The sequence below is a fragment of the Buttiauxella agrestis genome, assembly GCF_900446255.1.
Lineage (GTDB): Bacteria > Pseudomonadota > Gammaproteobacteria > Enterobacterales > Enterobacteriaceae > Buttiauxella > Buttiauxella agrestis.
In genome coordinates, this window is the sequence record NZ_UIGI01000001.1 from 3,676,029 (window position 1) to 3,906,714 (window position 230,686).

General features: G+C 51.8%; 201 protein-coding genes, 1 other RNA gene, 1 pseudogene and 1 other annotated feature (2 of these 204 only partly in view). Of the genes and pseudogenes, 89 read left to right on the plus strand and 114 right to left on the minus strand.

Annotated features, from left to right (window positions below; translation table 11 throughout):
• Together lldR and lldD are read left to right on the plus strand one after the other, a co-directional pair.
• On the plus strand, nucleotides 1-502 hold the 3' portion of the coding sequence (lldR, locus tag DY231_RS17420) for a transcriptional regulator LldR (RefSeq protein WP_115630324.1). 284 nt of this gene lie to the left of the window's left edge; the window shows 502 of its 786 coding nt (coding positions 285-786); the start codon falls outside the window, past its left edge; it ends in the stop codon at nucleotides 500-502.
• On the plus strand, nucleotides 499-1,680 hold the full coding sequence (gene lldD / locus DY231_RS17425) for an FMN-dependent L-lactate dehydrogenase LldD (RefSeq protein ID WP_115630326.1): 1,182 nt from the start codon (nucleotides 499-501) through the stop codon (nucleotides 1,678-1,680). The genes lldR and lldD overlap by 4 nt, the downstream gene beginning before the upstream one ends.
• A gap of 47 nt (nucleotides 1,681-1,727) precedes the next feature.
• On the opposite strand, the gene DY231_RS17430 is transcribed toward lldD, so the two are convergent.
• From DY231_RS17430 to DY231_RS17440, 3 genes are all read right to left on the minus strand, one after another.
• Nucleotides 1,728-2,030: a helix-turn-helix domain-containing transcriptional regulator gene (locus tag DY231_RS17430; protein ID WP_115630328.1), complete on the minus strand. Its 303-nt coding sequence runs from the start codon at nucleotides 2,028-2,030 to the stop codon at nucleotides 1,728-1,730.
• A complete protein-coding gene (locus DY231_RS17435; protein ID WP_034493863.1) occupies nucleotides 2,020-2,349 on the minus strand; it encodes a type II toxin-antitoxin system RelE/ParE family toxin in 330 nt (109 codons plus the stop codon). The genes DY231_RS17430 and DY231_RS17435 overlap by 11 nt, the downstream gene beginning before the upstream one ends.
• A 213-nt stretch (nucleotides 2,350-2,562) precedes the next feature.
• Nucleotides 2,563-2,991 (minus strand): OsmC family protein, encoded by a 429-nt coding sequence (locus DY231_RS17440; RefSeq protein WP_115630330.1) that lies wholly within the window; start codon nucleotides 2,989-2,991, stop codon nucleotides 2,563-2,565.
• Between the two features lie 158 nt (nucleotides 2,992-3,149).
• Between DY231_RS17440 and DY231_RS17445 the strand changes: the two genes are divergently transcribed.
• From DY231_RS17445 to DY231_RS17455, 3 genes are all read left to right on the plus strand, one after another.
• On the plus strand, nucleotides 3,150-3,683 hold the full coding sequence (locus tag DY231_RS17445; RefSeq protein ID WP_115630332.1) for a tetratricopeptide repeat protein: 534 nt from the start codon (nucleotides 3,150-3,152) through the stop codon (nucleotides 3,681-3,683).
• A gap of 87 nt (nucleotides 3,684-3,770) precedes the next feature.
• Nucleotides 3,771-4,220: an RNA polymerase sigma factor gene (locus DY231_RS17450; RefSeq protein WP_256682717.1), complete on the plus strand. Its 450-nt coding sequence runs from the start codon at nucleotides 3,771-3,773 to the stop codon at nucleotides 4,218-4,220.
• Nucleotides 4,217-4,966 carry an anti-sigma factor family protein gene (locus tag DY231_RS17455; protein ID WP_115630333.1) on the plus strand — a complete coding sequence of 250 codons (750 nt, stop codon included), beginning with the start codon at nucleotides 4,217-4,219 and terminating at the stop codon, nucleotides 4,964-4,966. The genes DY231_RS17450 and DY231_RS17455 overlap by 4 nt, the downstream gene beginning before the upstream one ends.
• Nucleotides 4,967-4,997: 31 nt before the next feature.
• On the opposite strand, the gene DY231_RS17460 is transcribed toward DY231_RS17455, so the two are convergent.
• The 13 genes from DY231_RS17460 to entC all read right to left on the minus strand — a co-directional run bounded on the left by DY231_RS17460 (nucleotide 4,998) and on the right by entC (nucleotide 17,281).
• Nucleotides 4,998-5,387, minus strand: coding sequence for a type II toxin-antitoxin system VapC family toxin (locus DY231_RS17460; RefSeq protein WP_115631878.1), 390 nt, complete (start codon nucleotides 5,385-5,387; stop codon nucleotides 4,998-5,000).
• 2 nt (nucleotides 5,388-5,389) lie between these two features.
• A complete protein-coding gene (locus DY231_RS17465) occupies nucleotides 5,390-5,653 on the minus strand; it encodes an antitoxin (protein ID WP_115631879.1) in 264 nt (87 codons plus the stop codon).
• 270 nt (nucleotides 5,654-5,923) lie between these two features.
• Entirely contained in the window at nucleotides 5,924-6,205 is a 282-nt protein-coding gene (gene ilvN, locus DY231_RS17470; RefSeq protein WP_034493851.1) for an acetolactate synthase small subunit, read from the minus strand.
• Nucleotides 6,206-6,208: 3 nt separating this feature from the next.
• Nucleotides 6,209-7,897: an acetolactate synthase large subunit gene (gene ilvB / locus DY231_RS17475; RefSeq protein ID WP_115630335.1), complete on the minus strand. Its 1,689-nt coding sequence runs from the start codon at nucleotides 7,895-7,897 to the stop codon at nucleotides 6,209-6,211.
• Between the two features lie 112 nt (nucleotides 7,898-8,009).
• Nucleotides 8,010-8,108, minus strand: coding sequence for an ilvB operon leader peptide IvbL (gene ivbL, locus DY231_RS17480; protein WP_074388597.1), 99 nt, complete (start codon nucleotides 8,106-8,108; stop codon nucleotides 8,010-8,012).
• Between the two features lie 118 nt (nucleotides 8,109-8,226).
• Nucleotides 8,227-9,249: a CobW family GTP-binding protein gene (locus DY231_RS17485; RefSeq protein WP_115630337.1), complete on the minus strand. Its 1,023-nt coding sequence runs from the start codon at nucleotides 9,247-9,249 to the stop codon at nucleotides 8,227-8,229.
• 15 nt (nucleotides 9,250-9,264) lie between these two features.
• On the minus strand, nucleotides 9,265-9,462 hold the full coding sequence (locus DY231_RS17490; protein ID WP_034493861.1) for a YbdD/YjiX family protein: 198 nt from the start codon (nucleotides 9,460-9,462) through the stop codon (nucleotides 9,265-9,267).
• Between the two features lie 109 nt (nucleotides 9,463-9,571).
• Nucleotides 9,572-11,677, minus strand: a complete 2,106-nt coding sequence (gene cstA / locus DY231_RS17495) for a pyruvate/proton symporter CstA (protein ID WP_115630339.1) — start codon at nucleotides 11,675-11,677, stop codon at nucleotides 9,572-9,574.
• 740 nt (nucleotides 11,678-12,417) lie between these two features.
• A complete protein-coding gene (entH, locus tag DY231_RS17500; RefSeq protein WP_115630341.1) occupies nucleotides 12,418-12,834 on the minus strand; it encodes a proofreading thioesterase EntH in 417 nt (138 codons plus the stop codon).
• Nucleotides 12,835-13,587, minus strand: a complete 753-nt coding sequence (gene dhbA / locus DY231_RS17505; RefSeq protein ID WP_115630343.1) for a 2,3-dihydro-2,3-dihydroxybenzoate dehydrogenase — start codon at nucleotides 13,585-13,587, stop codon at nucleotides 12,835-12,837. It lies immediately after the preceding gene.
• A 2-nt stretch (nucleotides 13,588-13,589) separates the two neighbouring features.
• A complete protein-coding gene (locus DY231_RS17510) occupies nucleotides 13,590-14,444 on the minus strand; it encodes an isochorismatase (protein ID WP_115630345.1) in 855 nt (284 codons plus the stop codon).
• Nucleotides 14,445-14,458: 14 nt separating this feature from the next.
• Nucleotides 14,459-16,075 carry a (2,3-dihydroxybenzoyl)adenylate synthase gene (locus DY231_RS17515; protein ID WP_115630347.1) on the minus strand — a complete coding sequence of 539 codons (1,617 nt, stop codon included), beginning with the start codon at nucleotides 16,073-16,075 and terminating at the stop codon, nucleotides 14,459-14,461.
• Entirely contained in the window at nucleotides 16,076-17,281 is a 1,206-nt protein-coding gene (entC, locus tag DY231_RS17520; RefSeq protein WP_115630349.1) for an isochorismate synthase EntC, read from the minus strand. It abuts the gene before it with no gap.
• An 83-nt stretch (nucleotides 17,282-17,364) separates the two neighbouring features.
• On the opposite strand from entC, the gene fepB reads away from it, so the two are divergent.
• The gene (gene fepB / locus DY231_RS17525; protein ID WP_115630351.1) at nucleotides 17,365-18,330 is read left to right on the plus strand and encodes a Fe2+-enterobactin ABC transporter substrate-binding protein; all 966 of its coding nucleotides are present in this window, start codon (nucleotides 17,365-17,367) and stop codon (nucleotides 18,328-18,330) included.
• Here the strand turns inward: fepB and entS are convergent, their stop codons facing one another.
• Nucleotides 18,331-19,587, minus strand: coding sequence for an enterobactin transporter EntS (entS, locus tag DY231_RS17530; RefSeq protein ID WP_115630353.1), 1,257 nt, complete (start codon nucleotides 19,585-19,587; stop codon nucleotides 18,331-18,333).
• Between the two features lie 112 nt (nucleotides 19,588-19,699).
• Here entS and fepD point away from each other — a divergent pair, with 112 nt between their 5' ends.
• From fepD to DY231_RS17555, 5 genes are all read left to right on the plus strand, one after another.
• Complete coding sequence (gene fepD / locus DY231_RS17535) at nucleotides 19,700-20,707, plus strand: Fe(3+)-siderophore ABC transporter permease (protein ID WP_115630355.1); 1,008 nt, start codon at nucleotides 19,700-19,702, stop codon at nucleotides 20,705-20,707.
• Complete coding sequence (gene fepG, locus DY231_RS17540) at nucleotides 20,704-21,696, plus strand: iron-enterobactin ABC transporter permease (RefSeq protein WP_115630357.1); 993 nt, start codon at nucleotides 20,704-20,706, stop codon at nucleotides 21,694-21,696. The genes fepD and fepG overlap by 4 nt, the downstream gene beginning before the upstream one ends.
• A complete protein-coding gene (gene fepC / locus DY231_RS17545) occupies nucleotides 21,693-22,493 on the plus strand; it encodes an iron-enterobactin ABC transporter ATP-binding protein (protein WP_115630359.1) in 801 nt (266 codons plus the stop codon). The genes fepG and fepC overlap by 4 nt, the downstream gene beginning before the upstream one ends.
• Before the next feature lie 115 nt (nucleotides 22,494-22,608).
• The gene (locus DY231_RS17550; protein ID WP_034493811.1) at nucleotides 22,609-22,923 is read left to right on the plus strand and encodes a type II toxin-antitoxin system RelE/ParE family toxin; all 315 of its coding nucleotides are present in this window, start codon (nucleotides 22,609-22,611) and stop codon (nucleotides 22,921-22,923) included.
• A gap of 32 nt (nucleotides 22,924-22,955) precedes the next feature.
• Nucleotides 22,956-23,285, plus strand: coding sequence for a HigA family addiction module antitoxin (locus tag DY231_RS17555; protein WP_034493810.1), 330 nt, complete (start codon nucleotides 22,956-22,958; stop codon nucleotides 23,283-23,285).
• Nucleotides 23,286-23,355: 70 nt separating this feature from the next.
• Here DY231_RS17555 and DY231_RS17560 read toward each other — a convergent pair whose 3' ends face one another.
• Genes DY231_RS17560 through fes form a run of 3 tightly spaced genes read right to left on the minus strand, consistent with a single transcriptional unit; the run spans nucleotide 23,356 to nucleotide 28,749 of the window.
• On the minus strand, nucleotides 23,356-27,285 hold the full coding sequence (locus DY231_RS17560) for an enterobactin synthase subunit F (protein WP_115631880.1): 3,930 nt from the start codon (nucleotides 27,283-27,285) through the stop codon (nucleotides 23,356-23,358).
• A gap of 7 nt (nucleotides 27,286-27,292) precedes the next feature.
• Entirely contained in the window at nucleotides 27,293-27,514 is a 222-nt protein-coding gene (locus tag DY231_RS17565) for an MbtH family protein (RefSeq protein ID WP_115630361.1), read from the minus strand.
• A gap of 17 nt (nucleotides 27,515-27,531) precedes the next feature.
• On the minus strand, nucleotides 27,532-28,749 hold the full coding sequence (gene fes, locus DY231_RS17570; protein ID WP_115630363.1) for an enterochelin esterase: 1,218 nt from the start codon (nucleotides 28,747-28,749) through the stop codon (nucleotides 27,532-27,534).
• A 280-nt stretch (nucleotides 28,750-29,029) separates the two neighbouring features.
• On the opposite strand from fes, the gene DY231_RS17575 reads away from it, so the two are divergent.
• The 3 genes from DY231_RS17575 to gdhA all read left to right on the plus strand — a co-directional run bounded on the left by DY231_RS17575 (nucleotide 29,030) and on the right by gdhA (nucleotide 33,490).
• The gene (locus DY231_RS17575) at nucleotides 29,030-31,306 is read left to right on the plus strand and encodes a TonB-dependent siderophore receptor (protein ID WP_115631881.1); all 2,277 of its coding nucleotides are present in this window, start codon (nucleotides 29,030-29,032) and stop codon (nucleotides 31,304-31,306) included.
• A 62-nt stretch (nucleotides 31,307-31,368) separates the two neighbouring features.
• Entirely contained in the window at nucleotides 31,369-32,052 is a 684-nt protein-coding gene (entD, locus tag DY231_RS17580) for an enterobactin synthase subunit EntD (RefSeq protein WP_115630365.1), read from the plus strand.
• Between the two features lie 94 nt (nucleotides 32,053-32,146).
• A complete protein-coding gene (gene gdhA, locus DY231_RS17585) occupies nucleotides 32,147-33,490 on the plus strand; it encodes an NADP-specific glutamate dehydrogenase (RefSeq protein ID WP_115630367.1) in 1,344 nt (447 codons plus the stop codon).
• Between the two features lie 96 nt (nucleotides 33,491-33,586).
• Here the strand turns inward: gdhA and opgB are convergent, their stop codons facing one another.
• On the minus strand, nucleotides 33,587-35,875 hold the full coding sequence (gene opgB, locus DY231_RS17590) for a phosphatidylglycerol--membrane-oligosaccharide glycerophosphotransferase (protein WP_172588741.1): 2,289 nt from the start codon (nucleotides 35,873-35,875) through the stop codon (nucleotides 33,587-33,589).
• A 434-nt stretch (nucleotides 35,876-36,309) separates the two neighbouring features.
• On the opposite strand from opgB, the gene ahpC reads away from it, so the two are divergent.
• Nucleotides 36,310-36,873 carry an alkyl hydroperoxide reductase subunit C gene (gene ahpC, locus DY231_RS17595; protein ID WP_115630371.1) on the plus strand — a complete coding sequence of 188 codons (564 nt, stop codon included), beginning with the start codon at nucleotides 36,310-36,312 and terminating at the stop codon, nucleotides 36,871-36,873.
• A 72-nt stretch (nucleotides 36,874-36,945) separates the two neighbouring features.
• Nucleotides 36,946-38,505, plus strand: a complete 1,560-nt coding sequence (gene ahpF, locus DY231_RS17600; RefSeq protein ID WP_115630373.1) for an alkyl hydroperoxide reductase subunit F — start codon at nucleotides 36,946-36,948, stop codon at nucleotides 38,503-38,505.
• Between the two features lie 34 nt (nucleotides 38,506-38,539).
• Here ahpF and DY231_RS17605 read toward each other — a convergent pair whose 3' ends face one another.
• A complete protein-coding gene (locus DY231_RS17605) occupies nucleotides 38,540-39,202 on the minus strand; it encodes a helix-turn-helix domain-containing protein (RefSeq protein WP_115630375.1) in 663 nt (220 codons plus the stop codon).
• Between the two features lie 88 nt (nucleotides 39,203-39,290).
• Nucleotides 39,291-40,679 (minus strand): cysteine--tRNA ligase, encoded by a 1,389-nt coding sequence (gene cysS, locus DY231_RS17610; protein WP_115630377.1) that lies wholly within the window; start codon nucleotides 40,677-40,679, stop codon nucleotides 39,291-39,293.
• A 189-nt stretch (nucleotides 40,680-40,868) separates the two neighbouring features.
• On the opposite strand from cysS, the gene ppiB reads away from it, so the two are divergent.
• From ppiB to mnmH, 5 genes are all read left to right on the plus strand, one after another.
• The gene (gene ppiB / locus DY231_RS17615) at nucleotides 40,869-41,363 is read left to right on the plus strand and encodes a peptidylprolyl isomerase B (protein WP_034493843.1); all 495 of its coding nucleotides are present in this window, start codon (nucleotides 40,869-40,871) and stop codon (nucleotides 41,361-41,363) included.
• A 14-nt stretch (nucleotides 41,364-41,377) separates the two neighbouring features.
• Entirely contained in the window at nucleotides 41,378-42,097 is a 720-nt protein-coding gene (gene lpxH / locus DY231_RS17620; protein WP_115631882.1) for a UDP-2,3-diacylglucosamine diphosphatase, read from the plus strand.
• A gap of 138 nt (nucleotides 42,098-42,235) precedes the next feature.
• Nucleotides 42,236-42,745, plus strand: coding sequence for a 5-(carboxyamino)imidazole ribonucleotide mutase (gene purE / locus DY231_RS17630; RefSeq protein WP_034493801.1), 510 nt, complete (start codon nucleotides 42,236-42,238; stop codon nucleotides 42,743-42,745).
• On the plus strand, nucleotides 42,742-43,806 hold the full coding sequence (gene purK, locus DY231_RS17635) for a 5-(carboxyamino)imidazole ribonucleotide synthase (RefSeq protein WP_115630379.1): 1,065 nt from the start codon (nucleotides 42,742-42,744) through the stop codon (nucleotides 43,804-43,806). The genes purE and purK overlap by 4 nt, the downstream gene beginning before the upstream one ends.
• Before the next feature lie 123 nt (nucleotides 43,807-43,929).
• Nucleotides 43,930-45,027 carry a tRNA 2-selenouridine(34) synthase MnmH gene (mnmH, locus tag DY231_RS17640; protein ID WP_115630381.1) on the plus strand — a complete coding sequence of 366 codons (1,098 nt, stop codon included), beginning with the start codon at nucleotides 43,930-43,932 and terminating at the stop codon, nucleotides 45,025-45,027.
• Nucleotides 45,028-45,058: 31 nt separating this feature from the next.
• Here mnmH and DY231_RS17645 read toward each other — a convergent pair whose 3' ends face one another.
• The 4 genes from DY231_RS17645 to DY231_RS17660 are packed head-to-tail and all read right to left on the minus strand — an operon-like array spanning nucleotide 45,059 to nucleotide 49,722.
• Nucleotides 45,059-45,961: a carbamate kinase gene (locus DY231_RS17645; RefSeq protein WP_115630383.1), complete on the minus strand. Its 903-nt coding sequence runs from the start codon at nucleotides 45,959-45,961 to the stop codon at nucleotides 45,059-45,061.
• An 18-nt stretch (nucleotides 45,962-45,979) separates the two neighbouring features.
• Complete coding sequence (locus tag DY231_RS17650) at nucleotides 45,980-46,789, minus strand: oxamate carbamoyltransferase subunit AllH family protein (protein ID WP_115630385.1); 810 nt, start codon at nucleotides 46,787-46,789, stop codon at nucleotides 45,980-45,982.
• A gap of 2 nt (nucleotides 46,790-46,791) precedes the next feature.
• Nucleotides 46,792-48,051 carry a YlbE family protein gene (locus DY231_RS17655; RefSeq protein WP_115630387.1) on the minus strand — a complete coding sequence of 420 codons (1,260 nt, stop codon included), beginning with the start codon at nucleotides 48,049-48,051 and terminating at the stop codon, nucleotides 46,792-46,794.
• Between the two features lie 9 nt (nucleotides 48,052-48,060).
• Complete coding sequence (locus DY231_RS17660) at nucleotides 48,061-49,722, minus strand: acyl-CoA synthetase FdrA (protein WP_115630389.1); 1,662 nt, start codon at nucleotides 49,720-49,722, stop codon at nucleotides 48,061-48,063.
• A gap of 295 nt (nucleotides 49,723-50,017) precedes the next feature.
• On the opposite strand from DY231_RS17660, the gene allD reads away from it, so the two are divergent.
• Genes allD through allE form a run of 3 tightly spaced genes read left to right on the plus strand, consistent with a single transcriptional unit; the run spans nucleotide 50,018 to nucleotide 53,114 of the window.
• Complete coding sequence (gene allD, locus DY231_RS17665; protein ID WP_115630391.1) at nucleotides 50,018-51,067, plus strand: ureidoglycolate dehydrogenase; 1,050 nt, start codon at nucleotides 50,018-50,020, stop codon at nucleotides 51,065-51,067.
• A gap of 15 nt (nucleotides 51,068-51,082) precedes the next feature.
• Nucleotides 51,083-52,315, plus strand: a complete 1,233-nt coding sequence (allC, locus tag DY231_RS17670; RefSeq protein ID WP_370511336.1) for an allantoate deiminase — start codon at nucleotides 51,083-51,085, stop codon at nucleotides 52,313-52,315.
• A 13-nt stretch (nucleotides 52,316-52,328) separates the two neighbouring features.
• Nucleotides 52,329-53,114, plus strand: coding sequence for a (S)-ureidoglycine aminohydrolase (gene allE / locus DY231_RS17675; protein ID WP_115630395.1), 786 nt, complete (start codon nucleotides 52,329-52,331; stop codon nucleotides 53,112-53,114).
• A 52-nt stretch (nucleotides 53,115-53,166) separates the two neighbouring features.
• On the opposite strand, the pseudogene glxK reads toward allE, so the two are convergent.
• From glxK to allA, 9 genes and pseudogenes are all read right to left on the minus strand, one after another.
• Nucleotides 53,167-54,312 (minus strand): annotated as a pseudogene (gene glxK, locus DY231_RS17680) (glycerate 3-kinase).
• Nucleotides 54,313-54,338: 26 nt separating this feature from the next.
• The gene (locus tag DY231_RS17685; protein WP_115630397.1) at nucleotides 54,339-55,640 is read right to left on the minus strand and encodes a uracil/xanthine transporter; all 1,302 of its coding nucleotides are present in this window, start codon (nucleotides 55,638-55,640) and stop codon (nucleotides 54,339-54,341) included.
• A gap of 66 nt (nucleotides 55,641-55,706) precedes the next feature.
• Nucleotides 55,707-57,068 (minus strand): allantoinase AllB, encoded by a 1,362-nt coding sequence (gene allB, locus DY231_RS17690; RefSeq protein ID WP_115630399.1) that lies wholly within the window; start codon nucleotides 57,066-57,068, stop codon nucleotides 55,707-55,709.
• A 62-nt stretch (nucleotides 57,069-57,130) separates the two neighbouring features.
• The gene (locus tag DY231_RS17695; protein ID WP_115630401.1) at nucleotides 57,131-58,594 is read right to left on the minus strand and encodes an allantoin transporter; all 1,464 of its coding nucleotides are present in this window, start codon (nucleotides 58,592-58,594) and stop codon (nucleotides 57,131-57,133) included.
• Nucleotides 58,595-58,725: 131 nt separating this feature from the next.
• Nucleotides 58,726-59,604, minus strand: a complete 879-nt coding sequence (glxR, locus tag DY231_RS17700) for a 2-hydroxy-3-oxopropionate reductase (protein ID WP_115630403.1) — start codon at nucleotides 59,602-59,604, stop codon at nucleotides 58,726-58,728.
• 100 nt (nucleotides 59,605-59,704) lie between these two features.
• Entirely contained in the window at nucleotides 59,705-60,481 is a 777-nt protein-coding gene (gene hyi / locus DY231_RS17705; RefSeq protein WP_115630405.1) for a hydroxypyruvate isomerase, read from the minus strand.
• 11 nt (nucleotides 60,482-60,492) lie between these two features.
• Nucleotides 60,493-62,274: a glyoxylate carboligase gene (gene gcl, locus DY231_RS17710; protein ID WP_115630407.1), complete on the minus strand. Its 1,782-nt coding sequence runs from the start codon at nucleotides 62,272-62,274 to the stop codon at nucleotides 60,493-60,495.
• A gap of 96 nt (nucleotides 62,275-62,370) precedes the next feature.
• Nucleotides 62,371-63,189 carry an HTH-type transcriptional repressor AllR gene (gene allR / locus DY231_RS17715; RefSeq protein ID WP_034493779.1) on the minus strand — a complete coding sequence of 273 codons (819 nt, stop codon included), beginning with the start codon at nucleotides 63,187-63,189 and terminating at the stop codon, nucleotides 62,371-62,373.
• 125 nt (nucleotides 63,190-63,314) lie between these two features.
• Nucleotides 63,315-63,797, minus strand: coding sequence for an ureidoglycolate lyase (gene allA / locus DY231_RS17720; protein WP_115630409.1), 483 nt, complete (start codon nucleotides 63,795-63,797; stop codon nucleotides 63,315-63,317).
• 197 nt (nucleotides 63,798-63,994) lie between these two features.
• Here allA and allS point away from each other — a divergent pair, with 197 nt between their 5' ends.
• Nucleotides 63,995-64,930, plus strand: coding sequence for an HTH-type transcriptional activator AllS (gene allS, locus DY231_RS17725; RefSeq protein ID WP_115630411.1), 936 nt, complete (start codon nucleotides 63,995-63,997; stop codon nucleotides 64,928-64,930).
• On the opposite strand, the gene ybbP is transcribed toward allS, so the two are convergent.
• Together ybbP and ybbA are read right to left on the minus strand one after the other, a co-directional pair.
• Nucleotides 64,907-67,321, minus strand: a complete 2,415-nt coding sequence (gene ybbP / locus DY231_RS17730) for a putative ABC transporter permease subunit YbbP (RefSeq protein ID WP_115630413.1) — start codon at nucleotides 67,319-67,321, stop codon at nucleotides 64,907-64,909. The genes allS and ybbP overlap by 24 nt on opposite strands.
• The gene (gene ybbA, locus DY231_RS17735; protein ID WP_115630415.1) at nucleotides 67,318-68,004 is read right to left on the minus strand and encodes a putative ABC transporter ATP-binding protein YbbA; all 687 of its coding nucleotides are present in this window, start codon (nucleotides 68,002-68,004) and stop codon (nucleotides 67,318-67,320) included. Before ybbA ends, ybbP begins: the two co-directional genes overlap by 4 nt.
• Between ybbA and tesA the strand changes: the two genes are divergently transcribed.
• The 8 genes from tesA (at nucleotide 67,972) to DY231_RS17775 (ending at nucleotide 76,463) form a co-directional block, all read left to right on the plus strand.
• Nucleotides 67,972-68,601, plus strand: coding sequence for a multifunctional acyl-CoA thioesterase I/protease I/lysophospholipase L1 (gene tesA / locus DY231_RS17740; protein WP_034493774.1), 630 nt, complete (start codon nucleotides 67,972-67,974; stop codon nucleotides 68,599-68,601). The two genes, ybbA and tesA, sit on opposite strands and share 33 nt — an antisense overlap.
• A 28-nt stretch (nucleotides 68,602-68,629) precedes the next feature.
• Complete coding sequence (locus tag DY231_RS17745; RefSeq protein ID WP_115630417.1) at nucleotides 68,630-69,400, plus strand: SDR family oxidoreductase; 771 nt, start codon at nucleotides 68,630-68,632, stop codon at nucleotides 69,398-69,400.
• A 57-nt stretch (nucleotides 69,401-69,457) separates the two neighbouring features.
• Nucleotides 69,458-70,306 carry a co-chaperone YbbN gene (locus tag DY231_RS17750; RefSeq protein WP_115630419.1) on the plus strand — a complete coding sequence of 283 codons (849 nt, stop codon included), beginning with the start codon at nucleotides 69,458-69,460 and terminating at the stop codon, nucleotides 70,304-70,306.
• A gap of 111 nt (nucleotides 70,307-70,417) precedes the next feature.
• A complete protein-coding gene (locus DY231_RS17755) occupies nucleotides 70,418-71,332 on the plus strand; it encodes an SPFH domain-containing protein (RefSeq protein ID WP_034493771.1) in 915 nt (304 codons plus the stop codon).
• A complete protein-coding gene (locus DY231_RS17760; protein WP_115630421.1) occupies nucleotides 71,329-71,775 on the plus strand; it encodes an NfeD family protein in 447 nt (148 codons plus the stop codon). The genes DY231_RS17755 and DY231_RS17760 overlap by 4 nt, the downstream gene beginning before the upstream one ends.
• Before the next feature lie 260 nt (nucleotides 71,776-72,035).
• Complete coding sequence (gene tssI, locus DY231_RS17765; protein WP_115630423.1) at nucleotides 72,036-74,285, plus strand: type VI secretion system tip protein TssI/VgrG; 2,250 nt, start codon at nucleotides 72,036-72,038, stop codon at nucleotides 74,283-74,285.
• Complete coding sequence (locus tag DY231_RS17770) at nucleotides 74,282-75,913, plus strand: LysM peptidoglycan-binding domain-containing protein (protein WP_115630425.1); 1,632 nt, start codon at nucleotides 74,282-74,284, stop codon at nucleotides 75,911-75,913. Before tssI (DY231_RS17765) ends, DY231_RS17770 begins: the two co-directional genes overlap by 4 nt.
• A gap of 13 nt (nucleotides 75,914-75,926) precedes the next feature.
• A complete protein-coding gene (locus tag DY231_RS17775; protein WP_115630427.1) occupies nucleotides 75,927-76,463 on the plus strand; it encodes a hypothetical protein in 537 nt (178 codons plus the stop codon).
• Between the two features lie 101 nt (nucleotides 76,464-76,564).
• Here the strand turns inward: DY231_RS17775 and cueR are convergent, their stop codons facing one another.
• The 3 genes from cueR to DY231_RS17790 all read right to left on the minus strand — a co-directional run bounded on the left by cueR (nucleotide 76,565) and on the right by DY231_RS17790 (nucleotide 90,211).
• Complete coding sequence (gene cueR / locus DY231_RS17780) at nucleotides 76,565-76,966, minus strand: Cu(I)-responsive transcriptional regulator (protein WP_115630429.1); 402 nt, start codon at nucleotides 76,964-76,966, stop codon at nucleotides 76,565-76,567.
• Between the two features lie 84 nt (nucleotides 76,967-77,050).
• Complete coding sequence (locus DY231_RS17785) at nucleotides 77,051-86,542, minus strand: autotransporter outer membrane beta-barrel domain-containing protein (RefSeq protein ID WP_115630431.1); 9,492 nt, start codon at nucleotides 86,540-86,542, stop codon at nucleotides 77,051-77,053.
• A gap of 321 nt (nucleotides 86,543-86,863) precedes the next feature.
• On the minus strand, nucleotides 86,864-90,211 hold the full coding sequence (locus DY231_RS17790; protein WP_115630433.1) for a C2 family cysteine protease: 3,348 nt from the start codon (nucleotides 90,209-90,211) through the stop codon (nucleotides 86,864-86,866).
• A gap of 521 nt (nucleotides 90,212-90,732) precedes the next feature.
• On the opposite strand from DY231_RS17790, the gene DY231_RS17795 reads away from it, so the two are divergent.
• The 7 genes from DY231_RS17795 to DY231_RS17830 all read left to right on the plus strand — a co-directional run bounded on the left by DY231_RS17795 (nucleotide 90,733) and on the right by DY231_RS17830 (nucleotide 101,032).
• On the plus strand, nucleotides 90,733-92,904 hold the full coding sequence (locus DY231_RS17795) for a type I secretion system permease/ATPase (RefSeq protein WP_115630435.1): 2,172 nt from the start codon (nucleotides 90,733-90,735) through the stop codon (nucleotides 92,902-92,904).
• Nucleotides 92,901-94,298, plus strand: a complete 1,398-nt coding sequence (locus DY231_RS17800) for an HlyD family type I secretion periplasmic adaptor subunit (RefSeq protein WP_172588706.1) — start codon at nucleotides 92,901-92,903, stop codon at nucleotides 94,296-94,298. The genes DY231_RS17795 and DY231_RS17800 overlap by 4 nt, the downstream gene beginning before the upstream one ends.
• Nucleotides 94,288-95,724 (plus strand): TolC family protein, encoded by a 1,437-nt coding sequence (locus DY231_RS17805; RefSeq protein WP_218568342.1) that lies wholly within the window; start codon nucleotides 94,288-94,290, stop codon nucleotides 95,722-95,724. Before DY231_RS17800 ends, DY231_RS17805 begins: the two co-directional genes overlap by 11 nt.
• A gap of 111 nt (nucleotides 95,725-95,835) precedes the next feature.
• Nucleotides 95,836-98,343: a copper-exporting P-type ATPase CopA gene (copA, locus tag DY231_RS17810; RefSeq protein WP_115630437.1), complete on the plus strand. Its 2,508-nt coding sequence runs from the start codon at nucleotides 95,836-95,838 to the stop codon at nucleotides 98,341-98,343.
• An 89-nt stretch (nucleotides 98,344-98,432) separates the two neighbouring features.
• Nucleotides 98,433-99,248: a TraB/GumN family protein gene (locus DY231_RS17815; protein ID WP_115630439.1), complete on the plus strand. Its 816-nt coding sequence runs from the start codon at nucleotides 98,433-98,435 to the stop codon at nucleotides 99,246-99,248.
• A 208-nt stretch (nucleotides 99,249-99,456) separates the two neighbouring features.
• Nucleotides 99,457-99,936, plus strand: a complete 480-nt coding sequence (gene ybaK / locus DY231_RS17820) for a Cys-tRNA(Pro)/Cys-tRNA(Cys) deacylase YbaK (RefSeq protein WP_115630441.1) — start codon at nucleotides 99,457-99,459, stop codon at nucleotides 99,934-99,936.
• 208 nt (nucleotides 99,937-100,144) lie between these two features.
• Nucleotides 100,145-101,032, plus strand: a complete 888-nt coding sequence (locus tag DY231_RS17830) for an AraC family transcriptional regulator (protein WP_115630443.1) — start codon at nucleotides 100,145-100,147, stop codon at nucleotides 101,030-101,032.
• 89 nt (nucleotides 101,033-101,121) lie between these two features.
• Here DY231_RS17830 and ushA read toward each other — a convergent pair whose 3' ends face one another.
• Entirely contained in the window at nucleotides 101,122-102,774 is a 1,653-nt protein-coding gene (gene ushA, locus DY231_RS17835) for a bifunctional UDP-sugar hydrolase/5'-nucleotidase UshA (protein ID WP_115630445.1), read from the minus strand.
• Between the two features lie 189 nt (nucleotides 102,775-102,963).
• On the opposite strand from ushA, the gene DY231_RS17840 reads away from it, so the two are divergent.
• The gene (locus DY231_RS17840) at nucleotides 102,964-104,172 is read left to right on the plus strand and encodes an MFS transporter (protein ID WP_034493762.1); all 1,209 of its coding nucleotides are present in this window, start codon (nucleotides 102,964-102,966) and stop codon (nucleotides 104,170-104,172) included.
• Between the two features lie 223 nt (nucleotides 104,173-104,395).
• Entirely contained in the window at nucleotides 104,396-106,054 is a 1,659-nt protein-coding gene (gene ybaL / locus DY231_RS17845; protein WP_115630447.1) for a YbaL family putative K(+) efflux transporter, read from the plus strand.
• A 94-nt stretch (nucleotides 106,055-106,148) separates the two neighbouring features.
• On the opposite strand, the gene DY231_RS17850 is transcribed toward ybaL, so the two are convergent.
• The 7 genes from DY231_RS17850 to DY231_RS17880 all read right to left on the minus strand — a co-directional run bounded on the left by DY231_RS17850 (nucleotide 106,149) and on the right by DY231_RS17880 (nucleotide 113,759).
• Nucleotides 106,149-107,453, minus strand: coding sequence for an inosine/guanosine kinase (locus tag DY231_RS17850; RefSeq protein ID WP_115630449.1), 1,305 nt, complete (start codon nucleotides 107,451-107,453; stop codon nucleotides 106,149-106,151).
• A gap of 63 nt (nucleotides 107,454-107,516) precedes the next feature.
• The gene (gene hemH, locus DY231_RS17855) at nucleotides 107,517-108,479 is read right to left on the minus strand and encodes a ferrochelatase (protein ID WP_115630452.1); all 963 of its coding nucleotides are present in this window, start codon (nucleotides 108,477-108,479) and stop codon (nucleotides 107,517-107,519) included.
• Nucleotides 108,480-108,614: 135 nt separating this feature from the next.
• On the minus strand, nucleotides 108,615-109,259 hold the full coding sequence (adk, locus tag DY231_RS17860) for an adenylate kinase (protein WP_034458097.1): 645 nt from the start codon (nucleotides 109,257-109,259) through the stop codon (nucleotides 108,615-108,617).
• Nucleotides 109,260-109,439: 180 nt separating this feature from the next.
• On the minus strand, nucleotides 109,440-111,314 hold the full coding sequence (gene htpG, locus DY231_RS17865) for a molecular chaperone HtpG (protein ID WP_115631885.1): 1,875 nt from the start codon (nucleotides 111,312-111,314) through the stop codon (nucleotides 109,440-109,442).
• Nucleotides 111,315-111,429: 115 nt separating this feature from the next.
• A complete protein-coding gene (recR, locus tag DY231_RS17870; RefSeq protein WP_115630454.1) occupies nucleotides 111,430-112,035 on the minus strand; it encodes a recombination mediator RecR in 606 nt (201 codons plus the stop codon).
• 108 nt (nucleotides 112,036-112,143) lie between these two features.
• Complete coding sequence (locus DY231_RS17875) at nucleotides 112,144-112,821, minus strand: isochorismatase family protein (protein ID WP_115630456.1); 678 nt, start codon at nucleotides 112,819-112,821, stop codon at nucleotides 112,144-112,146.
• 71 nt (nucleotides 112,822-112,892) lie between these two features.
• Complete coding sequence (locus tag DY231_RS17880) at nucleotides 112,893-113,759, minus strand: pirin family protein (RefSeq protein WP_115630458.1); 867 nt, start codon at nucleotides 113,757-113,759, stop codon at nucleotides 112,893-112,895.
• A 110-nt stretch (nucleotides 113,760-113,869) separates the two neighbouring features.
• On the opposite strand from DY231_RS17880, the gene DY231_RS17885 reads away from it, so the two are divergent.
• A complete protein-coding gene (locus DY231_RS17885) occupies nucleotides 113,870-114,775 on the plus strand; it encodes a LysR family transcriptional regulator (protein WP_115630460.1) in 906 nt (301 codons plus the stop codon).
• A 125-nt stretch (nucleotides 114,776-114,900) separates the two neighbouring features.
• Here DY231_RS17885 and DY231_RS17890 read toward each other — a convergent pair whose 3' ends face one another.
• From DY231_RS17890 to DY231_RS17905, 4 genes are all read right to left on the minus strand, one after another.
• Nucleotides 114,901-115,230 carry a YbaB/EbfC family nucleoid-associated protein gene (locus DY231_RS17890; RefSeq protein ID WP_034458087.1) on the minus strand — a complete coding sequence of 110 codons (330 nt, stop codon included), beginning with the start codon at nucleotides 115,228-115,230 and terminating at the stop codon, nucleotides 114,901-114,903.
• Nucleotides 115,231-115,317: 87 nt separating this feature from the next.
• On the minus strand, nucleotides 115,318-117,234 hold the full coding sequence (gene dnaX, locus DY231_RS17895) for a DNA polymerase III subunit gamma/tau (RefSeq protein ID WP_115630462.1): 1,917 nt from the start codon (nucleotides 117,232-117,234) through the stop codon (nucleotides 115,318-115,320).
• Nucleotides 115,918-115,982 (minus strand) — a sequence feature (DnaX frameshifting element). It overlaps the preceding gene by 65 nt.
• Before the next feature lie 100 nt (nucleotides 117,235-117,334).
• The gene (gene apt / locus DY231_RS17900; protein WP_034493753.1) at nucleotides 117,335-117,886 is read right to left on the minus strand and encodes an adenine phosphoribosyltransferase; all 552 of its coding nucleotides are present in this window, start codon (nucleotides 117,884-117,886) and stop codon (nucleotides 117,335-117,337) included.
• Nucleotides 117,887-118,012: 126 nt separating this feature from the next.
• The gene (locus DY231_RS17905; protein ID WP_034493752.1) at nucleotides 118,013-118,390 is read right to left on the minus strand and encodes a DUF454 family protein; all 378 of its coding nucleotides are present in this window, start codon (nucleotides 118,388-118,390) and stop codon (nucleotides 118,013-118,015) included.
• Between the two features lie 57 nt (nucleotides 118,391-118,447).
• Between DY231_RS17905 and priC the strand changes: the two genes are divergently transcribed.
• On the plus strand, nucleotides 118,448-118,984 hold the full coding sequence (priC, locus tag DY231_RS17910) for a primosomal replication protein PriC (protein ID WP_034493750.1): 537 nt from the start codon (nucleotides 118,448-118,450) through the stop codon (nucleotides 118,982-118,984).
• A gap of 32 nt (nucleotides 118,985-119,016) precedes the next feature.
• A complete protein-coding gene (gene rsmS / locus DY231_RS17915; protein ID WP_115630464.1) occupies nucleotides 119,017-119,178 on the plus strand; it encodes a pleiotropic regulatory protein RsmS in 162 nt (53 codons plus the stop codon).
• Nucleotides 119,179-119,250: 72 nt separating this feature from the next.
• On the opposite strand, the gene mscK is transcribed toward rsmS, so the two are convergent.
• Together mscK and acrR are read right to left on the minus strand one after the other, a co-directional pair.
• A complete protein-coding gene (mscK, locus tag DY231_RS17920; protein WP_115630466.1) occupies nucleotides 119,251-122,589 on the minus strand; it encodes a mechanosensitive channel MscK in 3,339 nt (1,112 codons plus the stop codon).
• Nucleotides 122,590-122,732: 143 nt separating this feature from the next.
• Nucleotides 122,733-123,374: a multidrug efflux transporter transcriptional repressor AcrR gene (gene acrR / locus DY231_RS17925; RefSeq protein ID WP_115630468.1), complete on the minus strand. Its 642-nt coding sequence runs from the start codon at nucleotides 123,372-123,374 to the stop codon at nucleotides 122,733-122,735.
• 143 nt (nucleotides 123,375-123,517) lie between these two features.
• Between acrR and acrA the strand changes: the two genes are divergently transcribed.
• The 6 genes from acrA to DY231_RS17955 all read left to right on the plus strand — a co-directional run bounded on the left by acrA (nucleotide 123,518) and on the right by DY231_RS17955 (nucleotide 130,508).
• Entirely contained in the window at nucleotides 123,518-124,717 is a 1,200-nt protein-coding gene (gene acrA, locus DY231_RS17930; protein WP_034493747.1) for a multidrug efflux RND transporter periplasmic adaptor subunit AcrA, read from the plus strand.
• A 22-nt stretch (nucleotides 124,718-124,739) separates the two neighbouring features.
• Nucleotides 124,740-127,889 (plus strand): multidrug efflux RND transporter permease subunit AcrB, encoded by a 3,150-nt coding sequence (gene acrB / locus DY231_RS17935; protein ID WP_115630470.1) that lies wholly within the window; start codon nucleotides 124,740-124,742, stop codon nucleotides 127,887-127,889.
• A gap of 553 nt (nucleotides 127,890-128,442) precedes the next feature.
• Nucleotides 128,443-128,817: an Hha toxicity modulator TomB gene (gene tomB, locus DY231_RS17940; RefSeq protein ID WP_034493745.1), complete on the plus strand. Its 375-nt coding sequence runs from the start codon at nucleotides 128,443-128,445 to the stop codon at nucleotides 128,815-128,817.
• 28 nt (nucleotides 128,818-128,845) lie between these two features.
• The gene (gene hha, locus DY231_RS17945) at nucleotides 128,846-129,064 is read left to right on the plus strand and encodes a hemolysin expression-modulating protein Hha (RefSeq protein WP_034493744.1); all 219 of its coding nucleotides are present in this window, start codon (nucleotides 128,846-128,848) and stop codon (nucleotides 129,062-129,064) included.
• 328 nt (nucleotides 129,065-129,392) lie between these two features.
• A complete protein-coding gene (gene maa, locus DY231_RS17950; RefSeq protein ID WP_115630472.1) occupies nucleotides 129,393-129,947 on the plus strand; it encodes a maltose O-acetyltransferase in 555 nt (184 codons plus the stop codon).
• A gap of 102 nt (nucleotides 129,948-130,049) precedes the next feature.
• Complete coding sequence (locus DY231_RS17955; RefSeq protein ID WP_115630474.1) at nucleotides 130,050-130,508, plus strand: YlaC family protein; 459 nt, start codon at nucleotides 130,050-130,052, stop codon at nucleotides 130,506-130,508.
• A 26-nt stretch (nucleotides 130,509-130,534) separates the two neighbouring features.
• On the opposite strand, the gene ykgO is transcribed toward DY231_RS17955, so the two are convergent.
• Nucleotides 130,535-130,675, minus strand: a complete 141-nt coding sequence (gene ykgO, locus DY231_RS17960; protein WP_072011136.1) for a type B 50S ribosomal protein L36 — start codon at nucleotides 130,673-130,675, stop codon at nucleotides 130,535-130,537.
• A gap of 297 nt (nucleotides 130,676-130,972) precedes the next feature.
• Here ykgO and DY231_RS17965 point away from each other — a divergent pair, with 297 nt between their 5' ends.
• Genes DY231_RS17965 through DY231_RS17980 form a run of 4 tightly spaced genes read left to right on the plus strand, consistent with a single transcriptional unit; the run spans nucleotide 130,973 to nucleotide 134,282 of the window.
• Nucleotides 130,973-132,010 carry an isopenicillin N synthase family dioxygenase gene (locus tag DY231_RS17965; protein WP_115630476.1) on the plus strand — a complete coding sequence of 346 codons (1,038 nt, stop codon included), beginning with the start codon at nucleotides 130,973-130,975 and terminating at the stop codon, nucleotides 132,008-132,010.
• Nucleotides 132,011-132,028: 18 nt separating this feature from the next.
• A complete protein-coding gene (locus DY231_RS17970) occupies nucleotides 132,029-132,838 on the plus strand; it encodes a MetQ/NlpA family ABC transporter substrate-binding protein (RefSeq protein ID WP_115630478.1) in 810 nt (269 codons plus the stop codon).
• Nucleotides 132,835-133,626 (plus strand): methionine ABC transporter ATP-binding protein, encoded by a 792-nt coding sequence (locus tag DY231_RS17975; RefSeq protein ID WP_115630480.1) that lies wholly within the window; start codon nucleotides 132,835-132,837, stop codon nucleotides 133,624-133,626. Before DY231_RS17970 ends, DY231_RS17975 begins: the two co-directional genes overlap by 4 nt.
• On the plus strand, nucleotides 133,611-134,282 hold the full coding sequence (locus DY231_RS17980; RefSeq protein ID WP_115630482.1) for a methionine ABC transporter permease: 672 nt from the start codon (nucleotides 133,611-133,613) through the stop codon (nucleotides 134,280-134,282). Before DY231_RS17975 ends, DY231_RS17980 begins: the two co-directional genes overlap by 16 nt.
• 45 nt (nucleotides 134,283-134,327) lie before the next feature.
• On the opposite strand, the gene DY231_RS17985 is transcribed toward DY231_RS17980, so the two are convergent.
• Nucleotides 134,328-135,698 (minus strand): PTS transporter subunit EIIC, encoded by a 1,371-nt coding sequence (locus tag DY231_RS17985; RefSeq protein ID WP_115630484.1) that lies wholly within the window; start codon nucleotides 135,696-135,698, stop codon nucleotides 134,328-134,330.
• 304 nt (nucleotides 135,699-136,002) lie between these two features.
• Here DY231_RS17985 and DY231_RS17990 point away from each other — a divergent pair, with 304 nt between their 5' ends.
• On the plus strand, nucleotides 136,003-137,202 hold the full coding sequence (locus DY231_RS17990) for an enolase C-terminal domain-like protein (RefSeq protein ID WP_115630486.1): 1,200 nt from the start codon (nucleotides 136,003-136,005) through the stop codon (nucleotides 137,200-137,202).
• On the opposite strand, the gene DY231_RS17995 is transcribed toward DY231_RS17990, so the two are convergent.
• A complete protein-coding gene (locus DY231_RS17995; RefSeq protein ID WP_115630488.1) occupies nucleotides 137,190-137,912 on the minus strand; it encodes a GntR family transcriptional regulator in 723 nt (240 codons plus the stop codon). The genes DY231_RS17990 and DY231_RS17995 overlap by 13 nt on opposite strands.
• 143 nt (nucleotides 137,913-138,055) lie before the next feature.
• On the opposite strand from DY231_RS17995, the gene pdeB reads away from it, so the two are divergent.
• Nucleotides 138,056-139,621 (plus strand): cyclic di-3',5'-guanosine monophosphate phosphodiesterase PdeB, encoded by a 1,566-nt coding sequence (pdeB, locus tag DY231_RS18000; RefSeq protein ID WP_115630490.1) that lies wholly within the window; start codon nucleotides 138,056-138,058, stop codon nucleotides 139,619-139,621.
• A 5-nt stretch (nucleotides 139,622-139,626) separates the two neighbouring features.
• Here pdeB and norR read toward each other — a convergent pair whose 3' ends face one another.
• Nucleotides 139,627-141,141, minus strand: a complete 1,515-nt coding sequence (gene norR / locus DY231_RS18005; RefSeq protein WP_115630492.1) for a nitric oxide reductase transcriptional regulator NorR — start codon at nucleotides 141,139-141,141, stop codon at nucleotides 139,627-139,629.
• A 219-nt stretch (nucleotides 141,142-141,360) separates the two neighbouring features.
• Here norR and norV point away from each other — a divergent pair, with 219 nt between their 5' ends.
• On the plus strand, nucleotides 141,361-142,800 hold the full coding sequence (norV, locus tag DY231_RS18010; protein WP_115630494.1) for an anaerobic nitric oxide reductase flavorubredoxin: 1,440 nt from the start codon (nucleotides 141,361-141,363) through the stop codon (nucleotides 142,798-142,800).
• Nucleotides 142,797-143,930 (plus strand): NADH:flavorubredoxin reductase NorW, encoded by a 1,134-nt coding sequence (gene norW / locus DY231_RS18015; RefSeq protein WP_115630496.1) that lies wholly within the window; start codon nucleotides 142,797-142,799, stop codon nucleotides 143,928-143,930. The genes norV and norW overlap by 4 nt, the downstream gene beginning before the upstream one ends.
• Nucleotides 143,931-144,012: 82 nt before the next feature.
• On the opposite strand, the gene DY231_RS18020 is transcribed toward norW, so the two are convergent.
• The 3 genes from DY231_RS18020 to yczE all read right to left on the minus strand — a co-directional run bounded on the left by DY231_RS18020 (nucleotide 144,013) and on the right by yczE (nucleotide 145,946).
• Nucleotides 144,013-144,366: a DUF1428 domain-containing protein gene (locus DY231_RS18020; protein WP_115630498.1), complete on the minus strand. Its 354-nt coding sequence runs from the start codon at nucleotides 144,364-144,366 to the stop codon at nucleotides 144,013-144,015.
• A gap of 108 nt (nucleotides 144,367-144,474) precedes the next feature.
• Nucleotides 144,475-145,296 carry a GNAT family N-acetyltransferase gene (locus DY231_RS18025; RefSeq protein WP_115631886.1) on the minus strand — a complete coding sequence of 274 codons (822 nt, stop codon included), beginning with the start codon at nucleotides 145,294-145,296 and terminating at the stop codon, nucleotides 144,475-144,477.
• Between the two features lie 35 nt (nucleotides 145,297-145,331).
• Nucleotides 145,332-145,946, minus strand: a complete 615-nt coding sequence (gene yczE / locus DY231_RS18030) for a membrane protein YczE (protein WP_115631887.1) — start codon at nucleotides 145,944-145,946, stop codon at nucleotides 145,332-145,334.
• 90 nt (nucleotides 145,947-146,036) lie between these two features.
• Here yczE and yczR point away from each other — a divergent pair, with 90 nt between their 5' ends.
• Complete coding sequence (gene yczR / locus DY231_RS18035) at nucleotides 146,037-147,467, plus strand: MocR-like transcription factor YczR (protein ID WP_115630500.1); 1,431 nt, start codon at nucleotides 146,037-146,039, stop codon at nucleotides 147,465-147,467.
• Nucleotides 147,468-147,509: 42 nt separating this feature from the next.
• On the opposite strand, the gene DY231_RS18040 is transcribed toward yczR, so the two are convergent.
• A complete protein-coding gene (locus tag DY231_RS18040; protein WP_115630502.1) occupies nucleotides 147,510-148,148 on the minus strand; it encodes a helix-turn-helix domain-containing protein in 639 nt (212 codons plus the stop codon).
• A 260-nt stretch (nucleotides 148,149-148,408) separates the two neighbouring features.
• Between DY231_RS18040 and DY231_RS18045 the strand changes: the two genes are divergently transcribed.
• Entirely contained in the window at nucleotides 148,409-150,385 is a 1,977-nt protein-coding gene (locus DY231_RS18045; RefSeq protein ID WP_115630504.1) for an alkyl/aryl-sulfatase, read from the plus strand.
• A 178-nt stretch (nucleotides 150,386-150,563) separates the two neighbouring features.
• On the opposite strand, the gene ffs is transcribed toward DY231_RS18045, so the two are convergent.
• Nucleotides 150,564-150,660, minus strand: an RNA gene (ffs, locus tag DY231_RS18050) — signal recognition particle sRNA small type.
• Nucleotides 150,661-150,832: 172 nt separating this feature from the next.
• Here ffs and DY231_RS18055 point away from each other — a divergent pair.
• Entirely contained in the window at nucleotides 150,833-151,144 is a 312-nt protein-coding gene (locus tag DY231_RS18055) for an MGMT family protein (protein ID WP_147295653.1), read from the plus strand.
• A gap of 39 nt (nucleotides 151,145-151,183) precedes the next feature.
• Here the strand turns inward: DY231_RS18055 and DY231_RS18060 are convergent, their stop codons facing one another.
• Nucleotides 151,184-151,759, minus strand: coding sequence for a YbaY family lipoprotein (locus DY231_RS18060; RefSeq protein ID WP_034493727.1), 576 nt, complete (start codon nucleotides 151,757-151,759; stop codon nucleotides 151,184-151,186).
• Nucleotides 151,760-151,974: 215 nt separating this feature from the next.
• Between DY231_RS18060 and tesB the strand changes: the two genes are divergently transcribed.
• Nucleotides 151,975-152,835 carry an acyl-CoA thioesterase II gene (tesB, locus tag DY231_RS18065; protein ID WP_034493726.1) on the plus strand — a complete coding sequence of 287 codons (861 nt, stop codon included), beginning with the start codon at nucleotides 151,975-151,977 and terminating at the stop codon, nucleotides 152,833-152,835.
• A 55-nt stretch (nucleotides 152,836-152,890) separates the two neighbouring features.
• Here tesB and amtB read toward each other — a convergent pair whose 3' ends face one another.
• From amtB to DY231_RS18090, 5 genes are all read right to left on the minus strand, one after another.
• Complete coding sequence (gene amtB, locus DY231_RS18070; protein WP_115630508.1) at nucleotides 152,891-154,177, minus strand: ammonium transporter AmtB; 1,287 nt, start codon at nucleotides 154,175-154,177, stop codon at nucleotides 152,891-152,893.
• A 32-nt stretch (nucleotides 154,178-154,209) separates the two neighbouring features.
• The gene (gene glnK, locus DY231_RS18075; protein ID WP_002891893.1) at nucleotides 154,210-154,548 is read right to left on the minus strand and encodes a P-II family nitrogen regulator; all 339 of its coding nucleotides are present in this window, start codon (nucleotides 154,546-154,548) and stop codon (nucleotides 154,210-154,212) included.
• 244 nt (nucleotides 154,549-154,792) lie between these two features.
• Entirely contained in the window at nucleotides 154,793-156,571 is a 1,779-nt protein-coding gene (locus DY231_RS18080) for a SmdB family multidrug efflux ABC transporter permease/ATP-binding protein (protein ID WP_115630510.1), read from the minus strand.
• On the minus strand, nucleotides 156,564-158,342 hold the full coding sequence (locus tag DY231_RS18085; protein ID WP_115630512.1) for a SmdA family multidrug ABC transporter permease/ATP-binding protein: 1,779 nt from the start codon (nucleotides 158,340-158,342) through the stop codon (nucleotides 156,564-156,566). Before DY231_RS18085 ends, DY231_RS18080 begins: the two co-directional genes overlap by 8 nt.
• A 58-nt stretch (nucleotides 158,343-158,400) precedes the next feature.
• On the minus strand, nucleotides 158,401-158,862 hold the full coding sequence (locus DY231_RS18090) for an Lrp/AsnC family transcriptional regulator (protein WP_034493833.1): 462 nt from the start codon (nucleotides 158,860-158,862) through the stop codon (nucleotides 158,401-158,403).
• Between the two features lie 114 nt (nucleotides 158,863-158,976).
• On the opposite strand from DY231_RS18090, the gene DY231_RS18095 reads away from it, so the two are divergent.
• Complete coding sequence (locus tag DY231_RS18095) at nucleotides 158,977-160,023, plus strand: PLP-dependent cysteine synthase family protein (protein ID WP_115630514.1); 1,047 nt, start codon at nucleotides 158,977-158,979, stop codon at nucleotides 160,021-160,023.
• 42 nt (nucleotides 160,024-160,065) lie between these two features.
• Here the strand turns inward: DY231_RS18095 and cof are convergent, their stop codons facing one another.
• Nucleotides 160,066-160,887, minus strand: coding sequence for an HMP-PP phosphatase (gene cof / locus DY231_RS18100; RefSeq protein WP_115630515.1), 822 nt, complete (start codon nucleotides 160,885-160,887; stop codon nucleotides 160,066-160,068).
• Between the two features lie 102 nt (nucleotides 160,888-160,989).
• Between cof and DY231_RS18105 the strand changes: the two genes are divergently transcribed.
• Nucleotides 160,990-162,693 carry an SgrR family transcriptional regulator gene (locus DY231_RS18105; protein WP_115630517.1) on the plus strand — a complete coding sequence of 568 codons (1,704 nt, stop codon included), beginning with the start codon at nucleotides 160,990-160,992 and terminating at the stop codon, nucleotides 162,691-162,693.
• A 65-nt stretch (nucleotides 162,694-162,758) separates the two neighbouring features.
• Nucleotides 162,759-163,454: a 7-cyano-7-deazaguanine synthase QueC gene (gene queC / locus DY231_RS18110; RefSeq protein ID WP_034493720.1), complete on the plus strand. Its 696-nt coding sequence runs from the start codon at nucleotides 162,759-162,761 to the stop codon at nucleotides 163,452-163,454.
• Between the two features lie 40 nt (nucleotides 163,455-163,494).
• Here the strand turns inward: queC and DY231_RS18115 are convergent, their stop codons facing one another.
• From DY231_RS18115 to bolA, 9 genes are all read right to left on the minus strand, one after another.
• Nucleotides 163,495-163,893: a YbgC/FadM family acyl-CoA thioesterase gene (locus DY231_RS18115; protein WP_115630519.1), complete on the minus strand. Its 399-nt coding sequence runs from the start codon at nucleotides 163,891-163,893 to the stop codon at nucleotides 163,495-163,497.
• Nucleotides 163,894-164,014: 121 nt separating this feature from the next.
• A complete protein-coding gene (locus DY231_RS18120) occupies nucleotides 164,015-164,392 on the minus strand; it encodes a helix-hairpin-helix domain-containing protein (protein WP_115630521.1) in 378 nt (125 codons plus the stop codon).
• Nucleotides 164,393-164,543: 151 nt separating this feature from the next.
• A complete protein-coding gene (gene ppiD, locus DY231_RS18125; protein WP_115630523.1) occupies nucleotides 164,544-166,415 on the minus strand; it encodes a peptidylprolyl isomerase in 1,872 nt (623 codons plus the stop codon).
• A gap of 236 nt (nucleotides 166,416-166,651) precedes the next feature.
• Nucleotides 166,652-166,924 (minus strand): nucleoid-associated protein HU-beta, encoded by a 273-nt coding sequence (gene hupB / locus DY231_RS18130; RefSeq protein WP_034493716.1) that lies wholly within the window; start codon nucleotides 166,922-166,924, stop codon nucleotides 166,652-166,654.
• Nucleotides 166,925-167,134: 210 nt separating this feature from the next.
• Entirely contained in the window at nucleotides 167,135-169,489 is a 2,355-nt protein-coding gene (gene lon / locus DY231_RS18135; protein ID WP_115630525.1) for an endopeptidase La, read from the minus strand.
• 183 nt (nucleotides 169,490-169,672) lie between these two features.
• Nucleotides 169,673-170,947 (minus strand): ATP-dependent protease ATP-binding subunit ClpX, encoded by a 1,275-nt coding sequence (gene clpX / locus DY231_RS18140; RefSeq protein WP_034457994.1) that lies wholly within the window; start codon nucleotides 170,945-170,947, stop codon nucleotides 169,673-169,675.
• Between the two features lie 130 nt (nucleotides 170,948-171,077).
• The gene (clpP, locus tag DY231_RS18145) at nucleotides 171,078-171,701 is read right to left on the minus strand and encodes an ATP-dependent Clp endopeptidase proteolytic subunit ClpP (RefSeq protein ID WP_034457992.1); all 624 of its coding nucleotides are present in this window, start codon (nucleotides 171,699-171,701) and stop codon (nucleotides 171,078-171,080) included.
• Nucleotides 171,702-172,039: 338 nt separating this feature from the next.
• The gene (gene tig / locus DY231_RS18150) at nucleotides 172,040-173,338 is read right to left on the minus strand and encodes a trigger factor (protein WP_115630527.1); all 1,299 of its coding nucleotides are present in this window, start codon (nucleotides 173,336-173,338) and stop codon (nucleotides 172,040-172,042) included.
• A 356-nt stretch (nucleotides 173,339-173,694) separates the two neighbouring features.
• The gene (bolA, locus tag DY231_RS18155; RefSeq protein WP_064516631.1) at nucleotides 173,695-174,012 is read right to left on the minus strand and encodes a transcriptional regulator BolA; all 318 of its coding nucleotides are present in this window, start codon (nucleotides 174,010-174,012) and stop codon (nucleotides 173,695-173,697) included.
• Nucleotides 174,013-174,317: 305 nt separating this feature from the next.
• On the opposite strand from bolA, the gene DY231_RS18160 reads away from it, so the two are divergent.
• From DY231_RS18160 to DY231_RS18195, 8 genes are all read left to right on the plus strand, one after another.
• Entirely contained in the window at nucleotides 174,318-174,896 is a 579-nt protein-coding gene (locus DY231_RS18160) for a lipoprotein (protein ID WP_115630529.1), read from the plus strand.
• Nucleotides 174,897-174,944: 48 nt separating this feature from the next.
• Nucleotides 174,945-176,420: a muropeptide MFS transporter AmpG gene (gene ampG, locus DY231_RS18165; protein WP_034493713.1), complete on the plus strand. Its 1,476-nt coding sequence runs from the start codon at nucleotides 174,945-174,947 to the stop codon at nucleotides 176,418-176,420.
• A 474-nt stretch (nucleotides 176,421-176,894) separates the two neighbouring features.
• On the plus strand, nucleotides 176,895-177,842 hold the full coding sequence (gene cyoA, locus DY231_RS18170; protein ID WP_064553062.1) for a cytochrome o ubiquinol oxidase subunit II: 948 nt from the start codon (nucleotides 176,895-176,897) through the stop codon (nucleotides 177,840-177,842).
• A 19-nt stretch (nucleotides 177,843-177,861) separates the two neighbouring features.
• A complete protein-coding gene (gene cyoB, locus DY231_RS18175) occupies nucleotides 177,862-179,853 on the plus strand; it encodes a cytochrome o ubiquinol oxidase subunit I (RefSeq protein WP_115630531.1) in 1,992 nt (663 codons plus the stop codon).
• A complete protein-coding gene (locus DY231_RS18180) occupies nucleotides 179,843-180,457 on the plus strand; it encodes a cytochrome o ubiquinol oxidase subunit III (protein ID WP_034493710.1) in 615 nt (204 codons plus the stop codon). Before cyoB ends, DY231_RS18180 begins: the two co-directional genes overlap by 11 nt.
• Nucleotides 180,457-180,786 (plus strand): cytochrome o ubiquinol oxidase subunit IV, encoded by a 330-nt coding sequence (locus DY231_RS18185; protein WP_034493709.1) that lies wholly within the window; start codon nucleotides 180,457-180,459, stop codon nucleotides 180,784-180,786. Before DY231_RS18180 ends, DY231_RS18185 begins: the two co-directional genes overlap by 1 nt.
• An 11-nt stretch (nucleotides 180,787-180,797) precedes the next feature.
• Nucleotides 180,798-181,685: a heme o synthase gene (cyoE, locus tag DY231_RS18190; protein ID WP_034493708.1), complete on the plus strand. Its 888-nt coding sequence runs from the start codon at nucleotides 180,798-180,800 to the stop codon at nucleotides 181,683-181,685.
• Between the two features lie 118 nt (nucleotides 181,686-181,803).
• The gene (locus DY231_RS18195) at nucleotides 181,804-183,168 is read left to right on the plus strand and encodes an MFS transporter (RefSeq protein WP_115630533.1); all 1,365 of its coding nucleotides are present in this window, start codon (nucleotides 181,804-181,806) and stop codon (nucleotides 183,166-183,168) included.
• Between the two features lie 14 nt (nucleotides 183,169-183,182).
• Here the strand turns inward: DY231_RS18195 and DY231_RS18200 are convergent, their stop codons facing one another.
• Complete coding sequence (locus tag DY231_RS18200) at nucleotides 183,183-183,674, minus strand: YajQ family cyclic di-GMP-binding protein (protein ID WP_115630535.1); 492 nt, start codon at nucleotides 183,672-183,674, stop codon at nucleotides 183,183-183,185.
• Between the two features lie 129 nt (nucleotides 183,675-183,803).
• On the opposite strand from DY231_RS18200, the gene panE reads away from it, so the two are divergent.
• Nucleotides 183,804-184,718 carry a 2-dehydropantoate 2-reductase gene (gene panE / locus DY231_RS18205; RefSeq protein WP_115630537.1) on the plus strand — a complete coding sequence of 305 codons (915 nt, stop codon included), beginning with the start codon at nucleotides 183,804-183,806 and terminating at the stop codon, nucleotides 184,716-184,718.
• The gene (gene yajL / locus DY231_RS18210; RefSeq protein ID WP_115630539.1) at nucleotides 184,678-185,271 is read left to right on the plus strand and encodes a protein deglycase YajL; all 594 of its coding nucleotides are present in this window, start codon (nucleotides 184,678-184,680) and stop codon (nucleotides 185,269-185,271) included. Before panE ends, yajL begins: the two co-directional genes overlap by 41 nt.
• A gap of 90 nt (nucleotides 185,272-185,361) precedes the next feature.
• Here the strand turns inward: yajL and thiI are convergent, their stop codons facing one another.
• Nucleotides 185,362-186,810, minus strand: a complete 1,449-nt coding sequence (thiI, locus tag DY231_RS18215) for a tRNA uracil 4-sulfurtransferase ThiI (RefSeq protein ID WP_115630541.1) — start codon at nucleotides 186,808-186,810, stop codon at nucleotides 185,362-185,364.
• 203 nt (nucleotides 186,811-187,013) lie between these two features.
• On the opposite strand from thiI, the gene xseB reads away from it, so the two are divergent.
• The 4 genes from xseB (at nucleotide 187,014) to DY231_RS18235 (ending at nucleotide 191,119) form a co-directional block, all read left to right on the plus strand.
• Nucleotides 187,014-187,256 carry an exodeoxyribonuclease VII small subunit gene (gene xseB / locus DY231_RS18220; RefSeq protein ID WP_034493701.1) on the plus strand — a complete coding sequence of 81 codons (243 nt, stop codon included), beginning with the start codon at nucleotides 187,014-187,016 and terminating at the stop codon, nucleotides 187,254-187,256.
• On the plus strand, nucleotides 187,257-188,156 hold the full coding sequence (gene ispA / locus DY231_RS18225; RefSeq protein ID WP_115630543.1) for a (2E,6E)-farnesyl diphosphate synthase: 900 nt from the start codon (nucleotides 187,257-187,259) through the stop codon (nucleotides 188,154-188,156). It abuts the gene before it with no gap.
• 71 nt (nucleotides 188,157-188,227) lie between these two features.
• On the plus strand, nucleotides 188,228-190,090 hold the full coding sequence (gene dxs, locus DY231_RS18230) for a 1-deoxy-D-xylulose-5-phosphate synthase (RefSeq protein WP_115631888.1): 1,863 nt from the start codon (nucleotides 188,228-188,230) through the stop codon (nucleotides 190,088-190,090).
• A gap of 54 nt (nucleotides 190,091-190,144) precedes the next feature.
• Nucleotides 190,145-191,119, plus strand: a complete 975-nt coding sequence (locus DY231_RS18235) for an aldo/keto reductase (protein ID WP_034493699.1) — start codon at nucleotides 190,145-190,147, stop codon at nucleotides 191,117-191,119.
• Nucleotides 191,120-191,164: 45 nt separating this feature from the next.
• Here DY231_RS18235 and pgpA read toward each other — a convergent pair whose 3' ends face one another.
• From pgpA to nrdR, 6 genes are all read right to left on the minus strand, one after another.
• The gene (gene pgpA, locus DY231_RS18240; protein WP_115630545.1) at nucleotides 191,165-191,680 is read right to left on the minus strand and encodes a phosphatidylglycerophosphatase A; all 516 of its coding nucleotides are present in this window, start codon (nucleotides 191,678-191,680) and stop codon (nucleotides 191,165-191,167) included.
• Nucleotides 191,658-192,635, minus strand: a complete 978-nt coding sequence (gene thiL / locus DY231_RS18245) for a thiamine-phosphate kinase (RefSeq protein ID WP_115630547.1) — start codon at nucleotides 192,633-192,635, stop codon at nucleotides 191,658-191,660. The genes pgpA and thiL overlap by 23 nt, the downstream gene beginning before the upstream one ends.
• 62 nt (nucleotides 192,636-192,697) lie before the next feature.
• Nucleotides 192,698-193,117, minus strand: a complete 420-nt coding sequence (nusB, locus tag DY231_RS18250) for a transcription antitermination factor NusB (protein WP_034457944.1) — start codon at nucleotides 193,115-193,117, stop codon at nucleotides 192,698-192,700.
• A 20-nt stretch (nucleotides 193,118-193,137) separates the two neighbouring features.
• Entirely contained in the window at nucleotides 193,138-193,608 is a 471-nt protein-coding gene (gene ribH, locus DY231_RS18255) for a 6,7-dimethyl-8-ribityllumazine synthase (RefSeq protein WP_034493696.1), read from the minus strand.
• Between the two features lie 79 nt (nucleotides 193,609-193,687).
• The gene (gene ribD / locus DY231_RS18260) at nucleotides 193,688-194,803 is read right to left on the minus strand and encodes a bifunctional diaminohydroxyphosphoribosylaminopyrimidine deaminase/5-amino-6-(5-phosphoribosylamino)uracil reductase RibD (protein WP_115631889.1); all 1,116 of its coding nucleotides are present in this window, start codon (nucleotides 194,801-194,803) and stop codon (nucleotides 193,688-193,690) included.
• 5 nt (nucleotides 194,804-194,808) lie between these two features.
• Nucleotides 194,809-195,258: a transcriptional regulator NrdR gene (nrdR, locus tag DY231_RS18265; protein WP_034493695.1), complete on the minus strand. Its 450-nt coding sequence runs from the start codon at nucleotides 195,256-195,258 to the stop codon at nucleotides 194,809-194,811.
• Nucleotides 195,259-195,409: 151 nt separating this feature from the next.
• Here nrdR and DY231_RS18270 point away from each other — a divergent pair, with 151 nt between their 5' ends.
• A complete protein-coding gene (locus DY231_RS18270) occupies nucleotides 195,410-195,970 on the plus strand; it encodes a SadB/YajI family lipoprotein (protein ID WP_115630549.1) in 561 nt (186 codons plus the stop codon).
• 380 nt (nucleotides 195,971-196,350) lie between these two features.
• Nucleotides 196,351-197,244, plus strand: coding sequence for a nucleoside-specific channel-forming protein Tsx (locus tag DY231_RS18275; protein WP_115630551.1), 894 nt, complete (start codon nucleotides 196,351-196,353; stop codon nucleotides 197,242-197,244).
• Between the two features lie 122 nt (nucleotides 197,245-197,366).
• Here DY231_RS18275 and secF read toward each other — a convergent pair whose 3' ends face one another.
• From secF to queA, 5 genes are all read right to left on the minus strand, one after another.
• Nucleotides 197,367-198,338: a protein translocase subunit SecF gene (secF, locus tag DY231_RS18280; RefSeq protein WP_034493692.1), complete on the minus strand. Its 972-nt coding sequence runs from the start codon at nucleotides 198,336-198,338 to the stop codon at nucleotides 197,367-197,369.
• Nucleotides 198,339-198,348: 10 nt separating this feature from the next.
• The gene (gene secD / locus DY231_RS18285) at nucleotides 198,349-200,196 is read right to left on the minus strand and encodes a protein translocase subunit SecD (protein WP_072011135.1); all 1,848 of its coding nucleotides are present in this window, start codon (nucleotides 200,194-200,196) and stop codon (nucleotides 198,349-198,351) included.
• 27 nt (nucleotides 200,197-200,223) lie between these two features.
• On the minus strand, nucleotides 200,224-200,556 hold the full coding sequence (gene yajC / locus DY231_RS18290) for a preprotein translocase subunit YajC (protein ID WP_064556985.1): 333 nt from the start codon (nucleotides 200,554-200,556) through the stop codon (nucleotides 200,224-200,226).
• A gap of 21 nt (nucleotides 200,557-200,577) precedes the next feature.
• A complete protein-coding gene (gene tgt, locus DY231_RS18295; protein ID WP_115630553.1) occupies nucleotides 200,578-201,705 on the minus strand; it encodes a tRNA guanosine(34) transglycosylase Tgt in 1,128 nt (375 codons plus the stop codon).
• Nucleotides 201,706-201,786: 81 nt separating this feature from the next.
• On the minus strand, nucleotides 201,787-202,857 hold the full coding sequence (gene queA, locus DY231_RS18300) for a tRNA preQ1(34) S-adenosylmethionine ribosyltransferase-isomerase QueA (protein ID WP_034493688.1): 1,071 nt from the start codon (nucleotides 202,855-202,857) through the stop codon (nucleotides 201,787-201,789).
• A 103-nt stretch (nucleotides 202,858-202,960) separates the two neighbouring features.
• On the opposite strand from queA, the gene acpH reads away from it, so the two are divergent.
• Together acpH and DY231_RS18310 are read left to right on the plus strand one after the other, a co-directional pair.
• Complete coding sequence (gene acpH / locus DY231_RS18305) at nucleotides 202,961-203,542, plus strand: ACP phosphodiesterase (RefSeq protein ID WP_115630555.1); 582 nt, start codon at nucleotides 202,961-202,963, stop codon at nucleotides 203,540-203,542.
• Nucleotides 203,543-203,742: 200 nt separating this feature from the next.
• Entirely contained in the window at nucleotides 203,743-204,345 is a 603-nt protein-coding gene (locus tag DY231_RS18310) for a peroxiredoxin C (RefSeq protein ID WP_115630557.1), read from the plus strand.
• A gap of 60 nt (nucleotides 204,346-204,405) precedes the next feature.
• On the opposite strand, the gene DY231_RS18315 is transcribed toward DY231_RS18310, so the two are convergent.
• From DY231_RS18315 to malZ, 4 genes are all read right to left on the minus strand, one after another.
• On the minus strand, nucleotides 204,406-206,274 hold the full coding sequence (locus tag DY231_RS18315; protein ID WP_115630559.1) for an amidohydrolase: 1,869 nt from the start codon (nucleotides 206,272-206,274) through the stop codon (nucleotides 204,406-204,408).
• A 23-nt stretch (nucleotides 206,275-206,297) separates the two neighbouring features.
• On the minus strand, nucleotides 206,298-206,840 hold the full coding sequence (locus DY231_RS18320; protein WP_115630561.1) for an antibiotic biosynthesis monooxygenase: 543 nt from the start codon (nucleotides 206,838-206,840) through the stop codon (nucleotides 206,298-206,300).
• 3 nt (nucleotides 206,841-206,843) lie between these two features.
• A complete protein-coding gene (locus tag DY231_RS18325) occupies nucleotides 206,844-207,485 on the minus strand; it encodes a hydrolase (protein WP_115630563.1) in 642 nt (213 codons plus the stop codon).
• 173 nt (nucleotides 207,486-207,658) lie between these two features.
• A complete protein-coding gene (malZ, locus tag DY231_RS18330) occupies nucleotides 207,659-209,476 on the minus strand; it encodes a maltodextrin glucosidase (RefSeq protein WP_147295654.1) in 1,818 nt (605 codons plus the stop codon).
• 173 nt (nucleotides 209,477-209,649) lie between these two features.
• On the opposite strand from malZ, the gene DY231_RS18335 reads away from it, so the two are divergent.
• Nucleotides 209,650-209,943: a YicS family protein gene (locus tag DY231_RS18335; protein WP_115630568.1), complete on the plus strand. Its 294-nt coding sequence runs from the start codon at nucleotides 209,650-209,652 to the stop codon at nucleotides 209,941-209,943.
• 51 nt (nucleotides 209,944-209,994) lie between these two features.
• Here the strand turns inward: DY231_RS18335 and proY are convergent, their stop codons facing one another.
• The 4 genes from proY to phoB form a co-directional block, all read right to left on the minus strand.
• Nucleotides 209,995-211,371, minus strand: a complete 1,377-nt coding sequence (gene proY / locus DY231_RS18340; protein ID WP_034493825.1) for a proline-specific permease ProY — start codon at nucleotides 211,369-211,371, stop codon at nucleotides 209,995-209,997.
• Nucleotides 211,372-211,442: 71 nt separating this feature from the next.
• Nucleotides 211,443-212,765, minus strand: a complete 1,323-nt coding sequence (brnQ, locus tag DY231_RS18345; protein ID WP_034493681.1) for a branched-chain amino acid transporter carrier protein BrnQ — start codon at nucleotides 212,763-212,765, stop codon at nucleotides 211,443-211,445.
• A 457-nt stretch (nucleotides 212,766-213,222) separates the two neighbouring features.
• Nucleotides 213,223-214,515 carry a phosphate regulon sensor histidine kinase PhoR gene (gene phoR, locus DY231_RS18350; protein ID WP_115630570.1) on the minus strand — a complete coding sequence of 431 codons (1,293 nt, stop codon included), beginning with the start codon at nucleotides 214,513-214,515 and terminating at the stop codon, nucleotides 213,223-213,225.
• A 22-nt stretch (nucleotides 214,516-214,537) separates the two neighbouring features.
• Nucleotides 214,538-215,227 carry a phosphate response regulator transcription factor PhoB gene (phoB, locus tag DY231_RS18355; protein ID WP_115630572.1) on the minus strand — a complete coding sequence of 230 codons (690 nt, stop codon included), beginning with the start codon at nucleotides 215,225-215,227 and terminating at the stop codon, nucleotides 214,538-214,540.
• Between the two features lie 189 nt (nucleotides 215,228-215,416).
• On the opposite strand from phoB, the gene sbcD reads away from it, so the two are divergent.
• Together sbcD and sbcC are read left to right on the plus strand one after the other, a co-directional pair.
• Nucleotides 215,417-216,634 (plus strand): exonuclease subunit SbcD, encoded by a 1,218-nt coding sequence (gene sbcD / locus DY231_RS18360; protein WP_115630574.1) that lies wholly within the window; start codon nucleotides 215,417-215,419, stop codon nucleotides 216,632-216,634.
• Nucleotides 216,631-219,786 (plus strand): exonuclease subunit SbcC, encoded by a 3,156-nt coding sequence (gene sbcC, locus DY231_RS18365; protein WP_115630575.1) that lies wholly within the window; start codon nucleotides 216,631-216,633, stop codon nucleotides 219,784-219,786. The genes sbcD and sbcC overlap by 4 nt, the downstream gene beginning before the upstream one ends.
• A 68-nt stretch (nucleotides 219,787-219,854) precedes the next feature.
• On the opposite strand, the gene DY231_RS18370 is transcribed toward sbcC, so the two are convergent.
• The 7 genes from DY231_RS18370 to mak form a co-directional block, all read right to left on the minus strand.
• Nucleotides 219,855-220,139, minus strand: coding sequence for a type VI secretion system PAAR protein (locus tag DY231_RS18370; protein ID WP_115630577.1), 285 nt, complete (start codon nucleotides 220,137-220,139; stop codon nucleotides 219,855-219,857).
• A gap of 71 nt (nucleotides 220,140-220,210) precedes the next feature.
• Entirely contained in the window at nucleotides 220,211-220,495 is a 285-nt protein-coding gene (locus tag DY231_RS25140) for a hypothetical protein (RefSeq protein WP_147295655.1), read from the minus strand.
• A complete protein-coding gene (locus DY231_RS25145) occupies nucleotides 220,471-220,752 on the minus strand; it encodes a hypothetical protein (protein WP_147295656.1) in 282 nt (93 codons plus the stop codon). The genes DY231_RS25140 and DY231_RS25145 overlap by 25 nt, the downstream gene beginning before the upstream one ends.
• A gap of 8 nt (nucleotides 220,753-220,760) precedes the next feature.
• Nucleotides 220,761-221,090, minus strand: coding sequence for a hypothetical protein (locus DY231_RS18375; RefSeq protein ID WP_115630579.1), 330 nt, complete (start codon nucleotides 221,088-221,090; stop codon nucleotides 220,761-220,763).
• Nucleotides 221,091-221,137: 47 nt separating this feature from the next.
• Nucleotides 221,138-221,908 (minus strand): M35 family metalloendopeptidase, encoded by a 771-nt coding sequence (locus DY231_RS18380; RefSeq protein WP_115630581.1) that lies wholly within the window; start codon nucleotides 221,906-221,908, stop codon nucleotides 221,138-221,140.
• Nucleotides 221,901-224,300 carry a type VI secretion system tip protein TssI/VgrG gene (gene tssI / locus DY231_RS18385; RefSeq protein ID WP_115630583.1) on the minus strand — a complete coding sequence of 800 codons (2,400 nt, stop codon included), beginning with the start codon at nucleotides 224,298-224,300 and terminating at the stop codon, nucleotides 221,901-221,903. Before tssI (DY231_RS18385) ends, DY231_RS18380 begins: the two co-directional genes overlap by 8 nt.
• Before the next feature lie 282 nt (nucleotides 224,301-224,582).
• Complete coding sequence (gene mak / locus DY231_RS18390) at nucleotides 224,583-225,494, minus strand: fructokinase (RefSeq protein WP_115630585.1); 912 nt, start codon at nucleotides 225,492-225,494, stop codon at nucleotides 224,583-224,585.
• A gap of 125 nt (nucleotides 225,495-225,619) precedes the next feature.
• On the opposite strand from mak, the gene rdgC reads away from it, so the two are divergent.
• A complete protein-coding gene (gene rdgC / locus DY231_RS18395; protein WP_115630587.1) occupies nucleotides 225,620-226,531 on the plus strand; it encodes a recombination-associated protein RdgC in 912 nt (303 codons plus the stop codon).
• Nucleotides 226,532-226,573: 42 nt separating this feature from the next.
• Here rdgC and ppnP read toward each other — a convergent pair whose 3' ends face one another.
• The 5 genes from ppnP to DY231_RS18420 all read right to left on the minus strand — a co-directional run bounded on the left by ppnP (nucleotide 226,574) and on the right by DY231_RS18420 (nucleotide 229,204).
• Nucleotides 226,574-226,867 carry a pyrimidine/purine nucleoside phosphorylase gene (gene ppnP / locus DY231_RS18400; protein ID WP_034493667.1) on the minus strand — a complete coding sequence of 98 codons (294 nt, stop codon included), beginning with the start codon at nucleotides 226,865-226,867 and terminating at the stop codon, nucleotides 226,574-226,576.
• Between the two features lie 80 nt (nucleotides 226,868-226,947).
• The gene (locus DY231_RS18405; protein WP_115630589.1) at nucleotides 226,948-227,625 is read right to left on the minus strand and encodes an AroM family protein; all 678 of its coding nucleotides are present in this window, start codon (nucleotides 227,623-227,625) and stop codon (nucleotides 226,948-226,950) included.
• A gap of 277 nt (nucleotides 227,626-227,902) precedes the next feature.
• Entirely contained in the window at nucleotides 227,903-228,094 is a 192-nt protein-coding gene (locus DY231_RS18410) for a YaiA family protein (RefSeq protein ID WP_115630591.1), read from the minus strand.
• A 44-nt stretch (nucleotides 228,095-228,138) separates the two neighbouring features.
• Nucleotides 228,139-228,663 (minus strand): shikimate kinase AroL, encoded by a 525-nt coding sequence (gene aroL, locus DY231_RS18415; RefSeq protein ID WP_115630593.1) that lies wholly within the window; start codon nucleotides 228,661-228,663, stop codon nucleotides 228,139-228,141.
• Nucleotides 228,664-228,742: 79 nt separating this feature from the next.
• Entirely contained in the window at nucleotides 228,743-229,204 is a 462-nt protein-coding gene (locus DY231_RS18420) for a YaiI/YqxD family protein (RefSeq protein WP_034493662.1), read from the minus strand.
• Between the two features lie 148 nt (nucleotides 229,205-229,352).
• On the opposite strand from DY231_RS18420, the gene proC reads away from it, so the two are divergent.
• Nucleotides 229,353-230,162, plus strand: coding sequence for a pyrroline-5-carboxylate reductase (gene proC, locus DY231_RS18425; protein WP_115630595.1), 810 nt, complete (start codon nucleotides 229,353-229,355; stop codon nucleotides 230,160-230,162).
• A gap of 34 nt (nucleotides 230,163-230,196) precedes the next feature.
• Here the strand turns inward: proC and adrA are convergent, their stop codons facing one another.
• Nucleotides 230,197-230,686, minus strand: partial view of a diguanylate cyclase AdrA gene (gene adrA / locus DY231_RS18430; protein WP_370511353.1) — the 3' portion only. 638 nt of this gene lie beyond the right edge of the window; 490 of the gene's 1,128 nt are visible here — the last part of the coding sequence; its start codon lies beyond the right edge, outside the window; it ends in the stop codon at nucleotides 230,197-230,199.

Genomic DNA, 230,686 nt, shown 5'->3' on the forward strand with positions numbered 1-230,686 from the left:
CTATCGCTACGACATTTTGGAAGCCCGCCATGCGATAGAAGCCAGCACCGCCTGGTACGCCGCTCAGCGTGCCACGCCCGCCGACAAAGAGAAGCTCATCGCCTGCTTTGACGCCACGGTGAAATTCAAAGAAAGCGACGACCCGGATCTGGCCGCGCAGGCGGATGTACGTTTTCACCTGGCGATTGCCGAGGCTTCGCACAACATCGTGCTGCTCCAGACAATGCGTGGCTTTTTTGACCTGCTGCAATCCTCCGTGATGCACAGCCGCCAACGCATGTACACCGTGCCGACTATTTTTGCCGGACTCACCGAACAACATAACGAACTGTTGCAGGCCATTCTGGCAGGCGACCCCGAGCGCGCACGCCTGGCGGCAAAAACGCACCTCGGGTTTGTCCATACCACGATAAAAACCCTGCATGAAGACGAAGCCCGACAGGCGCGAATCAGCCGCCTGCCTGATGAAGACACCGACGTAATAAGGGACGAAAATCCATGATTATTTCTGCTGCAAGTGACTACCGTGCCGCTGCAAAGCGCATCCTGCCACCCTTCCTGTTCCATTATATCGACGGTGGGGCGTATGCCGAACACACGCTGCGACGTAACGTTGATGACCTGGCAGAAGTGGCGTTAAAGCAGCGCGTTTTAAAAAACATGTCGGCACTGAGCCTTGAAACCAAACTGTTTAACGAAACGTTGTCGATGCCGGTCGCACTGGCTCCAGTTGGGCTATGTGGAATGTACGCCCGTCGTGGTGAAGTCCAGGCGGCAAAAGCGGCGGCGGCAAAAGGCATTCCTTTTACGCTTTCCACCGTTTCCGTCTGCCCGATTGAAGAAGTCGCTCCGGCTATTGACCGCCCAATGTGGTTCCAGCTTTATGTTTTAAAAGACCGTGGCTTTATGCGTAACGCGCTGGAAAGAGCCAAAGCCGCGGGCTGTTCGACACTGGTATTTACCGTCGACATGCCAACGCCCGGCGCTCGTTACCGCGACGCCCACTCCGGCATGAGCGGGCAACACGCCGCCCTGCGCCGCTACTGGCAAGCGGTGACGCACCCGCAGTGGGCGTGGGATGTAGGTCTGAATGGCCGCCCGCATGATTTAGGGAATATCTCGACTTACCTGGGCAAACCGACCGGGCTGGAAGATTACATTGGCTGGCTGGCGAATAACTTCGATCCGTCAATTTCCTGGAGCGATCTGGAGTGGATCCGTGAGTTCTGGGACGGCCCGATGATCATTAAAGGTATTCTCGACCCTGAAGACGCCAAAGATGCCGTGCGATTTGGTGCCGATGGCATTGTGGTTTCCAACCACGGAGGCCGCCAACTCGATGGCGTACTCTCGTCTTGCCGCGCACTGCCTGCGATTGCCGACGCGGTAAAAGGCGATATCGCGATCCTCGCTGACAGCGGTATCCGCAGCGGTCTGGACGTGGTGCGCATGATTGCACTGGGTGCCGACACCTGCCTGCTGGGACGCGCCTATCTCTACGCGCTGGCGACTCACGGCCAGGCTGGCGTTACCAATCTACTGAACTTGATCGAGAAAGAGATGCGCGTAGCCATGACGTTAACGGGTGCGAAATCCATCGCAGAAATCAGCCAGGAGATGCTGGTGCGTGAAGGTCTGAAAGATATCCTTTCGCCGCAAGGCATGGCGGTTGGTTTTTAGAGAAAGAAAAGTGCTCGCACCATTGCAGAATGTGGCGAGCATTTTGTTTACCCCGTTAATTCGGCAAAGTGGATCCCAGCCGCATTAATGATTTTTTTGGTGGTGCTAATAGTCGGGTTGCCGCGTGCGGAAAGCGTTCTGTAGAGAGTTTCACGGTTCAGTTTGGTTTCGGCTGCAATTTTGCTCACCCCACCTCGAGCTTCAACGAGACGACGTAAAGCCAGCAGGAATAACACTTCACCGTTCTCTTCATCCAGACCCGCAAATGCCCCTTTGATATATTCAACGGCAAAGGCGGGGTCTTCTTGAAGCATTTCAATCACTGTTTGGTCGAACTCGTTAAATTTCATTTTCTGACTCCAGATGTTCTTGCCACCATACCACTGCCTGATCGATATCCGCTTGCTGCCTGCGTTTATCGCCACCGAGCAATAACAGGTAAGTGTCCTTGCCCTCATGTGCGTAATAAATCCGATAACCAGGACCTTCATCAATTCGCATTTCCCATACACCTTGCCTGCAAGGCCTATGGTCGCCAGGGTTATTGAGCGCCAACTGGTCGATACGCCGCACAATTTTAAATTTCGCCCGCGCATCCTTTAATGCTCTTAACCACTCATTAAAGGGCGTCTTACCGTTTTGCAGTTTGAAGTACTTAATGATATTCATCCTTGAAACCTCTCGAGTGTAGCTTTTATACCACATCAGTCAATGATTTTATTTTGAGCAAAATAATCTCCTGGAGATGCAGGCTATGGCATAGAAAGGAAAATTGGCAGGGATGTTCGAGAAGGAGTTTCAGCTTTGCGGCATGCCTTCCAGCATGGAGAAAAATGACAGAGTTTTGCCTCCAGATTTACCGGAGGCATCACATATTGATTATCAGTTAAGTTTGTAGTCCAACGTGATTTCAGCTTTCATCAGTTGTGATACCGGGCAACCGGCTTTGGCTTTTTGAATGATTTGGTCGAATTTGGCGCTATCGGCACCAGGCACTTTTACCGTGCTGGTTAGCGCAATTTTGGTGATAGCAAAACCGCCATCGGTTTTATCCAGTGAAACATCAGCGGTGGTATCAATGCTTTCTGCGGTGTAACCCTCTTCGCCCAACATCAAAGACAGCGCCATTGAGAAACATGCCGCGTGCGCTGCACCGATTAGCTCTTCCGGATTGGTTCCGGGTGCACCCTCAAAACGGGTATTAAAGCCATAGGGTTGCTGTTTTAGCGCCCCACTTTCGGTGGATACGGTGCCCTTACCGCGTTTAATGTCGCCTTCCCAGTGTGCTTGCCCTTTCTTATGAATCGTCATATCTGCGCTCCTGTTTTATTGACACAAACCACAAGTATAGGAGTTGGATACGTCTTCGCCTGGTAACTAAGAGCAATCCTTTCGTAACGTAAAAATAAATCGAATAAATCATCGCTCTCGAATGTTCACTGCATACCGAACACGATGAGGGTTTTGCCATGAACCGTTTTACTCGCTTTTTATTACCCGCTGTTGTGAGCAGCGTATTTTTACTTTCAGGCTACGCCCAGGCCATGGGTGGCAGCAGCGATGAACCCACGCCACCAACCTGCCCCAAAGGGCAAATTTACGATCAAAAAACCAAAACTTGCATGGTAGATAAGGGCGGGATGATTGGTGACGAAGCCCGTACTGATTACGCTTACGCGCTGGCAAAAGCGGGTCGTTATCAAGAGGCGCTGGAGATGCTCAACACCCTGCAAGACCCGAATACAGCCGAAGCGCTGAATTACCGGGGATATGCCACCCGCAAGCTGGGCCGCACCGATGAGGGCATCAGCTATTATTTAAAATCTGTCGCGCTTGATCCCAAATATCCAAAAGTTCGTGAATACCTGGGTGAAGCGTACATGATCAAAAACCGTCCTGACCTGGCGCGTGAACAGCTGGCGACCATCAAAACCTTATGCGGTACAGGCTGCGAAGAATATCGTGACCTGGCAGCCGCCATCGACGGTCATCCGGAGTCCTGATATTCGCCTGTGGAGGCAAAAATCAGCAACGAAACGATACGCAAAGAAATTGCCCAATACCTTTCCCGCTTGTGGCGCTATGGCCTGGTGCTGTCCCACCGGCGGGATGTGGCGGATGATTTGGTGCAGGCTACCTGTGTGCGGGCGCTGGAACGCGCCCCGCAATTTATTGCTGGCAGTCGTATGGACCGCTGGCTGTTTTCGATTTTGCATTCGATTTGGATTAATGAAGTTAGGGCGCAGCAAATTCGCCGTGGGCAAGGCTTTGTCGATGTGGACGAGCTGGTTGGTGAAGAACACAGCGACGACCCCATCTGGTCTAATGATGTGATGAAACGGGTGAATCGCCTACCCGAAGCCCAGCGCAATACTGTGTTTTTGGTCTACGTGGAAGAGTTGTCTTACCGGGAAGCCGCCGTCGTACTCAATGTTCCTGTCGGGACGGTGATGAGCCGTCTTGCCACCGCTCGCCTCACCCTCGCACAGGACATCGCGCTCCAGGCCCGTTCGCCGCAATTCAAAGGAGAGAAACAATGAGTCTTCCCCTCGGCACGGACGAAATGCTGGTGGCGTATCTGGATAATGAGCTGAGTGAAACACAGCGCAAAGATCTGGAAAACCAGCTCACCGCAGACGACGCCCTGGCGCAGCGCCTGGCGTTGCTCGAACGCAGCAATCTTCCATTCAAATCCGCTTTTGAGCCTTTGCTGGAGCAGGCTCCTGATGAACACTTACAACAGCAGTTTTCTCCTGATGCTCGCAAAAATCACAACGTCTCAAGACGCAATCTGATTGCCGCCGCCGTAAGTTTCCTGGCGTTAGGCGTGATTGGCGATCGGGCTTTTCTGCACTTTTCGCAACCGGAGGAAAACTGGCGCGAATTAGTGGCGCAATATATGGCGCTTTACACCCCAGAAACACTGGCTGAAACGCCAACTCAGCAGGCACTCGATGCGCAGTTGAAAGTGACCGAAACGCAACTCGGCGTTACGCTCGCCGCCGCAAACCTTGCTCTGCCCAATGCCACATTGAAAAACGCTCGGGTTCTGGCCTACGAAGATCGGCGCATCGCGCAAATTACCTGGCTTGAAAGTACTGGCCCGCTGGCACTGTGTATCACCCGGCAAACCGGAGAGCCCATGAGTACACAAAGCGAACAGCGTCTGGGAATGAATATTGTGTATTGGGCGAACCAATCACATCAATTTATGGTAATTGGCCACAGTTCAGCAGCGCAAATGAACGAAGTTGCCGAGCGGTTGCAGCGCGATATCGGCGCCTGATTATCGTGCTTTTTCGCCTGGAAAATTAACGTTAAATCGTCCAGTCTTCCACGCATAGCCCTGCCACACTGTGGAACGCCTGGTCATTGGTCACAATTGTGTTTTTTTCACTCAATGCGTGCGCTGCAATCAACATATCCAGCGCCCCCATAACCTGGCCTTTTTTCTCCATGCTCGCCCTGAGTTTGGCGTAAGTTTCTGCCGCGGCTCGGTCCCATGGGCACACAGAAACGGCATCAAGGAAGCCCATGACGACAGCCTTCAGGGCTTTATTTTGCCGTTTTGCCACGCCAAAAAGCAGCTCCGCTTCTGTGATACTTGAAATCACAATACTGGAAGGCGGAACGTTAGAAATCCTGGCGATAACCTGCGGATGTTGGCGTAAAAAATAACTCACCGTATTGGTATCCAGCATCCAGATCATTACTTAATTCCCGCGAAAGGATCTCGGTCAGCAGGAGGCTGATTTCTTTCTTCTGCATCGAGGAAATTGTTGGGCACACGGGCTTTTTTAATCAGAGAGATAACACTATCCCAGTTATCTGGTTTTGCTGGCCTTTTTGAAAGAATCACATTGCCTTCCTTGTCTTGTCGGATATAAACCCTGTCGGTATCGAACTCGAATTCCACTGGTAACCTCACCGCCTGGTTCCTGCCATTTTTAAAAAGCTTCGCAATACGTTCCATTCCCTTCCCCCTACCAAAATATGGCCTATGCCAAAGCATATGCCTTTAGCCGATTTTAGCCAACAATGATTCGTAAGAAGAAAGAATAAACGACCGGCAGAAAATATCGCGTTTCAGCGACGTTTGCCTGGTTTTTTCGAGAGTGGATTTTGATTGTGCGAGGAGGTTTGCGCAGGGAATGAAACACGGATATTTAAACCCAAATTAACTGAATGCATCTCGCAATTTAAGAATGTTGGCGGAGGGTAAAACCACTCCGCCATCGGCCGGTTACTGCACTAAAGCCGTCAGTTTGCCAAACACTTGTGCACCGTCGGCGTCACGTTTGATTTGCACCACATCTTCAAGTTTGTCGATTTGGCTGATCATTTGCTCAAGACGCTGGTCGTCTGCCACCTGTAGCCAGATACGGCTCTGGTCGCCCTGCGGGAGCGGAAGACAGAGGATCCCTTCAACGTTAAAAGCGCGGCGGGCAAACAAGCCGCAAATGTGAGACATGACGCCCGGATGGTTGCGCACAGTAAGTTCAAGAATAACAGTTAGTTGTTGCATGGCTTACTCTCCAATCATCTCAATGTTGGCAGCGCCTGGCGGCACCATCGGGAATACTTTTTCGCTGGCATCAATGCGCACGTGAATCAGGCAGGGACCTGGGCGCGAGATGGCTTCTTGTAACGCAGCTTGTGGGTTTTCGGCGGCGTTCAAATCGCAGGTTTGCAGCCCAAATCCTTCGGCAATTTTCAGGAAGTTAGTCTGCCCGGAATAGGTCGCAGCAAAGACATTTTGTTGATAGAACAGCGTTTGTTGTTGATGCACCAGACCCAGCGCCTGGTTGTTCAGCAGGATAATTTTCACATCCAGATTATGTTCAGCAGCCGTCGCCATTTCCTGAATATTCATCATGATGCTGCCATCACCGGTAAAACACAGCACTTTGCGATTGGGCTCCGCCAGTGCCGCGCCAACCGCCGCAGGCAGGCCAAAGCCCATCGTCCCTAAACCCCCGGAAGTCAGCCACTGGCGTGGACGGTTCAGCGGATAAGCCTGCGCCACCCACATTTGGTGCTGCCCAACGTCGGTTGTGATAATAGCTTCGTCATCCACACACGCCGCCGCCGCGTTGATCAGGCCGTATGGCGTCAACGGGTTGTCAGCGCCCGGCATGTTGAATGGAAATTCCTGCTGCAAACCAGCAACCTGTTGCAGCCACTGCTGGCGCGGTTGCGCGTTAACTTTTGGCAGTAATTGTTCCAGCACTTCGCCCACATCAGCGCGAATGGCCACATGCGCTTGTTTAATTTTGCCCAACTCGGCGCGGTCGATATCCACGTGAATAATTTTCGCATTCGGGCAGAATTCTTCGGTTTTACCAATTGCCCGGTCGTCAAAACGCGCGCCCAGAACAATCAGCAAGTCCGCTTCCTGCAAAATAAAATTGGTGCTGCGGGCGCCATGCATCCCCAACATGCCCAGAGATAATGGGTGTTTAGCCGGGATCGTGCCGAGCGCCATGAGCGTCATCGTGGTGGGCAGATTCGCTTTCTCAGCAAGCGCACGCGCATCCGCATGAGCATTAATCACCCCACCACCGAGATACAGTACCGGGCGCTGTGCCTGGTTAATCATCGCGGCGGCATCAGAGATTTGTTGAGCATCAAATTGTGGCGCAGGGGTTGGCGCACACACCGCTGGTAACTCGCTGATGTCGATTTCAGCGGTCTGTACGTCTTTAGGAATATCAATCCATACCGGCCCTGGTCGGCCTGATTCAGCAATGCGGAACGCCTCGCAAATCACCTGCGGCAGTTCGGCGATATCGCGTACTAAATAGTTGTGTTTGGTAATAGGAATGGAGATGCCGTAGGTGTCGACTTCCTGGAATGCGTCGGTGCCAATCATGGATTTCGGCACTTGCCCGGTGATGCAGACCAGCGGGATGGAATCGAGGCGCGCATCGGCGATGGCGGTAACCAGATTTGTCGCACCCGGCCCGCTGCACGCGATACACACCGCGGCTTTGCCCTGGGTTCGTGCCATGCCTTGCGCCATAAAGCCTGCGCCTTGTTCGTGACGCGCCAGAATATGACGAATTTTTTGGCTTTGGCTCAGTGCGTTATAAAGCGGCAGGACTGTGCCACCGGGAATACCGCTGACGGTGGTAATGCCATGATGTTCAAGCAGTTGCACAATCAACTGTGCGCCCGTAATGCGGTTTGCTTGCGGTGGGTTTTCCGATATTGCCATTGCTCCAGTCCTTCTTCTTATGCCGTTTCGCTTTTGGCCGGGGGGACTAAAACAAGAAACCCCGCCCGGTTTGCGCCGGCGGGGTTTTGGAATCGATGCGTTGATTCAGACCCTACGGCGCATTGCCGACGACCACCACCACACGCACGACGACCACCGCGGCTGGTAGCGCGGTTAGTAGTAGGCCAGTGTTGCGAGTGAATGTAGTCATTAGGGTCCTGAATATGTGTTGTGCGTTTTTAACGTCGAAATTTATACAACCACACAGCCTCGTTTCACACAACAGCTTTATTTGTCTCAGCAAAAAAACGTGCACGAGATCACATCAATTAAATAGCCGTTGCAGCGAATTCACGTTTTAATTCGTCAATCGGCAGATAACGTCCGATGATGACCAGCCTTGAAACCCGCTGTTCAGTAGGGTACCAGACCGAACCATAATCAAAACCCACGACTTTGTGGACGCCTTGCACAATCAGCCGTTGCGGGTTGCCGTCAATTGCAAGCACGCCTTTATAGCGCAACATGTCGTTGCCAAAACGTGCGATGCAGCTTTCCATAAATGCGCCTATTTTCTTCACATCCAACAATCCCGCATCAAAAACGTGAGCCTGAATGGCGTCGTCCCAGGAGCGTTTTGCCAACGCTTTACGAAATGGCTGGAAGCTCACGGGATGGTCGGCGTCGGCACGAATAACCCGAAATCCGGCGGTCGTTTCGATGCTGTCCGTAAGCTCAAACGCGTCGAGATCGAGCCATAAATCGGCCGGACATTCGCCGTTCACCATCTCAAAAAGATCCGCTTTGCTGTTGATCCGATGAATCCTTTCCAGCGCCTGGAGTTTGGTGTCTTCGTCAACACGATCCGCTTTGGTCAGTAAAATGCGATCGGCAAAACCGAGCTGCGAGGCCGCCACCGCATGTTCATCTAGCTGGCGCGAAATATGTTCCGCATCGGCCAACGCGATCACGGCATCAAGGCGCAACGCTTCACGCAGATATTCATCAACAAAGAAGGTCTGGACGATGGGCGCGGGGTCGGCAAGGCCGGTAGTTTCCACAATCAGGCGTTCAAAATTGAGTTGTCCCGCCGCGCGTTTTGCCAACATTTCTCGTAATGCGGCAGTGAATTCCCCGCGTACGCTACAACACACGCAGCCGTTACTTAACTCCACCACGTTAACGTTATCCCCGCCCTTGAGCAGCGCGCCGTCGATGTTTACCGCACCGAATTCATTTTCCAGAATCGCAACAGGTTGGTTGTCGTTGTGGGCGAGAAAGTAGTTAAGAAGTGTGGTTTTCCCTGAGCCAAGAAAGCCCGTTAACAGAGTGACAGATACCGCTTGATTCATGTCATATTCCTTAGATTAACAGCAGCGAGCGCCGCCTTTGCCGCCATAGCGTGCATCCTGACGCTCGCGGAAAAACTCTTCGTAGGTCATCGGCGTCTGTTCAGGATGCGTCAGGCGCACGTGTTGCACATAGTTGTCGTAATCAGGCACGCCAACCATGAGCTTCGCGGCCTGGCCGAGATATTTGCCTGCTTTGGCGAGTGTGTCGAACATAGTCCCTCCAGAGAAATGGTGGATGACGCTGGCGCTTATCCCCCCTACAAACCCAAGTGCAGTTGTAGGTCGGATAAGCGCAGTGCCATCCGGCAGATTTATTTAACTATTAATGCGCGCTCTTCGCCTGCACCACAATTTGCTCAACGTCTTCCGGCATCTTCTCGTAAGGCGTTTCCTTCGCGGTTGGCGTGTCCGATTTCAGCGCCTGCATGGCGGTTTTAATCGCAAACAGACCAATCACCACCACAACCACCATAAAGAAGATGGTCAGCCCGGCATCCAGACGGTTGTTGAACACCAGTTGCGATAGCTGTGACTCGGTGTACTGCGCCGGGATTTTGCCGCTGTCGATCATGGCCTGGAATTTGTTAGCGATAGCCAGGAAGCCTACTTTTGCATCCGGGCTGAACGCTTTTTGCCAGCCCGCCGTCAAGGTACAGATCAGCAACCACGCGGTTGGCACCAGCGCCACCCAGGCGTATTTCTGCTTCTTCATCTTGAACAGCACAACAGCGCACAGCATCAGAGCCATACCCGCCAGCATCTGGTTGGCGATACCAAACAGCGGCCACAGGGTGTTAATCCCGCCGAGCGGATCAACCACGCCCTGGTGCAGGAAGTAACCCCACGCCATTACGCAAAGTGCCGTCGCCAGCAAGTTTGCAGGCAGCGAGTCAGTCCGTTTAAGCCCCGGCGAGATAACACCCAGCAAGTCTTGCAGCATAAAGCGCGCCGCACGCGTACCCGCATCGACCGCCGTCAGAATAAACAGCGCTTCAAACAGAATGGCGAAGTGATACCAGAACGACACATCCATCAGGCCGCCCAGCGCCCCGTGCAGAATGTACGCCATCCCGACCGCAAGCGTTGGTGCGCCACCCGCACGTGAAATAATGCTCTGTTCTCCCACGTCGTTGGCAATGTTGGTTAAGGTTTCAGGGGTAATATGGAAGCCCCAACTGCTGACTACGCCTGCCGCAGAAGCCACAACATCCACGGTACCCGCCGGAGCCAGAACCGCCAGTGGGCTGTTCATCGCGAAGTAAACGCCTGGGTCGATAACACAAGCCGCCACCAGCGCCATAATCGCCACAAACGATTCCATCAACATGCCGCCGTAACCGATGAAGCAAGCCTGGTTTTCATTAGCCAGCATCTTCGGCGTGGTGCCAGACGCGATCAGCGCGTGGAAGCCCGAAACCGCGCCGCACGCGATGGTGATAAATAGGAACGGGAACAAATCGCCGGTCCAGACCGGGCCGGTGCCATCAATGAACTTGGTCAACGAAGGCATTTGCAGCGTCGGACGCATAATTAAAATGCCAATCGCCAGGCCGATAATGGTGCCGATTTTCAGGAAGGTAGAGAGGTAATCACGCGGTGCAAGCAGCAGCCAGACCGGCAATACCGCCGCCACAAAACCGTAGCCCACCAGCATCCAGGTCAGTTGCACGCCGGTAAAGTCGAAGTACGGCGCCCAGGTTTCGCTTTCGGCTACCCAACCGCCGGAGATAATCGCAAAGATCAGCATCACCAGGCCAATTACCGACACTTCGCCAATGCGGCCAGGGCGCAGGTAACGGATGTAGACGCCCATAAACAGCGCCAGCGGAATGGTAAACGCCACGGTGTACGTGCCCCACGGGCTGTGAGTCAGCGCTTTCACCACGATCATCGCCAGCACCGCGAGGATGATAACCATGATCATGAAACAGGCCACCAGCGCGATGACGCCCGCGGTGTTGCCCATCTCTTCTTTGACCAGTTCGCCCAACGAGCGCCCATCACGGCGTGTCGAGACAAACAGCACCATAAAATCTTGTACCGCACCGGCCAACACCACACCCGCCAGCAGCCAGAGCATGCCTGGCAAATACCCCATTTGCGCGGCAAGCACCGGCCCGACGAGCGGCCCTGCCCCCGCAATCGCAGCAAAATGGTGACCGAACAGCACTTTCTTGTCGGTCGGAACATAGTCCAGCCCGTCATTATGGCGCACGGCTGGCGTCATACGAGTGGCATCAACGGTTAAGACTCGTTTAGCGATAAACAAGCCGTAGTAACGATAAGCGATGAGGTAGACGCAGATTGCAGCAACCACAATCCATAATGCGTTTATCTGTTCGCCACGATTGAGTGCGATATAACCGAGCGCGAATGCACCAATCAGTGCAAGCACAGCCCATATGAGGTGTTTCCCTGGATTATTCATCTTTGTTTTCCATGTGTAGACCAGAAGCAGAGGTGTTACCGATTTGTTCTAGATCAAGCACGTGGATTTAACAATATTGAAACGAGAGAATGGAGTGGTTTGACCAGGGATTTACATCAGCTTGTTAAGGGGATCACGATGCTGTGATGGTTATACCATTGCTTGATAGGTGATGGTTCCGTTCACCTGGCGTTCAGTGTTCCCAGGAATTACCGAAACGGTGAACGCACAAAGGGTGCTACCGCAGCACCCTTTGCAATCCCGGCTCCCGGCGTTTAAATCGCCGCTTCGCGGTAAACCTCCGTTTTTCCTTTCAGTCCCTGGGTCGGTTGCGACGCGCTCCCGGCGCTCACAACCTCTCGCCGTTCCCGACGGCTCGACCCGGCCTTCCAGTCAAAACGGAGGCGATTTATGCCGGACTCAAAGGTCAACGTCAAAAGCTAAGGTCAAAAGCCGAACCGGTTTTGACCTTGTCCCCGGTATAAATTGCCCCGGTGTTCCCCATAAGTCAGGGTTGAGCTGCCGTCCGCCGTGAAAGTGAGCGATCGCCGGGAGCGAATCGCGAACGACCCTGAACGTTGGGGATAAGCTGGGGTTTACCGCGTAGCGGCAATTTAATCACCGGGCGACGGGGTCGCCAGGGGGATGTCGTTATCCCACTGGCACGTTCACCGTTTTCGGGAATGAAAGAGATAACTGAACGCACGGGTGAACGGAAAACCTCCGGCTTACAATAAGCTTCACCCCATCGTCGCCGTCGTCAACCGACTCGTGCAACACCGCTTGCCGCGCGCGTCGAAGATGGCAATTTCCCACACCTGGGAAGTCTTCCCAAGATGCAGCGGTTTGCATACGCCGCGCACTGACCCGGACGCAACAGCGCGATGATGGCTGGCGTTTATCTCCGTTCCCACCACGCACTGCCCGTCAGTGGTCGTCAGAAATCCTGCCATCGACCCGAGGGTTTCCGCCAACACCACCGATGCGCCGCCGTGCAGCAAACCAAACGGCTGCTGGGTGCGGTTATCGACCGGCATTTCCGCTTCCAGGCTTTCGTCGTCCATGCGCGTGTAAACAATACCGAGATGCTCAACCATCGTTCCGGCGCTGGTTTGGTTTAGCTCATCGAGCGATAACTGCCGTTTCCAGATACTCATTCAGGCTCCCAACGTAGCGCCGCCGTCAATCACAATATCCTGCAATGTGATGTGGCTGGCGTGCGATGAGGCGAGGAACAGAATGGTGCTGGCAATTTCCTGCGGACGCGCGATTTTACCCAGCGGAATGCCCAGTTTAAACTGATCCGGGAACCCCTGAATGCGCTGCTGTTCGGCATCCGGCGTTTTCCACAGCGTGCGCTGCATATCGGTATCGGTCGAGCCGGGCGACACCACATTACAACGCACGCCAAACGGTGCCAGCTCCAGACCCACCGTTAACGCCAGGCTTTTCAGCGCCGCTTTCGATGCGCCATACGCCGACATTCCGGTGCGCGGCGTGTGGGCCGCGTCCGATGCGACGGTGACAATCGCCCCACTTTGCTGTTCACGCAAATGTGGCATGACAGCGCGGAACAGATTAAACGCCCCGCCGACGTTTACGGCAAAAGTATCCTGCCAGTCCTGCAACGCCAGCGCGTCCGTCGCCCCCATGCGTAAAATTCCTGCCGCATTCACCAGTACATCAAGCTGCGGTTCGTCGCTCAATAAACGCTGCGTAACGGCGGCAACCTGCTCGGCGTCTGCCACGTTCAGCACTTCCGTGGCGAACGGGTAAACCTCCAGCGGGAAGGCCAAATCGAACCCGACGACGGTCGCCCCGGCGTCGCTAAACGCCCTTGCGGTGTGATACCCGATGCCTTTGCCCGCGCCAGTTACCCAAACGGTTTTGCCGCTAAAGTCGATGTTCACCCTCAGGAACCCCGCGACAGCAGCGCCCACCAGGCGTCAATCGTCGGGTTTTTCGCCAGCATCACGAAATCGATATCCGCGTGAATTTTGCGCCAGCGAGCCGCCAGCGCCATCATTCGCACCGAATCCAGACCGTAATCAATCAGGTTTTCGTCATCTTGCGGAATGTCAGATTCATCAAGCAATGGCAGCACGATTTCACGCAATTGCTCTTTACTTTGCGGCGCCGCTTCCGGCAATAAATCACGGGTCATGACCACGCGCCCGGAACGGCCTGCGGTGTATTTCAGCGCCATCATGTGTTCTTCGCGGCTGAAATCGGCCAGCGCATCGGCCACCATAAACGGTTTGATATCACGCATAAACGCGTCGGTTGCCGTCGTCATGCAGCCGATGTGGGCGTACACGCCGCAAATAATCAGCTGATTGCGGCCCGTTTCTTTTAACACTTGCTCCAGCGGCGAGCGGATAAACGCGCTGTAGCGCCATTTGGTCAGCACCGTGTCGTGCTCGTCCGGGGCAAGTTCCGCGACCACTTTCTGGCGCTCGGGATGTTTGTTTAAACCCGGTCCCCACATGTCGTTCAGCAACGCACGATCTTCATCGCTTTGAGCGTTAGGTTGCGCGGTGTAATAGACCGGAATGTTGTGGCGTTTGCAGTAATCGCGCAGCGCAGCGATGTTAGCGATAACCTGCTGGATCATCGGGCAATTATCGCCCCAGAAATCAATGAAATATTCCTGCATATCGTGAATCAGCAGCGCCGCACGCTCAGGCTCAAACGCCCAATTCACTTTGTTTTCCGGGATGTCGGCAGCCGTCGGTAAGGTGTATGCGTTCAGTTTTGGAATAGCCATAAATTCTCCGTCTATCAGGAAGCCAGTTGCTTATCAGCAATCAACTGGCGCAAACGTTTTTTGTCCACTTTGCCCACCGCAGTCAGCGGCAGGTTTTCAACGATTTCAATGCGATCGGGCAGTTTGAAGTCCGCAATGCCGAGCTCACGCAGATAACGGCGAATCTCTACGGCGCGGAACGGGCGCAGGCCGACGATAAACGCGCAGCTTTTCTCGCCCAGCAGGCTGTCTTCCATCGAAACCAGCGCGGCATGAACGATCTCTTCGTGGCGCAGTAACAGGTTTTCGATCTCTTCAGCGGCGATCTTTTCTCCGCCACGGTTGATCTGATCTTTCTCGCGCCCCTGAACCGTGATGTAGCCGTCTTCGGCAATCGAAATCAGATCGCCCGAGCAGTAGAAACCGTTGGCATCAAAGGCGCTGGCGTTGTGCTCCGGGCTGCGGTAATAGCCACGGAAGGTGTACGGCCCGCGCGTCATCAGGCGGCCCACTTTGCCGTGCGGCAATGCATTCCCGTTTTCATCTGCCACCCAAACTTCGTCGTCCGGGCACATCGGTACACCCTGGGTTTTGAAGATGTGCTCATTGTCGTCATCCAGGCGCGTGTAGTTCACCAGCCCTTCCGCCATGCCGAAAACTTGCTGTAGCCGGCAGCCGATTTCAGCAGGAATACGAGCGGCCAGCGCTTCGCTTAAACGTGCGCCGCCCACTTGCAACAGTTCTAATGATTCGAGGGATTTATTGCTGCCCCACTCGCCAATCGCTTGCAGCCACAGACTGACAGCAGGCGGTACCAGCGCGGTGACGTTTATCTGGTGGCGTTCAATCAGCGGGAAGCAGAGCGTCGCGCTCGGGTCGTTTGCCAGCACCACGCGCCCGCCGCCGTAAAAGACGCCCAGCGAACCCGGCGAACTCAGCGCGTAGTTATGCGCCGCGGGAATCGCGCACAGGAAGCGGGTATGGGCATCAAAACGGCAGATTTCTACGCTGCGGCGAATGCTGTAGTAGTAATCGTTGTGCGTGCGTGGAATCAGTTTTGGCGTGCCGGTGCTGCCGCCGGAAAGCTGGAAGAAAGCCACTTCGTCAGCCGCCGATGGGGTGGCGACAAAGTTCTCTTCCGGCTCGCCGATCAATGCGCTCAGCGAACGTTCGCGATCGTTTTCATTGAGCAATACCGCCATACGCAGCGAGGGATTTTGTTGGCACAGCGCATCAAGGAAATCATCGTGGGCGAACAAATTGTGTTTGCGATCGGCGATCACCACCGCCGGTTCGATTTGGCGGGCATACGCTTCCATTTCAGTGCGCTGATGGCTGAACAACGCGTTCACCGGAGCCACGCCAATTTTCAGCAACGCAAACAGCGTGATGTACAACTCAGCCACGTTGCCCAACTGCACCAGCGCGGTTTCGCCATTGCTCAGGCCGCGTCGTTTTAGCGCACACGCCAGGCGAGTGGCGGCCAGTTCCAGCTCGCGGTAGCTGTAATGGCGCTCACCTTCAATTAACGCAATCGCGTCATTTTTGGCCTGGCGGGTGAGAATATCGGTCAGCGGCAAATCCGCCCAGTAGCCTTTTTCGCGGTAGTGGGCGGCCAGGTCATCCGGCCAGCGGGTAAATTCGATAGCCATTTATTTAATTCCAAAAACGTTGAGCATGGTGGAAAGTTTGACGCCGGTTTCACGCCATTCAGATTCGGGCGATGACGCCGGAACGATGCCTGCGCCCGCGAACAATCGCACTTGCTTGCCGCCGACGCGCGCGCAGCGAATCGTCACCACCCACTCGCCATTCCCCTCGGCGTCGCACCAGCCGACAATCCCGCCAAACAGTTCACGGTCAAACGGCTCAAGTTCGGCAATAAGTTTTTGTGCAGCTTCATGCGGGAAGCCACTTAACGCGGGCGTCGGGTGCAACAGGCAAGCCAGAGAAAGTGCGTTGTCCTGGCTGTCTTTAATTTGGCCGTAAATCGGCGTGGCGAGGTGCCATAAGGTCGGCGTGGTGATTAATTCCGGGGTGTCGGAAAGCGTTAAATACTGGCTACGCGGCAGCAAAACATCATGCATCGCCTGCGTCACCAGACCATGTTCGTGGCGGTCTTTGGTGGAACGCAGTAACTGCGCGCCAATTTCGCTGTCGCGCTGGATATTATCTTTATCACGACGCGCCGAACCGGCGAGCGGCAAGGAGCTGAAATTCTTGCCTGATTTGCGTAACAGCAATTCCGGGCTGGCGCCCACCAGCGAGCTGCTATCCGGCAACGGCACGTGGAAGTTATAGCTGGTCGGGTTCTGGCTTATCAGGCGATTAAGCAGCGCGTCGAGGTCAACAACCGCATCGGTTTCAATATCAATCAGGCGCGAGAGCACCACTTTGTCGATATCCGGCTGGGCGGTAGCGGTGGCGGCATGGGCCACCATTTCCATAAATTTTTCTTGTTCAGGAATCGCCTGGCGCGAGGCAATATTCAGCGACTGGCCGCCGCGTTTTTGACAAGCCGCATCCTGATGCTGTGCGCGTGAAAACGGCTGCCAGCTTTCGGGGATGAATAATGCAGAAGGCTGGCGCGGGTCGAATGGGATAGCCCCTACGACAACAGGCTTTTCGATGCCGTGCTTTCGGGCGCTGTCGAACGCTTCGCGCAACTGAGTTTGCAGATGACCATGGGAATGTGCGCCGTCTAGCGCCGGGGTATCCAGACGGGTAAAGCAGCCGCTTGTGGAAAAACTGCGGTAAGGCGACATAAAGAAAAAGCTGTCTGCGCAATGCTTCACCGCTTGCCCTGGCGTGGATGTAAGCGGCTTTTCTTGTGGCGGCTTCGCCATTGACGTTTCCATGCATCCTCCGTAAAAACATGACAAAAGATAGTAATAATGATTATCATTTGCTTTTCGGTGTCGTAACCTAAAGAGAAAAGGACATGCTGTCAACAAAGGCTAAATTTTTTTTAACAATTCCCGCACTCGTATTATTGAGTTTGAGTCACCTCGCCCATTCCGCCGACTGGCCAAGAACCATTACCGACAGCCACGGCTCGCACACGTTTGAACAAGCGCCAGTGCGCATTGTTTCTACCAGCGTGACGTTAACCGGCTCGCTGCTGGCGATTGACGCGCCTGTGGTCGCAAGCGGTGCAACCACGCCAGGAAATCGCATGGCGGATTCACAAGGTTTCCTGCGCCAGTGGGGCGATGTCGCAAAAGCACGCCACGTTCAGCGTTTGTACATTGGCGAAGCGAGCGCCGAAGCGGTGGCCGCACAAATGCCGGATCTGATTTTAATTAGCGCCACCGGCGGTGATTCTGCCCTCGCCCTTTACGATCAGCTCTCTGCCATTGCGCCAACGCTGGTCATCAATTACGACGATAAAAGCTGGCAGCAGTTGCTCACGCAGTTGGGCGAAATCACCGGGCATGAAAAGCAAGCTGCCGCAAGAATTGCCAGTTTTGACAAGCAATTGAGCGAGTCCAAAATGCATATGACACTGCCACCGCAGCCCGTCACAGCGCTCGTTTACACCCCAGCCTCACGCTCGGCAAACCTCTGGACGCAAGAATCTGCGCAAGGGAAATTGCTCCAGCAGCTTGGCTTCACGTTATCCACTTTGCCGGTGGCGGTTCATGCCAGCCAGAGCATGGGGAAACGTCACGATATCGTGCAATTGGGTGGCGAAAATCTGGCTGCCGGTTTGAACGGTGAAAGCCTGTTCCTGTTCGCCAGCGATGAGAAAGACGCCACCGCGTTGGAAACTAACCCGCTGCTTTCGCATATTCCTGCCGTGCAGAATAAGCGTGTGTACGCGCTGGGCACCGAAACTTTCCGTCTGGATTATTACAGCGCCACGCAGATTCTTGAACGCATGAGCCAGTTGTTTGCCAGTAAGTAGCTATTTGACGGTTGCCGCTTCGGTTTGCTCCGGGGCGGCTTGCAAATAACCGCGCAATTGCACCAACACAATCGCCAATACCACGCCGCACAACGTTAACGCTAAACCGCCGTAACTCGCTGCTGCGACTGGCGTTAATGCCACCGTCATTCCGCCCAAAATTGCGGCCCCTATCGCATCGCCCGTCACATTCTGCGCCGTCCATAAACCGTTGATGCGCCCTAACATCCCGTCCGGCGTCAGCGTCTGAATTAAGGTGTATTGCAGTAATGAGCTGATAGCACTGAGATAGCCAAACAGCGCCAGGCACGCCAGCCCAAGTCCCCAAACCGGCATCAGGCTAAAGATGCCAATGGAGATAAACGACACGATTCCCGTCCCCAGCATAATCATGCCTGGGCGAACGTGATGCGCGATACGACCGCTGGTCAACGCGCCAATAGCAGCCCCGAGCGGAACGGCGGCGTACATCAGGCCGATTTGCGCCGCGCTCATATTCCAGTGCCCGGCGAGTGCCGGATACAACACGCGCACCGCGCTCGCCATCGTCAGTAGCGCACCGACTAACGCAATGCCGCCAATAACCGGATGGCCGACCAGGAAACGCAGCCCGTTCCACAACGAGAGCAGCGGGTTTTCACGCGCCTGCGGCGGCGGTGCCAGTTTCGGCAAACTCAGCAGCGGCAATAACGTGATAAACGTGCCGACGGAAGCCAGCGCGTAGTTCCATACCACACCGCCCGATGCCAGCAGCAGCCCGCCAATCATGGGTGAAATCACTGAACCCAGGCGCACGGTGAGCATGGTTATAGCGCTCGCCTGCATTAAATTTTCACGCCCAACCAGCGCGGGAGTCGCCGCCAGAAGTGCCGTCACGCCCAGTGCGCCAAAGAATCCATCCCACACGCCAAGCAAGTAAATCGCCGCCAGCGAAGGTTCCGGCAACGCGGCGTTAATCGTCAGGCCAATAAAACCGACGCCACACGTGGAGCGGGCGAGCAAAATCAGACGGCGGCGTTCATGACGGTCAGCCAGCACCCCGCCCATCATCAGGCCGATAAACATCGCACTACCGGTTAGCGTCACCGCGAGGCCGACTTGCAGCGAGGAGCCGGTCAGCGTCTGGATTTGTACCGGAACGGCAACGCCGAGTAACCCCAGCGAGACAATGGAAATAAAGCGAGCAAGGAAGACGGCGCGAAAAGCGGGATGAGTCTTGAGCAAACTGAGATTTAGCAGCAAAGAATTGCGGTTCATTACAGGGCCTTAAAGCGAATTTTTCTTTCCGGGTGCGAGGCGGCTCATGCTAACATAAACAAATAAGAGTGATAATGATAATAACTATCATTAATTTTCATGAAAGGGATTTATGTTATTTCCACGGCCATCAACACGCGTTGTGACGCTGCTGATTCTGTTTTTGCTGTTGCTCTTAATGGCGGTAATGAGTCTGCTTATTGGGGCAAAATCTCTGCCTGTTGAGGTCGTTATCGATGCGTTCAGCGGTCAATGCCGAAGTGCTGATTGCACTATCGTGCTCGACGCTCGCCTTCCGCGCACGCTGGCAGGCATTCTCGCCGGTGGCGCACTCGGCCTTGCCGGGGCGCTGATGCAAACTCTGACACGTAATCCCCTCGCCGACCCCGGCCTGCTTGGCGTCAATGCCGGGGCCAGTTTTGCCATTGTATTAGGCGCGGCGGTCTGGAGTTTTTCCTCACCGATTGCCCTGCTCGGCATGGCCTTTGCTGGTGCGCTGTGCGCAGCCCTGGTGGTGGCATTTACCGGAAGCCAGGGAGGCGGGCAACTCAGCCCGGTGCGCTTAACGCTGGCGGGCGTTGCGCTTGCCGCCGTGCTGGAAGGCCTGAGCAATGGCATCGCGCTGCTTAACCCGGTGGTTTATGACCAGTTACGTTTCTGGCAAGCCGGAACACTGGATATTCGCACCCTCGAAACGCTGAAAATCATCGTGTTGCCGGTGCTGGCAGGCTGCGCCATTGCCCTGTTTATAAGCCGTTCACTCAACAGCCTGAGCATGGGAACCGACACCGCCACCGCGCTGGGCAGCAAAGTTGTACGCACTCAATTGCTCGGTTTAATCGCCATCACGTTATTGTGCGGCAGCGCGACGGCAGCCGTTGGCCCGATTGCGTTTATCGGCCTGATGATGCCGCATCTTTCGCGCTGGCTGGTGGGCGCCGATCACCGCTGGTCGCTCCCCGTCACCCTGATTGCCACGCCTGCGCTGTTGCTGTTCGCCGATATTGTTGGCCGCCTGCTGGTGCCGGGCGAACTGCGCGTGTCGGTGGTTAGCGCGTTTATTGGCGCGCCGATGCTGATTTATTTGGTGCGCCGCCAGCGCAAAGGAGCGAATGCATGACCCGTCTCTCTCCTCGCTTACTGTTCGTCAGCCTGGCGCTATTGCTGTTCAGTTGCGCGTTAGGCATGTGGAGCCTGGGAAGCGGCGTTTTACCGCTTTCAGTAGGCCAGGTGATTGACGCTCTGGCCGGTTCCGCACCGCGTAATGTCTCACTGGTCGTTGTCGAATGGCGCTTGCCCCGCGTGGTGATGGCGCTACTCATTGGCGCGGCATTAGGCGTGAGCGGTGCTATTTTCCAGTCGCTGATGCGCAACCCGCTCGGCAGCCCGGATGTGATGGGCTTTAACACCGGTGCCTGGAGTGGCGTGCTGGTGGCCATGGTGCTATTCGGCCAACATCAAACCGCCATTGCCACCTCGGCGATGGTCGGCGGCGTTGTTACCGCTCTGGTGGTCTGGCTGCTCGCGTGGCGTAACGGCATCGAAACTTTCCGCCTGATCATTATTGGTATTGGCGTGCGGGCGATGCTGGTCGCGTTTAATACCTGGTTACTGCTGCACGCCTCGCTTGAAACGGCCATCTCCGCCGGGCTGTGGAATGCCGGTTCGCTCAATGGTTTAACCTGGGGGAAAATCTTCCCGGCCGCACCATTAATGCTGTTGGCGTTGGTCGTTGGTGGATTGTTGGTCCGGCGGATGCGCCTGTTGGAAATGGGCGATGACAGCGCCTGCGCGCTTGGCGTTTCGGTTGAGCGCTCGCGTCTGATGCTGATGTTAACCGGTGTGATTCTGACCGCCGCCGCCACCGCACTTGCCGGGCCGATTTCGTTTGTCGCCCTGGTCGCCCCACACATTGCGCGTCGCCTGAGTGGCACTTCGCGTTGGGGTTTACTGCAATCAGCGCTCTGTGGTTCGGCGTTATTACTGGCGGCCGATTTGTGCGCTCAACATCTTTTCATGCCGTATCAGTTGCCGGTCGGCGTGGTCACGGTAAGCCTCGGCGGTATCTATTTAATTGCGTTGTTGATTCAGGAGTCCCGTAAAAAATGAGCCAGATTTCCGCTCCACCGCGCCTGCATGGCGAACAGCTCACATTGGGATATGGCAATCATGTGGTCGCCGACGGCCTGACCGTTGCCATTCCTGACGGGAAATTCACCGCCATTATCGGCCCCAACGGCTGCGGGAAATCCACGCTGCTGCGCACCCTTAGCCGCCTGATGAAACCGATGCACGGCCAGGTGTGGCTCGATGGCAATGAAATCCACCGTTTTGCGACCAAAGAAGTGGCGCGTCGCGTGGGTTTGCTGGCGCAAAACTCCAGCGCACCGGGCGATATCAGCGTCGCGGAACTGGTGGCGCGTGGGCGATATCCACATCAGCCGATGTTTTCCCGCTGGCGAGAAGAAGACAAACTGGCGGTGGAACGGGCGTTAAAAGCGACGAATATTGAGGATTTGGCTGACCAACCCGTTGATACGCTTTCCGGCGGACAGCGCCAGCGTGCCTGGATTGCGATGGTGCTGGCGCAGGAAACGTCCATTTTGCTGCTGGATGAACCCACCACCTGGCTTGATATCAGCCATCAAATTGATTTGCTGGAACTGCTGCGCGACCTGAACCAAAAGCAAGGTTTTACCCTTGCCGCAGTGCTGCATGATTTGAACCAGGCCTGCCGATACGCGACTCACTTAATCGCGCTGCGAGATGGCAAAATTATCGCTGAGGGCGCACCGACAGAGATTGTCACGCCCGAGCTTATCGAAGCGATTTACGGCCTGCGCTGCATGATTATCGAAGATCCGGTAGCGCATACACCGCTGGTCGTGCCGCTCGGGCGTGGGTGAAAATCAATCTAGTTAAAATGTTTGCGTAGCATCTCGCAAAGATGCACACTAGCACTGTGCAAGCATGCAATCCGTGTTTCAATGCCCCACTGATTTCTCAGATGGAATTAGCATCATGGAAAAGATGCGCACCATAGTTAGTTTCAGGGACTCGTGGCTTGAGGATTTCTTTCTTTTCACCAGGCAACACAGAAAGATTCCTCCTGATCTCGTCAGCGTTCTGGCGCGAAAACTAGATTTGATTAATGCCGCCGCGACCAGGCAGGATTTACGATCGCCTCCTGCCAACCGTTATGAAGATCTCAGGCCACCGCTCAATGGCTACTCTTCCATACGAGTCAACAACAAGTACAGACTGATCTTCATCTGGCAAGAGAGTAAAGCGCACGATATTTACCTCGATGATCACAGTTACAGATGGCACAGTTGAATCGGTCGATAACCACACAATAAGGATTAAGTATGGTCCAGGCACAACGTAAACCAACCTCTGTCGGCGACGTGCTTCTTTATGAATATCTCGAACCAACAGGCCTGCGAATTAACGATCTGGCTGATATGCTTCAGGTCCATCGCAACACGGTCAGTAAACTTTTAAATAACAACAGTAAACTCACCACTGACATGGCTTTCAGACTCGCAAAGGTATTTGAAACCTCAGTGGAGTTTTGGCTCAATCTGCAAACGAATGTGGATATCTGGGAGATCCAGAATGATCCCCGTACTCAGGAAGAAATCAGCCGCATCGTGACGCTCAGCGAAATGCTCAAACGTAAAACTCGTGCAGCATGAAATGAACGGTGGATGAGGCTGTCGCTTATTCCCCCAACAAAATCAGGATAAGCGCAGCGTCATCCGGCGCTTACGCCAACACTCGCTGCAATACCGGCCCTATTTCCTCAAAAGATTTTGGGGAAATAATATCGACGTGGGCGCAGTCGAGGCGGAAGACTTCAAGCTCGCCAATCCACGGCGCCCAGGTTTTTTGCGGGTCCATTCCTTCGGGTAACGTTCTCTGGGCCACAAACAACGTCGCTTTCCCGCCAAACGGCACACTGTTTGCGGTCGTCAGCAGGCGCACCGCATCGGCGTAATTCCCTTCGATAGCCTGGAATAAAGCATCTGACGTTTGACCACGTTGTGCGGCGACAAAAGCCTCACGTTCGCGGTTGATTTCATCCAGCACCGCCGGATCGAGTTCGTTTGCCGCCTTCTCCGTCCAGTTTTGCGTTTCTGGTGGCCAGGTATCCAGCAGGCCGAGGAACGCAACTTCTTCCCCTGCCGCTTCGAGACGTGCCGCAATGCCTTGCGCCAGCGTGCCGCCGAGCGAATAGCCCATCAGATAATACGGGCCGTGGGGCTGAAGCTCGCGCAGGGTTTGCAAGTGCGTTTCGCAAACCTGCGCCAGGTTTTCGGCTTGCTGCATCGGGCCATTCGGGCGCGGAGATTGAATACCCGTAATCGACCAGCGCGGGTCGAGATAACGCTGCAATACGCTGAATTGCCAGGCAAAGCCCGACGCCGGATGGAAGCAATAGAGCGTCGGCCCACTGCCTTTACGCAGCGGCAGCACCGTATCAAAACCCGCGCGGCTGGCTTCTTCTTCGCTCAGTTGCTGCCCCAGAATTTCCGCAAGTTGGCCGACGGTTGACGCCACCATCACCTGCCCGACCGTGACTGGCCTTGCGAGTTTTTCGCGTAACTGTGCCGCCAGGCGCATCGCCAGCAGCGAATGCCCGCCGAGCGCAAAGAAGTCATCATTAACCGAGTGAATTTCGCAGCCTAAAAGCTGTGAAAATGCGTCGGCGATGGCGATTTCCAGGCTCGATTCGGGAGCACGCCCGCCCCCGCGCTGCGCCAGTTCCGGCAAAGGCAGCGCTTTTCTGTCCAGCTTGCCATTCGCGCTGAGGGGGAAATCATCCAGCTGAATTAACGCGACCGGAACCATGTGTGCAGGCAGCACGGCAGCCAGGCGTTCGCGCAGGGTATCGAGAGCCAAAACCTCGCTGGAGGCTGACACCAGATACCCCACCAGTTGACGGGCATCACCGCCGCTGACGGCATCTTTATTCAACACGCAGGCGTGCGTCACGGCCTGAGCGACGCCCGGTAGCGTCAGCATCGCCCGGTCGATATCCCCCAGTTCGATCCGCTGGCCGCGAATTTTGAGCTGATCGTCACTGCGCCCGAGATATTCCACGGCACCGTCATCCAGCCAACGCGCGACATCGCCGGTGCGGTACATGCGTTCACCTGCATCAAAAGGATCGGCCACAAAGCGGCTGGCGGTGAGATCCGGGCGCGATAAATAACCCTGCGCCAACTGAATTCCGGTGAGATACAGATCGCCTGCGATCCCCGGCGGAACGGGGCGCATCGCCGAGTCCAGAATGCGTAAACCGGTATTCCATACCGGCCAGCCAATCGGCACACTGCTGCCTGAAACCCGCGCCAGCTCTTCGCCAAACGCCGGATACCAGCTGACATCAACGGCGGCTTCGGTTGGGCCGTAGAGATTATGCAATGGTGCGTGAGTGAGTTGTTCCCACTGGCGACAAAGTTCAGTCGGTAGCGCTTCCCCGCTACAGAACACCCGGCGCAGAGTGGCGCATTTTGCTCTCGCGTCATCATTGGTTAATGCCGCGACAAACGCCGCTAACATTGACGGAACAAAGTGCGTGGTGGTCACGCCGTAGCGGGCAAAAAGCTGCTGCAACGCTTCCGGGTCACGATGCGCTTCTGGCGGAGCCATCACCAGTTGCGCCCCAACGATATACGGCCAGAAAAACTCCCATACGGACACGTCAAAACTGCACGGCGTTTTCTGTAAAACCACGTCCTCGCCATTCAGCGGATAGTGATTTTGCATCCACAGAAGACGGTTAACGATAGCCTGCTGCCCGACCATGACCCCTTTTGGCCGCCCGGTCGAACCGGAGGTGAAAATCACATACGCGGTGTGTTCCGGGCGTGAGAGATGAGGGATTTCCGGCACATTAGCCGTATCCATAATGCTTTGATAGCAGAAGGTTTTCAGGCCATTTACGGCACTAAATCGCGGTAATTGAGAGTCAGAAGTCAGCAGTAAACGCGGAGCGGCATCTTCAAGCATCATCTGCAAACGATCGTCGGGATAACCGGTATCAAGCGGCAGCCAGGCCGCCCCGACTTCAACAATCGCCTGCAACGCGAGCGATAAAAACACCGAGCGCGGTAGCGCGACAGCCACTACATCCCCCGGTTTCACGCCGCGTGAAATGAGTTCTGCGGCCAGCGCCCGCACCTGTTCGCGCATTTGGCGATAGTCGAACTGAGTGTTTTCGTCAGCCAGCGCGGGCGCATGGGGAGTTCTTGCGGCCTGGTCAGCAATTAACTGGCTTAACGTCGTGACCGGAACCGCCGTTTGCGTGGCGTTAACGCTTTCCAGCCGTTCGATTTCGCAAGGGTGCAGCAGTTGCGCATCCACACAACGTAATGCGGGACTGGCCGCAAACTGGCGCAAAAGAAGCGGCAAGCGGGCGATGTGCTGTTGCAACGTGGCAGCATCGTAGCGCTGCGCATTTGCCAGCAGTTCGAGGGAGAACTCGCCCTGTTCGCTGATATACAGCGCAATTTCTAAATCGCGCACCGGGCCGGAAGCCAATTGATGCGTAATGCCTTCGATGCCGTTGAAATCAAGGCGGTAATCGAACATTTTCAGGTTCAGCACCGGGCCATACAACGGCTCACCGCTGGTGACTTTCCCTGAATCACGCAGGATTTGTTCAGCATCGTAGCGCTGGTAACGGCGCAGGCTTTTGAGTTCTTTCGCAAGGTTTGCGGCGAATTCCGGCAGGGTAAAATCGGGTTCGATGCGTACACCAAACGGCAACACATTTAGCACTGGCCCGGTGGCACACAAAGCAGCGGAACCCATGCGGCGCATAAAGATAAAGCCCGCGGAGTAATCAGCCCGTCCGCTTAAACGCCCGAGCCACAGCGCCACCAGCCCTAATGCCATATCGGCAGCCGTCAGGTTTTTCTGGCGGGCGTTATCCATCAGCAGGTGGAAATCTGCGCTCTCAAAATTCAGCGACTGGCGAATCAATTGGGTGGTGGAACCCAAATCTGTGAGTGGTTTTGCTGAAAGCGTGGCAGGCGGCGGTAACTGGCGAGTTTTATCAGCCCAAAACGCCGCGTCGCGCAGCCTGGCGTCGGATTTGCGGTAATGCTCGTATTCCGCAACGACATCACTAAACGGGGTAAATGGGCTGGGTTCAGGATTTTGATTTTGACAATACGCACTGTAAATATTGGCAATACGGCGGGTAATTGCGGTGAAACTGAAGCCATCAACCACCAAATGGTGAAAACGTTGATACCAGAACCAGCGCGTTTCGTCGATGCGCAGGAGTTGATGATGATAAAGCGGTTTACCGCTGCTGATACGCAAATCCTGCTCAAGATCCTCACGCATCAGTGCCAGGGCAGCCGTTTCAGGTTCAGCGACGCCGCGTAAATCACGGCAAAGCGGGGCTGTAAATGTTGCATCAGGATCGACCCACTGGCGCGCCTCGCCGTCCACTTCACTAAAACGCAGACTCAGCGTATCCGCCTCTTTCAGGCCCGCTACTATCGCCTTGCACAGCAGTGCTTCATTAAGCTCGCCGTTAAGTTCGCCCCCGCAGTTTAATTCAATATAGTGCGCAACGCTCCACGCGTTGGCCTGGGGCGAAAGCTGATCGGCCATCCAGATGCCGGGTTGCGCCGCCACCAGCGGCAGAGTTTCGGTGGGTGCGAGTATCGGCGCCATGATTAATTCACTCACCTTTCACCTCTGCTTTCGCAAAGTTTGCCGGTTGTAATTGGGTCCAGTTAGCGAGCAGCCACTGATTGCACTCTTCGTTCGATGCCGGTTCACAAACTACCTGCCAGCCATCGGGCAAGGCACAGTGTTCAGGCCATAAGCTGAACTGGCTCGCGGCATTTTCAAGGATGAAAAAACGACTCTGCGGCGAGTCGAAGGGATTACTGAATTCCATACTTCATTCCACTCCTGTCAAAGAGACGCTTTCCAGAGCCAGGCTAAGCCGTTAATCAGCCCGCCCCGCCAGCAAAGCGCATCGTGCCCACCGTCAACCTGACGGTAGAAAACTGCTCGCTGTGTTTGTTGTAGTAAGGGATAAATTCGTTGATTAACCTGATGGATAAGAGGTTCTCTGACCCCTGCCTCAAGATAGATTCGCAGCGGTTTGTCGCACACCAGCCCATCTTCAAGTCGCTGGATTAATTGCCCGCCCTGCGGATTGCTTCCGCGATTAGGCCACCAGTAAGAACCGGACTGGCTCAACACGCAGCCAAATTGTTCCGGCCAGTGAAGTGCGGCATAAAGCGAAGAAAGTCCGCCAAAACTTTGCCCGGCCACCACGGTGGTTTCGGGTTTTTCATTCCAGCGAGTGAGGGTGCACAGGTGCGGTAATAACTCTTCCTGCAACGCCTGCCAGAACTGCGCATTACACGGCAGTTCGTTGCTACGGGTGTCGTTATCAATCACGTCAATCAGCACGTAAACCGCAGGCGGTAGCGCTCCGGCGTCAGTTTGTGCCTGAAGCGCAGGCCACACCGGCATGCTTTCGGCCCAGAATTGGCCGTCGAGCAAAATCGCCAGCGGGCGCTCTTCGGGTTTTGCGTCACCGGTCGCAAAAATCCACACTTTGCGCTGATTTTTCAGACCCGGGCTATCCCAGGTGATGCATTGCACTGCGCAATGCGGCGTGTTGGGGTTATCCCAGCCAGGCTGCTGTGGTGCGTCAGGAAGATGGAGTGCGGACATCGGATGCCCGCGCCCGCCCAGCCAACTTTCCGGGTTCAGCGGATCGGCAATGGCTCGCGGCAGCAGTTTGCGCCAGCCTTCACGTAGCGCCATACGCGCCGGTTCGATACCCTCGAACGCTTGCGCGGGGAAATCCTCTTCGCAGACCGACGGGATAAAACAATAACTGCCGCGCCATGTGCTGCCGAGGCGAGTTTGCCACTGCCAGACATCCGTCCCAGGCACGCGTTCCAGAGTTTGCGGGCGAGATTTTTGGTGATGGTCGGTCACGCCGGTGATGTAAATCCAGACTCGCTTTATCGGTGAGGTTTTCTCGCAGCCTTGCGGATCACGCCACAAAAAACGCACCTCACACTGATTGTCACTTTTACAGGTAACGGCGGGGATCCCTTGCGCCTGTTTTTCCTGCCACCAGCACTCACTTCCTGTCAGCAAATTTGTCACTCGAGCATAACCTTATGAAATTATTGATAACGGTCAACAATCTTGAAATATATTGATAATACTATTGATAATTATTTTCATTTGCAATAGCGTATTTCCGCGCTTTGAGCTACCAGCTTCCGGGTGCAAAAACAATAAATTGCCGAACTTGAAGGCACGATTCCCTCATTTCAGGGCGAATGCTGGACAGATCCCGGTATGACTAAGTGAAAACCATGCTGCGCCCGATCCCTATGGGAATGGAATGACACCGGGCGAAGCGGAAAAGCAGGCCGCCATAATGAATAATAAAATTAACTATTCCCTCGCGATGCTGATTAATCTGGGGATATACGGGGTCGCCCAACCTGCCTTTGCGGCAGATCAAGCAGCACCGGCAACGGCGCAAGCCGCGGCACCCAGCAACGACGACTCGCTCACTCATGAAGACACTTTGGTTGTTACCGCTGCCGAGCAAAATTTGCAGGCGCCAGGCGTTTCGACCATCACAGCAGAAGAACTCAAAAAGCGCCCACCGGCGCGTGATATTTCCGAAATCGTTCGTACCATGCCGGGCGTTAACCTGACCGGTAACTCCACCAGCGGCCAGCGCGGCAACGGTCGCCAGATTGATATTCGCGGTATGGGCCCGGAAAACACGCTGATTCTTATCGATGGTAAACCCGTGACCAGCCGTAACTCTGTGCGTCTGGGCTGGCGTGGCGAGCGTGATACTCGCGGCGATGCAAGCTGGGTTCCGCCAGAAATGGTTGAGCGTATTGAAGTTATTCGTGGCCCAGCCGCCGCACGTTACGGCAACGGCGCGGCTGGCGGCGTGGTGAATATCATCACCAAAAAAGGCACCAACGAATGGCACGGTTCCTGGAACACCTATCTGAATGCGCCAGAGCACAAAGACGAAGGTTCTACCAAGCGCACCAACTTTAGCCTGAATGGCCCGCTGGGCGGGGATTTCAGCTTCCGTCTGTACGGCAACCTCGATAAAACCCAGGCCGATGCATGGGACATCAACCAGGGCCATCAGTCTGAACGTACTGGTATTTACGCCGATACGCTGCCCGCCGGGCGCGAAGGCGTGATTAACAAAGACATCAACGGCGTGGTGCGTTGGGACTTTGCGCCAATGCAATCTTTGGAACTGGAAGCGGGCTACAGCCGCCAGGGCAACCTGTATTCCGGCGATACCCAAAACACCAACACCAACAAAATCGTTAAAGATAACTATGGCGAAGAGACAAACCGTCTGTACCGCCAGAGCTACTCTCTGACCTGGAATGGCGGTTGGGATAACGGCCTGACCACCAGCAACTGGGTGCAGTACGAGCACACGCGCAACTCGCGTATGCAAGAAGGCCTGGCCGGTGGCACCGAAGGGATTTTCTCCAGCGATCAATTCAGCGATATCGATCTGAGCGACGTGCTGCTGCACAGCGATGTGAATATCCCGATTGATTTTATCGTGAATCAGAACCTGACGTTGGGCACCGAATGGAACCAGCAGAAGATGAAAGATTTGTCTTCAAACAACCAGACCTTTATGGGCGGACCGGTTCCAGGTTCATCCAGCACCGGTCGTAGCCCGTATTCCCAGGCTGAAATCTTCTCCCTGTTTGCCGAAGACAATATGGAGCTGACGGACAGCACCATGCTGACGCCGGGCGTGCGTTTTGATCACCACAGCATTGTGGGCAGCAACTGGAGTCCGTCACTCAACCTGTCGCAAGGTTTAGGTGATTATTTCACGCTGAAAATGGGTATCGCCCAGGCGTATAAAGCGCCAAGCCTGTATCAAACTAACCCGAACTACATTCTGTACAGCAAGGGTCAGGGTTGCTACGCAAGCAGCACTGGCGTGGGCTGCTACATGATGGGTAACGAAGACCTTAAGGCTGAAACCAGCGTTAACAAAGAGATTGGCCTTGAGTTCAAAAAAGACGGCTGGCTCGCAGGTGTGACCTGGTTCCGTAACGATTACAAAGACAAAATCGAAGCGGGCTATGCCCCTATCGGCCAGACCTCTTCCGGCAAAACCAAGACCGATATTTACCAGTGGGAAAACATCCCTAAAGCACTGGTAGAAGGGCTTGAAGGAACGTTAAACGTACCGGTTTCCACCACGGTAAGCTGGACGAACAACGTCACCTATATGCTGGAAAGTAAGAACAAAGAAACCGGCGAGCGCCTTTCTGTTATCCCGGAATACACGCTCAACTCAACGCTGAGCTGGCAGATTCGCCAGGACGTTTCTGTGCAATCCACCTTTACGTGGTACGGCAAACAGCAGCCGAAGAAATACAACTACAAAGGTCAGCCAGCAACAGGTCCAGAAACCAACGAAGTTAGCCCATACAGCATCGTTGGCATGAGCGGAACCTGGGATGCAACGAAGAATGTCAGCCTGACGGCGGGTATCGACAACCTGTTCGACGAGCGCCACTGGCGTGCGGGCAATGCCCAGACGACGGGTGGTGACAATGGTTATATGTACGGCGCGGGTGCCGCAACTTATAACGAGTCAGGCCGTACTTACTACGTCAGTTTGAACACGCACTTCTAATTACCTCTCCTGAGAGTCCCCTCTCCCTCAGGGAGAGGGTTAGGGTGAGGGGGAAACATCTCATGAAAACCCAGCTCACAAATTTCAGCTTCCCCCATACTGGGCAACGAATCGTCCGCGTGGATTTTGACGCCACAACCTTTCAGCCCGACGATCTGTTATGTCTGCCGCATCACCCTCGCTTATCCAACGCCGTTGTTAAGCGCAAAGCCGAGCATCTCGCAGGAAGGATCGCGGCATCTGAAGCGCTACGTTTTCATGGCGTAAATGACTATGTGCCGGGAATTGGATTGCACCGTGAACCCTGCTGGCCACCTGGATTCACCGGCAGCATTACGCACAGCGGCAATGTGGCATTCGCGACGGTGGTGGCTGATTCTGCGGATATGCGCGAGGGAATCGGTATCGACTATGAAGAAATTATTGCCCCGCACATCGCCGAAGAAATTGATGGTGGAATTATCGATTGCGCAGAAAAAGAACTGCTGCGCCAATCCCCTTACCCTTTCCATTACGCGTTAACCATGGCCTTTTGCGCAAAAGAAAGTTTATTCAAAGCCATGTTCCGCCATGTGGGTCGTTACTTTGATTTTTCTTATGCATCAATAAGTAAAATAGATGACACGCGATTAATCCTGACCCTCAATCATTCACTTGGCCCATACAAAAAAGGCAATACATTCATAGCGATATGGAATAATGACGCAGGTAAATTAATAACGCTAATACAGCTTGGGCGGCAATAAAAAGAAATCGCTTGCGGTTCAGTAATAAGTGAATGTTATATTCGGAGAACACAACACATATATAACATCTACTATTACAAGGACTTTTTGGACTATGGAAAACACGCTTTCCCTCGAATCATTCCTGACCTCTGTTCAACAACGCGATCCAAACCAACCTGAATTTGCCCAGGCAGTACGCGAAGTCATGACCACGCTCTGGCCGTTCCTGGAGCAAAACCCGCAATACCGCCGTTCGGCACTTTTAGAGCGCCTTGTGGAACCTGAACGCGTGATTCAGTTCCGCGTGACCTGGGTTGATGATAAGAATCAAGTGCAGGTAAACCGCGCCTGGCGCGTGCAGTTCAGCTCAGCCATTGGCCCATTTAAAGGCGGAATGCGTTTCCACCCCTCCGTTAACCTCTCGATTCTGAAATTCTTAGGCTTTGAACAAACCTTCAAAAATGCGCTGACCACGCTGCCAATGGGCGGCGGGAAAGGCGGCAGCGACTTTAACCCGAAAGGTAAAAGCGAAGGCGAAGTGATGCGTTTTTGCCAGGCACTGATGATGGAGTTGTATCGCCATCTGGGACCAGACACTGACGTACCGGCAGGCGATATCGGCGTTGGCGGGCGCGAAGTGGGCTTTATGGCGGGGATGATGAAAAAGCTCTCCAACAATACCGCGTGCGTGTTTACCGGAAAAGGTTTGTCGTTTGGCGGCAGCCTGATTCGCCCGGAAGCCACCGGTTACGGGCTGATTTATTTCACCGATGCGATGCTGCAACGCCACGGCCTGGGCTTTGAAGGCATGCGCGTGGCGGTTTCTGGCTCCGGCAACGTTGCGCAATACGCCATCGAAAAAGCGCTGTCATTGGGCGCTCGGGTCGTAACGGCGTCTGATTCCAACGGAACCGTCGTCGATGAAGCGGGCTTTACCACCGAAAAACTGGCGCGTTTGACTGAGATTAAGTCCAGCCGCGACGGACGTGTGGCCGATTACGCCCGCGAATTTGGTCTGAAATATCTCGAAGGCCAGCAACCGTGGAGCGTTCCGGTTGATATCGCGCTGCCATGTGCCACGCAAAATGAGCTGGATACCGAAGCGGCACGTACGCTTATCGCCAACGGCGTGAAAGCGGTCGCTGAAGGCGCAAATATGCCCACCACTATTGAGGCGACGAATCTGTTCCTTGATGCGGGCGTATTGTTTGCACCGGGCAAAGCAGCCAACGCCGGTGGTGTGGCGACATCTGGCCTGGAAATGGCGCAGAATGCGGCGCGGCTGGGCTGGAAAGCGGAGAAAGTGGATATTCGCCTGCACCACATCATGCTCGATATTCACGAAGCCTGCGTGAACTACGGCGGCGAAGAGAAACAAACGCATTATGTTCGCGGCGCGAATATTGCGGGCTTTGTAAAAGTGGCCGACGCGATGTTAGGGCAAGGCGTGCTGTAACTCTTTGATGTAAATGGTGGATGACGGCTAACGCCTTATCCACCCTACGTTTTTCATATTTTCGTAGGTCGGATAAGCGTTAGCGTCATCCGACAACTAACTTGCCGGAACGACCTTAATATCTTCCATCCCAATCCCCAATTTGCGCGGTTCATGGCCGAGAATATTGCCTTCATTGGATAACTTCGGCTGCGGCGGAATAATTTCCAGCAGATTGCTGCCCTCCGGGTTATCAAAATGCAAGGTAGTGGTACTTAATTCTTCGCCAAGCGTGAGTGTCTGCTGCTGGTTTCCTACTTTCACCGGCACCGGCTGGCCAATATTCGGGCCAAACGCTTTAGCCGTAATGACCAGGTCAAATTTCTCCGGCAGCGGTTCGGCATATTCAATTTTCACTTCCGGTGCCAGATTAGCGTTTGACCAGCGACCCCAGTCTTCCGGGCGTGAAATCCCGCTAAACTCTTTGACGTTATCTGGCGCACCCGGCACGTTGAAAATAAAACTATCGGCCTGGTAGCGAATGGCATTTTCATCCACTTTGAGCAACGCGACATTCTTTTTAAAGCGCGTTTTGTCGATATCCTGCCTGGCGAATTCAACCGCATGCTGTTCCTGCTGCTGTTCGATTAAGCGCACCGTAGGTTGACCACCCATTTGCCCCTGAGCCACGCACAGCCCGGTGGAAAGTGCCAATTTTGAATCCCACAGACGCGCCATTTTAAAACAGCGATCGACCCAAATGAATTTATCGTTTTCTTTAAAGTCAGCCAGTTGATAACGCAGCGGCGCGGAATATTCGCTTTCAGGTAACGGCTCGATTTTTTTATCCAGAATACGCAACAGCAGTGGCATTTTGAAATGTGCGCCAGAGTAGCTGAAGGTATTTTTCTTCTGGTCAATTTCGTATTGAGTAATGGTTTTCGGGAAATTCCACAGATCGATAACGTCCGGTTTCCACTCCATCACTTTTTCTTTGACGTTAAGGAATACAGATGCAATCGACTGCCCGGATAAACTGCTGCGCCCTAATCCAAGGTAATTATCACCACCCAGAACATCCAGCACCGTCGCTCCGTTATCCAGAGTGCTGCGTTTAACGGGCACCAAATCAGACTGCGGTTTATCACCACGGAGAATAAAGAACAGGTTATTACGCTCGTGCTGATTGAGGTATTTATATGCAGTATTGTTCATTGCCAGATGGTCAGAACTCACCACAATCACGGTATTTTTAAAATATGGTGAGGCTTTTATTTTTTCGATAAGAGCGGCAATATGTTCCTGGCTACAGGCCACTGCGCTAAATGACTGGTTTTCTTTGCCGTCAAAATTATAGCTGCGGCGTTTGCAGGTTTTTGAGATAAAACCATCCGGGTGATGAGTATCAACCGTGAGCGTAAACAGCGAGAAACGTTTATTCGCTTTCGACAATTCCACATACTTCTCAAAGACTTCGTCCAGCACCGTATCGTCATAAAAACCCCAGTTGTTGCGGTACTGCGGGTCAGCAACCATGGTTTTCAGCTCTTGCGCACCGTACATGTGGTCAAAGCCGTGAGATTGTAAAAAGACGTCTTTGCCGGCAAAGCGTAAATCTGCGCCCTGCATAAAATAGTTTTCATAGCCGGACGCTTTCAGGATATCGCCCAGGCAAATATTCTTCGGGAAGAAACTCGATAACGAAGCGGATGAATTCCCTTCGAACGGTGCAAATAATGGAATGCCGCATTGCGAAGCGACCATTCCGGCAATCGTGTAATCGGTGCCCGGTAATTGCACGGTATGGCTGAAATCTATTCCTTCATTTTTAAGTCCGGTTAATTCCGGTGCTAAATCAGGGAATAATTCGGGTTCGAAATAGGTGCGCTCAAGACTTTCGCCATAAATATAAACCAGGTTGAGTTTTGGATTTTTAATCACTCCCTGCGGAACCTGATAATACACAGCGAAGTCGGAATCACCCGAGCGCGTTTGTGATTTCACCAGCTCAGTCACCTGACGAAAAGCCGGTGACGCATCCACCGAGGCCAGCGCCAAAACCAACGCCAACAAGCTGTAGCCAAAATGATGCGGATAACCTTTTCGGCGGCGTAAAACCCAGGTCAACGCGCCAAAAACCGCCACCAGCGCAACAAACACACCCACGCCCGGCAGGATGTATTTACCTATTCCGGCTCCGGTCATGCTGCTGGTCAGCGTGTACAGTACCGCGTCGTTGATCCCTTCACCGGTAAAGTAGTTACTGGCAACAAAAGTGACGTTCAGGACAATATACAGACCCAAAATAAGAAGGATGACGCTAAACCACCAGATATTACGTCCAGCTTTAGCGGCATACACGGCGATGGCTGCAACAAACAACACAATTGAAAGCATTTCCGACAACGCCTGACCCTCGAAATAAACGCGCTCACTGGCGCTAAGCTGTACCCAGTCATTTCTGAAGGCTAAATCTAACGTTGTTGTCACATTCCTGCAATTTCCATGACATGAAAGTGTGCTGCATTTCGGAATTGTACGTGTTCTGTTGGCAGATGAGTCAATGTTCAATAGCTGGCAGCTATCACAGTCATCGTTAATACAACGATTGGGCGGATTGACCGATGCGCGGCATCAATGATTTAATCCCGTCGCTGTTATGATTTTTTAAAGTGGAATTGTAACGCGCAACAAATATAGACCACCCGGCAACGGGTGGTTTTTTTTTACCTGTCGCTCAGGTTGTTAGGTTATACCTTTTGATTCGATACAGCCTACCCATTAGAACCAAATGCTTATATTCGGTACCTTTCTCCCATCGCAAAACGGAGGAAGTACAGATGTCTTTAATTAATACAAAAATCAAACCATTCAAAAACAGCGCTTTTAAAAACGGTGAATTCGTTGAAGTTACCGAGCAGGATGTAGAAGGTCGCTGGAGCGTTTTCTTCTTCTATCCAGCTGACTTTACTTTTGTATGCCCAACTGAATTGGGTGATGTTGCTGACCACTACGATGAATTCCAGAAACTGGGCGTGGATATCTACTCTGTTTCCACCGACACCCATTTCACTCACAAAGCATGGCACAGCAGCTCTGACACTATCGCGAAAATCAAATACGCGATGATCGGCGACCCAACTGGCGCACTGACTCGTAACTTCGAAATCATGCGTGAAGACCGGGGCCTGGCTGACCGCGGCACCTTTATTGTTGACCCACAGGGCATCATTCAGGCTATCGAAGTGACTGCCGAAGGCATTGGTCGTGACGCATCTGACCTGCTGCGCAAAGTGAAAGCCGCTCAGTATGTGGCTTCTCACCCAGGTGAAGTTTGCCCGGCTAAATGGAAAGAAGGCGAAGCGACTCTGTCTCCGTCTCTGGACTTGGTCGGCAAGATTTAAGTTACCCGCATTATTTCTAATTTATCGGCTGCGCTTGCAGCCGATTTTTCTCGCCATCAGGGAGATTTACCCATGCTCGACAACAATATGAAAAACCAACTCAAGGCCTACCTTGAGAGATTAACCAAACCTGTTGAGTTGATTGCCACGCTGGATGACAGTGCAAAATCAGCGGAGATAAAGGAACTGCTGGCTGAGATCGCGGAGTTATCGGACAAGGTTTCCTTCACCATTAATAACGATTTGCCGGTGCGCAAACCGTCGTTTTTAATTACCAACCCAGGCTCCGATAAAGGCCCGCGTTTTGCCGGTTCCCCACTCGGCCACGAATTTACTTCTCTGGTTTTAGCTTTGCTGCAAACCGGGGGACACCCGTCGAAAGAGTCGCAGGATTTGCTGGAGCAAATTCGTGAAATCGACGGCGATTTCCATTTTGAAACCTATTACTCGCTCTCCTGCCACAACTGCCCGGACGTGGTGCAGGCGCTGAACCTGATGAGCGTGTTGAACCCGCGTATCAGCCACACGGCGATTGATGGCGGCATTTACCAGAATGAGATTACGGATCGCAATATCATGGGCGTACCTGCAGTATTCCTGAACGGTAAAGAGTTCGGCCAGGGGCGCATGACGCTGGCTGAAATCGTCAGCAAAATTGATACCGGTGCTGAAAAACGTGCTGCCGAAGCGCTGAACAAACGCGAAGCTTACGACGTGTTAATCGTCGGCAGCGGCCCGGCAGGTGCAGCGGCGGCGGTGTACTCCGCACGTAAAGGCATTCGCACCGGTCTGATGGGCGAGCGTTTTGGCGGCCAGGTTTTAGATACCGTTGATATCGAAAACTACATTTCAGTGCCAAAAACTGAAGGCCAGAAACTGGCAGGCGCACTCAAAGCGCATGTTGATGATTACGACGTAGACGTTATCGACACGCAAAGCGCCAGCAAACTGATCCCGGCGCAAACCGAAGGCGGATTACACCAGATTCAAACGGCCTCAGGTGCCACACTGAGTGCACGCAGCATCATCATTGCGACGGGTGCAAAATGGCGCAACATGAATGTGCCGGGCGAAGAACAGTACCGCACCAAAGGCGTGACGTACTGCCCGCACTGCGACGGCCCGCTGTTTAAAGGCAAACGCGTCGCGGTGATCGGCGGCGGCAACTCCGGCGTGGAAGCGGCGATTGATCTGGCGGGTCTTGTTGAACACGTTACGCTGCTGGAATTTGCCCCGGAAATGAAGGCCGACCAGGTCTTGCAGAAGAAACTCCGCAGCCTGAAAAACGTCGATATCATTTTGAATGCCCAAACGCTGGAAGTGAAAGGCGACGGCAGCAAAGTGACCGGATTAAAGTATAAGGATCGTGTGACACAAAAAGTACATGATATTGAACTGGCAGGTATTTTCGTACAAATCGGGCTGTTGCCGAACACCAACTGGCTGGAAGGCAGCGTTGAGCGTAACCGCATGGGTGAAATCATCATTGATGCGAAGTGCGAAACCACAGTGAAAGGCGTATTTGCGGCGGGTGACTGCACCACCGTCCCCTACAAACAGATTATTATCGCCACCGGCGAAGGTGCCAAAGCCTCTCTGAGCGCATTTGATTATCTGATTCGCCAGTCATAATAAAAAGCGGCTCACCATTTGATGAGCCGCTTTTTTAATATTCTTTCGGCAAATATTTTACCGTGACCAGCCTTCCGCGCTTTATCTCAACATAATCCCCACGGCGTAATTCACCCAGAATCGCCATGATGGTGCTTCGGGCAAGTTGCGTACGTTCCTGAATAAAGTCCGCCACATTAATATTGCAACGCATCTCAGGCGCCAGGGTTTGAAGCTCAATTAATTTATTGCGCACCATGACATACGCCGACACCCCCACAAGATGCTCTTCACGCAGGGAGTAAATCTGCAAAAACCAGGAAAGAATGCTCGCGACCGGTTCCCATAACTGTTGTTGCGTAAAAATGGCAAATGCCTGATCGGCTGGCACAACGCGCGCCGTGCAGGTTTCTTCAACCTTTAAAAACCAGCCACCCCGTGGTCTCATACATTCCGCGATGCCAAAAATCAGCTCTCCGCGAACCGAAGAAAGCACCAAACCGTCAACGCTACGAATCGCGCTAAAATACCCGTCGGCAAATAAATAGAGGGATTTTTCATTTTCCCGAATAGCGTAAATCTCATCGCGAGGATGAAAAACGTGATCGGTTCCCACCGCATTAAGCGCCTGACGCAACAACGCTATTTCAGTGACTGGACGAGGAGGATAAAAAGAAGGATAGCTGTGGCCGTTGTTTTGATTATTTGCGGTATCCATGAATAAACCTTTTTTATTCTTATCTCCAATATAATAGCTGATAAAAAAAGCGGCCTAAGCCGCTTTCTGTATTATTGAATGAATAAAATTACTTGCGGCGCCAGGTGGTACCCTGCGCACCGTCTTCCAGCACGATACCCATTTCATTGAGGCGGTCACGAGCCTGGTCTGCCAGCGCCCAGTCTTTAGATTGACGCGCATCGTTACGCTGTTTGATAAGCGCCTCGATTTCAGCCACTTCGCTGTCGTCGGACTGTGCACCGCCTTGCAGGAATGCTTCTGGATCCTGCTCAAGCAAGCCCAACACGCCTGAAAGCTGGCGTAACGCCGCCGCCAGGCCATTTGCTGCCGCCAAATCTTCTGTTTTTAAGCGGTTCACTTCACGCGCCATATCGAACAGTACGGAATAGGCTTCCGGGGTATTGAAGTCGTCATCCATCGCTTCACGGAAACGCGCTTCAAACGCTTCGCCACCGGCAGGCTGAACACTTGAATCCGTGCCGCGCAGTGCAGTGTACAAACGATCCAGAGAAGTACGCGCCTGTTTCAGGTTTTCTTCGCTGTAGTTCAACTGGCTGCGATAGTGACCGGACATCAGGAAGTAGCGAATGGTTTCCGCGTCGTAATATTTCAGCACGTCGCGCACGGTGAAGAAGTTGCCCAGTGATTTGGACATTTTCTCGCGATCGACCATCACCATGCCCGAGTGCATCCAGGTGTTAACGTATTCGCCGCCGTGCGCACAGGTGGACTGCGCGATTTCGTTTTCGTGGTGCGGGAACATCAAATCTGAACCGCCACCGTGAATATCAAAATGGTTGCCGAGCTGTTTGCAGTTCATCGCCGAACATTCGATGTGCCAGCCTGGACGGCCCTCGCCCCACGGCGACTGCCAGCTTGGCTCGCCCGGTTTAGACATCTTCCACAACACGAAATCCATTGGGCTGCGCTTAACGTTCGCTTCGACTTCAACGCGAGCACCAGCTTGCAGTTGATCCAGATCCTGACGCGAAAGCTTGCCGTAATCCGCGTCGGTTTCCACGGAGAACATCACATCACCATTGCTGGCAACATAGGCGTGATTACGCTCGATAAGCTGTTCAACAATTTCGATGATGTCTGGGATATGTTTGGTGGCGCGAGGCTCGCTGTCCGGGCGCAAAATGTTCAGCGCGTCGAAATCGGTGTGCATTTCAGCCACCATGCGATCAACCAGCGCCACGAAGTCTTCGCCGTTTTCGTTAGCGCGTTTGATAATTTTGTCGTCGATATCCGTAATGTTGCGCACGTATTTCAGCTTATAGCCGATAAAACGCAGGTAACGTGCGACCACATCAAAGGCAACAAAAGTACGGCCATGTCCGATATGACACAAATCGTAAACGGTGATACCACACACGTACATGCCAACCTCTCCGGCATGAATAGGTTTGAATTCCTCTTTTTGGCGACTCATTGTATTGAAGATTTTTAACATCAGGGGATTCCATGTAAGTGTGTCGAAACGGTGCAATTGGCTATATTAAACCATAATTTTACCCAGAGGCAGTGTGCTTTGCGAGGATATAGCTTACTGACTCACAGTGTACAGTTATGCTATAACAACCACCTTGTGTGGCGGCACCGTCTGCCGGAACACTGTCTGACTAAATATAGGATGCACAGCATGGTTACTTTTCATACTAATCACGGCGATATCGTAATCAAAACTTTTGATGATAAAGCGCCTGAAACTGTTAAAAACTTCCTCGAGTACTGCCGCGAAGGTTTCTACGCCAACACCATTTTCCACCGTGTGATCAACGGTTTTATGATCCAGGGCGGCGGTTTTGAACCGGGTATGAAGCAGAAAGAAACCAAAGACACCATTCAAAACGAAGCGAATAACGGCCTGAAAAATACCAAGGGCACGCTGGCAATGGCTCGTACCCAGGCGCCACATTCTGCAAGCTCCCAGTTCTTCATTAACGTAGCGGATAACGATTTCCTGAACTTCAGCAGCGAAAGCATGCAAGGTTGGGGTTATTGCGTATTTGCCGAAGTCGTTGAAGGCATGGACGTAGTAGAAAAAATCAAAGGCGTGTCCACGGGTCGCAGCGGTATGCACCAGGACGTTCCTAAAGAAGACGTGGTTATCACTAGCGTAACCGTAAGCGAATAATTCGCCCGATGGCGATGACGCTTTTTATCGCAGATTTACATCTGTGTTCAGAAGAACCGGCGATCACCGCCGGTTTTCTGCGTTTTCTGGCAGGCCGCGCTCGGGAAGCAGACGCGCTTTATATCCTTGGCGATCTGTTTGAAGCCTGGATTGGCGACGACGATCCGGAACCGCTGCACCGCCAAATCGCGCTAGCAATCAAAGACCTGGTGGATTCTGGCGTGCCCTGTTTCTTTATTCATGGCAACCGGGATTTCCTGCTTGGCAATCGCTTTGCCCGCTTAAGCGGTATGACGCTGCTGCCAGAAGAAAAAATCGTTGAACTGTATGGCCGCAAAATTTTGCTGCTGCACGGCGACACGCTCTGTACTGACGACCACGGTTATCAGGCATTTCGCAAAAAAGTCCATCAGCCCTGGCTGCAATGGTTATTCCTCGCCCTACCGCTGTTTATCCGCAAACGCGTCGCCGCCAAAATGCGTGCTGACAGCAAAGCCTCAAATAGCAGTAAATCTATGGCGATTATGGATGTGAACACGCACGCGGTTATCGACGCCCTCGAACGCCATCAGGTGCAATGGATGATCCACGGTCATACCCATCGCCCGGAAATTCATCCGATTTCAGCCAATGGTAAACCCGCGTTTCGCTGCGTGCTTGGCGCATGGCACACACAGGGATCGATGATTAAAGTGACTGCTGAAGACGTCGAGTTAATTCCTTTTTCTTTTTAAACAAAATCACCTCTTTTTGCCGCTTTGTTAACCACGCAACCGTTTTCCTTGCTCTATGTTCATGGTATTCTCTGAGCCCTTCTGACCGACCGAGCCACGTTCGGTGATGTTTGCATACCCACAGGAGTTTTGAGACGCATGTCCTCCAACCAGACCCCAGCGCGTATCGCCATTGTCATGGGTTCCAAAAGTGACTGGGCTACCATGCAGTTTGCCGCAGAAATCCTCACCGCCCTTGAAGTCCCGCACCATGTAGAAGTGGTTTCCGCACACCGCACTCCCGATAAACTGTTCAGTTTTGCCGAACAAGCAAGCGACAACGGTTTGCAGGTGATTATTGCTGGTGCAGGCGGAGCGGCACATTTGCCGGGCATGATTGCGGCGAAAACGCTGGTCCCCGTGCTGGGCGTGCCCGTTCAAAGTGCGGCATTAAGCGGCGTAGACAGTCTCTATTCTATTGTGCAAATGCCGCGTGGTATTCCCGTCGGCACGCTGGCGATTGGCAAAGCAGGTGCTGCAAATGCCGCGCTGCTGGCCGCTCAAATTCTTGCCCTGCATGACAGCGGCTTGCATCAGCGCCTGCAAGCGTGGCGTCAAAGTCAGACTGACGAAGTGCTGGAAAACCCTGATCCACGGGGTGATGCATGAAACGCGTCTGCGTATTAGGGAATGGTCAGTTAGGCAGAATGCTGCGCCAGGCGGGTGAACCGCTGGGCATCGCCGTTTATCCGGTTGGCCTTGATGCCGAACCTGAAGCCGTGCCATTTGCACAAAGTGTTATCACCGCAGAAATTGAGCGCTGGCCTGAAACCGCCCTCACCCGTGAATTAGCGCGTCATAACGCGTTTGTGAATCGTGATGTTTTCCCGATTATCGCCGACCGCCTGACGCAAAAGCAGCTATTCGATAAGCTCGAACTGGCTACCGCACCGTGGCAACTGCTCTCTGGCCGTGATGAATGGACGAGTGTTTTCCAAAATCTGGGTGAGTTAGCCATTGTGAAACGCCGCGTTGGCGGTTACGACGGGCGCGGACAGTGGCGTTTACGCAGCCATGAAACCGATCAGTTGCCTGACGATTGCTATGGCGAGTGCATCGTTGAGCAAGGGATTAACTTTTCGGGCGAAGTTTCGTTAGTAGGCGCTCGCGGTCACGATGGCACAACCGTGTTTTATCCGCTGACGCATAACCTGCATCAGGACGGCATTCTGCGCACCAGCGTGGTGTTCCCACAGGCGAACATTGAGCAGCAGCAACAGGCGGAAGCCATGCTTTCGGCGATTTTGCACGAGCTGAACTATGTTGGCGTGATGGCGATGGAGTGCTTTATCACTCCCGCCGGGTTGCTGATTAACGAGCTTGCGCCGCGCGTGCATAACAGCGGGCACTGGACGCAAAACGGCGCATCCATCAGCCAGTTTGAACTGCATCTGCGGGCGATTGTGGATCTGCCACTACCGCAACCGGTGGTGAACTCGCCTTCAGTGATGGTCAATCTTATCGGCACCGACCTGAATTATGACTGGCTGAAACTGCCACTGGTTCATTTGCACTGGTACGATAAAGAAGTGCGCGAAGGTCGCAAAGTCGGCCATCTCAACCTGAACGACAGCGATACCGGCAGACTGAGCGCTTCTCTCGAGGCACTGGTACCGTTGCTTCCAGCGGAATACGCCAGCGGCATTGCCTGGGCGCAAAGTAAGTTCTAATCACAGTGGCGGGTGGCATTTTTGCTCACCCGCTCTGCCCCTCAAGTTCCCCAGCCTTTCTTTTCTATACGCGAAAGCGCACAATCCACGGCGTTTCTGGCCTCACTCGCTCTAAGGTTTTATATGCAAAACGCTCGTCCTAATACTCAAGATTATGACCATCTGCTGCGCAACGGTACGGCGCTTATCGACGTGCGCGCGCCGGTTGAATTCAGCCAGGGAGCGATGCCTGGCGCGCTGAATTTACCGCTGATAACCGATGAAGAGCGTGCAGCCGTAGGCACTTGCTACAAGCAGCATGGGCAGCAGGCGGCGGTGAAATTAGGGCATAGTCTGGTTCATGGCGAAATCCGCGAGGCGCGTTTGCAAAAGTGGCTTGCCGCCTGCCGCGAGAATCCGCAGGGTTATTTGTGTTGCGCGCGCGGAGGAATGCGTTCGCATCTGGTTCAGCAGTGGTTACGCGAAGCGGGCGTTGACTATCCGCTGGTCGAAGGCGGTTATAAAGCACTGCGCCATTACGCAATGGACGTGATTGAAACCCGTTCACGCTGGCCGATGATTTTGGTCAGCGGTAACACCGGCGGGGGCAAAACGATTCTGATTCGCTCGCTGCCAACCGGTGTTGATCTTGAAGGGCTGGCGCACCATCGCGGTTCCTCATTTGGCCGCACGATTGTGGAACAACCCTCGCAAACGAACTTTGAAAATAACCTTGCTGTTACCCTGCTGAAGAAAAGTGACGGTGGCGAAGTCACCTGGGTTATTGAAGATGAAGGCCGCATGATTGGCTCGCGCCATATTCCTGAATGCTTCAGAGAGCAGATGTTACGTTCACCGATTGTGGTGATTGAAGACCCGTTTGAGCAGCGTTTAGAGCGCCTGAAAACCGAATATTTCCAGCAAATGAGCAGTGCGTTTTTGTCGATTCATGACGAAGAAACGGCCTGGCAAAACTACGGTGAATATTTGCATCATGGCCTGTTTGCCATCCGCCGTCGTTTAGGCCTGGAGCGTTTTGCTCAGTTCAGCAAACATCTGGATAACGCGCTGGAATTGCAACGTAAAACCGGTTCCGTTGAGGGGCATCTGGCCTGGCTTGCGCCACTGCTCGAAGAGTATTACGACCCGATGTATCGCTATCAGCTCAGCAAAAAAGCGGGAAATATTGTGTTTCGTGGCGACTACAGCCAGGTCGAATCCTGGCTGCGCAGCCGGACATAACGCGGACAACTTGCGTCATCCGCCATAAAACTTACAACGCGATGCAGGTTCCGGCTTCACCCGCCAGAATCTGTTCAATCTGATCCAACGCCCCAATCCATGCTGGTTTGTTGTGTTGGCGAACAAAACTGCTGACCGCCGCCACTTTTGGCCCCATTGAACCATCTGATTTAGCAAACGGTGCCAGCGCGTCGGGTGTTGCCCGGCGAATTGCCCGTTGCTGTGGCGCGCCCCAGTTTTCATACACCGCATCGGCATCGGTCAGAATCAGTAGCCCGTCAGCGTCAATCTGTTGCGCCAGTAACGCCGCCGCCAGATCTTTATCAATCACCGCTTCCACCCCTTCCAGCCCATTTTTGCCTTCGACCATCGCCACCCCGCCGCCACCGCTGCACACCACCATATGGTTATGTTTTAACAGCAGTTCGATAGCTTCGCTGTCGATAATTTTCAGCGGAGCCGGTGACGCCACGACGCGGCGAATATAGCGCCCATCGGCTTTCATCAGCCAACCGTGCTGCGCTTCAAGGGCGGGTTGTTGCTCCGGGGAATAAACCGGGCCGATGAACTTTTCGGGGAATGTAAACGCCGGATCCTCGCGGTCCACCAGCATACGCGTCAACACGGCGGTAACTGGCGGCATATGTGGTTGCTGCGCCATACGCTGCGCCAGCATATAGCCAATCATGCCCTGGCTTTCGGCCACCAGAACATCGAGCGGATAAGCCGCGACCTCTTTATACGCCTGGTTTTGCAGTGCCAGCAGCCCCACCTGCGGGCCGTTGCCATGCACCACCGCAACGCGAAAATCTTTCGCCAGCCGCGCCAGCGCACTCGCCACTTTATCAATATTGCGGTACTGATTTTCCACGCTCAGCGCTTCACCACGCTGTAGCAGCGCGTTCCCGCCAAGAGCTACGACTAAAGTTTTCATCACATATCCTTGTAAACGTTACAGCACGACCCGCTGCCCTAACCAAAAACCCAGCAAAGTATCCGCGCCCGAAGTGTGTCCGAGCGATAACAACTGCCGGGTGGCAAACGGCAAGCGAGCCGGTGAAGTTAATGAATGTGCAAAATGCAGTAATGGCGAGGAGAACACGCCCTGTGCGGCAAAGCGCAGATAGTTAACGCTCACTTGCGTTGTCGTCGCGCGTAAATCAACGGAGGCGTCAAAAAAATGCGCGCCGCATTCTGCATTTAATCGACGGTGATACCAGCCTGCCAGCAGCATGCCGACCAGAATGTCGTCATGAGTCGGCGTCAAACCTGGGCCTTTCCCGAGCATCCGGCACCAGTTCACCATCTTGCCTGCAAGCGATGCGCGGAAACTACGCTGAAACTGGCGTAACTCTACCGGTAACGGCTGGCTGGCAATCGTAGAAAGCGGGCCATAAAGCCCGGTTTCCGCATTGCAATACAACAGCGAGGTTTGCAAACTGGGTTCAGCCGGGTTGTCCGGCAAGCGAAGCGAGCACTCACGTTGAGGCGCAACCAGATGATATCCGGCTAAATTCAGCCCCTTCTCGGTAACGCTGATTGGGGTATCACGCTTAAGTGCCAGCCGCAGGCGCTGATGATCATCATGGCGCAGCACCCATCCCATCGGGCTGACACCTTCACCGGCGCGGTGCAGCGTAAGCAAAGCGCCGTCGTTGGCGGCTAAATTGATGGTGCGTGGGTATACTCCCGCGACACGCCAAAGCTGGCGGAATGCGGGAGCCTGACGACTCCGCAGCAACGGTAATAAGCACTCGCTCACTTTTATTCCACACCCAAAGATTCAGCCAACGCCTCAAGCGCCTGCTCAAAACAGGCCAGCGGCGCACGCACTGTACCCGCGCCAATCTGCCCGACTCCCGCGTCTTTATGAGCGATACCGGTGTTGATTAGCGGCGTAATCCCCGTTTCGACGATGCGACGAATATCCAGCCCCAGACATGCGCCCTGGAAATCCCAACCTGGAATCGTGAGTTGCATATTGCGCTCGAGGAAAATCTCCGCCATTTCTTCGGATACGGTCTGCGCCGCGTCCATACCGCCCGCGCCCACAAAGCGCGTCACGCCGGGTGCTGCAATCATTGCCGCGCCGCCGATACCGAAGGTTTCGGTAATGGCGCTATCGCCCATATCCGGGTTGGCCTGCTCCTGGGAATAACCGGTGAAGAACAACCCCTGCGGCGTATTGACGGGAGCGGTGAACCAACGGTCACCCAGACCGCTGACGCGAATACCGAACTCATGCCCGTTGCGCGTCATCGCCGTCACGATGCTGCCCGCTTTAATTTCCGCTCCGGCGTCCATTGCCGCTTTGCAATATGCCATCGCCAGATTCAGGAAGAACTGATCGGTGACGCTCAGGAAATCCATCACTTGCGCAAGCTCGGCTTTATCGTGATTCAGGCGGATAATGTGCGGTGCCAGCGTGCGCATCAGCAATGCGGAGGTCGCGATATTACGCTGGTGAAACTCATCGCCCATCGTGATGCCCTGCGCCATCATGGCGGTGAGGTCAACCCCACGTTCCATTTGCGAAAGTGCGGCGCTCAATACCGGAGCCAGCACATCACGCATCCAGCGATGACGCGCCTGCACATCTTCACCGTAGGCACCAAAGCGCATCACTTTGCCGATACCTTCGTTGAGATTGCAGTAGGCGCGGTTGCCGTCAGTGATATTTTCCACCACCAGCATCGGCATATGCGCCGAGGTGATCCCGCCCATCGGGCCAACGGCATTAACGTGGTGGCAAGGCACAAAAGTGACATCTCCGCCCTCCAGCAATTGCAGCGCCTGCGCTTCATCTTTCGTCCAGCCTTCGAACAGGCATGCGCCGATGCAGGCCCCTTTCATTGGCCCGGTCATGTTTTCCCATGCCATTGGTGGCCCGGCGTGTAACAGCGTCATGCCACGGTTTAGCACACTAATCAGCGAGCCTGCGGGTTTAACATCCAGCCAGTGTGGACGGGCTTTGCGAATACGTTCAATCACTGCGGTGTTGGCTTGCGCCACAGATGTAGTCATAACAACCTCTTACTGTAAACGAGCTAATAAACGGGCCAGATGAGGATTGCCACCGGCAATCGGCGCCCACTGGAAATGCACCACGGCGGTAGATGTCGCCTGTAAATCCTGAGCAAAGCTGCGCAGCCCGGCGTTAATGACCGCCACGCCATCGAGCAATGAAGGTGCGGATTGCGTGACTTGCGTCAGCGCTGAAGAAATAAGTGAGCTGGCAAGCTGCGTGGCCTGCGGCAAGGTGTCCATCACCATCACGCCCGCTTCACGCAAAATTGCGCGTTGCCCGGAGCGGCACTGCGGGTCTTGTTCGGTTCCGGTGACGGTAGCGATAATCGCCAGCGGCGTAGCGCGTTTGGCTTTGAGCGCACAAATCGCTTCTGCAAGCGTAGCGGCGGGGTTTTCCTGAGCGCCGTAACCGATCACCACATCGAGCAATAACACACCGACTTCCGGCTGGTTCGCCAGATCTTTGATCATTTGATTACGCGTGGAGGGGTCAATCATCGGATGCGGTTTGCCGACGGTGTAGAAATCATCCCCCAGATCGATGACCCGGTGGCCGCCGGCATCCAGCATGGTGCCATAATGGTGCGTGTCGTCGGCCTCCACACCCAGCTGTTCGGCCAGCAACATCGCGGTTTCCGCCGCCAGCGTGCCGCCAGTAAACAGGCCACTGATTTTGCCGCCTACCACATTGGGTGAAAGCGCCCGCGCACGTTCAACGCTGCCGAGCAAGCATGCAATACGCGCCGCTTCGTCAATGGTGTCGGCAAACCAGATATTGCCATCGCGTTTTGTGGCAGATTTATGGCCAAGAAACAGCGCCACCACGGGTTTGCTTTGCGTCTGCATTGCCGCGATGACTTTCTTACGCACCGCTTCAGCAGGCGGTTTCGAAACAAACGCCAACACCTGGCTTTGCGCGTCGGCGCTCAGCATTTCCAGAGCGCTTAACGCGCTAATGCCGCCAACCTGCGCCGATAAATCACGCCCGCCTAATCCCAGGGCATGAGTAATCCCTTCCCCGCCGAGTGCGATTTGTGAAATCAGCTCCTGAATACCGGTGCCGGATGCGCCAATCACGCCGATGTTGCCCTGTGGCATCACGTTGGCGAACGCCAACGGCGTACCCGCGACAATGGTGGAGCCACAGTCCGGCCCCATCACAATCAAACCTTTCTCGCGGGCTTTGGTTTTCAGCGCGATTTCATCTTCAAGCGACACATTGTCCGAGAAGATCATCACGTTTTTATCGCTATCCAGCGCCTGATTTGCGAGTTGCGCCGCATATTCCCCGGCGATGGAAATCAGTGCCAGATTAGCTTTTGGGAGCTTCTGGCAGGCACTTTCCCAACGCCTTGCCTGCACCAGTTTTTGCCCGTTGCCGCCAGCCTGCCCGGCGCTTTCAAGCGCTGCATCAAGTTGCTGGCAAATGAGTTGCACAATCGCGGCATCTTCGTTCTCACTGCGAATGGCCACACAAATATCGTTAGGCGTTGCCCCAGCAAAATCTTTATGCCAGAAGCCCGTGTTTTCGAGCAGCGTCTTATTAGCAGGCGTGCCCATCATTACCGAAACATCATCGACACCTTCGGTTTCACTCAGCTTGCGGGAAATAAGCATTAAGCTGACCGAATCCTGAAAACATCCTTTCTTAATAAAGGCGTGAATCATTGATAATTCCTCATCACCGAAAAGCCTGTTGAATGGCTTGCAGATTATTTCCTCAATGAATTAATTAAGGTGACAAATATCACAACAAATTTATTAGCAAAGTTATTCAAATAGTCACGCGGGAATTATTTAATATTATCTGCATATCTATTAATTAAAATTAATTACAGAAAACACAGCCATCTTCAAATTAATTCTAACAATAAAAATAACCCTATTGAGATCACAATTTTTATCATCCCAGCGGGTATGTTATGGCGGAATTAAGCTCTATGGGTAACAGAAAGGAAGACAGATGAAAATCAGTCGGGAAACACTCCAGCAGCTCATCATAAATAAATTATCCGCGGCCGGACTCAAGATAGACCATGCGGCTACCGTGGCAGAAGTGCTGGTCTATGCCGATGCTCGTGGGATTCATTCTCACGGGGCGGTACGTGTTGAATACTACGCACAGCGCATCTCGCAGGGTGGAACAAACTGTAATCCGCAGATCCGCTTTGAACAGACTGGCCCATGCTCCGCCATTTTGCATGGTGACAACGGTGCCGGCCAGGTGATGGCAAAACTGGGTATGGAACACGCCATCAGCATGGCGAAAGAGAACGGCGTGGCGGTGGTCGGTATTCGTAGTATGGGCCACAGCGGGGCGCTTTCGTACTTTGTGCAACAGGCTGCGAAAGCCGGTTTGGTAGGGGTTTCAGTTTGTCAGTCCGACCCGATGGTGGTGCCGTTTGGCGGCGCAGAAATCTATTACGGGACGAATCCTCTGGCGTTTGCGGCCCCTGGTGAAAACGATGATGTTGTCACGTTTGATATGGCAACGACCGTGCAGGCGTGGGGCAAAATTCTGGACTCGCGGGCGCGCAACACGCCAATTCCGGACAGCTGGGCGGTAGATAAAAATGGCCAGCCGACCACAGATCCGTTTGCCGTTCATGCTTTACTGCCAGCCGCCGGGCCGAAGGGCTACGGGCTGATGATGATGATTGATGTGCTTTCCGGCATTTTGCTTGGCCTGCCGTTTGGCAAACAGGTCAGCTCAATGTATGACGATTTAAGTGCCGGTCGTAATCTTGGCCAATTGCATATCGTAATTAATCCCGACTATTTTGGTGGCAGTGATTATTTCCGCAGAGCAATAACGCAAACCATGCAGCAATTAAATGCGGTTAAACCCGCTCCGGGATTCTCACAAGTTTATTATCCTGGTCAAAATCTGGATATTTACGAGAAAACGACTGCGCGTGAAGGCATCGAGATCGTTGAAGAAATTTACGAGTATTTAATTTCCGATGCGTTATATACCCGTTCTTATGAAACCAAAAATCCTTTCGCGCAATAATTAAGGATAATCATCATGACTTCGTTTCAGTCTGACATAGAAGAAACTTTGCCCTGGCTTTCGTCTTTTGGTGCCGCACCTGACGGCGGAATAACACGTTTGCTTTATTCCCCGCAGTGGCTTGAAGCGCAACAGCAGTTTAAATCGCGCATGCAGCAAGATGGTCTGCAAACTCGCTTTGATGAAGTGGGCAATTTATATGGCCGCATCAATGGAACGCGCTATCCCGGCGAGGTGATTCTGACCGGTTCGCATATCGATTCTGTGGTTAACGGTGGCAATCTAGATGGGCAGTTTGGTGCTTTAGCCGCCTGGCTTGCGATTCGCAGGCTTTATAAAACTTACGGCGCACCGCTACGCACCTTAGAAATGGTGGCGCTGGCAGAAGAAGAAGGAAGCCGTTTTCCCTATGTTTTCTGGGGCAGTAAAAATATCTTCGGCCTGGCCGATCCTGAAGATGTGCGCCATATTTCAGACGCCAAAGGTATTCCTTTCACTCAGGCGATGAGCGAATGCGGCTTCACCCTTGCCGCCGCCCCACTAAAACCACGGGCTGATATCAAAACCTTTGTGGAATTGCATATTGAACAAGGGCGTATTCTGGAAACCCATCAGCAAGAGATTGGTGTAGTTACCGCGATTGTCGGCCAACGTCGCTACACCGTGATGTTGAGCGGCGAGTCAAACCACGCGGGCAGCACGCCGATGAGTTATCGCCGCGACACGGTTCATGCCTTTAGCCGCATCTGCTGCGAAAGCATTGCAAAAGCACAAGCGATGGGCGACCCGCTGGTGCTGACCTTCGGCAAAGTGGAACCGCAGCCCAATACCGTGAACGTGGTGCCGGGAAAAACCTGTTTCACCATTGATTGCCGCCATACCGATGCCGCCCTGCTCAAAGCCTTTACCGGGGAAATTGAGGCCGATATGCGCCGTATTTGTGATGAGATGAATATCGGTATTGATATTGATTTGTGGATGGACGAAGCCCCGGTGCCAATGGATACGCATTTGGTGGATAAACTTGAAACCATTTGCCAGTCCGAGAAGCTGAATTATCGCCTGATGCACAGCGGAGCCGGGCACGATTCACAAATTTTCGCCCCGCAGGTACCGACCTGTTTAATTTTCATGCCGAGCATTGGCGGTATTAGCCATAACCCCGCAGAAGCAACACATATAAAAGATTTGGCCGCAGGGGTGAAAACCCTGGCGTTAATGCTTTACGAACTGGCTTATAAAGAATAAGGAAGAAAAAGAAATGGGTTATCTTAATAACAACACGGGTTACATCAGCGATTTACTGGCTTCGCGCTCCATTATTAAACGTGGCAACTATGCGTTAATTACGCCCGACGGTTTGGTGAAAAATATTATCCCCGGTTTTGATAATTGCGATGTGACAATTTTATCGACCCCTAAACTGGGCGCCACGTTCGTCGATTACCTGGTCACTCTGCATCAGGATGGCGGGAACAATATCGGCTTTGGCGGCGACGGCATTGAAACCTTTGTTTATGTTATCGACGGTGCTATCAAAGCCCGCGCTGGCGAACAGAGTTTCACACTCACACAAGGGGGGTATTTATATTGCCCACCAGATACCGCAATGACTTTTATTAACAATCACTCGCAAGACAGTCGCCTGTTTTTATATAAACGCCGCTATATTCCAGCTAACGGGCACAAGGCTCATATCGTCAGCGGGAATGTGAATCAGCTTGAGCGTATTGAATATGAAGGTATGAGCGACGTGATTTTGCAGGATCTGCTGCCGAAAGATCTCGGCTTCGATATGAACATGCACATTCTGTCATTTGCTCCGGGTGCATCCCACGGCTATATCGAAACCCATGTTCAGGAGCACGGTGCCTATATCCTCAGCGGTCAGGGCGTTTACAACCTCGATAACGAATGGATACCGGTAAAACAGGGCGATTACATCTTTATGGGCGCTTATTCATTGCAGGCGGGTTATGGCGTCGGACGCGGTGAGGCATTTAGCTATATCTATTCAAAAGATTGCAATCGCGATGTAGAAATTTAAAAAGGTTTTCTTAGCTTGTCGGTTTGGCCACGGATAATACCGTGGCCTTTTTTTACGCCGGAATCGCCTGCCCCAACTTCATCGCCTGAGCGATATTCCGTGCACAATGTTGCAGGTTAATTTCCCCCTGCAATAACACGGTGGCAAGCGGAGCAAGGCGCGGGAGGATGCTGAATACGGCGTCGATACCATGTTGATGCACCACTTCCACTCCTTCCCCGAGCACACCGGCCATGCCGATAACGGGTACACCGAGGCGGTGAGCCACTCGTGCAACACCGATTGGCGCTTTGCCGCCGACGGTCTGGCTGTCGATGCGCCCTTCGCCGGTGATCACTAAATCAGCGCCTTCGAGTACCTGTTCAAGGTTGACCGCATTCATGATGATGTCGATGCCCAGTTTCAATTTGCCGCCGAGGAAAACCTCTGCTGCAATGCCCATACCCCCAGCCGCTCCGCCGCCAACAATCGCGTTAATATCACGCCCCGTCTGCGCTCCCAGAATTTCAGCCAGATTTGCCAGACCATTATCAAGCTGGATGACCATTTCCGGCGTCGCCCCTTTTTGTGGGCCAAACACCGCAGCCGCCCCTCGCGGCCCGGTGAGTGGGTTATCCACATCGCAGGCAATTTCGAAATGACACTCTTTGACTCGCGGGTCGATTTGCTGCTGGTCGATATGGGAAAGAGAACTCAATGCACCGCCGCCCTCGGCCAGTTCGTTGCCATCAGCATCGTAAAAATGCACGCCCAACGCCTACGCCATGCCGATACCTCCGTCAACGGTCGCGCTGCCGCCGATGCCGAGAATAATGTGGCGGATACCCGCATTAAGCGCGTGTTTGATAAGCTCCCCGGTGCCAAAACTGGTGGCAGACATCGGGTTACGTAATTCGGGTTCCACCAGCATTAAACCACTGGCCGCAGCCATTTCAATCACCGCCGTGCGCCCGTCCCCGGTGACGCCATAGAATGCCTCTACCGGCTGGTTCATTGGCCCGCTCACGGTCAGCGTCACAAGCTTCCCGCGAGTGGCCGCAATCATCGCTTCTACCGTCCCCTCCCCACCGTCGGCAATAGGCAGGCAGACGTATTGGGCCTCTGGGAAAATTTCCTCAAACCCTTTTTTAATGGCCTGCGCCGTGCGTTCCGCGCTCAGGCTTTCTTTAAATGAATCCGGTGCAATCACAATTTTCATTATTTATTCCTTAACAATGTGGGGCGTTATTTCACGCGATCCCAGGGAAAGAGATTTTCCAGCACCACAGCAAGCAGCACGCCCATCAACAGGCCGTTGCTGAGTAACGGACGCACCAATAACGGAAGCTGCTGCAAATACGCCCCCGGGACGCCCATCAAAAACACGCCGCAGAACAGCGGAATAGCGATGCGATAAATGTTGCGTGAGTTCAGTGTGGTGAGATTTACAAACAGCAACGACGACCACAGCAACGGCAGGTACGCCACCAGCATCACGGCACTGCTAATTGTGAGCGGAATAGCGCAGAAAAAACGCGTCAGCGGTGGAAAGAGACCAATCAACAAAAACAGCAGGCTGCCGACGACAAATGCGCGGCGCGTCGCATCCTGGGTTTGAGTAATCAGGCCAATTGAGGAGACGAAGGGCGAGAAAGGGATCACACCCAGCGGTGCACCAATTAATGTCATCGCGCCGGAAACAACAAAACTGCGCCGGTATAGCGCAGGCATAGCTGGCGAGTTGCCATAAAAAGTGTCGCTGCCACGGATCGCGCCAAACGTGTTGGAGATATTCACCAGCCCCGTCAGCACAGCGGTAATCACAATGCCGGGTTTAATATCCAGAGAATGCCCAAGCGGGAACCATTGCCAGCTCTGGGTTTGCGTTGCGACGTGAGTATTCCCAAACCAGCAAACGTAAATGCCCCAGCCCAGAATGGTGCCGAGCAAAACGGCAAATTTCCCGATGCGCTGCGGGAGAATCACAATAAAGGCGACGATAAAAATCACCACCGCAACGGCGAGGGAAAATGCCGCTCCGTTGAGATCAACCGGCCCGTTCACCGCACCAAACGGCATCCCAAGCATGCCTTTAAAAAAGATGGTGGTAAGCTGCGCGCCGAGTAAGAACATAAACACAATCATTACGGCCGGGCAAAACAGCCTGGCAAGCCACGGCCCTAATCCGCTAAACCCAATCACCATTGTCAGAACCCCCGCCAGCGCAATGCCCAATGCGAGGCTGCCGCCAATCGAGGCAAGGGACGTTCCTTGCGCGGACTCAGCCAGCGTGAGAGTTAAAATCGTGCCCCACCACAGTCCGCCCGGCCCTTCCATCAATGCACGACGATGGCCAAAAAAAGCCTGAAGCAGACAAGCCAGCGCGGTCGTCAAAAAAGAATATTGCGTCAGCACAAATGTCGTGGCGGAAGCGAGATGAAATGCGGATTGCAACGTCGGCGGGATAACCACCGTATTGCAGAAAATAAAGAAGAACCACTGAAAACCAGACAGCCAGGTATCCCGACTAAGACGCGCAGCTTCCATAATCCCACCCTGTAAAATGACAAAAAGCCGCGCCCGGGATCAACGAGCGCAGCTGCAAGTAAACGACTACTGCTGGTGTTTCAGAATGAATTTACCGATTGGTTTCGCGCCAAATCCGCTTTCAATGTCGTAAATCACCTCTCCACGCAGAATAGTTTTCAGGATGCGTGCACCGATGGTGCGACCGACGTAAGGGCTGACTTTGTGGCGATATTCCAGATCTTCGTTTTTCAGCACGTAAGACGAGTTTGGCTGGATGAACACCAGATCCGCATCTTTGCCCGGCGCGATATGGCCTTTATGTTGCAAACCAAAGATATCTGCCGCATTGCCCGACATCAGTTTGGCGAAGGTCGGCAGCGACATTCCACGCTTTTGCACCGCTTCATCAAACATCACATCCATACAGCTTTGCAGGCCAGCAATGCCGCCCCAGGCCTGCATGATGTTGCCTGCTTTCATATCTGGCGGGCATGGTGAGTGGTCAGAAACCAGGCAGTCGATTTCACCGTTGAACAGTTTTTCCCACATACCTTTCTGGTTTTGCGCATCGCGAATCGGCGGCGAGCATTTTGCCAGGGTGCCGATTTCTTCAAACTGATCGGTATCGAGCACAAAGTAATGTGGGCAGGATTCGCAAGTAACATCCTGGCCTTCCTGGCGTGCACGAGTGACTTCAGCCACACCTTCCGGGCTGCTGATGTGACAAACGTGCAGGCGGCAACCGGCAACTTTTGCGAGGTACAAAATACGGCGAATCGCTTCGACTTCGGTGAAGACCGGGCGTGAGGCCACGTAGTCGTGTGCCGTCACACGGCCTTCGCGTTTCGCTTCGTCACCCAATTCGTCACAAATCAGCGCATTTTCGCAGTGCACTAATACTGGCTGGCCCAATTTTCCGAGCTTCTGAGCGCCTTTGAAGAACTGGAAGTCGTTCACGTCGCGGAAGTCGTTGTCGATACCGCGATCGCCACAAGTGGCGACGAAGCATTTGAAGCCAACCACGCCGACTTCGTCCAGTTCATGCAGACGGTCGATGTTGTAAGAAACCAGGCCACCGAGCTGCGCAGCATCAATGGTCAATTTGCCTGCGGCGGCATCGAATTTCATTTCAATGCTGGCGCGGTCAACCGTAGCAGGGAGCTGGTTGAGCGGCATTTCGATCATCGTGGTGATGCCGCCTTTAGCCGCAGCACGTGTGCCAGTGGCGTAGCCTTCCCAATGGCTGCGGCCTGGTTCAGAAATATGGGTGTGAGCATCGACCATGCCAGGCGCAACTATCAGACCGGTAGCATCCATCACCTTCGCTGCGCCGTTCAGACCATTGCCGATGGCGGCTATTTTGCCGTCTTTAACTGCAATATCGGTAACTAATGCTTCGTTGTCTAAAATGACGGTGCCGTTTTTAATAATCAGATCGTAAGACATAAACTTCTCCTTGTAAGGGTACAGAGTTTTATTAAGTACAGGGGTAAGACGTTATTTTTATATCAAGCTGTTTTATGCTCGGTAGATATTCCTGGTGCGTCGCGTTTTTTCAGCAATACGTATAAAACGAAAGCGGTAATCACACCAACAAACCATGACACGCGTGACAATGGCTCAAACAGGGGAATAAATTTCCCGCCTAACGAAAGCACAACCGCAATTAAAGTGACAGAGAACGCCGTGACGTTAAAACCATTATCGTAAAACTTATAATCACCGGCTTTTGTATATAAAGTATCCAGGTCGATTTGCGAACGCATCACAATAAAGTAATGTGCCATCATCACGCCGATGACCGGCCCTAACATTCCACCGATGATATCGAGGAATAAATAGATGCTGTTTTGGTTTTCCATTAATTTCCATGGGCAAATCAGCAGGCTGATAATACTGGCAATGAGTACGCCGTTTTTATAGGTCAGTTTGGTCGGAGCAATAGCCGCAATCTGGTATCCCGCAGGGATGATATTACCCGTGGCATTGGTTGAAATCGTGGTCATCAGAATCACTAACACCGCGAAGAATGAAGCAAACAGGCTGTCCCACTTTTGCACGATATCCAGCACGTTCCACGTGTCTACGCCGTAGTGAATACTGGCCCCAGCGATAATACACACACCTGCCACCGCAAACAGAATGTAGGCCACCAATAACCCTAAAGTTTGCCCTAGTGCCTGCTGACGGAAGCTTTGCGCATTCTGGGTAAAGTCAGATGCACTCACTGCCGGTGCCGCCCAAACAGCCACTACGGCGTTAATCACCACCAGGAAGAGGAAGCCACTATTTTCTGCTTTCTGAACACCTGTCGGAACGTAGTCCAGAATAGGTTGAATCCCCACCAGGGAAATAGCCCAGATAGCCATGCCGCCGAAGACGATGTAAATACAAGGGTTGAGAACCGCAGTGAATTTATTGAGCACTCCACCACCACCAAAACCAATGGCGACGTTGATTGCCCAGAAGAACAGGAAGGCAATCAGTCCCGGCAAATTAAGACCCAGGATATTGAAATCGCCGCCGAGGGAGAGGAAGCCTGGCCAGATTTTGCCAATCAGAATTAAGAAGGCGAGCGAACCGGCATAGCATTGCAGGCCGAACCACATAATCGCTGCAATCCCACCACGTAAAATGCCGGGGAACAGTGAACCGCGCACGCCATAGGAAGCACGTAAAATCATGGCAAACGGCACGCCGTATTTGGTTCCTGCCGCGCCGTTCATTACCATGACAAAAGCAATAAAAAACGCGCTCAGAATAATCGCCAACATAATACTTAATGTTGACAATCCTAATATAAAGAAGCCGCCGACCATGACATAGTTTGGAACGTTATGAACTGACCCCATCCATAGGGTAAAATAGTTAAATGCTTTCCAGGTTTGTTTCTCTTTTTCTTTTGGAAGAAGATCGTCGCTATAGCCCCTGGCCCGATAAAGCTCTCTCTGCTGCTGTTCCTGTCTTTCCATATATCCCTCTACTAATCACGTAATAAAAACGCTATGGGCTTAGCTTTTCGGAGACACAAATAAAACAAAAAGAAAAAAGTCAACTCTATTGGCACTGCGCCTCTTTGTGCGCAGTGCTTATATTTCAACAATCAGGAAATTTTGTGATTCGCCATTAATTCCAACGACTGAATTAGTGCAGAATGGTCTAGCTGGCTACCGCCATTCGCCGCACAGGTATTAAATAATTCCTGGCAGGTGGCTGTATTTGGCAATGTAATCGCCAGTGCTTTGGCACTTTGTAGCGCCAGATTTAAATCTTTCTGGTGTAGAGCAATTTTAAAACCAGGCGCAAACGTCCGTTTGATCATGCGCTCGCCGTGAACTTCGAGAATACGTGAAGACGCAAATCCACCCATTAATGCCTGGCGAACGCGTGCAGGGTCAGCTCCGGCCTTAGAGGCAAACAGTAAGGCTTCAGAAACCGCTTCAATGTTTAACGCCACGATAATCTGGTTTGCCACTTTGCAGGTTTGACCGTCGCCATTCCCACCCACCAACGTAATGTTTTTGCCCATCACTTCGAACAGCGACTGCACACGTTCAAACACTTCTGGCTTGCCGCCCACCATGATTGAAAGCGTGCCTTCTTTAGCGCCCACCTCGCCGCCGGAAACCGGTGCATCAAGGTATTCGCCGCCGCGTTCAATTACCTTTTGAGCAAAGCGTTTGGTTTCGATAGGGGAAATTGAACTCATATCAACAATGGTTTTGCCCTTCAGTGAAGCCTGCGCACAACCTTCAGGCCCAAACAGCACCTCTTCGACCTGCGGTGTATCTGGCACCATGATAAAGATGATGTCTGATTTTTCTGTTACGTTGCGCGCCGTTTCGCAGTTTTCAGCCCCTAATGAATAGAGTTTGTCTGAAACGGGGCCAATAGTGCAGACGCGAAGCTTATGCCCCACTTGCGCCAGGCGCTGCGCCATAGGTGTGCCCATAATACCCAAACCAATAAAGCCGAGATTCATTGTTTAATTCCTTTCAGGTTATTTCAGGCAATAAGCGACCTTATCCATTATTCGGATATTAATTTATTGCCTGTTTATATTGTCTATTTAAAAAATAATACTAGCGGTAAGGGCTAATCCACGACATCCCTTCTTCGGCGGTGGTTTTCGGTTTATACTCACAACCCACCCAACCGTCATAATCTAATTTATTAATTACCGAGAAAAGATAATCATAATTAATTTCACCGGTTCCTGGCTCACCACGCCCAGGATTATCCGCTAATTGTATATGGCCAATTTTTGCTGATTTCCCCGTTAGCGTATTGGCTAACTCCCCTTCCATACGTTGCATATGATAAATGTCATATTGCACGCGTATGTTATCGCAACCCACTTCATCAATCAGGTCGATAGCCTGCTGGGTGCCAGTCAGGTAAAAGCCGGGCATATCAAAATGATTGAGCGGTTCAATCACTAACAGAATGCCTTCTTTTGCCAGTTCACTTCCGGCGTAACGCAGGTTTTCAACCAGAGTCTCGCGGACTTTTTCAGCACTTACGCCTGCTGGCGTTTTCCCGACCAGGCAATTGATTTTGCTGTTGCCCAGCGCTTTGGCATACAAGATTGCAGCTTGTACACCACTTCGAAACTCAGCTTCACGTCCAGGAATACAAGCAATACCACGCTCGCCTTTATCCCAGTCACCCGCCGGTAAGTTATGTAGCGTGTGTTCAAGTCCGTTAGATTTTAACTTTTCCTGCAACACCGCAACGCTGTATCCATACGGGAACATAAATTCTACCGCTTTAAACCCAGCCGCTGCGGCACGTTCAAAACGGTCAAGAAAATCATATTCCAGAAACAGCATCGATAAATTAGCCGAAAAACGTAGCATAATATTCTCCGTTATTCATATTTCATAAAGCAGGTTTCAGTCGGTGCGTCCGCGGCACTTTCAGCAGTGGCTTCAAACTCATTAACGTTATCCAACTCGCTTCCCATTGAAATATTGGTGACGCGCTCAAGAATAACTTCCACCACAACTGGCACGCTGTATTTCGCCATTAACTCTTTTGCTTGCTCAAATGCCGGAGCAATATCTTCCGGTTTAAATACGCGAATCGCTTTACAACCTAAACCTTCAGCGACTTTGACGTGGTCAACACCGTATCCATTAACTTCTTCAGAATTAATATTTTCGAAAGCTAACTGGACGCAATAATCCATATCGAAGGCGCGCTGTGACTGGCGAATAAGACCTAAATAGGCGTTATTCACCACAACGTGGATATATGGAATATTGAATTGCGCGCCGACAGCCAACTCTTCAATTAAGAACTGGAAGTCGTAATCGCCGGAAAGCGCAACGACATTACGTTTTGGATCGGCGACACAAACACCAAGCGCGGCCGGAATTGTCCAACCCAGCGGACCGGCCTGCCCGGCATTAATCCAGTGGCGATCGTGGAAAACATGCAGCATCTGCGCCGCAGCAATTTGCGACAGGCCGATGGTGGTGACATAACACGCCTCGCGGCCAAAGGCTTTGTTCATCTCTTCATAAACGCGCTGCGGTTTGACCGGCACATTGTCGAAATGAGTTTTGCGCAGCAGAGTACGTTTGCGCTGCTGGCAATCAGCAATCCATGCTTTGCGATCCGGTAAGCGCCCTGCTTTTTTCAGCTCTTCTGCGACATCGACCAACAAGGTGAGAGCCGCTTTTGCGTCAGAAACAATGCCGAGATCCGGACATAACACGCGGCCAATTTGCGTTGGTTCAATATCGATATGCACGATTTTGCGACCGGCAGTGTATTTCTCAACCGTACCGGTGTGACGGTTCGCAAAGCGGTTGCCGATACCAAACACCAGGTCAGAAGCCAGCAGGGTGGCGTTGCCATAACGGTGCGCGGTTTGCAGCCCGACCATGCCTGCCATCAGTTCGTGATCGTCCGGAATCGTGCCCCAGCCCATCAGCGTAGGAATGACCGGCACCTGGGTAATCTCCGCAAAACGTTGCAACAATGCCGCCGCATCCGCGTTGATAACGCCACCACCAGAAACGATAACCGGGCGTTCGGCCTGCATCAGCATCTCAAGTGCTTTGACGATTTGCTTGCGCGAAGCTTCAGGTTTGTAGACTGGCAGCGGCTCATAGGAGTCTGGATCGAATTCGATTTCCGCAACCTGCACGTCAAACGGTAAGTCCACCAGCACAGGGCCTGGACGACCAGAGCGCATTAAGTGGAACGCCTGTTGCAATACACGTGGCACCAGCGCAGGTTCCAGAACCGTGACGGCCATTTTGGTGACAGGCTTGGCGATAGATTCGATATCTACCGCCTGGAAATCCTCTTTGTGCAAACGCGCACGCGGAGCCTGGCCGGTGATGCAAAGAATTGGAATAGAGTCAGCAGAAGCGGAATAAAGTGCGGTAATCATATCCGTACCCGCTGGGCCTGAAGTACCAAGGCACACGCCGATGTTACCGGCTTTAGCGCGGGTATATCCTTCCGCCATATGGGATGCCCCTTCAACATGGCGAGCAAGGACATGGCGAATGCCGCCATGCTGACGCATTGCCGAATAGAATGGGTTAATCGCCGCACCGGGTACGCCAAATGCGGTATTCACACCTTCTTTTTCCAGGACATACATTGCCGCATCGACGGCTTTCATTCGGGCCATGGTACTTTTCCTTTTTTGATTTCATTGTTGGAAACTTTTTCCAACTTGAAGTAAGTTCAAAAAAATCCCGCACACAGACTGACGGGAATTTTGTTTCTAGCGTGCCGGAGTATTCAGACCAAGCGCCGCACTAATATCAGTTGCCGTATCGCGAACTAATTCGCCCAGGTTTAAAAATCTTTCCGGCGTTAATCTGGAGCTTGGGCCAGAGATGGAAATGGCCGCTACTACGTTGCCGGTACTGTCGTATATCGGTGAGGCTATGCAATTTAGCCCTAGAACATGCTCTTCTTTATCAACGACATAACCACGTTCACTGGAAAGCTGCAAATCCTTCTTCAGCTGATGCAGGTCTGCAAGCGTTCCCGGCGTAAAACTCTTAAGCCCGGTTTTCACTATCAGGTCCATCAGCTCATCTTCCATCAGTGGATAGAGTAATGCTTTACCCGCACCGGACGCATGAAGCGGCAGGCGGCTACCCAGTGGCGCACACATGCGCACCATTGACTGGCATTCGAGTTGGCCAATCAGCACCGCTTCGCCACCGTTACGAATCGCAACGTTGACCGTCTCCCCTGAATGCACCATCAGGCGGCGCATGAAAGGTGCCGCAACGGATAACACGTCCCGGTTGTGGATATAGGCCGAACCGACGTTAAACACGCCAAGACCGATATGCCACCAGCCTAACTGGCTGTCCTGATAGATAAAATCGGCATTCTCCAGCACTTTAAGTAAGCGAAAAGTGGTGGAGAGAGGCAATTCGAGGTTTTCGGCGATATCAGTAACCGAAGAGCTGCCACCCGCCTGCGCCAGATACTGCAAAATGGCGATGCCGCGTTCCAGTGCCTGCGCGCCTTTCTGCGAGCCGGACTCCGGTTGGCTTGGTCGTCCGCGACGTCTTAATTCAGTCATTCTTCTATTATCTCCCACCCCAGAAACTTTACGGGAAGCGTGCTACGTCAATGAATTTAACGCGCCATCTTATGAAAGATACTTTGAAGCGTCACGGGATTTATCCTAAATAAAACTGGATAGAATCAGCTCAATAGCAGTTCTTTTGGCGCAACATTCACTAAATCGCAATTATCGCTACCGCCGCGATCCACCGTTAAAAAATCCGTCACTTTTTGCCATGCAAACAACGGGTGATGCCAGACGTTGCGATGATAGTTCACGCCCTGACGGCCATCGGTGATAAAACCGAGCATAGTTTCAGGATCTGGCTGCTCATCCCCCAGTGCTACCACCACGATAAAACGCTCGCCGTTAAGGGGAATAAACGCCTGCGAGCCAAGTGGATGGCGTTCGAGCTGCGTGACGGTTATTGGCATTTCCAGCGGCTGGGCGCGGTTGATGCTGACGAGGGCACGATCCTGCTGGAGGATTTCAACAAACGCCAAATCGTGATAGCGCTCGGTTTGCCCGTTATTGATATGGAAAAATTCCTTTCCTTCGGTTCCGATAACGTCGCCATAAGGCGAAAAAGCCTCTTGAGTCAGAGGTAACAACTTGAGTTTCATTCCGTGTTCCTGCTCCTGATGATCCTTTTGCCATTTATGTTGATCAAAATGGCACCGCTGACAGCAATCTAAAACCTAACCTCGCTTGATGCAATATTAAATTGGAATATTTTTCCAACAATGAGATTTACGCCACATCATTTTTAAGGTCAATATGCAAATATCATTAAAAATCATTGATATATAAAGGCCTGACAATGCTTGACCAGGAAACCATCCGCACCTTTCTCACCGTGGCCGAAACTGCCAGCTTTTCTAAAGCGGCTGAGCGTTTACACAAAACCACGGCGACGATCAGCTATCGCATTAAGTTGCTTGAGGAAAGTACGGGCGTGCCGCTGTTTCAGCGAACGACGCGCAGCGTTCTGCTGACCACTGCGGGCATTCACTTGCTGGAGCGTTCGAAAGAGTGGCTGGCGTGGCTCGATGCCATGCCCGGTGAGCTTAAGCAAATCAATGATGGCGTAGAACGTCAGGTCAATATTGTTATCAATAACTTACTGTATGAACCTGCGGCGATTGCTACTCTGCTTGCACATTTAGTAGCGCGTTTTCCGCTGACGCAATTCACCCTTTCACGCCAGATTTATATGGGTGTCTGGGATGCGTTATTGCATGGAGATTTTTCGCTGGCGATTGGCGTTTCGGGAACTGAAACGCTGTCCGAAACCATCAGCCTGCTGCCGCTTGGGGAGATCGACTGGGTATTTGTGCTGGCGGCACACCACCCGTTAGCGATCGAAACAGGGCCGTTAAACGAGGCTAAACTGCGCCAGTATCCGGCGATTAATATTGAAGACAGTGCCCGTCACATCACCAAACGCGTGGCATGGCGACTGACCGGGCAAAAAGAGATTCAGGTTTCAGATTTGAGCACTAAAATTGCCGCGCACGTGGCGGGGGTGGGAATTGGATTTTTGCCCAGAAAATTGTGTCAGCGCTATCTGGATAGCGCTGAATTGGTGACGCGCACCATTCCGGCGATGCGCCCGCCTTCCCCGCTCGGCCTGGCCTGGCATCATGCGCAGGCCGGGAAAGCGGCGCTGGAAATTGTCCGTTTATTTGAGGAAAACTCCAGCACCATTCAGGGCTTTTTAACGCCATTAAACTCAGGCAACAAACTGGCGGAATAACGCTTTGCCTTTTAGCAATCGCACGCCCAGCCAGCCGCCACACACCGAAAGTAACAGCGCACCGGTGAGAGGCAGAATGACCCACAGCCGCCAGTCCGGTTCCCATGGAAAATCAAATACCTGGGTTTGCAGCAGGCCGAGCGCGGTTTCAGCGCCAATGGCGGCCACCAGCCCGGAAACCAGTCCTAATACCGCAAATTCACACCATAACGTGGTGCGCAGCAGGCGCTTCCCGGCCCCTAACGTGCGATAAACCACCAGTTCCTGATGCCGCTGACGCATGCCCACCTGCACTTGCGCGAGCAACAGCAGCACGCCACAAGCCGTCACCAGCACCACCATCACTTCCAGCGCCCGGCTCACCTGTTCCAGCACTTGCCCAACCTGACGCAAAATTGCCCCGATATCCAGCAAACTGAGCGTCGGGAACTCACGATTGAGCTGGGTTAGCACGCCATTTTTACCCTCCAGATGGAAGCTGGTCAGCCAGCTTTGCGGCTGGTTATCTAACGCCCCCGGCGGGAAGATAAAGTAGAAGTTAGGCCGCAGGCTTTCCCAGTCAACTTTACGCAGGCTGGAAACTTTGGCGGAGAAATCCTGGGTATCGCCCATAAAAGTGACGGTATCGCCAAGTTTGATCTTCAGGCGTTTAGCCACGCCTTCATCCATGGACACTTCACCCGCTTTTGGCGGCCAGCTACCCGCAAGAATCGGGTTATGCGCCGGCTTCTGGCTTTGCCACGTCAGGTTTAGCTCGCGGTTAAGCGCTTCGTCAGGGTTGCCTTCGGTTGATTTTCCGTTAATCGCCGTCATGCGCACGCGCACAATCGGGTAGAAAGACTCGGGGATAATCTGGTGTTCAGCCAAAAACTCTTTCACCGGCTGCACCTGTTCGGTGGCAATGTTGAGCAGGAAATAGTTCGGGCTTTCCGGCGGCAGTTGTTGCTGCCAGCGATCGAGCAGATCGCCTCGTAGCACCAACAGTAACGCCAGCAACATAAACGACAGTGAGAACGCCGCCAGTTGACTGAGTGTCGCCCACGGCTGGCGCAGCAAGCGGTTCACCGCCAGGCGCAGCGCGAGATTTTTTAGCGTCAGCTTTTTGAGCAGGCGCAGCACGCCCCAACCGACAATCCCGCATAGCGCCGCCAGAACGACCGTACCCGCCAGCACCGCCCACAAAAGCGTGCTGCCACCCATCAGCAATGCCAGTAACGCCACCACCACGATAGTGATCATCGGCAGGTAGATTTTCAGCGGCCAGACGTTTGCCACGGCATCCCGGCGCAAAACCCGCAGCGGTTGTGTTGCCAGCAACAGACGATAAGGGCGCAAACCTACGAGCAACGAAATTACCACCATCGAACCGATAGCCCACACCCACGGCCAGAGGCTCGCTGGCGGTAATGCCGCCGGTAAAACCGGTTTGAGCAGGCGCATCAGCACCGCCTCAAACACCAGTCCGGCAGCACCTCCGGCTATCGCCGCCAGGGCGAGAACCATTAACCACTGGCCGATAATCAATTTGCGCAGCGCCGCACGCCCTGCCCCAAGCGTTTTCAGAATCGCGACTAAATCGTAACGGCTGCGGCAGTAATGGTTCATCGCCACAGCGACAGCAGCCACCGCCAGCAGCAGCGTCAGGAGTGCGGAGAGCAGCAAGAATTGTTGTGAGCGCTCAAGGGATTTGCCCAGCGCCCCGTCATCTTGTTCCATGCCGTACCAACGCTGTTCCGGTTTCAGCAGCGGCACAACAAACTTTTCAAACTTATCGAGCTGCTGCGGCGTACCACCAAATTTATAGCGCCATGTGATGCGGCTTCCCGGCTGAACCGCGCCGGTTTTTTCCACATCCGCGAGGTTCATCATTAAACGCGGGGCCATCTGGAACGGATTAAAACCCGAGTCCGGCTCCTGAATCACTTCGCCCGCAATAAGCAAAGTGGTGTCGCCGACCTCCAGTGAATCCCCGACTTTGAGATTGAGCAATGCCATCAGACGCGGCGCCAGCAGTACGCTTCCCGGCTCGGGTTTCAGCCCAGGCGGATTGGTATCCAGCTCGCCATACATCGGATAAACATCATCGACGGCTTTAACAGATGCCAGTTGCGGCGTGTCTTTGGCAAACGTCATGGTCGCAAAAGTCAGCTGCTTGCCAACTTTCAGCCCCTCTTTTTGCGCCCTTTCCAGCCATTCTTGCGGCACTTCACGTGCGCTACGCAATGCGCGGTCGCCCGCCATAAAGTCACGGCTTTGCTGGTTTAGCCCTTGCTCCATGCGGTCGCTGATATTGCCCAGCGCCAGCACACACGCCACCGCAAGGCTTAAGGCCAGCCAGACAATCAGTAGCGATGGCGAGCGCCATTCACGCCAGAACCAGCGGGCAATCATGCTTCCTCCCACAATTTACCTTCACGCAGGCGCAAGCGGCGGTCGCAACGGGCAGCGAGTTGTTCATCGTGCGTGACCAGAATCAGCGTGGTGGCGAAATCTCGATTGAGTGAAAAGAGTAAATCCGCAATTCTGTCGCCGGTCTGGCGGTCGAGGTTGCCGGTCGGTTCATCGGCAAACAACACCGCAGGCCGCCCGTTAAAGGCGCGAGCCAAAGCCACACGCTGTTGCTCGCCACCGGAAAGCTGTGCCGGAAGGTGATCAAGACGTTTGCCCAGGCCAAGTTGTTCGAGCAGTGCTTTAGCCTGCGCACGGCTGGAAGAGTCTTTTTCACCGCGTAACAGCGCCGGCAGTTCGACGTTTTCCAGCGCGTTCAGGGTTGGCACTAACATGAATGACTGGAAGACAAAGCCGACGTTTTTCGCCCGCAGCGCCGCGCGCGCTTCTTCATCCATGCTGTGTAACGGTTCGCCGCACAGGTGAACTTCCCCTTCGCTACCATCATCAAGCCCGGCGAGAATCGCCAGTAGTGTAGACTTGCCGGAACCTGACTCACCAATTAAGGCAATGGTCTGCGCCGGTTTGACAACCAGCTCAACTCCGGTAAGGATGGAAAGCTGATGCTCCCCCAGACCTACGGACTTACTAAGATGATGAACTTCAACAATGTTTTCCGCTGGCATTTGCCCTTCCTGTTTCTGGCTTTGATGGCCTTTCGCGCCGCGCATGCGGACACGTTGTTGATATTAGGTGATAGCCTGAGCGCGGGTTACCGGATGTCGGCGACGGCGGCCTGGCCTGCCTTGCTGGATAAGAAATGGAACCAGCAAAATACTAAAGTCGTGAATGCCAGTATCAGTGGCGACACCGCGCCACAAGGGTTGGCGCGATTGCCGGCACTGCTGAAGCAACATCAGCCTCGCTGGGTATTAATCGAACTGGGCGGCAACGATGGTTTGCGCGGTTTTCAACCGCAAGCCATCGAAAAAAGCCTGCGCCAGATTATCAACGATGTAAAAGCGGCGAACGCTCAACCATTGCTGATGCAAATACGTCTGCCGGCAAACTACGGTCGTCGTTATAATGAGTCGTTTAGCGCTATTTATCCGCAACTTGCCAAAGAGTTTTCGATTCCTCTGCTGCCATTTTTTATGGAGGAGGTCTATCTGAAACCGCAATGGATGCAGGATGACGGTATTCACCCGAATAGCGATGCGCAGCCGTTTATCGCCGACTGGATGTCTTCTCGTCTGGCACCTTTAGTTAACCACGACTCATAAACAATCGGGACGTTCATCGGGTAAAGTTATGCAAAAATCAGTTTTAATTACAGGTTGTTCCAGCGGAATTGGCCTCGCCTGCGCCCATGAATTACACCAGCAGGGGTTTCGCATTCTGGCCGCCTGCCGAAAACCCGAAGATGTTGAGCGCATGAATCAGGCCGGTTTTACCGGCGTGCAGCTCGATCTCGACTCGCCTGAAAGCGTGCAAGCCGCAGCGGCGAAGGTGATTGAACTCACCGGGAATCGTCTGTACGGGCTGTTTAATAATGGCGGTTACGGCGTTTACGGCCCGCTACAAACCCTTTCCCGCGAACAGCTTGAACAACAATTTTCGACCAACTTTTTTGGCACCCATCAGCTCACCATGCTGCTGCTTCCGGCGATGTTGCCGCACCGTGAAGGGCGCATTGTGATGACCAGTTCGGTGATGGGACTGGTTGCAACGCCTGGGCGTGGTGCCTACGCCGCCAGCAAATACGCGCTGGAAGCCTGGTCTGACGCGCTGCGAATGGAGCTGCACCACAGCGGTATTAAAGTCAGTTTGATTGAACCTGGCCCTATCCGCACTCAGTTCACGCAAAATGTGAATCAAACGCAATCCGACCACCCGGTAGAAAACCCTGGAATTGCCGCACGCTTTACGCTCGGCCCGGAAGCGGTAGTGGAAAAAGTGCGCCATGCTTTTGAAAACCCGAAGCCGAAATTGCGCTATCCGGTGACGCTGGTCGCCCACGCTTTAACGTGGTTGCGCCGCCTGTTGCCGACCCGCATGTTAGATAAAATTTTACGTGGTTAGTTGAAGCGTTTGCCGCCAACCCCCATGTAAAAGCAAATCTTTATAAGGAATTGATTTATGTCTTACAACATCGACATTACCGAAGCGAACATGCACCAGGTGCTGGAACAGTCTGTTACTACGCCTGTTCTTTTCTATTTCTGGTCTGCTCGTAGTCAGCATTGTGAACAGCTCACGCCGGTTCTGGATAAACTTGCCGCACAGTATCAGGGCCAGTTTATTCTTGCCAAAGTGGACTGCGATGCCGAACAAATGGTCGCTTCACAGTTTGGTTTGCGCAGCATTCCAACCGTTTATCTGTTCCAGAATGGCCAGCCGGTAGACGGTTTCCAGGGGCCACAGCCAGAAGAAGCGATTCGTGCGTTGCTGGAAAAGGTTCTGCCGCGTGAAGAAGAGCTGAAAGCGCAAGAAGCGATGTTGTTGATGCAAGAAGGCAAACACGCCGAAGCGCTGCCGCTGCTGAAAGATGCGTGGCAGCTCTCAAATCAGAACAGCGAAATTGGCCTGATGCTGGCGGAAGTGCAGATTGCGCTGAACCGTAGCGAAGATGCAGAAGCGGTGCTGAAAACTATTCCGTTGCAGGATCAAGACACGCGTTATCAGGGTCTGGTCGCACAGATTGATTTGATGAAACAAGCGGCTGACACGCCGGAAATTCAGTTGTTACAACAGCAAGTGGATCAAGATCCTGAAAACGCACATCTTGCCAGCCAACTGGCGTTGCAACTGCATCAGGTTGGGCGTAACGAAGAAGCGCTGGAATTGTTGTATACCCATCTGAAGAAAGATTTGGGTGCGGCCGATGGGCAAGTGCGCAAAATGCTGATGGAGATTCTGGCGGCATTAGGCACCGGTGATGCGCTGGCATCAAAATATCGCCGCCAGATGTATTCGTTGTTGTATTAATTAGTCGGAAGACGCTGAAAAAACCGTTGGGTTAATTCAGACCAGGAAGTCGCTGAATGTTTCTGCGTTAGGGGTTAGACTTACATCAAATAAACAATGGAGGTTTTTTTGATGTTAATCGTCATTCCCGTACTGATCCTCGTCGCGCTGATTATCGTCGGCGCCGGGGTAAAAATCGTGCCGCAGGGCTACCAATGGACCGTAGAACGCTTTGGCCGTTATACCAAAACTCTGATGCCAGGCTTAAGCCTTGTGGTGCCGTTTATGGACCGCATTGGCCGCAAAATCAATATGATGGAGCAAGTGCTGGATATCCCTTCCCAGGAAATCATTTCCAAAGATAACGCCAACGTCGCCATTGACGCGGTGTGCTTTATTCAGGTTGTCGATGCCCCGCGCGCGGCGTATGAAGTCAGCAATCTTGAGCTGGCAATCATGAACCTCACCATGACTAACATTCGTACCGTGCTGGGTTCGATGGAACTGGACGAAATGCTGTCGCAGCGCGACAACATCAACACCCGTCTGCTGCATATCGTGGATGAAGCGACCAATCCATGGGGCATCAAAATCACCCGTATCGAGATTCGCGATGTTCGTCCACCGGCTGAATTGATTGATGCGATGAATGCGCAGATGAAAGCCGAGCGAACCAAACGCGCTTATATTCTGGAAGCCGAAGGGATCCGCCAGGCTGAAATCGTGAAGGCCGAAGGTGATAAGCAGTCGAAGATCCTGAAAGCGGAAGGTGAACGCCAGTCCGCGTTCTTGCAGGCGGAAGCCCGTGAACGTAGCGCTGAAGCAGAAGCAGCGGCAACAAAAATGGTTTCTGAAGCTATTGCTGCGGGTGATATTCAGGCGATTAACTACTTCGTCGCGCAGAAATATACCGACGCGCTGCAACAGATTGGTTCGGCCAATAACAGCAAAGTGGTGTTGATGCCGCTCGACGCCACCAGCCTGATGGGCTCAATTGCCGGTATCAGCGAACTTATCGCACAAAGCGGTACCGAGCGTAAAAAATGATAGCCCTGCTGTTTACCCACGCGCATATCTTCTGGCTCACGCTGGGCGGCTTGCTGCTGGCGGCTGAAATGCTTGGTGCCAGCGGTTATTTGCTGTGGAGCGGAGTGGCAGCGGTACTCACCGGTTTACTGGTGTGGATTGTGCCGCTCGGTTGGGAATGGCAAGGCGTGTGCTTTGCTGTTCTCACACTGGTTGCGGCCTTTCTGTGGTGGCGCTGGCTCTCGACGCGTAAACAGCAAGAACCCGGCGAAGTGCTCAATCAGCGCGGCCATCAGTTAATTGGCCGCCGGTTGCGTCTGGAAACTACGCTGGTGAATGGCCGCGGCCATATCCGTGTAGCAGATAGCTCATGGCCAGTCATGGCAGACAGCGATTTAACGGCAGGCACAGAAGTGATTGTGACCGCCGTTGAAGGTATTACGTTGAAAATACAGGCGCTTTAAGTCTGTTTCTGTTGATGGCAGCATTCCGTGCTGCCATCAACAGAAGATACTTCTCATGCTAAGCACCTGTAGAACAGGTGATTCATTTTGTAAGATTTCATATTCTTCCTTATGTGATGTTCATCACAGTCAAACCCCTGTCCGCAAACTATCTTTCATGCCCACTACGTTATTGATTTAATTATATTTATCTGGATGATAGTTCAGTTGTGACTATGTGCTCTGGTCAATAACTCCACGGACAGGAAAGGACTTCCATCATGGCTTCAGACGGCACCCGCTTTACCTTCACCGCCGGGCATACTCCGGCGGACACCTTTGCGGTGGTGGGTTTTAAGCTCAAACAATCCCTCTCTTCCCTGTTCAACCTGGAGATCACCGTCGCCTGTAATGACCCGGCGATTGGCTTTCAAAAACTCCTCGATGAATACGGGGTTCTCACCATCTGGCAGGGCGAGGTGATTAAACGCCGGGTACGCGGTATCGTCACCTTCTGCGAACAGGGTGACAGCGGCAAGCACCAGACGCTTTACTCGATGACGGTGCGCCCTGAGTTCTGGCGCAGCTCGCAACGGCAGAACTGCCGCAGTTTTCAGAATTACGACATCCAGTACATCTTCGCAAAGTTGCTCAAAGAAATGCGTATCCGCACGCATGATGCGCTGTTCCGGCGTCCGCATCCGCCGCGCGAATTCTGTGTTCAGTTTATGGAATCGGATTACGATTTTATTGCCCGCCTCGCCGCGGAAGAAGGGATATTCTTTTTCGAGGATGAATACCTCGACGACAGAGACCAGAAGCTGACCTTCACCGACGACCGCAGCAATCTGCGCGGCCTCGGGGCGTTTCCGTATAACCCGAACGCCGCCTCGGAATCGTCCATCTACTGCATCAACATCTTTCGCCGCAGCGCGCAAATCCGCCCGGCAAAAGTCACCACCCAGGATTACACCTTCACCGCCCCCGGCTGGCAGGCGCAGTACCAGGAAGAAGGGGCGGACCTGTCATATCAGCGCCCGGACTATGAAATCTTTGACTATCCGGGGCGTTTTAAGGATGAACAGCACGGGGCCGATTTTGCGAAATATCAGATGGACGGCTGGCGCAATAACGTCGATTTTGCCAGCGGCACCAGTAATTGCCCGCAGTTACAGCCGGGGCGCTGGTTCACCCTCACCGACCATCCACGCGAGGACTTAAACAGTCCGTGGCAGGTGGTGTCGAGCGAGATGACCGGCAGCCAGCCGCAGGCGCATATCGGCAGTTCCGGCCAGGGTACCACGCTCACCAACCGCTTTCATGTTATCCCGGCCACGCAGACCTGGCGCCCTGCGCCGTTACTGAAACCGCTGGTGGACGGCCCGCAAATCGGCATTGTCACCGGCCCTGCCGGGGAAGAAATCTACTGCGATGAGCACGGGCGTGTGACGGTGAAATTTACCTGGGACCGGTATAACAAAACCAACGAGGAAAGCTCGTGCTGGGTGAGGGTCTCTCAGGCGTGGGCGGGCACCGGATTCGGCAACATCGCCATTCCGCGCGTCGGCCAGGAAGTGATTGTCGATTTCCTCAACGGTGACCCGGACCAGCCGATTATCACCGGGCGCACCTATCACGCCGCCAACCGCTCTCCGGGCGACCTGCCGGGGACCAAAACCCAGATGGCAATACGCTCGCAGACGTATAAGGGTAATGGATACAACGAATTAATGTTTGACGACCAGACCGGCCAGGAATTGCTGTCGATGCATGCCCAGAAGGACATGAAAACGGTGGTGCTGAACAACCGCGATACGAATGTGAAAGTCGACCACAGCGAAACCATCGGCCATAACCAGCAGGTCACGGTCGGCCTGGGGCAGACGGTGAAAATCGGCAAGGAAAATGCCGCCGGACACGACCAGACAATCACCGTGGCGCACGACCGCAGCATCACCGTACGCAATGACCAGACGCTGAAAGTCACCCGCGACCGGACGGTAAACGCCGGCCGCGATGACAATCTGTATGTGGAGCGCGACCGCAAAGTCACGGTAAAAGGCAGCCAGCAGCAGAACACCACAAAAGACCATATCAGCCTGGTGAAGGGCCATCACAGCCTGGAAGTGAAAGGCGACCTGGCGCAGAAAGTGGCGGGGGCGCTGGGCGTGGATGCGCAGGGCGACATCGTGTTGCAGAGCGGGAGCAAAATCACGCTGCGAGTGGGCGGTTCATTCATTGTCATCCACCCCGGCGGCGTGGACATCACCGGGCTGAAAATCAATCTCAACGGTGGGGGAAGTCCGGGAGCGCCGGTGGAGACGTTGCAGGTGCCGGTGCTGAGCCGTCTGAGTGATGAGGATGATTCAGGGTCTGAGCCGCCGGAAGATAAGGACGGAAGTGGTGGCGATAACTCAGGTGAGCAGGATGAGCCAGAGTTGAATCATATGTTTGCTTCCCTCAAAGGAATGGATGGTATTCAGAGTAAGGAACTTATATTTAAAACATTTATTGAAGGGGAAATGGAATGACTTCTCAATTAACTCCAATTTTTGATAAAGCACATGATAAACCGAAACCCTATGATGGCTTACTGGGATGGTCAGCAGACTGGAAATTCGATATCGATCAAGAAAATAAACCTGTTCCTCTTGACGATATATGGTCATTGTCACCAGAAGAACAGAATGTAATTGTTCGTCAAGGAGACACCCTCGGAAAAATTGCTAAAGAACATTATTGCTCAGTCGAAGAACTGGTTTCATTTAATGCGTTAAAAAATCCGTCATTAATTTATCCAGGACAAATAATTAAGATACCGACTGAACAGTATTCTTACCCGGATACAAAGGATGAACAAAGCGACGATCAATGTACCGTATCATTCTCATTTGAAGATCTCATTGAGAAACCTATATCGGGACTTAAAGTTAAGGTTGTGTCAGCACTGGGCGATGTATATGAATCCATAACTGATGGAATGGGACAAATAAAAAATTTTGCTACAAAAGCAGAAACTGAGCTGAAGGTTTTTGTTTCCAGCGCTGCCGGGAAGTTAAAAGAGGTGGCCAGTTTCACACCATTGCCAGGGAAGGTAGCAGTCATCTTATCCAGCCCCAAAGTCAGGGTAAAAGGTAAAAGCACTGCTTTAAAAGGGTCAACTGGTGATGTTGAGAATACCCCTGGAGATATTAATACAGTCAACGTAGGGCGCGACTCTCAGGGTGGCCCCAGAACTCATATCAGCCACGTCTGTCCGAACTCTTATGACCTGACATTAAGAAAGAATGTTATTTACTGGAATCAAATAATTGCGGCATCTGAACGGAGTGGTATTATTCCACAATGCATAGCAGCGGTGATCAGTGCTGAAGCGGCAAAGTATGCCGGTGGTATCTGGAAACCGACATCTGTTTGTAAATCCGGAACCGATCCAAAGACAAATATAACCAGTTATAAAAGTTCTGCTGCCGGTATGACTCAGTTTTTAAATGGGTCATGGATGTCGGAAACTTTCAGAGAGAGGACGTATTTGTATGAAAAAGCAACTCAGCAGGGACTTATTGCAGATAAACCGGCATTAGACAAAAATGGGAAAGAAGTAAAAAATAAAAAAGGTGAAGTAAAATATGAGAAGAAGTTTGAGGTATCTCCAGATGAATGGAGAAACTTAAAGGAACTAAGAAAACAACATCTTACAACTGGTGTAACGCCGTATCCGCGCAAAGCTACGCATGCTGTTCAAAAATGGTTGGATCTAAGATTTAAGCCAGAGTATGCGATTATGGCAGCGGTAGATTACGGAGTGGCAAATTTAGCCTCACTTCAAAATGCCGGATATAATATTGATTCGCTTAACGATGCAGAAAAGGCCAAGCTGATTTATTTGACACATCACTTGGGATTAGGGGATGCAATGTTATTTATAAAGAAAAAAATCCCAGAAGAGAAAGCAGGCCATTTATTAAAGGCACAGATTGGGGTGAGTTCGGCGTTAAAAAGATATTTATCCGCAGGAAGTTACGTAGAAGCCCACAGAGTCTGGTTGATGTATTACATAGATCAAAACATTAAGCTCAACGATTATTTCTGTGATGAATTAATCGCCACTAATAAATTAGAGGATGTAGACTTAGATGTTGTCATGGGAAAAATATAACCAGGAGGTTATTATGAAGAACTATCTGCCAATAATGCTATTTTTATTTTTCTATTCTAGTGCAAGCGAGGCTAAGTGCACTCCCACAACTTTGCGATGTATTAGTACGTCACTAGGTCTACTCGAGCAGAAAACTCTGAGCGATTCTAATGATGGTTACTCGCATCTGTCACTTAATGGTAAGGAGATATATAAGGCAAAGACTAGTTATATTGTTGTGGGGTATGATAATGATGGTATCTTTAAAGGCAAAAAATATTATTTAACTAAAGCAACAATTTCATATACATCAGATGATTCATGCTACCCAGACAAACCAGGTGCACATTGTGGAATGAATGCCATTCTTGACCTGACAAGTGGAAGCCCCATAATTTCCAATGAATTTTTCTCTGAATTTGGAGAATCTAACATTACTTGGGTTTCATGGGGAAAGGCTAACTCCATCATAGTAATCGATGATGAATTAAGATTTAAATACTCAAATGGACATGTTGAACAAGTTACCAAAGATAAATACTCCATTACTGGTAGCTCTCGAAATAAATAGAATTGAATCACAGATTGATATAAAAACATGAAAAATTAATATCAAATAAAGGAAGGACAACCATCACTTATAGATAATTGCCCAACACCGAATACGAAGATCTACTGTTTATGGCAGCAGCCCGCAAGATTATTAATAATCGGGCAATCCGCGCTGTCGTCGCCAGGGCATGAATCCGCCAGCGCCATCAACTGTTGGCGCATTCCCTGTAGCTCTTCAATAACCTTTTCGATGTCTGCGACTTTCTGCAAAGTCCGCGCTTTTACGTCGGCACTATGGCGCGCCGGATCGTTGAACAGATTCACCAGCTCGCGACATTCTTCAAGATTAAAGCCCACCTGGCGGGCCTGGCGCAGCAACGTCAGCTCATCCAGATGCTTTTGCGTATAGCTACGGTAGCCGTTGTCAGAACGCAGCGGCGCCGTAACCAGACCCTTCTCTTCGTAAAAACGAATCGCTTTGCTGGTTAAGCCGGTTTTTTTCGCAACATCACTGATGTTCATGTTTCCTCCTGAATTTCCGTCGACACCTGAATTTCCGTCGACAGAAGTATAACCCCTGCCCCCGGTTGGGCGCAGGGGGTTTTATCAGAAGCGAATTTTTATACCGACCGATGCGGAAATATCAGAGTCCACTTGAGTATCGCCGCCGTTGTCCCAGGTTTTACCCACTTCAGTATAAGTCTGCACTTCCGTGGTCACGGCCCACGTCGCTCCCACTGCGGCTTCGGTGGTCTGGAAGCGCTGATTGGCATCAATTTTCGTGGCCCCGGCGCTGTTTGCCGTATTGCGGTACGTCACGCTATCTTGTCCGTCCGACAATTCCTGCCAGTAGTTAACCCGAATATACGGTTTTACTTTGCCGTAATCGGTGTCGTAATCCGCCGCCAGACGCACGCCGAGACGACCGATCACCGCACCGTCAGCCTCAACCGACACTTTGGTTCTTGCCGGGTCTTTTAGCGTCACGTCATCAAAATCGCTGTATTGATAGATGAGCTGCGCCTGCGGTTCAATCAGCCAGTTGCTGTTCCAAAGCTGCCACGGTTTGCCGACCTCGACCGACGCCACAAACGAGTTGCCGTCAGGGTTGTAAGTCTCCCGGTCGTTCATATTTTTCAGGTCAACGGAGTGATAACCGTACTGCAGGACGTTATCGACATAGAAACCGTTGGTGTCCGTCCAGGTACCGTAACCGCCCAAATAAGACGAGAAGGTCGAGTTGTACGCCGCACCGCCGCTCATCCCGGTAATGCCATTGATGGAGCTGTCGATATCCATAAAGGTGGTGTACAAACCGGCACGCCATTTATCGTCCTGATAAAGATCCAGCCCCATTTGCATACCGTTGTAGTTAGTGCTGCTCTGGGATTGGGTCGGATCGTCATGCTTCTGATCGACCGATTTCACGATGTAACGCGCCCAGAATCGGCCGTCCTGATCTTCAGGGACTCCCGCCTGCCACGGTTGCTCGTCGCCAACACGCTGGTGAAGTGTGCCAAGCACGGCCAAATCAGCCTGGCGGATAATCGCCCCGAGCGTGTCGAACCCAGGAACATCCGGGCGATAACCGGCGCGTAAGAACCAGTCTTCACCCGCGCCCTGTTGGTTTCCGGCAAACAGCTGGTATTCCCAGGCTCCGGCGGTGAGCACATCGCCGCCGATATTAAAGGCATCTTTGGTGGTTTGCGCCGTCGTCGTCGCGCCATTCACCGCTTCGACTACCAGGATACCGTCGCCAGTGGTCGGTTCGCCGAGCTGACTGACGTCAATATCCAGCAGCGTGCTGCCGGTAGCTGCACCGCCGTTGATCACCAGATGATCGGCAACGCCAGGGCTGTGTTGCTGGGCGGCAATTTTCAGCGTACCGTTCAGCCCGACGTAATCGCCGTTGACGGTCAATGTTGAACCGACATCACCGCCACGAAGATTGACCGTGCCCTGGTTCACCAGATTAGCCACGGTCTGATTGTGGCCGCCGGTATCGAGCGTCGCCCCGCTGCTGACAATATGAGTTGATTGACGGCTGAAGCTATTGCGGCTCGCTGCCGCCAGGGTGCCTTTCTCCACAAGCGTAATGCCGCTCCAGGTGTTTCTGCCATTGAGGAAAGTAGTGCCGCTGCCTTGCTGCAAAACTTGCCCGCTGCCAGAAATATTGCCGTTGAGGGTTACGTTATCAGAGCGGTTAATCGCCAAAGTCGCGTCATCGACAATATCGCCGCCGACGCTGCCCCCGGTTCCGCCGTTGCCCAATTGCAATGTGCCGTTGCGGATAGTCGTTTGCCCGTCAAATGTGCTGTCTTGCGTCAGCGTCAGTTTACCGTCGCCCTGTTTGGTTAAGGTGCCGCTGCCGGTGACTGCACTGAGCAGCGAAACTGAATTACCGTTGGTATCAACCGCCCCGCCACCGTTTGAAAGCGTGACCACCCGCGCGGTATCGAACGCCGCGCCGTAGCGTAATGTCCCGCCGCTCAGGCCAATTCCCGTTCCAGCGGCCCCCAGATTATTGTCGGCAGAAACTTGCAGTACCCCGCCGCTGACTTGTGTTCCGCCCTGGTATTGGTTGTTGCCGCCCAGGATTAATGTGCCGAGATCGGCTTTATTGATACCGCCTTCGCCGTCGATAACGGAGTTAATGGTCGCGGTGTAACGCGCACCCAGAAGAGTACCGTCGCCAACGCGAATCACCGTGTCGGCGGTATGCGTGGTGATGTTATCGCCACCAATCACATAGCCGTTGGTGGTAAATTGCGCCCCGCTGATGGCGACTTCACCAAGGCTGGTGTCAACCGTGACATTCCCCGCCTGGCCGCCAAACACGGCAAACGATCCGTTGCTGTATGGCGTATTAAAGCGGCCATCCGGCGTGGTGACATCGGTTGTCCAGTTGTCGTTGCCGGTGTTGTTTTGCCAGATACCATCGCCGCCGTTAATCACGCCGTTGTTTTTAAGCGATCCCCCCGTGCCACCCGCCCCGTCCCAGAAACGCATGACCGCTCCCGTACGGTTCACCAGGTTAACCTGGCCATCAATGGACGTTTGCACGTAGAGATCGTCTGCCGCTGCAGGCGCTGTGCCAATATCCAGGATGTTGTCGGTCAGCGCGCCGGTGTAGTTGAAGACGCGATAAACACCGACATCAAAGGATCCGCCCGGTGTCTGGGTGATATTCAGTTTGCCGTTAAGGCTAAGATCGCCATTGATATTAATCAGATCGTTAAGTGAGCCACCGACGGTAAACGGCCTGCCGAACTGGAAGTCGACCTGCGAATCCTGGTTGAGTGTTAATGCGCCCATCTCCAGTACGCCAACACTTGCAAGATCCTGACCCGCCGCCAGATGGCCGCCATTATCAACTTCTACGCTGCCACCCAGCACGCCCGCACCGCCGAGAGTTGCGCCGCTGTTGACGGTGGTTTTTCCGGTTGCTGCGGCTTGATTACCATTTATCAGCAGCACGCCCTGTTGTGCGTTGGCGGTGCCAGTCCAGGTATTGTCGGCGGTGAGATTTAGCGTGCCGCTGCCGGTTTTCACCAGATTTCCGCTGCCGCTGATAATGCCGCTGATGGTGTCGTTACGACTTAACGCCCCTTCGACCAGTGTTGCCGCGCCAAGAACCACGTTACCCGCACCCGATAACGAACCGACCGAGGTGCTTGCCAGCGCCGCGCTGATGTCCACCAGCCCGCCAGCAAGGTTGGAGATCACCGCCCCTGCGCCCTGGGCGCTGTCAGCAAATGTGACTTGTCCGCTGTTGGTGACGGTCGCGGAGCCTGCATCTGCGTTTTCGTTCAGCGCCAGACGCGAAGTGGCATCGACCATGACGTTGGTATTGTTGCCCTGGCTGTTGCCGTTAAATTCCGCGTTACCGCTGTTGGTCAGATTAATGGTGCTTTGCCCCGCTCCGGCTGCGTCGTTAAACGCCAGCGTGGAATTGTTGACGGCAAAGGTGTGCGTCTCTCCAGAAGCAGAATTGTTGAGATTTAAGCGCGCCAGATTCGTCATTGAAATCTGGCTGTCAGCCTTGCCAAATACGCCAGTTGCGTTGGCATTAACCGCCAACTGTCCATTTCCGGCATTGCCAACAATGTTGGTGTCTCCGAGATAAATATTTTGCCGGTTCAGCTCGAGGAAGCTGTTGTTGCCACTGGCAGACGTGTCATAAATGTTCAGTTGCCCATCACCACCAATCAGGCCGCCCGGAGTGAAGGTATTGCCGTAGAGATCGAATGCGCCGCCGGTTGCTCCATCGAGGAAGATGTTACGGTCGGTGGCGAAACTTGCCCCGGCCTGTAACGCAGAACCGTTTCTCAGCGTCACGGAAGTTCCCGCATCGCCGAGACTTAAATCTTTGGACACCTGAAGCGTGCCGCCCCAGACTTCCACCCCGCCGCTGAAATCGTTATTGCCGTTAAGGATCAAGCGGCCCGGATCGGTTTTCAGCAGTCGGACGACATTGCTGTCCAGTTCGTCCTGCACCAGATCTGCGTTGATGGTCGTCGTCACTGCCGGGTCGCCAGCTGCACCAACACGAATCACGAAGAATGAATCGGCGTCAGTTTCACCTTCAGTCTGGAAGCGGTTAGTCGGTACGGGAACCGGGATATCAAATGAACTGGTGACGGTGCTGATGTAGTGCAATTGTGAGGCTGGGTTGAGCTGTTGCAAAACATAGCCATCTGTCAGAAATTGCATACCCGAAGTGATAACGCGGCCATTAATATCGCTGATGGTGACGGTGCCTTTTTCACCTTCAAAAATGGCGAAGGCAGTCTGCGCCCATGGCTCGTTGCCCAATCCATCTTGTTCTGTCCAGTTATTGGTTTGACCCAAAAGATTAGTACGCCACGTCCCATCGCCACCATTAACTTGCCGGTTCCCAGTCGACCCGTCGCCATGGTTCGCCGGGTCATCGCCATCCCAGAATTGCAATTCGGAAGCGGGGTTGGGGAAGTTTAAGATAAGGTTAACCTGCCCAGGAATAGCGGTCTGGATATAATAATTCGCCCGATCGGCAGTCGGTAACGTACCCAAAATCATATTGTTATCAGTCAGGCCGCCAGTCTGGTAGTTAAACAAGCGATAGACACCCGGAATGAATGCACCTCCCGCGGCCAGCGTGACGTTGACGACACCATCAAGAATAAGGCTGCCACCCACGTTCACCAGATCGTTAAGCGCACCGCCCGGCACATAGGCCTGGCCGAGTTCAAACTGGCTGTTCGTCGTGTTTGATAATGTGAGATTTTTATTGATGGTTAAGGTGCCGACGCCGCCATCTCCCGGAGTCAGCCGGGTAAGCGCATCAAAGACGACATCGCCGCCGATAGTTCCCGTCCCACCGAGTGTCGCATTGGTGTGAACGGTTGTCAGGCCAGTTGCCAGGCTTTGATTGCCCTTAACCAACAACGTGCCCTGGTTTACTTCGGTAGCACCCGTCCAGGCGTTGGCTCCACCAAGACGCGTCGTGCCTGCTCCATCCTGATGGAACGCACCGCTACCCGAAATCACACCGTTAAGAAGAATATCGTCAGAACGATCAATAGTCAGAATACCGTCGTCGGTGATGTTAGTCGTTTGGGACAAACTCCCCACCGTTCCGCCATCGCCCAGCGCGAGTTCTGAGCCTGCGCCAATGTAAGTATTTCCGGTGTAAGTGTTCTCGCCAAGCAGCGTCGTTTTGCCCGCGCCGATGCGTTCCATACCGCCGCTGCCACTGATAATTCCGCTGTAAATCTGGTCGGCAGCGCCATCAAAAGAGAGCAGGCTCGTCGCGCCGGAAGTAGAAACATTGTAGTTATGCAGGGTGGCGTCACCGGGTGTCGATGCACTGTCGCCCGAGCGCAGCGTTGCGCCGTTGTTGATGTTGATTGCCTGAGCGCCGGAAAGCGTCAGGTCGTCAACAATCCGCGCATCGGTGGCATCGCCATCCAGGGTCAGGGTGCTCCAGCCGGTGCCAATATTGGTGCCTTTTACCAGGTCGTCCGCGGTAAAACTTCCCAATAACGCAGGGGCGGTTCCCTGATGCGTACCGTTGAGCGTCAACGTATTGTTGGTGCCGCCTTCGCTGAGAATGTGCGTGACTTTTGCCAGCGAAACATCGCCAAGCGTGGCGCTGTCGTTACCATCCCCACCGGTAAAGGTGACGCCGCCGGTGTAAGCACCCGCCGTCCAGCTAAACTGGTCGTTACCGCTGCCTAACACAATTTCGCCACGGGTATCCGCACCCGCGCCGCTCAATGCCACTACATCTTTACCATTCCCGGTCAAAATCGCCTGCGCCGTGGCATCTGCCGCCAACAACGAGCCGCTGTTATTCACGGTGGTATTGCCGCTGCCTGATGCATCAATAACGGGTGCGCCCGCGCCCAGACTGGTGATATTACCGGTGTTCGTGATGGTACGGCTGGCGCCCGCCACGCCATCGGTTGCGACAATTGCCGACCCTGCGCCCGCCGCCATATTGATGGTCGCGCCAGACGTCACGTTATCCGTGGTTCTCGCCAGAATCCCGACGCTGCCCGCGCCATTACCGTTGATGGTGTAGCCGTTATCAATGGTGAGATTCCCGGTCGTGGGGTCGCCGTTCGCATTCATAAAGGCAAAGCCCTGGCCGTTTCCGGAAACGTTCAGTGTGTTACCGGCACCCGCCGCGCTAAACGTGACCGCCGTGCGGATCGCCGGGCCATTCGAGGCGTTAATCGTTACGCCGTTAAGGTTGATGTTCGAGGTGTCGGCGTTGTTATTAATCCCGGCACCGCTGTCGGATATGTCGATAACCGTGTTGGTCGCGGTAAATGATGTCGCGCCGGAGTCCATTCTTACGCCATCAGCGCCACCGGAGGCGGTGATATGATTGCCCGTTCCGTTGACCGTCAGATTCGCACCCGTACCAATTAACTGTACTGCCGCCAACCCTCCAGTTGCATTAACGGTGCCAAGACGATTCACCACCGCATTCGCCCCGCCGACGCGCAGCCCAACGTTGCCACTTCCGGTCGCGCCACTCACGCTAATCGTGTTGTTATTGGTCAGCACTCCGTTGTTCTGGATATTGACGCCAATATTATTGGTGCCCAAAACGCTGACCGGCGCGTTCACAATCGCCGAGCCATTATCGTGCAGAAGGATCCCGGTACTGTTCGTTCCGTTTAACGCAATCCCCGTGCCATTGAGGGTTAATTGCCCGAGGTGCGAAACGTTATAGCCAGTAATACCGCTTTGCGAAGAAAGCGTTGTCGTCGCCGCATTCGATGTAACGAGCGTAATTAATTCTTCGGGGTCGATGGTACTGTCGATATTGTAATTACGCCCATCAACCACAACGGCTGTGGTGTTATTTCCACCTAATACGATGCCACCATCACTAATTGTCCCTTGCGCACCACCGGTGACTTTCACCCCGACGGCACCATTACCGTTGACGTTAATTTTCGCCGTACCGGTATCGAGTGTCGTTTTTGTCCCGCTCTTTTCATCCAGACCGTTGGCGAATATCCCGGTCGCATTTTCGCCGGAAACGGTCAATTGATAACCCGCCGCCGACCCGCTGCCCGCAAACGTCGCGCCATGGTCTACCGCAAATAAAATCGAATCTTTCTGGCCGTTATCATTGATAGCCGCGCTGCCGATGTTAATTAGCGCTTCATTGCCCCAGGCGTAGTAGCCCATCTGTTGGGTGTTTTCAAAGGTGAGCGTTGAGTCGGCATTAATATCAATTTGCGCATCTCCGCGCGCGTGAACCCCGATTGCCCCGGCCGATAACAAACGAATAGTGGAGTTCAGGTTAACCTGGGCATGTTGAGTATTCAGCCCTTCGGCGTAAACCGCATAATTGCGATAAGTATACGGTTGCCCGTCGCTACCCCCGGTATCCCCTGCGGTCCCCACGGTAATAGTGCTGCCATCCGTCGAACTGACTGTCGCCCCTGAGTTTTGCGCCAGCACGTTGATGGCGATGTTGTTATCACCATCAACGTTAATATCACCGTTGTGGGTCACGGTGCCGGTATTGTCGGCAACATTCAGGCCATAGTTTGCCGCAGCCGATCCGTTAGTCAGCTTCCCTAAAACATTAATTGTGCCGTTGTTGGTTATCGCCCCGGTCGCACCCTGCACGGAAATCCCGGCAGCGTTACGGATATTTTCTTCCAGTGTGATAGTGCCGGTGTTATTTACCGCCCCGGAACTTTGCGTGTGAATACCCGCAGAAAGATCGCCGCCCGTCATCGGAACTGGCGTTGGCGCGGTGGCATCGAAAACAGGCGTCACGCCGAGGTAGATATTCCCCGCATTCGTCAATGTCGCGCCATCTTGCAGGAAGATACCGTACCCGCCCGCTCTCCCGCCTGCATTCTTGATGTTACCCACCAGCGCAATGGTGGCGTCGGCGGCGTTGGTGACAGCCGTCGTACCTGATGCGCTGATCCCGCGCGCATTGTTGGTGGTGGTGTCTGTTATCGCGACATTAATATGACCATTGTTGGTTAATATGCTGGTGCCGCTGCCCTGCATCCCCACGCTGCCCGCGTTAGAGACATTTTGATTGTTGCCGTCTTTTTCAATAAACAACCCGGCGTTCAATGTGCCGTTGTTGATCGCGTCGGCATTAGTGGTCAACATGCCGACTGAGGTTGGGCTACTGCCACTGCTGCGCCATGCGTTTATCGCACCGTCGTTAGTGATAATCGCGTCAGTATCGGCGCGCATCACCGCCGAGGCACCATCCACGGCGAGGCTGCCATCGGCCGTGACCAGCCCTGAAGCATTGACTCCGGTGGCATAAATTACGTTTAAATCCCCGGTGCCAAGCGTTGCGTTATTGGTGTGCCCGCTTTTGTCATCCCAAACGTGATAGGTCAGATTGATGCTGGTGTTTTCCTCTTGCGCCAGCATTCCGGTGATAATCGCGTCGTAGGTATTTTGCGCTTCAACCGTTGAATCAATGACTTCGCCGTTGACCGAAGCCCCCGCCGTCAGCCAGTACTGGATTTGCGGCTTGCCGGCATAATCCCCGTCGCCTACCAGGAAATCGTTAACCTCTGCGATATCAGTCGATGAGTTAATGGTGAATGTTTTATTTCCCAGCAAAACCACTCGCGGCCCAATTTGCTCGTAGTTGGGCAGCGTGATAGTGAAATCGTATTTTGCACTTTGCGCACCAAGCTGTTGCGTATCGCTTTGAAGCTCAATCGCCGGGCGGAAAACAATATAGTTATCCGAAAGCCACTGCGTGCTGCTGGCAACACCTGCGCTGCCATCGGCTTTCGCCAGCACAGAGTTTTTGGTCAGTAAATTAATGGTATTGGCAGCGGCTGAAATAGGCGTGGTGGTATCGCTCGAACCGACATTGATATTGGCCTGTCCACCCGTTGACGCCACTGAGGCAATACCAAAATTATTAAAGATACGAATAGAATTATGATCATAAACGGGTAAAACCATTGCGCTTACGGCGGTGTCATCGGCGGAAATAAAAGTCGATGAATCATAAACACTCACCACCTGGTAGCTGCCGTCCAGGCCCGGAACTTCAACATTCAGCTCCAGGCTTTCTTGTGGAACAGCCGGAGATGGGGAATAGGTGTACTGGCTAATATTGGCTTCAGTTATCGTGGTGGCGGCACCTGTCGAATCTGTTGCCTCAATAACGGTGATGCGGTCGGGGTCAGTCCCTGTGCCGCCCGGCAGCGCATTGAGCACGGTGACGCCCGTGCTCGCACCGTTAGAACCGGCGGCAATAAACGGTATTGGGCCATTGATATTCAGGACGGTGCCTGGAATATAGTGGTTTGGCAGACCTTGATTATCAATCGTGAAGGCAAATCCGGTATCACGAATGGTATCGTAATCAATGTCCTGATTTTCCGGGAATAAATAAGCGGGATACGCGGTTATCCATGTCACATCGTCCGCGATGGCGTAGCTTGTATAACTCCCGGTTAGCACAAGCGCTGCTGCTAATAATTTTTTCCCACCCCGGCCCGTTTTGCTCCCTTTTTTCCCACCCCGGGATATTTCTGCAACAGCAATATAGCTGTTAGCAACATGGCTCCAGACTAATCGATATATATTATTCATAAGCAATCTCTGCATGGCCACAAAAGTAATAACGCGCTGAAACATAAAGACAACGACAAACACGTGTCGAAATACTTTAAGTAACAGTAGTACATGGCGGTGCAATGAAAAGCTGGCAGGAGAAAAAGTATTACTTAACTAATACTGCCTCACATAATGCTTTGAAAATGTAATATTAATAGATGCCCTCTAGCAGAGAACGATTAATTATCAAGGGTTGCCATAAAAATAATTAACCAGATATTTAGTGTGGTAATAATGTAATTAGACTTTTGATAAAATATCCCCATCATTAAAGACAGGGATATGAATACTTAATTATCAGGCATGTGAAGCGGCAAGGGTGCCGTTATTCACATTGACGGGTAACGCAGCCGTGGAGAGCACTGCAGAAGGAGATGTGTTCATCGCAGCCATCGCGTGAACAAGTTGACCAGCAGCGTCAGCCGTTCCGTTTGAATTCACGATAGCAATCCCTGTACTGTAATTGCCACCCTGCCACATTTGATCCATTGAGGCTTCAAATGTTCCCTGCACATTATCGTTGCGGAAAGCGCCCCACGGATTGGTGAGAATAAAATCATTCGTTACGTCGTCAAAACCGATAATCGCAAATGCGTGCGCACCGACAAGATTGGTTTGCCCTGTATCGGCATTTTGTGAGCTCTCCCAACTGGAAAATTGTACAGGTTGACCGTTGAGTACCGCGGTTTTCAGCAGATCAAAATCTGTGGTATTCCATTTTTCCTCGGTTGTATATACCGCTCTGAACGTTGTGTTGGTGTCACCGGTTATTTCTTGCAACTTGTCAAAACCACCAGGCAGACTTGAGTAGTCATTCACTTCATTCAAATAAGTCGCTTCAAAATCAACAACCGCACGTTCAATAATCGCCCCCCAACTTGAGTTTGCTGAACTTGTGCCGCTACCATCAACATTGCCATCTACGGTGACCCAATGCGCCACGCCTTCTTTAAAGAAACGCACGCTGTAGGTATCATTTGGGTTCTGAACGATCATTGACTTGATGAAATCAGGTGCCGTTTCCACAACCGCCTGAAGCGCGGAAAGAAGCGAACAATCCCCGACTCCTCCCTGCTGAATGTCATTAATTGTCGGGCCACCTTTTGCGAACACGGGGCGCCCATCAACATGATCAGATGAAGAAGATTTCGGGTCGTTCGCACCATCAAACCAGGTAGAAATTAACTGGTTAAATTGCGCGACTGATGAGCCTTCATTCAGGCTGCCAATTCGCTCGCCTTTCCCCGTAGCACTCCAGTAAACCGATGCGCCATTGGTGCCAATCAGCCCGTTCACCAGGGAATAGATTGCCGAGTCAGTCCCACAGACATTGCCAATTTCCTGAACATAATTTTTTATGTCGCTGTACTGGCTTGCACTGAGGTTGCCGTTTATCTGTGAGGCGAAATCTTTAAGCACAGATTCAATGGTCTGGAAGCTGAACAACGAGGCATCGTTTGTCATTGCATTGTGCATCAACACTTTCAGTGCCGGGTCGCTCATGTTATTGACCAGCGAAGTCCCGGTTTCCACAGAAGTGCTAATGAGCAAATTCTGGCTTTCTGGCAACTGGGCCAGTTGCTCGACGGACATCAGTTGCGAAACGGTTAGCAGCTGATCGGTGGACAATGACGATATTAAATTGCTCAGTGCAGATAAATCATTAATGGCCCAGAAGTGTTGATAATCCAGCCCTGCAAAGGCAACAGGATTCAACGTCCCCAGTTGTTCCGAGGTTAAGGCCGCAAAGGATGCAGTATCCAGATTGTTGAGGAAGACCGCAGGGAGCAACGATAAATCACTGCCGAAGCCCGCCATTTGTGCCGTTGTGAACCCATGGGCCGCCGCCGCCGGGATCCAGTCGAAATGCTGCAATGCCTGAATTTGTTCAGCACTTAACGTCGAAACTTGCTTCGCTGTCAGCCCCTGATATTCCGTTTTGGACAACTGTTCAATGGTGGAGACAGGAAGCTTTGAAATATCTAAATAACCGAATTGGTCGCTGGTCAAATTACTAATATGGGGTGCATGTGCAACCTGCTCTGCGGTTAATACTGCCAGATGCTGGTTATCCCATTGGGTAAAAACATTCGCTTCAATATGAGTAAACTGTTCGGCAGTAATTCCTTGCATCGCCTCGGTACTTAAACTGTTATACCAGCCTGGCGTGAACCAATAAAAGTTCTGCGTGCAATTTTGAATCTGCTCGACCGTAAAGCCGGAAGCAGCATCATCCGGCATCCAGGCCGCATGCCACATGGCATTAATTTGATCGGCACTTAAGGTGGAAATTTGTCCGGCGGTAAGCCCTGAATATTCCTGTTTGCTGAAATAGTTGAACATTGAATCAGGCAATTTGGAAATATCTAATAAACCAAACTGAGCACTGCTCAGGCTGCCAAAATTATTCATTCCGCCAATCTGATCGGCAGTTAATGCATGCAGGTGTTTATTATCCAGACCCGCTAATGTGGCATTGGAAATCTGGCTTGCCTGCTTCGGCGTCAACGCCTGCAATGCTTCAATGCTCAGGTTATTTAGCCATGCCACGCTGAAGTAACCCATGCTGATAGCAATGCTTTGAACCTGCTGCGGTTTAAAGGCGGTGCCGGTTGCATCCGGCAACCATGAAGTGTGCGCCATTGCACCGATTTGCTCAGGGCTTAATGTGGCCACCTGCTGAGGCGTAAACTTCTCGTACACTTCTTTAGACATGCCGCTGATGGCCGAAAGGGAAAGCCCGGAAACATTAAGCCCAGTAAATTGCTCAGTGCTGAGAGTAGAAAGCTGGTGTGCAGTGAGTGCTGAGGATTCCTTTTGCGTCAGGCTGCTAAGCGCCGAAACTGATAACCCTGAAATATTTAACAAGCCAAACTGGGCGCTGCTCAGAGCATTCAAATCTGAAATTGCGGTGACCTGTTGTGCTGTTAACGCTGAAAAGTAACCGTTCTCAAGCTTATTAAAAGTATCAGCCGAGATTGCAGCAATGTGTTCGTTATCGAGCTGCGCAAAATTCGCCGTGGTGACTTCGTTAAGATGATCGGCGCTGATGGCGCGGAATGTTTCGACACTCAGGTTGTTTAAGAAACCAGAAGAGAACCAGTAAAAGGTCGATTTCCAGTTTGAAATCTGCTCGACCGTCAGCGCCCCCGCATGTTGGCTATCCACACCGGTAAGACTGGTGCCAAGAAGCTCGGTAAGCTGTTGAGCCGTAATCGCCTGGAATGCCGGAAGAGATAAGCTATTCATCCATTTCGCATCGAACCAGTAAAAGCTGCAGCCCATCGCCGCAACTTGAGCAGGTGTGAAATCGGACAAATGGCTGGCATCCACACCACAAAGCGTATTCGCGGTGAACTGCCCCATTTGAGTCGGCGTAAGGGCTTGTAGCGCCTCAGTGCTGAGATTATTGAGCCAGCCGGGAGTAAACCAATACATACTGATACTAATTTTTTGCACCATTTCAGGTGTGAATCCGGCAGCCGCCGCATCTGGCATCCACGAGGTATGCGCCATTTGATGGATTTGGTCCGGGGTCATCTTACTGACAAAATCAGCGGTCAGGCACTGGTAGTCGGCCTGGCTCCATGAACCAATTGAATTAAGATCGGGCATTGCAGGGTTGTTTTGTATTGAATCAGGCACAGTTTTTCCTCTTGCCGGAATGAGTCTTTATTTCGACTAAAATAAAACCAATAGATAGGTCAGGATTTATTTGATTGAATGACATATCTATTTTCATAAGAAATAGACACAGAGGCATTCGCATAAATATTATCAATCAAAATATTTATCATCAGCTTTATTTTCAGAACAAGCACCAGGCTAAAAGATGAATATAGACATTTAAAACCAATTCTATATTTACAACTTACAATCAGCTTTTACCAATCAAAACATATTTGACTTTTTTCTGATCAAAAAGCCGTTAAATAACAAAACCATGAAACTCAAGTGTTAAATAAAGCACATAAACCTTGTCTAAAGTTAACAACCCCACACCTCAAAAATTAACCTGGTATATCCAAAAATACTCAATTCCCGATTAAATAGATATTTTACAACCCAGGCGACCTGTGTTATTTAATCGCGGATATTTTATATCCCTCCTCATATAGTGAAAAACTTGTTAATTAATATGACATCTTTGTCGTCGGCGGTATCCCATGGATAGTGGTTTTTTCTGTTTGCAGGTTATCGGAGCCTTTCATCAGGTTGCGGTCGATAAAATAAACCTTCAGCATAAATTCGCCGGCCACATGGAAATATCACCCAGCGGACAACCCGTGTTCGGGCAACAGGCTATATTGCTGGCGGCAGACTCTTTAGGGCTAAAGACCAAAGTTGTCCGCCAGGATGCGCGGCGACTGGATAAGGCCGTTTTACCTGCGGTGGCAAAGAACAGTGATGGTCGATATTTTATACTGGGTAAATATGACCCAGGCAGTAAAAATGATAGTCAAATCGCAAAACCCCGCCTGCTGATTCAATATGAAAATAGTCCTCCTGAGTTTATTTCTGTCGATGACTTACAAGAACTCTGGACAGGTGAAGTCATTTATTTCGCGAGCAAAGTAAATTTCAGCGGGACGTTAGCCAGGTTTGATTTCACCTGGTTTATTCCGGCAATGGTTAAATACCGGCGTATTCTTGGGGAAATTATGCTCATTTCCCTGGTGCTGCAATTCATTGGTCTGGTAACCCCCCTTTTCTTCCAGGTCGTCATGGATAAAGTATTGGTTAACCATGCGATGAAAACCCTGCATGTGGTAGCCATTGGCCTGGTGGCGGCAAATATATTTGAAGCGCTACTCAGCGGTATTCGTACGTGGGTATTTGCCCACACCAGCAGTAAGCTCGACGTAGAACTGGGTGCGCGCTTATTTCGCCATATGCTCAATTTGCCGATTGCCTATTTTCAGAGCCGTCGCGTCGGGGACTCTGTCGCGCGCGTGCGCGAACTGGAAAATATCCGCTCGTTTCTGACGGGCAACGCCATCACCGTGGTGCTCGATATCCTTTTTTCATTCGTTTTCCTGGCGGTGATGTTCAGCTACAGCGTCAAATTAACCTTTATCGTCATCGCTTCCATCCCGCTTTACGTCTTTTTATCAGTCATATTCACACCGATATTACGCCACCGCCTGAACGAAAAATTCAACAAATCCGCTGAAAACCAATCCTTTCTGGTTGAAACCATCAGCAATATCGACACCGTAAAAGCCATGGCCGTCGAACCTCGCTGGGTTAAAAACTGGGATGACCAACTGGCGGGTTATGTGACTTCAGGACTGTCCGCGACCAATATTTCAACCATTACCAATGGCGCTATCACATTGATTAGCAAGCTCGTCACCGCCGCAATTATGTGGATAGGTGCCAGTCTGGTCATTGATAACCAACTGACCGTGGGGGCTTTAGTGGCATTCAATATGCTTTCCGGCCAGGTCTCCCAGCCGATTTTACGTTTAGCTCAGTTATGGAATGACTTTCAGCAGGTCGGCATTTCTATGAGTCGCCTGGGGGATATTTTAAACGCTCACCCAGAGGTTGTTGACCAGAAATCGCCCCTGCCGAAATTATCCGGAGCGATTGAATTCGATCAGGTTTCATTTCGCTATCGCCCTGATGCGGCGGAGGTTCTGCGTCAGGTCAGCCTTGCGATTAAACCCGGAGAAGTTATTGGTATTGTGGGTCGTTCTGGTTCAGGAAAAAGCACGCTGACAAAACTGGTGCAGCGGCTATACATCCCCGAACGGGGTCGCGTGCTGCTGGACGGGCACGATTTGGCGGTCATCAACACCACCTCGCTCAGACACCAGATTGGCGTTGTCCAGCAGGAAAACAACCTGTTTAACCGTTCTATTCGCGCCAATATCGCGCTCACCAACCCGACGTTGCCCATCGAAGCGGTGATAGAAGCGGCGAAGCTCGCGGGCGCACACGAGTTCATTTGTGAATTACCAGAAGGCTACGACACGATGGTGGGTGAACAGGGTGCGGGCCTTTCTGGCGGGCAACGCCAGCGCATCGCAATAGCCCGGGCGTTAATCTCAAACCCACGAATTCTGATTTTTGATGAAGCCACCAGCGCCCTGGATTATGAGTCCGAGAAGATCATTCAGGACAATATGCGCCGCATTTGCGCAGGCCGAACGGTGCTTATCATTGCACACCGTCTTTCTGCGGTGCGAGAAGCCAACCGTATTGTGGTGATGGAGCGCGGGCAAATTGCCGAAGTCGGCCATCACGATGAGCTTATCCAGCAACCTGATGGAATCTATGCACATTTATATGCGCTGCAACAAGGCACAGCAAAAGAGGCGGCCAGCGTATGAGCCTGAAACTCCGTTACCTTGCCTGGCGTGATTTAGTGCAACATTATCGCAGCCACTTTGCCTATTTCTGGAAGCAGCGCCGCAGTCTGACGCCGCCATCATTAAAAGCCAATGAGGCAGATTTTTTGCCCGCAGCCCTGGCGTTGCAACTGGCACCTGTCTCGCCTACCGCGCGCTGGACGGGGCGTATCTTAATGATCTTAATTGTCTTTATGCTGCTTTGGGCGGTATTTGGCAAAGTCGATATCATCGTTTCTTCGAGTGGGAAAATCATCCCCTCGTCTCATACCAAAACTATCGCCTCCGTAGAAACGGCACGCGTGGAGCGAATCTATGTGCAAGACGGGCAAACGGTGCACGCCGGAGAACCGCTCGTTCTGCTGGATACGCATATGATTGATCATGAGAAAAACCGCGCGCAGGTCAGTGTGGATATGGCGACATTACAGGTCGAGCGCTCGCGCGCCCTGCTTGCTTCGATTAATGCCAACACATTTATTGCGCTAACTCATGTCGAGATGATTGCCCCCGAAAAGGTTGCGGACGCTCGCCATCTGCTTGATAGCCAGTGGCAAAATTTTGCCAGCCGAATAGCGGAGTCAGCCGGAGAAATAAACCGCTACAACCTGCAATTACCTATCGTGCGCAGCCGGGCGGAAAACTACAAAGAACTCGCCCGCAATCATGATGTTTCGGTTTCATCATGGCAGGAGAAAGAGCAGGACAAAATTGAGCTTGAAGGCAAGCTTGCCGACGCGCGCCATCAGCTCGAATCGTTTATTACCGATACGCGCAAGAAAACGGAAGATCAACTCGCAGAAGGGTTAAAGCAGCAGGCCGAAGCGCTTCAGGATGTTCAACGAGCGACTGCGCATAAAACTCAGTTGCAGCTTACCGCCCCCGTTGATGGCACCGTTCAACAACTCGCGGTGCATACCATTGGCGGCGTAGTTACCGCCGCGCAGCCCCTAATGTTAATTGTGCCTCAGCAAAACCAAATTGAAATCGAAGCGATTGTCGAAAACAAAGACATCGGTTTTATTCATAAAGGTCAGAATGCCGCGGTTAAAATCGAGGCGTTTGATTACACAAAATACGGCATGATGCAGGGGGAAGTGAGTTATGTTTCGCGCGATGCAATGAACGCAGGGGCCGGTAATCCAGGCGAAAACCCGCAAAGTCGTCAAAGCGATAACGCACAGAAACCGCAAAATTCTCAGTACGCAATTCACGTCAGGCTGGACAACAAAACCATAGATATCGACGGCGAACCTTCGCCGCTGAAACCCGGCATGAGCGCCTCCATTGAAATTAAAACCGGCAGCCGTCGGGTTATCGAATACTTCCTCTCCCCTTTGATTCAACACACGCATGAGAGCCTGAATGAACGCTAACAAGGTTTTAATCGCGCTGTGTCTGCTTGGTTCGTGGATGGAGCCTGCGGCAAGCGACATGCTGGACGACCCATTACTGGCGCAGCCTGTGCAATTACAAGAGGGTGCAACGCTGCCGGACTCAAGCCGCATCGACTGTGCAAGTGCGGTGGATTTTTCTCATCCGCTGGCGCTGACCGACGCCGTAGACACGGCGCTTTGCAACAACCCGCAAATCCGCGCGACCTGGGCAGAAATTAAGATGCAAAGCGGGGTGGTCGGTGAAGCCCGTGCGGCGTACCTGCCCACGATTAACGGTTCTGTCAGCCGTCTTAAAGACACCACGACTTATTCTTCTGGGGCGCGCCAGCCCTCTTCTACCAGTATCGGCAACCAGTATTACGGTTCGCTAAACTGGCGCTTATTCGATTTTGGCGGGCGCAGTGCAAACCGTGAAGCCGCTAACGAAATGTTGCTTGCCGCACTTGCCGGGCATGATGCGGCATTACAAAAAACCATGGCATCGGTGATTCAAAGCTGGTTTGAAGCCATGACCAGCCAGGCGGTGATGGATGCACGCCAACACATTGCGCAGCTTGCGATGCAAACATTAAGCGTGGCTCAACGCCGTGAAACTAAAGGGGCCACCACCCAGGACGATACGCTGCAAGCCGCAACGGCGCTGGCAAAAGCGCAGCTTAACGCCATCCACGCCAGGGGGGATTATCAAAAAAACCTCGCACTTCTCAAGCAGGCGATGGGGATCGACCTCACCACGGATATCCATTTACCCGCGCAACCGGAGCAGGTTAATCCTTCGGATATTCATGACCTCAACCAGTGGTTGAAACAGGCGGAAAGCCGCCACCCGGCCATTGCGCAGGCAAGGGCAAAATGGCAGGCCGATAAAGATAAAATCATTCAGGTGCGATCGGATGGCCTGCCAACGCTGGATATGACGGCGCATATCTCGCGCAACGGTTTTCCAAACCAGGGGCTGTCTAGCCTCAACCAGACAGACAAAGACATCGGCCTGACCGTATCTGTTCCGTTGTTCGATGGCTTTAGCCGCCACTATAAAATTCAGGAAGCACAGGCGCAGGCCGAACAAAGCGAAGCCCAGCTTGAAGACACTACCGCGCACATTCTGACAGACGTGGTGAAAGCCTGGGCCGATGCGAAAACCGCGCTTAGCGTGTTGAGCGTTAGCCAACAATTGTTGGATGCAGCCCAGGCCAGCGTGAATTCATCACGTCGTCGCTATGATAAAAATGTGGCGGATATTCTTGAGGTTTTGAACGCACAAAGCGCGCTGGCAGACGCCCAGCAGCAGCGCATTCAGGCTATTGCCGAGTGGCAATCCGCACGATTAAGCCTGCTGGCGAACACCGGGATATTGGGGCAGTTATCCGCAACCGCGCAAACGCGTAGCCAGGATATCCCCTGAACAGGGCGAAACGCAGGAAAAAGGTAATTCGAGATATGACGGGGTTATCGCTTGACCTTCCCCTGAGGGGAAGGTTTACGCTTACCTTACTTTCAAAAAAGGAGTCTGAAAATGTCTCATGTTATCGATCTAAACCTTGATGGTTTGACCTGTGGCCACTGCGTCAAACGCGTTAAAGAAAGCCTGGAGCAGCGCCTTGACGTTGAGCAGGCTGATGTCACACAAACTCACGCCAGCGTAACCGGAACGGCATCCGTTGATGAGCTTATCAACACCGTGAAACAAGCCGGGTACGAAGCGACAGCGGCCAGCCACCCAAAGTCTGATCCGCTGACAGAGTCATCAATCCCGTCGGAAGCACTGACAGCGGCTAATCCCTCGCTTCCGACAGCCACCGAAGATAACGACGATAGCCAACAGTTGTTGATCAACGGGATGAGCTGTGCAAGTTGCGTGACCCGGGTACAAAGTGCGTTGCAAAACGTCCCTGGTGTCAGCCTTGCGCGGGTAAACCTTGCCGAGCGCAGCGCCCTGATTATGGGCACTGCCTCCGCTGAATCTTTAGTTAAAGCGGTGGAAAGTGTTGGATATGGCGCTGAAGCCATCGAAGACGATGCAAAACGCCGCGAACGCCAGCAAGAAACCGCCAACGCCGCCGTGAAACGCTTCCGCTGGCAGGCGATTCTGGCGCTGGCCGTCGGCATCCCGGTCATGATTTGGGGAATGTTTGGCGACAACATGATGGTCACCGATGACAACCGTTCAATATGGTTGGCAATCGGCCTGGTCACTTTGGGCGTGATGGTCTTCGCCGGTGGGCACTTCTACCGCAGCGCATGGCGCAGTTTGCTCAATAAAACCGCTACCATGGACACGCTGGTGGCGCTGGGAACCGGTGCGGCGTGGATTTATTCCATTACCGTGAATATCTGGCCACAGCACTTCCCGATGGAAGCTCGCCACCTTTACTACGAAGCCAGCGCCATGATTATCGGCCTGATAAACCTCGGGCACATGCTGGAACAACGCGCGCGCCAACGCTCATCTAAAGCGCTGGAGCGCCTGTTGGATTTAACCCCGCCGACGGCGCGCGTCGTCACCGAAGAAGGTGAAAAGACGCTGCCGCTGGCAGAAGTGACCGCAGGCATGATTCTGCGTTTAACCACTGGTGATCGCGTGCCGGTTGATGGGGAAATCACCCAGGGTGAGGCGTGGTTTGATGAAGCGATGCTGACCGGAGAACCGGTGCCGCAGCAAAAATCGAACGACGAACCGATTCATGCGGGCACCGTGGTGCAAGATGGCAGCGTATTGTTCCGCGCCACCGCCACCGGCAACCATACAACGCTTTCACGCATCATTCGTATGGTGCGCCAGGCACAAAGCAGCAAGCCGGAAATCGGCCAACTCGCGGATAAAATCTCAGCGGTATTTGTTCCGGTTGTGGTGTTGATTGCGCTGTTTAGCGCCGCTATCTGGTACTTCTTCGGCCCGGCACCACAAATCGTGTATACGCTGGTGATTGCCACGACGGTGCTGATTATTGCCTGTCCTTGTGCGCTCGGCCTGGCAACGCCGATGTCGATTATTTCTGGAGTGGGTCGTGCTGCAGAGTTTGGCGTGTTGGTGCGTGATGCCGATGCCCTGCAACGCGCCAGTACGCTCGATACCATCGTGTTTGACAAAACCGGCACGCTGACCGAAGGCAAGCCGCAGGTTGTCGCGATTAGCACTGACATCAACTGGTCAGAGAGTGAGGCATTAAGGCTGGCAGGCGCACTGGAGCAAGGCTCAAGCCACCCGCTGGCACGTGCGATTCTCGATAAAACCGCAGGCGTGGAATTGCCGCAGGTGAATGCGTTCCGCACTTTGCGTGGGCTGGGTGTTAGCGGTGAAACCGAAGGGCGTCAGTTATTACTCGGGAACAAAGCGCTGCTGGTTGAACAAAACGTCGATACCACAACCATGGATGCAGAGATTGAAGCCCAGGCAAGCCGTGGCGCTACACCGGTTCTGTTGGCAGTCGACGGCAAACTCGTGGCACTGTTTGCGATTCGTGACCCGCTTCGTGCCGATAGCGTCAGCGCGCTGCAACGCTTGCATCGTAACGGCTATCGCCTGGTGATGTTGACCGGCGATAACCCAACGACCGCTAACGCCATCGCTAGAGAAGCAGGCATCGACGAAGTGATTGCAGGCGTATTGCCGGACGGCAAAGCCGAAGCGATTAAAAAGCTGCAACAACAGGGCCGCCAGGTCGCGATGGTCGGTGACGGGATAAACGATGCGCCCGCGCTTGCACAAGCTGAAGTGGGGATTGCCATGGGTGGCGGCAGCGATGTCGCTATCGAAACCGCGGCAATTACCCTGATGCGCCACAGTCTGGTGGGTGTCGCCGATGCGCTGGCGATTTCCAAAGCCACGCTGCGCAACATGAAGCAGAACCTGGTAGGCGCGTTTATCTACAACACGCTGGGGATCCCAATTGCCGCCGGGATTTTGTATCCGCTGACCGGAACGCTGCTCAACCCGGTCGTGGCAGGCGCGGCGATGGCACTGTCGTCGATTACAGTGGTCAGTAACGCCAACCGTTTGTTGCGTTTTAAACCGAAAGATTAAATGTCTTCCCCACGGTGTAAAAACCGTGGGGAAATTTGCACCCGACTCATCGCAGCGGTAGCATGACTTTTTAGCCAGGGAATCTGCAAATGGGTCTGCTATCGCGAATTACCGCATTGTTTTCAAGCCTTTCAACTCCCCATTATCCCTGGCCTGCTCTGGATATTGTTCTGCCCGGCGATCGCCATCTGCATCTGGTTGGCAGTATTCACATGGGCACGCGCGATATGTCGCCGCTGTCCGACAAGCTCATCGACAAACTAAGGGACGCGGATGCGCTGATTGTCGAAGCTGATATCACCCAAAGTGGTTCTCCTTTCCCGCAACAATCCAATGAGCTTCCTCTCGAACAGCGCTTGTCTGCCGAAAACTGGGCGCAAGTGGTGTCGTTAATTCAGGAACTGGATATTCCCCTGAGCCAGATTGAAACCCAACCCGCCTGGCAAATTGCGCTGGTGCTGCAAGCTCATCAGGCGCAGCGTCTGGGGTTACGGGCGAATTACGGGATAGATTTTCAGATGCTGGAAGCGGCTAAAGCCATGGCAATCCCGGTGATCGAGCTTGAGGGCGCTGAACATCAGATTGATATTCTCACCCGTTTGCCCAATGGCGGAATGCCGCTGCTAACCGATACGTTGACCCACTGGCACACCAATGCGCGCCTGCTGCAAATGATGATTAGCTGGTGGCTGGAAACTCCGCCGCAGCGTGGGAATGTGGCACTGCCCAATACGTTTGGCGATGAGCTATACGATGTTCTTATGCATCGGCGTAATCTTGAGTGGCAACATTTTTTGCAGCAGTTACCTGCCGGACGCTACGTCGTCGCCGTCGGTGCGCTACATCTTTATGGGGAGGGTAATTTGCCGGACCTATTGAAAAATGCCCCTAAAAAACGGGGATAAAAAAACGGCCAATATCGCTATCGGCCCGTCAAAGAGGAATTTCTATATTGTTGTAATTATGCTGGTCGAATAAACAACCAGTTCAAGAATTGTCGCTCAATGTGACGATTAACGCTATCACTATTAGCTGACAGTATAGTAATTAAAAAATATATTACTCAGCTTCATTATTTGTGCGTTTTACAGACAAAAGCACTAAGAAGGTGACATGACACCCGCAGTAAAACTTCTCGAAAAAAACCGTGTTCCATTTCAGTTACATGCTTATGACCACGATCCGAGCGAAACTAATTTTGGCGATGAGGCGGTGCGTAAACTCAGCCTCAATGCAGAGCAAGTGTACAAAACGCTGCTCGTGGCTATTAACGGTGATATGAAACATCTGGCGGTCGCCGTGACCCCTGTTTCCGGGCAGCTCGACTTAAAAAAAGTCGCTAAAGCGTTGGGCGCGAAAAAAGTGGATATGGCTGACCCCATGGTCGCGCAGCGGATTACCGGCTATCTGGTTGGCGGCATCAGCCCGCTGGGGCAGAAAAAACTGCTGCCTACGGTTATTGACGCTGCGGCTCAGGCATTTTCGTCAATCTATGTTTCAGGCGGCAAGCGTGGGCTGGATATCGAACTGGCTGCGGCCGATCTGGCAAAACTGCTGAAGGCTACTTTTGCCGAAATAGCCCGCCGCGATTAACGGTTTATACCCAAAATAATTCGAGTTGCAGGAAGGCGGCGACGCAGTGAATCCCCGGGAGCTTACTTAAGTAAGTGACTGGGGTGAGCGAGGAAAGCCAACGCACATGCAACTTGAAGTATGACGGGTATACTCCTCCTAAAAGAGCAATTTCAGTCAGGACGGCGCAACGAGTGACTGGCAAAGTGAATGCCTTGAGGGAGGAACAATGAAAAAAGACAGACACCAGCTTTACGCCCGACGTTTTGAGCAAGTATTTGCCTATATTGAACAGCATCTTGATAGCCCGTTAACCGTCGAGCAACTGAGCGAAGTGGCCTGTTTTTCGCGTTTTCATTTCCATCGGCAATTCAGTCAATTCTGCGGCATCAGTATTAGCCGTTACGTCACGTTAATGCGGCTGAAACGAGCCTCTTTCCGGTTGGTGAGCCATCCGCAGGAAAGAGTGATTAATATTGCCCTGGATGCCGGATTTGAAAATCCTGAATCATTTTCCCGTGCCTTCAAAAACACTTTCGGCCTGACCCCCGGCGAGTTCCGCAAAGATCCCGTGTGGGTTGACTGGCAAGTACATTTTCAATTTCCCGGACGGGAAAATCAGCAGAGGTTAGAAAATATGGACGTGAAAATTATTACTGTCGAACCGATGGATGTCGCGGTGCTGGAACATCTTGGCGACCCGATGCGCGTCAATAATACGGTCGCAAGTTTTATCGAATGGCGCAAAGAATCAGGGCTTTCGGACTACCTCACGCAAGGAACGTACGGTGTGCCTTACAGCGATCCCGCCACTACGCCGGGTGAAGAGTTTCGTTTTGATGTGTGTGGCGAGCTAATCCCGGAGGCTAACGGCCTGGTGCCTGAAAATCCACAGGGCGTTATCAGCAAAAAGCTGCCCGGTGGGCGTTGTGCGGTGGTTCGGCATGTTGGCGCTTATGAGCGAATCAGCGATAGCGTTTACTATCTTTACCGCCAGTGGTTGCCAAACAGCGGTGAGGAGTTGCGTGATTTCCCGGTCTATTTCCGCTACCTGGAACTGGATAAAAACCACCCGGAACATGCGCAGCAGACGGATATTTTGTTGCCGTTGAAATAATTCGCCCTCACCCTAACCCTCTCCCCCAGGAGAGGGGATCACTTCTTTACTCCCTCTCCTGGGGGAGAGGGCCGGGGTGAGGGGAAAACCTACTGCCAGCTCACCTCGCTTTTCGGCTCGAAAGCATTTACATCGAGCGGAGAATTCTTCTCGATGTACTGTTTCAGCACTTCTGCATCCACAAAACCGGTGTTTACGTAACCCGGTTTTTTATCAATAGCCGGATAACCATCACCACCGGAGGCGTTAAAGTTTAGCGTCGCCATACGGTAGGTTTTTGCCGGGTCAATCGGTTCACCTTTGATTTTCAAATCTTGCAGACCCGCAGCGGTTGCCACAAAGCTGACGTTCGCGAACTGAGGATAGGCGCCAGAATCAGGTTTTTTCTGCGCTACCGCACTCAGATAATCCGTCGCTTCTTTACCGGTCATATCGGTATAAACCACCGTGTTGCCAAACGGTTGAACCTTGAGGACATCTTTATACGTGATGTCGCCCGCTTCAATCGAATCGCGAATACCACCGCCGCTCATTACCGCGAAATCAGCACCGGTACGGTCCATTTGTGCCGCCAGCAGCAGACGCGCCAGGTTAGTTTGTACGAAACGCACTTTGCTGCGATCCCCTTCCAGGTGGCCGTTTACGCTACCCACTTTTACGTTCAGTTGCGCCTGACCTTTGTTCTGGAATGGCGTCAGCAAGGAGAGCATTTGCTGGTTTTCCGGGATTTGTGGCGTGTAGAGCACGCGCTCACTTTCCCCGTTATCGTAGGTGATTTTCTTTTTCAGGTTGATAGGGATCAGCTGGTAATGCACCAGTTTCATCTCGCCGTTACGGAATTCGAAATCCGCGCGGCCCACATATTTACCCCACTCGTGCGCCTGAACAATCCAGATGCCGTTTTGCTGGTCTGGTGCACATGGCGTACCCGGCACGTAATCAACCTGCTTTTTGTTTTCCGCTGCCATACAGACCGGGTTTTGCGAATGCCCGCCGACAATCATCGTCAGCGCACCCGCAGGCAGGCTACGAGCCATCTCGACATCGCCTGGCGCGTTTGAACCATGATCGCCATTATCGTAGTGACCCATGTGCGTTGCGGCGATCAGCACGTCCGGTTTTTCAGTGGATTGCAGTTCCTGAATCACCAGTTTTGCTTCGTCAGCCGGTTTACGGAATTCGATATCGGTGAAGTTTTCCGGATTACCAATTTTCGCCGTGTCGTCGGTGGTTAAACCGATAACGGCGATTTTAATGCCCTGCGGCTTGAAAATAGCCCACGGTTTAAACAGACGCTCTCCGGTGCTTTTCTGGTAAATGTTGGCCGAAAGCAGCGGGAATTTTGCCCATTTTTCCTGTTGGCGTAAAACCGTCAGCGGCTTGTCGAACTCGTGGTTGCCGATAGCCATCGCATCGTAACCAATCAGGTTCATGCCACGGAAATCAGGTTCCGCATCTTGCAAATCGGACTCAGGAACGCCGGTGTTAATATCCCCCCCGGACAGCAACAGCACGCTGCCGCCCTTTTCTGCCACCTCTTTACGAATGCTATCCACCAGAGTTTTTTGTGCTGCCAGGCCATATTCAGCGTGTTCATTACGCCAGAAATGACCGTGGTGATCGTTGGTGTGCAAAATGGTGATGTTATAAGTTTTATCTTTTTCCCAGGCCAGTGCAGATGCGCTGGTTAAGCTGACTGCCATTAGCAACGCGGTGGTCACCCCTTTCACTACGAACTTCATCGCAAATCTCCATATTTAATAAATGCTTTCGCACCAATAGCAGAACCCTACTAGCATAGACAAATAACTTTTCACTCTTGTGACTTTCTTCGTCCCTTTCCTGCAGGTATGTTAGCGGGGTAATGATTTCCTACGGTTCCATCAGTGAACTGGGTTAAAAAACAATCAATTCAATAATTACAGGTATTTATGGCAATCTCGGAACAAACTCTCGCGTCAACGGAGCCGCAAAAGGCTCGCACCGCGTTTGGCATTCTGGGGGCAATTAGCCTCTCCCATTTGCTCAACGATATGATTCAGTCGCTTATTCTGGCGCTCTACCCGCTGCTACAAAGCGAGTTTTCGCTAAGCTTTGTGCAAATTGGGATGATCACGCTCACCTTCCAGGTGACATCATCGCTACTCCAGCCGGTGGTAGGATACTACACCGACAAATACCCGATGCCGTGGTCGTTGCCGATTGGTATGTGCTTCACACTTTGCGGCCTGGTTATCCTCGCCATGGCGGGCAGTTTCCCGATGGTGCTGCTGGCGGCGGGTCTTGTTGGCACAGGCTCATCGGTATTCCACCCGGAATCTTCCCGCGTGGCTCGTATGGCATCCGGTGGCCGTCATGGCCTTGCGCAGTCACTCTTCCAGGTGGGCGGCAACTTTGGTAGCTCGTTAGGGCCATTGCTGGCTGCGCTGATTATCGCGCCATACGGTAAAGGTAACGTCGGCTGGTTCGTGCTCGCAGCCCTGCTGGCGATTATCGTGTTGTTGCAAATCAGCCGTTGGTACGCCGCACAGCATCGTATGACGAAGGGCAAAACTGCCGCTCCGGTGGCGAACCCGCTACCGCGCAAGAAAGTGATTCAGGCGGTGTCTGTTTTACTGGTGCTGATTTTCTCTAAGTATTTTTATATGGCGAGTATCAGCAGCTATTACACCTTCTACCTGATGCACAAATTTGGTTTGTCGGTGCAAAATGCCCAGTTCCATCTGTTTGCCTTCCTGTTTGCGGTAGCGGCGGGGACGGTTATTGGCGGGCCGGTTGGGGATAAGATTGGCCGTAAATACGTGATTTGGGGTTCAATTCTTGGCGTCGCACCATTCACCCTGTTCTTGCCGTATGTCTCCCTGGAATGGACGGGGATTCTGACGGTGATCATCGGCTTTATTCTTGCCTCTGCATTTTCGGCCATTCTGGTTTATGCGCAAGAGCTAATGCCTGGACGTATCGGCATGGTTTCCGGGCTGTTCTTCGGCTTTGCGTTTGGTATGGGTGGCTTGGGGGCCGCGGTACTGGGCCTGGTTGCCGACCATACAAGTATCGAATTAGTCTATAAAATATGTGCTTTCCTGCCACTTCTCGGCATATTGACCATATTCCTGCCTGACTATCGTCATAAGTCATAGTTATAAGGGCCGGAGAAACTCTCTGGCCCTTCACCACCTACACATTCCGCCAGACCTTTCCTAAATTAAACGTACAAAACACCCGTCAGGCACCTATTTTTGTCTAAATGCGCCTTTTCTAAAGAAACTATCTATTTAACACACACATCGTTTAAAAAATTGTCATAAACTAAATGTTATATTTTGGACATATTGGATCTGATTAACCTCGAAAGGAGACGGAATGCATCACGCCACCCCGCTTATCACCACCATTGTCGGCGGCCTGGTACTGGCCTTTTTGCTCGGTATGCTCGCCAACAAACTTCGTATATCACCCTTGGTGGGCTATTTATTAGCTGGGGTACTGGCCGGCCCTTTTACGCCAGGCTTTGTCGCAGATACTAAACTGGCGCCCGAATTAGCTGAACTGGGCGTTATCTTGCTGATGTTTGGCGTCGGTTTGCATTTCTCTCTGAAGGATTTGATGGCGGTAAAGGCCATCGCCATTCCCGGCGCTATCGCCCAAATTGCTGTGGCGACGCTGTTGGGTATGGCGCTTTCATCGCTGATGGGTTGGTCGCTGATGACCGGCATCGTGTTTGGCCTGTGTCTTTCCACCGCCAGTACCGTGGTGCTGCTACGCGCCCTTGAGGAACGGCAATTAATCGACAGCCAGCGCGGTCAAATCGCTATTGGCTGGCTGATTGTTGAAGATCTGGTGATGGTGCTGACCCTGGTTCTGCTGCCCGCCGTTGCCGGAATGATGGAAAAAGGTGACGTGGGCCTCGCGACCTTATCGCTCGATATGGGTTTAACCATCGGCAAAGTCGTGGCGTTTATTGCGATTATGCTGATTGTTGGCCGCCGCCTGGTGCCGTGGATTCTGGCGCGAAGTGCTGCAACCGGTTCGCGCGAGCTGTTCACTCTGGCGGTTCTGGCGCTGGCGCTGGGTATCGCTTTTGGCGCTGTTGAACTGTTTGATGTTTCCTTTGCACTCGGTGCGTTCTTCGCCGGTATGGTGCTCAACGAATCTGAACTCAGCCACCGCGCGGCGCACGACACGCTGCCGCTGCGCGACGCGTTCGCGGTGCTGTTCTTTGTTTCGGTCGGAATGTTATTCGACCCGATGATTTTGATTCAGGAACCGCTCGCCGTGCTGGGCACCGTGGCGATTATCGTATTTGGTAAATCCCTCGCCGCATTCCTCCTGGTACGCCTGTTCGGCCACTCGCAACGTACCGCATTAACCGTCGCCACCAGCCTTGCGCAGATTGGCGAGTTCGCCTTTATTCTCGCAGGCCTGGGCATGGCGTTGAATCTGCTGCCACAAACCGGGCAAAATCTGGTGCTGGCCGGGGCGATTCTGTCGATTATGCTCAACCCGATTTTGTTTGTGATTCTTGAGCGCTACCTGGCTAAAACGGAAACGCTGGAAGAGCAGACGCTGGAAGAGGCTATCGAAGACGAGAAGCAAATTCCGGTCGATATTTGCAATCATGCCCTGCTGGTTGGGTTTGGGCGTGTGGGGAGTTTGCTGGGCGAGAAATTAATGGCGCAGGGCATTCCACTGGTGGTGATTGAAACCTCCCGCAGCCGCGTTGATGAACTGCGTGAGCGCGGGATTCGGGCGGTGCTGGGAAATGCGGCCAATGAAGAGATCATGAATCTTGCGCATCTTGATTGCGCCCGCTGGTTATTGCTGACCATCCCCAACGGTTACGAAGCCGGTGAAATCGTCGCGACTGCTCGCACCAAATGCCCGGACATCGAGATTATTGCCCGCGCGCATTATGACGACGAAGTAGATTACATTACCGAACGCGGCGCCAATCGGGTGGTGATGGGTGAGCGTGAAATCGCGAATACGATGATGGGGTTGTTGCATAAGCCGGTGGTGTGAGTTCCCCCTCATCCCGACCTTCTCCCATAGGGAGGAAGGGGAAAACCGTACAGTTCCCTCTCCTGGGGGAGAGGGTTAGGGTGAGAGCGTTTAATTAACGCTCCCAGTAAGACTCTTCTAAGCTATCTTCGCGCTCTGGCAGACCACGCGTCAGGCGCGGAGAGTGCTGATTCAGCACCTGATAACTCACGCGGTTAGCGTATTTACACACCTGAGCCAAAGACGAATAGGTCAGCCACGTAAACTGGTGTTTGCTGGAATTAGGCACGTTGGAGCGGTGATAGTTATTCGCCGTAATATCATGCAGCAGTGCCGCCAGTGCGCCATCGCCCGCGCCATTGGTGTTCATGATTTTCTCAGGCCCGCCCATGTATGGCGCAATGTGCGAGAAAATACGCATCGGGTTCTGGCAATCTTTATGGCGCATCGCACGGCTAAATTCGTACTGGTTAAACTCAGCAATCGCGCCCGGCAGCAATGGATGCTGGGTGGTGCGTTTTGCTGATTCTTCAGTAAAGGCCGCCATATATAAGCCCACAGGTCCGGCGGTACAGAGCACTAAATCAACCCAATCCAGCGCTTTATCAGCCGCCAGCAGCGGGTCGTTTTCGCCCGTAAGCGCCAGCCCTTCTTCTTCGTTCATCGCCAGAATAGAGACGTGTTCCTTGAGGAACGCCTGCCACCACTCCGGGTTTTCCGCGATAACGTATTTTGTGCCGAGCGTCAGCACCACCGGAACGTTGTACTTTTTCGCATACGCGATGGCCTGCATGGTGGCTTCCGGCATCGGCTCGCCATCTTTGCAGCGCACCAGATAGGAAGTCAGAACCAGCGCAGACGCGCCAGCGATCACCTCTTCCGGGATGCTCTCGGCGCGAAGCTGATTCATGTGGCCAGGGCTTATCGCAAATGTCCGTTCGCCCTGCTCGCCAATCAGCGTAAAACAGCGGCCAATCGCGCCATTCACGCCTTGCAGGTAGTTGAGATCGGTACGGCTGGAGGTGTTGCAGAGGTAGCGGTAGGCATAGCTACCAATTTCGATATTGCTGCACATCACGCCCAGCAAAACGGAGCGATCGTCGGCTAATACCGAATAGTTGTGCATGGTGTTGCCAATGGTGCCACCGGCAAACTGGTGAGTGATCAGATCTTTTTTCACCAGTTCCTGATACAGCGCTTCTGCAACATCATCTTCAATCACCAGCGAGTGACCGAAACTCAAACCGTAACGATGAACAAACGCATCATCGACTTTGGCTTCGATATCGACCAGCGTTTGGTCTATCCCGACTATCCAGGAAGTTCCTGTCTCGTTTTCAGGCTGAACCTGTTGCAATAATGGATCGCGCGCGTTTACAGGGAAATAGTGTTTGGATTTACGTTTGCCGGGAAATTTCATGATGTTGTTCAAAAGTCGCTAATCAGGCCGGAAATGGTAGCACATTAACGGCCCTAAGCGAGATCAGCGATATTTCTGCACCAGGTTCATCATCATGGCGATATGAGCCGGGTCGTCATTCAGAGCTGGAATATATTCATATTTGGTGCCGCCTGCTTCGAGGAACACTTCGCGGTTTTGTACCGCGATTTCTTCGAGCGTTTCCAGGCAGTCAGCAGAGAAACCAGGACACATAACCTGAATATGTTTTATCCCTTTTTCAGGCAACATTTTCAGGGTTTCGTCGGTATAAGGCATCAGCCATGGCTCGCGACCAAAACGCGACTGGTAAGTCATCATCACTTTTTCTGGCGGCAGTTCGAGGGCGGAAAGCAACTCGCGCGTGGTATCGCGGCAACGCTGCGGGTAATCATCGCCTTCGTTGGCATAACGCTGCGGAATACCGTGGTAGGAGAGCAGCAAAACATCCGGCTCGCCGTGTTTGGCAAAAGATTCTCTGACAGACGCCACCAGCGCGTTGATATACGACTCATCATCAGCATAATCGCGAATCAGGGAAATCGACGGTAGCGAACGATAATCGGCAAAAATGCGCCCTAATTCATCCCAAACCGCAGCGACCGTCGAGCAAGAAAATTGCGGATACAGCGGCAGTACCACAATGTGATCGACGTGATGCGACATCAACTCTTCCACCGCACTTTTCAGCGATGGCGTGCCATAACTCATGCCGAGTGCGACGGGAACATCTGGCAATTGCGCGGCAAGTGCAACCTGCTGACGACGGCTATAAACCAGCAGCGGCGAGCCTTCATCCATCCATACTGACTGATAAAGTTTGGCAACACGTGAAGAACGCAGCGGTAAAATCACGCCGCGCAGCAGCGGCCACCAGAGTAAACGTGGGGTATCGACAACGCGCTTATCGCTGAGAAACTGGCGTAAATAGCGCTTCACCGCAGCGGGAGTAGGTGCATCAGGCGTACCCAGGTTTGCCAGTAAAATACCCACTTTTTCCTGATTCATTTCCGCTCCTTATCAACAAATTACTGATAATTGTAACGTAAAAGCAGCGCAGGAGAACCGATTACAGCGAAAGGCCGAAAAATGGGCAAAAAAATACCAGGAACAAGTCCTGGTATTTTTTAATCGAAAATCCGATTAGCCGAGGATTTTAGCCAGCTCAGCGCTCACTTCGGTCACTTTACGGGTGCCGTCGATTTTCACGTATTTGGTGTTACCGGCTTCAGCTTCTTTGCTGTAGTAGGAGATCAGCGGAGCAGTCATCTGATGGTATTCCACCAGGCGCTTACGCACGGTCTCTTCCTGATCGTCTTTACGCGTTGTCAGTTCTTCGCCTGTTGCGTCGTCTTTACCTTCCACTTTCGGTGGATTGAAGGTGACGTGATAAACGCGGCCAGACGGCGCGTGTACGCGACGGCCAACGATACGCTCAACAATCAGTTCGTCAGGTACGGCGAATTCCAGAACCACATCTACGTTGATGCCCGCTTCTTTCATGGCATCAGCTTGTGGAATAGTGCGTGGGAAACCATCAAGCAGGAAACCGTTGCGGCAATCTTCCTGGGTAATACGTTCTTTAACCAGAGCGATAACCAGTTCATCTGTAACCAGTTTACCGGCATCCATGATGTCTTTTGCTTGTTTGCCCAGCTCTGAGCCAGATTTGACTGCGGCGCGCAGCATGTCACCGGTGGAGATTTGCGGGATGCCGTATTTCTCCATGATGAACTGAGCCTGAGTTCCTTTACCTGCGCCCGGAGCGCCAAGCAGAATAATACGCATTGCGTAATTCCCCATTCGTTTGGATTTTTGATTATTTAAAGCAGAGGCGATGACCTTACCATTAAAGGCGTATTCACCTCAAGAATAGCGGGGCTTGTGAGCGCTGTTAGTTGATTTGAAATGCCCTCACCCCGGCCCTCTCCCTCAGGAGAGGGAGAAAACCAGAGTGAGGGGTAAAACTTAGGAAGCCAGCAACTGGTTCATACGACGGATAAACTGGTTTGGATCTTCCAGCGTACCGCGTTCAGCCAACAGCGCCTGGTCGAGCAGTAATTCGACCCACTCGCCGAACTGCGCTTCGTCCTGGGTGTCCGCGACGCGTTTCACCAGCCCGTGATCCGGGTTCAGCTCAAAAATGTACTTCACTTCTGGCACCGCCTGGCCCGCAGCGGCAAACAGTTTTGCCATTTGCGTGCTCATGTCGTTGCTGTCGGTGGTGACGATAGCTGGCGTGTCGGTCAGACGGTGCGTCAGACGCACTTCTTTCACGCGCTCACCGAGCAGGGTTTTCACACGGTCTACAAACGGCTCCAGCGCTTTTTCAGCTTCTTTGGCTTCTGGTGTTTCTTCGTCGGCCATTTTTTCCAGCGACTCGTCAGTTTTGCTGACTGACTGGAACATTTTGCCGTCGAATTCGGTCAGATAGCTCATCATCCACTCGTCGATGCGGTCAGAAAGCAGCAACACTTCGATGCCTTTCTTACGCAGCAATTCCAGATGCGGGCTGCTCTTCGCGGCGGCGTAGCTGTCGGCAGTGATGTAGTAAATCTTCTCCTGCCCTTCTTTCATGCGCGACACGTACTCTTCCAGCGAAACGGTTTGCGCGGAAGTGTCCGTGTGAGTTGAAGCAAAGCGCAGCAGTTTAGCGATAGCTTCCTGGTTCGCAGTGTCTTCAGCTGGGCCTTCTTTCAGTACCAGGCCGAAGTTTTTCCAGAAGGTCTGGTATTTTTCGCTGTCGTCTTTCGCCAGTTTTTCCAGCATCTGCAATACGCGTTTGGTCAGTGCGCTACGCAGGTTTTGCGTCACGCGGCTGTCTTGCAGAATTTCACGCGATACGTTCAGCGGCAGGTCGTTCGAATCTATCAGGCCGCGCACGAAACGCAGGTAGTTCGGCATGAACTGTTCAGCGTCATCCATAATGAACACGCGCTGGACGTACAGTTTTAGGCCGTGTTTATGGTCACGATTCCACATATCCCACGGCGCCTGGGACGGGATGTACAGCAGGCTGGTGTACTCCTGCTTCCCTTCCACACGGTTGTGGCTATAAGTCAGCGGGTCGGTGAAGTCATGCGCCACATGCTTATAAAACTCGTTGTATTCTTCGTCTTTGATTTCAGACTTGCTGCGCGTCCACAAAGCCTGGGCTTTGTTGATTTTTTCCCAGCCAAGGATGGTTTCGCCATCTTTTTCTTCGCGGGTTTCGATCTCAACCGGCAGTGCGATGTGGTCAGAATATTTACTGATGGTGGAACGCACGCGCCAGTCGTCTAAGAACTCATCTTCGCCTTCGCGCAGATGCAGGGTAATTTCAGTCCCGCGATCGGCTTTGGTGATATCCGCAACGGTGTATTCGCCCGCGCCTTCAGATTCCCAGAACACCGCTTGATCAGCAGGCACGCCTGCCGCACGGGTGCGCACAGTGACTTTATCCGCCACGATGAAGGCAGAGTAGAAACCCACACCGAACTGGCCGATAAGCTGGCTATCTTTCGCCTGGTCAGAACCCATGGATTCGAGGAACGCTTTGGTACCCGATTTTGCAATCGTCCCGAGGTGATCAATCGCTTCGTCGCGCGTCATACCGATGCCGTTGTCGGCAATGGTCAGGGTACGTTTTTCTTTATCAAAAGAGACACGCACGCGCAGCTCGCCGTCACCTTCATACAGGTCTGCCTGAGACAATGCACGGAAGCGCAATTTGTCTGCCGCATCAGAGGCGTTGGAGATCAGCTCACGCAGGAAAATTTCTTTATTTGAGTAGAGGGAGTGGATCATCAGGTGCAGAAGTTGTTTCACTTCAGACTGGAAGCCACGAGTCTCTTGTCCTTTCATGGTCATTGATACCTCAACAAAATCAAAATACGCAGGGGTTTAAAACGTTGAGGGTGATATGAGGATAAAAACGGAGGTTTTCAAGCGGGAAGTATAAGAAACTCCCCGCAAGTGGTTAGAAATTAATCTTGTGACGCCCTGCTAAAGAATGTGAAAGCGTAGTGCCATCGACCATTTCCAGCTCGCCGCCGACCGGCACGCCGTGCGCAATACGGCTGGCATCCACGCCATATTGTCCGCAAAGTTCGGCGATATAGTTTGCAGTGGCTTCGCCTTCTACCGTCGGGTTGGTGGCGAGGATCAGCTCTTTGATGGTTTCGGTTTCCAGGCGTTGCTCGAGGCGGTCAAGACCAATGTCCTGCGGTCCAATTCCGTCAAGAGGCGAAAGGTGGCCCATCAGCACAAAATAGCGGCCGGAAAACTGGCCTGTCGCTTCAATGGCGTGAATATCCGCGGGCGTTTCTACCACGCAAATTTGGCCGTTTTCCTGGCGGCGAGGGTTGGCGCAAATGGCGCAAACTTCTTGTTCGGTAAAAGTACGGCAATCAGCACAATGGCCAATTTCTGACATCGCACGAGTTAATGCTTGAGCAAGACGCATGCCACCACTGCGGTCACGTTGCAAAAGCGCGAACGCCATACGTTGGGCAGACTTTGGGCCGACGCCTGGCAGGCAGCGCAGGGATTCCATAAGGGTGGTAAGTAAAGGACTGGTTTGCATCGCTCAGACTTCTGAAAAAAGAGTGGACCATAGCCTAACATTAGCCCTGCGCGAGGGTATAGGAAAAGATATTCCCCCTGCGCGATGTCTCGCAAAGGGGGAAATTATTTAACCGCGCTGAGAGTCCAGTTGCTCTTGATTCGTCACCACATCCTGCGCTTTCTGGTAACTTTCCATCAGTAAGCCGTACTCAATAAATACGCCGCCCCACAGGTTTGCCCATTCCATTGCATCATCGCGATTCCAGGTGTGCTGGATTTCAGCCACGACGGCTGCGGTATCCATTGGCACGACACCGGCCTGAACGACACGCGCCAACGTTACTTCCTGCGCCATTTTGGAGTAGGTGCCTGAGGCATCAATCACCGCGAAGACTTTGAAGCCTTCTGCCACCGCACTTATCGCCGGGAAAGCCATGCATACGCTGGTCACGGTACCGGCAATAATCAAGGTTTTGCGCCCTGTTGCTTTGACTGCTGCCACGAAATCAGGGTTGTCCCAGGCGTTAATTTCGCCTTTGCGTGGTACGTACTGAGCGTGCGGAGCGTACTGGTGAATCTCAGGAATCAGCGGGCCGTTCGGGCCTTGCGGCACAGAAGCGGTGGTGATGACCGGGATATTGGCAAGCGTGGCGATTTTAGCCAATACGGTTGCATGGGTGCGTAGGGTTGGCATCGGCATGTCGTGCACCAGTTGGAATAGACCGCTCTGGTGGTCGATAAGCAGCATTACCGCGTCGTTCGCATCAATCGTAGGGATTTGTCCGTTAAAGTTTGCAGGTGTCATGTTCAGATCCTCTTAGGGTTCAATAATCGTGTTGAAAAAACGGCTACCAAAACGGTAGCCGCTTAGGTTAGTTAAATTTTCTGGCCAAATTTGCCCTGGTTAAAGTCATCAATGGCCTCTTTGATTTCCTCACGGGTGTTCATAACAAACGGCCCGTAACCCACCACTGGCTCGTTAAGCGGCTCACCGCTCAACACCAGCACAACCGCGTCGTTATTGGCTTCCAGCGTGACGGTTTCGCCTTTGGCATCCAGAACCACCAGTTGCGCTTCACGAGCCACTTCCTGGCCATTGACCAGTACGGTGCCTTTGAGCACCACCAGTGCAGTGTTCCAGCCGTCTGGCAGCGTCAAATTCGTGGTACTTTGCGCATTCAGGCGCATATCCAGCACACGCAGCGGAGAAAACGTGCGTGCCGGGCCTTTTGCGCCATCCATTTCACCGGCGATAACTCGCACCTGGCCTGCATTGTCTGGCAAATCCACTACCGGAATATCCGCATCGGTAATCGACTGGTAGTTAGGCGGCGTAGATTTATCTTTCGCTGGCAAATTGACCCACAACTGCACCATTTCCAGAGCACCGCCCTTTTCACTGAAGGCTGGCGAGTGGAATTCTTCATGCAGAATGCCGCTACCGGCGGTCATCCACTGCACGTCACCCGGGCCAATCACCCCGCCGCTGCCGGTGGAATCGCGGTGTGCCACTTCGCCTTTGTAGACGATGGTGACGGTTTCAAAACCGCGATGCGGGTGGACATCAACGCCACGCTGGCCTTTGTTGCTCGGCTTAAATTCCGCCGGGCCTGCGTAATCGAGCAGCAGGAACGGACTTAGCTGTTTTTCAAATTTTGAATAAGAAAACAGTGAGCGAACCGGGAAGCCATCGCCCACCCAGTGGGACGCCGGTGCTGAATAAACGCCAAGAATTGATTTCATCGTTATCTCCATTGAGTGTCGATTTCTGTTGAGATAAAGCTTACTCATAAGACGAAACACGCGGTAGACTCTTAAAATGAACTCAGCGTTCCATATACAGGACAATGGTAATGCAAGATCTCAACGACCTGTGGTATTTCGTGCAAGTGGTGGATAACGGAGGGTTTTCTCCGGCAAGCCGCGTTATCGGTATTCCGAAATCACGCTTGAGTCGCCGTATCGCGCTGCTGGAAGAAAGTCTGGAGACCCGCCTGATTCAGCGTTCAACGCGCAGTTTTACCGTGACCGAGGCCGGGCAGATTTTTTATCGTCATTGCAAGGCGATGATTATTGAAGCCGAGGCCGCGCAGGAAGCGATTAACACGCTGCGTGCCGAACCTCGCGGGCTGATTCGCCTGACCTGCCCGATTACGCTGCTGCACGTGCATATCGGCGACATGCTGGCGCGATTTATGACGTTGTATCCGCAGGTGACGGTGCAACTCGAAGAAACTAACCGCCAGGTTGATGTGCTGAATGAAAACGTCGATTTAGCGGTGCGGGTGCGCCCATTACCGCTGGACGATAGCGATCTAGTGATGCGTAAACTGGCGGATCGCGGGATGTGCCTGGTGGCCAGCCCCGAGCTGGTGACGCGTTTTTCAAAGCCTCAGTCTCCTGCCGATCTTCAGCACTGGCCGAGCCTTGCGCTGTCAAAACCGCAGCAAATTTACCGCTGGTGCCTGTTTGGCCCGGATAATCAGGAAGTGACGCTGCACCATAAACCGCGCTTTGTGACCACCGATATGATTGCGCTGCGAGCGGCGGCTCTGGCGGGTGTGGGGATTGTTCAGTTGCCGATGTTGATGCTTAACAAACAGATTGCCGACGGGAGTCTGGTGCGACTGTTACCGGAGTGGCGAGCAAGGCGAGAGGTGATTCATCTGGTGTTTCCTTCCCGGCGCGGTCAGTTACCGGCGGTCAGGGCGCTGATTGATTTTCTGGTGGAGAGTTATGCGGCGTTCGAGGAGGAGTGAGAATGTCATGTCGGGTGACGCTGCGCTTACCCGACCTACAAAAACTACGAAATTTCCGGATTTACCTAAATAATTCACGTTGTGAGCGCAGCCAACGCCCCCACAACGCGAAGAATGACGGGAAATCAGAATGGCATTTTGAAGCCTGGTGGCAACTGCATACCGCTGGAAACGCCAGCCATTTTCTCTTTCTGCGCTTCACCGATACGACGAGCGGCATCGTTAAAGGCCGCAGCAACCAGGTCTTCAACCATTTCTTTGTCGTCTTCCATCAGGCTTGGATCGATCTCAACACGACGGCAGTTGTGAGCACCGTTGATGGTCACTTTAACCAGACCCGCGCCAGATTCGCCTGTGACTTCCATTTGGGCGATTTCTTCCTGAACCTGGGCCATTTTTTCCTGCATCTGCTGGGCTTGCTTCATGATGTTGCCCAGACCGCCTTTTCCAAACATAGTCTTCTCTCTTTTGCTCGGGCCGACTAACCGCAGAGTACGATTATCGGCTATCAGGGTTTACAACAAACCGGATGAGCCGGTTTGTCAAATTGGTCGAATACTGTCGTCATCCAGTTCCGCATCAAAGAAACGACGCAGCGTCTGGATATTGTTGTCAGCACTCATTGATTCCCGTGCCTGCGCCAGCTTCTCTTCGTAGATAGCCTGACGCCACTCCAGCGGGGTGCGTTGTGCGAGATTATCATCTTCAATAATAGTCAGCTCAACTGTTTCGCCACTAAAATCACTCATCGCATCGGCCAGCGTTTTCATAGCCGACGGCGAATTGAGGTGGCGTAACGCCGGACGCAGATGCAGGCAAACGCGGTTGCCGTCCTGCTCTTTCCAGGCATTTAGCGCCAGTTGTTGCACTAACTTCGGCAACACGAGTTGGCTAATTTCAGCCGCCCAACCGTCGCGTTCTATGGCTTCGAGTGCCAGTTTCTGCGCAAGTTCCGGGGTTTTCTCATGCTCGAGCGCCCGCTTCAATGCTTTTGGTGTCGCGACCGGTTCTTCGACAACATCAGACACGTTCTGCGATACCCAGCGATAAGCCTCTGGCTTCGGTGCGGGTTTTTCTTCCACTATTGCGGGCCGGGACTGAATGCGCTCGGTGACCGAGGCTAAACGTTCCAGTGCGGTATTCTTCGCCGGCCGCGCTACATTTTGCGCTGCCGGCTCATTCTTTTTTGCTTTGTTGGCTCCCTGCTGGCGCATGAGCTGTGTTCGCGCTTGCAGCACCTGGCTTGTGGTGTCTGGCAGCGTCGTTTCACTTTGCCGTGGCGGCGGGGCCGATGTTTGTTGGTGTACCGGAACAGGGTTTATCACCGGAATACTCGGTGCCTGTCGCGGTTGTTCAGGTTCGGGTAAAGGTTTGCGCGGATGGAACGCCAGCGCACGCAGCAACGTCATTTCAACGCCCATGCGGCGGTCAGGTGCCCAGGACAACTCTTTGCGCCCAATCAGCAAAGTCTGGTAATAAAGCTGCACTTCGGCAGGCGGTACAACGCGAGCCAGCTCGCGCATACGTTGTTCAATGGCAGCCATGTCTGTGCCTAACGCGGCAGGTGAAAGCTGAACCATCGCCACGCGATGCAGCAGGCTCAGCATTTCCACCAGCAGTGCTTCCCACTCAACACCCCGCGCGGCGGCATCATTCAGCAAGCTCATGACGCGTTCACCGTCGGCATGAATCATCGCTTCAATTAGCGACAGCGCCTGGTCGTCGTCGAGCGTGCCGAGCATCGCGCTCACCGCGGCGGTGGTCACATGCCCATCACCGCTGGCAATGGCTTGATCGGTGAGACTGAGCGCATCACGCAGACTGCCATCTGCAGCACGGGAGAGCAGTTGCAGCGCACGCGTTTCACTTGGGATTTTCTCTTCGCCAAGAATATGTTCCAACTGATGGCGGATTTGTTCGACATCCAGCGCTTTCAGGTGGAATTGCAGGCAGCGAGAAAGAATCGTGACCGGGAGCTTTTGCGGATCGGTAGTCGCCAGCAAGAATTTAACGTGCGATGGCGGCTCTTCCAGCGTCTTCAACAAGGCGTTGAAACTGTGGCGGGAGAGCATGTGCACTTCATCGATGAGATAGACTTTAAAGCGACCACGCGCCGGGGCGTACTGAACGTTGTCCAGCAAATCACGGGTGTCTTCTACTTTGGTGCGCGAGGCGGCGTCAATTTCAATCAGGTCAACAAAGCGCCCTTGTTCTATTTCACGGCAGTTATCGCACACGCCGCAAGGAGTGGCAGTAATGCCGGTTTCGCAATTTAACCCTTTCGCCAGCAAGCGAGCGATGGAGGTTTTCCCCACGCCGCGCGTCCCGGAAAAGAGATAAGCGTGGTGGATTCGGCCCATGGATAAGCCATTAGCCAGCGCAGTCAGAACGTGTTGCTGGCCGACAACATCAGCAAAAGTTTGTGGCCGCCATTTGCGGGCTAAGACCTGGTAGCTCATACGAGATAGGCTCTACATCGCGGGTGTGAATTCAGGGGGTAATGCTAACATAAGCCTCACCCATCGGGCGAGGCTTTAGACTGAAGAGGTGGGGCAGAACTCAGTGGCCAGGGAAAAGTACGAGGCTGTAGCTTTTCACGCCCATTTTTTCCAGGCGCTGCTCACCACCAATATCAAACAGATTGATGATAAACGCCGCGTCAGTCACTTCCCCACCCAAACGGCGGATAAGTTTGACGGTGGCTTCAATGGTGCCGCCGGTTGCCAGTAAGTCATCTACCACCAGAACTTTGTCGCCAGGCTGGATTGCATCAACGTGGATTTCCAGCTGATCGGTGCCGTATTCCAGCTCGTAGTTTTCAGCGATAGTTTCGCGTGGCAGTTTACCGGGCTTACGAACCGGCACGAAGCCGACACCTAATTCCAGCGCAACCGGTGCACCAAACAAGAAGCCACGCGCTTCAGTACCCACCACTTTGGTGATACCGGCGTCTTTAAAGCGTGAAACTAATAATTCAATGCTGGTGGCGTAGGCTTTCGGATCTTCAAGCAAGCTGGTAACGTCACGGAATAAGATCCCAGGTTTTGGATAGTCTGGAATGCTTTTGATGCTGTTTTTCAGATATTCAAGCTGCTGCGCAGTCGCGGTCATAATTAATGCCTGCTAAAAACATGATTCTAACAAAGCACGAGACTGCTTATTAATCAGTCATACCGTGCTCGAAAACGGTCGAATTTACTGGCTGGCATCAACAATTGCAACCACCGCAAATGCGGTTTACGGCTTTTGTTGCTTTTCGTCAATTACCGGCATGCGCCACATAAAGAACAGCAGCGCACACATCATCAACAATAATAGTAGCCTGACCCAAAGAATGTTGACCAGGTAAAGGGATACCGCAAAAGTTAACACGATAAAAATCAATGCCCTGGGTTTTGCTCCCGGCGGCAGTGCACGATGATTTTGCCAATGGCGGATATAACTACCAAACCATGAGCGATATAATAACCAGTGGTGGAAACGCGGCGATGAACGAGCGAAGCACCAGGCCGCCAGCAGGAGAAATGGGGTGGTGGGAAGTAAAGGCAGGACAACACCCAACGTCGCAAGGACTACCGCCAGCCAACCAATGATGATTAATATTGTCCGTTTCATTCAGTATTCCATCGATAACCTGGCGCTTAAACACGTACACCACTGGAGAGTCATTTTGTGAAAACCGCTTCGCTGTTACAAGCTTTGAATACTCGCGTCGCGGAACTCGCGCAAGCCATAGCGCCCGTCTCATTACAACGCGCCTCACAAGCCCGTTTCGATAGTAAGCTGTTTTCGACCCACAGCACGCAACTTAAAGATTATCTCAGCGAAGTTCAGGCAAATCTTGAACAGTTACAGCTTAGCGTGAAAGTGGGCCGAACGGAGCAAGTTGCCTATCTTGCTGAAAAACTGGTGGCGCAAATCGCTGCGTTACAGCGTGAACTGGCGACCGTCAAAATGCGAAAAAACGATCCACAACCCGTGGTTGCCGAGAATTTATATGAAAAGCTCTCGACGCATCAGGATTACGAACGTCGTATCCAGATTATGATTAGCGATCGCGAAAGCCAGCTTTCGTTGCAGGCAACGCTTGCCGGGCAGCAAAAACTCCAGAAGGAATTGGCCGCGCTCGAGGGGCGTTTGCAGCGCTGCCGTCAGGCACTGACTCGTATAGAACGTGCCATCGAAAGACGAGAGCGTGGGCTAAGCTAATACCCAAAATACACATTAACGAGATTAACGATATGTCGCTGGATAACGCACCAGAAGAAGTCAAACTGGCGGTCGATTTGATTATGCTGCTCGAAGAACATGAAATCCCGACGGAAACCGCGCTCGCAGCACTTGAGATTGTCCGTCAGGATTTTTTGCGTAAGCGGGAAGAACAAAAAGAAAACGGTGGATGACGCTGACGCTTATCCCCCCTACAAACGCTTTACTGTTGGCCGGATAAGCGCAGCGTCATCCGGCACAGCATCTCATTTCCCATTATTATCGCGCTTCACCTCGGTCAGTTCATCGCCTTTATCATTACGCAGATGCACTTCCAACTGGTTGAAGGCGATGTTAATTCCGTTCTCACGGCACAGACGATCAATGCTCCGGTTCAGCTCATCGACGGTGTAACTGCGGTCGCGCAGTTCACGCACATACAGACGTAACTCATGATCGAGCGTGCTGGCACCAAAGGTGGTGAAGAACACGGTTGGCTCCGGATCGTGCATGACCTTTGGATGATCATGAGCCGCTTTGAGTAAGATCTCGCGCACTTTATCCAGATCGGATCCGTACGCAACGCCCAGGCGAATCACCACTCGCGTGATGGTATCGGTCAGTGACCAGTTGATCAGGCGCTCGGTGACAAAGGCTTTGTTCGGGATGATCACTTCTTTACGGTCGAAATCGGTAATCGTTGTGGCACGAATACGGATTTTGCTGACGCTACCGGAGAAGGTGCCGATGGTGACGGTATCGCCGATACGCACCGGGCGCTCGAAGAGAATAATCAGACCGGAAACGAAGTTACCGAATATCTCCTGCAAGCCAAAACCGAGGCCGACCGATAATGCCGCCGCCAGCCATTGCAATTTATCCCACGACACACCGAGTGAACCAAAGATGGTCATCGCCCCGACGGCAATAATCACATAGTTCAGAATCGTGGTAATGGCGTACGACGCGCCCTGGCGCATTTGCAGACGCGAGAGCACCAGCACTTCCAACAGGCCAGGTAAGTTGCGAATCAGCACCCACGCAATGGCAAAGGCAATCACCGCAAATAATAGACTGCCCATGGTGACATGCTTGACGATGGCGGCACCGGCTTCAGTGCCGTTGTAGCTCCAGAGCTGGATGCTATCGAGATAACCGAATACCCCGAACAAATCTGACCAAATGGTGTAGAACACGATGGCAAACAGTGCGAACAGCGCAATGATGGCCAGACGCATGGTTTGCTGGTTGATTTGGTCGAGTGCCAACGGTGGCTCTTCTACCGGCTCACCGCCTTCTGCGCCCTCTTTCACCAGGTTTTCACGGCGTAATACCGCGCGGCGATAGGCCATACGGCGTGCCGCAACGCTTAACCCGCGCAGTACGGTCTGGTACACCAGGTTCCAGATAAGGATCAGGTAGATGGTTTCAATCCAGCGCCCCGCCAGGCGCAAGGTGGTGTAGAAATACCCCATCGCCGTCAGCACCATTAACACTACGGGTACCACGCCCATCATCGTGACGGTAAATAATTGAATGGTGTGGTTGTTTTTGTTGCGCCAGTTTTCGCGGCACATTGGGAACACCAGGGCGGCAATGAGCAGCAGGTTGAAGAAGATAATTAACTGCCCAAGCGCATCTTCCACCAGGTGCAGCGGAGAACGCTCACCCAATACCGACCAGAATAATAACGGCAGTAACGCACAACCAATCCGCACTAGCTGGCGACGATAGTGGCTGCACAATTGCGGTGCCATATTAAAGTGGCTGACGGCCACACCGTTGGTGGAAAGCACTTGATACGTTAAGCCGAACACTAACCAGGACAGAGAAAGCTGTTTGCAGAACGCCAGCATAGATTCGCTGATGTTCATCTCCATGCCAGCAAATACCAGCCCGATGGAGTAAATAACCAGCGCACCGGGCAGGACTTTCACCAGGGTGAGTGCAATAGCTTTTGGCGTCAGCATCTGGCTGTCGTTGCGCAGTTGCCCTACCCGACTCGCCTGTTTTTCCAGGTAGCGATCGATCGCTTTAAATTTCCAGCGAATGAGACCTGCCAGCAATAATGCCGGAATCATCAGCAACAAGATGGCGATGATTTTTAACGAGCTTTCTGGCCCTTTTAAGTTAATCCGGGCGCTTTTAAACTGATCGCGCAACGAAGATGGCAATGATTTCAGCCAGTCCCAATCCATTGGCTTATTACTGGTCACCCAGAAAATCTGCTCGGTCAGAATTTGATCGAGGGATTTCGTGACGTTTTGCAGTTGCTGCTTATTGTTTTGCAGATTGATTGCCAGCATGAGTTGCATGCCGAGCTGTTTGTTCAGCTGGTCGAGCAATTCACGACGCGTATCCAGAATTTGTAATAACGCCTCATGAACGTCAGGCGTCACTTCATCGGCGTGTCCGTCTTCAATTTTCTGCACCAGTTCATCTGGTTGGAAAAGGGCATCACGCTGCTGGTTGACATCAAACTGTTCGAGACGAATATCCGCAATACGGTTGGTCAGGTCTTCGGTGTCTTCCGCTGACGGCAAGTTTTGCTGCTGTTGTTGGTAAAGGATACGTGACAACAGCAGGCTGCCTTTCAGGACGGCAATTTGCTCTTTGAGATTACGTTCAGATTGCAGCGCCCGGTCGAGGGTATTTTTGATGCGGATGCTCGGCGGCACCATTTCATTGGCATGCTGAGTGGCATCAATTAAACGCTGGCTTAACTGGTGGTTGAGATCCAGCTCTTGTTTCACCAACGGGTTTTGCTGAATTTTGACCGTATCTTCAGAGTCTATCGCTTCTTGCGCTGTCTGCTGTGTCAGCGTTAAACGCTTGCTGCTGACCGCTTTTTGCAGCAGTTGCAGCGTGTGCTCCAGCTGATTGATATGGGCGTTGGTGTAGTCACGTTGTTTTTGCAGCGCATCCTGCAAGATGGTGTTGCCTTTCAGGCTGTCGCGCTGTTGATCGAGTTGCGCATTAAGCAACGCCTGTTGAGTCAGTAACAAGGTTTGCTGGCTTGGGCGTAGCTCTACCGCACCTGGCGTGACGCCGTTCAGACGGTTACGGATGGTTTCAAGTTGGGCCGACACCGTCATCATCGCATTTTGCACACGCTCGGGTTGCGTTTGCAGGGAAATTAGCTGGCTGTTCCAGGTGGCTAAATCGCTTTGTGAATTCTGTAAATCCGTCATCAAATCATTCAGACGCGATTCAAGCTGACGCAAATTCAACGATTCAATTTCGGCCTCTTCCGCAGCCTGATTTTCACGCTGGTTTTTGAGTTCGTTTAACGCCTCAGTGGCTTTGCGCAGCGCTTTTGGCGCTTCGGTTACCTGCTGATGAAGTTTTGCTGTTTCATCCTTGACGCGATCAATTTTGTCCAACGCTTCAAGCGTTTCATTGAGATCTTGCTGGGTGAGTTTGTCATTTGGCGACAGCGTTTTTTGCTTATTCAGCGCGTTGAGCTGGTTTTGAATTTCTTCGCGGCTAGGGAGATCGCTGGAATTACTTTTCGCCCAGACTGGCTGCGCCAACATACAAAACAGGCTAACCAAAGCGATGAGTAAAAACCGCGCGGAAACACGACGTGAATACAGTGAACTCATGAGTTGCGGCATAGTTTGACAGTGTTTAAAAACAGGCCGAAAAGGTTGGCGAGTTAGAGACGAAATACGAGCCGCAAGATTAGCACGTCTTTTCGCAAAAACCTTGGGCAACTATGTTCAGAATTACCCTATTAATCCTATTTTTAGTGTGGACTTGATCGCAGGGTTGGGCAGTTTTGGAACATTTCCAATAATATAGCCACGTAGTCTTCCGCCTGACCGTGAAGATCAAAGCTGTCGGGCGCAACTAACCAGTTTTCAATCAGCCCGGTGATGTAACTACGAAGAAGAATAACAGCGTGGGAGAGGAGCAGGTTTTTTGGTAACATTTCTGCATCAATGCAACGCTGTAAACTGCTCTCGATTCTTTCATTACCTTCCATATAAAGTTCGCGCCTGGCCTGTTGTAAAACAGCCAGTTCCCCGACAAATTCACATTTATGGAAGATGATTTCAGTCATCAAGCGACGGCGTTCATCGGTGACAGTTGCTTGTAATATGTAAATAAGTAACTCTCTGACAACAGAAAGTGGATCGTCAGGAAATTTTGCCTGATACTCAGTTTCTAAGTCACCAATACTGGATTCCGTTAGCTCCCAGATTTCATTAAACAAATCCGACTTATTTTTGAAATGCCAGTAGATTGCACCACGGGTGACACCAGCTGCCTTTGCGATATCCGCCAGCGAAGTTGCGGAAACACCGTGTTGGGAAAACAAGCGGATTGCAACATCCAGAAGATGTTGGCGGGTCTCTAGTGCTTGTTGTTTGGTTTTTCGTGCCATAAGTGGGTGAAATTAAGGTAGTTAGATTTACATACATTTGTGAATGTATGTACCATAGCACGACGATAATATAAACGCAGCAATGGGTTTGTGGACACTTGATCCATTGAACAACTTTGAAATCGGACACTCGAGGTTTACATATGAACAAAAACAGAGGGTTTACGCCTCTGGCGGCCGTTCTGATGCTCTCAGGCAGCTTAGTGCTTACAGGATGTAATGACAAAGAGACACAACAGAGTGCCCCGCATACCCCAGAAGTGGGTGTGGTGACTTTGAAAAGTGCTCCTTTGCAGATAACAACAGAGCTACCGGGCCGTACCAGCGCTTACCGTATTGCAGAAGTCCGTCCACAGGTCAGTGGCATCATCCTGAAACGTAACTTCGAAGAAGGAAGTGAAATCAAGGCTGGCGTTTCGCTGTATCAGATTGACCCTGCAACATATCAGGCTGCGTATGACAGTGCCAAAGGCGACCTCGCGAAAGCACAGGCAAGTGCAAACATTGCTCAGCTGACGCTTAAACGTTATCAGAAACTTTTGGGTACTAAATACATCAGTCAACAAGATTACGACACCGCGCTTGCCGATTCTCAACAGGCAAATGCGTCCGTCGTTGCGGCTAAAGCCGCCGTTGAATCTGCTCGTATCAACCTTGCTTACACCAAAGTGACTTCACCTATTAGTGGTCGCATTGGCAAATCTTCTGTAACAGAAGGCGCACTGGTCACTAGCGGACAATCTGCTGCGTTAGCAACCGTACAACAGCTCGATCCTATCTATGTCGATGTGACCCAATCCAGCAACGATTTCTTGCGCCTTAAGCAAGAGTTAGCTGACGGCAAACTGAAACAAGAAAACGGTAAAGCTAAAGTCAAATTAGTCACCAACGACGGTATCACTTTCCCGCAGGAAGGCTCTTTAGAGTTTTCTGACGTGACGGTTGACCAAACCACCGGTTCTATCACTTTGCGTGCCATCTTCCCGAATCCAGATAAAACGTTACTGCCGGGCATGTTTGTTCGCGCACAACTGGAAGAAGGTACTAATCCAAATGCACTGTTAGTTCCGCAACAAGGTGTGACTCGTACACCGCGTGGCGATGCTTCAGCAATGGTTATTGGTAAAGATGACAAAGTGGAAGTGCGCAATATCACTGCATCTCAGGCTATCGGCGACAAATGGCTGGTTACTGAAGGGTTGAAGGATGGCGATCGCGTTATTGTAACCGGTTTGCAAAAAGTGAAACCCGGTGTTCAGGTGAAGGCGCAGGAAGTGGCGGCAGAGAATAAAGGCCAGGATCAAGCAGCCGCTGGCGCACAGTCTGAACAAACGAAGTCTTAACTTAAACAGGAGCCGTTAAGACATGGCTAAGTTTTTTATCGATCGCCCTATTTTCGCCTGGGTAATCGCCATCATTATTATGTTGGCGGGTGGGCTTGCGATCATGAAATTGCCTATCGCGCAATATCCAACCATTGCGCCACCGGCAATTTCTATCTCTGCAAACTATCCAGGTGCTGATGCGAAAACGGTACAGGATACTGTGACTCAGGTTATCGAACAGAACATGAACGGTATCGATAACCTGTTGTACATGTCCTCTTCCAGTGATTCCTCGGGTTCTGTCACCATCACCATTACCTTCGATTCCGGCACTGATGCCGATATCGCACAGGTTCAGGTGCAGAACAAATTGCAACTGGCAATGCCGCTGCTTCCACAAGAAGTCCAGCAGCAAGGTGTTAGCGTTGAGAAGTCCTCCAGTAGCTTCCTGATGGTTCTCGGTATGATCAATACCGACGGTTCCATGACGCAGGAAGATATTTCGGACTACGTCGGCGCAACCATTAAAGACCCAATCAGCCGTACGCGTGGTGTGGGTGACGTTCAGCTGTTTGGTGCACAGTACGCGATGCGTATCTGGATGGACCCGAATAAACTGAACAATTACCAGCTCACGCCGGTAGATATTATTAACGCTATCAAAGCGCAGAACGCCCAGGTAGCAGCAGGTCAGTTAGGTGGGACTCCGCCGGTTAAAGGCCAGCAACTTAACGCCTCAATCATTGCTCAGACCCGTTTGAAATCTGCCGATGAGTTCAGCAAAATTTTGCTGAAAGTGAATCAAGATGGCTCACGTGTTCTGCTCAGAGATGTGGCAAAAGTTGAGTTGGGCGGCGAGAACTATAACGTTGTCGCACGTTTCAACGGTCAGCCTGCGTCGGGTTTAGGTATCAAACTGGCAACCGGTGCTAACGCCCTGGATACTGCCAATGCGGTACGTGCCACCGTAGAAAAACTGCAACCGTTCTTCCCGGCAGGCTTGAAAGTCGTCTATCCATACGACACCACGCCATTCGTTAAAATCTCCATCAAAGAGGTAGTCAAAACCCTCGTTGAAGCAATCGTGCTGGTGTTCCTGGTAATGTATCTGTTCTTGCAGAACTTCCGCGCCACATTGATTCCAACGATTGCAGTGCCGGTGGTACTGCTGGGGACGTTCGCTATCCTTGCGATCTTTGGCTATTCGATAAACACCCTAACGATGTTCGGGATGGTGCTTGCGATAGGCCTGTTGGTAGATGACGCCATCGTCGTAGTAGAAAACGTTGAGCGTGTGATGGTGGAAGAAGGATTGCCACCCAAAGAAGCCACGCGCAAATCAATGGAACAGATTCAGGGCGCTCTGGTCGGCATCGCGATGGTTCTGTCAGCGGTATTTATACCGATGGCGTTCTTCGGCGGTTCCACAGGGGCAATCTATCGTCAGTTCTCTATTACCATCGTATCGGCAATGGTGCTTTCTGTACTGGTAGCAATGATCCTGACACCAGCACTTTGCGCCACTCTGCTCAAGCCGATTGCGAAAGGCGAACACCACGAGAAGAAAGGCTTCTTCGGCTGGTTTAACAACATGTTCGACAAGAGCACGCATCACTATACCGACAGCGTCGGTAACATCTTGCGTAGCACCGGTCGTTACCTGGTGTTGTATCTGCTGATTGTGGTTGGCATGGCCTTCCTGTTTATTCGCCTGCCAAGTTCCTTCTTGCCAGACGAAGACCAGGGCGTGTTCCTGACCATGGCGCAGTTGCCTGCGGGTGCAACGCAAGAACGAACCCAAGCCGTTCTTGATGATGTGACCAAGTACTACCTTGAAAAAGAGAAAGACAACGTTAACTCCGTATTTACCGTTAACGGCTTTGGCTTCTCAGGACAAGGGCAGAACACCGGTCTGGCATTCGTATCCTTGAAAGACTGGGATGAGCGTCCGGGTGAAGAGAATAAGGTTCCAGCGATTGCTGGTCGCGCAAGCGCCGAATTCTCGAAAATCAAAGATGCCATCGTGTTCGCATTTAACCTGCCAGCTATCGTAGAACTGGGTACTGCAACGGGCTTCGACTTCCAGTTGATTGACCAGGCAAACCTTGGACACGAAAAACTGACTCAGGCGCGTAACCAGTTGTTTGGCGAAGTGGCAAAACATCCTGACCTGTTAGTGGGCGTACGTCCAAACGGTCTGGAAGATACGCCGCAGTTCAAAGTCGATATCGACCAGGAAAAAGCGCAGGCATTGGGCGTTTCTATCAGTGATATCAACACCACGCTGGGTGCAGCATGGGGTGGTAGCTACGTGAACGACTTCATCGACCGTGGTCGTGTGAAGAAAGTTTACCTGATGGCTGATGCGCCATTCCGTATGCTGCCAAGCGATATCAACAGCTGGTATGTTCGCGGCTCTACCGGCCAGATGGTGCCATTCTCTGCGTTCTCAACCGCGCACTGGGAATACGGTTCACCGCGTCTGGAACGTTACAACGGTTTGCCATCCATGGAGATCCTGGGTCAGGCAGCACCGGGTAAAAGTACCGGTGAAGCGATGGATCTGATGCAGGAACTGGCGAGCAAGTTGCCAACCGGTATCGGCTACGACTGGACGGGTATGTCTTATCAGGAGCGTTTGTCTGGTAACCAGGCCCCTGCCCTGTATGCGATTTCCCTGATTGTGGTATTCCTGTGTCTGGCTGCATTGTACGAGAGTTGGTCGATTCCATTCTCGGTTATGCTGGTTGTTCCACTGGGTGTTGTGGGGGCATTACTTGCCGCAACCTTACGTGGTCTGACTAACGACGTGTACTTCCAGGTAGGCCTGCTGACAACCATTGGCTTGTCGGCGAAGAACGCGATACTTATCGTGGAATTCGCCAAAGACTTGATGGAAAAAGAAGGCAAAGGTCTGATTGAAGCGACACTCGACGCTGTACGTATGCGTCTGCGTCCGATTCTGATGACCTCACTGGCGTTTATCCTCGGTGTAATGCCGCTGGTAATCAGCTCCGGTGCTGGCTCAGGTGCACAGAACGCGGTAGGTACGGGTGTAATGGGCGGGATGGTGACAGCAACTGTCCTGGCTATCTTCTTCGTGCCGGTGTTCTTCGTGGTTGTACGCCGCCGCTTCAGCAGCAAGTCTGAAGATGTTGAACACGCTCACGCAGTTGAACATCACAAGTAAGACTGAGTTCTGCATCTAAAAGGCCGCGCAAGCGGCCTTTTTTATTTATGTTGAGTCCTATTTGTCATATTAATTAATAATTAGTGCCGTCGGTTTTTCCGGCGATAAGTTTCAAAATGTTGCAATATAAACCCTGCAAATCCTGAGTCTGCGGCAAGATATTACTTAATTTTTCTGGAAAACCCGCAAAATCGAATCATACTTATTTATTAGGATAAATCTTAATCGATTACTTATATACATCGCTTTCGATTCACATCGAGCAACATAAAATTAACCTCTTGAAAATAAACTATTTCTTGAAGTAGTCTTTTTGGTTAATTTATAGGAAAAAGCTTTTAAAAAACGTGAAAGTCTTAATAAACATTGCGTTAGGGTAAACTGCTTTTCAACAAATGTAATTTTTCGTAATACCGAAAGGAAATCTGGTACAGATTGATTTATAGTAAAAGTATATGGAATAATCGTTGTAATTGATCCCCACCTCATCCAGGTGTGTCCACCCCAACGCGTTATGTTTATCAAATTTTTGTTCGATAAAAGGGGCTGCATTATGGACGAATACTCACCAAAACGGCATGATATCGCGCAGCTTAAGTTTCTCTGCGAAAACATGTATCATGACTGCCTAACCAACCTTGGCGAGAGTAATCATGGTTGGGTTAATGATCCTACTTCGGCCATTAACTTGCAGTTGAATGAATTGATTGAGCACATTGCGGCATTCGCACTTAATTACAAAATTAAGTACGATGATGAGAGTAAATTGATTGAACAAATTGACGAATATTTGGACGATACATTTATGCTGTTCAGTAACTACGGTATCAATGCCCAGGATCTTCAGAAATGGAGAAAGTCCGGAAACCGATTATTCCGATGCTTCGTTACTGAGAGCCGCGCAAACCCTGTAAGCCTCTCCTTTTAAACTATTACAAGATGTACAAGGTGATTTCATGACTACAAAACCATTAACAAAGACCGATTATTTGATGCGCCTGCGACGCTGCCAAACAATTGATACATTGGAACGAGTGATAGAAAAGAATAAATACGAATTATCAGATAATGAATTGGCAGTATTTTATTCAGCCGCAGACCACCGTCTGGCAGAACTGACCATGAATAAGCTTTACGATAAAATACCGCCTTCTGTATGGTCATTTATTCGTTAATACTTCTGAATCGCTATTACGGTTTGGCATTTAGATTGACATGCTGTTACACCATCGGCCAGCAGAACTTATATCCTGGTTAGCAACGCCTGGCGTGGCTAAGTAGCAATATTATTCTGAACAGTATCGTTATGCTCGAGGTTCGATATTCCTCGCTTTACCTGTAAGGCCTGCTGGAGCAATGCGTCTACAGCTTTCCTTCATCTTTGATTTTTAAACTCAGAATTAACTGTGTGATTACAGTCACAAAATGAAAGAGCGCTCACATTAATTACAAACTAATCGCTTACGTTAACCGATGTCCCAACTATTTATTAAAGGCATCTCCGTGAGTGAAGAAAAACAGAAAATGATAGCAGGCGAGCTTTATCGCCCTGCTGACACGCAACTTCGTGCCGATCGTGTTAATGCTCGTCACTTGATTCACCGCTTTAATCACACTGCCCCTGATGAGCAAGCCGTTCGCGCCGAATTACTGGGTCAATTGCTTGGTCAAAGCCTCGATGCTTATATTGAACCGTCGTTTCGATGTGATTATGGTTACAATATTTTCCTCGGCAAAAACTTCTACGCTAATTTCGACTGCGTAATCCTCGACGTTTGTCCGGTTCACATTGGCGACAATTGCATGCTGGCCCCTGGCGTCCATATATACACCGCCACGCATCCGCTGGATGCCGAAACCCGCAACAGCGGCGTTGAATTCGGTAAACCTGTCACCATTGGGCATAATGTCTGGATTGGCGGACGCGCAGTGATCAACCCTGGCGTGACCATTGGCGATAACGTGGTGGTTGGCTCAGGCTCCGTAGTCACGAAAGACATTCCAGCAAACGCAGTCGTCGCCGGGAACCCAGCGCGGGTAATTAAAATGGTCGACTAACTGTTATGCTTTTTTTTGGCAGAACTGTTACTTTTTTACCCCTGGTGGGATTCTTAGAATAACAGTTCTCTGCCTGTAGCGTTTCTGTTCAAAAGGCCCATCATGACTGAAATTCAGCGCCTGCTCACCGACACCATTGAGCAACTCAATACCGATGAAAAACGCGATAATCGCCCACGTTTTAGCATCAGCTTTATTCGCAAACATCCAGGTTTGTTTATTGGCATGTGGATAGGCTGGTTTGCCACACTTTGGGTGATGCTGGAATCGGACACTCTGTCAGGATCGGTCTGGTTATTAGTGGTGTTGTTTGCGCTGCTAAACGGCTTTTTCTTTTTTGATGTGAATCCGCGCTATCGATACGACGATATTGATGTGCTGGATCTCCGCGTTTGCTACAACGGCGAGTGGTATAACACGCGCAATGTGCCTCCAACGTTGATTGATAAAATCCTGCAATCCCCTGGTGTCGACGAACAGAAAAAATCGCTACTGCATAAAATGATTTCCACCAAAGGCGAACTCTCTTTTTACGATATCTTTTCGCTCGCCCGTTCCTGAAAAACAAGGGGCAAATGCCCCTTGTCTTAACGCCGTTTCTTCCTGCCCTGCACCGCTTTAAAACGCGGATTACTTTTGCAAATCACATACAACCGCCCTTTGCGTTTCACAATCTGGCAGTCTGGATGGCGCTGCTTAGCACTGCGTAACGAATTTAAAACCTTCATGTCCACACCTTTTTATTGTTACTTTATAACATAACAATAAGATAAAAGATGAGCGACCAAAACGCAAGCCAGTTTGTCTGCAAAACCCGCCATAGCTAAATCCCGCAAAAGCTTAGAACCCCGCACCGCGATAACTTAGAAGATAACAATATTGGGCGGCGTGACACGCTTGCGGCAATGTAACTTCCATGAACACCACATCGTTTCAGAAGGGATAAATCATGAATCAGTATTGTTGTTGTCGGGCGAGAAAATCAGAACGTATCAAGAAAACATCTGAAATAAGCGGAGTCCATGATGAGCAAAACAACGATCCAGGCATTGCCAATACTCGATCTCTTAGCCCTTGAGGGTACAGCCACTGACCGCGCTGCTTTTCTTGAACAACTGCGCCTGGCGGCTCGTGATATCGGTTTCTTCTATTTAATTAACCACGGCATTAGCCCCGAACTGCAACAGGCGGTTCAGGATGAAGCCCAGCAGTTTTTCACGTTGCCAGAAGCTGAAAAGCAGAAAGTGGCGATGATCCACTCTCCTCACTTTCGCGGTTATAACCGCGCCGCCAGTGAATTAACGCGTGGCAAACCTGATTGGCGCGAACAGTTTGATATCGGTGCTGAACGCCAGGCACTTTCCATCAATGAATCTCAACCCGGCTGGCTGCGGCTGCAAGGGCCAAACCTGTGGCCGGAATCGCAACCAAGCCTGAAACCTACCCTTTTGCAGTTTCAACGCGAGATGACTGCCGTCGCACTCAAACTGTTGCGCACCTTTGCTCTGGCGCTGAAATTACCGGCTGACAGCTTCGACAATCTCTATGGCAACAAGCCCAACGAGCACATCAAATTGATTCGCTATCCGGGCAAATCCGCAACGGATAGCAATCAGGGTGTGGGGGCGCATAAAGATTCCGGCTTCCTGAGCTTTTTACTGCAAGACCAACAGCAAGGTTTGCAGGTAGAAGTCACGCCTGATAACTGGATAGATGCCGCACCACTGCCCGGTAGTTTTGTGGTGAATATTGGTGAGTTGCTGGAGCTTGCGACCAACGGCTATTTACGTGCCACGGTTCACCGTGTGATTTCGCCACCACCGGGGCAAGAACGCCAGTCCATCGCCTTTTTCCTCGGCGCTCAACTCGACGCCGTCGTGCCGGTTTACGCACTGCCGCCTGAACTGGCGCAGCAAGCTTTAGGGCCGGAGAGCGATCCGCTCAATCCATTGCTCCGTGACGTCGGCTGGAACTATTTAAAAGGCCGCCTGCGTTCGCACCCTGACGTGGCAGAACGTTATTACCCGGATGTCTTGCGTAACAGCACTGAACTCATCGCTTAAACATTAAAGGAAAACACCATGAAAAATGCCGTTTTTAAACTGGCAGGGGTCGCGCTGTCTTTGACTCTGGCTTTCAGCGCTCACGCCGCAGAAACCTTACGCATTGCCGCAGATGCAGTGCCACATGCAGAAATTCTGGCCTTCGTGCAAAAACTCGATCCTAATTTAAAACTCAAAGTGGTGGAGCTGAGTAATGGCGTGAACGCCAACGAATTGCTGGCAAATGGCGATGTCGATGCTAACTACTTCCAGCATGTGCCGTACTTACGCGACCAGGAAAAAGCGTTGGGTAAAAAATTCGCCGTTGCCGCCACCGTTCATATTGAACCGCTGGGGATTTATTCGCACAAATACAAAGATCTGAAATCCGTGCCGGATAACGCCACCCTCGCGCTACCTAATAACGTCACCAACCTGAGTCGCGCTCTTTATTTGTTACAAGACAAAGGATTAATCACCCTGAAGCCGGAATTTAAAGATGCGGCGCAAAACCAGGCCACGCCGCGTGACATCGCCAGTAACCCAAAACATCTGAAGATTGTTGAAATCGAAGCGCCGCAATTACCGCGTTCACTTGATGATGTGGATCTGGCGGTGATCAACGGTAACTACGCGCTGGAAGCCGGTTTAACGCCGTCAAAAGACGCGCTGGGACTGGAAAGTGCGACGCATAATCCATACGCCAATATCCTGGTGACGAACCCGAATTTGGCCAACGATCCGCGCATCAAAGAACTGGCGAAAGATCTGCAATCACCGCAGGTTGCTGAATTTATTCGTACGCAGTTCAACGGTTCTGTCATTCCGGTTGCCACGCCACAGTCATGATTATGCTTGAACGGCTGAGCAAAGTGTATGCCGGAGGAGGCCAACCGGCACTGGATGATGTCTCACTGACTGTGCCAGATGGCGCAATCTACGGCATTCTCGGGCGGAGTGGCGCCGGGAAAAGCACCTTGATTCGCTGTTTAAACTTGCTGGAGCGGCCCACGTCGGGCCGCATTCTGATGCACGATGTGGATATCACTACGCTGAATAATCGCGAGCTGCGCGCTCATCGCCAGCGCACAGGAATGGTGTTCCAGCATTTTAATTTAATTCATGCCCGAAACGTGGCGGACAATATTTCCGTCCCGCTGGAAATCGCCGGGCAGCCGCGTGAAATACGCCAGCAACGGGTTCATGAGTTGCTCGAATTAGTGGGTCTGAGTGATAAAGCCCACGCTTTCCCCTCGCAACTGTCTGGCGGGCAAAAACAGCGCGTGGGAATTGCCCGCGCTCTCGCCGCTCACCCCGACGTGCTGCTTTGCGATGAGGCGACCAGCGCGTTAGATAGCGAAACCACCGCGTCTGTGCTGGCGTTGCTGATGGACATTAATCGCAAACTGGGCGTCACCATCGTGCTGATTACCCATCAACTTGAGGTCGTTAAGGCGATTTGCGATCACGCGGCATTACTTGAGAACGGCAAGTTAGTCGAAAGCGGCTCGCTGTCTGATTTACTGGTTAGCCCCTATTCCCGCCTGCGCCAGGCATTGCTCCCCGGCGACGCGGCAGAAAAAGCATTTTTACGCCGACTCGGCGTTTCAGGGAGAGTGTTATGCGAAGTCGCTTAGCCTGGGAAGATTTATGGCCATTGCTGCTCGACGGCACGCTCGACACGCTTTACATGGTGGGGCTAGCGGCTCTGTTTACGGTGATTATCGGTTTGCCGTTGGGCGTGCTGTTATTTCTCACTCGTCGCGATGGCGTGTTGCCCGCACCAAAACTGAATCAGATTATCGGTAGCGTGGTGAATGTCGGGCGCTCGCTGCCCTTTATTGTGCTGCTGATTGCCCTGATCCCCTTCACGCGATTAATCGTCGGCACCACGCTGGGCAGCACCGCAGCGGTGGTGCCGATTACCATTGGCGCATTCCCGTTCTTTGCACGGGTGGTCGAAAATGCGCTGGATGAAGTTGATAAAGGCCGCATTGAAGCCATTTTATCGATGGGCGGCAATGTGTGGCATATCATCGGCAAAGTGCTGTTGCCCGAAGCGTTACCCGCATTGCTGGCCGGTATCACACTCACCGTTGTGATGCTGATTGGTTTTTCTTCTATGGCGGGCGTTATTGGCGGGGGCGGCCTGGGCGACCTTGCGATTCGTTATGGTTATCAGCGCTTTAATGACCAGGTGATGTTTGGCACTGTGGTGATTCTGGTGGTAATGGTTCAGCTTGTGCAAAGTATTGGTGACCGCCTGGTGCGCCGCCTCGCGCACCGGCGTTAAAGCGTCGGATGACGCTTATCCAACCAGGCGTCATCCGCCAGTTTTTCAAGCCTTCTCACGTACCAGCAAAGTGGTCAACGTAAACGACAATCCCAATGCCAGCGCCACGCCCATTAAAGCAAAGATAAAATACGGGCCGATATACGCGGGCAGGCTAAAAATGCTCGATAAAATATAGCCATACAAGCGAACACCGAAGAAGGCGATAAACGCCGAGGCGATGGAGCTTGCCACAGTGGCGGCAATAAACGCTTTCTTATAGCGTGTCAGCACGCCAAATAACGCAGGTTCGGTAATCCCCAGCAGGGCAGAAATCGCCGCAGGTAACACAACGGCCCGCTCTTCACGTGATTTACTTTGCATCCAGATAGCAAACGTCGAACCGGCAATCGCCATATTTGCCATAAACATCATCGGCATCAGCATGTCATAACCACGGTCAGTGAAGTTTTGCAGCGCAATAGGCGTCATCGCGTGATGCATACCGGTTAAAATCGCCACCGGGCGAATGGCCCCCACGACCAGTCCGGCGAAACTTGCCGAAACTCCAAACAGCCCTTCAATAAACCACGCGAGTGCTTTACCCAGATAAATCCCCATCGGCCCGATCACCACCAGTGCAACCAGGGCGGCCAGGAACAACGTGAGCGTTGGCGTAAAGACGGTTTTCAGCACGTCCGGCATAAATCTATCCACCCAACGGTGGATGTAACTCAATGCCAGCACTGAGAAAATAACCGGAATCACACTCGATGCGTAGTTGAAGACAGAAATAGGCACCACGTTCAAAAAGTAGAACGCATCAACGGCATTCGGCGCATGACTTGCCAGCGATTTTGCCGCTTCAATCAGCGACGGATACATCAAACAGGCGGCTACCGCAGCAGCCAGGTACTCGTTGGTTTTGAAGATACGAGCGGCGGAAATGGCGAGGAAGAACGGTAAAAAATAGAACACCCCACTGGCAATCAAATCGATGACGATAACCGTATCGCTTTTAGCCGAAACCATTTTAAGTGCAATCAATCCTGCCAGCAGGCCTTTGATCATCCCGGCGCCAGCGATAGCGGGGACAATCGGGCCAAACACGCCCGACACGGTATCCATAAACATCGACACCAGGCTTTTGCGCGTTTTCTTCTCGCCAGCCTGAGCGGTTTGTTCAGGCGATGAACCGAGCGCCGTGGTCAGTTGTTCGTACCAGGTATTGACCTGTGGGCCAATAATGATCTGAAATTGGTCGCTCTGGATTTGTGCCCCCAGAACACCCGGTATTTTTTTAATTGCAGACTGATCAATCTTATTTTCATCGACCAGAGAGAAGCGCAAGCGCGTCATACAGTGCCAGGCCTTACTAATATTATCCGCACCGCCAATCAGGTGAATAATATTATTAATGGCATCACGAGTCCCCATCTGTCACTCCCAAAGAATTGCTTATTGTTATGTGTTGAATGCCATTGATGTTAGGGAATCACAACCATGAAAACAAACCAATAAACTTTGACCACTGTCACATTTAGCCGCCATGAAAGGCATAAAACAGCATTACAGTACAAATTGGTATGGTTTTATCACACATCAAGCCCCTTTTCCTGACCAATAAAAATAAGCAAAAAAAATGATTTACCGGCACTCAAAAATAAGGTGATAGTAATAAACAGAAGCCTTAAATCTGATAAGCAATTGACCGTTATTAAAACGCGTTTGGAGTAATCTCGTGCTACCAACCATTATTGAAAATATCGAATGCTTTATTACACGCCCCGATCGTCATAACCTGGTGACTGTGCGCGTGACGACCAATAAAGGCGTCACCGGCCTGGGTTGCGCCACCTTCCAGCAGCGCCCACTTGCGGTAAAAACCATGGTTGATGAGTACCTCAAACCGCTGCTCATCGGGCGCGATGCCAATAACATCGAAGACCTGTGGCAAATGATGACGGTGAACGCCTACTGGCGCAACGGCCCGGTCATCAACAACGCAATTGCGGGTGTAGATATGGCCCTGTGGGATATCAAGGGCCAGCTTGCCAATATGCCGCTGTATCAGCTGTTTGGTGGCAAATCGAAGGACGCTATTGCGGCCTATAGCCACGCCGCCAGTGAAACGCTGGAAGGTTTATATCTCGAAGTCGACAAACTGCTGGCGCAGGGTTATCGCTACATCCGCTGCCAGCTTGGCTTTTATGGCGGCACACCGCAGGGTTTACATGCCACAAAATCCCCGACGCCGGGCGCCTATTATGACCAGGATGAATACATGGCCAACACGGTGGCGATGTTTAAAGCGCTGCGTGAGAAATACGGCAACCAATTCCATATTCTTCATGATGTGCATGAACGCCTGTTTCCACAACAAGCGGTGCAACTGGCAAAAGCGCTGGAACCCTACCAGCCGTGGTTTATCGAAGATATTCTGCCGCCTCAGCAAAGTGCCTGGTTAGAACAGGTTCGTGCGCATTCCTCTGTTCCGCTGGCGATGGGCGAGTTATTCAATAACCCGGCTGAATGGCATGATTTGATTGTGAATCGACGCATCGATTTTATTCGCTGCCACGTTTCACAAATTGGTGGGATTACGCCTGCGCTGAAGCTCGCGGTTCTTTGCCAGGCATTTGGCGTGCGCCTCGCCTGGCATGGCCCGTCAGACATGACGCCGATTGGGGTTGCCGTGAATACCCATTTAAATATTCATCTGCATAATGCCGCTATTCAGGAATTCATTCCGAACAAACCAAATACTGAATCCGTGTTCCCGGGCGCCCCCGTTGCGGAGCAAGGGTATATTTACCCACTGGAAAAACCGGGTATTGGTGTCGGGTTCGACCAGCAAAAAGCAGAAGCCTTCCCGGTGGAATATCGCCCGCACGAGTGGACGCAAAGCCGCTTACCCAATGGCGCGATTCACACGCCTTGAGTTCCCTGGCGATAAGCTAAATTGTCGTGGTTATAGGGGGTGACGTAGGTGCAGGAATAATTGATATCAACGATATCGCTAATTTCGAACACGCGTCCCCCTTCAAGAATTCCCCGGTTGATGATGCGCATCGCCGGGCTGCCCTTTTTACACTCCAGCAATACTGACTGTTCTTTGTTAATTGCTACAGCCTGATAACTGGTTAATAAATGTGAGATACGAAAGCCTTTACTCAGCACATATTGTTGAATCGACCGTTCAATAACTTTCTGATTCAAATCAGGAAAATCCTTAACCGGCATGCGTGATATTTCGATTTGTACTTTCTGATTATCGACATAGCGCAGGCGGCAAAACTGCCAGATATACTCATCGGCCCCCAGACCAAATACCTGCTGCTCCTCAAGACCGGGTAATTTTTTATGCAGATTCACCATCCGGAAAGTCATCTGGTCGAAACGCTTTTCAGTGATGGAGTTATAAACCAGCGGATTATTACGTGCCTGCGGATTAATCCAGATACCCGAGCCTTGTATAATTTCGACGACGCCAATGCTGACCAGTTTTTCCAACGCTTTGCGAATAGTGAAACGCGAAACATCATATTCCGCGGCAAGCTGGCGCTCGGGCGGTAATTTGCGCCGCTGATTATCATTGTGCTGGTAAATTTTGCTTAACAGATCCTGGATAACAAACTCTTTTTTCTTCATGTCCGATTCACCAGTCGCTGAATTGCGTGATGTTTAAATAGTCCAGTTTGGAGTAAAACATAACATCCCGTCTTGAGCTGAGATAGACTAACCTCGTCTATGGAAACCATTATAAAAACTAACCTCTTAACGGATCTAAAAGAATGACATCTCGCAAGCTCATAAGCCTGGTAAGCGGTGTACTGATTCTGGCAGTTCTGTCCCCTATTCTTCTCAGCGTCTATTTCGCGCATCGTAATGCTGAAGAGGTTTTCCACGAGGAATTAGCCGAATTTGCCGATCACGCCATGTATCGCACCAGCAAAGTCATCGATCAGGCAGTTGCGGCCGTAGATGAAATCAACCTGGTCGATGATAATACGTGTTCAAAAGCCCATGCAGAAGCCATGCATCGCATCGCGCTTAAATATCGCTACGTGCAAGAAGTCATGTTTCAGGATAAAAACCACATTCTGTGCACGTCACTGGTGTCTTACGAAAACAACAATTTAATTGGCAAACCGGATCGCGTTGGCGCTAATGGTTTTAATGCCTGGTACACCACCCCACCCACACCGGGATTTAAACGGAAAATGGTGTATATCGGGAAACTGCCTCATCTGGCGCTTGTCGATCCGATGTCGTTTATTGATATCCTGCCGTTCGGAAAATATACCTTAAATATCGCCATGGTGGGCTTGGGTAAAAACCAGCTGATTGCCAGCAATAGCCATTTTGTCCCTGATGAATGGCGCGCTCCGCTTATCCAGGGCCTCGACGAGTTTCAGACTGACGACGATTTTTACATTATCCGCCGGGATAACGATCTTGGGCTGGCCATGATTGCCTGGGCATCGCGAGAGCCGATGAACGGCGTCTGGTACGAACAACTTTTCATCTGGCTCCCCGTCGGTCTGGTCATTAGTCTTGCTGCGGGGATATTCCTGATTAGTATTCTGCGGCGTTTATTATCACCGCGTAATCGCCTGATGGATGCCATTAGAAATCATGAAATCAGTGTGGTGTATCAGCCTATTGTCCACCTGCAAAGTGGTGAAAGTGTTGGCGCTGAAGCCCTGATTCGCTGGCAGCAACAAGATGGTTCCATGCTTAACCCGGATGCATTTATTCCCCTGGCAGAGCAGACTGGGTTAGTGACGCAATTAACCGAACAAGTCATTGAGTTAATATTTATCGAGCTTGGGGAGTGGCTTTGCCAGCATCCTGACCACCATATTTCGGTTAATTTAGGTGTACGCGATGTCCGTAGCCTGCATATTCTGGAGGTTATTCAGCCTTATTTGGTTCGGTATTCTGTCAAGCCGGGACAAATCGCATTTGAAATTACTGAGCGTGGTTTTGCTGATCCAAAAATAACTGCGCCGATCATTGCGCAATATCGTCAAGCCGGACACGCCATCTACATTGATGATTTCGGGACGGGATACTCAAGCCTGAGTTACTTGCAGGATCTTGACGTCGATATTCTTAAAATCGACAAGTCATTTGTTGATGCCCTCGAATATAAAAACGTCACACCGCATATTATTGAAATGGCCAATGCATTGGGTATTTTGATGGTAGCCGAAGGGATTGAAACCCCGAGCCAGGCCACCTGGTTACGTGAGCAAGGCGTGCAGTACGGCCAGGGCTGGCTGTTCAGTAAAGCCCTGGCAAAAGATGAATTTATCCAATGGGTTGAGAGTTATCGCGCCAAAGTGGCGAAATAAGCGGGTTATTTAACCCCCAGGCGCTTAGCCAGACGGTGTAAATTCGCCACATCCAGCTGTAACTGGCGGGCGCATGCCGCCCAATTCCCCGCGCAGGACGCCAGAGTGCTGATAATAATCTGACGCTGGAAATCATCCGTCGCGGTGCGCAAATTATCCGCCAACGGCGCTGAAACCGCAGGCTGATTCACGGATTTGGTTTCACTATCGGCTAACTGGAAATGCTGCGGTTGCAGCCAAATTTCACCGTCCGGCTTACCTGAACGCGCCAGTACCGTGGCTCGATAAAGCGCATGTTCCAGTTCGCGAATATTCCCCGGCCAGTCATATCGACGGAGCAGATCACGGGCAGCCTCGCTCAAAGCCACCTGCTTGAGTCCCATTTTCACGCGGCTTTGCTCGCAGAAAAACCCCGCCAGCAAAGTGATGTCATCGCCCCGCTCGCGCAGTGGCGGTACATGCAGCGGAAACACGCTTAAACGGTGGAATAAATCGGCGCGAAACGACCCTGCCAGCACATGTTGCTTAAGGTCACGGTTGGTCGCCGCCAACACTCGCACGTTCACTCTTTGGCTGCTGTCATCGCCGACGCGCTGAATATCGCCATATTGTAAAACCCGCAACAATTTCGCCTGTAATGTTAATGGCAACTCGCCGATTTCATCCAGGAACAGCGTGCCGTTGTCTGCCATTTCAAACTTGCCGGTTCGATGATGAATGGCTCCGGTAAACGCCCCTTTTACATGGCCGAATAATTCACTTTCCGCCACGCTTTCCGGCAGTGCCGCGCAGTTGAGATAAACCAGTGGATTCGCCGCACGCGCCGAGCCACTGTGAATAGCACGCGCCACCAGCTCTTTCCCAACGCCAGTTTCCCCGGTGATCAGCACATTCAAATCAGAGCCAGCAACGATTTCGATCTCTTTCTTGAGTTGCACCATTCCCGCAGATAAACCAACCATTTCAGCGCTGCTGCTTTTCGTGCTGATGGGGGCGCTCGTCACAGCAGGCGTTTGATTTTCAAGTTGTTCCATCAGCAACGCGTTATTCAGTGCTCCCGCGGCGAGCACGCTAATTAACCGTAACTCTTCATCACTGAAATGGTCGAATTGCAGCGGGTCCATACCGTCAACGGTTAACGCCCCAATCAAATTTTGATCGGCAAACAGCGGCAGTCCAAGGCAAGCATGCACTTTTAAATCTGTATGGTCGGGAATCAGCCCATCGTAAGGGTCAGGTAATTCGCTATCCGCCGGAAAACGCACCACATCACCCGCGCGGGCAATCGCCTCAAGGCGCGGATGTGCGTCCAAATCAAAACGCCGGCCGAGCACATCCTGCGCCAGTCCATCAATCGCCAACGGGCGAAACTGCCGCGCTTCGTAACGCAATAATGCCGTGGCATCCCCCCCTAAAAGCTGGCGCAAAGTGCGAATCAAACGGGCGAAACGATCCTGGTGAGAAATGCCGCTTTGCAGGTCGATGGCGATATTGGCAAGGGAAGTAATAGACAGGCTCATTAGCGGCTCCAGATTGGGAAAGTTTAAAGTTACCGCGTAATGGTCAAAATGACAAAATTATTGTCATAAAGACAATTTTAATGACTGTCTTTATGACAATTAAATTTTAAGTGTATTTATAAATAACAATAAAAATCAAATGATTAAAAAGTTGGCACGCTGATTGTAATACATCAAATACGAGCATCATTTTTTTAATTCTTTTTGAGGGTATTTTCAATGGCGATTCAGGTTAAAAACAACATCCAATGGGTAGGTCAACGTGACTGGGAAGTGCGTGATTTTCATGGCACCGAATATAAAACACTGAAAGGCAGCAGCTATAACAGCTACCTGATTCGTGAAGAAAAAACCGTGCTGATTGATACCGTTGACCACAAGTTCAGCCGCGAATTTGTGCAAAATCTGGCGGCTGAAATTGACCTGAATACGCTTGATTACATCATCATTAACCATGCGGAAGAAGACCACGCAGGCGCACTGACTGAGTTAATGTCGCGGATACCCAACACGCCAATTTACTGTACTGCCAACGGCGTGGACTCTATCAACGGGCATCACCATCATCCTGAATGGAATTTCAATGTAGTTAAAACCGGTGACAGTCTGGATATCGGCAACGGCAAGCAACTCATCTTCGTTGAAACCCCCATGCTGCACTGGCCAGACAGCATGATGACGTACATGACGGGCGATGCGGTGCTGTTCAGTAACGATGCCTTTGGTCAGCATTACTGTGATGAACATCTGTTTAATGATGAAGTTGATCAGGTGGAATTGTTCGAACAATGCCAGCGTTATTACGCCAACATTCTTACCCCGTTCAGCCGCCTGGTGACGCCGAAAATCACTGAAATCCTCGGCTTCAATCTGCCGGTGGATATGATTGCGACATCCCATGGCGTGGTGTGGCGCGACAACCCAACGCAAATTGTGGAGCTGTATTTGAAGTGGGCAGCGGATTATCAGGAAGATCGCATCACGATTTTCTACGACACCATGTCCAACAACACTCGCATGATGGCGGATGCAATTGCGCAAGGCATTACGGAAGTTGACCCGCGCGTAGCGGTGAAAATTTTCAATGTCGCTCGCCATGATAAAAACGAAGTTCTGACAAACGTGTTCCGCTCCAAAGGCGTGCTGGCCGGAACATCCACGATGAATAACGTGATGATGCCAAAAATTGCCGGTCTGGTTGAGGAGATGACCGGGCTGCGTTTTCGCAATAAACGCGGCAGCGCCTTCGGCTCCCACGGCTGGAGCGGAGGCGCGGTAGACCGTCTTTCCACCCGTTTGCAGGATGCCGGTTTTGAAATGTCGCTCAGTTTGAAAGCGAAATGGCGTCCGGATATTGATGCGCTGGAAAACTGCCGCGAGCATGGCCGTGAAATCGCCCGTCAGTGGGCGTTAACTCCGCTGGTTTCTGCCCCCGCTTCCGTACCGCAAGAAAGCGTGGTTGAAACGACCACCTGCGCTGATTTAGGCCCACGAATGCAATGCAGTGTCTGCCAGTGGATTTACGATCCGCAAACCGGCGAGCCGATGCAGGATGTCGCACCGGGAACGCCGTGGAGCGATGTACCAGACAGCTTCTTATGCCCGGAATGTTCATTGGGGAAAGACGTCTTTGATGTGCTGGCAACGGAGGCAAAATGAAACATGGCATCGTGATCGTCGGTTCGGGCTTTGCTGCCCGTCAACTGGTCAAAAATATCCGTAAGCATGACGCGCAGATCCCTGTACGCATGATTGCCGCCGACAGCATGGACGAGTACAACAAACCCGATCTCAGCCATATCATCAGTCTGAATCAACGTGCTGACGACCTCACCCGGCAGCGTGCCGGGGAGTTTGCCGAGCAGTTTAATTTAACGCTCAATGCCAACAGTTGGGTGTCCGAAATTAATCCTCGCGAGCGCCTGGTAAAATGTGGCGACCAGCAATGGCCGTACGACAAACTGGTGCTGGCAACCGGCTCGAGCGCCCTGCTCCCGCCGATTGACGGCAAAGAGCTGATGCTCACGCTCAATAGCCAACAAGAATATCTGGCCTGCGAATCGTCATTACGCGAGGCGAAGCGCGTGATGATTCTGGGCGGCGGTTTGATTGGCACAGAACTGGCGATGGATTTTTGCCGCGCCGGGAAGCAGGTTATTTTGGTGGATAACGCCTCCAACCTGCTCGCCTCGCTGATACCTGCGGAAGTCAGTAGCCGTTTGCAGCAGCGACTGAACCAGATGGGTGTCGAACTGTTGTTTAACCAGTGCCTTGAGTCGCTGAATAAAACACCGCAGGGAATCAATGCTGCATTGAGCAACGGGCGGACTATCAGCGTGGATGCGGTGGTGGCTGCGATCGGCCTGCGTCCAAACGTTGGGCTGGCGCAGCATGCCGGGCTGGCGGTGAACCGGGGGATTGAGGTAAATCGCCAGTTGCAGACGTCAGATGAGAATATTTACGCTCTGGGTGATTGCGCGGAAATAGATGGCAAAGTGCTGCCATTCCTGCAACCGATTCAGTTTAGTGCGATGACGCTTGCCAAAAATCTATTGGGAGCCGCAGACGGTCTGAGCCTTCCTGCAATGCTGGTGAAGGTGAAAACGCCTGAGCTACCTTTGCATCTGGCAGGGGAAACGCAACGCGGTGATTTGACCTGGCAAATCACCGCCGAGCCACAGGGACTTATCGCCAAAGGCTATGACGAGGCGCAACAGTTACGGGCGTTTATTGTCAGCGAAGCGCATATGAAACTGGCGTTTGGATTATTACGGGAATTACAGATTTAGCGGGTAATCATACGGGTGACGCAGGCTTCCTGCGTGAGGCGGATAATATCTGCGTCACCCCTTGCCTGACTTATTGAAAAGTCTACTCGTCAAGAATTGGCGCAAAGCCACCATAAATCATACGCTTGCCATCAAACGGCATCGACTCACCAAACTCTTTCATCCGTGGGTCAGACATCATTTTCGCATTCGCGGCATCACGTACTTCTTTGGAAGGGTACTCAATCCAGCTAAACACCACTTCTTCACTCTCTTCGGCTTTCACTGCCATACGAAAATCAGTGAGCTTGCCATCGGGCACATCGTCAGCCCAGCATTCAACAACGCGTAACGCCCCAAATTCTTTAAACAACGGTGCGGCTTTTGCGGCTAACTGCTTGTATTCATCCTTCTTTGCTGCGGGTACAGCAACTACGAAACCATCAACATAACTCATTGTGAACCTCCACGGTGTGGGAAGTACGGCAGATCATACGGGTAGATAATTTCTACCCGTGATGATTACGATTGTTAAGTTTAGTCGTTAAGAATGAATGCTTCCTGCTTAAAGATTGAGCAGCATTTCATATTGCGTACAGGGATCCTGACGGAAACCGCTGCTTTCGAAAAGTGGGGCGAAAGATTCCGGGATGGCCGTGGCGGTAAAAATCCCCGGGAAACGCTCACGTAAAAGCGTCAGCAATTTTTTGGCCTGCCCCTGACCACGTGCTGTTGGCTCAACATAAAGCATACGCACTCGCGGCGGCTGGGGAGAAGTCGCGACCATCGCGTAAGCCACGTCGTTCAGCACATAGGCCTTGCCGGGTAATTTATAGAGCGTCTCGGGGGCGGTCAGCCACGGCAAACGCTGACGGGAATCCGTCATCATTTTTCTCGCCATGACCATCGGGTCGATTTCTTGCAGCTCGCCCGTTTCGGTAAACAGCGTCGAATTCACCGCATTGAACCCCACCAGTGTCTGCTGGCGCACAAACCCCATGCGTTCATACAGCGCCAGCCCGCCGTCGTTACCGACAATCACCTCCAGCCACATCTTTTTATCGCCACGCGCACGCGCTTCATCGATTAATTGCTGCATGAACTGTTTGCCAAAGCCCTGACCGCGTAATTCAGGGCGAAGTGCAAATGCCGCCAGGCGGCTGGTTTGCCCACGGCGAGTAATGATTGCCAGCGCTTTCGGGACACCGTCTTGCGTCCAGACTCTGCTGTCATTAAAACTGATATCTTCGGCACTAAAACGCGACGCGAAGGTTTCACCATCAATGGTAAAAGGGACTAAATATCCTTCAAAACAATGAGAAAGAATTTCAGCCAGTTGATAGCTATTCCAGTTCGCCGCCGCGTTACTCATGACCTTGTTGTGCATTGCTACCTCATCAGATGGTGTGTTTTTCATCCACATTAGGGCACAACAGTCGGTTCGACCAGGCTTTTTTCCCGCTGAATATGAATGCGAAACCACGGCAAACAGAGTTGAATAAGCGGGCCAATGGCCAGCGCATATAACACGGTGCCGACGCCAAATGTGCCACCCATCAGCCATCCCGCCAGTAAAACCGTTAACTCAATCGCCGTTCGCACACTGCGCACTGACCAGCCGGTACGGGCGTTAATCCCGGTCATCAGACCATCGCGTGGGCCGGAACCAAACCCGGCGCCAATGTACATACCGGTCGCTATCGCATTGACCAGAATGGCCGCCAGCAGTAAAAAACTGCGTGCCACTAACGATTCAACCGGCGGCATCAGTGCTAGCGCTGCATCCGCAGCAAGGCCGAGCACGATCACGTTGCTGACTGTCCCCAGGCCCGGTTTCTGGCGCAGCGGGATCCACAGCAGCAACACCAGCGCCCCAACCACGATCATCACCATGCCAATATTTAAAGAAAAGATCCGCGCCACGCCAAGGTGGAATACGTTCCAGGGATCGGCGCCCAAATTTGCCCGCACGAACATAGCCGTGGAAACTCCGTACAACACCAGTCCGGTGTACAGTTGCAGCAAGCGACGAGCGATCATGATCTTTACCTCAGAAATCTGTTATGGCTTTACTTTTATACAAAATGGATATGATATTAAGGTCCAGTTATCACAAAGTGGATTGCTATGGCACAGCGCAGAACGGGTTCGTCATCACTGGTAAAATTGCTGGGGAACTGGCATCAGGATTTACCGCGTACGCCCGTTTATCGGCAACTGGCGGACGGGCTACGGCTGTTGATTCTGGATGGTCGCCTGCCGTTGGATAGCCGCCTGCCAGGGGAGCGCGAGCTGGCTACAGCGCTGGGGATTAGCCGCACGACGGTAGCAACGGCTCTGGCGCAACTGCGTGATGAAGGTTATCTGGCAAGCCGCCAGGGGTCGGGTTCGGTCACGATGCTGCCAGAAAGCGGGCAAACTGTTTCACCGCTGACAGGACGTGCCGCCACGCTGGATTTATCGACCGCCGCACTCAGCGCCGGGCCGGAGATTCATCAGGCCTATGCGAATGCCCTAATTGCGCTGCCAGAACATCTCGGCAGCACCGGTTACAATCAGCAAGGTTTGCCTGAACTGCGCGACGTTATCGCGCAACGCTACGCTGCACGCGGGCTACCGACAACTGCCGATCAGATTATGATCGTCAACGGTGCGCTAAGTGGTTTTGGCCTGATTCTGCGCTTACTGACCGGGCCTGGCGACCGTGTGGTTATCGATAATCCCACATACCCGATGGCGCTTTCAGCCATTAAGGGCGCATCGTGCCGGGCTGTTCCCGTCAGCCTGACCGAAGACGGTTGGGATACGGATGGGCTGGCGGCAACCATCGCACAAACATCGCCGCGCCTGGCCTATTTATTGGCCGATTTCCATAACCCGAGCGGGCGTTGTATGGATGCTGCCACGCGTGCCGCTATCGCTGAGATTGCCGCCCGAACGCGCACCACCATTGTGGCCGATGAAACCATGGTCGACCTGTGGTACGAAGCCCCTCCGCCGCCACCGCTCGCCGCTTTCGACGATGCAGACCGGGTGATTACGTTGGGTTCTGCCGGGAAAAGTTTCTGGGGCGGTTTGCGCCTGGGCTGGATACGCGCCAGCACGCGAACCATTGCGTCTCTGATTCAAATCCGCGATTCATTGGATTTAGGCTCACCGGTTCTTGAGCAACTTGCCGCCATTCACTTGTTCAGTGAAGCCGAAACCTTCCTGCCTCAACGCCGCGCACTATTGCGAGAGCGCCGAGACGCCTGCGCGCAAACCATTAAAGAGCTGTTCCCGGAGTGGAAAATTACCGTCGTGCCGCAAGGCGGTCTGTCCTGGTGGATTGAATTACCCAAACCGCTGGCAACGGTATTCGCGGCAAGTGCAGAGTCAATCGGGATACGCATTGGCGCAGGGCCTCGTTTTGGAACTGACGGCGCATTTGAGCGATATTTACGTTTACCGTTCACGCTTGAACCGACGCAAATGCGTGCAGCCCTGGAACGATTAAAACCCCTTTGGGATAATCTGGCACAAACTGGGAATGAATATATGAGAAGAGTGGTGGTTTGAGCGTCCAGATAATACCGATACTCATGTAATTTATTACAAGCATTAGTATCCATCCGGCAAGACTTTATTTATTGACACCAGCTTTCCATTCTTCATAGTAATATATCCACCCTCTTTTAAATCTGCCAGCACTCTGAATACATGAGTACGAGATAATTTGGTGCGCCGTATAATAAAATTCGCCAGGCCTTCACTTTCTTTGGGGTAGATTTTAGCTCTGTAGAGATAACGGTACAACATGGGTTTGATTGTTTGATAGCTGGTGAGTTGCTTTCTTTCAGCGTGTAATTCAAGAGAGAAAATGGTCATGAAAATCAAAATATTTGATAATACCTGCATATTTTCAGTGCCTTGAAAGAAAATATTATCAAAGTTCTCATAAGAAATTTTAACGACTTTCACTGGTGTCATGCATTTGTATTCAAAACTCAGTAGCGGACAATACCGCTCCATCAAACCAATGGGCATAAAGTCAATCGCATTGCCAATGGTGAGTTCACTTTCTGCATGTAGAATAGCAACAGAACCTTCAACCGGAACATAAATAAAACCTGGTGTCAGATCTAATTTTTTAGTTACGGCAAAAATCAATGGCTCTCCACTTTTGCAGACATCATTAACCTGACGCTCCATGTTCAGCGATTTATAATAACGATGAATATTTTCGAAACTAGCTGCCATAACACATCCAATATATATCATCAGTAATTATAGTATAGCGCCATCAAAACAAAATGTCTGTACAAAATGAAAGGCGTAATTCCATCTAAATAGCAAAATAAACTGTAGTCCCATATGGTACTACTTCATCATTATGTAATCGATTAAAATTGACGAAGTGGTAAACATACAGGTTTTTCAAACCAGTTTATTCAAAATAAAGTGAAGTCTAAAAAATATTTCTTATCTTTTAGACTTTATTAAATTTAGAGGTTGAATTAATGAGACTGAATTTAATAGCCACAAGCCTGATTGCTGCTGGCTTACTGACAACGCTGTCAGTCAGCGCTGCAACGCCAGCGCCAACAAAAGATGCAACAACTGCAACTAAACAAGCGAATGAAGCACTTTACAATCAACTGCCTTTTGCTGATAAAACTGATTTTGCCAATGCGCATAAAGGCTTTATCGCCGCCCTCCCGCAAGAGGCTATAAAGGGCGAGAAAGGCAATGTTATCTGGAACCCGCAGCAGTACGCTTTTATTAAAGAGGGCGACAAAGCACCAGCGACGGTTAACCCGAGCCTGTGGCGTCAGTCCCAGCTAATTAATATTAGTGGCCTATTTCAAGTGACCGACGGTGTTTACCAGATCCGTAACCTCGACCTTTCCAATATGACCATTATTGAAGGTAAAACCGGGATTACCGTTGTCGACCCGCTGGTTTCTGCCGAAACCGCTAAAACGGCAATGGATCTGTATTACAAAAATCGCGGTAAAAAACCCGTTGTCGCGGTTATTTTCACCCACAGCCACGTTGACCACTACGGTGGCGTGCGGGGTGTGGTAGATGAAGCTGATGTCAAAGCGGGTAAAGTGAAACTTTATGCTCCGCAAGGCTTTATGGGTGCCGCAGTTGACGAGAACATTATGGCGGGTAATGCCATGAGCCGCCGTGCGAGCTATATGTATGGCAATCTTTTACCTGCCGATGCAAAAGGCCAGGTTGGTGCGGGCCTGGGTACCACCACTTCAGCCGGTACAGTGACATTACTGGCGCCAACAAACTACATCACTCACACCGGCCAGGAAGAAGTGATTGATGGTTTGACCTACGACTTTATGATGGCGCCTGGTTCAGAAGCGCCGTCAGAAATGCTGTGGTATGTCAAAGAGAAGAAGATGATAGAAGCAGCGGAAGATGTCACCCATACGCTGCACAACACGTATTCTCTGCGCGGGGCGAAAATCCGCGATCCGTTGGCATGGTCTAAATATATTAATGCGGCCATTGATCGCTGGGGCAGCGATGCTGAAATCATTATCGCTCAGCACCACTGGCCAACCTGGGGTCAGGAAAATGTCGTCAACCTGATGAAAGGCCAGCGCGATATGTATCGCTACATCAATGACCAGACGTTGCGCATGGCGAACGAAGGCCTGACCCGCGATGAAATCGCAGCCAACTTCAAGCTCCCACCGAGCCTCGCGAAAACCTGGGCAAGCCGTGGATATTACGGTTCCGTCAGCCACGATGTGAAAGCCACCTATGTGTTCTACCTCGGCTGGTTCAATGGCAACCCGGCAACACTTGATGAACTGCCGCCAGAGCAATCAGCGAAGAAATTCGTGGAATATATGGGCGGAGCAGACAGCATTCTGCAAAAAGCGAAGTCTGATTACCGCCAGGGTAATTACCGTTGGGTGGCTCAGGTCGTGAGCAAAGTCGTATTTGCCGATCCCGATAACAAGGCTGCACGTGAACTGGAAGCCGATGCGCTGGAGCAAATGGGGTATCAGGCAGAATCCGGCCCATGGCGTAACTTCTATTTGTCTGGGGCACAGGAACTGCGTAATGGTGTTGTCAAAGCTGCAACGCCAAATACCGCAAGCCCGGATACCGTACGCGCCATGACGCCAGAAATGTTCTTCGATTATATGGCCGTGCATATCAACGGTGAGAAAGCGGCTAATGCCCACGCGGTGCTGAACTTTAACTTCGGCGACCAGGGCGGGAAGTACAAACTGGAACTGGAAAACGGTGTGCTTAACCACACACCAAATTCAGCAGCCAGTCATGCTGACGCCACAATTAATGTTTCACGCGATACGCTCAATCGCATTGTGCTGAAAGAAGAAACATTGCAACAGGCGAAAGACAAAGGTGATGTAAAAATCACTGGGGATGCAGGAAAACTGGATGAAGTACTGGGTTATATGGATAAGTTTGATTTCTGGTTCAATATCGTTACGCCTTAACCGTTCCACCAAAATAAGTAGTCTATAACTTGAATGCCCTGTGACGTCAGTTGCGGGGCATTTTTATTGCTTTATCGGTTTATTGATTTGCGCTTTAAGGGAATGAAGTTAAAACAGGATAATGCAGAGACAGGCTTAAATATGCTGGAGTTTTACATGCGCCAGAATTGGGTGGGGGCCCTGCCAGCTACATCCCGGCACACGCGTCATCTGCTGCGGCTGCTTCCTTCCGGACCTGACCGAATTCACAAATTAGCATTGCGGGAGAACCAACAGGGCCCCCATTGAGAGCGCTAGTTACCTAACGCGCTGGCGCATTATCCATGTTGCCCTATGCAATTGCAAGCAACGAGCGGTCAGGTGTTGGTTTCTTGCGCAGCCTGCGTTTTGCTTCCTTGTTTGACGGCCGGCGATTATCCTGTACAGCAGGCGTTTACGAGGTTTGCTATGGATAACAATGATTCATTCCCGATGCGGGTTTTCCAGATTATTGCTGCTATTCCAGAAGGTTGCGTCACCACTTATGGCGATGTCGCACGTCTGGCGGGATCTCCGCGTGCGGCAAGACAAGTCGGCGGCGTTCTCAAACGTTTACCCGAAGGCAGCAAACTGCCGTGGCACCGAGTGGTGAATCGCCACGGGCATATTTCCCTGACCGGCCCGGATTTACAACGCCAAAGGCAAGCCTTGCTTTCAGAAGGCATTATGGTTTCTGGCGAGGGGAAAATTGATATGGAACGTTATCGCTGGAATTATTGAAAAGCGCCTCGGGTGAGGCGCTTCGCATTACGGTGAAGATCAGAACTGCGTTGGCGCAGGAACCGCTGCAGAAGGGTTCACCTGGGTCGGTGAAGTTGATGGAACCGTTGTCATCGCACCGCCACTGGCCTGAACAGGAACCGCCGTTTGCTGGACCGGCACCAGTGTCAGATCGACTTTTTTCCCGCCCTGGTTAATCACCGGCTGAATAGTATCGGTGATAAACATCAGTTTATCGTTCACGGTAATCGCCGCACTCAGGATAATTCGCGCATTCGGCTGAATATCTGCTGGGTTAAACGGCAGCACAAAGCTGAACGGTGACTGCTTCCCTTCCGTGCGAACGGCTTTCTGTGACAATACTCGTGACGGCGCATCAGCCATAGAGGCATCAGACAACGTGACAGTGAGTACCGCATCCGGTGGTAAAGCGACTTTCTGACGAATCCATACCGTACCGGAAACATTAGGCTGTGCAATATCAGACTGCGCAGTTGCTGCTGCCGAAGTTGTTGTAGCGGCAGGTGCAGGCGTTGGGATATCAGCGCTTTTCTGCGCGCATCCCGCCATCGCTACGGCAATGGCTAAACCACTTAACGTGTGCACAAGTTTCATTGATTTGTTCTCCTTATTATCAATGCACCAGCAGGCCGTAGGCCCACGAGTAATGAGTGGTTAAACTTACTTATCACGCTAAGTGTGGCACATATAACTGGTTTTTGCCCAAAAGCGAAACCGATCGTCAGGTCGGGCCACTACGTGGCGATTGCAGGAAACCTGTTATAATCAGGCCAATTGCACGATTTTTATTATTTTATTGAGGACCTTTTATGAGTCAGGCGCTCAGCAATTTATTGGCATTACTCAATCTGGAAAAGATTGAAGAAGGTATTTTTCGTGGCCAGAGCGAAGACTTAGGGTTACGTCAGGTATTCGGTGGGCAAGTGGTTGGCCAGGCGTTGTATGCCGCCAAAGAAACCGTGCCGGTTGACCGTCTGGTGCACTCATTCCACAGCTATTTTTTGCGTCCCGGCGATAGCCAGAAACCTATCGTTTATGACGTTGAAACCCTGCGCGACGGGAATAGTTTCAGCGCCCGCCGTGTAGCTGCGATTCAAAATGGCAAACCGATTTTCTACATGACCGCGTCTTTCCAGGCGCCAGAGCCAGGCTTTGAACATCAAAAAACCATGCCTGCTGCCCCTGCCCCTGAAAATCTGAAATCAGAGACTGAAATTGCGATGGCATTTGAGAAACTTCTGCCTCAAACGCTGAAAGAAAAGTTTCTGTGTGAAAAGCCGCTGGAGATTCGCCCGGTGGTTTTCCATAACCCAATGCAGGGCCATGTTGATGAGCCGGTACGCCAGGTGTGGATGAAGGCTAACGGTAAGATGCCTGCCGATTTGCATGTACATCAGTATTTGCTCGGGTATGCGTCGGACTTTAACTTCCTGCCTGTCGCCCTTCAGCCGCATGGCGTCGGTTTCCTCGAACCGGGAATGCAAGTCGCTACCATCGATCACTCAATGTGGTTCCATCGCCCGTTCGATATGAACGATTGGCTGCTCTATAGCGTGGAAAGTACTTCCGCCTCGAGTGCTCGTGGCTTTGTGCGCGGGGAGTTTTATTCTCGTGATGGGGTGTTAGTGGCGTCGACGGTGCAGGAAGGCGTGATGCGCAAGCGGGGTTAATCCTGAAGCATAAAAAAAGCGGAGCCTGTGCTCCGCTTTTTCATTAACGTGTTACTTATGCGTTGTAAGCATTCTCGCCGTGGCTGTTAACGTCCAGACCTTCGCGCTCATGCTCTTCTGGTACGCGCAGGCCGACAGTCAGGTCAGCAACTTTGAAGCCGATGAAGGCGACTACCGCAGACCACAGAATCGTCACACCGATACTTTCCAACTGCACCAGAACTTGATGGCCCATGGTCACGCCTTCTGCGTAGCCCACACCGCCCAGAGAAGTTGACGCGAAGATACCGGTCATGATGCAACCAACGATACCGCACACGCCGTGGACACCGAACACGTCGCAAGGGTCATCAACGCGCAGCCATTTCTTCAGCAGCGTCACGCCCCACAAACCAGCCAGGCCCGCCACGATACCGATAATCAGTGCGCCGCCGACGCCAACATAACCACACGCTGGGGTGATACCGACCAGGCCTGCAATGGCACCGGAACACGCGCCCAACAGAGAAGGTTTGCCACGCAATGCCCACTCGCCGAAGACCCAGCCCAGCACCGCAGCCGCTGTTGCAACAACCGTGTTCACGAACGCCAGGGCTGCGATTTCGTTTGCAGCACTGGCTGAACCGGCGTTGAAACCGAACCAACCGAAGTACAGGATTGCCGTACCGGTAAAGACCATCGGCAAGTTGTGTGGTTTGAAGGCTTCTTTACCGTAACCCACACGTTTGCCAATCAGGTAAGCGCCCACCAGGCCTGCAACCGCGGCGTTGATGTGAACCACTGTACCGCCTGCGAAGTCCATCGCGCCGTGCGTTGCCAGTAAACCGCCGCCCCACACCATGTGTGCGATTGGCAGGTAAGACAGTGTCAGCCAAATCACCACAAAGATAAGCACCGCAGAGAAACGAATACGTTCAGCCAGCGCACCGACAATCAGTCCAACGGTGATACAGGCGAAAGAACCCTGGAACGCAACGTGAATATACTGATAGAACGAACCGGTCAGCGCGGTGAGCTGGATGTTTTTGAGCATCACCCAGTCGAAGTTACCGAAGAAACTTCCGCCCGTGCCGAAGGTTAATGAGTAGCCGTAAACCACCCACAGCACGCAAACCAGTGCAAACGTGACCGTAATTTGCGTCAGCATCGACAGCACGTTTTTGGAGCGAATCAGGCCGCCGTAAAACAGCGCCAACCCAGGAATTGTCATAAACAGCACCAATGCGGTGCTAATCATCATAAAGGCGTTGTCTGCTTTATCGGCCACAGCGGGTGCCGCCAGAGCGATTGATGGCGCAAGTGCCAGGGCTACAACGCCTAAGATAGAGGCTAATTTCTTCATTTTTCCATCCCTTTCACGAGTGGCTAAGACGATTACAGTGCGGCTTCGTCGGCTTCGCCGGTACGAATGCGGATGACGCGTTGCAGTTCGGCAACGAAAATTTTCCCATCGCCAATTTTGCCGGTGTAGGCAGCTTTACTGATAACATCAATTACTTCGTCGAGTTGATCGTCGGCAATGGCTACATCAATTTTCACTTTAGGCAGGAAATTGACGCTGTATTCAGCACCGCGGTACAACTCAGCGTGACCTTTCTGGCGACCAAAGCCTTTCACTTCGGTGACAGTCAGCCCTTGAATACCGATTGAAGACAGCGCTTCACGCACATCTTCGAGTTTGAACGGTTTAATCACCACGGTAACTAGCTTCATAGATCCTCTCCAGTGAGAATTGGCAAACGACACGATTTAGATAAAGCAAAGGTCATGCCAAAATTGGAAAGCAGTTTTTTTCAGCGCGTTAAGCTGCGCCAAATGGGGATTTTAAGGAGAGAAATAATGATGACTGGGATTAAGAAAGTTCTTAGGAAATAAAAACGCACCATTTAAGTGCATGGTGCGTTTCACTTCTGCACCAATGGCGATAACCATTGGTTTTATGCGTGATTTTGGTGCATCACGCGGTGGCGGGTTCTTCGCGCGTAGCGGCGGCTAATTCTTCGCCAGCCAGTTGCAGCTGATACATTTGCCAGTATCGCCCTTGGGCGGCGAGTAATTCACGGTGCGTGCCGCGCTCAACGGCCTGCCCACGATGTAGCACCATAATGGTATCGGCATCGGTTATCGTCGATAAACGGTGCGCAATTACCACAAGTGTGGTGTGCTCGCGGACAACCGCCAGCGCCTGCTGAATAGCCTGCTCGGTGCCGGAGTCAATATTAGCCGTGGCTTCATCGAGGATAAGGATCTGCGGTGCATCCACCAGCACTCGCGCCAGCGCCAGTAACTGCTTTTGGCCAACGGACAAATTATTGCCCTGCTCACCCAGACGCGTGTGAATGCCTTCGCTCATGGTGCGCGCCAGCTCCGCAAGCTGCACGGTTTCCAGCGCCTGCCAGACTGCCGCTTCGCTGATGTCGCGCCCAAGCGTGACGTTTGCAAAGAATGAGTCCGCCAGCACCACCGGATCTTGTTGCACCATCGCCACACCCTGGCGCAACACGCTGTGGCTTAAAGTATCAAGCGGGCGGCCATCAAGGCGAACTTCGCCTTTTGTCAGCGGGTAGTAGCCCATCAGCAAGTTGGCGAGAGTACTTTTCCCGCTTCCGGTGTGCCCGACGAGCGCCACAAAACTACGCGCTGGAACATCCAGATTAATGTCCTGCAATACCAGGCGATCGCCACGGTATGAGAACGACACGTTATCCACTTCAATGCGGCCACTTTCCAGCGGGCGATTGTCGTTGCCGTAATCCTGGCGCTTACCGTCCATTAACTCAAACACACGCTCACCAGCAACCACCGCCTGTTGCAGCATGGATTGTTGGGTGGTGAGTTCGATTAACGGCTCGTTAAGACGCCCCAGATAGTTGATAAACGCGTACAGCACGCCGACCTCAATGGTGCCGACCGAGGTAAAACCGAACAGCATCAGCAAGCCGCAAAGCACCATGGCGGAGAAAAGACTCAGCAACGGACGGAGTAAAAAACCATCGAGGCGCAGGGTTTGCATCCGCGCCAGATAATGTGAGCGGCTGGCGGCATTCATGCGCTCGCCAAAACGCGCCTGCTGGCGGAATTGCTGGATAACGCTCATGCCGGAGATGACTTCGTTAAAGCCATCGTTGATATCCGCCAGATAGCTGCGCACCCGGCGCACAATAGGCGTGCTGTAGCGCTGATAAATAAACATCACGATAATCACTGCCGGGAAGATGCAAATTGCCACCGTCGCCATGCGCCAGTCGAGGGTGAACATCGCCACCAGCATCGCGCCAATCAGCGCTGCACTGCGCAAAACAGTCGCAACGACGGTGACGTACAAATCGCGGATCACTTCGGTATCGTTGGTAACACGGGAAATTAATTGCCCGACAGGCTGAGTATCAAAGGTACTGAGTGGCTGGCGCAGCGCGGCATCCATTACGTCGGTACGCAGCTTTTGCACCACACCCACGGCGGCCTGGTTAAATAACAGTGCCTGCCAGTAATGCAGACCCGCGGCTGAAATAGATAAAAACAAGTACGCAGTGGCCAGCCCGGCCACTGCCGCAATCGGCAAGCGATGTTCAGACACCATGTTGTCGATGAAATAACTCACCAGAATCGGGCCAGTCACTTCCGCAGCCGCCGCAATCCACAACATCACCACCGCCCCCGCAAGCGGTTTACGCCACGGAGAGCCATAGGCCAGCAGGCGTTTTATGGTTGGCCACTGCTTGATTGCCTTACGCATTGGCGGGTTCCTCATCGGCCGTATTTTCTGGTGCGTCATCCAGCGCCGCTTCGAGCTGTTGATAACGATACATGTCGCGATACCAGCCAGAGATGCCCACGAGCGCATCGTGATTTCCGCGCTGCACCACGTGTCCGTGTTGCATCACCAGAATTTCCGAGGCTTCGGTCAGCGCCGACAAACGGTGTGCGCTGATGATTACCGTACGGTTTTCACCCCACTGGCGCAGGTTGTGGAGGATCTGGTGTTCGGTGCGCCCATCGACCGCCGAAAGAGCATCGTCAAGAATCAAAATTTCCGCATCGAGTAATAACGCCCGCGCGATAGAGATACGCTGTTTCTGGCCGCCAGAGAGCATAACCCCACGCTCGCCAACTTCCGTTTCGTAACCTTGCGGCAGACGCAGAATATCGTCATGCACGCTGGCAAGCCTGGCGACGTGTTCAATTTCTTCCTGCGTCGCGCCCGGTTTGCCGAGCGCAATATTGCTGGCAACGGTATCGGAGAACAGGAACGGCGTTTGGTTCACAACGGCCAGACGGCTGCGCCAGGAATCGAGTTTCATCTGCGACAACGCAATGCCGTGGAAGCAAATTTCGCCCTGGTCGATATCAAAGTGACGCTGAAGGAGCGAGAGGATAGTACTTTTCCCGGCGCCCGTTGGCCCGCAAAGGCCAAGCATTTCGCCCGGTTTCAGCGTGAAAGAGACGTTCTCAAGCGTCGGACGCGTGGTTTGTGGGTAATGGAACGCCTGAATATTCGCTTCTACCGTGCCGCGCCCCGCCGGAGCGTCTTGCTCACCATCAACCACTGACGGCGCTTCGGCTAACATGCTGCGGATACGGCTGTACGCTGCGCTGCCGCGCTCAACGATATTGAACATCCACGCCAGCGCCAGCATCGGCCAGATCATCAGGCCAAGATACATCACGAAACTGGTCAACTGGCCGAGTGTCAGCGTGCCCTGAATCACCATCCAACTCCCGCCGCCAATCGCCAGCAGGTTTGCCGTGCCGATAGTGATGTAAATCGTCGGATCGAAACGCGCATCCACGCGCGCGACTTTCATGTTTTTCGCTCCGGCATCTTTGGCTTCAGCGGCAAACAGCGCGGACTGCCTGTCTTCCAGACCAAATGCTTTGATCATACGGATACTGGATAAACTTTCTTGTGTGCGGTCGTTGAGCGTTGAGAATGCGGCCTGTGCGAGTTTGAAACGGTGATGTAACTGGTCGCCATAACGCTTAATCACCAGCGCCATAATGGGCATCGGCAACAGCGCAAGAAGAGTGAGTTCCCAGCTGATTTGCGTCGACATGACAATCAATACTGCGCAGCCCATCACCAGCGAATCCACCAGCGTTAATACGCCCTCGCCTGCGGCAAACACCACGCGATCGACATCGTTGGTGGCTCGCGCCATTAAATCTCCGGTGCGGTGGCGCAGGTAGAACTCGGGATGCTGGCGGCTTAACTGGCGGTAATAATCTTCGCGAAGTTCCACCGCGAGTTGGTAAGACGCGCCGAATAACAGCACGCGCCAGACGTAACGCAACATGTAGACAATGACTGCGATGACCAGCATGACGCCAATCCACATCAGCACGTCGGTGCCTGAAAGCGTCTGTTGGGTGACACCATCAACAATCACGCCCACAAGTTTAGGCGGCACAAGTTGCAGGATGGCAATGATAATCAGCAAGGCCACCGCCCCGAGATAGCGTCGCCATTCGCGGGTGAAGTACCAGCTTAGTTGAGCAAATAATCGCACGCAGTCAGATTCCTGAGAAATACTAGTGAAATACTATTGAAGGCCGGGAGCGCGGGTTTCAACGCTCTAATGGCAAAGCCGTGGTGTATTTTATCTGTTCCATGGCAAAACTCGAAGTGACATCGCTTAAACCAGGAATACCGTTCACCAGCCGTTTGTAAAAATCGTCGTATCGTTTCATGTCTTCTACCTGCACACGCATCAGGTAGTCATACTCCCCTGCCATACGCCAGAAACCGAGCACTTCGGGCATTTCGGCAACCACTGATACAAATTTGCAGTACCACTCGCTGCTGTGATGCTGGGTTTTAATGAGCACAAAAGCGGTCAACCCAAGGCCCAGTTTTTCTGGATCGAGTAACGCGACTTTCGCCCGGATAACACCGTCGTCTTCAAGCCGTTTCAGGCGTTTCCAGCAAGGGGTGGTGGTCAGATTAACGGCATCAGCGAGAGCCTGCAAAGAGAGGGTGCAGTCGATTTGCAACAAGGATAGCAGCTTACGGTCAATTTTATCTAACATGGCGACCTCAGGGAGAAATTTTTTCTCCATTTAATTCCCTGAGAAGGCTAAAAGGCAACTTTTTTATCCCGTTTTTGCATTACTCTAAGCACAAATAGACAAACGGATACGACCATGACCAGCAACTGGGTAAACCACGCTATTAGCGAAATTAACGCCGATTACCAACGCTCCGCCGATACACATTTGATTCGCCTTGCGCTGCCTGGTTTTCCCGGTATTCAGCTGTATCTGAAAGATGAAAGCACACACCCGACCGGCAGCCTGAAACATCGCCTGGCGCGCTCGCTGTTTTTGTACGGTCTGTGTAACGGCTGGATTAAAGAAGGCACCACGATTATAGAAGCGTCTTCCGGTTCAACTGCCGTGTCCGAAGCCTATTTTGCCCGTCTGTTAGGTCTGCCGTTTATCGCGGTCATGCCAGCCTGCACCGCAAAACGCAAAGTTGAACAAATCGAGTTTTATGGGGGCCGTTGCCATTTCGTCGAGAGCGCGTGCGAAATCTACGCCGCATCCGAAATGCTGGAGCGCGAACTGAACGGCCATTATATGGACCAGTTTACTTACGCTGAACGCGCCACCGACTGGCGCGGCAATAATAATATTGCCGACAGTATTTTCCGCCAGATGGAACATGAACCGCATCCGGTCCCGGAATACGTGGTGATGAGCGCTGGCACAGGTGGCACATCGGCCACTATCGGTCGCTATTTACGTTATCAGGGTTATCCAACAAAACTGACCGTTGTGGACCCGCAAAATTCAGTGTTTATGGATTACTGGCAGAACCGGGATTGCAGCTTACGTAGCGCCGTCGGTAGCAAAATCGAAGGGATTGGTCGCCCGCGCTGCGAGCCTTCGTTTATTCCGGATGTGATTGACGACATGATGCGCGTGCCAGATGCCGCCAGTATTGCCACCATGCAATGGCTGGAAACTGTTCTGGGTCGTAAAGTTGGCGCGTCCACCGGGACGAATATGTGGGGCGTGCTGCAACTAGCTGCACGTATGCGTGACGAAGGACGTACCGGTTCTATTGTGACGCTGCTTTGTGATAGCGGCGAACGTTATCTGGAAACCTATTACAACGCGGAATGGGTGAAGGCGAATATCGGGGATGTCGCGCCGTGGCGTGCTGAAATTCTGGATTTGATTAAGTAAAAAATTGGCCGGGCTAAATGCCCGGCCTGCTGCAAGGTCTCGTCATTCGGGGGAATAAGTGAGATTTGGTGTATCCAGCCAATGCGTCAAATAATGAGAAACTGCCTGCTTGTTGCAGTGACCAATAACAGGTAAATGCGGTAAATCTGCTTTCAGTTGCGCCATCGCGTTGCCCATGATCAAACCATGACCCACGCTTGAGAGCATTTCGCGATCGTTCATCGCATCGCCAAACGCCATACAATCTTTCATCGTCAGGCCAAGATGCTGGCTTAATACATTCAGCGCCGATCCTTTATTGCAGCCTGTCGGTAACACTTCCAGGCAATCGACTGCCGAGAAACAAAGAAACGCTTTATCACCCAGCGCTTCATTCAACTGGATTTTCAAACGGCGCAGATCGTCGTGATCGCCGCAGAAACAGATCTTCGTCACCTGATGTGAAGGTAAACGCTTAAGATCCGTCAGGCGGTATTTGAAACCGCTGTAGACATGCGCGTGCAGTAATTCAGGGATCTCGTTTTGCGTCATCCACCCGGTATCGTTAAACACATGCATACTTGCCTGGGTTTCCCAATGGCTGTGCAGGACTATTTCTGCCGCTTCCGGGGCGAGATCTTGCCTGTGCAGCAACTCTCCTTCCGTCGAATGAATGCGCGTCCCGTTTCCGGTAATTAAAAATGCCTCGAGTGATAACGATCCCAGAATATGGCGCATTTCCAGCACATGGCGACCGGTAGCAAACGCGAGAGTCATCTGGCGTTCTTCCCGCAGACGGTTCAGGGTGCGTAGCGTTTCATCACCCAAATGGTGATTGGGCATTAACAGCGTACCATCCATATCAAATGCAGCCAGACGAGCCATGTTTACTCCGATTTGTGACATTTAAAACACTGTTGGCAGTATCACCTGGCATATACGGAACTAATAGTGAATACTTTTTGAAAATTGTTCCGGGTTTATCTCATGCGCTTGTTAAATCGACTCAATCAGTTTCAACGTTTGTGGCAACCTTCGGTGGGAGAACCTCAACAAGTTACGGTGGCTGAACTGGCGGCGCGCTGTTTTTGCAGCGAGCGTCATGTGCGGACTTTGCTTAACCAGTTGCAGGACGCGGGTTGGCTGACGTGGCATGCGCAGTCAGGGAGAGGAAAACGCGGCACGCTGAGTTTCCTGGTCACGCCTGAAAGCGTGCGTTCAGGCATGATGGAACAGGTTCTGCACAAGGGACAACATCAGAATGCGCTGGAGCTGGCGCAAATTGCGCCTGAACAGTTACGCCAGTTGCTGCAACCGTTTCTCGGCGGGCAGTGGCAAAACGATACTCCAACGCTACGTATCCCCTATTACCGGCCACTGGAACCCTTGCAGCCGGGGTTTCTGCCTGGTCGCGCCGAACAACATTTAGCCGGGCAAATCTTTGCCGGACTGACCCGATTCACCTCAAATAACCCGGCTCCGCAGCCCGATCTCGCCCATCACTGGCAAGTCTCGGAAGATGGTTTGAATTGGTATTTCTTCATTCGTTCCACATTGCACTGGCACAATGGCGAGCCAGTGGAAACGACGCAATTACAGCAACGGTTGATGATGCTTTTGACACTTCCGGCAATGCGACGCCTGTTTGTCAGCGTAAAAAGCATCGAACTGACCCATACACAATGCATCCGTTTTATTCTGCATACCCCTGATTACTGGCTAGCTCACCGACTGGCAAGTTATTGCAGCCGCCTTGCACATCCTGAAGATAGCCAAATTGGATGCGGGCCATTTCGTCTCAGCAGCTTTAAAGAAAACCTGGTGCGTATTGAAAGTTTCGAGTCCTGGCATCTCAGCCACCCGCTGCTTAAAGCCGTAGAATACTGGATTACCCCTCAGCTTTTCGATACTGAACTGGGCACCAGTTGCCGCCATCCGGTGCAAATCGCCATCGGGCAGCAAGATGAACTGGTACATCTAAGGCCTGTCAGTAACAGTATCAGCCTTGGGTTTTGCTATCTGGCGGTCAAACAAAACAGCAATTTGTCTCCGGATCAGGCGCGTTTCCTGATGCAGATAATCCACCAGCAGCAGGTGATCGCCAGCCTGCCGGTAGATGAATCGCTGATCACACCGAGCGTGGAGATGATCCCCGGCTGGAAGATCCCCGAGTGGGGCTCATGTAAAACCGTCCCTCTGCCACCGCAATTGACGCTGCTGTATCATTTGCCGGTTGAGTTACATGTTATGGCGCAACAATTGAAAACCCATCTGGCTGATTTAGGCTGCGAACTGAATCTGGTCTTTCACGACGCCAAAAACTGGACGGGTTGCGAAGCCCTGGCTCAGGCCGATTTAATGATGGGTGACCGCTTGATTGGCGAAGCTCCGGTTTACACACTGGAGCAGTGGTTACGCAGCGATGTTATCTGGCCTGCTGTTCTCACGGAAACTCAGTACACCCATCTGCAAGCCACGCTTGATGCCGTACAAGTTCACCCAGAAGAGAGCGCCCGTAGTGTCGGTTTGCAGGAAGTGTTCAGCGCGTTAATGCGCGATGCGATAGTGTCGCCGCTGTTTAATTACCGCTACCAAATCAGCGCGCCGCCTGGCGTTAACGGCATTGAGTTGAATGCCTGGGGCTGGTTCGATTTTACGCAAGCATGGTTGCCACCGCCGACAATGGTGTGAAGAAGCTGGGCAGCCCATACGTCCACGCGTTACCATATATTTTTAAGTGATTAACAGGATTACTCATGAAACGTGCAGTTGTCGTCTTTAGTGGTGGCCAGGATTCCACAACCTGCCTGATTCAGGCCTTACAACAATATGATGAAGTCCATTGTGTGACGTTTGATTATGGCCAACGCCACCGCGCTGAGATTGACGTTGCCCGCGAATTAGCGCTGAAATTAGGCGCTCGTGCCCATAAAGTTCTGGATGTCACATTGCTGAACGAACTGGCTGTCAGCAGCCTGACGCGCGATAACATTCCTGTGCCTGATTACGACCCGCAAGAAAGCGGCATTCCCAGCACCTTCGTTCCAGGGCGCAATATTTTGTTCCTGACGCTGACCGCAATTTATGCGTATCAGGTTGAAGCCGAAGCGGTTATTACGGGCGTTTGTGAAACAGATTTCTCTGGCTACCCGGATTGCCGCGATGAGTTTGTGAAAGCGCTGAACCATGCTGTCAGCCTCGGTATGGCTCGTGATATCCGTTTTGAAACTCCGCTGATGTGGCTTGATAAAGCAGAAACCTGGGCACTGGCAGATTACTGGCAGCAACTGGAACTGGTGCGTAACGATACGCTGACCTGCTACAACGGGATTCAGGGCGACGGATGTGGTGAATGTGCGGCCTGTCACTTGCGGGCTAACGGCCTGAACCACTATCTGGCAGATAAACCCGCGGTAATGGCGGCGATGAAAAAGAAAACCGGTCTCAAATAATTCAATGGGCGTGGTGTTTACCACGCCTTTACTGCTCCCGCTACTCCATCATTTGCACGAGTTTCTCGCGCAATTCCCCTTCCAGCGGAACTGACTTCTGCGTTTTCAAATCAATGCAGACGAAAGTCAGTAACGCATCGGCGACGATTTCGCCTTCAGGCTCAAGTTTAACCACCTGACTCAGCACGCCGCTTTTGCCGTTGAGTTGCTGCAAGCTACTTTCGATGCGTAGCAAATCACCCAATACCGCAGGGCGGCGATAGTTAATATTGATATTCACCACGATGAAGGCGATGTTGTGTTCCGTCATCCACTGGAAACCAGCCGCATTTTCCAAACCCTCCCAGCGAGCCTCTTCAAGGAACTCAAGGTAGCGGGCGTTGTTTACGTGCTGGTAAACATCCATGTGATAACCACGGACTTTGATATGTGTTTGCATAGCGCTAAAACCCTATATCTAATTTTAATAGTCAGGTGAGGTAACAGGCCACACGCAACTGGTATGACCTGTTTTTAGCATAGCAAACTTTCTACACTACGCGAGCCGTCCGTACTAAGCGTTAAAGCTTAATGTGAGACAGATTGCGTTCTACCAACGCACTGCCAATCCCTGGCACCTCCTGAAGCTGTTCGAGCGCTTTGAATGGGCCATATTCTTCGCGGTAGCTCACAATCGACTGCGCCTTTTTCAAACCGACGCCGTTCATTGCCTGCGCCAGCGCTTCCGCACTGGCGGTGTTAATACTCACTACGCCATCGTCAGCATCGCCGGGTTTAGCAACCGTTACGGGAGTGGCTGGAGTTTTATCAATGTGCTGTTGTGCTGTGTCATTTTTAACGACAGCCGGTGCGGCCGCAGCCGGGGTACATGTGCTTGCACCAATAATAGCCACGGCGATACACATTGCTTTAAGTCCGGTTTTGAATCCTGTTTTCATGCTGTTTCTCCTTGTGTGTTGACAGCGAGGCCACCTTACTCGGGGAGAAAAACAGGAACAATTGGCAATCTTCAAATGTGGAAAAGGCCGCGAAAGCGGCCTTTGATTGTTGCAGAGCGTTGCAGTTTACTGCGAGTAACCTCGGAGAGTATTACTGCTGTTCGATGCTGTCGCCCATCTTAATTTTCGCTTCTTTGCGCAGACTGGTCATCAACGCTTCGAAAGAGATTTGGGCATTGTTCTGGGTAATTCCCTGAACCATGGCTTTTTTCTGCTCCGCTGGCATATTACCGGCTTTCACTTCATCGACGGCTAGCAGAACGACGTTACCCTGCATGTCATTTGCCACACCATAAGAAGGTTTATCCTTCGCAGGTAACGGCAGTGAGAATGCCGCCTGGCTAATGGGATCCTGCCCCGTACGCGCTACGGTTTTCGCAGTACCAAAGCTGAGGCCAGCCGCTTTCATCGCTTCATCGCCTTTACCCATTTTCAGAGCGTTCAGCGTTTTGTCAGCATCCAGTTTCGCTTGTTGTTCCGCTTTCTGGAATTTAACCTTCGCGATAACCTGGTCACGAACTTCCGCGAGCGGTTTAATCGCTTCGGCTTTATGTTCAGCGATACGAATAACAAACGCACGATCACCATCAACAGTGATGATGTCAGAGTTCATACCCGGAGTTCCGTTCGCACCCACCAGACCACCATTGAAAATGGCATCGGAAACAGGCTTGAAGTTCAGCTCTGCCGGTAAGTTATCGTGACCGAACCAGCCAGTCTCAACCGCTTTAACGCCAGCCACTTTTTCAGCACTTGCCAGAGATTCGTTATCGTTGCTTGCCGCGTCGCTCACTTTTTGTTGCAGCGCGTAATAAGCATCAACTGCTTTATCTTGCTTCACTTTCGCCGCAATCGCGTCTTTCACTTCAGACAGCGGTTTGGTTTGCGCAGGCTGGATGTCATCAAGACGCACAACCAGGAAACCGACAGAAGATTTGATAACACCGGACAACTGGCCTTTGTCTTTCAGACCGGCATTTTTCAGCTCATCAGGAGTGGTACCTGGCTCCAGCCAACCCATGTCACCGCCGTTACGGGCAGAGATGATGTCAGCAGATTTTTCTTTTGCCAGGGCCGCAAAGTCACCGCCTTTGTTCAGCTCATCCAGAATCGCTTTAGCTTCGGCTTCAGTTTTGGTCTGAATCACGCTGTAACGGTTACGTTGAGGTTGAGTGAACTCGTCCTGATGCTGGTCGTAGTAGGACTGAATATCTGTATCCGCCACTTCAACTTTCTGAGAAGCAGCATCAAGCATGATGTAGCTTACTTTGAACTGCTCAGGGGCGATGTATTGGTTTTTGTTTTGCTCGTAGCTGCTGTTGATTTCCTGCTCGGTCACTTCTTGCTTCGCTGCCAGAGCATTCACATCAATGGTCGCTTCACGAACAACACGTTGCTGTGATACCAGGGCTGCCAGCTCGTCAGTTTCACCTGCCAGCATGAAATCAGTACCGACAACGGCGTTGATCAACTGCTGCGTCGTGAGCTGGTTACGCAGCGCTTGCGCGTATTGGTCAGCAGTCATCCCCATGTTGTTGATGATTGCGGTATAACGGGCGTTATCAAATTTACCGTTATTCTGGAAAGCGGGTTCTTTGAAGATAGCGAGTTTGATTTGCTCGTCGCTAATGCCAAGACCAAGATGTTTGGCGTATTGATCCATTAACGCTTCATCAATCAGGCGTGACAGCACTTGCTGGCGCATCTGCTTGATGTAGCCTTCGTTGCCAGCCAGTACAGAGAATTGTTCGCCAAGTTGCTGCTGTTGGCGATTACGTTCGCTGGCAACGGCATTTTCAAACTGACCACGGCTGATTTCCTGGCCATTCACTTTTGCGGCGTAGTTGGCACTTCCGCCAATCAGGTATCCACTCACGCCAGTCAAAATGAATGACACGATAATGATCCCGAAAATTATCTTGATTACGAGGCTGTTGGCCGCCGTACGTAAATTGTCCATCATGGTGTAACAACACTCCACTGTAGTGTGAATGGTAAACCCAGCGCAGTCGCTAAATGGGCATCCCTGAATACGCGTACTGCTGTGCCGCGGCGTGCAAGCGGGTATTGTGACAAGAAAACAGGTTCAAATCATCAAACATGCGCAAAATTAACAGCCATGCATAAAAAAAGGCACATCTAACGATGCGCCCTGACCTAACTTTACTAGATTAACCTTGCCCTGAAGCGGACGATAAATCAGTTAACCGCTTCTTTCAGCGCTTTACCAGCACGGAACCCTGGGACTTTTGCAGCAGCGATAGTGATTTCTTTACCGGTCTGAGGGTTACGGCCTGTACGGGCAGCACGCTCTTTAACAGCAAAGGTACCAAAGCCAACCAATGCCACGTCTTCCCCAGATTGCAGAGATTCGGTAACAGAAGCAATCACAGCGTCTAATGCACGTCCAGCCGCGGCTTTAGAAATATCAGCACCTGCGGCAATTTTGTCTATCAGTTGAGATTTATTCACTCTTCTCTTCCTCTCTTTATAATTTATATCGCACCTGTATCCTTCAAAGTGCGACCGCGCAGCAGTTATATCAGGCCTGTCATGCCCTTACAACACCCGTTGTTAATGGCACGCATCACCAGCAGTCTAAAGTAGCGATACAAAAAAAAGCTGGCAAGTGACAATTCACCAGCCAGCTCTGATTTTATGCACTGAATATGCGTCAGGTCACTATTTTGCGGTGACGACCTGCATTCCGTAAGGCTCATTCTGCAAAGCAAGAGCCAAAACTTCCTCGATTCGCTTCACCGGATGGATATCCAGGTCGGCGAGAACGTTGTCAGGAATCTCTTCCAGATCACGTTTATTTTCATCCGGAATCAGAACAGTTTTAATGCCGCCACGGTGTGCCGCCAGCAGTTTTTCTTTCAAACCGCCGATTGGCAGAACCTGACCACGCAGTGTGATTTCACCGGTCATCGCCACATCTGCACGAACAGGATTACCTGTCAGGCAAGATACCAGCGCGGTACACATCGCAATACCTGCACTTGGGCCATCTTTCGGCGTCGCACCTTCCGGTACGTGAACGTGGATGTCGCGTTTTTCATAGAAATCAGCATTGATGCCCAATTTCTCTGCACGCGCGCGCACCACGGTCAGTGCAGCCTGGATAGACTCCTGCATAACTTCACCCAAAGAACCGGTGTAAGTCAGCTTACCTTTACCCGGCACACAGGCGGTTTCGATAGTCAGCAAATCACCGCCAACTTCGGTCCACGCAAGGCCTGTTACCTGACCTACGCGGTTTTCGCTGTCTGCACGACCATAGTCAAAGCGCTGAACGCCAAGGAAATCTTTCAGGTTATCGCCGTCGATTTCGATGTGCTTGAGCGTTTTATCCAGCAGCAGCTGTTTAACCGCTTTACGACACAGTTTGGAAATTTCACGTTCCAGACTACGCACGCCCGCTTCACGGGTGTAGTAGCGAATGATGCCGGTAATAGCGCTATCGTGAACGGTAATTTCGCCTTTTTTCAGGGCGTTGCGTTCAATTTGCTTGGTCAGCAGGTGTTGTTTAGCAATATTCAGTTTTTCATCTTCGGTGTAACCGGACAGACGAATCACTTCCATGCGATCCAGCAATGGTGCCGGAATATTCATGGAGTTGGACGTTGCTACAAACATCACATCGCTGAGATCGTAATCCACTTCCAGATAATGGTCGTTGAACGCCACGTTCTGTTCTGGATCAAGCACTTCAAGCAGCGCAGATGCCGGATCGCCACGCATGTCAGAAGACATTTTGTCGATTTCATCCAACAGGAATAATGGGTTTTTAACGCCCACTTTCGCCATTTTCTGAATCAATTTGCCCGGCATGGAACCGATGTAAGTGCGACGGTGCCCACGAATTTCAGCTTCGTCACGTACGCCACCCAAAGCCATGCGCACATATTTACGTCCGGTCGCACGTGCGATGGACTGACCCAGTGAGGTTTTACCTACACCAGGAGGCCCTACCAGGCACAAGATTGGCCCTTTGAGCTTGTTAACGCGGCTCTGGACTGCGAGGTATTCCAGGATACGATCTTTCACGCGCTCAAGGCCGTAGTGATCGGTATCGAGGACTTCCTGCGCCTGACGCAGATCTTTTTTCACTTTACTGCGCGCATTCCATGGAACCTGCACCATCCAATCGATGTAGCCACGAACCACGGTAGCTTCCGCAGACATTGGCGACATCATTTTCAGTTTTTGCAGTTCCGCTTCGGTTTTTTCACGCGCTTCTTTCGGCATTTTAGCCGCGTCGATTTTGCGTTTTAGCGCTTCGTTTTCATCTGGCGTGTCGTCCATTTCGCCGAGTTCTTTCTGAATGGCTTTCATTTGCTCGTTCAGATAGTACTCACGCTGGCTCTTTTCCATCTGCTTTTTAACGCGGTTGCGAATACGCTTCTCAACCTGCAGCAGATCGATTTCCGACTCCATCATGGCCATCAGATACTCAAGACGTTCGTTAATATCGGACATCTCAAGAACGGACTGTTTATCAGTCAGTTTCAATGGCATATGGGCCGCAATGGTGTCAGCCAGACGAGCAGGATCATCAATGCTATTCAGCGATGTTAGCACTTCTGGCGGGATTTTTTTGTTCAGCTTGATGTAGCCTTCAAACTGACCAATTGCGGTGCGCACCAGCACTTCCTGTTCGCGCTCTTCGATAGCTGGCGAATTCAGGTACTCAGCCTGCGCTGAGAAATGGTCACCGTTGTCAGAAAGCGTGGTGATACGCGCACGCTGTAAACCTTCAACCAGCACTTTTACCGTGCCGTCTGGCAGTTTCAGCATTTGCAAAATGGATGCGACGGTTCCCACTGAGAACAGGTCATTAATACCTGGCTCATCTGTCGAGGCTTCTTTCTGCGCCACCAGCATGATTTTTTTATCATGATCCATGGCCGCTTCCAGGCAACGAATGGATTTTTCTCGCCCGACAAACAGTGGAATTACCATGTGCGGATAAACCACCACATCGCGCAATGGCAATACGGGGATTTCAATGCGTTCAGAACGCTCAGGATTCATAGAGCTCTCTCTTAGTTAAGGTCCGCCTGGTGATGGGGCAATGCCTCCGCTTTTATGGCATCACCAACAAGTAAGTCAGTATATTGGGATGTTTCCCGCACATTCAATGGCAGGAATGAAGGAAAAGCAAAAGGGGGATATAAATCCCCCTTTTTATACTAACTGACTGGTTATTTTGGCGAATTATTCACCGGATGCTTGTTGCGCTTCTGGCTTACCATAAATTAATAATGGTTTGCTTTGACCGTCGATGACGGACTCGTCAATCACCACTTTCTCGACATCTTCCATGGAAGGAAGGTCGTACATGGTATCGAGCAATGCGCCTTCAACGATGGAACGCAGACCACGAGCGCCGGTTTTACGTGCCATTGCTTTCTTCGCAATCGCATCCAGCGCTTCGTCGCGGAATTCCAGATCTACACCTTCGAGATTGAACAACGCCTGATACTGTTTAGTCAGGGCGTTTTTCGGCTCTTTCAGGATCTGAATCAGCGCTTCTTCGCTCAGTTCCGTCAGCGTTGCAACCACTGGCAGACGGCCGATAAACTCAGGGATCAGACCAAATTTGATCAGATCTTCTGGCTCGACCTGGCCCAGTAACTGCCCTTCGGTCGCCTTCTGGGACTTACCTTTTACGGTCGCACCAAAGCCGATACCAGAACCGGTTTCGACACGGTTAGCGATAACTTTGTCGAGGCCTGCGAATGCACCGCCACAGATAAACAGAATCTTGGAGGTATCAACCTGCAAGAATTCTTGCTGTGGATGTTTACGTCCACCCTGCGGTGGAACCGCTGCAACGGTACCTTCGATAAGTTTCAGCAACGCCTGCTGCACACCTTCACCAGACACATCACGAGTGATGGACGGGTTATCAGATTTGCGGGAGATTTTGTCGATCTCATCGATATACACGATACCGCGCTGTGCTTTTTGCACATCGTAATCACATTTTTGCAGCAGTTTCTGGATGATGTTTTCAACGTCTTCACCCACGTAACCCGCTTCGGTCAACGTTGTGGCATCAGCCATGGTGAATGGAACATCCAGCAAACGCGCCAGGGTTTCAGCCAGCAGGGTTTTCCCGCTACCCGTCGGCCCGATGAGCAGAATATTACTTTTGCCCAGTTCGATACCGTTGGTGCTGTCGCCGTTACGCAGACGTTTGTAATGGTTATAAACCGCAACCGCCAGGACTTTTTTAGCCTGTTCCTGACCGATGACGTAATCATCGAGATGGTGACGGATTTCATGCGGAGTCGGCAGCGCACTACGCTCGCGGTGCGGTGCGACCTCTTTAATCTCTTCGCGAATAATGTCGTTACATAAGTCGACACACTCATCGCAGATATACACTGACGGCCCGGCAATCAGTTTACGCACTTCATGCTGGCTTTTGCCGCAAAAAGAGCAGTAAAGCAGTTTGCCTGAACCGTCTTTGCGCTTATCTGTCATCGGTAAAACCTCTTTTCTGTTTCTTTGCACCGTACGAGACGGTGCAAGTGCCATTCTACGGCGCAGCCAATCGTAAGCGCACTATGAGCCGCTACAGTAACTATAGTATACGGCTCACTGTTATCGGGCATTAGCTACGGTGAGTCAGGATTGAGTCAACTAAGCCGTACTCTACCGCCTCACTTGCTGCGAGGAAACGGTCACGCTCTGTGTCTCTCTCTATTTCTTCAAGAGATTTGCCCGTGTGTTGCGCCATAAGTTCGTTCATACGCGCTTTGACTTTCAGGATTTCACGCGCATGGATTTCGATATCCGTTGCCTGCCCCTGATAGCCACCCAGCGGCTGGTGAATCATGACTCGTGAGTTCGGCAAGCAGAAACGCTTGCCTTTAGCACCAGCGGTCAGCAGGAAAGCCCCCATAGAACAGGCCTGTCCCATACAGATAGTGCTGACATCCGGCTTAATAAATTGCATCGTATCGTATATAGACATCCCAGCGGTAATAACGCCACCTGGTGAGTTGATATAGAGATAGATGTCTTTTTCTGGGTTTTCTGCTTCCAGGAACAGCATCTGCGCTACGATAAGGTTAGCCATATGGTCTTCGACCTGGCCTGTCATAAAGATGACACGTTCCTTGAGCAAGCGGGAATAGATATCGTATGAACGCTCGCCACGCGATGTCTGTTCAACAACCATCGGCACCAGGGCCATATGGGGTGCAAATTGATCTCTTTCGCCACTGTATGACATTTCCGTCTCCTGGAATAATTGAGCCTTCGATACCTGCTGCACTGATTCTACTTGAGACGATAAAAGAAGACTACGCTCCTTAAAAGAAGACTAAGCTCCTTGCGTCTCCAACCTTAAATAGACGGATTATCAGTCAGGGGTTCTGTTTTCTAGCCATACCCGTATTTATGGGGATGAGCTTACCCTGTTTCAAGCATAACAACCTTTTCTTGTTACGCTAACCCTGAAACTGCGTTTTATTGATGTGTTTTCAGGGAGTCACTGATAAAAAAAGCCCGCCACCATTGGGTGACGGGCTTGATGCAGCAATATTTTGGCGATGATGCCAAAAATTATGCTTACGCTTGTTGGTTCATCAGTTCGCTGAAGGTAGTGGCTTTTTCAGACACTTTCGCTTTAGACAGTACTGCTTCAACAGCTTGTTCTTCCAGAGCAACATTACGCATGTTGTCCATCAGTTCTTTGTTTTTGCCGTAGAACTCGATAACTTCAGTCGGATCTTCGTAGGCAGAAGCCATTTCTTCGATCAGACCTTTAACGCGTTCTTCGTCAGCTTTCAGCTCGTGGGTGCGAATCACTTCGCCCAACAGCAGGCCAACAACTACGCGACGTTTAGCTTGTTCTTCGAACAGTTCACGTGGCAGTTCCAGCGCTTGTTTCTCGTTGCCACCAAAACGCTGAGCAGCCTGGCGACGCAGAACATCGATTTCGCTGTCGATCAGTGCAGCTGGAACGTCGATGTTGTTCGCGTTAACCAGACCGTCGATTGCTTGAGACTTGACGCGGTTACGCACAGCGCCTTTCAGCTCACGATCCATGTTTTTACGAACTTCGGTACGCAGACCCGCAACTGAACCATCTTCAACGCCGAAACGTTTGATGAATTCTTCAGTAAATTCTGGCAGTTCACGCTCTTCAACTTTCTTCAGAACGATCTCGAACTTAGCCGCTTTACCTTTCAGGTTTTCAGCGTGGTAGTCTTCCGGGAAGGTCACTTCGATAGTGAACTCTTCGCCAGCTTTATGACCAACCAGACCTTCTTCGAAACCTGGGATCATACGACCCTGGCCCATTGCCAGTACGAAGTCAGACGCTTTGCCGCCTTCGAATACTTCGCCGTCTACAGAACCGGTGAAGTCGATGGTAACGCGGTCTTCTGCCGTTACAGCAGCGTCAGAATCTTTCCAGGTCGCCTGCTGCTTACGCAGGGTGTCCAGCATTGCATCAACGTCTTCGTCAGTCACTTCAACAACCGGTTTTTCAACTTCGATTGCTTCCAGACCTTGCAGCTCAACTTCTGGGTACACTTCAAACTCAACCGCGTAGGTGAAGTCTTCGCCCAGTTTGTATTCGCCTGGAACGTAGTTTGGTGCGCCAGCTGGATTAATTTTTTCTTTGATGATCGCGTCAACGAAGTTGCGGCTCATCAGTTCGCCCAACACGTCCTGGCGAACAGAAGCGCCATAGCGTTGTGCGATAACAGTCATCGGCACTTTTCCTTTACGGAAACCGTCGATACGGGCTTTCTTTGCCACGTTGACCAGCTCGCTTTTTACAGCGGTTTCGATGCTGTCTGCAGCGATAGTAATCGTGAGACGGCGGCCAAGGCCCTGAGTGGTTTCAACTGAAACTTGCATCTTGTTACCTCAAAAAATCACAGTGCTCGGTCAACTCTGGAAGTGCTCATTTGCGCTCCACAGAACCGGGATGCCTTCTGAATCAGAATCACATTCCCTGTCGTCAGAATCGTCCCGAAGACATTCCGAAAAATAAGACGCAGCATTATAGCGGCATCACCAAGGTGAGTCGAGAACGGCAACACAGTGTTGCTGCGGCCCTTTTCACAGTTCTTTTGGATTTATTGTCCTGCCCCTGGAAAAACGGGGGTTACTTCAGACAAAACAAAACGGCCCGCAGGCCGTTTTGTAAAACACGATTCATATACCGCAACATAAAGGAAAAGTTCCCTCAGTTGCAAGCCTGAAGGTTAACTTCAGGCGATTGACCCTGCTCCACGGCAAGGTGGAGAGGCGAGAAGAGTGTCATGCAACCCTTCCCATTCCTTAATTGTGTAGGTATGCAGTGCCAGCGCATGCACTGTGGACGAGAGTTCAGCACTTAAAGTGCCATAAATCATACGATGACGATTTAAAAAACGCTCACCCACAAAACGATCGCTGACCAGAACCACTTTAAAATGACTCTCTGAACCCGCCGGGACATTGTGACGATAGCTTTCATCCGCGACTTCCAGGATCACGGGTTCAAACGCTGCCCTTAATTTTGATTCTATTTGCTCGCGCATCATCATGAACTTTCTCCTCGACTACGTAGAGATGCCACTCATCCCTTTAAATGTTAGCCGCTTTTAGCCGTTTTATTAACGCAATTCCAACAATTATTTAGCTTTCGTCCTATTTTCTGAGCCAAGCCCCTGTAGCTTAATGTGATTACGGCACTAATTGAGGGCAAAGTGGTCAGATAGCTTTGCAACCGCTCAGAAAAAGCGCAACGCGATGAAATTACGTGCGTTAGCTACTTCCACTGGGCAACCGCAGTGTTATGATGGCGTGATTTTTTATCTGCCTGCCCCTTGAGTACATTGAGATAGCGAACATGTTAAAAAAATTATTATTCCCGTTGGTCGCCGTATTTATGCTGGCCAGCTGCGCAACACCACCTACTACCATTGATGTTTCTCCAACTATCAGCTTGCCACAGCAAGATCCAAGCCTGATGGGTGTAACTCTAAGCATCAACGGTGCAGATCAACGTAAAGACCAGGCGCTAGCTAAAGTCACTCGTGATAACCAACTGGTTACGCTGACTCCATCTCGTGACCTGCGCTTCTTACTGCAAGAAGTGCTGGAAAAACAGATGACCGCGCGTGGTTATATGATTGGGCCAAACAGCCCGGTTGACCTGCAAATCATCGTAAACCAGTTGTATGCTGACGTGTCTCAGGGCAGCGTGCGTTACAATATTGCCACTAAAGCTGACATCGTGATTATTGCGACGGCGAAAAATGGCAACAAGATGACCAAAAACTACCGTTCTAGCTACAACGTAGAAGGGGCGTTCCAGGCCACCAACAAGAATATCGCCAATGCAGTAAACTCCGTATTGACTGATACCATTGCTGATATGGCTCAGGACACCAGCGTTCACGACTTTATTAAGCAGAACGCTCGTTAATCAATACCCCACCAGCCCGTGTCATGCGGGCTGGCTGTAGAGCAAAGTATGCCCAACCATTATCTGCGTCTCTTCCAGCAACCTAAATCAGCCATTCTTCTGATTTTAGGCTTTGCGTCCGGCTTGCCTCTCGCCCTCACCTCCGGCACACTTCAGGCATGGATGACGGTTGAGAACATCGATCTCAAAACCATTGGTTTCTTCTCGCTCGTCGGGCAAGCCTATGTGTTTAAGTTTCTTTGGTCGCCGATTATGGACAGATATACGCCGCCACTACTGGGGCGTCGTCGAGGTTGGCTGCTGATTACCCAAGTCTTGTTATTGATTGCTATTGCGGGCATGGGCTTCCTTGAACCCGGCTCGCAGTTGCGTTGGATGGCGGCGCTAGCGGTCATCATTGCTTTCTGCTCGGCTTCACAAGATATCGTCTTTGACGCCTGGAAAACCGATATTCTTCCAGCAGAAGAACGCGGAACCGGCGCAGCAATCAGTGTGTTGGGTTATCGTCTGGCGATGCTGGTTTCTGGCGGTTTAGCGCTTTGGCTGGCGGACAGATATCTCGGCTGGCAAGGAATGTATTGGCTGATGGCCGCATTAATGCTGCCTTGTATCATCGCCACTTTATTTGCGCCTGAACCGACTGATGCGATCCCCGTTCCAAAAAGCCTAGAACAAGCCGTTGTCGCCCCTTTGCGTGATTTCTTTGGGCGCAATAATGCCTGGCTTATCCTGCTGCTGATTGTGTTGTACAAACTTGGCGATGCGTTTGCCATGAGTTTAACGACCACGTTTTTGATTCGCGGTGTGGGTTTTGATGCCGGTGAAGTCGGCGTCGTGAATAAAACGCTGGGGCTGATCGCCACCATTATTGGCGCATTGTACGGCGGCATTTTGATGCAGCGCCTGTCGCTGTTCCGCGCGTTGCTGATCTTTGGCATTTTGCAGGCGGTGTCCAACGCAGGTTACTGGATTCTCTCGGTCACCGACAAAAATATGATCAGCATGGCGAGCGCCGTATTCTTTGAAAATCTTTGCGGCGGGATGGGCACGGCAGCATTTGTCGCCCTTCTGATGACGCTGTGTAATAAATCCTTTTCCGCAACCCAATTCGCTTTGTTATCGGCTCTTTCAGCTGTAGGTCGTGTTTATGTCGGGCCAATAGCCGGTTGGTTTGTTGAAGCCCAGGGCTGGCCTACGTTTTACTTATTTTCCGTGGTCGCCGCGGTTCCCGGCATCTTGCTACTCTTAGTTTGCAAAACGACGCTGGAATATACGCAAAATAACGATAGCTTCATTCCACGCAGTGAATTTTCATCGGCCTATCGCATTGCGCTTCGCGCATTAATGCTGGGTTGCGCACTTCTCGCCGTGTGGTTGGTTGTGTTGATTACCAATGCCATCGGCCTGACAAACTGGGCCTTCAACATTCAGTTCCTCGAATGGGGGGCATTATTTGCAATTGGGGGGATTTTGTTTGGTGGGTTGCTTGATTATCTGGCTTTGCGAAAAACGGCGTTGGTCTAAAACCGCCAGATAAATATTAATAATAAGTTTCGATGCGTGATTATATTGTTCAATTAATACGCAGACAATAAGCTGGGTGAATTATTTCCCGAAAGCAAGACTCTTTTTTTACATTATTAGCAGAGAAATTATTTTCACCCTGCCTTTAACCGATTCAGCTTTTGGTTAATTAAATTTGTAGAACAATTCGTTTATCAATTGATGCTAATTTGTTAAATTTATGTTTAACAAAATGATTGGTTATACCAATTTACCTGTACTATTTATGGCAACATAGGTTTTCGTTATAACCTTGCCGGGCCGCGGCCTATCTCGAGATTTTACAGTTTGTTGCATTCTATGTGACATTGTTGGCAGAACCCAGTAACACCACACTGACACTATGCCATTCATGTTTACAGTAATGTAACCTTCCCGTAAAATGCCTCCACACTTTAAACGACAATTAGAGCTCCCCGGAATTGAGGTCGTTAAATGAGACTCAGGAAATACAATAAAAGTTTGGGATGGTTGGCATTAATTACAGGCACTTTTTTACTGAGTGGCTGTGATTCTGCACTTCTGGACCCCAAAGGACAAATTGGACTGGAACAACGTTCATTGATACTGACAGCAATCGGGCTGATGTTGATAGTCGTTATACCCGCTATCGCAATGGCTATCGGTTTTGCCTGGAAATATCGTGCATCAAACAAAAACGCCAAATACAGCCCCAACTGGTCGCACTCGAACAAAGTTGAAGCTGTGGTCTGGACGATTCCTATCCTTATCGTCATCTTCCTCGCGGTACTAACCTGGAAAACCACGCACGCTCTTGAGCCAAGCAAACCGCTTGTTCACGATGCGAAGCCGGTGACCATCGAAGTTATCGCCATGGACTGGAAATGGTTCTTCATCTACCCAGAGCAAGGTATTGCTACGGTTAATGAAATTGCCTTCCCGGCCAACACCCCGGTGGAATTCAAAATCACCTCTAACTCAGTGATGAACTCCTTCTTTATTCCGCGCCTGGGCAGCCAAATCTACGCAATGGCAGGTATGCAAACTAAATTGCACCTGATTGCAGACGAAGCAGGCACCTACGACGGTATTTCGTCTAACTACAGCGGTAAAGGTTTCTCTGGGATGAAGTTCAAGGCAATCGCCACCCCAGATATGGACACCTTTAACCAATGGGTAGCTAAAGCCAAACAGTCTCCGGAAGTCATGAACGATATGGCGACTTACGAGAAACTGGCACAGCCTAGCGAATACAACAAAGTCGAATACTTCTCCGCTGTTAAACCTGATTTGTTTAAAGACGTTATTAACAAATTCATGGGGCACGGGAAGAGCATGGACATGACCCAACCTGAAGGCGAGCATGCAGCGCACGAAGGAATGGAAGGCATGGACATGAGTCACGCGGAAACCTCTCACTAAGGGGCCGAGGAATAATACGATGTTCGGAAAACTTACACTGGATGCAATCCCATACCATGAACCCATTGTCATGGTTACGGTGGCAGCAATTATCGTCGGGGGACTGGCGCTAGTTGCAGCTATCACTTACTTCGGTAAGTGGGAATATTTATGGAAAGAGTGGTTCACCTCGGTTGACCACAAACGCCTCGGCATAATGTACGTGATTGTCGCAATCGTCATGCTTCTGCGTGGCTTTGCTGACGCCATCATGATGCGTAGCCAGCAGGTTCTGGCTTCCGCCGGAGAAACAGGCTTCCTGCCACCTCATCACTACGACCAGATCTTTACTGCCCACGGCGTAATCATGATCTTCTTCGTGGCGATGCCATTTGTTATCGGCCTGATGAACATCGTCGTGCCGTTGCAGATTGGTGCGCGTGACGTTGCCTTCCCATTCCTGAACAACCTGAGCTTCTGGTTCACCGTTGTCGGTGTGGTGTTGGTTAACCTGTCTCTTGGGGTGGGTGAATTCGCGCAGACCGGTTGGGTGGCTTATCCGCCGCTATCGGGCATAGAGTACAGTCCGGGGGTCGGCGTCGACTACTGGATATGGGCACTTCAGCTCTCGGGTATCGGTACGACATTAACGGGTATTAACTTCTTCGTTACTATTCTGAATATGCGTACGCCTGGCATGACTATGTTCAAAATGCCGGTATTTACCTGGGCTTCGCTGTGTACCAACGTACTGATTATCGCGGCATTCCCAATCTTTACCGTGACCGTCGCACTGTTAACCCTTGACCGCTACCTTGGCACCCATTTCTTTACCAATGATATGGGTGGCAACATGATGATGTATATCAACCTCATCTGGGCATGGGGCCACCCGGAAGTTTATATCCTGGTGCTGCCGGTGTTTGGAGTGTTCTCCGAAGTGGTTGCGACATTCTCGAAAAAACGCCTGTTCGGTTACACCTCTCTGGTGTGGGCGACCATCGCGATTACGGTTCTGTCGTTCATCGTTTGGCTGCACCACTTCTTCACCATGGGCAGCGGCGCGAACGTCAACGCCTTCTTCGGTATCGCCACGATGATCATCGCCATCCCAACTGGGGTGAAGATCTTCAACTGGTTGTTCACCATGTATCAGGGTCGTATCGAGTTCAACTCCGCGATGCTGTGGACCATTGGCTTCATCGTCACCTTCTCTATCGGTGGCATGACCGGTGTTCTGTTAGCGGTTCCGGGGGCTGACTTCGTACTGCACAACAGCTTGTTCCTGATTGCTCACTTCCATAACGTGATTATCGGTGGTGTGGTATTCGGTTGCTTCGCTGGCCTGACTTACTGGTGGCCAAAAGCCTTCGGCTTCACCCTGAACGAAACCTGGGGTAAACGTGCCTTCTGGTTCTGGATCATCGGCTTCTTCGTCGCATTTATGCCGCTGTACGTGCTGGGCTTCATGGGTATGACCCGTCGCCTGAGCCAGCAGATTGATCCACAGTTCCACACTCTGCTGGTTGTTGCAGCTTGTGGTGCGGGCCTGATTGCTCTGGGTATCCTGTCTCAGCTGATTCAGTTCTACGTCTCTATTCGTGACCGTGAGCAGAACCGTGACCTGACCGGTGACCCGTGGGGTGGCCGTACGCTGGAGTGGTCAACTTCTTCCCCTCCTCCGTTCTACAACTTTGCTCACTTGCCGCACGTTCATGAACGTGATGCATTCTGGGAGATGAAAGAGAAAGGCGAAGCGTACAAACAGCCAACGCATTATGAAGAAATTCATATGCCACGTAACAGCGCTGCGGGCATCGTCATTGCCGCGTTCGCTACCGTGTTTGGTTTCGCGATGATCTGGCACATCTGGTGGATGGCGATTGCAGCATTCGCAGGCATCATCATCACCTGGATTGCGAAAAGCTTCGACGAAGATGTGGATTACTACGTTCCGGTTGCGGAAGTCGAAAAACTGGAAAACCAGCACTTCGATGAAATTACCAAAGCAGGGCTGAAAAATGTCAACTGAAACTCTCACTCACGCTAACGCCCACGCCGCGGAGCATGGGCATCACGATGCAGGAACCAACAAAGTCTTTGGTTTCTGGATCTACCTGATGAGCGACTGCATTCTGTTCTGTTGCTTGTTTGCTACCTATGCCGTTCTGGTGAACGGCACTGCCGGCGGTCCGACAGGGAAAGACATTTTCGAACTGCCATTTGTGCTGGTTGAAACTGCCCTGCTGTTATTCAGCTCCATCACCTACGGCATGGCGATTATCGCCATGAACAAAGGCAACAAGAGCCAGGTTATTTCCTGGCTTGCGATGACCTTCCTGTTCGGTGCGGGCTTCGTCGCGATGGAAATCTATGAATTCCATCATCTGATTGTGGAAGGTTTCGGGCCGGATCGTAGCGGCTTCCTGTCAGGCTTCTTTGCCCTGGTCGGTACGCACGGTCTGCACGTAACTTCTGGTTTAGTCTGGATGGCGCTGATGATGTTCCATGTCTATCGCCGCGGCTTGACCAGTGCTAACCGCACTCGCCTGATGTGCCTGAGCCTGTTCTGGCACTTCCTGGACGTAGTATGGATCTGCGTATTCTCGGTTGTTTATCTGATGGGGGCGATGTAATGAGCCATTCAAATGAACACGCTGGCGCCCACCACGGTAGCGTTAAAACCTACATGACAGGTTTTATCCTGTCGATCATCCTGACGGCAATTCCGTTCTGGATGGTCATGACAGGTACTGCCTCCCACGCCGTGATTCTTGGCGTGGTGCTGGGTAGTGCGGTAGTACAGATTTTGGTTCACCTGGTGTGCTTCCTGCACATGAACACCTCTTCTGAGGAACGTTGGAACCTGGTAGCCTTTGCCTTTACTGCGCTAATAATTGCCATTCTGGTGGTCGGCTCTATCTGGATTATGTGGAACCTCAACCAGAACATGATGGTTCACTAAGAGCAGCCTATATGATGAAGCGGTACCTACAAGTCACTAAACCAGGAATTATTTTCGGCAATTTAATTTCTGTCATTGGCGGATTTTTACTGGCCTCAAAAGGCAGTATTGATTACACCCTGTTTATCTCCACCCTGGTTGGGGTGTCGTTGGTCGTGGCATCGGGTTGTGTTTATAACAACTTCATCGACCGCGACATCGACCGCAAAATGGAGAGAACCAAGAACAGGGTTCTGGTCAAAGGCCTGATTGCGCCGAAAACCTCGCTGGTATACGCCACCTTGTTGGGTATTGCTGGCTTCATGCTGCTGTGGTTTGGTGCTAACCCGCTGGCCATGTGGTTAGGCGTGATGGGCTTTGTGGTTTATGTCGGCGTTTATAGCCTGTACATGAAGCGCCACTCCGTCTACGGCACGCTGATCGGTAGCCTGTCGGGTGCCGCACCGCCGGTTATTGGTTACTGCGCTGTCACCAATGAATTTGATGCCGGTGCTTTGATCCTGCTGGCTATCTTTAGCCTGTGGCAGATGCCGCATTCCTATGCGATTGCCATCTTCCGCTTTAAAGATTACCAGGCCGCTAACATTCCCGTGTTGCCGGTGGTTAAAGGGATTTCAGTCGCGAAAAACCACATTACGGTTTATATCATCGCCTTTGCCGTCGCAACGTTGATGCTGTCACTGGGCGGTTATGCCGGATGGAAATATCTGGTTGTAGCCGCCGCCGTAAGCGTCTGGTGGTTGGGCATGGCATTGCGTGGGTATAAAGTCGAAGACGATAAAGTCTGGGCGCGCAAACTGTTCGTCTTTTCAATCGTTGCCATCACTTCACTCAGCGTGATGATGTCAGTCGACTTTATGGTGCCAGATTCACAGAATCTGATGACTTACGTCTGGTAAATCGTGAACCTCTTAAAAGGGCGCATTTGCGCCCTTTTTTATTTGTGCTAACAATCTATCCATTTACCCTCCTTTTCCCACGCACTACACTAAGGCCGGCTTTTTATCAGAGGTGGTAATGAACGATTATAAAATGACGCCCGTCGAGTTACGTGCGACGTGGGGTTTAGGCACGGTATTTTCACTACGCATGCTCGGCATGTTTATGGTGCTCCCGGTTCTTACCACTTATGGCATGGCACTCCAGGGCGCGAGCGAAGCGCTGATTGGTATCGCCATCGGTATTTATGGCCTCGCACAGGCTATCTTCCAGATTCCTTTTGGTCTGCTTTCCGACCGCATTGGGCGCAAGCCGCTGATTATCGGCGGACTCTTAATTTTCGTGTTGGGCAGTGTTATTGCCGCACTATCTGATTCCATCTGGGGCGTGATCCTCGGCCGCGCATTACAGGGTTCAGGCGCGATTGCCGCTGCGGTTATGGCACTGCTTTCTGACTTGACCCGCGAACAGAATCGCACCAAAGCCATGGCGTTTATCGGCGTCAGCTTTGGCGTCACTTTTGCCATTGCCATGGTGCTCGGCCCGATAATCACTCATAGCCTGGGTTTAAATGCGCTGTTCTGGATGATTGCGATTCTGGCGACCTGCGGCATTTTAATCACCCTTTGGGTGGTGCCGAATTCTAAAAGCCACGTGCTAAACCGTGAGTCCGGCATGGTGAAAGGCTGCTTTAGCAAAGTGCTGGCGGAGCCGAAATTACTCAAGCTGAACTTCGGTATCATGTGCCTGCACATCATGTTGATGTCGACGTTTGTCGCCCTACCCGGTCAACTCGAACAAGCCGGTTTCCCGGCCTCCGAGCACTGGAAAATCTATCTGTGCACGATGCTCATTGCTTTCGCATCGGTCGTACCCTTTATCATTTATGCGGAAGTCAAACGCCGCATGAAACGCGTGTTTGTTGGCTGCGTTGCGCTACTGCTGATTGCTGAAATTGTGCTGTGGGGTTCCGGCCCGCATTTCTGGGAACTGGTGTTAGGCGTACAGTTGTTCTTCCTCGCCTTTAACCTGATGGAAGCCATCTTACCGTCACTTATCAGCAAAGAATCGCCAGCCGGTTATAAAGGCACAGCGATGGGAATATACTCCACCAGCCAGTTCCTGGGTGTGGCGATTGGCGGTTCATTTGGCGGCTGGATTGACGGATTATTTGATTCGCAAACCGTTTTCCTCGCAGGCGCATTGCTGGCAATGATTTGGTTACTGGTAAGCAGCACGATGACTGAGCCGCCGTATGTCGCAAGCTTGCGTATTGAATTACCAGAAGATGTGGCCGATGACGAAACGCTGAAGCAACGAATACTTGCGCAAAATGGCGTGAGCGATGTGAATATTATTACGCAGGAACGCAGTGCTTACGTGAAGATAGACAGCAAACTGACGAATCGGTTTGAGATTGAGCAGTTGGTGAAAGGGGCGTAAACGCCCCTCAAATATCAGTCGCGGAAGTTTTTAAACTGGAACGGCTGCCCCAAATCACCGCCACGAACCAGCGCCATTGCGGCCTGTAAATCGTCGCGAGATTTGCCGGTGACACGCAGTTCTTCGCCCTGAATCTGCACCTGAACCTTGGTTTTGCTGTCTTTAATCAGCTTCACAATTTTCTTGGCAATCGTAGCTTCAATGCCCTGCTTGAGCTTCGCTTCAACGCTCCAGGTTTTACCGCTGTGCACGAACTCTTCCGGCACATCAATGGAAGCTCCTTCGATACCGCGCTTAAGCAGCTTGGCACGAAGAATATCCAACAGCTGGTTGACCTGGAAGTCAGACTCACTGGCCACTTTAATGGACTGATTTTTCTCATTCAGTTCAAATGTCGCCGGTACATTACGGAAGTCAAAACGAGTAGCAACCTCACGCTCCGCGTTTTCAATCGCGTTACGCACTTCCTGGATATCAATTTCAGACACAATGTCAAAAGATGGCATGCTTTCTTCTCCCTCTCTTTTTGTTGCGTTGCATAATACCTGCTGGGCCACGCAAAACAACCCGTTAAAGCAGTAGAGAGCTCTGTATAATATAGATTAAGCCAAACATCTGCGGCTTTGGGAGGCAAAATGAAAATCACCGTGCTAGGTTGCGGTGCGCTCGGCCAACTTTGGCTGGCATCGCTTTATAAGCAAGGACATGAAGTTCAAGGATGGTTGCGTGTGCCGCAGCCTTTTTGCCATGTCAATGTACTCGAAACTGACGGTTGCGTGTTTAACCAAACGCTGACGGCCAACGATCCTGATTTTCTTGCCAGCAGCGAATTACTGCTGGTCACACTTAAAGCCTGGCAGGTTTCCACTGCGGTGAAAACGCTCGCAGCGCGGCTTCCCGTCACCTGCCCTATTCTGCTTTTGCACAATGGCATGGGTACGCTTGAGGAACTCGCCACACTCTCTCAACCGTTATTGACTGGAGTCACTACGCACGCGGCACGTCATGATGGCAATATGATTATTCACGTTGCTAACGGAATCACGCATATGGGTCCCGGCAATGCAACAGGCAACGATTTTAGTTTTCTGGCCGATATGCTGCACCACGCTTTACCGGAAATAGCCTGGCACAACAATATTATGGCGGCTAACTGGAAGAAGTTGGCGGTGAACTGCGTGATTAACCCGCTCACCGCGCTCTACAATTGCCCGAATGGGGAATTACGTCACTACCCTGATGAAGTGAGCCAAATTTGCCACGAAGTCGCGATGGTGATGGAACGCGAAGGCCACCATACATCAGCCGAAGCGCTGCTTTTTTATGTCGAAGAAGTTATCGAAAGCACCGCTGCAAACATCTCTTCGATGCTTCAGGATGTTCGGGTGCAACGTCACACCGAGATTGATTACATTACCGGTTATTTACTGCAACGCGCGCGCGCCCATGGCCTTTCAGTGCCGGTGAACAGCCGCTTGTATGAACTGATTAAGCGTAAGGAGAATGAGTATGAGCGCACGAGCACTGGTTTGTCTGGCTCCTGGAACTGAAGAAACAGAAGCCGTTACCACCATCGATCTTCTGGTGCGAGGCGGAATCAGCGTGACGACCGCCAGCGTCGCCAGTGATGGAGACCTCACGATTGTCTGTTCACGAGGAGTAAAGCTGCTGGCAGATGCTCCGCTGGTTGAAGTGGCAGACGGTGAGTTTGATGTCATTGTCTTACCCGGCGGTTTGAAAGGTGCCGAGTGTTTCCGTGACAGTCCGCTGTTAGTGGAAACCGTGCGCCAGTTCCATCTTTCCGGGCGTATCGTGGCTGCGATTTGTGCCGCCGCGGGTACGGTTTTGGTTCCGCATGAATTATTCCCAATAGCGAATATGACGGGTTATCCGGGTCTGAAAGAGACAATTCCTGAAGCACAGTGGCAGGATAAACGTATCGTCTGGGACCCACGCGTCAATCTGCTGACCAGCCAGGGGCCGGGTACGGCAATAGATTTCGCGCTGAAGATTATTGATTTGCTGGTGAGCCGGGAGAAAGCCCATGAGGTTTCACAGCAACTGGTGATGGCGGCGGGAATTTACAGTTACAGAGATTACTAAAACCACCCTCACCCTGGCCCTCTCCCTGAGGGAGAGGGAATTGCACGTCTCCTTCTCCTGGGGGAGAAGACCGGGATGAGGGCGTAGAATTTAAGCGCGATAAACCTTCACGTTCTCAAAACCTTGCTCACGCAGATACAGCGCCTGCAAACGGCTCATCACGCCACGGTCGCACCACAGCAAATATATTTTGCTCTGATCCAAATCGCCAAAAGCAGTGCTGAGTTTGTAGAACGGCAGCGACGCCACTTCCACACCTTCTGGCTTAAATGGCTTATCGTCTTGTTCGTCAATAGAACGGATATCCAGCAGCACGTCATTCGGGCCAAATTCGCCAACGGTTTCAACTTCCGTTACCACTTCTTTGGACTGATTGGCAATTTCACGGATATCGATGTTAGTCGCTTCTTCAACAACACGATCGAGAATCGAGAAATCGAAGTTGGCTTCTTCCGCTTCAATCTTCGCCTTCACTGCTTTTACGGTCGGGCTTTTCGAGATAACACCGCAGTATTCCGGCATGGTACGAGCGAAATCAGCGGTGCCAATTTCACGCGCCAAATCGATAATATGCTCTTTATCGTGAGAAATAAGCGGGCGCAGAATCAGGGTATCGGAAACGTTGTCAATTAAACGCAGGTTGGTCAGCGTCTGGCTGGAAACCTGGCCCAGCGCTTCGCCAGTAACCAGTGCCTGCACGCCATAGCGCTCTGCAACACGGGAAGCCGCACGCACGAACATACGTTTAAGCACCACGCCCATCTGGCCGTCTTCAACTTTCTCGAGGATTTCACCCACCACAGGCTCAAAGTTGATTGCCACGAAACGCACACGGTGAGAGCTACCGAAACGGTTCCACAGGTAATGCGCGACTTGTTTAACGCCGATTTCGTGCGCCGCACCACCGAGGTTAAAGAAGCAGTAATGCACGCGACAACCGCGACGCATCAGCATGTAGCTGGAAACACCGGAGTCGAAACCACCAGAAATCAGCGATAACACATCTTCTTGCGTACCAATCGGGAAGCCGCCGATACCTTCATAACGGCCTTTAACCAGCAGCAGGCGATCGTTTTCAATTTCCAGATTAACGGTCACATCAGGCTTAGTCAGTTTTACACGCGCTGATTCAATGTGCTGATTCAGGCCGCCGCCGACGTAACGTTCAACTTCAATCGAACTAAACTCATGCTTGCCACGACGTTTTACGCGCACGCAGAAGGTTTTGCCTTCCAGTTGCTCGCGATAAAGCTCCAGCGCCTGTTCGAAGATATTATGCAAATCGGTAAACGGCACATCTTCAACTTCAAGAATGTGGTGGATACCAGGGATGCGGGTCAGCGCTTCACGAATGGCGATGCGCTGATTTTCATCTTTAGCGCGAACTTCAATGTTGTCCCAATGGCGAACAACCGCCAGGTCTTCATCGTAGTGCTTTAAAACGTTGCGAATGTTCCCGGTGAGCATCTTAATAAAGCGTATGCGCACAGATTGACTCTTGATGGTGATTTCCGGGAACAATTTAATGATAAACTTCATGGCGGCTTAGATTCGTTGATGAGCCAGGCATGACTAATCATGCGGGCTGGAAGACTTAAAGAACTGCAACGGCGAGTTGCCGCTGCATCCGAGGCGCGCAAGTATATCACTAACCTCTGCTAACCAACATGCTCATGGTTACTTGCTTGTCAGTTTCCGCTACCATTGCAGAGTCGCAAAATTATTAGAGTCAGACATTCACTATGCCGAAAAAAACCGAAGTCCCGGCCAGTTTTGAAACTGCGCTTGTGGAGCTTGAGCAGATTGTTACTCGTCTGGAGAGCGGAGATTTAGCGCTCGAAGAGGCGTTAAATGAATTTGAACGTGGTGTGCAACTTGCGCGTCAGGGTCAGGTGAAACTGCAACAGGCAGAACAACGCGTGCAAATCCTGCTAAACGATAGCGAAGACGCCCCGCTCAAGCCTTTTACCCCGGATAACGAGTAAATGGATTTTAACCATCAGTTGCAGGCCCACGCCGAGCGGGCCAACGATGCGCTGCTGCGTTTTCTGGCACCGCTACCGTTTCAGAACACTCCTCTGGTTGAGGCAATGCACTATGGCGCATTATTTGGTGGGAAGAGACTCCGCCCTTTTCTGGTCTATGCGACCGGAGAAATGTTTGGCGTAGCGCAAGAAACACTGGATGCGCCTGCTGCGGCAGTTGAGTGCATCCATGCATATTCTTTAATTCATGACGATTTACCCGCCATGGATGATGACGATCTGCGTCGTGGGCAGCCCACCTGTCACATTAAATTCGGTGAAGCCAGCGCGATATTAGCCGGAGACGCTCTGCAAACGCTGGCGTTTTCTATACTCAGTGATGCCCCTATGCCTGGCGTCGCGATTGCTGATCGATTAGTGATGGTAAAAGAGTTGGCTGTAGCTAGCGGTGTGGCGGGAATGTGTGGCGGCCAGGCGTTGGATCTTGAAGCCGAAGGCAAGCATGTCGATTTACAAAGCCTCGAGCGTATTCATCGTCATAAAACCGGCGCGTTAATTCGTGCCGCTGTTCGCCTGGGCGCGTTGAGTGCCGGTGAAGCTGGCCGCAACGCACTGCCATTGCTCGACCGTTATGCAGAAAGCATCGGCCTGGCATTCCAGGTTCAGGACGATATTCTCGACGTTATCGGTGATACCGCAACATTGGGTAAGCGCCAGGGCGCCGACCAGCAACTGGGTAAAAGCACTTATCCGGCCTTGCTGGGGCTAGAAAATGCCAAAACTAAAGCGTGGGATCTTTACCAGGATTCTCTGAGGGCGCTGGAAGGCTTGGCTCGCCAGTCGTTAGACACTACCGCACTGGAAGCGTTAGCGAGCTATATCATCCAACGTGATAAATAATTATTAACTTACCCTTTGGCATTCAGGCAGAAGCTTGAAGGATGAAGGGTAAAAACCACGATGAGTTTCTAATGAGTTTTGATATTGCCAAATACCCGACCCTCGCACTGGTGGAATCAGCCCCTGAGCTACGCCTGTTGCCAAAAGAAAGCTTGCCGAAACTTTGTGACGAGCTGCGTCGTTACCTGCTCGATAGCGTAAGCCGCTCCAGCGGGCACTTTGCCTCTGGCCTTGGCACGGTAGAACTGACCGTGGCGCTTCACTATGTGTATAACACACCGTTCGACCAGCTAATCTGGGATGTCGGTCATCAGGCATATCCGCACAAAATCATTACTGGACGTCGTGACAAAATTGGCACCATCCGCCAGAAAGGCGGCCTGCATCCGTTCCCATGGCGTGCCGAAAGTGAGTATGACGTTCTGAGCGTGGGTCACTCGTCCACCTCCATCAGCGCCGGAATCGGTATCGCTGTTGCCGCTCAGAAAGAAGGCAAAGACCGCCGCACCGTGTGTGTGATTGGCGATGGCGCGATTACGGCAGGCATGGCTTTTGAAGCGATGAACCACGCAGGGGATATTCGCCCGAACATGCTGGTGATCCTCAACGACAACGAAATGTCGATTTCCGAGAATGTCGGGGCGTTGAACAACCACCTCGCACAACTGCTTTCAGGCAAACTCTATTCATCGCTGCGCGAAGGCGGCAAGAAAGTCTTCTCTGGCGTACCGCCGATTAAAGAACTGCTCAAACGCACCGAAGAACACCTGAAAGGCATGGTGGTGCCGGGTACGTTGTTTGAAGAGCTAGGCTTTAACTATATTGGCCCGGTTGACGGGCACGATGTGGTGGGGCTGGTGAACACGCTCAAAAACATGCGCGACCTGAACGGCCCGCAATTTCTGCACATCATGACCAAAAAAGGTCGTGGTTACGCGCCAGCGGAAAAAGACCCTATCAGCTTCCATGCGGTGCCTAAGTTTGACCCGCAAAGCGGCACGCTGCCAAAAGCGTCGGGTGGCCTGCCGAGCTATTCAAAAATCTTCGGTAACTGGCTGTGCGAAACCGCCGCCCATGACGACAAGCTCATGGCTGTGACGCCAGCAATGCGCGAAGGCTCGGGCATGGTTGAGTTTTCACGCCAGTACCCGTCGCAATATTTTGATGTCGCCATCGCCGAACAGCACGCCGTGACATTCGCCGCCGGTCTGGCAATTGGCGGTTACAAGCCGGTTGTCGCCATTTACTCGACCTTCCTGCAACGTGCTTACGATCAGGTGATTCACGACGTCGCTATCCAGAAACTGCCGGTGTTGTTTGCCATCGACCGCGCCGGGATTGTCGGTGCTGACGGGCAAACCCACCAGGGCGCGTTTGATATCTCCTTCCTGCGCTGCATTCCGGAAATGGTCATCATGACGCCAAGTGATGAAAACGAATGCCGCCTGATGTTACATACGGGTTATCACTACAACGACGGCCCATCCGCCGTGCGTTATCCGCGTGGAACCGGGACGGGTGCTGAGTTGCAGCCGCTGGAATCACTGCCAATCGGCAAAGGCGTGAAGAAACGCGCGGGTGAAAAAGTCGCACTGCTGAACTTCGGCACTCTGTTGCCAGAAGCCGAGGCCGTAGCACAGTCACTTAACGCAACGCTGGTCGATATGCGGTTTGCGAAGCCGCTCGATGAAGCGCTGATTCTTGAACTAGCTGGCTGCCACGAATCGTTAGTGACCATTGAAGAGAATGCCATTATCGGTGGTGCTGGCAGTGGCGTGAATGAAGTGCTGATGGCTAATCGTAAAGTGGTTCCGGTTCTCAATATCGGTCTGCCGGATTACTTTATTCCGCAAGGCACGCAGGAAGAAGCGCGCGCCGCCATCGGTCTTGATGCAATTGGTATGGAAACCAAGATCCGCGACTGGCTCAAATAATCCCCTGCTCCACTCCTGCTATGCTTAATGAACCTGAATAGCCGGAGTGGAACCATGCAATACAACACGTTAGGAAAAACAGACCTCAAGGTTTCCCGCCTTTGCCTGGGTTGCATGACCTTTGGTGAGCCAGACCGTGGCAATCACGCCTGGACGCTTCCCGAAGAGAGCAGCCGCCTCATCATCAAGCACGCCATTGATAACGGCATTAATTTCTTTGATACCGCCAATAGTTATTCCGACGGTAGCAGCGAAGAGATTGTCGGGCGCGCCCTTAAAGATTTCATGCGTCGTGAAGATGCCGTTCTCGCCACCAAAGTGTACTTCCCGGTCGGTGATTTAGCGGAAGGCCTTTCGCGTCCGCAAATTATGCGTTCGATAGACGACAGCCTACGCCGCCTCGGCACCGATTATGTGGATCTGCTGCAAATCCACCGCTGGGATTACAACACGCCCATTGAAGAGACGCTTGAAGCGCTCAATGATGTCGTAAAAGCAGGCAAGGCGCGTTATATCGGCGCTTCATCAATGCACAGTTCACAACTCGCGCAGGCGCTGGCCTTGCAGGATCAACATGGATGGGCGCGTTTCGCCACCATGCAGGATCACTACAATCTGATCTATCGTGAAGAAGAGCTGGATATGCTACCCCTGTGCTACGAACAAGGGATCGCGGTGATCCCCTGGAGCCCACTGGCTCGCGGCAAATTGACTCGCCCGTGGGGCGATACCACGGCGCGTTCAGTGTCAGATGAGGTTGGTAAAAATCTCTATGACGCCAGTAAAGATAACGATGCAATGATTGCCGAACGCCTGGCGAATGTCGCCGATGATAAAGGCGTGTCGCGTGCGCAGGTTGCGCTGGCTTGGCTGCTGAGTAAACGAGGTATTGCGGCACCGATTATTGGGGTTTCTCGCGAACATCAGCTGGATGATTTGCTTGGGGCGGTGGATCTAACGCTGAAGCCAGAAGAGATTGCCGAGCTGGAAACGGTTTATCAACCGCATGAAAGGGTTGGATTTAAATAAGTTTCTCTCACGCTAACCCTCTCCCCAGGAGAGGGTTGTTCTAAATCAGAACAGACCAATCGGCCAATGGTGCCCAATCAGGTAAATAATCCCCGCAGCAACCACACCTGCGACAATATCATCCACCATAATCCCCATACCGCCGTGAACGTTGCGATCGAACCAACGAATAGGCCATGGCTTCCAGATATCAAGAATGCGAAACGCTATAAATCCTGCGGCCACCCAGCGCCAGTCGTTAACAGGCAGCGCCATCAGGGTAATCCACATGCCAATAAACTCATCCCACACGATACTGCCATGGTCATGAACGCCCATGTCGCGTGCAGTCTGATGGCAAAGATAAACACCGATACAAATACCGAGCATGATGACCATGGAATAGACCTGCCACGGCAGGAAAGTCATCAAATACCAGAACGGGATCGCCGCAAGCGACCCCACGGTGCCAGGCATAATCGGGCTTAACCCACTGCCAAAACCGGTAGCAAGTAAATGCCACGGATTGCTGAGCTTGAGACGGCTTTTAGCCACATCTTTAGAGCGGAGCAAAGTGATCATATCCTTTTAAGTCCAGCGTTACCGGTTTGCCATTTTGCAAAAACTGTAGCCCTTCAGACTCAGGCCCAACCTGACCGATACAGGTAAATGGAATACCCAGATTGCCTATCGCAACATCCAGTGCGCCACGGTTCATTTCCGGGACCGTAAAGCATAACTCGTAATCTTCGCCACCCGAAAGCGCCCACTGCAACGCACGTTCTGCGCTGACGTTTTCTTTTAAGGCGGTCGAATATGGCAGAGCGTCGAGATCGATACGCGCCCCGCACTCGCTGGCTTTAAGGATATGACCTAAATCGGAAATTAGCCCGTCAGACAGGTCAATGGCGCTGCTCGCTAAATCACGTAATGCCTGACCATGCAGGATTCGCGGCGTCGGTCGCAAATGGCGCTTTTTCAGGTAAGCAGAGTGTGTAGCATCTTTAACCGCTAAACGGTCCTGCAAAATAGCCAGACCTGCGGCGCTATCGCCAGGTGTACCCGTCACGTAAATCCAGTCGCCAGGACGCGCACCGCTGCGTTTTAAAGCACGACCCGCTGGCACGAGGCCATGAATGCCTAGTGTCATCGCGAGTGGGCCACGCGTGGTATCGCCGCCAATCAGCTGCATATCGTAGTAATCGAGTTGTTCAAAAAGGCTGTCGCTGAAGGCTTCAAGCCAGCTTTCATCGACTTCAGGAAGGGTAATAGCCAGCGTCAGCCAGGCCGGATCGGCGCCCATAGCAGCCAAATCGCTTAAATTAACCGCCAGCGCTTTGTAGCCTAAATCACGAGGGTCAATATCCGGCAGGAAGTGGATGCCTGAGACTAGCGTATCGGTGCTGATCGCGAGGACTTGCTTCTCGGCTATCGTCAGCAATGCACAATCATCGCCGATTCCGGTTTCCACATCGCGACGGGAACTGCTTACGCGATCAAAATAACGGGCAATCAGAGAAAACTCACCGCATGCCATGCGTAATGCCTCTGAGTTTAATAAAGGAATGAAAAACAGGCCGGGATTAACCGGCCTGGAGATTATTTCTTGCGGGGACGAATTTGCGGAGCAGCTTTATCAAGTACACCATTCACGAACTTGTGGCTGTCTTCGGCACCGAAGGTTTTCGCAAGATCGATGGCTTCGTTAATCGCCACTTTGTATGGCACGTCATCACGCTTAGCCAGTTCAAACAGTGCGATACGCAGAACCGCTTTTTCTACCTGACCCAACTCTTCGAGCTGACGGGACAGATAAGGCTTCATTAGCCCATCCAGATACGCGCTGTTAGTAGCCACCCCGACCAACAGTTCGCGGAAGTAGTTAACGTCAACGTCTTTGACGTCCTGTTCCGCCAGGAACTGGTATTCGACATCAGCGATGTCATTTCGAGATAACTGCCAGGAGTAAAGCGCCTGAACGGCACACTCACGGGCACGGCGACGAGCAGCAGGTTTCACAGATTTCCCCTTACAAAAAATCAGGCCTTGATGGCTTTCAATACATTAATCATTTCAAGCGCGGTCAGTGCAGCTTCTGCACCTTTGTTACCGGCTTTTGTGCCAGCGCGTTCGATGGCTTGTTCAATACTTTCAGTGGTCAGCACGCCAAAGGCGACTGGAATACCCGTTTCCTGAGCAACATGCGCCAGGCCGTTGCTGGCACCACCAGCAACATATTCAAAGTGAGCTGTGCCGCCACGGATAACCGTACCCAGCGCAATCACTGCGTCATAACGCTTGGTTTTCGCCAGTGCGTCTGCCGCCAGTGGCAACTCATAAGCACCCGGAACCCAGACCACAGTGATATTTTCATCTTTAACCTGGCCAATACGTTTCAGGGCGTCAATCGCACCGTCAAGCAGGCTGTCATTGATGAAGTTATTAAAACGCGCGATGGTGATGGCGACGCGAGCGTCTGGAGTAGCAACGGCTGCTTCAATGATGTTCATATTCTTCCTTTCCGGTTCTGTTTAGCCCCGTTAGGGGGGCGGATTTTATCATAATCTTTTCGCGGCTGCTTACGTTTTACTAACGCGCGTATCGCGGTGTCAAATGCAGGCACAAATCTGGGCCGACCTGACGAACTTCGCTAAAGCTAAATTCGGGCGCATCAGCGAGTTTTTCAAGCCCCGGCAGGTTACACAGGCCAAGCGCATCATTGCCTAATAACTTTGGCGCAACGTAGACAATCAGTTCATCAACCAGACCTGCCTGCAGCAGCGCGCCGCCGAGGGTGGCGCCCGCCTCTACCCAAATAGAGTTTATCTGGCGCTTGCCCAGCAGCATCATCATCACCACCAGATCCAGGTGGCCGTTATGCTCCGGCACGATAAACTGCTCAACCCCTTCGGGCCACGTTTGCTGGTCTGCATTGCAACGGGCAAGCCAGGTCTCCCCCGCTTGCGTGATAATTTTATGTTGCGGCGACACTCGATTTTCACGGTCCAGAATAATGCGTGTCGGCTGACGCAGGTTTTCCTCGTGATATACCGCCTGTGTGGCGCTATCTAATTCATTCCAGCGTACGGTTAATGAAGGGTTATCCGCCAGAACCGTGGCACTGCTGCTAAGAATCGCGGCACTTTGCGCACGTAGACGCTGCACATCGCGGCGTGATTCAGGCGAGGTGATCCACTGACTTTCGCCGCTCGCCATGGCGGTACGTCCATCCAGCGATGCACCAAGTTTAAGTTGAATATAAGGGAAGCCAGTACGCATACGCTTCAGGAAACCGCGGTTAATGGCCTCGGCTTCGTTCATCATCAAGCCGTGGCTGACATCAATGCCAGCCTGTTGCAGACGGTATAAACCACGCCCGGCGACTTGCGGATTCGGATCCTGCATCGCGGCAACCACCCGCTTCACTCCGGCAGCAATTAAAGCGTCGCAGCAAGGTGGTGTGCGCCCATGATGGCTGCAAGGTTCCAGCGTGACATACGCCGTGGCACCTTGTGCTTTGTCGCCCGCCATACGCAACGCGTGAACTTCTGCATGAGGTTCGCCCGCACGAAAATGGAAACCTTCGCCAACGATTTCACCATCTTTGGCAATCACGCAGCCAACATTCGGGTTCGGCATGGTAGTGAAACGTCCGCGCTTTGCCAGTTGCAAAGCACGCGCCATAAATTTTTCATCAAGCGACATCAGCATTAATCCTGTAAGCGGGCGATTTCTTCGCCAAATTCACGGATATCTTCAAAGCTGCGATAAACCGAAGCAAAGCGGATATAGGCCACTTTATCGAGTTTTTTGAGCTGCTCCATCACCAGATTACCGATCATTTTGCTCGGCACTTCACGCTCGCCGGTGCCACGTAACTGGGATTTGATATGGTTTATCGCCATTTCTACGTCATCGGAACTGACAGGGCGCTTTTCCAGCGCTTTTAAAAAACCGCTGCGCAGTTTGTCTTCATTAAACGGCTCGCGAACATCATTACTTTTCACTACGCGTGGCATAACAAGCTCTGCCACTTCAAACGTCGTGAAACGTTCATTACAAACCAGGCACTGACGGCGACGACGCACGGAAGACCCTTCGCCGACAAGCCGGGAATCAATCACTTTGGTGTCTACTGCGAAACAGAATGGGCAATGCATGGCGCGTCCTGAATGATTTTTCAAATGGAGAATAGTTTACCGCGAAGTAGCGGTAGTACAAAGGCAACGCCACGTAATGCTAAGAAATATGACTTTTCATTCCTGGCAGGCTACGCTTAAATCAGGACGAAACTTTAAGGAAAAATTAGCGATGACAAAGAGTTACCTAAGAATTCTCCTGGTTAGCAGCCTGGTAAGCCTCAGCGCCTGCGCCCAACAAACTGAAGTTCGCCAGATGAAGAGCGAAGTGGGTTCGTTAAATAAAGAAATGACCCAACTCACCGACCAGACCGTCAAGCTGACGCAACAAAATTCGCTCAATGCCAAATCAACAACTGGCGTTTATTTGCTACCCGGCTCCAAAACGCCCGCTCGCCTGAACAGCCAGTTGGGTAATTTGCAAATGTCTCTGAGCAGCATCACCCCTGAGGCCAACGGCAGCCGGGTGATGCTCATTATTAAGGGCGAGTCGAATGATCCGCTGCCTGCTTTCACTGGCAAAGTAGAATGGGGGCAGATTCAGGGCACAACCGATAACTACCAGGAAGTGAACGTCCAGTCGCAACAATTCAGCGCGCCTGCCAGCGTCTTAGCGCCGAGCGATGTCAGCATTCCATTGCAACTTTCAGGGCTTTCACCCGATCAACCCGGTTTCGTGCGTATTCATGACATTCAGCCTGTAGACCCTTCACAGGCATTGCCCGCGCAATAATCTCCGCAACCCTCACGCCGGTGGGGGTAAGCCTCAGTAACATCTGCGTTTTTTGTTACATCTTGCCAGAGAAAGTGTGACAAACGACCTGCCTTACCGCCAATAAATCCAGTGATCTGAGTCACATATATTTGTAACTTTGCCCCATTCATTTGCTTAAATTTACGAAGCAGGTAGAATCCCGCCCGTTTTTAATGTGCGCAAACGTGAACGCAATCGATTACGCATGTGGCGATAATGTGAAATGAAACATATTTTTGTGAGCAGGGATTTCTATAATAGGCGCGTCAATAAGAAACCAGCTGAATGGTTGATGACCTTGGTGATCACTCACCTCCTGCCCTCACGGGATTCATGTAAAAACAGTGGCATAAAATATTATGAAAAAAATTATTTTGGCGGCTAGTACCGTCCTGGCGCTTTCAAGTTCTTTCACGGCTCAGGCCGACGATGCAAAAAATACTGAATACCTCTCTGATTGGTGGCACCAAAGTGTCAACGTGGTAGGCAGCTACCACACTCGTTTCGGACCAAAAATCACTAACGACGTCTACCTGGAATATGAAGCGTTTGCCAAAAAAGATTGGTTAGATTTTTATGGCTACATCGATATTCCAAAAACCTTCGAGTGGGGCAACGGCAACGATAAGGGTATCTGGGATGACGGTTCTCGTATGTTTATGGAGATCGAACCCCGCTTCTCTATCGACAAGCTGACCGGCACCAGCCTGGCATTTGGTCCATTTAAAGAATGGTACATCGCCAACAACTATATCTACGATATGGGTGCTCACGGCGACGATGCCAGCAAACAAAACACCTGGTACATGGGTCTGGGTACTGACATCGACACCGGTCTGCCGATGAGCCTGTCTCTGAACGTGTATGCAAAATACCAGTGGCAGAACTATGGCGCGTCCAACGAAAACGAGTGGGATGGCTACCGTTTCAAAGTGAAATACTTTGTGCCGATTACTTCCCTGTGGGGCGGTAATCTGAGCTACATCGGCTTCACCAACTTCGACTGGGGTTCTGATCTGGGCGATGACAACTTCATCGATAATAAGGGCAAACACGCCCGTACCAGCAACTCCATCGCTTCAAGCCATATCCTTGCGCTGAACTACGATCACTGGCATTACTCTGTGGTTGCTCGTTACTGGCACAACGGTGGTCAGTGGGCAGATAACGCCAGCCTGAACTTCGGTGATGGTGATTTCAACGTGCGTTCTACCGGTTGGGGTGGTTACTTCGTGGTTGGTTACAACTTCTAAATAGCTCGCCAAGTCAATTAAGCCAGTCAATCGACTGGCTTTTTTATGTCTGCAATTTACGCTGGCGAAAAAAAACCGCAGCACCAGGGCTGCGGTTTTACTATCAGTGAACGACCTAATGATTAAGGCAGAATCGACGGCTGATCCGCGCCTTCTTTCTCTACTTTCTGCTGCAGCATGTGCTCACGCTTCATGCCCAGTTTCAGCGCCAGTGCAGACGCGACATAGATAGAAGAAACCGTACCGATAGAAACACCGATGAGCATCGTCAGGGAGAAGCCTTTCAGCATTGCTCCACCGAAGAGATACAGCATCAGAATCACGACTAAAGTAGTACCAGAAGTAATCAACGTACGATGCAGCGTTTGCGTCAAAGAAACGTTGAAGATTTCATACGGCGTACCACGACGAATCTTACGGAAGTTCTCACGAATACGGTCCGATACCACGATACTGTCGTTCAGTGAGTAACCGATAACTGACATCAACGATGCGACGATTGTCAGGTCAATCTCAATGTGGAATAGCGACAGCACGCCCAGAGTAATCACCACGTCGTGCATCAACGCAATTACCACACCCGCAGCCAGACGCCACTCAAAGCGGAAGCCAACATAAACCAGAATCGAGATAAGCGCGGCTAACAACGCCAGTGCACCATTCTGAGCCAGATCCGCACCCACACTTGGGCCGACAAATTCGATACGTTTTACGCCAGCATTCTGGTTAGTCGCTTCGTTAATAACCTGAACAACCTTGCTGCCCAGCACTTGCCCACCGGTTTCCCCTTGGGCAGGTGGCATGCGCACCATGATGTCACGGCTGCTACCGAAGTTCTGAACCAGCGGCTCCGCAAAGCCCGCTTTCTGCAGTGCTTCGCGCATCTGGTCTAAATCTGCTGGTTTTTCCAGCGAGATTTCGATAACCGTACCGCCAGTGAAATCCAGACCCCAGTTAAAACCTTTCACACCGATAATGGCGATAGAAAGGATTAACAGGAACCCGGAGATACCGAAAGCCCAGAAATCCCAGCGCATAAAGTCATGGACTCTACGGCCGTAGTTTAATTGTTCAACAGTATATTCCTGTGCCACAACGCACTCCTCAGATAGACAGCTTGTTGATGCGTTTGCCGCCGTACAACAGGTTTACGATGGCACGGGTACCGACGATGGCGGTAAACATGGACGTCGCCACACCAATACCGGTTGTGATTGCAAAGCCTTTAATTGCCCCGGTGCCTACGGCATACAGGATGATGACCTTGATAAGCGTCGTAATGTTGGCATCGAAGATAGAGCTGAACGCACCCTGGTAGCCTTCGTGGATAGCCTGCTGTACCGAACGTCCGTTACTAAGTTCTTCCTTAATACGTTCGTTTATCAGTACGTTGGCATCCACCGCCACCGCAAGGGTTAACACGATACCCGCAATACCTGGCATAGTGAGCGTCGCCCCTGGTAACAGGGACATAATCCCAACAATCATCACCAGGTTAACCAACAGTGCTGAGGTCGCAATCAGGCCAAACTTCTTATAGAAGAACAGCATAAAGATGATTGAAACAGCCAGACCAGCCAGACACGCTTCCAGACCTTGCTTGATGTTTTCCATACCCAAAGTTGGGCCGATGGTACGCTCTTCAACAATCTGAATAGGCGCAATCAACGCACCAGCACGCAGCAGCAGAGAAAGCTGACGCGCTTCGTTCGGGTTGCTGATGCCGGTGATACGGAAGCTGTTACCCAGACGTGACTGAATGTTCGCCACGTTAATAACTTCTTCTTGTTTCGCCAGAATCGCACGACCGGTTGCATCTTTCTTACCGCTGTCTTTGTACTCCACAAACAGAGTCGCCATCGGCTTACCGATGTTGTCTTTGGTGAAGTTAGACATGATGTTACCGCCCGCGCTATCAAGTGAAATGTTCACCTGAGCCTGGTTGTATTCATCAGTGCTGGAAGTCGAGTCAGTGATGTGGTCACCGGTCAGAATCACACGCTTGTAAAGTACAACCGGCTGACCTTCACGGGTATCTTTCACTTCGGAATCGCCCGGCACACGGCCAGAAGCCGCAGCGGAAGCATCTACGTTTGTGTTAACCAGACGGAATTCAAGCGTTGCAGTCGCACCAAGAATTTCTTTCGCACGCGCTGTGTCCTGAATACCTGGCAGTTCAACGACGATGCGGTCCGCACCCTGACGCTGTACCAGAGGTTCAGCCACACCCAGTTGGTTTACACGGTTACGCAGAATATTAATGTTCTGCTGAACGGCATATTCACGCGCTTCGCTCAGGCGAGCATCTGTCATTACAGCACGCATTGCGTTGCTGCCCTGAGCAGAAATCACCAGATCACGATGGCGTGGAGTTAAATAAGAGATAGCGTCATCGCGCGTTTTGCTGTCACGGAAGACAACATTCACACCATAGTTATCGGCTTTACGCACGTTGGTGTAAGCGATGCTCTTGTCGCGCAAATCGGTGCGCAAGTTATCAATGGTCTGCTCCTGGAGTTTACTCAGGGCGGTATCCATATCAACTTCCATCAGGAAGTGCACGCCACCACGCAAATCAAGACCGAGTTTCATCGGTTCTGCGGAAATGGCAGATAACCAGCGAGGAGTAGCTGGAGCAAGGTTAAGAGCGACAACGTATTTATCGCCAAGGACGCCCATGAGCGCTTCACGAGCACGCAGTTGCGTGTCAGTGGTATCAAAGCGTGCAAGGATCGCACCTTCTTCCAGCGCCACAGACTTAGCGGTTATTTTTTCTGCGTTTAAGGTGTTCTGGACCTGGATCAGCGTTTGCTCACTGGCGGCGACGCCGCGCGCGCCAGTGATCTGAACTGCCGGATCCTCACCATATAGGTTGGGAAGTGCGTATAGCAGACCGACGGCAAAGACGACGATCAGCATGATGTACTTCCACAAAGGATAGCGGTTTAGCACGGTAGTTCCCTTAGGGAAAAACGAATATTACAGCGCCTTCATAGTGCCTTTCGGCAGAACGGCAGCTACGAAATCACGCTTGATAACGACTTCAGTCGTGTCGTTCAGCGCGATAGAGATATAGCCAGTTTCAGCTACTTTCACTACGCGACCAACCAGACCACCGGTAGTCAGCACTTCATCCCCTTTAGAGATGGAGTCCATCAGTTTTTTATGCTCTTTGGTACGCTTTTGCTGTGGGCGCAGGATCATGAAATAGAAGATCAGACCAAATACCACCAGCATAAGAATCAAAGAATACGGGCTACCCTGCGACGGAGCACCTGTTGCAGCAACCGCATCAGAAATGATAAAGCTCATTAAAAATCCCTCATTATTAAATTAATCAACATTCAAAGGTGGAACTGGTTTACCGGTTCGCTCGTAAAAATCACTCACGAAGTGCTCTAATTTACCCTCTTCAATGGCCTTGCGTAAACCAGCCATTAAACGCTGGTAATAGCGCAAGTTATGAATAGTGTTGAGCCGCGCGCCGAGTATTTCGTTGCAACGGTCAAGATGATGCAAGTAGGCACGTGAATAATTGCGACACGTATAGCAATCACACTCAGAATCCAGCGACGAAGTATCATCTTTATACTTCGCATTACGGATTTTCACCACGCCGTCGGTGACGAATAGATGGCCATTACGTGCATTACGGGTTGGCATCACGCAGTCGAACATATCAATACCGCGACGAACACCTTCAACCAGGTCTTCCGGTTTCCCTACGCCCATCAGGTAACGAGGCTTGTCAGCAGGGATTTGCGGGCAAACATGCTCAAGGATTCGATGCATGTCTTCCTTCGGCTCACCTACCGCCAGGCCGCCGACAGCGTAGCCATCAAAGCCAATCTCTACCAGACCTTTTACGGAGATATCTCGTAAATCTTCGTAAACGCTACCCTGAATAATGCCAAACAGCGCATTTTTATTCTCAAGAGAATCAAAGCGATCGCGACTACGCTGTGCCCAACGCAGAGACATTTCCATTGAACGCTTAGCGTAATCCCAGTCTGCTGGATACGGCGTACATTCATCAAAGATCATGACGATATCGGAACCGAGATCGTATTGAATTTCCATAGATTTTTCAGGATCGAGGAAAATCGCATCGCCGTTGATTGGGTTGCGGAAATGCACGCCAGCTTCGGTGATCTTACGGATATCGCCCAGGCTAAACACCTGGAAACCGCCGGAGTCAGTCAGGATTGGGCCTTTCCACTGCATGAAATCATGTAAGTCACCGTGCAACTTCATGATTTCCTGGCCAGGACGCAGCCACAGGTGGAAAGTGTTGCCCAGAATAATATGCGCACCCGTGGCTTCAACTTCTTCCGGCGTCATCCCTTTTACGGTGCCGTAAGTGCCAACTGGCATAAAAGCTGGCGTTTCTACTACGCCACGGTCAAACACCAGACGGCCACGGCGGGCGCGTCCATCGGTGGTATCTAATTCAAATTTCACATTTTCTCCTGCATCAGATAAACAGTCTGATGATTAAGCCAAAACGCCGTTGGCGTTAGCCAGCGGCGTAGAATTCAATGATTAAGCGCCTGGGCGCTCATTTATCGCCTGCGGATTGTACGTGATGAACATCGCATCCCCGTAACTAAAAAAGCGATATTCGGAACTTACGGCTTCTTTATAGGCGTTCATGGTGTTTTTATAACCAGCAAACGCGGAAACCAGCATGATCAGCGTCGATTCCGGCAGGTGGAAATTGGTCACCAGCGCATCAATCACTTTGTATTGATAACCTGGGTAGATGAAGATTTGAGTATCACCAAAGAAAGGTTCGATCAGGTCATTTTTTGCTGCCTGAGCCGCACTTTCCAGCGAACGAACCGATGTGGTACCAACCGCGATAACGCGATTACCACGTGCTTTACAGGCCAATACAGCATCAACGACATCTTGAGGCACTTCCGCATATTCAGAATGCATGATGTGGTCTTCAATGCTGTCAACGCGCACTGGCTGGAATGTCCCGGCTCCTACGTGCAGCGTGACAAACGCTTGCTCAATGCCTTTATTACGCAGCGCTTCCAGCAGCGGTTCATCAAAATGCAGACCAGCGGTCGGTGCGGCTACAGCCCCTGGTTTCTGGCTGTACACGGTTTGATAAAGTTCGCGGTCAGACTCTTCATCCGGGCGATCGATATACGGCGGCAGTGGCATATGGCCGATGCTGTTTAAGATATCCAGCACGCTGCGCTCATCTTCAAACTGCACTTCAAACAGCGCATCGTGGCGCGCAACCATGGTGGCGTGTACGCTTTCATCATCGCCCAGCAGCAATTCAGCGCCCGGTTTCGGTGCTTTAGAGGCGCGGATATGCGCGAGAATGCGCTTGTCATCCAGCATACGCTCGACCAGCACCTCAATCTTACCACCGCTCGCTTTACGGCCAAAAAGGCGTGCCGGGATGACGCGGGTATTGTTAAAGACCAGCAGATCTCCAGGGTTGAGCTTGTCGAGCAAATCGGTGAAAGTGCCATGCGTTAAATTACCCGTCGGCCCTTCCAGCGACAGCAAACGACACCCACTCCGCTGTGCTTGTGGATAATGGGCAATCAAGGATTCAGGTAATTCAAAGGAAAAATCGGCAACACGCATGGTTTAGAACTCAAGACTTAAAAAGTGGCGCTACAGTCTAGTGCCAGGGGGCTTTCCCTGCAAGGAATAAGCCTCCCTTACGCCATTTACGGATAAGGTAACTATGAATTTTCTCGCCCATTTACATCTCGCAAGCCTTGCTGACAGTTCCCTTCTCGGAAATCTGCTGGCTGATTTTGTGCGTGGAAACCCGGATGAAAGTTTCCCGGGCGACGTAGTAGCGGGAATTCGCATGCACCGCCGGGTTGATGTGCTAACCGATAACTTACCGGAAGTGGCGATTGCGCGGCAATGGTTCCGCCCGGAAACCCGACGCGTCGCGCCAATAACGCTTGATGTGATGTGGGATCATTTTGTGTCACGACACTGGCAAACCCTGAACCCCACGATCCCTCTGCCGGAATTTGTCGCTTATGCACGAACCAGGATCGAACCCTTCCTGTCAGATACCCCACCCCGTTTTATCAATCTTAATCAGTATTTGTGGGACGAGCGCTGGCTCGAGCGTTACAGCGACATGGCCTTTATTGCGAATGTTCTCAATGGGATGGCGTCGCGTAGACCAAAACTCGATGCTTTGCGAGCCTCCTGGCAGGATCTCGATACCCATTATAACGAGCTAGAGGAGCTGTTCTGGCAGTTTTACCCGCGCATGATGGAACTGGCCGAACGAAAGAGTTTGTAGCCTGTCGCAGCACCACGATTAAATACTTGCCCTTTTACTAAAAAGGGCTATTTTGGATCGCCGCTGTGTGAATATTCATTTTTTGATAGGTAAATCCTATCTGATTAATTGGCGCAGTATGCTTGAGTTAGAGGGATTGCCGCCCCTATACTCCCCCCGTTGCGTTAACACTCACTTTAACAAAATTAACAGGAGTACATATGGTCCTGGTTACTCGTCCAGCCCCTGACTTTACCGCTGCAGCCGTTCTCGGCAGTGGCGAAATCGTTGAAAACTTCAACTTCAAAGCACACACCAATGGTAAAACCACCGTTGTGTTCTTCTGGCCAATGGACTTCACTTTCGTGTGCCCGTCTGAACTGATTGCGTTCGACAAGCGTTACGAAGAATTCCAGAAACGTGGCGTAGAAGTCGTTGGTGTATCTTTTGACTCCGAGTTCGTTCACAACGCATGGCGTAAAACCCCTGTTGAGAACGGCGGCATCGGCGAAGTGAAATACGCGATGGTTGCTGACATTAAGCGTGAAATTCAGAAAGCTTATGGCATCGAACATCCAGACGCAGGCGTTGCTCTGCGTGGTTCTTTCCTGATCGACACAAACGGTATCGTGCGTCACCAGGTTGTTAACGACCTGCCGCTGGGCCGTAATGTTGATGAAATGCTGCGTATGGTTGACGCGCTGCAATTCCACGAAGAGCACGGCGAAGTGTGCCCAGCTCAGTGGGAAAAAGGTAAAGAAGGCATGAACGCGTCTCCAGACGGCGTTGCTAAATACCTGAGCGAAAACGTTTCTAGCCTGTAATCGCTAAACGTTTTTGACAAAAAGGCCGCGCAAGCGGCCTTTTTTAATGGTTTTTTCTGCTTAAAACGCAAAACAAGAACAGCCCATCACGCCCCAGAACGCCCCTTCGTCAGAAACCGGTATCGCCGATTTTCGTGCTGCATCATGTTGATGACCATGCACATTACAGCTCCCACAACATTGATGAACTTGCGCCGTCATACCCACTTTTGCCGCTGCGGGCGGTTCGGCTCGATAGTGCCCAGGCACATTTACGACTGGCGACCATTCGGGTAACACGGGAATCGGAGGAGGAGCCAGGGGCGTAAACATGCCAGCGGCATAAACCACTTTGCCATCCACCAGCGTCAACACCGACTCAATGCCTTTAATTTCCTCTTCCGTCACTTTGAAATAATCTTTTGAAAGGACGACCAAATCGGCCAGTTGCCCGGTTTTAATGCGCCCTTTTTTACCTTGTTCGCTGGAAAACCACGCACTCCCTGCCGTCCATAGCTCAAGCGCCACATCACGCGACAGACGATTATTGTCGTCATACATTTGCATTCCACCCACGGTACGCCCGGAAACCAGCCAGTACAGTGCCGTCCACGGGTTATAGCTCGCCACACGCGTTGCATCAGTGCCCAGGCCGACAGGTAATTCCGCAGCCAGCATTTTGGCTATCGGTGGTGTCTGTTTAACCGCATCTGCTCCGTACCGTGCGACGTAATATTCCCCCTGAAACGCCATACGATGCTGAACGGCAATCCCGCCGCCTAGCGCCTTAACGCGTTCGATATTCTTTTCAGTGATGGTTTCCGCGTGGTCAAAAAGCCAGTGCAAACCGTCAAACGGGATATCGCGATTCACCTTCTCAAACACATCCAGCATGCGGCTGATGGACTCGTTATAAGTCGCATGTAGGCGGAACGGCCAGCGATGCTCGACCAGATGGCGCACCACGCGCTCCAGTTCTTGTTCCATCCCATCGGGCAAATCCGGGCGCGGCTGCAAGAAATCCTCAAAGTCGGCGGCGGAAAAGACCAGCATTTCTCCGGCACCATTGGCGCGATAGAAATCCGTCCCCTGCCCCGGTTTGAGCATATCCGTCCATTTTTCAAAATCCTCCAGCTCATGCTGCGGACGCTGGGTAAAAAGGTTATAGGCGATACGCACCGTCATCTGTTTTTGCGCATGAAGCTGGTCGATTATCTGGTAATCCTCCGGGTAATTCTGGAACCCGCCCCCGGCATCAATCGCGCTGGTGATGCCCAGCCGGTTGAGTTCGCGCATAAACTGGCGCGTCGAATTTACCTGCATTTCCAGCGGTAATTTCGGCCCTTTTGCCAGCGTTGAGTACAAAATCATCGCATTCGGTTTGGCTATTAACATTCCGGTTGGATTGCCATTGCGGTCGCGCATGATTTCGCCACCCGGTGGATTTGGCGTCTCTTTGGTGTATCCCACTGCTTTTAACGCGGCCTGGTTTAACAGTGCGCGGTCGTAGAGATGCAACACAAAAACGGGCGTATCCGGTGCAGCCTCATTGAGTTCTTCAAGCGTTGGCATACGGCGCTCGGCAAACTGAAATTCCGTCCAGCCGCCGACCACGCGCACCCATTGCGGGAATGGCGTGCGTAAAGCCTGCTCTTTCAGCATACGCAGTGCATCTGCAAGGGAAGGCACGCCTTCCCAACGTAATTCGAGGTTGTAGTTCAACCCACCACGAATCAGATGCAGATGCGAGTCATTGAGACCGGGAATGACGGTATGGCCTTTGAGATCGACCCGTTGTGTTTGCTCGTCAGCAAAACTCATTACCCATGATTCGTTACCCACAGCGATAATTTTGCCGTCTTTTATCGCCACCGCTTGCGCCAACGGCGCTTCGCTATCAAGGGTGTGAAATTGTCCGTTCGTGAGAATTAATGAAGCAGATTGCGACATAACCTGTTCTCCGCAGTGAAACGTTATTTTTTCAACCAGCCCGCAAACAGCCGCGTCATACCTGGCATCCAAATCCAGACCACCAGCGCGACAACCAGCGCATCGTTAATGAAGTGCAACAAAAGCGAGCCATGCCAGGACGGGAAAATCACAGCGGTGATTCGCGGGACAACATTGGTGCTGGGGAAGATCACCGCCAGCGTTATCAGGAATTGCTTCCACTTTGCCGGACGTTTTACGGTCGGCGTTTCCGGAGTGAACCAAAAAACGTTTTCAGTGCGGACTTCCAGATGATCGTCCTGACTCAGGATCGGTTTGATCTCATCAACGAGTGCCTCCCGCTCCGCCGATTTCGTCCAGGTGGTGAGATTTTCCAGCGTGTCGAAGCGGATAACGATGTTGTAAACAGCATTTCCCGAGGTTGGGCGAATAACATGTACGCCAAGGTGCCCAGGATAGCGCGCCGCCGCAGGCATGATTTTCGCGAGCCACTCTTCGTAGCGCGTAGACTGCCCCGGTAGCAGGGCGTGAGTAATCACCAGCGTGACCGTATTATTGTCAGCCATCTGTCAGGCTTTCCGTTCCGATGCGCCATGAACCATGGTGTAGGCGTAATCGACCCCCATGCCATATGCGCCGCTATGCTCGCGCACCAGGTCCATCACCGCATCGTAGGTATCGCGGCGTGCCCAATCACGTTGATATTCGAGCAACACTTGCTGCCAGGTGACGGGCACCGCACCAGCTTGCACCATACGGTCAATCGAGCGCTCGTGTGCGTCCACAGAAGTCCCGCCCGAAGTATCCGTAACGACGTAAACCTCAAATCCTTCTTCCAGCGCCATTAATGCCGGGAAAGTCAGGCACACTTCAGTCCACAATGCAGAAATCACCAGTTTTTTGCGCCCGGTCGCTTTCACCGCCGCGACAAAAGCGGCGTCCTCCCATGAGTTCATCGAGGTGCGTTCAATCGGGGTAATTTCAGGATGTACCGCCAGCAGTTCAGGCCAGATGTAGCCGCTAAAGCTTTTGGTTTCAACCGAGGTAAAAATAGTGGGAACGTTGAAAATCTTGCCAGCTTTGGCGAGCGCTACCGTGTTGTTTTTCAAGGTCTGGCGATCGATATTAGCAACACCAAACGACATTTGCGGTTGGTGATCGATAAAGATCAGTGTGGAGTTAGTTGGGTCGAGAAGTTCACGTATAGACATCAGGTTTCCTTAAATTTCATCAGATTAATTAAGGAGAAAGCACGCAGTACTGCCTCCCAATTGGCATGAGATCTGGAAATGTCTAACTTAATCGGGTCTTAAGCAGGGGGACGAAGAATAAGAATAGCACCGGTTTTCCCCTCCGCCTGGCAAAAGGGAAACCGGTTACAGAATCACTGACAACGCCACACCGAAACAGAAACTTCTGGCAACGAAAGCTGATGATTTTCAAAACTCGCTTCACCTTCAAGCTGAGTCCAGGCTTTGTTGTTTAGCAATGGCTCCCACGGCAAATTAACCGCCGTTTTTTCACCGCGGTTGATTGCCACCAGTACCCGCTCGCCCTGATAGACACGAACAAATACCACCACATCACCCTGAGCATAAATGACCTGGCAACCACCGTGGCGCAAAGCACGACTTTTGTGGCGTAGCTTTCCAAGACGTTGGTAAAGTGCGAGCAAATCCAGATCCTGATGATCCGGGTTCCACGGGAAAGGCTTGCGGCAGAAGGGATCGTTGTTACCATCGAGGCCCACTTCATCGCCGTAATAAACGCATGGCACGCCCGGCCAGCAATACAGCCACACCACGGCCAACGGTAAACGTGCGACATCTTTGCCAAGGATCGATTTAAAGCGCGCGGTATCATGGCTATCGAGCTGGTTAAACATCCGCAGTTGCTGCTGGTGAGAAAGTCCGGCGCGATACTCATCCATCCACGCCATGCAGGTTTGGGCGTTGATATGTTGCGGATCGTAGGAAATATCCGTGTTCGCGAGGAATCCCCAGATTGGGAAAGTGAAACCGCGATAGTTCATCGCCGCATCTTCGGCATCGGTCTGCAACCATTGACGCGCATCGCCAAAATGCTCGCCCAAAATATACGCTTCCGGGTGGGTTTCTTTTGCCGCTTTGGTGATACCGCTGACATGCAGCAAATTGTTCTTCGCGCCCCCCGCTTCGCCGAGCATGTGCACCACATCAAGCCGCCAACCGTCGATGCCCCATGGTTCCCGCAACCAGTGGCGCACGATACTGTCTTCGCCCTGGTAAATTTCGTCAACCAGCGAAGCTGACTGGTAATCAAGCTTGGGCAAACTGGAATAGCCGAGCCAGTCGAGTGCGCGCCCATCTTGGTTATAGCTGTAAAAATCCCGCCAGGGTGATTGTGGATTGTGGCTGGCCCCAGTGCTGTGCGTTTGCTGGCGATCGAACCATTGATGAGTGTCGCCGCTATGGTTGAATACACCGTCGAGCATCAGACGCATACCGTAACGCTGCGTATTTTTCCGCAGCCGCAGGTATGCATGGTCGCCACCAAACTGGACATCAACGTGGCGGTAATCCTGCGTATCGTATTTATGGACGCTCGGCGCGGTAAATATCGGATTGAGATACAGCGCGGTGACGCCCAGCATCTTGAGATACGGCAGGTGTTCGCTGATACCGTCCAGATCGCCGCCATAGAAAGTTGATCCACCAGCGTCAGCGATCAGCGGTTCATTCCAGTCACGCAAGATAATGTCGCGTTTAGCAGCGTGGTGATAATAAACCTGATCCTGCTCCGGCGTGCGTTGCTCACTGCGAGCGAAACGATCGGGGAAAATCTGATAGAAAACCTGATCCTGCACCCATTGCGGGCCATCATCAGGAAGATCGACCGCAAATTGCTCGAGGCGTGCAGGAGGAATAGAACTCAAACCTTGCGGCGTAAACCAGCGCTGTTTATCCAGCCACAACAGCTTGAAGCTATAGCGGCGGCGCGGCTGGCCTTCGGATAAATCAATCACTCCGCGCCAGGCGACCACTCCACTTTCAGGAGCCGCTTTCTGACGAGTCATTTGAAGCGAGGTTTCTTCGTTATCTTTTTCATAGCGCAAAACGACACGCTGCGGTAAGTCAGTGCCGGAAACCCATAACGTGATGTGCAGCTTATCTTTACGTGTTTGTATGAAAGGGGGCACCGGAAGGTGCCAGGCATTCAACATAATCGTGTCCCCAGATAATTAATTTGCGCCACCTTGCCACAGCGTAGCTGGGGATCACTCATCATTACTATTTTTATTGGGGGTGGAATGCGGGGGTGGAGAAATTAAGCCGTTTGCTTAATAAGTTAGCGCTACCTATAGTGAGAACATTCTCACTGCCTGAGGAAATTGAAATGTCTATCGCCCGCAACCTCACCCTGTTTCTTTTCGTCGTTTACTCGGCCAATACACTCGCCAGTTCGCCGTACGAAGGTCTGGAATTTGGCAAGTATAAACAACAGATTACGGTTGACTTAAAAAAGACCTGCCATCCACAAAAGAAAATGTCGGATGAAGCGTGGGGGAATAAAATCCTCTCCAACGAAGACAATAAGCGGTATATCCGGGATGCGAGGATTGCTCTGGAGCGCAATAACGAGAAAAACTACTGGGATGCGATAAGTAAGGTCGAGTGCCCGGAGATGTAGTGATACGGCGGATGACGTTTTACGCCATCCACCGTTTATCGGTGCTTAAACTCAGCTGTTGCTTTCGCTCGCAGCCAATATCTGGCGCCGCTTGAACATCCAGCCCACCAGCAGCATGACAATCCATACGCAGCCCACATACAGTGAGATGCGAGTGTCTGGATGCCAGCCAATTAACCCAATAATAAACACCAGGAATATCAGGCCAACGATGGTGGTAGCAATCCCACCCGGAACCGGGAATTTCAGCGCTTTGGTTTCTTCCGGTGAAAGCTTGCGACGGAAAGCGATTTGCGACAGCAGAATCATTATCCATACCCATACCGTGGCAAAGGTTGCCAGCGATGCAATCACCAGGAAGACGTTTTCTGGAATCAGATAGTTCAGCACCACCGCCAGTAACAGCGCGAAGCACATGACTAATACTGTCACCCAAGGAATGCCATGACGTGAAGTTTTAGCGAACACTTTCGGCGCGCTGCCCTGCTCCGCCATGCCGTGCAACATACGCCCCACGCCAAACACGTCGCTGTTAATCGCTGAAAGGGACGCGGTAATCACCACGAAGTTCAGGATGCCTGCCGCAGCGTTAATCCCCATATGCTGGAAAGTCAGCACAAACGGGCTACCTTCTGTTCCCACCAGGTTCCACGGGTAAATCGACATGATGACAAACAGCGTGCCCACGTAGAACACCAGGATACGCAATGGAACGGAGTTGATAGCGCGTGGGATAGATTTTTGCGGATCTTTCGCTTCGCCAGCCGTAATACCGATGATTTCAATGCCGCCATAGGCAAACATCACCATCTGCAACGACATAATCATGCCTATCCAGCCATTGCTGAAGAAGCCGCCGTTGGTCCACAGATTGTGGATCCCCGTAGCCTGACCGCCATTGCCAATCCCCCACACGATGATGCCAATACCGGCAGCAATCATGATGATGATGGTGGCAACTTTAAAGAACGAGAACCAGAATTCAAGCTCGCCGAACACCTTCACGCTCATCAGGTTGATGGCGCAAATGATTAACACCACGCTCAACACCCAAACCCAATGTGGCACCGCCGGGAACCACAGCCCCATGTAGATGCCAAACGCGGTGACATCCGCAATTGCCACAATCAGGATTTCGAAACAGTAGGTCCAGCCGGTGATATAGCCTGCCAGCGGGCCGAGGTTATCTTGCGCGTAGCGAGAGAAAGAACTGGCTGAAGGGTTATGAACCGACATCTCGCCCAGCGCGCGCATAATAATATATGCCGCCACACCACCGATGATGTAAGCCAGCAACACACTTGGACCAGCCATTTTGATAGCGTCTGCCGAGCCATAAAACAGCCCGGTGCCAATTGCCGAACCCAACGCCATAAAGCGTATGTGCCGGGTACTCAAGCCGCGCTTGAGCTTATTAGCGTTTTCCATTGATTCCACACCCTGCTTAACAATAAAAAAACCACGGAGCAAAGCCCCGTGGTTAAAGAAAATCAAAAATTTTAGTGGGCGGTTGAAGCCACCTGTCGCCCTGCGGCGCGGTCCCAAATGATGGCGAGAACCACCATGATCACCGTTGGCGCTAACCATGCCAGCCCCTGATCGGCCAGAGGCAAACGCGCGGTCCACGCGGGCAAGATATCACTGATTGCCGATGATTTAATCCCATCGAGGATACCAAACAAGGTGCTGATGAGCATTGCTGGAGCAATCACGCGGGTTGAGTTATGCCACCACGGACGGGTGAAGCTCAACACCACCAACGCGATACACGGCGGGTAAATTGCCGTCAGCACTGGAATTGAAACCTGAATCAGATGGCTTAAACCCAGGTTGGAAACCACCATTGAGAACAGACCCAGGATAAACACCAGCGAGCGATATGACAGTGGCAAATACTGGCTGAAGAATTCAGCACACGCACAAGTCAGGCCAATTGCCGTGACCATGCAAGCCAGGAAAATCAAAGCTGCGAGGAAGAAGCTACCTGCGCCACCGAAGGTATGAGCCACATACGCATGCAGAATTGCGGCACCGTTCGCGTTTTGGTCGGCAACCAATGTTGCGCTGTCTGAACCCAGGCGGAACAGAGCCAGATAAATCAGCGTTAAGCCAACACCGGCAATCAGGCCAGCCCAAATGGTATAGCGCGTCAGCAGGCGAGATTCAGTCACCCCACGCGAACGCGCGGCGTTGACAATCACTATGCCGAACACCAGCGACGCCAGGGTATCCATGGTGAGATAACCATTCACGAAGCCGTTTGAGAATGCAGCATTCTGATACGCTTCAGTCGCCGTGCTGATACCACCCGCAGGCCACAACATTGCGCCCGCAGCCAACGCCAGCAGCGCGACAATTTTTACCGGGGCCAGCACATGGCCAACGGTGTCTAAAAGTTTGCCCGGATACAGCGAAACGCCGATCACAATCGCAAAGTAAACCAGGCTGTAGATAAACAGCGGTAACTCACCGGTGCCAACCAGCGGGGCAATTCCCACTTCAAAAGAAACGGTAGCAGTACGCGGCGTGGCGAACAGCGGCCCAACAGCCAGATAGCAGATAGTGGCTAACAACACACCAGCACGACGGCCAATTGGCGAGCTGAGGCTATCAATGCCCCCACCGACACGAGCGATGGCGACAATAGTCAGCACCGGCAGGCCTACAGCCGTCACCAGGAAGCCAAGCGATGCAATCCAAACGTGTTCACCTGCTTGTAGCCCCACCATAGGAGGGAAAATGATATTGCCTGCGCCGACAAACAGCGCAAAGGTCATAAAGCCCAGTGCGAGGATGTCTCGAGATTTCAAATGATGGGTCATAAAATATTTGCAGCCTGTGGATGTGTGGTGTTGAAAGTATTCAAATTTTTATACCTGTTAACTCGGCATAAAAGCGGCAATCAGTAGACTCGACAGCGGAAAATCCTTTCCGGGATCGGTGGAGAAGAATAGTTGTTTGAATTACCACTCATATCCAGTCGGTCTACCAATCACAGGGCCGCAATTAAAACGCTTATAGCGTTTGAAGGCAAGAACGGATCTAAAAACCAGATTGATATCCTTAAATTAACAGCATCACCAGTGGATTCGATTAATCATAGGAAAAGATCATGGTCTTTTGTGTGGTTAAATTATAACCGATTGAGTGTTTTTGATTTACATGTGGGCAAAAAAAACACAGGCCAGAATATTGGCCTGTGGAAAGTTATTTTGACACTTATTGCGCTAGTGTCGGATGTTGCTTCGCTTATCCGACCGACGAAAACTGATTATCGGTCTATTTCTCGCTAACGATTAACCGCTCGGGCAAAACAAAGGAAAACGTCGAACCTTTGCCCGGCTGGCTTTCAATATTCAGACGTGCATCATGGTGGCTTAAAGCATGTTTGACTATCGCCAGCCCAAGCCCACTGCCGCCCGTCTGGCGCGAACGCGCTTTGTCGACGCGGTAAAAACGCTCGGTCAGGCGCGGAAGGTGTTCTGCTGAAATCCCAGGGCCATTATCCGTCACGCTAAAACTTGCCCCGCCCGCCACGCGTTTCCAGCTCACCGTAATATGCGTGCCTTCTGGCGTATGGTTGACCGCGTTATAAACAAGGTTGGAAATCGCACTCCTCAGTTGCTCGTCATTGCCAAAGACTTTCAGCGTGGGGTCGATATCAAATTGTATCGTCTGCCGTTCATGGCTGAGAGTTTGCGCCTCACGCTCTACAACACGCAGCATCAGCGGCACATCAATCTTTTCATTGAGCACCATCGCCGGAGCGGCTTCTATTTTTGAAAGGGTCAGAAGCTGCTTAACCAACCCTTCCATGCGCGAAGTTTGCTCGCGCATCGTGCCTAATGCTTTCTCACGCAGCGGTCCTTCAAGCGTCTGGTCCTGCATCATCTCCAGATAACCTTGCAGCACCGTGAGCGGCGTTCGCAGTTCGTGACTGACGTTAGCAAAGAAATTACGTCGCGCCCCTTCGAGCTGGTGCATCTGAGTCACATCTCGCGCCACCAGCAGCCACTGCTCATCGCTGTAGGGCATCACACGGAACTCCAGATGGCGGCCCGTATTGAGTACCAAAGTTAACGGACGTGAAAACTCTTTTTGCGACAGATAGCGAGTAAATTCCGGGTAGCGCAGCAAGTTAAGGATGTTCTGCCCGTTATCGTCCGGCCAGCGTAACCCCAGCAATTGTTGCGCCAGACCGTTACACCAAAAAATCGTCCCTTCTTCCGTGGTCAGAACCACCGCATCGGGCAGAGATTCGGCTCCGCTACGAAAACGCTTAATCAGATTGCCTAACTCTTTGCGGCGCTTTTTGTTGCGCAGCTGCATCTGATGAAGACCGTACAACAGGGGATCCCAACTCCCGCGCCCTGGCGGCGGCGTCATACTGCGATCCACCCACAGCCACCACGATAAACGCAGTAAATTCCAGAAATGCCAAACCAGCAGTCCGGTGACTGCCAGTAATAAAAACCACGGTAAATGGCCGAAAATAAGACCTAAGATGGCGGCAGGTATGCAACAGAGCACCAGCTCCATCACCAACCTTTTCCATGACAACCTTTCCAGCACGCGTCACTCTCCTGACAAGGAATTAAAAGCGGGTTGAGAACCGATAACCCGTACCGCGTACTGTTTGTACCATCCTGTCGTGCCCGCTATGTTCAAGCGCTTTGCGTAACCGCCGAATATGTACGTCCACCGTTCGGTCTTCGACATAAACATTGGTGCCCCATACATGATTAAGCAATTGTTCACGGCTATACACCCGCTCCGGGTGCGTCATAAAGAAGTGTAATAATTTAAATTCTGTTGGCCCCATATCTAATGGGTTCTCACCGGTCATGACGCGGTGCGATGACGGATCCAGGCTCAGTCCGTGCATCTCAATCACCTCTTCCACCGCCATCGGAGAGATACGGCGCATCACAGCTTTAATGCGTGCCACCAGCTCCTTCGGGGAAAACGGTTTGGTAATATAGTCATCGGCCCCAACTTCAAGCCCTCGCACGCGGTCTTCTTCTTCACCACGCGCCGTCAGCATCATGACAGGGATTTCACGTGTTAATGCTTCACGTTTCAGATGCTTAATGAATTGAATACCTGAACCACCCGGTAACATCCAGTCCAGTAAAATTAAATCCGGAAAGGGTTCGATAAGCAGATTCACTGCGGCGTCATAATCTTCCGCTTCTACAGGATGAAAACCGTTTTGTTCGAGCACAAAGCTCACCATTTCACGGATTGGAGCTTCATCTTCTACGACTAAAATACGCTTCGCCATGATTCGCCCTGCTCAAGGAATAATTATTGTTGTTTCAATGCGGTGCCATTATGCGTCAGATTTATGACAGATTTATGAAAAACATAAATGCCTGGCGACTCATCACAATGAATTATGACACTCAATTGTGTCGTTCTTGCTCATCCGCTTTATAATCCCGCCACGCTTTTTTATGCCAAGGGACAACCAATGCGCATTATTCACACATCAGACTGGCATCTTGGTCAAAATTTTTATACCAAAAGCCGTGGGCCGGAGCACCAGGCATTCCTTGAATGGTTGCTGCAAGCCGCAGTCGAGCATGATGTGGATGCGATAATTGTCGCAGGCGATATTTTTGATACCGGTTCGCCGCCGAGTTACGCGCGCGAATTGTATAACCGTTTTGTGGTGCAACTGCAGCAAACCGGCTGTTCCCTTGTAGTGCTGGCGGGAAACCACGATTCCGTCGCCACGCTGAATGAATCTCGCGAATTAATGGCGTGCCTGAATACTTATGTCATCGCCAGTGCGCGGCATGATGCCAGCCAGCAAGCTATCGTACTCAACACTAAATCGGGGGAACCGGGTGCGATTCTTTGTCCGATTCCGTTCCTGCGCCCCCGGGATATTCAAAATAGCCAGGCGGGACTTTCCGGCCACGAAAAGCAGCGTTCATTGATGGAAGCCATCAGCGAACATTACCAGCAGTGTTACAACGCAGCCTGCGAATTACGGGCGGATACGAGGCTGCCGATTATCGCTACCGGCCATTTAACCACCGTCGGCGTGACCAAAAGTGACGCGGTACGCGATATTTACATCGGCACGCTCGATGCTTTCCCGGCGCAGCATTTCCCGGCAGCCGATTACATCGCACTCGGCCATATCCATCGCGCCCAACTCATTGGTGGCACTGAACACATTCGTTATAGCGGCTCGCCCATCCCGTTAAGTTTTGACGAAACGGGCAAGAGCAAAAGTGTTTATCTGGTTGAGTTTGCCGAAGGCGTGCTTCATGAAGTAACTCCGCTGACGGTGCCTGTCAGCCAGCCTTTAGCGGTCATCAAAGGTTCTCTGAGTGAAATCGAACAGCAACTCGCGCAGTGGCGCGATGCACCAGCAGAACCCAAAGTTTGGCTGGATATTGAAATCGCTACCGAAGAATATCTGCATGATATGCAACGCCATATTCAGCAATTAACCGAAACGCTCCCCGTCGAAGTGGTGTTGCTGCGCCGCAGCCGCGAACAGCGCGAGCGCGTTATCGCCCAACAGCATAAAGAAACGCTGAGTGAGCTGACGGTTGAAGAGGTTTTTGAGCGCCGCCTGGTTCAGGAAGACACTTCCGAAGAACGCGCACAACGTTTGCGAACGCTATTTGCCCAAACGGTGGCGAGCCTGCATGACGTGGAGGAAGAAGCATGAAAATCCTTAGCCTGCGCTTAAAAAATCTCAACTCCCTGAAAGGGGAATGGAAAGTCGATTTCACCCGCGAACCGTTCGCCAGCAACGGTTTATTTGCTATAACCGGGCCAACAGGAGCCGGGAAAACCACGCTGCTCGATGCGATTTGTCTCGCGCTTTACCACCAGACACCGCGCCTCAATACCGTCACGCAATCGCAAAATGATCTCATGACGCGCGACACCGCCGAATGCCTGGCGGAAGTGGAATTTGAAGTAAAAGGGGTTGCCTACCGTGCATTCTGGAGCCAGAACCGGGCGCGCAATGCGGCCAACGGCAATCTACAAGCCCCGCGCGTTGAGCTTGCAGAAGTGGCAAGTGGCAAGATTATTGCCGATAAAGTGAAAGACAAGCTTGAGGTTACGGCCAAACTCACTGGTCTGGATTACGACCGTTTCACCCGCTCAATGATGCTATCCCAGGGTCAGTTTGCCGCGTTCTTAAATGCCAATGCCAATGACCGCGCCTCTTTGCTCGAAGAGCTGACCGGAACTGAAATTTACGGCACCGTTTCTGCGGCGGTGTTCGAGAATCATAAAAATGTGCGCAGCCAGCTTGAGAACCTACAAGCGCAGGCCGCTGGCGTGGCAGTGTTAAGTGAAGAGCAGCACCAGCAGCTTTCTGAGAGTTTGCAGACCTTGAGCGTAGAAGAAAAAGCGCGACTCGCGGAACAAATGAAACTCCAGCAGCATCAGCAATGGCTAGGCCAACTGGCGCAGTTCACCCAAAAACATGCGCAGGCAGAACAATTGCTGAATGCGGCGAACCGGGCAATAGAAGCTGCCGCCCCAGAATTAGATAAACTGACTCGCGCACAACCGGCAGAAAAACTGCGCCCTGACTGGCAACGTTTGCAGGAGTTGCAGGCAACACTACAAAACACACATGCTCAGTGTGAAGAAGTGAATGCTCGCTTACATCAGGCGACAGTGCGACGCCAGCAGACACGGCAGGCCGCCGCAAGCACGGCTGCAAAACTCACGCAGGAAAGCTCGCAGCTCCAGGAGTGGCTGAAAACTCACGACCGATTCCGCCAGTGGGGAACTGAGCTGGCGGGCTGGCGCATGGGGTTTGGTCAGCAGCAGCGTGAGGCTGAAAAGCTACAGGATTTGCAGCGTAGTATCGATTCAAGCCAGAAGAAGCTCGAACTTCTGCCAGTAGCTGAAATGTCTCTCAGCGCTGATGAAGTAAGTGCCCACTTACAAGCAACGATGGCTGCACGTCCGCAGCGCCAGCAGCTTGCCACATTACAGCCTCAATTTTCATCGCTTCTCAAACGCAAATCGCAGCAACAACAAGAGATTGCCGCCCTCGAAAAACAAATTGCCGAGGGTGATGCGGAGCTGGTTTTAAAGCGCCAGCAATATAAAGAACGCCGCCAGCATGAGAGTGACATCGAGAAAGTGTTTGAGCTTGAACTGCGTATTGTCAGCCTTGAAGCCGAACGCGCTCGTTTACAGCCTCATCAACCTTGCCCTCTGTGCGGCTCGACGCAACATCCGGCGGTCGCTGATTATCAGGCGATTCAGCCCGGAGAAAATCAGCAGCGGCTAGCCGAACTTAAACGTGAAGTTGCCCTTCTTGCGGAAGCGGGCTTTGCGATGAAAGGCCAGCTTGATACGCAGCGTAAACAGCGCGAAAACCTGCTGACGGCTATCACTGCGCTGAACGAAGAGGAAAACGGATTGCGCTTACGCTGGCAACAACTGTGCGCAAATCTGCAACTGACCCTCGCGCCGGAAGACAACCTCGAGCAGTGGCTGGAAAGTGAAGAACAGCGCGAACAACAGTTACATCAGTTAAGCCAGCGCATTGTGCTGGAAGAACAACTTACTCAGACACGTGCCCAACACGCTAAACTTGCCGCTGAAATTGCCACACAGCGCGAAGCAATCACCACCGCGCTAAATAACGCTGGCCTGCAATACCCGACTCCTGGTGAAGAGAATAACTGGTTGGCGGAGCGCCAGCAGGAATCACAACAGTGGCAACAGCGCAATGAACAGCTTCCCCGCGTGCAACAGCAACTGACGTTGCTGGAAAATGTGCTCAGCACATTTGTTGACGATGGCACTACGCCTGCACCGCTAGCGGAAAACGAACAAAATGCGGCAATACAGAACTGGCATAGCCTGCACAGTGATTGTATTGCGCTGGAAAGCCAGTGGCGGACGCTGCAACAGCAACACAAGCAAGAAGAAACGCGCGTCGCTCAGGCAAGCGAGCAATTCCTCTCAGCACTCGCCGCCAGCCCGTTTGCTGATGCGCAAACATTCCAGGCGGCGTTGTTGGATGAAGCCGAATGCCAACGACTCGAACTTAAAAAACAACAGCTTGAACAACAACTTCAGCAGCAAACTGTGCTCTTCCAGCAGGTTGAAAAAGCATTGGCAGAACATAAATCTGCACGCCCGGAAACGCTGGCTGCCGATATTGAGCTTAATGTCCTGCAAGAACAGCTGGCGCACTGCAATCAACAACTGCGCGACAACACGACACAGCAGGGGCAAATTCAGCAACAGCTCCGCCATGACGCAGAAAACCGCCAGCGCCAGCAAGGTTTGATGCAGGCTATTGTTGAGTGCCAGCAGCAAGTTGAAGACTGGGGCTATCTCAATGCGCTGATTGGCTCGAAGGAAGGCGACAAATTCCGTAAATTTGCCCAGGGACTGACGCTCGATAACTTAGTGTGGCTGGCAAACAACCAGCTCAACCGTTTACACGGGCGCTATTTGCTGCAACGCAAAGACAGCGAAGCGCTGGAATTGCAGGTGGTCGATACCTGGCAGGCCGATGCGGTGCGCGACACTCGCACGCTTTCTGGCGGAGAGAGTTTCCTGGTCAGCCTTGCACTCGCGCTGGCACTTTCTGACCTGGTCAGCCATAAAACACGAATCGACTCGCTATTCCTTGATGAAGGTTTTGGCACACTGGATGCAGAAACGCTGGATACCGCGCTGGATGCACTCGACACGCTTAATGCCAGCGGTAAAACCATTGGTGTAATCAGCCACGTCGAAGCAATGAAAGAGCGTATTCCGGTGCAGATTAAGGTGAAGAAGATTAACGGATTGGGTGTGAGTCGGCTGGCGAAGGAGTTTGCTGTCGGGTAATCCCTCTAACTCTCTGGAATGGACGGCTTCCCTCTAAGAAGCCGTATTCTTATAGTCCCGCCTGACGCTCAGCCAATATTAACCGTACTACCACCAATAACAACGCCACCACAATCAATAGCATCACCGACTCTCGCTGCGGGAAGACCATCAATAAATACGGTGCCTGAACCACTCGCTATTTTACGCGGGTGAGGCGGATGTTCAGGTTTGTCATGGGGTGTTAACGGGTCCCCCATTCGGGCTGCCGGTAACCCGTCAATGGATACGGTTGGTGAACCCGCTGTGATGACAGTTTCGCGGTAGCCATCATGTTGGGAGCCTTTGTCATTAAGTTTTGCGGCGAAGGGCATATTCTATCTCCGGGATTGTTTAATGGTTTCACATCAAAATATTAATATAGAAATATATTAACTCTATCAAATCAGTCTTCATCAAACAGAGACTTGACTTTTCTTCCATCAATTTCCACACTAACCTGATTAGACATTATGTTAATTTCGTTATCATTATTTATTCCGTCAAAATCGACCATATAAAAAATATTTTTCATTCCCTCTTCTTTGTATTGATACCCTCCACATAGTCTACTATATTTGTAAGCATAAATAGTCTCACCAGTTAAATAACAGTCATATATTTCCATATCAATTATTGTAAACAAATAGTTGTATATATCGCGCTCTACAAACCATTCATCATTAACCAAATTATATTCTGCGGTTCCAATCTCATAATATTTTTTTCAGGGAAAAATTCAAAATTATCATTGAGTATTACTGTATATGAAAACGTCTCTCCTGGTTGAAATTCATCCCAGTCTTCCTTATCAAAATTACCACCGTAATCACACATTGAACCTAAATAATCCAGTAATATATTGCTGGTAGTTACGAAAAAACCTGAGCCACATGACATGGATTTAGCAACACCGTGTTTGTTAGCTTTCTCAGATGATAAATACAAAGGGAATTCTATTTTCCGAATATAAAAAGTTTTAGCGCCGAGATTTTAATCGTAACCGTTGCTAAAACATCCTCGTTCTTTTGTTCAATCGAAAGGCCAACATCGGCATTAAATTTTTTGTTTTTATATAGTTTTTTAAAATCAAAAACAGTATATTCATCATGTTTTTCGGTCAGAAAATGAACCTCTGCCTTTTCATATTCTGTACCATTGAACCCTCGCTTGCCATAACCATATTTCATAACTGTTAAATCACCAGCAACCAACTGAAATGATAATAAAAAAAACACCCCTATAAGCAGAAGTCTTAATGATTTATTTTTAACGATATGTAACATTCCCTTGTCCTTATATGATCGTGTTTGGTTGTCAAGCTATCAAAGGGTTATACTATTATTTCAAAATACTTTTCAATGTTATAAGCGTTATCAAAAACATTTTCACTCCCTTTATTTACGAGTTTTTTTGCTCCTTCCAGATGTTGTTTATAGCTCCATTTATCATCTTTTCTTGATTTTGGTTTTTGGCCATTAACATCGTAATCAGCGGTACCAATTCCTCCAATGGATGAATCCAAAAATGTTTTTTCAAAATGGCTAATTTCATGACACAGAGATGCTACACGAGAACCCTTTCCCATAACGATTTCACAAGTCCTGAAATTGTTAGCGTTTATTCTACCGGTGAAATTTATCCCTATATAAATTTTATAGTTATTTTGTTGTTCATAATTTACATATGCACAAAATGTATCAGGAAGTCCGGGGTCGCGGGGGATTTTAGAATTGGTTGGAGCCTCAGGGTTATCTGGATCATAGATTAAATTGATATAACTATCGGTTGTTAATGTTTTCTTAATCTTGCAAAGCCTTCTGATGCAATCTTTCATAACATATAATGCTGTCATTTCAACAATGTTTTCGACTCCTTTTATCGGCATGTTTACATGAACCAATCGCTCACCTTTGGAGCCAAATATAGCGTAAAATTCCTCTTGCTCGTTATTACCCCAATTTTCAAGATCTTTTTCCCTTCGCGCCAGCACTCTATCCATGGCATCGCCAGCCTCTTTCATCATTGCATTGAAATCATTAATTTTACATTGATTAATGATTGTTGTTTTCTTTGATGGTTTTCCTTTTGTTGTATTACTCATTTTCATCTCCCCAAAATGTATCAAAGTCCGGACTAAACAGTTTAATTTCTATCTCGTTGTCATCATCTCGTATAAATAATTCTGTATTACCCTCTTTATCTGTTACTCCTTCCTTCTGTGCTCCATCAGCGAAATAAGCAATATATTTTATGTCGATATAAGGAGACCCATCGGTATCTTTAAAGTTAAACAAGATCTTATATTCATCAGGTTCATCCTCACCTTTTTGCTCATCCTGCTCACCTGAGCTATCGCCACCACTGGAGCCACCACTTCCGTCCTCATCTTCCGGCGGCTCAGACCCTGAATCCTCCTTATCACTCAGACGGCTCAGTACTGCCGCCTGCAGGGTCTTGACCGCTGCTCCCGGACTTCCACCGCCGTTAAGATTGATTTTCAGCCCGGTGATGTCCACGCCGCCGGGGTGGATGACAATGAACGAACTCCCCACTTTCAGCGTGAGTTTGCTGTTGCTCTGCAACACGATGTCACCCTGCGCATCCACACCCAGCGAACCCGCCACTTTCTGCGCCAGGTCACCTTTCACTTCCAGGCTGCGATTACCCTTCACCAGGCTGATATGGTCTTTGGTGGTGTTCTGCTGCTGGCTACCTTTCACCGTTATTTTGCGGTCGCGTTCCACATACAGATTGTCATCGCGGCCGCTGTTTACCGTCCGGTCGCGGGTGACTTTCAGCGTCTGGTCATTGCGTACGGTGATGCTGCGGTCGTGCGCCACGGTGATTGTCTGGTCGTGTCCAGCGGCGTTCTCCTGGCCAACTTTCACCGTTTGCCCCAGGCCGACCGTGACCTGCTGGTTGTGGCCGATGGTTTCACTGTGGTTGACTTTCACATTGGTGTCGCGGTTGTTCAGCACCACCGTTTTCATGTCCTTCTGGGCATGCATCGACAGCAATTCCTGGCCGGTCTGGTCGTCAAACATTAATTCGTTGTATCCATTACCCTTATACGTCTGCGAGCGTATTGCCATCTGGGTTTTGGTCCCCGGCAGGTCGCCCGGAGAGCGGTTGGCGGCGTGATAGGTGCGCCCGGTGATAATCGGCTGGTCGGGGTCGCCGTTGAGGAAATCGACAATCACTTCCTGGCCGACGCGCGGGATGGCGATGTTACCGAAGCCGGTGCCCGCCCACGCCTGCGAGACCCTCACCCAGCACGAGCTTTCTTCGTTGGTTTTGTTATAGCGGTCCCAGGCAAATTTCACCGTCACACGCCCGTGCTCGTCGCAGTAGATTTCTTCCCCGGCAGGACCGGTAACAATCCCGATTTGCGGGCCGTCCACCAGCGGTTTCGGCAACGGTGCCGGTCGCCAGGTCTGTGTGGCCGGGATAACATGAAAGCGGTTGGTGAGGGTAGTGCCCTGGCCGGAACTGCCGATATGCGCCTGCGGCTGGCTGCCGGTCATCTCGCTCGACACCACCTGCCACGGGTTGTTTAAATCTTCACGCGGGTGGTCGGTAAGGGTGAACCAGCGCCCCGGCTGTAACTGCGGGCAATTACTGGTGCCGCTGGCAAAATCGACGTTATTGCGCCAGCCGTCCATCTGATATTTCGCAAAATCGGCCCCGTGCTGTTCATCCTTAAAACGCCCCGGATAGTCAAAGATTTCATAGTCCGGGCGCTGATATGACAGGTCCGCCCCTTCTTCCTGGTACTGCGCCTGCCAGTTCGGCGCGGTGAAGGTGTAATCCTGGGTGGTGACTTTCGCCGGGCGGATTTGCGCGCTGCGGCGAAAGGTGTTGATGCAGTACGTGGACGATTCCGAGGCGGCATTGGGGTTATATGGAAAAGCCCCGAGGCCGCGCAGGTTGCAGCGGTCATCGGTGAAGGTCAGCTTCTGGTCTCTGTCGTCGAGGTATTCATCCTCGAAAAAGAATATCCCTTCTTCCGCGGCGAGGCGGGCAATAAAATCGTAATCCGATTCCATAAACTGAACACAGAATTCGCGCGGCGGATGCGGACGCCGGAACAGCGCGTCATGCGTGCGGATACGCATCTCTTTCAGCAGTTTCGCAAAGATGTACTGGATGTCGTAGTTCTGAAAGCTGCGGCAGTTCTGCCGTTGCGAGCTGCGCCAGAACTCAGGGCGCACCGTCATCGAGTAACGCGTCTGGTGCTTGCCGCTGTCGCCCTGTTCGCAGAAGGTGACGATACCGCGTACCCGGCGCTTAATCACCTCGCCCTGCCAGATGGTGAGCAGCGAGTATTCGTCGAGAATGGCTTTAAAGCCAATCGCCGGGTCGTGACAGGCGACGGTGATATCCAGGCTGAACAGGGAAGAGAGGGATTGTTTAAGCTTAAAGTTCACCACCGCAAAGGTGTCCGCCGGAGTACGCCCGGCGGTGAAGGTAAAGCGGGTGCCGTCTGAAGCCATGATGGAGGTCCTTTCCTGTCCGTGGAATTATTGACCAGAGCACATAGTCGCAACTGAATCATTACTCTAATAAATATAATAAAATCAACAATATAATGGACGTGAAAGATAAGATTGGAAGAGCGAGATGACTGTGACAGATGTCACATAAAAGAAAATAGGGAAACCTACAAATGGTTCAGGCGTTCAATAGATTAATCTTTTGCCGGATGTCGCTAACGCTAATCCGACCTACGTGTGAGACCTCATAGGACGGATTAGCGCAGCGTCATCCGCCAGCTTTTACTTTTCCAGCGGCCACAACCACGCCGCACCACGTACACCGCTGGAGTCGCCATGAACCGCTTTGCGAATGGGGGTTTCACACTCACCGCCAAAGACCCACTGCTTCACTAGCTGCGGAACTGTTTTGTACAAACGTTCGTTGTTACTCATACCGCCGCCGAGCACGATCACATCGGGATCAATAATATTGACAATATGGGCCAGTGATTTTGCCAGGCGCATTTCGTAGCGAGCGATCGCCAGTTCTGCAACCGGATCTTGTTGCTCGACTAAATGCATGATCTCATTACCTTTAAGGGCATGACCACTCAAACGACGGTAATCAGTGCCGAAGCCCGTGCCGGAAATAAAGGTTTCGATACAGCCTTGTTTGCCACAGTAGCAAGGCACTTCCTCGCGAAAACGCAATTCGTCTTCATCCATCCATGGTAAAGGGTTATGGCCCCACTCGCCCGCCGTACCGTTGCCGCCAATCAGGCTGCGCCCGTTAATGGCGATGCCCGATCCACAACCTGTACCGATGATCACCGCGAAAACCATTGCCGCACCGGCTGCTGCCCCATCGGTTGCTTCAGAAACCGCCAGACAGTTAGCATCATTTGCCAGACGAACTTCACGCTGGAGAGCATCACACAGATCTTTATCGAAAGGCTGGCCGTTAAGCCAGGTTGAGTTGGCATTTTTGACCACGCGGGTGTAAGGCGAGATCGAACCCGGAATACCGATACCCACGGTTCCAGTCTCACCCGTGGCCTCTTCTGCCAGGCACACCAGCTCAACAATCGTGCCGATAGTCTGCTGGTAATCGTTTTTCGGCGTTGGCAAGCGATGGCGGAAAAGTTGTTTCCCGTCGTTGGCCAGAGCGATAACTTCTGTTTTTGTTCCACCTAAGTCGATACCAATGCGCACGGCGATGCCCTCATTTAATTATTGTTATCAAGAGAATAGAAGTGCAGCCCCGTAAAGGCAATGAAACACAGCGCCCGATTCGTTATCATGCCCGCTGCGTTTAACTGACAGTCCGGGAAATAATCATGGTGTGGTTCAAAAATTTAATGGTTTACCGTTTAAGCCGTGACATCACGCTTTCAGCGGATGACATGGAAAAACAGTTGGCCGCGTTTACTTTCACCCCTTGCGGTAGCCAGGATATGGCCAAGACCGGCTGGGTGTCGCCGATGGGTTCGCACAGCGATGCATTAACCCATGTAGCCAACGGGCAGATTGTGATTTGCGCCCGTAAAGAAGAAAAAATTATCCCGGCTCCGGTGATTAAACAAGAACTGGAAGCGAAGATCAGCCGCCTTGAAGCCGAACAGGCTCGTAAGCTGAAAAAAACCGAGAAAGATTCACTGAAAGATGAAGTGCTGCACTCTTTGCTGCCACGCGCTTTCAGTCGTTTCAATCAAACCATGATGTGGATTGATACCGTAAACGGTTTAATCATGGTGGATTGCGCCAGTGCCAAGAAAGCGGAAGATACGCTGGCGTTACTGCGTAAAAGCCTCGGTTCGTTGCCAGTGGTGCCGCTTGCACTCGAAAACCCGATTGAGCTGACACTGACCGAATGGGTTCGCTCAGGCGACGTACCTCCGGGTTTTGCGCTGATGGATGAAGCCGAGCTGAAAGCCATTCTTGAAGGCGGCGGTGTGATTCGTTGCAAGCAGCAGGACCTGGTTTGCGACGAAATTGCCGCACATATCGAAGCTGATAAAGTGGTCACTAAACTGGCTCTTGACTGGCAAGAACGTATTCAGTTTTTGATTGCTGACGATGGTTCGATTAAGCGTTTGAAATTTGCGGACGCCATCCGTGAACAGAACGATGACATCGACCGCGAAGATTTTGGCCAACGTTTTGATGCTGATTTTATTCTGATGACAGGTGAATTAGCGGCGTTGATTAAGAATCTGGTTGAAGCGTTAGGCGGCGAAGCCCAGCGCTAAAATCCGTTCCCTCTTCCCTATGGGAAGAGGGAAATAAATACATTATTTATCAGCCAGATAACGGCAAAGATAGGAAGTCGGTTCAGCGACTTGTAAATGGAATTCACTGTGCCCAGGAACATGGAACACGGTGCCCGCAGCATACGTTTTCCACTCGGTTTCGCCCGGCAGCAAAACGTGCAATGCCCCACTCACCACTGTCATTTCTTCTGGTTGAGCGGTGCCAAAAGTATATTCACCTTCAGCCATGACCCCAACACTTGCGCGGCCAGTGCTGCTGCTGGTAAACCCAATAGATTTCACTTTACCGGAAAAGTACTCATTACTTTGAAGCATGACCAGGCCCTTTTAAAAATAGTTGAAAAAACAATATAGAGGGGAACTTAAGAGCCTGTCACGCAAATTATTGCCTGCCGTTAAGCGAGCAATTCTGACGCAAGTCGAGCAATCAGCACGTTCGATAACAATACCGGGACATCCAATGATTTTTGCAGCAAATCACGGTGTTTTTGATGAAAGCCCAGGCAATCCAGAAGCAGTACATCCGCACCATCTGCTACCAGTTTCTTTCCTGCATCGATTAAATCCTGCTCCGTTCCATGAATCGGATTCGCTAATTCGTACAGCGGTTCACTCTCTAAAAGTTGCCATTTTTGGCTCTGGAATTTAAGCATTTCAGGCACCGGGATAATAATCCCGACCTGATGTCCGACGACAATCGAGGCTACCAGCGGCGGGATGATGCGCTCTGGCTCCAGCAAAATACCTTTGCGTACCGTTAGATTGGCAAAACGGTGTGAACTCATCAGTAAAATGACATCGAAACCCTGGTTATCCAGCACTTCAATCGCATCTTGCAACGCACGCTCTACTTTTTGCTTCCCCAAAGAAATCAGAAGATTACCGGATAAAAGAGTGAGTAAAGGTTCCTCACCTGCTGCCGGAGCATATTCCGCCATCACTTCGTCATGCGAAAGATTACCAAGCAAGCTGAATAGTTTGATTTGATCAGCAGAAATGTGATCCGTGAGTAACGGCAGGATTTCACTGACCGGAACAACGCCGATGGTGATAATTGCCAATGTTTGTTTCATGTTTCGTTCCGCCTTTGTCCCATATCAGCCCCTCACTGCTGCACTGGTATCTTTCCTGTGAATGATACTCTGCTGAAGGTCGTTCAATAATTAACCACAAAGCGTAGCAGCATAATTGCAGAGCATCTGCCGGAATATTCAACGAAACGCCAACGACATTAGTACAACATCACGATAATTATTTTTTAACAAATGGATTGACTGAAAGATGTGATTTATCGCAGGTCATTGAGTGAATACAAAAGAGGGAAAAGATGCGGCATCCTTGCCAGTGACGCTAGGTTTTTTGCGGATCTTCGTAACGCCGCTTAGCATCCTGCGCTTCTTGTTCTGTTTCATGCTCGCTAATTAGCGTGTCAGGATGGGGATGGTCGGCACGAAGTTGATACCAGGTCACTGTTTGGTCCGTTGCGCCTTTTTCAACGGCTACAATTCGCGCTTCCCGTGGATATGGAGGATTGCTCGCCATCGCTCTTCCTTAGGTTATGGATGAGCGTTAAGTATAGACAATGATTAGCTGGCATGAGCCGTATGTAATGCCGCCAGCACCGCGGCGACGATTTCTTCAGGCGAACGCGTGGCATCCACAACATGGTGTGCGGCCTGGTTATAGAGCGCTTCACGGGCAGCAAGAACTTCGACGATTTCATCGGTAATCGGCCTGCCGGTAAGCGTAGGACGCTGACCTTCTTCCGGGAAGGCTTCTAAGCGTGAGGCCAGGATTTGCGCCGGTGCACGCAGGTAGATAACCACGCCGTGATCGCGCATAAAATGACGATTGCTTTCGGCCAGTACCATGCCGCCGCCGGTTGCAATAACCGTGTCCGGCGCCGTAACACTTTGCAGCGCACCAGACTCACGACGACGAAAACCGTCCCACCCTTCTTGCGCGACGATATCGGCAACGCTCATTTTGGTGGTTGTTAAAAGGTAATGGTCGGTATCAACAAAGTTACAGCCCAATGCCTGCGCTAATGCAACACCCACGGTTGTTTTGCCACAACCTCGTGCGCCGACTAAATAAATGGGTTGAGTCATCGGTGGCTAATCCTTAGAAGTCCGCCAAAGAGTGTCATCATACCAGCAAGCTAGTACGCGGTGTAGAATTACATCGGTATTAAGCGCTTTTAGAGCGACTGGCAACAAGCAGCCACTTTTCGAGTTCGTTCGCAAATAACTGACGGTCACGCTGATTAAGGCTGTCAGGCCCGCCGGTCTGCACACCACTGGCTCTTAATGTATCCATAAAATCACGCATCGTCAGGCGTTCACGAATAGTGGCAGGAGTGTAAAGCTCGCCGCGAGGATTGAGTGCAATCGCGCCCTTTTCCAGCACATCGGCGGCCAAAGGGATATCCGCCGTCACCACTAAATCGCCTTTTTCACAGCGCCTGACAATTTCGTTATCAGCCACATCAAAACCCGATGCCACTTGCAGGCTACGGATAAAACGCGAAGGCGGCGTTTTCATTCCCTGGTTTGCCACCAGAGTCACCATGGTTTGCGTGCGTTCAGCGGCACGAAACAGCACTTCTTTTATCACTTTTGGACACGCATCTGCATCCACCCAAATTTGCATCACGACTCCTGATTGCCGACGCTAATGGAGGGGATCTTGCCGTGCTTTTTGAGAATCGCAAACTTTATCTTTGCCTGCGGTTAGCCGAAGCCACTGAAATCACGTTAAGCTATGCTCATCACACAACTCAAAACGATGGAGTGAGACTTTGGATAAGAAAATTGGATTTATCGGTTGCGGCAATATGGGAAAAGCCATTCTTGGTGGTCTGATAGCCAGTGGGCAAGTGCTTCCAGGCAACATCTGGGTCTATACGCCATCGCCCGATAAAGTCGATGCATTGCGCGAGCAATACGGTGTTAATGCCGCGCAAAGCGCACAGGAAGTTGCTCAAATTGCCGATATCGTTTTCGGCGCAGTGAAGCCCAATGTGATGCTAAAAGTGTTGGGTGAAGTCAATTCCAGCCTGAACAAAGATACGGTGGTGATTTCCATTGCCGCAGGCGTCACGCTGGATTCGCTGGCAAAAGCCCTGGGACACGACCGTAAAATTATCCGTGCCATGCCCAATACGCCAGCCCTGGTGAATGCCGGGATGACCTCAATCACGCCAAACGCGTTAGTCACCTCTGAAGATATTGCCGATGCGGTGAATATTTTCCGCAGCTTTGGGCTTGCTGAGGTGGTGTCGGAAACCATGATTCACCCGGTTGTAGGCGTTAGCGGTTCCGCCCCGGCATATGTATTTATGTTTATTGAAGCGATGGCCGATGCTGCGGTACTGGGCGGAATGCCGCGTAAGCAAGCATATCAGTTCGCGGCACAAGCGGTTATGGGTTCGGCGAAAATGGTTCTGGAAACCGGTCAGCACCCGGGCGAGTTGAAGGATATGGTCTGCTCACCCGGCGGAACAACGATTGAAGCGGTAAAAGTTCTGGAAGAAAAAGGGTTCAGAGCTGCTGTGATGGAAGCCGTAGTGAAGTGTATGGCGAAATCTGAGCAATTAGGTAAATCGTAATCCTGATGCCCTCTCCTGCTTTCAGGTGAGGGCTTTATGCTGCTATATCAGCCACTTCAGTACGGCTCCGTCCAAGATTTTTAGCTTTATACAACGCCACATCTGCCGCTTTTAACCATTCGCGATAGTTCACCATGTGCTTATTGAACTCGGCAACGCCCACGCTTATGCGCAGCGGTACATGAGGTGCTCGCGGTAAACGAAACTCGTCGAGATAGTCACGAACGCGAGCCATCGCCTGGATTGCACTTTCTTGCGGCGTCCCTGACATAATGACCCCAAACTCATCGCCACCAAACCGCCCTATCACATCGGTAATACGCAGGCTGAGTTGCAAATGTTCGGTAATGGCGAGAATGGCTTCATCACCCACATCATGTCCAAATGAGTCGTTAATCGATTTGAAGTGGTCGATATCAATCAGTAATAGCGTCGCACTACGTTGATAACGTTGGCAATTGTCATACTCGCTGTGCAGCAAATGCTCCCAGTGACGGCGGTTATATACGCCTGTCATGCCATCG

Coding starts and splice junctions, on each gene's coding strand:
- norV (WP_115630494.1), top strand. CDS start 141,361: ATGGCGATTCAGGTTAAAAACAACATCCAATGGGTAGGTCAACGTGAC.
- DY231_RS17975 (WP_115630480.1), top strand. CDS start 132,835: ATGATTATGCTTGAACGGCTGAGCAAAGTGTATGCCGGAGGAGGCCAA.
- ampG (WP_034493713.1), top strand. CDS start 174,945: ATGCCCAACCATTATCTGCGTCTCTTCCAGCAACCTAAATCAGCCATT.
- DY231_RS17840 (WP_034493762.1), top strand. CDS start 102,964: ATGGCAATCTCGGAACAAACTCTCGCGTCAACGGAGCCGCAAAAGGCT.
- cstA (WP_115630339.1), bottom strand. CDS start 11,677: ATGAATAATCCAGGGAAACACCTCATATGGGCTGTGCTTGCACTGATT.
- DY231_RS18045 (WP_115630504.1), top strand. CDS start 148,409: ATGAGACTGAATTTAATAGCCACAAGCCTGATTGCTGCTGGCTTACTG.
- DY231_RS17485 (WP_115630337.1), bottom strand. CDS start 9,249: ATGAATCAAGCGGTATCTGTCACTCTGTTAACGGGCTTTCTTGGCTCA.
- dnaX (WP_115630462.1), bottom strand. CDS start 117,234: ATGAGCTACCAGGTCTTAGCCCGCAAATGGCGGCCACAAACTTTTGCT.
- ppnP (WP_034493667.1), bottom strand. CDS start 226,867: ATGCTTCAAAGTAATGAGTACTTTTCCGGTAAAGTGAAATCTATTGGG.
- ahpC (WP_115630371.1), top strand. CDS start 36,310: ATGTCTTTAATTAATACAAAAATCAAACCATTCAAAAACAGCGCTTTT.
- DY231_RS18325 (WP_115630563.1), bottom strand. CDS start 207,485: ATGTCTATACGTGAACTTCTCGACCCAACTAACTCCACACTGATCTTT.
- DY231_RS17885 (WP_115630460.1), top strand. CDS start 113,870: ATGCAAGATCTCAACGACCTGTGGTATTTCGTGCAAGTGGTGGATAAC.
- DY231_RS17745 (WP_115630417.1), top strand. CDS start 68,630: ATGCAAAAATCAGTTTTAATTACAGGTTGTTCCAGCGGAATTGGCCTC.
- hyi (WP_115630405.1), bottom strand. CDS start 60,481: ATGCTACGTTTTTCGGCTAATTTATCGATGCTGTTTCTGGAATATGAT.
- tig (WP_115630527.1), bottom strand. CDS start 173,338: ATGCAAGTTTCAGTTGAAACCACTCAGGGCCTTGGCCGCCGTCTCACG.
- ispA (WP_115630543.1), top strand. CDS start 187,257: ATGGATTTTAACCATCAGTTGCAGGCCCACGCCGAGCGGGCCAACGAT.
- yczR (WP_115630500.1), top strand. CDS start 146,037: ATGGCACAGCGCAGAACGGGTTCGTCATCACTGGTAAAATTGCTGGGG.
- DY231_RS18180 (WP_034493710.1), top strand. CDS start 179,843: ATGTCAACTGAAACTCTCACTCACGCTAACGCCCACGCCGCGGAGCAT.
- ahpF (WP_115630373.1), top strand. CDS start 36,946: ATGCTCGACAACAATATGAAAAACCAACTCAAGGCCTACCTTGAGAGA.
- pgpA (WP_115630545.1), bottom strand. CDS start 191,680: ATGATCACTTTGCTCCGCTCTAAAGATGTGGCTAAAAGCCGTCTCAAG.
- purE (WP_034493801.1), top strand. CDS start 42,236: ATGTCCTCCAACCAGACCCCAGCGCGTATCGCCATTGTCATGGGTTCC.
- fepB (WP_115630351.1), top strand. CDS start 17,365: ATGCTGTCAACAAAGGCTAAATTTTTTTTAACAATTCCCGCACTCGTA.
- DY231_RS18420 (WP_034493662.1), bottom strand. CDS start 229,204: ATGCAAATTTGGGTGGATGCAGATGCGTGTCCAAAAGTGATAAAAGAA.
- ppiD (WP_115630523.1), bottom strand. CDS start 166,415: ATGATGGACAATTTACGTACGGCGGCCAACAGCCTCGTAATCAAGATA.
- DY231_RS18380 (WP_115630581.1), bottom strand. CDS start 221,908: ATGAGTAATACAACAAAAGGAAAACCATCAAAGAAAACAACAATCATT.
- recR (WP_115630454.1), bottom strand. CDS start 112,035: ATGCAAACCAGTCCTTTACTTACCACCCTTATGGAATCCCTGCGCTGC.
- DY231_RS17685 (WP_115630397.1), bottom strand. CDS start 55,640: ATGGAAGCTGCGCGTCTTAGTCGGGATACCTGGCTGTCTGGTTTTCAG.
- glxR (WP_115630403.1), bottom strand. CDS start 59,604: ATGAATCTCGGCTTTATTGGTTTGGGTATTATGGGCACACCTATGGCG.
- pdeB (WP_115630490.1), top strand. CDS start 138,056: ATGACATCTCGCAAGCTCATAAGCCTGGTAAGCGGTGTACTGATTCTG.
- DY231_RS17875 (WP_115630456.1), bottom strand. CDS start 112,821: ATGACACCTGCAAACTTTAACGGACAAATCCCTACGATTGATGCGAAC.
- DY231_RS18040 (WP_115630502.1), bottom strand. CDS start 148,148: ATGGCAGCTAGTTTCGAAAATATTCATCGTTATTATAAATCGCTGAAC.
- sbcD (WP_115630574.1), top strand. CDS start 215,417: ATGCGCATTATTCACACATCAGACTGGCATCTTGGTCAAAATTTTTAT.
- cof (WP_115630515.1), bottom strand. CDS start 160,887: ATGGCTCGTCTGGCTGCATTTGATATGGATGGTACGCTGTTAATGCCC.
- entC (WP_115630349.1), bottom strand. CDS start 17,281: ATGGAAACGTCAATGGCGAAGCCGCCACAAGAAAAGCCGCTTACATCC.
- DY231_RS18055 (WP_147295653.1), top strand. CDS start 150,833: ATGGATAACAATGATTCATTCCCGATGCGGGTTTTCCAGATTATTGCT.
- DY231_RS18375 (WP_115630579.1), bottom strand. CDS start 221,090: ATGTTACATATCGTTAAAAATAAATCATTAAGACTTCTGCTTATAGGG.
- DY231_RS17755 (WP_034493771.1), top strand. CDS start 70,418: ATGTTAATCGTCATTCCCGTACTGATCCTCGTCGCGCTGATTATCGTC.
- DY231_RS18090 (WP_034493833.1), bottom strand. CDS start 158,862: ATGTTAGATAAAATTGACCGTAAGCTGCTATCCTTGTTGCAAATCGAC.
- DY231_RS18105 (WP_115630517.1), top strand. CDS start 160,990: ATGCGCTTGTTAAATCGACTCAATCAGTTTCAACGTTTGTGGCAACCT.
- ilvB (WP_115630335.1), bottom strand. CDS start 7,897: ATGGCAATATCGGAAAACCCACCGCAAGCAAACCGCATTACGGGCGCA.
- DY231_RS17850 (WP_115630449.1), bottom strand. CDS start 107,453: ATGAAATTTCCCGGCAAACGTAAATCCAAACACTATTTCCCTGTAAAC.
- fepD (WP_115630355.1), top strand. CDS start 19,700: ATGTTATTTCCACGGCCATCAACACGCGTTGTGACGCTGCTGATTCTG.
- htpG (WP_115631885.1), bottom strand. CDS start 111,314: ATGAAAGGACAAGAGACTCGTGGCTTCCAGTCTGAAGTGAAACAACTT.
- hemH (WP_115630452.1), bottom strand. CDS start 108,479: ATGAATCAGGAAAAAGTGGGTATTTTACTGGCAAACCTGGGTACGCCT.
- DY231_RS17435 (WP_034493863.1), bottom strand. CDS start 2,349: ATGAATATCATTAAGTACTTCAAACTGCAAAACGGTAAGACGCCCTTT.
- DY231_RS18120 (WP_115630521.1), bottom strand. CDS start 164,392: ATGAAAACAGGATTCAAAACCGGACTTAAAGCAATGTGTATCGCCGTG.
- DY231_RS17955 (WP_115630474.1), top strand. CDS start 130,050: ATGACTGAAATTCAGCGCCTGCTCACCGACACCATTGAGCAACTCAAT.
- mnmH (WP_115630381.1), top strand. CDS start 43,930: ATGCAAAACGCTCGTCCTAATACTCAAGATTATGACCATCTGCTGCGC.
- DY231_RS17775 (WP_115630427.1), top strand. CDS start 75,927: ATGAAGAACTATCTGCCAATAATGCTATTTTTATTTTTCTATTCTAGT.
- gdhA (WP_115630367.1), top strand. CDS start 32,147: ATGGAAAACACGCTTTCCCTCGAATCATTCCTGACCTCTGTTCAACAA.
- ivbL (WP_074388597.1), bottom strand. CDS start 8,108: ATGACTACATTCACTCGCAACACTGGCCTACTACTAACCGCGCTACCA.
- DY231_RS17985 (WP_115630484.1), bottom strand. CDS start 135,698: ATGGGGACTCGTGATGCCATTAATAATATTATTCACCTGATTGGCGGT.
- xseB (WP_034493701.1), top strand. CDS start 187,014: ATGCCGAAAAAAACCGAAGTCCCGGCCAGTTTTGAAACTGCGCTTGTG.
- DY231_RS18320 (WP_115630561.1), bottom strand. CDS start 206,840: ATGGCTGACAATAATACGGTCACGCTGGTGATTACTCACGCCCTGCTA.
- DY231_RS17575 (WP_115631881.1), top strand. CDS start 29,030: ATGAATAATAAAATTAACTATTCCCTCGCGATGCTGATTAATCTGGGG.
- dxs (WP_115631888.1), top strand. CDS start 188,228: ATGAGTTTTGATATTGCCAAATACCCGACCCTCGCACTGGTGGAATCA.
- hha (WP_034493744.1), top strand. CDS start 128,846: ATGACTACAAAACCATTAACAAAGACCGATTATTTGATGCGCCTGCGA.
- brnQ (WP_034493681.1), bottom strand. CDS start 212,765: ATGACCCATCATTTGAAATCTCGAGACATCCTCGCACTGGGCTTTATG.
- allB (WP_115630399.1), bottom strand. CDS start 57,068: ATGTCTTACGATCTGATTATTAAAAACGGCACCGTCATTTTAGACAAC.
- DY231_RS18195 (WP_115630533.1), top strand. CDS start 181,804: ATGAACGATTATAAAATGACGCCCGTCGAGTTACGTGCGACGTGGGGT.
- rsmS (WP_115630464.1), top strand. CDS start 119,017: ATGTCGCTGGATAACGCACCAGAAGAAGTCAAACTGGCGGTCGATTTG.
- ybaL (WP_115630447.1), top strand. CDS start 104,396: ATGCATCACGCCACCCCGCTTATCACCACCATTGTCGGCGGCCTGGTA.
- DY231_RS18200 (WP_115630535.1), bottom strand. CDS start 183,674: ATGCCATCTTTTGACATTGTGTCTGAAATTGATATCCAGGAAGTGCGT.
- allR (WP_034493779.1), bottom strand. CDS start 63,189: ATGACTGAATTAAGACGTCGCGGACGACCAAGCCAACCGGAGTCCGGC.
- DY231_RS17890 (WP_034458087.1), bottom strand. CDS start 115,230: ATGTTTGGAAAAGGCGGTCTGGGCAACATCATGAAGCAAGCCCAGCAG.
- DY231_RS18270 (WP_115630549.1), top strand. CDS start 195,410: ATGACAAAGAGTTACCTAAGAATTCTCCTGGTTAGCAGCCTGGTAAGC.
- DY231_RS17805 (WP_218568342.1), top strand. CDS start 94,288: ATGAACGCTAACAAGGTTTTAATCGCGCTGTGTCTGCTTGGTTCGTGG.
- entH (WP_115630341.1), bottom strand. CDS start 12,834: ATGAGTATCTGGAAACGGCAGTTATCGCTCGATGAGCTAAACCAAACC.
- yajC (WP_064556985.1), bottom strand. CDS start 200,556: ATGAGCTTTATCATTTCTGATGCGGTTGCTGCAACAGGTGCTCCGTCG.
- cysS (WP_115630377.1), bottom strand. CDS start 40,679: ATGTTAAAAATCTTCAATACAATGAGTCGCCAAAAAGAGGAATTCAAA.
- DY231_RS17605 (WP_115630375.1), bottom strand. CDS start 39,202: ATGGATACCGCAAATAATCAAAACAACGGCCACAGCTATCCTTCTTTT.
- allE (WP_115630395.1), top strand. CDS start 52,329: ATGGGTTATCTTAATAACAACACGGGTTACATCAGCGATTTACTGGCT.
- DY231_RS17965 (WP_115630476.1), top strand. CDS start 130,973: ATGAGCAAAACAACGATCCAGGCATTGCCAATACTCGATCTCTTAGCC.
- queA (WP_034493688.1), bottom strand. CDS start 202,857: ATGCGTGTTGCCGATTTTTCCTTTGAATTACCTGAATCCTTGATTGCC.
- cyoB (WP_115630531.1), top strand. CDS start 177,862: ATGTTCGGAAAACTTACACTGGATGCAATCCCATACCATGAACCCATT.
- DY231_RS17695 (WP_115630401.1), bottom strand. CDS start 58,594: ATGGAAAGACAGGAACAGCAGCAGAGAGAGCTTTATCGGGCCAGGGGC.
- DY231_RS17980 (WP_115630482.1), top strand. CDS start 133,611: ATGCGAAGTCGCTTAGCCTGGGAAGATTTATGGCCATTGCTGCTCGAC.
- thiI (WP_115630541.1), bottom strand. CDS start 186,810: ATGAAGTTTATCATTAAATTGTTCCCGGAAATCACCATCAAGAGTCAA.
- sbcC (WP_115630575.1), top strand. CDS start 216,631: ATGAAAATCCTTAGCCTGCGCTTAAAAAATCTCAACTCCCTGAAAGGG.
- DY231_RS17815 (WP_115630439.1), top strand. CDS start 98,433: ATGGGTCTGCTATCGCGAATTACCGCATTGTTTTCAAGCCTTTCAACT.
- yajL (WP_115630539.1), top strand. CDS start 184,678: ATGAGCGCACGAGCACTGGTTTGTCTGGCTCCTGGAACTGAAGAAACA.
- DY231_RS17445 (WP_115630332.1), top strand. CDS start 3,150: ATGAACCGTTTTACTCGCTTTTTATTACCCGCTGTTGTGAGCAGCGTA.
- nrdR (WP_034493695.1), bottom strand. CDS start 195,258: ATGCATTGCCCATTCTGTTTCGCAGTAGACACCAAAGTGATTGATTCC.
- DY231_RS17430 (WP_115630328.1), bottom strand. CDS start 2,030: ATGAAATTTAACGAGTTCGACCAAACAGTGATTGAAATGCTTCAAGAA.
- DY231_RS17655 (WP_115630387.1), bottom strand. CDS start 48,051: ATGACTACATCTGTGGCGCAAGCCAACACCGCAGTGATTGAACGTATT.
- DY231_RS18405 (WP_115630589.1), bottom strand. CDS start 227,625: ATGAAACAAACATTGGCAATTATCACCATCGGCGTTGTTCCGGTCAGT.
- lldD (WP_115630326.1), top strand. CDS start 499: ATGATTATTTCTGCTGCAAGTGACTACCGTGCCGCTGCAAAGCGCATC.
- gcl (WP_115630407.1), bottom strand. CDS start 62,274: ATGGCCCGAATGAAAGCCGTCGATGCGGCAATGTATGTCCTGGAAAAA.
- tesA (WP_034493774.1), top strand. CDS start 67,972: ATGATGAACTTCAACAATGTTTTCCGCTGGCATTTGCCCTTCCTGTTT.
- DY231_RS17560 (WP_115631880.1), bottom strand. CDS start 27,285: ATGGCGCCGATACTCGCACCCACCGAAACTCTGCCGCTGGTGGCGGCG.
- allA (WP_115630409.1), bottom strand. CDS start 63,797: ATGAAACTCAAGTTGTTACCTCTGACTCAAGAGGCTTTTTCGCCTTAT.
- clpX (WP_034457994.1), bottom strand. CDS start 170,947: ATGACAGATAAGCGCAAAGACGGTTCAGGCAAACTGCTTTACTGCTCT.
- allC (WP_370511336.1), top strand. CDS start 51,083: ATGACTTCGTTTCAGTCTGACATAGAAGAAACTTTGCCCTGGCTTTCG.
- DY231_RS17510 (WP_115630345.1), bottom strand. CDS start 14,444: ATGGCTATTCCAAAACTGAACGCATACACCTTACCGACGGCTGCCGAC.
- norW (WP_115630496.1), top strand. CDS start 142,797: ATGAAACATGGCATCGTGATCGTCGGTTCGGGCTTTGCTGCCCGTCAA.
- DY231_RS18080 (WP_115630510.1), bottom strand. CDS start 156,571: ATGCGTAAGGCAATCAAGCAGTGGCCAACCATAAAACGCCTGCTGGCC.
- allS (WP_115630411.1), top strand. CDS start 63,995: ATGCTTGACCAGGAAACCATCCGCACCTTTCTCACCGTGGCCGAAACT.
- proY (WP_034493825.1), bottom strand. CDS start 211,371: ATGGAAAACGCTAATAAGCTCAAGCGCGGCTTGAGTACCCGGCACATA.
- ribD (WP_115631889.1), bottom strand. CDS start 194,803: ATGTCGCTTGATGAAAAATTTATGGCGCGTGCTTTGCAACTGGCAAAG.
- DY231_RS17760 (WP_115630421.1), top strand. CDS start 71,329: ATGATAGCCCTGCTGTTTACCCACGCGCATATCTTCTGGCTCACGCTG.
- cueR (WP_115630429.1), bottom strand. CDS start 76,966: ATGAACATCAGTGATGTTGCGAAAAAAACCGGCTTAACCAGCAAAGCG.
- tomB (WP_034493745.1), top strand. CDS start 128,443: ATGGACGAATACTCACCAAAACGGCATGATATCGCGCAGCTTAAGTTT.
- acrB (WP_115630470.1), top strand. CDS start 124,740: ATGGCTAAGTTTTTTATCGATCGCCCTATTTTCGCCTGGGTAATCGCC.
- DY231_RS17455 (WP_115630333.1), top strand. CDS start 4,217: ATGAGTCTTCCCCTCGGCACGGACGAAATGCTGGTGGCGTATCTGGAT.
- DY231_RS18115 (WP_115630519.1), bottom strand. CDS start 163,893: ATGCAAACACATATCAAAGTCCGTGGTTATCACATGGATGTTTACCAG.
- DY231_RS18095 (WP_115630514.1), top strand. CDS start 158,977: ATGACCAGCAACTGGGTAAACCACGCTATTAGCGAAATTAACGCCGAT.
- DY231_RS17550 (WP_034493811.1), top strand. CDS start 22,609: ATGGAAAAGATGCGCACCATAGTTAGTTTCAGGGACTCGTGGCTTGAG.
- DY231_RS18025 (WP_115631886.1), bottom strand. CDS start 145,296: ATGCACAACAAGGTCATGAGTAACGCGGCGGCGAACTGGAATAGCTAT.
- DY231_RS18060 (WP_034493727.1), bottom strand. CDS start 151,759: ATGAAACTTGTGCACACGTTAAGTGGTTTAGCCATTGCCGTAGCGATG.
- DY231_RS18020 (WP_115630498.1), bottom strand. CDS start 144,366: ATGAGTTATGTTGATGGTTTCGTAGTTGCTGTACCCGCAGCAAAGAAG.
- DY231_RS17750 (WP_115630419.1), top strand. CDS start 69,458: ATGTCTTACAACATCGACATTACCGAAGCGAACATGCACCAGGTGCTG.
- bolA (WP_064516631.1), bottom strand. CDS start 174,012: ATGATGATGCGCGAGCAAATAGAATCAAAATTAAGGGCAGCGTTTGAA.
- rdgC (WP_115630587.1), top strand. CDS start 225,620: ATGGTGTGGTTCAAAAATTTAATGGTTTACCGTTTAAGCCGTGACATC.
- lpxH (WP_115631882.1), top strand. CDS start 41,378: ATGACGCTTTTTATCGCAGATTTACATCTGTGTTCAGAAGAACCGGCG.
- acpH (WP_115630555.1), top strand. CDS start 202,961: ATGAATTTTCTCGCCCATTTACATCTCGCAAGCCTTGCTGACAGTTCC.
- tssI (WP_115630423.1), top strand. CDS start 72,036: ATGGCTTCAGACGGCACCCGCTTTACCTTCACCGCCGGGCATACTCCG.
- mscK (WP_115630466.1), bottom strand. CDS start 122,589: ATGAGTTCACTGTATTCACGTCGTGTTTCCGCGCGGTTTTTACTCATC.
- cyoA (WP_064553062.1), top strand. CDS start 176,895: ATGAGACTCAGGAAATACAATAAAAGTTTGGGATGGTTGGCATTAATT.
- queC (WP_034493720.1), top strand. CDS start 162,759: ATGAAACGTGCAGTTGTCGTCTTTAGTGGTGGCCAGGATTCCACAACC.
- amtB (WP_115630508.1), bottom strand. CDS start 154,177: ATGAAGAAATTAGCCTCTATCTTAGGCGTTGTAGCCCTGGCACTTGCG.
- apt (WP_034493753.1), bottom strand. CDS start 117,886: ATGACCGCGACTGCGCAGCAGCTTGAATATCTGAAAAACAGCATCAAA.
- DY231_RS17645 (WP_115630383.1), bottom strand. CDS start 45,961: ATGAAAACTTTAGTCGTAGCTCTTGGCGGGAACGCGCTGCTACAGCGT.
- norR (WP_115630492.1), bottom strand. CDS start 141,141: ATGAGCCTGTCTATTACTTCCCTTGCCAATATCGCCATCGACCTGCAA.
- DY231_RS17660 (WP_115630389.1), bottom strand. CDS start 49,722: ATGATTCACGCCTTTATTAAGAAAGGATGTTTTCAGGATTCGGTCAGC.
- fepG (WP_115630357.1), top strand. CDS start 20,704: ATGACCCGTCTCTCTCCTCGCTTACTGTTCGTCAGCCTGGCGCTATTG.
- purK (WP_115630379.1), top strand. CDS start 42,742: ATGAAACGCGTCTGCGTATTAGGGAATGGTCAGTTAGGCAGAATGCTG.
- DY231_RS17795 (WP_115630435.1), top strand. CDS start 90,733: ATGGATAGTGGTTTTTTCTGTTTGCAGGTTATCGGAGCCTTTCATCAG.
- DY231_RS17555 (WP_034493810.1), top strand. CDS start 22,956: ATGGTCCAGGCACAACGTAAACCAACCTCTGTCGGCGACGTGCTTCTT.
- lon (WP_115630525.1), bottom strand. CDS start 169,489: ATGAATCCTGAGCGTTCTGAACGCATTGAAATCCCCGTATTGCCATTG.
- DY231_RS17905 (WP_034493752.1), bottom strand. CDS start 118,390: ATGAAACGGACAATATTAATCATCATTGGTTGGCTGGCGGTAGTCCTT.
- DY231_RS17565 (WP_115630361.1), bottom strand. CDS start 27,514: ATGGAATTCAGTAATCCCTTCGACTCGCCGCAGAGTCGTTTTTTCATC.
- DY231_RS17995 (WP_115630488.1), bottom strand. CDS start 137,912: ATGAAGAAAAAAGAGTTTGTTATCCAGGATCTGTTAAGCAAAATTTAC.
- DY231_RS18275 (WP_115630551.1), top strand. CDS start 196,351: ATGAAAAAAATTATTTTGGCGGCTAGTACCGTCCTGGCGCTTTCAAGT.
- allD (WP_115630391.1), top strand. CDS start 50,018: ATGAAAATCAGTCGGGAAACACTCCAGCAGCTCATCATAAATAAATTA.
- ykgO (WP_072011136.1), bottom strand. CDS start 130,675: ATGAAGGTTTTAAATTCGTTACGCAGTGCTAAGCAGCGCCATCCAGAC.
- tssI (WP_115630583.1), bottom strand. CDS start 224,300: ATGGCTTCAGACGGCACCCGCTTTACCTTCACCGCCGGGCGTACTCCG.
- copA (WP_115630437.1), top strand. CDS start 95,836: ATGTCTCATGTTATCGATCTAAACCTTGATGGTTTGACCTGTGGCCAC.
- DY231_RS18160 (WP_115630529.1), top strand. CDS start 174,318: ATGTTAAAAAAATTATTATTCCCGTTGGTCGCCGTATTTATGCTGGCC.
- acrR (WP_115630468.1), bottom strand. CDS start 123,374: ATGGCACGAAAAACCAAACAACAAGCACTAGAGACCCGCCAACATCTT.
- glnK (WP_002891893.1), bottom strand. CDS start 154,548: ATGAAGCTAGTTACCGTGGTGATTAAACCGTTCAAACTCGAAGATGTG.
- DY231_RS18235 (WP_034493699.1), top strand. CDS start 190,145: ATGCAATACAACACGTTAGGAAAAACAGACCTCAAGGTTTCCCGCCTT.
- ybbA (WP_115630415.1), bottom strand. CDS start 68,004: ATGCCAGCGGAAAACATTGTTGAAGTTCATCATCTTAGTAAGTCCGTA.
- DY231_RS17880 (WP_115630458.1), bottom strand. CDS start 113,759: ATGAAATCAATTCTTGGCGTTTATTCAGCACCGGCGTCCCACTGGGTG.
- DY231_RS18410 (WP_115630591.1), bottom strand. CDS start 228,094: ATGGCGAGCAATCCTCCATATCCACGGGAAGCGCGAATTGTAGCCGTT.
- DY231_RS18310 (WP_115630557.1), top strand. CDS start 203,743: ATGGTCCTGGTTACTCGTCCAGCCCCTGACTTTACCGCTGCAGCCGTT.
- ybbP (WP_115630413.1), bottom strand. CDS start 67,321: ATGATTGCCCGCTGGTTCTGGCGTGAATGGCGCTCGCCATCGCTACTG.
- DY231_RS17515 (WP_115630347.1), bottom strand. CDS start 16,075: ATGGCTATCGAATTTACCCGCTGGCCGGATGACCTGGCCGCCCACTAC.
- cyoE (WP_034493708.1), top strand. CDS start 180,798: ATGATGAAGCGGTACCTACAAGTCACTAAACCAGGAATTATTTTCGGC.
- ilvN (WP_034493851.1), bottom strand. CDS start 6,205: ATGCAACAACTAACTGTTATTCTTGAACTTACTGTGCGCAACCATCCG.
- entD (WP_115630365.1), top strand. CDS start 31,369: ATGAAAACCCAGCTCACAAATTTCAGCTTCCCCCATACTGGGCAACGA.
- aroL (WP_115630593.1), bottom strand. CDS start 228,663: ATGACTCAACCCATTTATTTAGTCGGCGCACGAGGTTGTGGCAAAACA.
- ppiB (WP_034493843.1), top strand. CDS start 40,869: ATGGTTACTTTTCATACTAATCACGGCGATATCGTAATCAAAACTTTT.
- DY231_RS18185 (WP_034493709.1), top strand. CDS start 180,457: ATGAGCCATTCAAATGAACACGCTGGCGCCCACCACGGTAGCGTTAAA.
- malZ (WP_147295654.1), bottom strand. CDS start 209,476: ATGTTGAATGCCTGGCACCTTCCGGTGCCCCCTTTCATACAAACACGT.
- fepC (WP_115630359.1), top strand. CDS start 21,693: ATGAGCCAGATTTCCGCTCCACCGCGCCTGCATGGCGAACAGCTCACA.
- adk (WP_034458097.1), bottom strand. CDS start 109,259: ATGCGTATTATTCTGCTTGGCGCTCCGGGCGCAGGTAAAGGAACTCAG.
- DY231_RS17785 (WP_115630431.1), bottom strand. CDS start 86,542: ATGAATAATATATATCGATTAGTCTGGAGCCATGTTGCTAACAGCTAT.
- phoB (WP_115630572.1), bottom strand. CDS start 215,227: ATGGCGAAGCGTATTTTAGTCGTAGAAGATGAAGCTCCAATCCGTGAA.
- DY231_RS17830 (WP_115630443.1), top strand. CDS start 100,145: ATGAAAAAAGACAGACACCAGCTTTACGCCCGACGTTTTGAGCAAGTA.
- DY231_RS17465 (WP_115631879.1), bottom strand. CDS start 5,653: ATGGAACGTATTGCGAAGCTTTTTAAAAATGGCAGGAACCAGGCGGTG.
- ribH (WP_034493696.1), bottom strand. CDS start 193,608: ATGAACATCATTGAAGCAGCCGTTGCTACTCCAGACGCTCGCGTCGCC.
- DY231_RS18315 (WP_115630559.1), bottom strand. CDS start 206,274: ATGTCGCAATCTGCTTCATTAATTCTCACGAACGGACAATTTCACACC.
- panE (WP_115630537.1), top strand. CDS start 183,804: ATGAAAATCACCGTGCTAGGTTGCGGTGCGCTCGGCCAACTTTGGCTG.
- DY231_RS17800 (WP_172588706.1), top strand. CDS start 92,901: ATGAGCCTGAAACTCCGTTACCTTGCCTGGCGTGATTTAGTGCAACAT.
- entS (WP_115630353.1), bottom strand. CDS start 19,587: ATGAACCGCAATTCTTTGCTGCTAAATCTCAGTTTGCTCAAGACTCAT.
- thiL (WP_115630547.1), bottom strand. CDS start 192,635: ATGGCATGCGGTGAGTTTTCTCTGATTGCCCGTTATTTTGATCGCGTA.
- DY231_RS17970 (WP_115630478.1), top strand. CDS start 132,029: ATGAAAAATGCCGTTTTTAAACTGGCAGGGGTCGCGCTGTCTTTGACT.
- ushA (WP_115630445.1), bottom strand. CDS start 102,774: ATGAAGTTCGTAGTGAAAGGGGTGACCACCGCGTTGCTAATGGCAGTC.
- ybaK (WP_115630441.1), top strand. CDS start 99,457: ATGACACCCGCAGTAAAACTTCTCGAAAAAAACCGTGTTCCATTTCAG.
- clpP (WP_034457992.1), bottom strand. CDS start 171,701: ATGTCATACAGTGGCGAAAGAGATCAATTTGCACCCCATATGGCCCTG.
- tesB (WP_034493726.1), top strand. CDS start 151,975: ATGAGTCAGGCGCTCAGCAATTTATTGGCATTACTCAATCTGGAAAAG.
- acrA (WP_034493747.1), top strand. CDS start 123,518: ATGAACAAAAACAGAGGGTTTACGCCTCTGGCGGCCGTTCTGATGCTC.
- DY231_RS18370 (WP_115630577.1), bottom strand. CDS start 220,139: ATGCCCTTCGCCGCAAAACTTAATGACAAAGGCTCCCAACATGATGGC.
- DY231_RS17440 (WP_115630330.1), bottom strand. CDS start 2,991: ATGACGATTCATAAGAAAGGGCAAGCACACTGGGAAGGCGACATTAAA.
- DY231_RS17490 (WP_034493861.1), bottom strand. CDS start 9,462: ATGTTCGACACACTCGCCAAAGCAGGCAAATATCTCGGCCAGGCCGCG.
- DY231_RS18335 (WP_115630568.1), top strand. CDS start 209,650: ATGTCTATCGCCCGCAACCTCACCCTGTTTCTTTTCGTCGTTTACTCG.
- DY231_RS17770 (WP_115630425.1), top strand. CDS start 74,282: ATGACTTCTCAATTAACTCCAATTTTTGATAAAGCACATGATAAACCG.